At 72.9% G+C, this 226,373-nt stretch carries 210 protein-coding genes, 2 tRNA genes and 1 riboswitch (2 of these 213 cut by a window edge); of the genes, 94 read left to right on the top strand and 118 right to left on the bottom strand.

The genetic code is table 11. From position 1 onward, the window contains the following. On the top strand, nt 1-320 hold the final stretch of the coding sequence (locus ACGFX4_RS01300; RefSeq protein WP_393069188.1) for an ABC transporter permease subunit. Its footprint begins 448 nt before the window's first position; 320 of the gene's 768 nt are visible here — the last part of the coding sequence; its start codon lies beyond the left edge, outside the window; it ends in the stop codon at nt 318-320. Nucleotides 321-336: 16 nt separating this feature from the next. Here the strand turns inward: ACGFX4_RS01300 and ACGFX4_RS01295 are convergent, their stop codons facing one another. Continuing rightward, entirely contained in the window at nt 337-657 is a 321-nt protein-coding gene (locus ACGFX4_RS01295; protein WP_393069186.1) for an ATP/GTP-binding protein, read from the bottom strand. 364 nt (nt 658-1,021) lie between these two features. Here ACGFX4_RS01295 and ACGFX4_RS01290 point away from each other — a divergent pair, with 364 nt between their 5' ends. Then, on the top strand, nt 1,022-2,140 hold the full coding sequence (locus tag ACGFX4_RS01290; RefSeq protein ID WP_393069329.1) for an LLM class flavin-dependent oxidoreductase: 1,119 nt from the start codon (nt 1,022-1,024) through the stop codon (nt 2,138-2,140). Nucleotides 2,141-2,282: 142 nt separating this feature from the next. On the opposite strand, the gene ACGFX4_RS01285 is transcribed toward ACGFX4_RS01290, so the two are convergent. Beyond that, complete coding sequence (locus ACGFX4_RS01285) at nt 2,283-2,675, bottom strand: SCO5389 family protein (protein ID WP_345699001.1); 393 nt, start codon at nt 2,673-2,675, stop codon at nt 2,283-2,285. 386 nt (nt 2,676-3,061) lie between these two features. Between ACGFX4_RS01285 and nucS the strand changes: the two genes are divergently transcribed. Further along, nucleotides 3,062-3,721: an endonuclease NucS gene (gene nucS, locus ACGFX4_RS01280; protein WP_393069185.1), complete on the top strand. Its 660-nt coding sequence runs from the start codon at nt 3,062-3,064 to the stop codon at nt 3,719-3,721. A gap of 16 nt (nt 3,722-3,737) precedes the next feature. Here the strand turns inward: nucS and ACGFX4_RS01275 are convergent, their stop codons facing one another. From ACGFX4_RS01275 to ACGFX4_RS01255, 5 genes are all read right to left on the bottom strand, one after another. Continuing rightward, nucleotides 3,738-5,936 carry an ATP-binding protein gene (locus ACGFX4_RS01275; RefSeq protein WP_393069184.1) on the bottom strand — a complete coding sequence of 733 codons (2,199 nt, stop codon included), beginning with the start codon at nt 5,934-5,936 and terminating at the stop codon, nt 3,738-3,740. Nucleotides 5,937-6,094: 158 nt separating this feature from the next. After that, entirely contained in the window at nt 6,095-6,430 is a 336-nt protein-coding gene (locus ACGFX4_RS01270; protein ID WP_345698998.1) for an STAS domain-containing protein, read from the bottom strand. 288 nt (nt 6,431-6,718) lie between these two features. Further along, entirely contained in the window at nt 6,719-7,585 is an 867-nt protein-coding gene (locus ACGFX4_RS01265) for a 3-hydroxyacyl-CoA dehydrogenase family protein (protein WP_345698997.1), read from the bottom strand. A 237-nt stretch (nt 7,586-7,822) separates the two neighbouring features. Continuing rightward, nucleotides 7,823-8,479, bottom strand: coding sequence for a response regulator (locus ACGFX4_RS01260; RefSeq protein ID WP_393069182.1), 657 nt, complete (start codon nt 8,477-8,479; stop codon nt 7,823-7,825). Next, nucleotides 8,476-9,657, bottom strand: coding sequence for a sensor histidine kinase (locus ACGFX4_RS01255; RefSeq protein WP_393069181.1), 1,182 nt, complete (start codon nt 9,655-9,657; stop codon nt 8,476-8,478). The genes ACGFX4_RS01260 and ACGFX4_RS01255 overlap by 4 nt, the downstream gene beginning before the upstream one ends. 134 nt (nt 9,658-9,791) lie before the next feature. On the opposite strand from ACGFX4_RS01255, the gene ACGFX4_RS01250 reads away from it, so the two are divergent. Next, nucleotides 9,792-10,316 carry a hypothetical protein gene (locus ACGFX4_RS01250; protein ID WP_393069179.1) on the top strand — a complete coding sequence of 175 codons (525 nt, stop codon included), beginning with the start codon at nt 9,792-9,794 and terminating at the stop codon, nt 10,314-10,316. Here ACGFX4_RS01250 and ACGFX4_RS01245 read toward each other — a convergent pair. The 27 genes from ACGFX4_RS01245 to ACGFX4_RS01115 all read right to left on the bottom strand — a co-directional run bounded on the left by ACGFX4_RS01245 (nt 10,313) and on the right by ACGFX4_RS01115 (nt 38,537). Further along, the gene (locus ACGFX4_RS01245; RefSeq protein ID WP_393069177.1) at nt 10,313-10,885 is read right to left on the bottom strand and encodes a cob(I)yrinic acid a,c-diamide adenosyltransferase; all 573 of its coding nucleotides are present in this window, start codon (nt 10,883-10,885) and stop codon (nt 10,313-10,315) included. The two genes, ACGFX4_RS01250 and ACGFX4_RS01245, sit on opposite strands and share 4 nt — an antisense overlap. Before the next feature lie 13 nt (nt 10,886-10,898). After that, a complete protein-coding gene (locus ACGFX4_RS01240; protein ID WP_393069176.1) occupies nt 10,899-11,528 on the bottom strand; it encodes a Uma2 family endonuclease in 630 nt (209 codons plus the stop codon). 109 nt (nt 11,529-11,637) lie between these two features. Next, nucleotides 11,638-12,138, bottom strand: coding sequence for a DUF2550 domain-containing protein (locus ACGFX4_RS01235; RefSeq protein ID WP_345698992.1), 501 nt, complete (start codon nt 12,136-12,138; stop codon nt 11,638-11,640). 136 nt (nt 12,139-12,274) lie between these two features. Then, nucleotides 12,275-12,658 carry a F0F1 ATP synthase subunit epsilon gene (locus ACGFX4_RS01230; RefSeq protein WP_393069174.1) on the bottom strand — a complete coding sequence of 128 codons (384 nt, stop codon included), beginning with the start codon at nt 12,656-12,658 and terminating at the stop codon, nt 12,275-12,277. A gap of 207 nt (nt 12,659-12,865) precedes the next feature. Beyond that, a complete protein-coding gene (atpD, locus tag ACGFX4_RS01225) occupies nt 12,866-14,311 on the bottom strand; it encodes a F0F1 ATP synthase subunit beta (RefSeq protein ID WP_393069172.1) in 1,446 nt (481 codons plus the stop codon). 2 nt (nt 14,312-14,313) lie between these two features. Then, nucleotides 14,314-15,228 (bottom strand): F0F1 ATP synthase subunit gamma, encoded by a 915-nt coding sequence (locus ACGFX4_RS01220; protein WP_393069169.1) that lies wholly within the window; start codon nt 15,226-15,228, stop codon nt 14,314-14,316. A gap of 32 nt (nt 15,229-15,260) precedes the next feature. Then, nucleotides 15,261-16,835, bottom strand: a complete 1,575-nt coding sequence (atpA, locus tag ACGFX4_RS01215; RefSeq protein WP_345698988.1) for a F0F1 ATP synthase subunit alpha — start codon at nt 16,833-16,835, stop codon at nt 15,261-15,263. A gap of 155 nt (nt 16,836-16,990) precedes the next feature. After that, nucleotides 16,991-17,806 (bottom strand): F0F1 ATP synthase subunit delta, encoded by an 816-nt coding sequence (locus ACGFX4_RS01210; RefSeq protein ID WP_345698987.1) that lies wholly within the window; start codon nt 17,804-17,806, stop codon nt 16,991-16,993. Further along, nucleotides 17,803-18,360: a F0F1 ATP synthase subunit B gene (locus ACGFX4_RS01205; RefSeq protein ID WP_345698986.1), complete on the bottom strand. Its 558-nt coding sequence runs from the start codon at nt 18,358-18,360 to the stop codon at nt 17,803-17,805. The genes ACGFX4_RS01210 and ACGFX4_RS01205 overlap by 4 nt, the downstream gene beginning before the upstream one ends. A 38-nt stretch (nt 18,361-18,398) precedes the next feature. Further along, a complete protein-coding gene (gene atpE / locus ACGFX4_RS01200; RefSeq protein ID WP_345698985.1) occupies nt 18,399-18,635 on the bottom strand; it encodes an ATP synthase F0 subunit C in 237 nt (78 codons plus the stop codon). Nucleotides 18,636-18,717: 82 nt separating this feature from the next. Further along, complete coding sequence (gene atpB / locus ACGFX4_RS01195; protein ID WP_393069167.1) at nt 18,718-19,548, bottom strand: F0F1 ATP synthase subunit A; 831 nt, start codon at nt 19,546-19,548, stop codon at nt 18,718-18,720. 265 nt (nt 19,549-19,813) lie between these two features. Continuing rightward, nucleotides 19,814-20,245 (bottom strand): hypothetical protein, encoded by a 432-nt coding sequence (locus ACGFX4_RS01190; RefSeq protein WP_345698983.1) that lies wholly within the window; start codon nt 20,243-20,245, stop codon nt 19,814-19,816. Nucleotides 20,246-20,450: 205 nt separating this feature from the next. After that, nucleotides 20,451-21,791 (bottom strand): MraY family glycosyltransferase, encoded by a 1,341-nt coding sequence (locus ACGFX4_RS01185; protein ID WP_393069165.1) that lies wholly within the window; start codon nt 21,789-21,791, stop codon nt 20,451-20,453. 160 nt (nt 21,792-21,951) lie between these two features. Continuing rightward, nucleotides 21,952-23,214, bottom strand: a complete 1,263-nt coding sequence (gene glyA / locus ACGFX4_RS01180) for a serine hydroxymethyltransferase (RefSeq protein ID WP_393069163.1) — start codon at nt 23,212-23,214, stop codon at nt 21,952-21,954. A gap of 151 nt (nt 23,215-23,365) precedes the next feature. Beyond that, nucleotides 23,366-24,013 (bottom strand): protein-tyrosine-phosphatase, encoded by a 648-nt coding sequence (locus ACGFX4_RS01175; RefSeq protein ID WP_393069328.1) that lies wholly within the window; start codon nt 24,011-24,013, stop codon nt 23,366-23,368. Nucleotides 24,014-24,057: 44 nt separating this feature from the next. After that, a complete protein-coding gene (locus tag ACGFX4_RS01170) occupies nt 24,058-24,705 on the bottom strand; it encodes an L-threonylcarbamoyladenylate synthase (protein ID WP_345698980.1) in 648 nt (215 codons plus the stop codon). Nucleotides 24,706-24,793: 88 nt separating this feature from the next. Continuing rightward, nucleotides 24,794-25,660 (bottom strand): peptide chain release factor N(5)-glutamine methyltransferase, encoded by an 867-nt coding sequence (gene prmC, locus ACGFX4_RS01165; protein ID WP_393069161.1) that lies wholly within the window; start codon nt 25,658-25,660, stop codon nt 24,794-24,796. Nucleotides 25,661-25,680: 20 nt separating this feature from the next. Continuing rightward, complete coding sequence (prfA, locus tag ACGFX4_RS01160; protein WP_393069160.1) at nt 25,681-26,757, bottom strand: peptide chain release factor 1; 1,077 nt, start codon at nt 26,755-26,757, stop codon at nt 25,681-25,683. 114 nt (nt 26,758-26,871) lie between these two features. Beyond that, the gene (gene rpmE, locus ACGFX4_RS01155) at nt 26,872-27,096 is read right to left on the bottom strand and encodes a 50S ribosomal protein L31 (RefSeq protein ID WP_345698977.1); all 225 of its coding nucleotides are present in this window, start codon (nt 27,094-27,096) and stop codon (nt 26,872-26,874) included. A gap of 135 nt (nt 27,097-27,231) precedes the next feature. After that, complete coding sequence (locus ACGFX4_RS01150; RefSeq protein WP_393069158.1) at nt 27,232-28,326, bottom strand: LCP family protein; 1,095 nt, start codon at nt 28,324-28,326, stop codon at nt 27,232-27,234. Nucleotides 28,327-28,470: 144 nt separating this feature from the next. Next, nucleotides 28,471-30,576 (bottom strand): transcription termination factor Rho, encoded by a 2,106-nt coding sequence (gene rho, locus ACGFX4_RS01145; protein ID WP_393069156.1) that lies wholly within the window; start codon nt 30,574-30,576, stop codon nt 28,471-28,473. A 518-nt stretch (nt 30,577-31,094) separates the two neighbouring features. Next, nucleotides 31,095-32,012 (bottom strand): homoserine kinase, encoded by a 918-nt coding sequence (gene thrB / locus ACGFX4_RS01140; protein WP_393069155.1) that lies wholly within the window; start codon nt 32,010-32,012, stop codon nt 31,095-31,097. 289 nt (nt 32,013-32,301) lie between these two features. Beyond that, nucleotides 32,302-33,390, bottom strand: coding sequence for a threonine synthase (thrC, locus tag ACGFX4_RS01135; RefSeq protein ID WP_393069153.1), 1,089 nt, complete (start codon nt 33,388-33,390; stop codon nt 32,302-32,304). A gap of 9 nt (nt 33,391-33,399) precedes the next feature. Next, nucleotides 33,400-34,692, bottom strand: a complete 1,293-nt coding sequence (locus ACGFX4_RS01130) for a homoserine dehydrogenase (protein ID WP_393069151.1) — start codon at nt 34,690-34,692, stop codon at nt 33,400-33,402. Nucleotides 34,693-34,823: 131 nt separating this feature from the next. Then, nucleotides 34,824-36,218 carry a diaminopimelate decarboxylase gene (lysA, locus tag ACGFX4_RS01125; protein WP_393069149.1) on the bottom strand — a complete coding sequence of 465 codons (1,395 nt, stop codon included), beginning with the start codon at nt 36,216-36,218 and terminating at the stop codon, nt 34,824-34,826. A gap of 90 nt (nt 36,219-36,308) precedes the next feature. Further along, nucleotides 36,309-37,964 carry an arginine--tRNA ligase gene (argS, locus tag ACGFX4_RS01120; protein WP_393069148.1) on the bottom strand — a complete coding sequence of 552 codons (1,656 nt, stop codon included), beginning with the start codon at nt 37,962-37,964 and terminating at the stop codon, nt 36,309-36,311. A gap of 138 nt (nt 37,965-38,102) precedes the next feature. Next, nucleotides 38,103-38,537: a response regulator gene (locus tag ACGFX4_RS01115; RefSeq protein WP_393069146.1), complete on the bottom strand. Its 435-nt coding sequence runs from the start codon at nt 38,535-38,537 to the stop codon at nt 38,103-38,105. 173 nt (nt 38,538-38,710) lie between these two features. Here ACGFX4_RS01115 and ACGFX4_RS01110 point away from each other — a divergent pair. Next, nucleotides 38,711-38,782, top strand: a tRNA-Arg gene (locus ACGFX4_RS01110). An 86-nt stretch (nt 38,783-38,868) separates the two neighbouring features. On the opposite strand, the gene ACGFX4_RS01105 is transcribed toward ACGFX4_RS01110, so the two are convergent. The 5 genes from ACGFX4_RS01105 to ACGFX4_RS01085 form a co-directional block, all read right to left on the bottom strand. Further along, complete coding sequence (locus tag ACGFX4_RS01105) at nt 38,869-39,645, bottom strand: hypothetical protein (protein ID WP_393069145.1); 777 nt, start codon at nt 39,643-39,645, stop codon at nt 38,869-38,871. Nucleotides 39,646-39,838: 193 nt separating this feature from the next. Beyond that, entirely contained in the window at nt 39,839-40,816 is a 978-nt protein-coding gene (locus ACGFX4_RS01100; RefSeq protein ID WP_393069144.1) for a trypsin-like serine peptidase, read from the bottom strand. Nucleotides 40,817-40,972: 156 nt separating this feature from the next. Next, nucleotides 40,973-42,469 carry an MFS transporter gene (locus tag ACGFX4_RS01095; RefSeq protein ID WP_393069143.1) on the bottom strand — a complete coding sequence of 499 codons (1,497 nt, stop codon included), beginning with the start codon at nt 42,467-42,469 and terminating at the stop codon, nt 40,973-40,975. 192 nt (nt 42,470-42,661) lie between these two features. Further along, complete coding sequence (locus tag ACGFX4_RS01090) at nt 42,662-44,374, bottom strand: DUF885 domain-containing protein (RefSeq protein WP_393069141.1); 1,713 nt, start codon at nt 44,372-44,374, stop codon at nt 42,662-42,664. A 50-nt stretch (nt 44,375-44,424) separates the two neighbouring features. Further along, nucleotides 44,425-45,066, bottom strand: a complete 642-nt coding sequence (locus ACGFX4_RS01085; protein WP_393069139.1) for a rhomboid-like protein — start codon at nt 45,064-45,066, stop codon at nt 44,425-44,427. A gap of 167 nt (nt 45,067-45,233) precedes the next feature. Between ACGFX4_RS01085 and ACGFX4_RS01080 the strand changes: the two genes are divergently transcribed. After that, nucleotides 45,234-45,995, top strand: a complete 762-nt coding sequence (locus ACGFX4_RS01080) for a TetR/AcrR family transcriptional regulator (RefSeq protein ID WP_393069138.1) — start codon at nt 45,234-45,236, stop codon at nt 45,993-45,995. Nucleotides 45,996-46,003: 8 nt separating this feature from the next. Here ACGFX4_RS01080 and ACGFX4_RS01075 read toward each other — a convergent pair whose 3' ends face one another. Beyond that, nucleotides 46,004-46,855, bottom strand: a complete 852-nt coding sequence (locus tag ACGFX4_RS01075) for a fumarylacetoacetate hydrolase family protein (RefSeq protein WP_345698962.1) — start codon at nt 46,853-46,855, stop codon at nt 46,004-46,006. A gap of 225 nt (nt 46,856-47,080) precedes the next feature. Between ACGFX4_RS01075 and ACGFX4_RS01070 the strand changes: the two genes are divergently transcribed. The 5 genes from ACGFX4_RS01070 to ACGFX4_RS01050 are packed head-to-tail and all read left to right on the top strand — an operon-like array spanning nt 47,081 to nt 52,121. Next, on the top strand, nt 47,081-48,031 hold the full coding sequence (locus tag ACGFX4_RS01070; protein ID WP_393069136.1) for an STM4015 family protein: 951 nt from the start codon (nt 47,081-47,083) through the stop codon (nt 48,029-48,031). Between the two features lie 14 nt (nt 48,032-48,045). Beyond that, the gene (locus ACGFX4_RS01065) at nt 48,046-49,125 is read left to right on the top strand and encodes an STM4014 family protein (protein WP_393069135.1); all 1,080 of its coding nucleotides are present in this window, start codon (nt 48,046-48,048) and stop codon (nt 49,123-49,125) included. Between the two features lie 16 nt (nt 49,126-49,141). After that, complete coding sequence (locus tag ACGFX4_RS01060) at nt 49,142-49,963, top strand: STM4013/SEN3800 family hydrolase (RefSeq protein WP_393069133.1); 822 nt, start codon at nt 49,142-49,144, stop codon at nt 49,961-49,963. Beyond that, nucleotides 49,960-51,276, top strand: coding sequence for an STM4012 family radical SAM protein (locus ACGFX4_RS01055; protein ID WP_393069132.1), 1,317 nt, complete (start codon nt 49,960-49,962; stop codon nt 51,274-51,276). Before ACGFX4_RS01060 ends, ACGFX4_RS01055 begins: the two co-directional genes overlap by 4 nt. Beyond that, nucleotides 51,273-52,121, top strand: coding sequence for an STM4011 family radical SAM protein (locus ACGFX4_RS01050; protein WP_393069131.1), 849 nt, complete (start codon nt 51,273-51,275; stop codon nt 52,119-52,121). Before ACGFX4_RS01055 ends, ACGFX4_RS01050 begins: the two co-directional genes overlap by 4 nt. Before the next feature lie 24 nt (nt 52,122-52,145). Here ACGFX4_RS01050 and ACGFX4_RS01045 read toward each other — a convergent pair whose 3' ends face one another. Further along, nucleotides 52,146-52,970, bottom strand: a complete 825-nt coding sequence (locus ACGFX4_RS01045) for a hypothetical protein (RefSeq protein WP_393069130.1) — start codon at nt 52,968-52,970, stop codon at nt 52,146-52,148. Between the two features lie 186 nt (nt 52,971-53,156). On the opposite strand from ACGFX4_RS01045, the gene ACGFX4_RS01040 reads away from it, so the two are divergent. Continuing rightward, the gene (locus tag ACGFX4_RS01040) at nt 53,157-55,439 is read left to right on the top strand and encodes an FdhF/YdeP family oxidoreductase (RefSeq protein WP_393069128.1); all 2,283 of its coding nucleotides are present in this window, start codon (nt 53,157-53,159) and stop codon (nt 55,437-55,439) included. A 61-nt stretch (nt 55,440-55,500) separates the two neighbouring features. On the opposite strand, the gene ACGFX4_RS01035 is transcribed toward ACGFX4_RS01040, so the two are convergent. Further along, nucleotides 55,501-56,991: an NlpC/P60 family protein gene (locus ACGFX4_RS01035; RefSeq protein WP_393069126.1), complete on the bottom strand. Its 1,491-nt coding sequence runs from the start codon at nt 56,989-56,991 to the stop codon at nt 55,501-55,503. A 335-nt stretch (nt 56,992-57,326) separates the two neighbouring features. Between ACGFX4_RS01035 and ACGFX4_RS01030 the strand changes: the two genes are divergently transcribed. Together ACGFX4_RS01030 and ACGFX4_RS01025 are read left to right on the top strand one after the other, a co-directional pair. Further along, entirely contained in the window at nt 57,327-58,496 is a 1,170-nt protein-coding gene (locus ACGFX4_RS01030) for an anion permease (protein WP_393069124.1), read from the top strand. 13 nt (nt 58,497-58,509) lie between these two features. After that, entirely contained in the window at nt 58,510-58,743 is a 234-nt protein-coding gene (locus ACGFX4_RS01025; protein WP_393069122.1) for a hypothetical protein, read from the top strand. Nucleotides 58,744-58,802: 59 nt separating this feature from the next. Here the strand turns inward: ACGFX4_RS01025 and ACGFX4_RS01020 are convergent, their stop codons facing one another. Both ACGFX4_RS01020 and ACGFX4_RS01015 read right to left on the bottom strand, forming a co-directional pair. Then, on the bottom strand, nt 58,803-60,305 hold the full coding sequence (locus ACGFX4_RS01020; protein ID WP_393069120.1) for a DHA2 family efflux MFS transporter permease subunit: 1,503 nt from the start codon (nt 60,303-60,305) through the stop codon (nt 58,803-58,805). 90 nt (nt 60,306-60,395) lie between these two features. After that, complete coding sequence (locus ACGFX4_RS01015) at nt 60,396-60,848, bottom strand: MarR family winged helix-turn-helix transcriptional regulator (protein ID WP_393069118.1); 453 nt, start codon at nt 60,846-60,848, stop codon at nt 60,396-60,398. A gap of 108 nt (nt 60,849-60,956) precedes the next feature. Between ACGFX4_RS01015 and ACGFX4_RS01010 the strand changes: the two genes are divergently transcribed. Further along, nucleotides 60,957-61,988 carry a DUF3533 domain-containing protein gene (locus tag ACGFX4_RS01010; RefSeq protein ID WP_393069116.1) on the top strand — a complete coding sequence of 344 codons (1,032 nt, stop codon included), beginning with the start codon at nt 60,957-60,959 and terminating at the stop codon, nt 61,986-61,988. 61 nt (nt 61,989-62,049) lie between these two features. Here the strand turns inward: ACGFX4_RS01010 and ACGFX4_RS01005 are convergent, their stop codons facing one another. From ACGFX4_RS01005 to ACGFX4_RS00985, 5 genes are all read right to left on the bottom strand, one after another. Next, a complete protein-coding gene (locus ACGFX4_RS01005) occupies nt 62,050-63,246 on the bottom strand; it encodes an ROK family protein (RefSeq protein WP_393069326.1) in 1,197 nt (398 codons plus the stop codon). 54 nt (nt 63,247-63,300) lie between these two features. After that, nucleotides 63,301-63,822 carry a GtrA family protein gene (locus ACGFX4_RS01000; RefSeq protein ID WP_393069115.1) on the bottom strand — a complete coding sequence of 174 codons (522 nt, stop codon included), beginning with the start codon at nt 63,820-63,822 and terminating at the stop codon, nt 63,301-63,303. A gap of 36 nt (nt 63,823-63,858) precedes the next feature. After that, on the bottom strand, nt 63,859-65,301 hold the full coding sequence (locus ACGFX4_RS00995; protein ID WP_393069113.1) for a hypothetical protein: 1,443 nt from the start codon (nt 65,299-65,301) through the stop codon (nt 63,859-63,861). A 287-nt stretch (nt 65,302-65,588) separates the two neighbouring features. Then, nucleotides 65,589-67,979: an endopeptidase La gene (gene lon, locus ACGFX4_RS00990; protein ID WP_393069111.1), complete on the bottom strand. Its 2,391-nt coding sequence runs from the start codon at nt 67,977-67,979 to the stop codon at nt 65,589-65,591. An 88-nt stretch (nt 67,980-68,067) separates the two neighbouring features. Beyond that, complete coding sequence (locus ACGFX4_RS00985; RefSeq protein ID WP_393069110.1) at nt 68,068-68,757, bottom strand: rhomboid-like protein; 690 nt, start codon at nt 68,755-68,757, stop codon at nt 68,068-68,070. A 412-nt stretch (nt 68,758-69,169) separates the two neighbouring features. On the opposite strand from ACGFX4_RS00985, the gene ACGFX4_RS00980 reads away from it, so the two are divergent. From ACGFX4_RS00980 to ACGFX4_RS00950, 7 genes are all read left to right on the top strand, one after another. After that, nucleotides 69,170-69,895, top strand: a complete 726-nt coding sequence (locus tag ACGFX4_RS00980; RefSeq protein WP_345698944.1) for a response regulator transcription factor — start codon at nt 69,170-69,172, stop codon at nt 69,893-69,895. A gap of 77 nt (nt 69,896-69,972) precedes the next feature. After that, complete coding sequence (locus ACGFX4_RS00975; protein ID WP_393069109.1) at nt 69,973-71,127, top strand: ATP-binding protein; 1,155 nt, start codon at nt 69,973-69,975, stop codon at nt 71,125-71,127. Nucleotides 71,128-71,415: 288 nt separating this feature from the next. Continuing rightward, nucleotides 71,416-75,153 (top strand): multifunctional oxoglutarate decarboxylase/oxoglutarate dehydrogenase thiamine pyrophosphate-binding subunit/dihydrolipoyllysine-residue succinyltransferase subunit, encoded by a 3,738-nt coding sequence (locus ACGFX4_RS00970; RefSeq protein ID WP_393069107.1) that lies wholly within the window; start codon nt 71,416-71,418, stop codon nt 75,151-75,153. Between the two features lie 154 nt (nt 75,154-75,307). After that, entirely contained in the window at nt 75,308-77,020 is a 1,713-nt protein-coding gene (locus ACGFX4_RS00965; protein WP_393069105.1) for a serine/threonine-protein kinase, read from the top strand. Between the two features lie 52 nt (nt 77,021-77,072). After that, complete coding sequence (locus tag ACGFX4_RS00960) at nt 77,073-77,252, top strand: DUF6104 family protein (RefSeq protein ID WP_345698940.1); 180 nt, start codon at nt 77,073-77,075, stop codon at nt 77,250-77,252. Between the two features lie 149 nt (nt 77,253-77,401). Then, complete coding sequence (locus ACGFX4_RS00955) at nt 77,402-78,313, top strand: DUF4097 domain-containing protein (protein WP_393069102.1); 912 nt, start codon at nt 77,402-77,404, stop codon at nt 78,311-78,313. Between the two features lies 1 nt (nt 78,314). Further along, nucleotides 78,315-79,316 (top strand): helix-turn-helix transcriptional regulator, encoded by a 1,002-nt coding sequence (locus ACGFX4_RS00950; protein ID WP_393069101.1) that lies wholly within the window; start codon nt 78,315-78,317, stop codon nt 79,314-79,316. A gap of 83 nt (nt 79,317-79,399) precedes the next feature. Here ACGFX4_RS00950 and ACGFX4_RS00945 read toward each other — a convergent pair whose 3' ends face one another. After that, complete coding sequence (locus tag ACGFX4_RS00945) at nt 79,400-80,362, bottom strand: zinc-binding dehydrogenase (RefSeq protein ID WP_393069099.1); 963 nt, start codon at nt 80,360-80,362, stop codon at nt 79,400-79,402. A gap of 94 nt (nt 80,363-80,456) precedes the next feature. Further along, on the bottom strand, nt 80,457-81,656 hold the full coding sequence (locus ACGFX4_RS00940; RefSeq protein WP_393069098.1) for an NADP-dependent malic enzyme: 1,200 nt from the start codon (nt 81,654-81,656) through the stop codon (nt 80,457-80,459). A 608-nt stretch (nt 81,657-82,264) separates the two neighbouring features. Between ACGFX4_RS00940 and ACGFX4_RS00935 the strand changes: the two genes are divergently transcribed. The 5 genes from ACGFX4_RS00935 (at nt 82,265) to ACGFX4_RS00915 (ending at nt 86,870) form a co-directional block, all read left to right on the top strand. Beyond that, on the top strand, nt 82,265-83,185 hold the full coding sequence (locus ACGFX4_RS00935; RefSeq protein WP_393069096.1) for an ABC transporter substrate-binding protein: 921 nt from the start codon (nt 82,265-82,267) through the stop codon (nt 83,183-83,185). A 235-nt stretch (nt 83,186-83,420) separates the two neighbouring features. Continuing rightward, nucleotides 83,421-84,359 (top strand): ABC transporter substrate-binding protein, encoded by a 939-nt coding sequence (locus ACGFX4_RS00930; RefSeq protein WP_393069094.1) that lies wholly within the window; start codon nt 83,421-83,423, stop codon nt 84,357-84,359. Nucleotides 84,360-84,393: 34 nt separating this feature from the next. Next, nucleotides 84,394-85,368: an amino acid ABC transporter permease gene (locus tag ACGFX4_RS00925; protein WP_393069092.1), complete on the top strand. Its 975-nt coding sequence runs from the start codon at nt 84,394-84,396 to the stop codon at nt 85,366-85,368. Further along, nucleotides 85,365-86,156: an amino acid ABC transporter ATP-binding protein gene (locus ACGFX4_RS00920; RefSeq protein ID WP_393069090.1), complete on the top strand. Its 792-nt coding sequence runs from the start codon at nt 85,365-85,367 to the stop codon at nt 86,154-86,156. Before ACGFX4_RS00925 ends, ACGFX4_RS00920 begins: the two co-directional genes overlap by 4 nt. Before the next feature lie 123 nt (nt 86,157-86,279). Further along, complete coding sequence (locus ACGFX4_RS00915; protein ID WP_393069088.1) at nt 86,280-86,870, top strand: CGNR zinc finger domain-containing protein; 591 nt, start codon at nt 86,280-86,282, stop codon at nt 86,868-86,870. Here ACGFX4_RS00915 and sodX read toward each other — a convergent pair. Beyond that, a complete protein-coding gene (gene sodX, locus ACGFX4_RS00910; RefSeq protein ID WP_393069087.1) occupies nt 86,861-87,196 on the bottom strand; it encodes a nickel-type superoxide dismutase maturation protease in 336 nt (111 codons plus the stop codon). The two genes, ACGFX4_RS00915 and sodX, sit on opposite strands and share 10 nt — an antisense overlap. 104 nt (nt 87,197-87,300) lie before the next feature. Here sodX and sodN point away from each other — a divergent pair, with 104 nt between their 5' ends. The 5 genes from sodN (at nt 87,301) to ACGFX4_RS00885 (ending at nt 90,461) form a co-directional block, all read left to right on the top strand. Continuing rightward, nucleotides 87,301-87,696: a superoxide dismutase, Ni gene (gene sodN, locus ACGFX4_RS00905; protein WP_345698930.1), complete on the top strand. Its 396-nt coding sequence runs from the start codon at nt 87,301-87,303 to the stop codon at nt 87,694-87,696. A gap of 264 nt (nt 87,697-87,960) precedes the next feature. After that, a complete protein-coding gene (locus tag ACGFX4_RS00900) occupies nt 87,961-88,233 on the top strand; it encodes a hypothetical protein (RefSeq protein WP_393069085.1) in 273 nt (90 codons plus the stop codon). A gap of 80 nt (nt 88,234-88,313) precedes the next feature. Next, complete coding sequence (locus ACGFX4_RS00895; protein WP_393069083.1) at nt 88,314-88,796, top strand: GNAT family N-acetyltransferase; 483 nt, start codon at nt 88,314-88,316, stop codon at nt 88,794-88,796. A 230-nt stretch (nt 88,797-89,026) separates the two neighbouring features. Further along, nucleotides 89,027-89,440 (top strand): anti-sigma regulatory factor, encoded by a 414-nt coding sequence (locus ACGFX4_RS00890; RefSeq protein WP_345698928.1) that lies wholly within the window; start codon nt 89,027-89,029, stop codon nt 89,438-89,440. A 34-nt stretch (nt 89,441-89,474) separates the two neighbouring features. After that, nucleotides 89,475-90,461: an RNA polymerase sigma factor SigF gene (locus ACGFX4_RS00885; RefSeq protein WP_393069080.1), complete on the top strand. Its 987-nt coding sequence runs from the start codon at nt 89,475-89,477 to the stop codon at nt 90,459-90,461. A gap of 68 nt (nt 90,462-90,529) precedes the next feature. Here ACGFX4_RS00885 and ACGFX4_RS00880 read toward each other — a convergent pair whose 3' ends face one another. Then, complete coding sequence (locus ACGFX4_RS00880) at nt 90,530-90,946, bottom strand: hypothetical protein (RefSeq protein WP_393069079.1); 417 nt, start codon at nt 90,944-90,946, stop codon at nt 90,530-90,532. A 51-nt stretch (nt 90,947-90,997) separates the two neighbouring features. On the opposite strand from ACGFX4_RS00880, the gene ACGFX4_RS00875 reads away from it, so the two are divergent. Beyond that, nucleotides 90,998-91,969: a diacylglycerol/lipid kinase family protein gene (locus tag ACGFX4_RS00875; RefSeq protein WP_393069077.1), complete on the top strand. Its 972-nt coding sequence runs from the start codon at nt 90,998-91,000 to the stop codon at nt 91,967-91,969. A 342-nt stretch (nt 91,970-92,311) separates the two neighbouring features. After that, complete coding sequence (locus ACGFX4_RS00870) at nt 92,312-92,563, top strand: WhiB family transcriptional regulator (RefSeq protein ID WP_014138019.1); 252 nt, start codon at nt 92,312-92,314, stop codon at nt 92,561-92,563. Nucleotides 92,564-92,836: 273 nt separating this feature from the next. Here ACGFX4_RS00870 and ACGFX4_RS00865 read toward each other — a convergent pair whose 3' ends face one another. The 3 genes from ACGFX4_RS00865 to ACGFX4_RS00855 form a co-directional block, all read right to left on the bottom strand. Further along, nucleotides 92,837-94,357: a sensor histidine kinase gene (locus ACGFX4_RS00865; RefSeq protein ID WP_393069076.1), complete on the bottom strand. Its 1,521-nt coding sequence runs from the start codon at nt 94,355-94,357 to the stop codon at nt 92,837-92,839. A 359-nt stretch (nt 94,358-94,716) separates the two neighbouring features. Further along, nucleotides 94,717-95,784: an SIS domain-containing protein gene (locus tag ACGFX4_RS00860; protein WP_393069074.1), complete on the bottom strand. Its 1,068-nt coding sequence runs from the start codon at nt 95,782-95,784 to the stop codon at nt 94,717-94,719. Nucleotides 95,785-95,933: 149 nt separating this feature from the next. Beyond that, nucleotides 95,934-97,241, bottom strand: a complete 1,308-nt coding sequence (locus tag ACGFX4_RS00855; RefSeq protein WP_393069072.1) for an extracellular solute-binding protein — start codon at nt 97,239-97,241, stop codon at nt 95,934-95,936. A gap of 465 nt (nt 97,242-97,706) precedes the next feature. Here ACGFX4_RS00855 and ACGFX4_RS00850 point away from each other — a divergent pair, with 465 nt between their 5' ends. From ACGFX4_RS00850 to ACGFX4_RS00815, 8 genes are all read left to right on the top strand, one after another. Continuing rightward, complete coding sequence (locus ACGFX4_RS00850; protein WP_393069070.1) at nt 97,707-99,020, top strand: extracellular solute-binding protein; 1,314 nt, start codon at nt 97,707-97,709, stop codon at nt 99,018-99,020. 108 nt (nt 99,021-99,128) lie between these two features. Next, entirely contained in the window at nt 99,129-100,118 is a 990-nt protein-coding gene (locus tag ACGFX4_RS00845; protein WP_393069068.1) for a carbohydrate ABC transporter permease, read from the top strand. Then, entirely contained in the window at nt 100,115-101,023 is a 909-nt protein-coding gene (locus tag ACGFX4_RS00840) for a carbohydrate ABC transporter permease (RefSeq protein ID WP_393069066.1), read from the top strand. Before ACGFX4_RS00845 ends, ACGFX4_RS00840 begins: the two co-directional genes overlap by 4 nt. A 64-nt stretch (nt 101,024-101,087) precedes the next feature. Further along, nucleotides 101,088-102,662, top strand: coding sequence for a glycoside hydrolase family 3 protein (locus tag ACGFX4_RS00835; RefSeq protein ID WP_393069065.1), 1,575 nt, complete (start codon nt 101,088-101,090; stop codon nt 102,660-102,662). A 113-nt stretch (nt 102,663-102,775) separates the two neighbouring features. Then, entirely contained in the window at nt 102,776-103,561 is a 786-nt protein-coding gene (locus tag ACGFX4_RS00830) for a GntR family transcriptional regulator (protein ID WP_345698917.1), read from the top strand. A gap of 315 nt (nt 103,562-103,876) precedes the next feature. Further along, a complete protein-coding gene (locus ACGFX4_RS00825) occupies nt 103,877-104,134 on the top strand; it encodes a DUF3311 domain-containing protein (protein WP_393069063.1) in 258 nt (85 codons plus the stop codon). Next, the gene (mctP, locus tag ACGFX4_RS00820) at nt 104,131-105,753 is read left to right on the top strand and encodes a monocarboxylate uptake permease MctP (protein WP_393069061.1); all 1,623 of its coding nucleotides are present in this window, start codon (nt 104,131-104,133) and stop codon (nt 105,751-105,753) included. The genes ACGFX4_RS00825 and mctP overlap by 4 nt, the downstream gene beginning before the upstream one ends. 114 nt (nt 105,754-105,867) lie before the next feature. Then, complete coding sequence (locus ACGFX4_RS00815) at nt 105,868-106,608, top strand: histidine phosphatase family protein (protein WP_393069059.1); 741 nt, start codon at nt 105,868-105,870, stop codon at nt 106,606-106,608. A gap of 18 nt (nt 106,609-106,626) precedes the next feature. Here the strand turns inward: ACGFX4_RS00815 and ACGFX4_RS00810 are convergent, their stop codons facing one another. Further along, entirely contained in the window at nt 106,627-107,574 is a 948-nt protein-coding gene (locus tag ACGFX4_RS00810; protein ID WP_393069058.1) for a helix-turn-helix domain-containing protein, read from the bottom strand. Between the two features lie 269 nt (nt 107,575-107,843). On the opposite strand from ACGFX4_RS00810, the gene ACGFX4_RS00805 reads away from it, so the two are divergent. The 3 genes from ACGFX4_RS00805 (at nt 107,844) to ACGFX4_RS00795 (ending at nt 112,156) form a co-directional block, all read left to right on the top strand. Beyond that, nucleotides 107,844-108,338: a GNAT family N-acetyltransferase gene (locus tag ACGFX4_RS00805; RefSeq protein WP_393069056.1), complete on the top strand. Its 495-nt coding sequence runs from the start codon at nt 107,844-107,846 to the stop codon at nt 108,336-108,338. An 82-nt stretch (nt 108,339-108,420) separates the two neighbouring features. After that, nucleotides 108,421-108,564: riboswitch (cobalamin riboswitch) on the top strand. Between the two features lie 161 nt (nt 108,565-108,725). Continuing rightward, nucleotides 108,726-111,140, top strand: a complete 2,415-nt coding sequence (locus ACGFX4_RS00800; protein WP_393069053.1) for a ribonucleoside-diphosphate reductase subunit alpha — start codon at nt 108,726-108,728, stop codon at nt 111,138-111,140. Continuing rightward, nucleotides 111,140-112,156: a ribonucleotide-diphosphate reductase subunit beta gene (locus tag ACGFX4_RS00795; RefSeq protein WP_393069051.1), complete on the top strand. Its 1,017-nt coding sequence runs from the start codon at nt 111,140-111,142 to the stop codon at nt 112,154-112,156. Before ACGFX4_RS00800 ends, ACGFX4_RS00795 begins: the two co-directional genes overlap by 1 nt. Before the next feature lie 61 nt (nt 112,157-112,217). Here the strand turns inward: ACGFX4_RS00795 and def are convergent, their stop codons facing one another. The 8 genes from def to ACGFX4_RS00755 form a co-directional block, all read right to left on the bottom strand. Beyond that, nucleotides 112,218-112,844 (bottom strand): peptide deformylase, encoded by a 627-nt coding sequence (gene def, locus ACGFX4_RS00790; protein WP_393069049.1) that lies wholly within the window; start codon nt 112,842-112,844, stop codon nt 112,218-112,220. A 59-nt stretch (nt 112,845-112,903) separates the two neighbouring features. After that, a complete protein-coding gene (locus ACGFX4_RS00785) occupies nt 112,904-113,890 on the bottom strand; it encodes a tetratricopeptide repeat protein (protein ID WP_393069047.1) in 987 nt (328 codons plus the stop codon). Nucleotides 113,891-113,983: 93 nt separating this feature from the next. Next, nucleotides 113,984-115,360: an HD-GYP domain-containing protein gene (locus ACGFX4_RS00780; protein ID WP_393069045.1), complete on the bottom strand. Its 1,377-nt coding sequence runs from the start codon at nt 115,358-115,360 to the stop codon at nt 113,984-113,986. Then, nucleotides 115,357-116,742 carry an HD-GYP domain-containing protein gene (locus tag ACGFX4_RS00775; RefSeq protein ID WP_393069043.1) on the bottom strand — a complete coding sequence of 462 codons (1,386 nt, stop codon included), beginning with the start codon at nt 116,740-116,742 and terminating at the stop codon, nt 115,357-115,359. The genes ACGFX4_RS00780 and ACGFX4_RS00775 overlap by 4 nt, the downstream gene beginning before the upstream one ends. Before the next feature lie 275 nt (nt 116,743-117,017). Then, a complete protein-coding gene (gene rsrA, locus ACGFX4_RS00770) occupies nt 117,018-117,371 on the bottom strand; it encodes a mycothiol system anti-sigma-R factor (RefSeq protein WP_345698903.1) in 354 nt (117 codons plus the stop codon). Continuing rightward, entirely contained in the window at nt 117,368-118,081 is a 714-nt protein-coding gene (locus tag ACGFX4_RS00765) for a sigma-70 family RNA polymerase sigma factor (protein ID WP_345698902.1), read from the bottom strand. The genes rsrA and ACGFX4_RS00765 overlap by 4 nt, the downstream gene beginning before the upstream one ends. 282 nt (nt 118,082-118,363) lie before the next feature. Next, complete coding sequence (locus ACGFX4_RS00760; RefSeq protein ID WP_393069324.1) at nt 118,364-118,987, bottom strand: alpha/beta family hydrolase; 624 nt, start codon at nt 118,985-118,987, stop codon at nt 118,364-118,366. 49 nt (nt 118,988-119,036) lie between these two features. Then, a complete protein-coding gene (locus ACGFX4_RS00755) occupies nt 119,037-119,786 on the bottom strand; it encodes an SOS response-associated peptidase (protein WP_393069041.1) in 750 nt (249 codons plus the stop codon). Nucleotides 119,787-119,922: 136 nt separating this feature from the next. Between ACGFX4_RS00755 and ACGFX4_RS00750 the strand changes: the two genes are divergently transcribed. The 7 genes from ACGFX4_RS00750 to ACGFX4_RS00720 all read left to right on the top strand — a co-directional run bounded on the left by ACGFX4_RS00750 (nt 119,923) and on the right by ACGFX4_RS00720 (nt 126,705). Then, on the top strand, nt 119,923-120,630 hold the full coding sequence (locus ACGFX4_RS00750) for a M50 family metallopeptidase (protein WP_393069039.1): 708 nt from the start codon (nt 119,923-119,925) through the stop codon (nt 120,628-120,630). Between the two features lie 54 nt (nt 120,631-120,684). Continuing rightward, on the top strand, nt 120,685-122,004 hold the full coding sequence (gene aroA / locus ACGFX4_RS00745) for a 3-phosphoshikimate 1-carboxyvinyltransferase (RefSeq protein ID WP_393069037.1): 1,320 nt from the start codon (nt 120,685-120,687) through the stop codon (nt 122,002-122,004). Nucleotides 122,005-122,019: 15 nt separating this feature from the next. Next, nucleotides 122,020-123,075 (top strand): ribosome small subunit-dependent GTPase A, encoded by a 1,056-nt coding sequence (gene rsgA, locus ACGFX4_RS00740; protein ID WP_393069035.1) that lies wholly within the window; start codon nt 122,020-122,022, stop codon nt 123,073-123,075. A 79-nt stretch (nt 123,076-123,154) separates the two neighbouring features. Further along, a complete protein-coding gene (locus ACGFX4_RS00735) occupies nt 123,155-123,478 on the top strand; it encodes a DMT family transporter (protein ID WP_393069034.1) in 324 nt (107 codons plus the stop codon). 18 nt (nt 123,479-123,496) lie between these two features. Beyond that, complete coding sequence (gene hisN / locus ACGFX4_RS00730; protein ID WP_393069032.1) at nt 123,497-124,294, top strand: histidinol-phosphatase; 798 nt, start codon at nt 123,497-123,499, stop codon at nt 124,292-124,294. A gap of 198 nt (nt 124,295-124,492) precedes the next feature. After that, complete coding sequence (locus ACGFX4_RS00725) at nt 124,493-126,361, top strand: nitrate- and nitrite sensing domain-containing protein (protein WP_393069030.1); 1,869 nt, start codon at nt 124,493-124,495, stop codon at nt 126,359-126,361. Continuing rightward, nucleotides 126,358-126,705 carry a DUF742 domain-containing protein gene (locus tag ACGFX4_RS00720; RefSeq protein WP_345698893.1) on the top strand — a complete coding sequence of 116 codons (348 nt, stop codon included), beginning with the start codon at nt 126,358-126,360 and terminating at the stop codon, nt 126,703-126,705. Before ACGFX4_RS00725 ends, ACGFX4_RS00720 begins: the two co-directional genes overlap by 4 nt. Nucleotides 126,706-126,759: 54 nt before the next feature. Here the strand turns inward: ACGFX4_RS00720 and ACGFX4_RS00715 are convergent, their stop codons facing one another. Further along, a complete protein-coding gene (locus ACGFX4_RS00715) occupies nt 126,760-128,238 on the bottom strand; it encodes a catalase (RefSeq protein ID WP_393069028.1) in 1,479 nt (492 codons plus the stop codon). Between the two features lie 105 nt (nt 128,239-128,343). Between ACGFX4_RS00715 and ACGFX4_RS00710 the strand changes: the two genes are divergently transcribed. Then, nucleotides 128,344-128,766: a Fur family transcriptional regulator gene (locus tag ACGFX4_RS00710; RefSeq protein ID WP_393069027.1), complete on the top strand. Its 423-nt coding sequence runs from the start codon at nt 128,344-128,346 to the stop codon at nt 128,764-128,766. Nucleotides 128,767-128,793: 27 nt separating this feature from the next. Here ACGFX4_RS00710 and ACGFX4_RS00705 read toward each other — a convergent pair whose 3' ends face one another. The 4 genes from ACGFX4_RS00705 to ACGFX4_RS00690 all read right to left on the bottom strand — a co-directional run bounded on the left by ACGFX4_RS00705 (nt 128,794) and on the right by ACGFX4_RS00690 (nt 134,916). Further along, the gene (locus ACGFX4_RS00705; RefSeq protein ID WP_393069025.1) at nt 128,794-129,510 is read right to left on the bottom strand and encodes an alpha/beta fold hydrolase; all 717 of its coding nucleotides are present in this window, start codon (nt 129,508-129,510) and stop codon (nt 128,794-128,796) included. Nucleotides 129,511-129,604: 94 nt separating this feature from the next. Continuing rightward, nucleotides 129,605-131,533, bottom strand: coding sequence for a sel1 repeat family protein (locus ACGFX4_RS00700; protein WP_393069023.1), 1,929 nt, complete (start codon nt 131,531-131,533; stop codon nt 129,605-129,607). A gap of 334 nt (nt 131,534-131,867) precedes the next feature. Next, nucleotides 131,868-131,941, bottom strand: a tRNA-Met gene (locus ACGFX4_RS00695). A 56-nt stretch (nt 131,942-131,997) separates the two neighbouring features. After that, complete coding sequence (locus ACGFX4_RS00690) at nt 131,998-134,916, bottom strand: UPF0182 family protein (RefSeq protein ID WP_393069323.1); 2,919 nt, start codon at nt 134,914-134,916, stop codon at nt 131,998-132,000. Nucleotides 134,917-135,061: 145 nt separating this feature from the next. Between ACGFX4_RS00690 and ACGFX4_RS00685 the strand changes: the two genes are divergently transcribed. After that, complete coding sequence (locus tag ACGFX4_RS00685; protein WP_393069022.1) at nt 135,062-135,619, top strand: PPA1309 family protein; 558 nt, start codon at nt 135,062-135,064, stop codon at nt 135,617-135,619. Nucleotides 135,620-135,646: 27 nt separating this feature from the next. On the opposite strand, the gene ACGFX4_RS00680 is transcribed toward ACGFX4_RS00685, so the two are convergent. From ACGFX4_RS00680 to ACGFX4_RS00665, 4 genes are all read right to left on the bottom strand, one after another. Next, the gene (locus tag ACGFX4_RS00680) at nt 135,647-136,726 is read right to left on the bottom strand and encodes a PDZ domain-containing protein (protein WP_393069020.1); all 1,080 of its coding nucleotides are present in this window, start codon (nt 136,724-136,726) and stop codon (nt 135,647-135,649) included. Nucleotides 136,727-136,781: 55 nt separating this feature from the next. Continuing rightward, the gene (locus ACGFX4_RS00675; protein ID WP_393069018.1) at nt 136,782-136,970 is read right to left on the bottom strand and encodes a hypothetical protein; all 189 of its coding nucleotides are present in this window, start codon (nt 136,968-136,970) and stop codon (nt 136,782-136,784) included. A 165-nt stretch (nt 136,971-137,135) separates the two neighbouring features. Continuing rightward, the gene (locus ACGFX4_RS00670) at nt 137,136-137,576 is read right to left on the bottom strand and encodes a molybdenum cofactor biosynthesis protein MoaE (protein ID WP_393069016.1); all 441 of its coding nucleotides are present in this window, start codon (nt 137,574-137,576) and stop codon (nt 137,136-137,138) included. Between the two features lie 83 nt (nt 137,577-137,659). After that, nucleotides 137,660-138,808: an NAD-dependent epimerase/dehydratase family protein gene (locus tag ACGFX4_RS00665; RefSeq protein ID WP_393069014.1), complete on the bottom strand. Its 1,149-nt coding sequence runs from the start codon at nt 138,806-138,808 to the stop codon at nt 137,660-137,662. Between the two features lie 189 nt (nt 138,809-138,997). Here ACGFX4_RS00665 and ACGFX4_RS00660 point away from each other — a divergent pair, with 189 nt between their 5' ends. Continuing rightward, nucleotides 138,998-140,560, top strand: a complete 1,563-nt coding sequence (locus tag ACGFX4_RS00660) for a zinc-dependent metalloprotease (protein ID WP_393069013.1) — start codon at nt 138,998-139,000, stop codon at nt 140,558-140,560. Continuing rightward, nucleotides 140,557-141,135: an NUDIX hydrolase gene (locus tag ACGFX4_RS00655; protein ID WP_393069011.1), complete on the top strand. Its 579-nt coding sequence runs from the start codon at nt 140,557-140,559 to the stop codon at nt 141,133-141,135. The genes ACGFX4_RS00660 and ACGFX4_RS00655 overlap by 4 nt, the downstream gene beginning before the upstream one ends. A 32-nt stretch (nt 141,136-141,167) precedes the next feature. Here the strand turns inward: ACGFX4_RS00655 and ACGFX4_RS00650 are convergent, their stop codons facing one another. Continuing rightward, nucleotides 141,168-141,779: a M48 family metallopeptidase gene (locus ACGFX4_RS00650; protein ID WP_393069009.1), complete on the bottom strand. Its 612-nt coding sequence runs from the start codon at nt 141,777-141,779 to the stop codon at nt 141,168-141,170. Nucleotides 141,780-141,964: 185 nt separating this feature from the next. On the opposite strand from ACGFX4_RS00650, the gene ACGFX4_RS00645 reads away from it, so the two are divergent. Then, on the top strand, nt 141,965-143,074 hold the full coding sequence (locus ACGFX4_RS00645; RefSeq protein ID WP_393069007.1) for a ThiF family adenylyltransferase: 1,110 nt from the start codon (nt 141,965-141,967) through the stop codon (nt 143,072-143,074). A 51-nt stretch (nt 143,075-143,125) separates the two neighbouring features. Next, nucleotides 143,126-144,469, top strand: coding sequence for an ABC1 kinase family protein (locus ACGFX4_RS00640; RefSeq protein WP_393069004.1), 1,344 nt, complete (start codon nt 143,126-143,128; stop codon nt 144,467-144,469). Between the two features lie 101 nt (nt 144,470-144,570). Here ACGFX4_RS00640 and ACGFX4_RS00635 read toward each other — a convergent pair whose 3' ends face one another. The 4 genes from ACGFX4_RS00635 to ACGFX4_RS00620 all read right to left on the bottom strand — a co-directional run bounded on the left by ACGFX4_RS00635 (nt 144,571) and on the right by ACGFX4_RS00620 (nt 148,311). Further along, nucleotides 144,571-144,993: a hypothetical protein gene (locus ACGFX4_RS00635; RefSeq protein WP_393069002.1), complete on the bottom strand. Its 423-nt coding sequence runs from the start codon at nt 144,991-144,993 to the stop codon at nt 144,571-144,573. Further along, nucleotides 144,990-145,355: a WhiB family transcriptional regulator gene (locus ACGFX4_RS00630; protein ID WP_393069000.1), complete on the bottom strand. Its 366-nt coding sequence runs from the start codon at nt 145,353-145,355 to the stop codon at nt 144,990-144,992. Before ACGFX4_RS00630 ends, ACGFX4_RS00635 begins: the two co-directional genes overlap by 4 nt. Nucleotides 145,356-145,524: 169 nt before the next feature. Then, complete coding sequence (locus tag ACGFX4_RS00625) at nt 145,525-145,929, bottom strand: hypothetical protein (protein ID WP_393068998.1); 405 nt, start codon at nt 145,927-145,929, stop codon at nt 145,525-145,527. Between the two features lie 159 nt (nt 145,930-146,088). Further along, the gene (locus ACGFX4_RS00620; protein WP_393069321.1) at nt 146,089-148,311 is read right to left on the bottom strand and encodes an ATP-dependent DNA helicase UvrD2; all 2,223 of its coding nucleotides are present in this window, start codon (nt 148,309-148,311) and stop codon (nt 146,089-146,091) included. A 184-nt stretch (nt 148,312-148,495) separates the two neighbouring features. Here ACGFX4_RS00620 and ACGFX4_RS00615 point away from each other — a divergent pair, with 184 nt between their 5' ends. Next, nucleotides 148,496-148,747 (top strand): mycoredoxin, encoded by a 252-nt coding sequence (locus tag ACGFX4_RS00615; RefSeq protein WP_393068997.1) that lies wholly within the window; start codon nt 148,496-148,498, stop codon nt 148,745-148,747. A 42-nt stretch (nt 148,748-148,789) separates the two neighbouring features. Here the strand turns inward: ACGFX4_RS00615 and ACGFX4_RS00610 are convergent, their stop codons facing one another. Beyond that, the gene (locus ACGFX4_RS00610; protein WP_393068995.1) at nt 148,790-149,659 is read right to left on the bottom strand and encodes a GntR family transcriptional regulator; all 870 of its coding nucleotides are present in this window, start codon (nt 149,657-149,659) and stop codon (nt 148,790-148,792) included. Nucleotides 149,660-149,809: 150 nt separating this feature from the next. Between ACGFX4_RS00610 and ACGFX4_RS00605 the strand changes: the two genes are divergently transcribed. Next, nucleotides 149,810-150,307 (top strand): ATP-binding protein, encoded by a 498-nt coding sequence (locus ACGFX4_RS00605; protein ID WP_393068994.1) that lies wholly within the window; start codon nt 149,810-149,812, stop codon nt 150,305-150,307. 52 nt (nt 150,308-150,359) lie between these two features. Here the strand turns inward: ACGFX4_RS00605 and nudC are convergent, their stop codons facing one another. From nudC to ACGFX4_RS00580, 5 genes are all read right to left on the bottom strand, one after another. Beyond that, nucleotides 150,360-151,301: an NAD(+) diphosphatase gene (nudC, locus tag ACGFX4_RS00600; protein ID WP_393069319.1), complete on the bottom strand. Its 942-nt coding sequence runs from the start codon at nt 151,299-151,301 to the stop codon at nt 150,360-150,362. Nucleotides 151,302-151,381: 80 nt separating this feature from the next. Continuing rightward, a complete protein-coding gene (locus ACGFX4_RS00595; protein ID WP_393068992.1) occupies nt 151,382-152,779 on the bottom strand; it encodes a dipeptidase in 1,398 nt (465 codons plus the stop codon). Between the two features lie 101 nt (nt 152,780-152,880). After that, complete coding sequence (locus tag ACGFX4_RS00590) at nt 152,881-155,727, bottom strand: FtsX-like permease family protein (RefSeq protein ID WP_393068991.1); 2,847 nt, start codon at nt 155,725-155,727, stop codon at nt 152,881-152,883. Beyond that, nucleotides 155,724-156,488, bottom strand: coding sequence for an ABC transporter ATP-binding protein (locus ACGFX4_RS00585; RefSeq protein WP_393068989.1), 765 nt, complete (start codon nt 156,486-156,488; stop codon nt 155,724-155,726). Before ACGFX4_RS00585 ends, ACGFX4_RS00590 begins: the two co-directional genes overlap by 4 nt. A 14-nt stretch (nt 156,489-156,502) precedes the next feature. Beyond that, the gene (locus ACGFX4_RS00580) at nt 156,503-157,108 is read right to left on the bottom strand and encodes a PadR family transcriptional regulator (RefSeq protein WP_345698872.1); all 606 of its coding nucleotides are present in this window, start codon (nt 157,106-157,108) and stop codon (nt 156,503-156,505) included. Between the two features lie 107 nt (nt 157,109-157,215). On the opposite strand from ACGFX4_RS00580, the gene ACGFX4_RS00575 reads away from it, so the two are divergent. After that, nucleotides 157,216-158,169 (top strand): endonuclease/exonuclease/phosphatase family protein, encoded by a 954-nt coding sequence (locus ACGFX4_RS00575; protein ID WP_393068987.1) that lies wholly within the window; start codon nt 157,216-157,218, stop codon nt 158,167-158,169. Here the strand turns inward: ACGFX4_RS00575 and ACGFX4_RS00570 are convergent. From ACGFX4_RS00570 to ACGFX4_RS00555, 4 genes are all read right to left on the bottom strand, one after another. Next, a complete protein-coding gene (locus ACGFX4_RS00570) occupies nt 158,166-159,317 on the bottom strand; it encodes a PP2C family protein-serine/threonine phosphatase (protein ID WP_393068985.1) in 1,152 nt (383 codons plus the stop codon). The genes ACGFX4_RS00575 and ACGFX4_RS00570 overlap by 4 nt on opposite strands. A 261-nt stretch (nt 159,318-159,578) precedes the next feature. Then, a complete protein-coding gene (locus ACGFX4_RS00565) occupies nt 159,579-162,776 on the bottom strand; it encodes a UvrD-helicase domain-containing protein (protein ID WP_393068983.1) in 3,198 nt (1,065 codons plus the stop codon). A gap of 28 nt (nt 162,777-162,804) precedes the next feature. Continuing rightward, nucleotides 162,805-166,074: an ATP-dependent helicase gene (locus ACGFX4_RS00560; RefSeq protein ID WP_393068981.1), complete on the bottom strand. Its 3,270-nt coding sequence runs from the start codon at nt 166,072-166,074 to the stop codon at nt 162,805-162,807. 127 nt (nt 166,075-166,201) lie between these two features. Beyond that, the gene (locus ACGFX4_RS00555) at nt 166,202-166,555 is read right to left on the bottom strand and encodes an MGMT family protein (RefSeq protein WP_393068980.1); all 354 of its coding nucleotides are present in this window, start codon (nt 166,553-166,555) and stop codon (nt 166,202-166,204) included. Between the two features lie 144 nt (nt 166,556-166,699). On the opposite strand from ACGFX4_RS00555, the gene ACGFX4_RS00550 reads away from it, so the two are divergent. Then, the gene (locus tag ACGFX4_RS00550) at nt 166,700-169,405 is read left to right on the top strand and encodes a flippase-like domain-containing protein (RefSeq protein WP_393068979.1); all 2,706 of its coding nucleotides are present in this window, start codon (nt 166,700-166,702) and stop codon (nt 169,403-169,405) included. A gap of 80 nt (nt 169,406-169,485) precedes the next feature. On the opposite strand, the gene moeZ is transcribed toward ACGFX4_RS00550, so the two are convergent. From moeZ to ACGFX4_RS00525, 5 genes are all read right to left on the bottom strand, one after another. Next, entirely contained in the window at nt 169,486-170,664 is a 1,179-nt protein-coding gene (gene moeZ / locus ACGFX4_RS00545; protein WP_393068977.1) for an adenylyltransferase/sulfurtransferase MoeZ, read from the bottom strand. A 131-nt stretch (nt 170,665-170,795) separates the two neighbouring features. Next, nucleotides 170,796-171,743, bottom strand: a complete 948-nt coding sequence (locus ACGFX4_RS00540; protein ID WP_393068976.1) for an NAD-dependent epimerase/dehydratase family protein — start codon at nt 171,741-171,743, stop codon at nt 170,796-170,798. Nucleotides 171,744-171,828: 85 nt separating this feature from the next. Then, the gene (locus tag ACGFX4_RS00535; RefSeq protein ID WP_393068974.1) at nt 171,829-172,854 is read right to left on the bottom strand and encodes a hypothetical protein; all 1,026 of its coding nucleotides are present in this window, start codon (nt 172,852-172,854) and stop codon (nt 171,829-171,831) included. Beyond that, nucleotides 172,851-174,413, bottom strand: a complete 1,563-nt coding sequence (locus ACGFX4_RS00530) for a DUF3492 domain-containing protein (protein WP_393068973.1) — start codon at nt 174,411-174,413, stop codon at nt 172,851-172,853. The genes ACGFX4_RS00535 and ACGFX4_RS00530 overlap by 4 nt, the downstream gene beginning before the upstream one ends. Before the next feature lie 281 nt (nt 174,414-174,694). Then, entirely contained in the window at nt 174,695-175,606 is a 912-nt protein-coding gene (locus tag ACGFX4_RS00525; protein ID WP_393068971.1) for an alpha/beta fold hydrolase, read from the bottom strand. 211 nt (nt 175,607-175,817) lie between these two features. On the opposite strand from ACGFX4_RS00525, the gene ACGFX4_RS00520 reads away from it, so the two are divergent. From ACGFX4_RS00520 to ACGFX4_RS00510, 3 genes are all read left to right on the top strand, one after another. Then, complete coding sequence (locus tag ACGFX4_RS00520) at nt 175,818-176,474, top strand: TetR/AcrR family transcriptional regulator (RefSeq protein ID WP_345698861.1); 657 nt, start codon at nt 175,818-175,820, stop codon at nt 176,472-176,474. Between the two features lie 153 nt (nt 176,475-176,627). After that, entirely contained in the window at nt 176,628-176,855 is a 228-nt protein-coding gene (locus ACGFX4_RS00515) for a DUF3107 domain-containing protein (protein ID WP_393068969.1), read from the top strand. A 156-nt stretch (nt 176,856-177,011) separates the two neighbouring features. Then, entirely contained in the window at nt 177,012-177,299 is a 288-nt protein-coding gene (locus ACGFX4_RS00510) for a hypothetical protein (protein ID WP_393068968.1), read from the top strand. 31 nt (nt 177,300-177,330) lie between these two features. On the opposite strand, the gene ACGFX4_RS00505 is transcribed toward ACGFX4_RS00510, so the two are convergent. Beyond that, a complete protein-coding gene (locus tag ACGFX4_RS00505) occupies nt 177,331-178,059 on the bottom strand; it encodes a ferritin-like fold-containing protein (RefSeq protein ID WP_393068967.1) in 729 nt (242 codons plus the stop codon). 603 nt (nt 178,060-178,662) lie between these two features. Between ACGFX4_RS00505 and ACGFX4_RS00500 the strand changes: the two genes are divergently transcribed. From ACGFX4_RS00500 to ACGFX4_RS00480, 5 genes are all read left to right on the top strand, one after another. Continuing rightward, nucleotides 178,663-181,098 (top strand): DEAD/DEAH box helicase, encoded by a 2,436-nt coding sequence (locus ACGFX4_RS00500; RefSeq protein WP_393068965.1) that lies wholly within the window; start codon nt 178,663-178,665, stop codon nt 181,096-181,098. Nucleotides 181,099-181,299: 201 nt separating this feature from the next. Continuing rightward, the gene (locus ACGFX4_RS00495; RefSeq protein ID WP_393068963.1) at nt 181,300-182,163 is read left to right on the top strand and encodes an alpha/beta fold hydrolase; all 864 of its coding nucleotides are present in this window, start codon (nt 181,300-181,302) and stop codon (nt 182,161-182,163) included. Nucleotides 182,164-182,416: 253 nt separating this feature from the next. Next, nucleotides 182,417-182,563 (top strand): hypothetical protein, encoded by a 147-nt coding sequence (locus ACGFX4_RS00490; RefSeq protein WP_393068962.1) that lies wholly within the window; start codon nt 182,417-182,419, stop codon nt 182,561-182,563. A gap of 250 nt (nt 182,564-182,813) precedes the next feature. After that, nucleotides 182,814-183,452, top strand: coding sequence for a DUF6758 family protein (locus ACGFX4_RS00485; protein WP_393068961.1), 639 nt, complete (start codon nt 182,814-182,816; stop codon nt 183,450-183,452). Between the two features lie 37 nt (nt 183,453-183,489). Then, nucleotides 183,490-184,338: a PHP domain-containing protein gene (locus ACGFX4_RS00480; protein ID WP_393068960.1), complete on the top strand. Its 849-nt coding sequence runs from the start codon at nt 183,490-183,492 to the stop codon at nt 184,336-184,338. 92 nt (nt 184,339-184,430) lie between these two features. Here the strand turns inward: ACGFX4_RS00480 and ACGFX4_RS00475 are convergent, their stop codons facing one another. Then, a complete protein-coding gene (locus tag ACGFX4_RS00475; RefSeq protein WP_393068959.1) occupies nt 184,431-185,075 on the bottom strand; it encodes a suppressor of fused domain protein in 645 nt (214 codons plus the stop codon). Nucleotides 185,076-185,482: 407 nt separating this feature from the next. On the opposite strand from ACGFX4_RS00475, the gene corA reads away from it, so the two are divergent. Next, the gene (gene corA / locus ACGFX4_RS00470; RefSeq protein ID WP_393068957.1) at nt 185,483-186,601 is read left to right on the top strand and encodes a magnesium/cobalt transporter CorA; all 1,119 of its coding nucleotides are present in this window, start codon (nt 185,483-185,485) and stop codon (nt 186,599-186,601) included. Here corA and ACGFX4_RS00465 read toward each other — a convergent pair. Beyond that, complete coding sequence (locus ACGFX4_RS00465) at nt 186,598-187,542, bottom strand: DMT family transporter (protein WP_393068955.1); 945 nt, start codon at nt 187,540-187,542, stop codon at nt 186,598-186,600. The two genes, corA and ACGFX4_RS00465, sit on opposite strands and share 4 nt — an antisense overlap. Before the next feature lie 121 nt (nt 187,543-187,663). Here ACGFX4_RS00465 and ACGFX4_RS00460 point away from each other — a divergent pair, with 121 nt between their 5' ends. The 5 genes from ACGFX4_RS00460 to ACGFX4_RS00440 all read left to right on the top strand — a co-directional run bounded on the left by ACGFX4_RS00460 (nt 187,664) and on the right by ACGFX4_RS00440 (nt 191,845). Then, nucleotides 187,664-188,206 carry a hypothetical protein gene (locus ACGFX4_RS00460; RefSeq protein ID WP_393068953.1) on the top strand — a complete coding sequence of 181 codons (543 nt, stop codon included), beginning with the start codon at nt 187,664-187,666 and terminating at the stop codon, nt 188,204-188,206. Between the two features lie 79 nt (nt 188,207-188,285). Further along, on the top strand, nt 188,286-189,566 hold the full coding sequence (locus ACGFX4_RS00455) for a magnesium transporter MgtE N-terminal domain-containing protein (RefSeq protein WP_393068951.1): 1,281 nt from the start codon (nt 188,286-188,288) through the stop codon (nt 189,564-189,566). A 49-nt stretch (nt 189,567-189,615) separates the two neighbouring features. Then, entirely contained in the window at nt 189,616-190,185 is a 570-nt protein-coding gene (locus ACGFX4_RS00450) for a DUF1003 domain-containing protein (protein WP_393069318.1), read from the top strand. Nucleotides 190,186-190,242: 57 nt separating this feature from the next. Then, complete coding sequence (locus ACGFX4_RS00445) at nt 190,243-191,403, top strand: Mrp/NBP35 family ATP-binding protein (RefSeq protein ID WP_345698848.1); 1,161 nt, start codon at nt 190,243-190,245, stop codon at nt 191,401-191,403. 142 nt (nt 191,404-191,545) lie between these two features. Then, nucleotides 191,546-191,845, top strand: coding sequence for a barstar family protein (locus ACGFX4_RS00440; protein WP_393068949.1), 300 nt, complete (start codon nt 191,546-191,548; stop codon nt 191,843-191,845). Nucleotides 191,846-192,012: 167 nt separating this feature from the next. Here the strand turns inward: ACGFX4_RS00440 and ACGFX4_RS00435 are convergent, their stop codons facing one another. From ACGFX4_RS00435 to ACGFX4_RS00425, 3 genes are read right to left on the bottom strand one after another with little or no spacing between them, the layout of a single operon-like run. Beyond that, nucleotides 192,013-192,297, bottom strand: a complete 285-nt coding sequence (locus tag ACGFX4_RS00435; RefSeq protein ID WP_393068947.1) for a hypothetical protein — start codon at nt 192,295-192,297, stop codon at nt 192,013-192,015. Continuing rightward, nucleotides 192,290-192,817 carry a transposase gene (locus ACGFX4_RS00430; protein ID WP_393068946.1) on the bottom strand — a complete coding sequence of 176 codons (528 nt, stop codon included), beginning with the start codon at nt 192,815-192,817 and terminating at the stop codon, nt 192,290-192,292. The genes ACGFX4_RS00435 and ACGFX4_RS00430 overlap by 8 nt, the downstream gene beginning before the upstream one ends. Continuing rightward, nucleotides 192,814-193,353 carry a winged helix-turn-helix domain-containing protein gene (locus ACGFX4_RS00425; protein WP_393068944.1) on the bottom strand — a complete coding sequence of 180 codons (540 nt, stop codon included), beginning with the start codon at nt 193,351-193,353 and terminating at the stop codon, nt 192,814-192,816. The genes ACGFX4_RS00430 and ACGFX4_RS00425 overlap by 4 nt, the downstream gene beginning before the upstream one ends. Nucleotides 193,354-193,761: 408 nt before the next feature. Between ACGFX4_RS00425 and ACGFX4_RS00420 the strand changes: the two genes are divergently transcribed. Further along, nucleotides 193,762-194,208, top strand: a complete 447-nt coding sequence (locus ACGFX4_RS00420; RefSeq protein ID WP_393068942.1) for a hypothetical protein — start codon at nt 193,762-193,764, stop codon at nt 194,206-194,208. A 430-nt stretch (nt 194,209-194,638) separates the two neighbouring features. Here ACGFX4_RS00420 and ACGFX4_RS00415 read toward each other — a convergent pair whose 3' ends face one another. After that, a complete protein-coding gene (locus ACGFX4_RS00415) occupies nt 194,639-195,397 on the bottom strand; it encodes a GntR family transcriptional regulator (protein ID WP_393068941.1) in 759 nt (252 codons plus the stop codon). 192 nt (nt 195,398-195,589) lie between these two features. On the opposite strand from ACGFX4_RS00415, the gene ACGFX4_RS00410 reads away from it, so the two are divergent. The 5 genes from ACGFX4_RS00410 (at nt 195,590) to ACGFX4_RS00390 (ending at nt 199,833) form a co-directional block, all read left to right on the top strand. Beyond that, complete coding sequence (locus tag ACGFX4_RS00410; protein ID WP_393068939.1) at nt 195,590-195,904, top strand: hypothetical protein; 315 nt, start codon at nt 195,590-195,592, stop codon at nt 195,902-195,904. Beyond that, nucleotides 195,901-197,325, top strand: coding sequence for a replication initiator protein RepSA (gene repSA / locus ACGFX4_RS00405; protein ID WP_393068937.1), 1,425 nt, complete (start codon nt 195,901-195,903; stop codon nt 197,323-197,325). Before ACGFX4_RS00410 ends, repSA begins: the two co-directional genes overlap by 4 nt. Then, the gene (locus ACGFX4_RS00400; protein WP_393069317.1) at nt 197,322-197,519 is read left to right on the top strand and encodes a helix-turn-helix domain-containing protein; all 198 of its coding nucleotides are present in this window, start codon (nt 197,322-197,324) and stop codon (nt 197,517-197,519) included. Before repSA ends, ACGFX4_RS00400 begins: the two co-directional genes overlap by 4 nt. After that, on the top strand, nt 197,519-198,757 hold the full coding sequence (locus tag ACGFX4_RS00395) for a tyrosine-type recombinase/integrase (protein WP_393068936.1): 1,239 nt from the start codon (nt 197,519-197,521) through the stop codon (nt 198,755-198,757). The genes ACGFX4_RS00400 and ACGFX4_RS00395 overlap by 1 nt, the downstream gene beginning before the upstream one ends. A 620-nt stretch (nt 198,758-199,377) precedes the next feature. Then, nucleotides 199,378-199,833, top strand: a complete 456-nt coding sequence (locus tag ACGFX4_RS00390) for a DUF6884 domain-containing protein (RefSeq protein ID WP_393068935.1) — start codon at nt 199,378-199,380, stop codon at nt 199,831-199,833. 23 nt (nt 199,834-199,856) lie between these two features. Here the strand turns inward: ACGFX4_RS00390 and ACGFX4_RS00385 are convergent, their stop codons facing one another. The 4 genes from ACGFX4_RS00385 to sigE form a co-directional block, all read right to left on the bottom strand. Beyond that, nucleotides 199,857-200,549, bottom strand: coding sequence for a hypothetical protein (locus ACGFX4_RS00385; RefSeq protein WP_393068934.1), 693 nt, complete (start codon nt 200,547-200,549; stop codon nt 199,857-199,859). Between the two features lie 211 nt (nt 200,550-200,760). Beyond that, nucleotides 200,761-201,183 (bottom strand): sec-independent translocase, encoded by a 423-nt coding sequence (locus ACGFX4_RS00380; protein WP_393068933.1) that lies wholly within the window; start codon nt 201,181-201,183, stop codon nt 200,761-200,763. A gap of 53 nt (nt 201,184-201,236) precedes the next feature. Beyond that, the gene (locus ACGFX4_RS00375; RefSeq protein WP_393068932.1) at nt 201,237-202,130 is read right to left on the bottom strand and encodes an anti-sigma factor; all 894 of its coding nucleotides are present in this window, start codon (nt 202,128-202,130) and stop codon (nt 201,237-201,239) included. After that, the gene (sigE, locus tag ACGFX4_RS00370; protein WP_393069315.1) at nt 202,127-202,831 is read right to left on the bottom strand and encodes an RNA polymerase sigma factor SigE; all 705 of its coding nucleotides are present in this window, start codon (nt 202,829-202,831) and stop codon (nt 202,127-202,129) included. Before sigE ends, ACGFX4_RS00375 begins: the two co-directional genes overlap by 4 nt. Nucleotides 202,832-203,056: 225 nt before the next feature. Here sigE and ACGFX4_RS00365 point away from each other — a divergent pair, with 225 nt between their 5' ends. Continuing rightward, complete coding sequence (locus ACGFX4_RS00365) at nt 203,057-203,734, top strand: O-methyltransferase (protein WP_345698834.1); 678 nt, start codon at nt 203,057-203,059, stop codon at nt 203,732-203,734. Between the two features lie 127 nt (nt 203,735-203,861). Here the strand turns inward: ACGFX4_RS00365 and ACGFX4_RS00360 are convergent, their stop codons facing one another. Next, nucleotides 203,862-204,029 carry a DUF3117 domain-containing protein gene (locus tag ACGFX4_RS00360; protein WP_014137929.1) on the bottom strand — a complete coding sequence of 56 codons (168 nt, stop codon included), beginning with the start codon at nt 204,027-204,029 and terminating at the stop codon, nt 203,862-203,864. A gap of 291 nt (nt 204,030-204,320) precedes the next feature. Here ACGFX4_RS00360 and ACGFX4_RS00355 point away from each other — a divergent pair, with 291 nt between their 5' ends. Further along, nucleotides 204,321-205,121, top strand: coding sequence for an enoyl-CoA hydratase/isomerase family protein (locus tag ACGFX4_RS00355; protein ID WP_393068929.1), 801 nt, complete (start codon nt 204,321-204,323; stop codon nt 205,119-205,121). Between the two features lie 40 nt (nt 205,122-205,161). On the opposite strand, the gene ACGFX4_RS00350 is transcribed toward ACGFX4_RS00355, so the two are convergent. Beyond that, entirely contained in the window at nt 205,162-205,740 is a 579-nt protein-coding gene (locus ACGFX4_RS00350) for a DNA-3-methyladenine glycosylase I (protein ID WP_393068927.1), read from the bottom strand. Beyond that, nucleotides 205,737-206,153: a DivIVA domain-containing protein gene (locus ACGFX4_RS00345; protein ID WP_393068926.1), complete on the bottom strand. Its 417-nt coding sequence runs from the start codon at nt 206,151-206,153 to the stop codon at nt 205,737-205,739. The genes ACGFX4_RS00350 and ACGFX4_RS00345 overlap by 4 nt, the downstream gene beginning before the upstream one ends. Nucleotides 206,154-206,310: 157 nt before the next feature. On the opposite strand from ACGFX4_RS00345, the gene folP reads away from it, so the two are divergent. Next, a complete protein-coding gene (folP, locus tag ACGFX4_RS00340; protein WP_393069313.1) occupies nt 206,311-207,123 on the top strand; it encodes a dihydropteroate synthase in 813 nt (270 codons plus the stop codon). 4 nt (nt 207,124-207,127) lie between these two features. Here the strand turns inward: folP and ACGFX4_RS00335 are convergent, their stop codons facing one another. Both ACGFX4_RS00335 and dapE read right to left on the bottom strand, forming a co-directional pair. After that, nucleotides 207,128-207,940 carry a TIGR00730 family Rossman fold protein gene (locus ACGFX4_RS00335; protein ID WP_393068925.1) on the bottom strand — a complete coding sequence of 271 codons (813 nt, stop codon included), beginning with the start codon at nt 207,938-207,940 and terminating at the stop codon, nt 207,128-207,130. A gap of 59 nt (nt 207,941-207,999) precedes the next feature. Next, nucleotides 208,000-209,070 carry a succinyl-diaminopimelate desuccinylase gene (gene dapE / locus ACGFX4_RS00330; protein WP_345698829.1) on the bottom strand — a complete coding sequence of 357 codons (1,071 nt, stop codon included), beginning with the start codon at nt 209,068-209,070 and terminating at the stop codon, nt 208,000-208,002. 121 nt (nt 209,071-209,191) lie between these two features. Here dapE and ACGFX4_RS00325 point away from each other — a divergent pair, with 121 nt between their 5' ends. Together ACGFX4_RS00325 and ACGFX4_RS00320 are read left to right on the top strand one after the other, a co-directional pair. Next, the gene (locus tag ACGFX4_RS00325) at nt 209,192-210,163 is read left to right on the top strand and encodes a hypothetical protein (RefSeq protein ID WP_393068924.1); all 972 of its coding nucleotides are present in this window, start codon (nt 209,192-209,194) and stop codon (nt 210,161-210,163) included. Nucleotides 210,164-210,410: 247 nt separating this feature from the next. Next, the gene (locus tag ACGFX4_RS00320; RefSeq protein ID WP_393068923.1) at nt 210,411-211,130 is read left to right on the top strand and encodes a hypothetical protein; all 720 of its coding nucleotides are present in this window, start codon (nt 210,411-210,413) and stop codon (nt 211,128-211,130) included. Between the two features lie 184 nt (nt 211,131-211,314). Here the strand turns inward: ACGFX4_RS00320 and dapC are convergent, their stop codons facing one another. Together dapC and fdxA are read right to left on the bottom strand one after the other, a co-directional pair. Further along, nucleotides 211,315-212,463, bottom strand: a complete 1,149-nt coding sequence (gene dapC / locus ACGFX4_RS00315; protein WP_393068921.1) for a succinyldiaminopimelate transaminase — start codon at nt 212,461-212,463, stop codon at nt 211,315-211,317. A gap of 17 nt (nt 212,464-212,480) precedes the next feature. Further along, nucleotides 212,481-212,807, bottom strand: coding sequence for a ferredoxin (fdxA, locus tag ACGFX4_RS00310; protein WP_191289380.1), 327 nt, complete (start codon nt 212,805-212,807; stop codon nt 212,481-212,483). Between the two features lie 197 nt (nt 212,808-213,004). On the opposite strand from fdxA, the gene ACGFX4_RS00305 reads away from it, so the two are divergent. Both ACGFX4_RS00305 and ACGFX4_RS00300 read left to right on the top strand, forming a co-directional pair. Beyond that, nucleotides 213,005-213,943, top strand: coding sequence for a GNAT family N-acetyltransferase (locus ACGFX4_RS00305; RefSeq protein WP_393068919.1), 939 nt, complete (start codon nt 213,005-213,007; stop codon nt 213,941-213,943). Nucleotides 213,944-213,999: 56 nt separating this feature from the next. Continuing rightward, a complete protein-coding gene (locus ACGFX4_RS00300) occupies nt 214,000-214,881 on the top strand; it encodes a transglutaminase family protein (RefSeq protein ID WP_393068917.1) in 882 nt (293 codons plus the stop codon). 4 nt (nt 214,882-214,885) lie between these two features. Here ACGFX4_RS00300 and ACGFX4_RS00295 read toward each other — a convergent pair whose 3' ends face one another. The 6 genes from ACGFX4_RS00295 to ACGFX4_RS00270 all read right to left on the bottom strand — a co-directional run bounded on the left by ACGFX4_RS00295 (nt 214,886) and on the right by ACGFX4_RS00270 (nt 220,999). Then, a complete protein-coding gene (locus ACGFX4_RS00295) occupies nt 214,886-215,509 on the bottom strand; it encodes a response regulator (protein ID WP_393068916.1) in 624 nt (207 codons plus the stop codon). Nucleotides 215,510-215,518: 9 nt separating this feature from the next. Further along, nucleotides 215,519-215,806, bottom strand: coding sequence for a chorismate mutase (locus ACGFX4_RS00290; RefSeq protein WP_393068914.1), 288 nt, complete (start codon nt 215,804-215,806; stop codon nt 215,519-215,521). Nucleotides 215,807-215,857: 51 nt separating this feature from the next. Next, nucleotides 215,858-217,096 (bottom strand): sensor histidine kinase, encoded by a 1,239-nt coding sequence (locus tag ACGFX4_RS00285; RefSeq protein ID WP_393068913.1) that lies wholly within the window; start codon nt 217,094-217,096, stop codon nt 215,858-215,860. An 8-nt stretch (nt 217,097-217,104) separates the two neighbouring features. Further along, the gene (locus ACGFX4_RS00280) at nt 217,105-217,827 is read right to left on the bottom strand and encodes an ABC transporter permease (protein ID WP_393068912.1); all 723 of its coding nucleotides are present in this window, start codon (nt 217,825-217,827) and stop codon (nt 217,105-217,107) included. After that, nucleotides 217,824-218,774 (bottom strand): ABC transporter ATP-binding protein, encoded by a 951-nt coding sequence (locus ACGFX4_RS00275; RefSeq protein ID WP_393068910.1) that lies wholly within the window; start codon nt 218,772-218,774, stop codon nt 217,824-217,826. The genes ACGFX4_RS00280 and ACGFX4_RS00275 overlap by 4 nt, the downstream gene beginning before the upstream one ends. Nucleotides 218,775-218,875: 101 nt before the next feature. Continuing rightward, nucleotides 218,876-220,999 (bottom strand): alpha/beta fold hydrolase, encoded by a 2,124-nt coding sequence (locus tag ACGFX4_RS00270; protein WP_393068909.1) that lies wholly within the window; start codon nt 220,997-220,999, stop codon nt 218,876-218,878. Between the two features lie 160 nt (nt 221,000-221,159). On the opposite strand from ACGFX4_RS00270, the gene ACGFX4_RS00265 reads away from it, so the two are divergent. The 5 genes from ACGFX4_RS00265 to ACGFX4_RS00245 form a co-directional block, all read left to right on the top strand. After that, nucleotides 221,160-221,354: a DUF2304 domain-containing protein gene (locus ACGFX4_RS00265; protein ID WP_345698818.1), complete on the top strand. Its 195-nt coding sequence runs from the start codon at nt 221,160-221,162 to the stop codon at nt 221,352-221,354. Between the two features lie 41 nt (nt 221,355-221,395). Further along, entirely contained in the window at nt 221,396-222,283 is an 888-nt protein-coding gene (mshB, locus tag ACGFX4_RS00260) for an N-acetyl-1-D-myo-inositol-2-amino-2-deoxy-alpha-D-glucopyranoside deacetylase (RefSeq protein ID WP_393068908.1), read from the top strand. Next, nucleotides 222,280-222,735: a DUF6113 family protein gene (locus ACGFX4_RS00255; RefSeq protein ID WP_393068907.1), complete on the top strand. Its 456-nt coding sequence runs from the start codon at nt 222,280-222,282 to the stop codon at nt 222,733-222,735. Before mshB ends, ACGFX4_RS00255 begins: the two co-directional genes overlap by 4 nt. A 168-nt stretch (nt 222,736-222,903) precedes the next feature. Further along, nucleotides 222,904-225,123: a peptidoglycan binding domain-containing protein gene (locus ACGFX4_RS00250; protein WP_393068905.1), complete on the top strand. Its 2,220-nt coding sequence runs from the start codon at nt 222,904-222,906 to the stop codon at nt 225,121-225,123. A 131-nt stretch (nt 225,124-225,254) separates the two neighbouring features. Next, nucleotides 225,255-226,373, top strand: the 5' portion of a protein-coding gene (locus ACGFX4_RS00245) for an ABC transporter family substrate-binding protein (protein ID WP_393068903.1). Its footprint extends 606 nt past the window's final position; 1,119 of the gene's 1,725 nt are visible here — the first part of the coding sequence; its start codon is at nt 225,255-225,257; the stop codon falls past the right edge of the window.

Here is a 226,373-nt window from a genome sequence, read left to right as displayed (position 1 = left end):
GCGCGGTCCTCGGCGCGGCGCTCTACCTGACCATGCTCTGCCTCTTCGCGGCCGGGGTCACCGCGATGCTGCACAACCAGACCCTGGCGCTGGGCATCCTGGTGCCGTTCTTCTTCCTGCTCTCGCCGATCCTCTCGGCGGTGCCGAAGGTGAAGACCCTGGCGCACTGGTTCCCGGACTACGCGGGCTCCCGGATGCTGCTGGTGTACGAGCAGAGCGGGCAGCCGTACGGGCCGTGGGCCGGCTTCGCGGTCTGCCTGGCCTGGACGGCGGCGGCGCTGCTCGGCGGAGCGCTGGTGCTGAAGAAGCGCGACGCCTGACCCGCCCGGACGGGCCTCAGTACTTGGGAGCGCCGCGGCCGCGCTGCACGTTGGCGCCGCGGCGCTCCCGCGCGTTCCAGCACGCCCGGTGCCAGTGCCGGCGGTCCTCCACCCCGGGGCCGTGGTCGGGCCACGCCACCACGTGGCCGGTGCCCGGCGGGATCTCCTGGTCGCACCCGGGGCAGCGGTAGAACCGCCCGGGCGTGCCCGCGACGGTCTGGACCACCCACTCCTCGCCGCGGTAGCTCTCCGTCCGGCGCAGGGAGCTTCCGAACGGCGCGGGCGGGTCCTCCGAGTGCGGCTCGGAGCCCTTGATCCGGTTGCGTCGGGGGGACACGTGACTACCTCTCGGCCGGGCGCGTTGTACTCCAAGGGTACGGGTCGTCAGTTGGCCGCCGGCTCCCCTATCACGGGTCGCCGGGGAGCTCCCCCGTTTCCCCTGAGATCCACCCGATCTCTTGGGAAAATCGTGAATCCACGTGCCGTTGGCACATGACATGGGTTACTCACGAAGGGACAAGGCGGGGCCCGCAGACCCTGCGCGCACCCCAGGAGGCCCACCGATGACCAAGACCACCCCCCGGCCCGACTCCCGTTCCGGCCGGATCGCCACCGCGACCGCCGCGCCGAGAGTCCCTCGGCAGGCCCCGCCGCTGCCCGCGGCGGCGCCGCTGCTGGGGCAGCCGACCGGCACCGACGGGATCCGGGTCGGCGCGTTCCTGCTGTCCGCGCAGTTCCCCGGCCAGACCCACGCCGAGGCGCTGGAGCGCACGGTGTCCGCGGCGACCGCCGCCGAGCGGTCCGGGCTGGACAGCGTCTGGCTCGCCGAGCACCACTTCGTCCCGTACGGCGTCTGCCCCAACGCCGCCACCCTGGCCGCGCTGCTGCTCGGCCGCACCCGGCGGATCGGCGTCGGCACCGCGGTCAGCGTGCTCTCCACCAGCCACCCGGTCGCGCTCGGCGAGCAGGCCGCGATGCTCCACCTGATCTCCGGCGGCCGGTTCACCCTGGGTGTCGGCCGCGGCGGCCCGTGGATCGACCTGGAGGTCTTCGGGACCGGCCTGGAGGCGTACGAGCAGGGCTTCCCGGAGCGCCTCGACCTGCTGCTGCGCTGGCTGCGCGGCACCCGGGTCGGCGCCTGCGGGCCGACCTTCGAGTTCCCCGAGGTCCCGGTGGTGCCGCGGGCCACCGAGCCCCCGCGGATGCCGGACCTCTCCGGCTGGCTCGGCCTCGACCAGGCACCGCTGTCGGCCTTCCCCCGGCAGCGCCAGGAGGCCCGCGGCGAGAGCGCCGGCGGCCCGCCGATGGTGGTCGCCTGCACCTCGCCGAACGGCGTGCGCACCGCCGCCGAGCGCGGCCTGCCGATGCTGCTCGGCATGCACTCCGGTGACGACGACAAGCGCGACATGCTGGCCGCCTACCGCGACGCCTGGCGGGCCTGCGGGCGCGGCGAGGAGCAGCTCGCCCGGGTCGAGCAGGAGCACGTCGCGGCCGGCGTCGCCCAGGTCGAGGACCGCGGCTCCACCGCCCGGGACAACCTGCTGCGCGCCATGCCGGACTTCTTCGCGCACGGCCTCGGCGCGCACCGCACCGTCGACGGCCGCACCCGCACCATGCGCGACCCGTACGCGTACACCGAGCTGCTCTGCGACCTGCACGCCGTCGGCACGCCGCGGCAGTGCGCGGACAAGCTGCTCGCCACCGCCGAGCGGACCGGCATCCGGCGCTTCGCCCTGCTCGCCGAGGGCTCCGGCGACACCGAGGCGACGCTGCACAACATCGACCGGCTCGGCACCGAGGTGCTGCCGCAGCTGGGCTGAGCAGCAGGCCCGCGGAACCGCCGTGGGCCGCCTCCGGTACGTACCGGGGGCGGCCCACTCGGTGGCCCGTGCAGAGCCTGCGAGGGCAGAGGTCTACGAGCGCAGAGGTCTACGAGGGTCAGGGACAGCGGTCGAACCGCCGTCAGCAGTCGCGCAGCTCCGGCGACTGGTTGAGCAGCTGGGCCCGGACCGAGGTGAAACGCCGGTAGCGCTCGTCGTTGCGCTCCGACGGGGCGAACACCGCGACCCGGTGGCAGTTCTGGAACGCCAGCTGGACGCCGAAGTGCCGCGAGAGCGCCCCGCGGATCGCGTCACTGGCCATCGCGCGCAGCAGTTGGCCACGGGCCTGCTCGCTGGGCGGCGGGACATCGTTGTCGGCGAAATCGGTGCCGTCGACCTTCATCTGGGCGACCAGCGAGCTGATCATGTCCCAGGCGAAGGGGAGGGAGGTGCGGACGCAGTCGACGAACTCCGCCTCGTCGACCTCGCCTCGTTCGGCCTTCTCGAGCAGGGCCGGTGAGACGTCGAGCGACATGGGTTCTCCTCTCGCGGTCCGCCCGGACCCGGCAGGGCCCGAACGGTCGTGCGGTAGCTGCGAATTGCGAATGGTGCCGTGCCGTGCTCATACAGGGTGTGGCGGGATGTCACCCCAGGGTGACAGGCAAGTGTGAGCACTGCTGGCGAATCCGTCGATTTCCACTGGAAACGCCACTCGGACGTCCAGATTGGCCGGATACCGTCGGACCGTTCATCCCATGTCTCCATCCCCGTTGGCGCAACCGCACCGCGCCGCCACGACCGGACGACGGTCGAACACGACGCGTGAAGTTACGGTCACCATGTTTCGCCGCCTTCGCCGTTTCTTCACCCGGCTGTCGCGGAATCGCATCAACTGGCCCCGGTGGGCTAGCGTGGTCGACCGTGCGTCTCGTAATTGCCCGCTGCTCTGTCGACTATGCCGGTCGGCTGTCCGCCCATCTCCCGTCCGCCACCCGGCTCATCCTGGTGAAGGCCGACGGGTCGGTGAGCATCCATGCCGACGACCGTGCCTACAAGCCGCTCAACTGGATGTCGCCGCCGTGCACGCTCAAGGAGGCCGACTCCACCTGGACGGTCACCAACAAGGCCGGTGAGAAGCTCATCATCACCCTGGAGGAGGTGCTGCACGACTCCTCGCACGAACTCGGCGTGGACCCCGGCCTGGTGAAGGACGGCGTCGAAGCCCACCTGCAGGAGCTCCTCGCCGACCGGATGGAGGTGCTCGGGTCCGGCTGGCAGCTGATCCGCCGTGAGTACCCGACCGCGATCGGGCCGGTGGACATCCTGTGCCGCGACTCCGACGGCGCGACCGTCGCCGTGGAGATCAAGCGCCGCGGCGAGATCGACGGCGTCGAGCAGCTCACCCGGTACCTGGAACTGCTCAACCGCGACCCGCTGCTCGCGCCCGTGAAGGGCGTCTTCGCCGCGCAGGAGATCAAGCCGCAGGCGCGGGTGCTCGCCACCGACCGCGGCATCGGCTGCGTGGTCCTGGACTACGACGAGCTGCGCGGCATCGACGACGACAAGCTGAAGCTGTTCTAGCCCCGCGGCCGACCCCTCACGTCGTGGGGGGATCGGTCGGCGTGGTCGGCGTCGGAGTCGGAGTCGGCGTGGGGGTCGGCGTCGGAGTCGGCGTGGGCGTCGAAGTCGGCGCCGGGGTGGTCGGCTGGGTGCCGCCACTGCCCGTGCCGCCGCCGGGGGCCGTCGTGGTCTTCGTCGCCGTCGGGGACTTGCTCGGGGTCGGCTTGCGGGTCGTCGAGGAGCTCGCGGACGGGGACGCCGAGGCGCTCGGGTCGGCCGGGGCGGTGCTGCTCGCCGGGTCGTCCGGGCTCGGGGTCGCGCTGCTCGGGAAGACCACCTCGCCGGTCCCGGCGCCGTCCTCCACGGAGTTGCCGGACCGGCCGCCGCCGCCCGCCGCACCGCCGGTCCCGGCGACGCTCAGCCCGATCGCGGTGCCGAGCACACCGACCGCCATCACCGCCGCCGTGGCGGCCAGCACGGTCCGCCGCCGGTCCCCCGCCCGCCCGTACGCGGAGCGGAACCGGTACGGCACCTGCGCGGCGATCGCCCGGATCACCGGCCGCCGCCCGCCGGAACCGCCGGTCGGCGCGCCGATCGGACGCGCGGCGTCCTCGCGCAGCAGGTCGAGCATCCGCCGGGCGCCGGCCGAGCCGCGCGGCTCGCCGAGCGCGGCGCGCAGGGCGACCGCCGCCTCCAGCTCCGCGGCGGACCGCTGCGAGGCGCCGGTGCACAGCGCGTACACGCCCAACTCGTGGTGGAACCAGGCCTCGTCGAGGGTGGCGCCGAGCGCGCGGGCGGCCTCCAGGCCGAGCTGCAGGACCCGCTCCCACGCCCCCCAGCGCAGCGACAGCGCCAGCGCGGGCGCGGCGGCCCGGGCCAGCCGGAGCACCGCCTGCGGGCGCTCCGCGTCCCGGTCGGCGAGCAGGGCTGCGACCAGCACCTCCGCCTCGGCGGCGATCTGCCGGGTGGAGACCGAGCTGTGCCCGACCCACCAGGAGAAGTGCTCGGCGGCGCCGTACGCGATGTCGCCCGGCTCCCAACGGGTGTGGAGCACCTCGGCGACGCCCTCGGTCAGCCGGTGGTGGCCGCCGACCGAGACGGCGAGGCCGCACTCGACGAGTTCCTGCAGGGCGCTCTCGCCGAAGCCGACGTCGATCAGCGCGGGCAGGTGCGAGGCGGTGGGCAGTTCGCCGTCCAGGGCGAGGGCCAGCAGCAGGACGCTGCGCGCCTCCTCGCTCAGCCCGTCGGCGAGGCGGGCGGCGGGCGCCGCGCTCTCCGCCACCGAGGCGAGCGGGACGGTGCGGCGCAGCTCCGCCTCCAGCTCGGCGGGGTCGGCCGGTTCGGCGACCACCTTCACCGAGCCGAAGACGCCGACGCGGTCCTCGCGCGCGGCGACCAGGGCGTCCACGGCGACGTCCCGCTGGCGCAGCAGGGCGGCGGCGCGGACGAAGCGCAGCGGCAGGCCCTCGGACTCGAACCAGAGGTCGACCGCCCACGCCCGCTCGATCTCGTCCAGCGGCCGGCCGGCCAGGCGGGCGGCCAGGGTGAGGCTGGCGGAGCGGGACAGTCCGGCCACCAGATGGTCCTGCAGCCGGGAGTCGAGGGGCAGTTGGGGGCTGTCCGGCGGGACGGAGATCAGGAAGGCGCACTCGGGCGCGAGGGCGAGCAGCGCCTCCAGTTCGGCGCCGGCCGGTTCGACGTCGTCGATGACGACCACCGCGCCGACCCGGGCGAGCAGTTCGGCGAGCTGCTCCGGGTCCGGTCGGAAGTCGGGGGCGTGGTGGGTGGCGGCGAACAGGTCCTGCACCAGGTCGTCGGCGCTGCGGCGGTGGCCGCTGAGCCGGACCACGCCGTCCGGGGCGAGCTCGCCGGCGGCCTCGGCGACGGCCGCCAGCAGGGCGCTGCGGCCGGAGCCCGCCTGGCCGACCAGGCGTATGGAGCGGCCCTCGGCGAGCCGGCCGAGCAGCTGCGCGACGTCCGTCTCGCGGTCGAGCAGCGGGAGGTCGCCGTGGCCGGTGCCCATCGCGAGCGGGCCGACCGCGGAGGCCGGGCCGAGGTCGGGGCGGGCCTGGACCAGGCTCCGGACGCGGCGCGGCTGCGGCATCCACTCCTCGGGGCAGCGCCGCGCCTCGGACCCGTCCGGGCCGCCGACGGTCAGCAGCCGTTCGCCGCTGACCACCTCACCGGTACGCGGGCGCGCGCCGTCCTGCCGGAAGTCGCCGTCTGGCTGTTCCACGTCGCTGCTCCCCGCAATCGGTCACGGATACCTGAGCGCAGACTTTCCCACACCCCCGGCCCCCACCGACACCGGGGTGCCCGGGAAACCCGCACGGCCCCGGTGCGCGGCGGCGGCGGGGCGGCGGAGGGTGGGGCGCGGGTCGGGCGCGGCGGGGCTCAGCCCAGGGCGGGGAGGGTGCTTCCGTAGGGGTCGGCGACGGCGCCCTCGACGGCCAGGATGCGGTGCAGGCGGGTGGCGACCAGCAGGCGCTGGAGCTGGACCGGGACGGCGCGCAGGACCAGCCGCCGGCCGAGCCGCCCGGCCCGCCGGTGGGTGCCCATGATCACGCCGAGTCCGGTCGCGTCCCAGAACTCCAGCCGGCCGAGGTCCAGGACGAGGTCGCCCTGGCCGCCGTCGACGGCGGCGTGCAGACGGGCGCGGGCGTCGGCGGCGCTGCGGACGTCCAGGCGGCCCTCGATGGCCAGGCCGGTGTGGTCGCCGGTGATTCGCACGCTGTCCTCCTCCTCGCCCGTCTGCCGGGTCTTCCGCGGCTCCGTCCCAGGGGTTCCCGCTCGGGCTCCTGCTCGGGCGGGCGTTCGTCGCCTCGGCCCGGGGCCCCGCAGGTGGGTCTCCCCCTCATCTGACGGTGAACCAACTCCGCAGGTTGCTGCCCCCCGGTGGAGTGGCCCTCAACTTCACCCGTCCGAGGGAATATACGCAGGAACTTCCCATACCCACGCTCGATTACCGCCCAAATCACCCGTCTGCGGGGTGACCGTGAGCAAACTCACCCGGGCGGATCAGCCCTGGTAGCCGTAGAAGCCGCGACCGCTCTTGCGGCCGAGGTCGCCCGCGGTGACCATGCGCGCCATGATCTCCGGCGCGGCGAACTTCTCGTCCTGGGTCTCGGCGTAGATGTTGCGGGCGGCGTGCAGCAGGATGTCCACGCCGGTCAGGTCGGCGGTCTGCAGCGGGCCCATCGGGTGGCCGAAGCCGAGGCGGCAGGCGGTGTCGATGTCCTCGGCGGTGGCGACGCCCGACTCGTACAGCTTGGCGGCCTCGACGACCAGGGCGGTGATCAGGCGGGTGGTGACGAAGCCGGCGACGTCGCGGTTGACCACCACGACCTCCTTGCCGACGCCCTCGGCGTAGGCGCGGGCGCGGGCCAGCGTCTCGTCGCTCGTCTTGTAGCCGCGGACCAGCTCGACCAGCTTCATCAGCGGCACCGGCGAGAAGAAGTGCACGCCGACCACGGCCTCGGGCCGCTCGGTGACGGCGGCGATCCGGGTGATCGGGATGGCGGAGGTGTTGGAGCCGAGCACCGCGCCGTCCTTGGCGAGCTTGTCGAGCTCGCGGAAGACGCCCTCCTTGACCTCCAGCTTCTCGAACACCGCCTCGATCACGATGTCGGCCTCGGAGATCCCGCCGAGGTCGGTGGTGGTGGTGATCCGGCCGAGCGCCGCGGTGGCCTCCTCGGCGGTCATCCGGCCCTTGGCGACGAACTTCTCGTAGGAGGCCTCGATGCCGTCCAGGCCGCGCCGCAGGGCGGCGTCGGTGACGTCGCGCAGCACCACGGGGTGCCCGGCCTGCGCCGAGACCTGCGCGATGCCGGCGCCCATCAGGCCGGCGCCGATCACGGCGATCTGCTGGGTCGAAGCGTTGCTCATGGCGTGGGTCTCCCGAGTGCCGTCCGAAGTCCGCGGCCCCGGGCAGGGGTCTCCCCCCGTGAGCCGCGCCGCTCGTGGACCGGACTTTAGTGCCCGAAGGACCGTTGTGGTGCCATTCAGGGGTGTGATCTGCGTCGTCACCTGACGGGCCGTCGGATCACGTGAGCGCGGTCACTCCCACGCCCTCCGACGGGCACTCCTGCGGCCGCCGGCAGTCGCTCCCCCGCCCTCCGGCGGTCACTCCCCCGGGTGCCCGGGCGCCTCGACGCCGAACTCCTTGGCGAGGATCGCCGCCTGCACCCGGCTGCGCAGCTCCAGCTTGGCGAAGATCCGACTGACGTGGGTCTTGGTGGTGGCCTCGGCCATCTCCAGCCGGGCGGCGATCTGGCCGTTGGACAGGCCCGCGCCGATGCAGCCCAGCACCTCCCGCTCGCGCGGGGTCAGCGCGGACAGGTCGGCGACCGGCGCCGCGGCCCCGCTGCGGGCGAAGGAGGCGATCAGCCGCCGGGTCACCGAGGGGGCCAGCATGCCGTCGCCGCGGGCGACCGTCCGGACCCCCTCGACCAGGGCGTCCGCCTCGACGGTCTTGAGCAGGAACCCGGCCGCGCCGGCCCGCAGCGCGCCCCACACGTACTCGTCCAGGTCGAAGGTGGTCAGCACCAGCACCTGCGCGCCCGTCCCGGCGACCACCCGGCGGGTCGCCGAGACGCCGTCCAGCCGCGGCATCTGAATGTCCATCAGCACCACGTCCGGGCGCAGCTCCTGGGCCAGCCGTACGGCCTCCTCGCCGTCCGCCGCCTGCCCCACCACCTCCAGGTCCTCCTCGGCCCGCAGGATCATCACCAGGGCCGCCCGCACGGCCGCCTGGTCCTCCGCCACCAGCACCCGGATCACGGCCGCCCCTCCTTCGTCTCGCGCGGCAGCACCGCGCGCACCCGCCACACCCCGTCCGCCGGGCCCGCGGTGAACTCGCCGCCGAGCAGTTGGGCCCGCTCGGCCATCCCGACCAGCCCGGCGCCCGCGCCCTGCAGCGGGCGGCCCGCACCGGCCCGGTACGCGCTCTCCGCGGTGATCTCCACCCGCTCGGCGCGGTAGCCGAGCCGCACCCGCACCGTACCGGGCGCGGCGTGCTTCACGGCGTTGGTCAGCGACTCCTGGACGATCCGGTACGCCGCCAGCTCGACCGGGGCGGACAGCTCGCCGCGCTCGCCCTCCTCCACCACCTCGAAGCCCAGCCCGGCCTCCCGCCCGGCCGCCCGCGCCTGCGCCACCACCACGTCCAGCGCGGCCAGCCGCGGCGCCGCGTACGCCTCGTCCGGCTCCTCCTCGCGCAGCAGGCCGATCATTCGGCGCATCTCGGCCAGGCCCAGCACGCTGTTCTCCCGGATCACCGCGAGCGCCTCCAGCACCGGGTCGTCCTCCGGCTGCTGCCGGCGGCGGGCCAGCGACTGGGCGCCGGTCGCGTGGATCGCGATCGCCGACAGGTGGTTGGCGATCACGTCGTGCAGCTCCCGCGCCATCCGGGCGCGCTCGGCGACCACCGCACCGCGCCGGTCCAGCTCGGCGAGCAGCGCGGTCTGCTCGGCCCGCAGGTGCTCCGTCTCGGCGCGGTCCCGGTGGCGGCGGACCAGGTCGGCCGTCCAGACCGGCGCGATGAAGATCAGACCGCAGAAGCCGGCCACCACCAGGGCGTTCGACACGTCCGCGTAGAGCAGGGTCAGGCCGGACAGCACCACCGTGGTCGCGCCGCCGGTCAGGTGCAGGACCTTCGCCATCCGCGGCGGCCCGTACAGCACGCCCGCGTACAGCAGGTCGGTGAACATCACCACCATCGCCAGCACCGAGCCGTAGAACACCCCGACGCCGAACACCACGCCGCCGACGGAGACCGTCCAGATCGGGTGGGTGCGCCGCAGCAGCTCCAGCCCCGACATCAGCACCACCGGAATCAGTGCGGCCCACCACGGGACCAACTCGTTGCGGTCGTACGCGCCGACGGCGGTGAGCAGCACGCCGGCGGCGAGACCGGCGGCCGCGATGGCGGAATCCTGCTGACGGGGGCTGAACGTCACGCCACCCATCCCATCACCCGCCGGCCCGGTCCGGGACGACCGACCGGAGGAGGCGGGGTACATCGAAGGTTGCAGGCCGCTGTCCGCTCACCCGACGACGACAACCGGGCCGTGCCCCGGCGAGGATCGAGGGCATGGTGTCCCTGATCGTGGCCGGCGAGATCGGCTTCTGGGTGCTCCTCGCACTCGCCCTGGTGGTCCGGTACGTGCTCGCGTGGCGCCGGGCGAGCACCACGCTGCTCCTGCTGCTGCCGGTGGTCGACCTGGTGATCCTCGGCGCGACCGTCGCCGACCTGCGCGGCGGTGCCACCGCCGACTGGACGCACGGCCTGGCCGCCTCCTACGTCGGCTTCTCCGTCGCCTACGGCCACCGCCTGGTCACCTGGGCCGACGCCCACGCCGCGCACCGCCTGGCCGGCGGCCCCGTGCCGCCGCGGCCGCCCAAGTACGGGCGCGAGCGCGCCGCGTACGAGTGGCGGACGTTCGGCCTGACGCTGCTCTCCTGCACCGTCACGGTCGCCCTGATCGCCGCCGTCCAGCTCCTCGCCGACGCCCCCGCCCTCGACTCCTGGTACCGGCGGATGGCCCTGGTCGCCGGCATCAACCTGCTGATCGCCGCGAGCTACACCGTCTTCCCCAAGCGCCCGAAGGCCGGCTAGCGGTTCTCGCCCGGCACCCACAGGACGTCGCCGCGCTCCTTGTTGGCCGCCCGCGCCAGGATGAACAGCAGGTCCGACAGCCGGTTCAGGTACTTCGCGGTCAGCGGGTTGACGGTGTCCCCGTGCGCCTCGATCGCCGCCCAGGTCGCCCGCTCCGCGCGCCGCACCACCGTGCACGCCAGGTGCAGGTACGCCGCCCCCGCAGTGCCGCCGGGCAGGATGAAGCTGCGGAGCTTCTCCAGCGACTCCAGATAGTGGTCGCAGTCCGTCTCCAGCCGGTCGATGTACGACTGCAGCACCCGCAGCGGCGGGTACTCGGGGTCCTCCACCACCGGCGTCGCCAGGTCCGCCCCGACGTCGAAGAGGTCGTTCTGGATCCGCGTCAGCACCACCGACACGTCCTCGGGCAGCGCCCCCGCCGCGATGGCCACCCCGATCGCCGCGTTCGCCTCGTTGGTGTCCGCGTAGGCCACCAGCCTCGGGTCCGTCTTGGTCGTCCGGCTCATGTCCCCGAGCGCCGTCGTCCCGTCGTCCCCGGTCCGCGTGTAGATCCGCGTCAGATTCACCATGCCCGCAGCGTACTCACGCCCCGCGCGGCTCACCCGTGATTGCGACGCCGATCACAAACCCCTTCGCCGGCCCGGCCGGCACCACGACCTCGGTCCCGTACGGCATCCGCACCTCGGCCTCGTACGTGCCCCGCTCGGCCTCGGGCGCGGACAGCACGGTCACGTGCCCCACCCCGTCGAAGTCGTCGATGATCACGTACACCGGGATCCCCGCCTGCGCGTAGGCACGCCGCTTGCGCACCAAGTCCCGCTTGCGAGCATCGTGCCCGGGCGGGACGACCTCGACCATCAGCCCGATCCGGTCGGCCAGTGCTCCGAGCTTCTCGCTGTCGAGAACCGATCGGAGGTCGGCCGAGGTGACCATCACGTCGGGGATCCAGACCTTGCGGCCGAAGATCACGTTGGTGTCCTGATAGGCCGCGTCCGTGCTGCCCGCGAGGAACCGGTCCAGCTCACGCCGGAACGTGTTGGCGACCGTTGCGTGCTCGCCTCCGCCAGTCGGTGACACCTCGATGCACCCCTCCACGATCTCGGCTCGGAAGCCGTCGGAGAGTTCGAGGGCCTTCCACGCCTGCCACAGCACCTCGTCGAGGTCGGGCACGTCGTCGAAGTCGAGATCTGCGTCGTGGGCCGGAGCGGTCATTCGGAACCCACCTCCTCCGCCCAGTCTGTACGGCCGAGGCGAGTCTGCACAACGAACTCCGGCACGCGCGGCGGATCCGTCGGTGCGCCACCGCAACGGGTGACGAGGCTCAGGCGACGTTGACGCGCTGGCCGGGAGGTGCGGCTTCGAGCCAGGCGAGGAAGCCGGTGAGGGCGTCCTCGCTCATGGCGAGTTCGAGGGGGGCGCCGTTGTGGAGGCAGCGCAGGACGACGGAGCCGGAGAGCAGGGCGAGCTCCTCCTGGCCCTCGGGGTAGCGGCGGCCGAGCACCTCGATCTCGGTGCGGGGCAGCACCCGCTTGGGCCGCGGCGCGTAGGAGAAGACCCGGAACCACTCGATGGAGTCGCCGCTGTACCGGCCGATACCAAAAACCCACCCCTTGCCGTCGGTCACCGGGACCGGGGCGGAGGTGGGCTGTCCGTGCTCGTCGAGGTCGGGCTGCGTGGACGCGTCGGCGGGCATTTTGAGGCGGTAGGAACAGTCGAACGTGCCGCCCACCCGCTGGATGAGCCGGCGGCGTACCGCGAATCCGACCAGGCCGGCCACGCATACGGCGACGACGACCGCGCACAGCACAAGGGCGAGGACCATGCTCACCGACCTCCTCGCTACCTTCATCCCCGTGGCGGGCCGCCGGGACGGACCGGCGACCGCACTGTCCTACCAACTGATACGACAGTCCCGGGGTCACGCTCACGCGTCCCCGGGACCGTCGGTGAAGCTACGTTCAGATGTGCGCCTTCAGGCCGCGGGCGGCCACCAGACGCACCTCGGCGCGACGCTCGGCGTGCGCGTCGAGCTCGGACTTGGCGTTCTCCAGCGCGCGCTCGGCACGGGCGACGTCGATCTCGTCCGCCAGCTCGGCGATCTCGGCGAGGATCGAGAGCTTGTTCTCGGCGAAGGAGATGAAACCGCCGTGCACCGCCGCGACGACGGTGCCGCCGTCGGTGGTGCGGATGGTGACCGGACCGGTCTCCAGCACGCTCAGCACCGGGGTGTGGCCCGGCATGATGCCGGTGTCACCGGAGGCCGTGCGGGCGACAACGATGGTGGCCGCACCGGACCACACCTTGCGGTCGGCTGCGACCAGCTCGACGTGCAGCTCAGCCAACGTGGGCTCCTAGGCTCTTGCCGATTTCTTCGACGCAGGGCGCCGGGTCGACCGACAGTTTCGGTAAGAATAACGGGCCCGTGCCCCCGGAATGAAACCAAGGGCGCGGAAATGACCGGGATCACAGCCCTTCCGAGCCATGAGGGGTGGTCCCCAAGAGACGGGGACCACCCCTCACGGTCGTTCAGCCGTCAGCCGGCCGGGTGATTACTTCTTGGCCAGCTCGGCGGCGTTGCGCTCGAGGTCCTCGATGCCACCGCACATGAAGAAGGCCTGCTCGGGAACGGCGTCGTACTTGCCGTCCGCGATCGCGTTGAACGCCTCGATGGTCTCCGACAGCGGAACGGTCGAGCCGTCGACGCCGGTGAACTGCTTCGCCACGTAGGTGTTCTGCGAGAGGAAGCGCTCGATGCGACGGGCGCGGTGCACCGTGATCTTGTCGTCCTCGGACAGCTCGTCGATACCGAGGATCGCGATGATGTCCTGCAGGTCCTTGTACTTCTGCAGGATCCCCTTGACGCGGATGGCCGTGTCGTAGTGGGTCTGCGCGATGTACCGCGGGTCGAGGATGCGGGACGTGGAGTCCAGCGGGTCGACGGCCGGGTAGATGCCCTTCTCCGAGATCGGGCGCGACAGAACGGTGGTCGCGTCCAGGTGGGCGAAGGTGGTGGCCGGCGCCGGGTCGGTCAGGTCGTCCGCGGGGACGTAGATCGCCTGCATGGAGGTGATCGAGTGACCGCGGGTCGAGGTGATGCGCTCCTGGAGGAGGCCCATCTCGTCGGCCAGGTTCGGCTGGTAACCCACCGCGGAGGGCATACGGCCGAGCAGGGTCGACACCTCGGAACCGGCCTGGGTGAACCGGAAGATGTTGTCGATGAAGAGGAGCACGTCCTGCTGCTCCACGTCACGGAAGTACTCCGCCATGGTCAGCGCGGAGAGCGCGACGCGCAGACGGGTGCCCGGGGGCTCGTCCATCTGGCCGAAGACCAGCGCGGTCTTGTCCAGAACGCCGGAGTCCACCATCTCGTGGATGAGGTCGTTGCCCTCACGGGTGCGCTCGCCGACACCGGCGAACACCGACACACCACCGAAGTTCTCGGCGACGCGGTAGATCATCTCCTGGATCAGAACGGTCTTGCCGACACCGGCACCACCGAACAGACCGATCTTGCCACCCTGCACGTACGGGGTGAGGAGGTCGATGACCTTGATGCCGGTCTCGAACATCTCGGTCTTCGACTCGAGGTCCGCGAAGTTCGGCGCCTTGCGGTGGATCGGCCACTTGACCTCGACCTGGGCCTCGAACTCGGCCTTGTCGACGTTCAGCACCTCACCGAGGGCGTTGAACACCTTGCCCTTGGTGATCTGGCCGACCGGCACGGAGATGGCCGCACCGGTGTCGGAGACCTGGGCGCCACGGACCAGGCCGTCGGTCGGCTGCATCGAGATGCCGCGGACCAGGCCGTCGCCGAGGTGCTGGGCAACCTCGAGGGTCAGGGTCTTCTTGCCCGTGCCGTCGGGGTTGTCCACCTCGACGTGCAGGGCGTTGAACATGTCGGGAATCGCGTCGACGGGGAACTCCACGTCGACGACCGGGCCGATGACCCGCGCGACGCGGCCCGTCGCCGTGGTCGGCTCAACAGTGGTGGTCATACTCATTCGCTCCCGCGGCTAGCGTCGGCGAGGGCGTTGGCGCCGCCGACGATCTCGCTGATTTCCTGGGTGATCTCGGCCTGACGGGCCGAGTTGGCAAGCCGCGTGAGCGACTTGATGAGCTCGCCGGCGTTGTCCGTCGCGCTCTTCATCGCGCGGCGGCGGGCGGCGTGCTCGGAAGCGGCCGACTGCAGCAGCGCGTTGTAGATCCGGCTCTCGACGTACCGCGGCAGCAGCGCGTCCAGAACACCCTCCGCCGACGGCTCGAAGTCGTACAGCGGGAAGATCTGGTTCTTCGCCTTGCTGGCGTCGCTGAGCTCGACCTCGTCGAGCTTCAGCGGCAGCAGCCGGGCGTCCTGGGCGGTCTGCGTCAGCATCGACTCGAACTTGGTCGACACCAGGTGCAGCTCGTCCACACCGCCGGTCTCCGCGGTGAAGGCCTCGATCAGCTCGACCGCGACGGCCTTGGCGTCACCGTAGGTCGGCTTGTCGGAGAACCCCGTGTACGACCCCGCGACCTCAAGGTTGCGGAAGTTGTAGTACGAGACGCCCTTGCGGCCGACGATGTAGGTCACCACGTCCTTGCCCTCTTCGCGAAGCTTCGCGCTGAGCGCGACCGCCTGCTTGATGGCGTTGGTCGAGTAGCCGCCGGCCAGGCCGCGGTCCGCCGTGATCAGCAGGACGGCGGCCTTGGTGGCCTGCGGGTTCTCGGTGGTGAGCGGGTGCTTGGCGTTGGACCGGGTGGCCACCGCCGTCACCGCCCGGGTGAGCTCATCGGCGTACGGAGTGGAGGCGGCCACCGCGCGCTGCGCCTTGACGATGCGCGACGCGGAGATCATCTCCATCGCCTTGGTGATCTTCTTCGTCGCGGTGACAGAGCGGATCCGGCGCTTGTAGACCCGAAGCTGTGCTCCCATGGGTCGTTACGTCCTTTCCCTCGTTACCGGACTCAGGCCTGCTCGGACAGGAGCTTGCCGTCAGCCGTGGTGAAGCCCTGCTTGAAGCCCTCGATCGCGCTGGTCAGCGCGTCGATGGTGCCGTCCTCGAGCTTCTGGGTCTCGACGATGCCGGCGAGGATGCCCTTGTGCTCCAGGCGCAGGTGGTCGAGGAACTCGCGCTCGAAGCGGCGGATCTCGGCGACCGGGACGTCGTCCAGCTTGCCGGTGGTGCCGGCCCAGATGGAGACGACCTGCTCCTCGACCGGGAACGGCTGGTACTGACCCTGCTTCAGCAGCTCGACCATGCGGGCGCCGCGCTCCAGCTGGGCCTTGGAGGCCGGGTCCAGGTCGGAACCGAAGGCGGCGAACGCCTCCAGCTCGCGGTACTGGGCCAGGTCCAGGCGCAGGCGGCCGGCGACCGACTTCATGGCCTTGATCTGGGCGGAGCCACCGACGCGGGAGACCGAGATGCCGACGTTCACGGCCGGGCGGATGCCGGCGTTGAACAGGTCGGACTCCAGGAAGCACTGGCCGTCGGTGATGGAGATGACGTTGGTCGGGATGTACGCCGAGACGTCGTTGGCCTTGGTCTCGATGATCGGCAGACCGGTCATCGAGCCGGCGCCCAGCTCGTCGGAGAGCTTCGCGCAGCGCTCCAGCAGGCGGGAGTGCAGGTAGAAGACGTCACCCGGGTAGGCCTCGCGGCCCGGCGGGCGGCGGAGCAGCAGGGAGACGGAGCGGTAGGCCTCGGCCTGCTTCGACAGGTCGTCGAAGATGATCAGGACGTGCTTGCCGTCGTACATCCACTCCTGGCCGATGGCCGAACCGGTGTACGGGGCGAGGTACTTGAAGCCGGCCGGGTCGGAGGCGGGAGCAGCCACGATGGTGGTGTACTCCAGCGCGCCGGCCTCCTCCAGGGCGCCGCGGACGGACGCGATGGTGGAGCCCTTCTGGCCCACGGCGACGTAGATGCAGCGGACCTGCTTCTTCGGGTCGCCCGAGCGCCAGTTGTCGCGCTGGTTGATGATCGTGTCGATCGCAACGGCGGTCTTGCCGGTCTGGCGGTCGCCGATGATCAGCTGGCGCTGGCCGCGGCCGATCGGGGTCATCGCGTCGATGGCCTTGATGCCGGTCTGCATCGGCTCGTGCACCGACTTGCGGACCATGACGCCGGGGGCCTGCAGCTCGAGGGCGCGGCGGCCGGTGGTGGCGATCTCGCCGAGGCCGTCGATCGCGTTGCCCAGCGGGTCCACGACGCGGCCGAGGTAGCCGTCGCCGACCGGGACGGAGAGGACCTCGCCGGTGCGCTGCACCGTCTGGCCCTCCTCGATGCCCGAGAACTCACCGAGGACGACGACACCGATCTCGCGGGTGTCGAGGTTCAGCGCGAGGCCGAGGGTGCCGTCCTCGAACTTCAGCAGCTCGTTGGCCATGACCGAGGGAAGGCCCTCGACCTTGGCGATACCGTCCATGGCCTCGGTGACCGTGCCGACCTCTTCACGCGAGGCCGCGTCCGGCTGGTACGACTGGACAAAGTCGGCCAGCGCGTCCCGGATCTCCTCCGGACGGATCGTAAGCTCCGCCATCAGGCTTCCCTGCTCTCCTAGTTTGCGATCCTCGGCCCGCCATTGAGGGCCGCAAGTACTCGACTCTCGGCCGGGTCTGTTGAACCGGCCGTACGATTTGCCGGCTCACACGGTGTGAACCGACGCCCGACCGAGGGTCGGATGATGCTTGGTGCTCAGCCTTCGAGGCCCTGGCGAGCGCCCTCGAGGCGGCTCGCGACGGTACCGTCGATGATCTCGTCGCCGATCTGCACCCGGACACCGCCAGCGACCGCGGGGTCGACGTCGATGTTCAGGTGGACCTGGCGCCCGTACAGGCCGGCCAGAGCGACCGAGAGCCGCTCCTTCTGCCGGTCCGACAGCGGGATCGCGGTGGTGACCAGGGCCACCACGCGGCCGCGACGGGCGGCGGCGAGCTTGGAGTAGGCCTCCAGCCCACCTTCCAGGCTACGGCCACGCGGGTTGGTGACCAGGCTGGTGACGAGGCGGACGGTGCCGGCGTTGGCGCGGCCACCGAGCAGCTTCTTGATCAGCTCCGCCTTGGCGGCGGTGCCGGCCTTCGGCTCGGTCAGCGCGGAACGCAGCTCGTGCGAACCACTGACCACGCGGCCGAACCGGAACAGCTCGTCCTCGACGTCGTCCAGCGTGCCCGCCTTGTCGGCGGCGACGACCTCGGCGTAGGCGCCGAGCTCCTCGACCGCGTCGACCAGGTCACGGGCGCCGGACCAGCGGGAGCGGACCAGGCCGGAGACCAGGTCGACGGTCTCGCCGGAGACCTGGCCGGACAGCAGCGACGCCACCAGCTGGGCCTTGTCCTGACCGGACCGCGAGGGGTCGGTCAGCACCCGGCGCAGCGAGACCTCGCGGTCCAGCAGCGTGGTGACGGCAGCGAGCTCCTCGGCGAGCTTGGCCGCGTCCACCGAGGTGTTGTCGGTCAGGCTCTCGAGGTTGTCGCGACCGGCGGCCAGGGCCTCGCGGCTGGCGCCGATCACTTGGCGCCCGCCGAAGCAGCGGCCTTGGCCTCGAGCTCGCCGAGGAAGCGGTCGATGACGCCACTCTGCCGCGCGTGGTCCTCGAGGGACTCACCCACGATGCGGGAGGCCAGCTGGGAGGCCAGCGAACCCACGTCCTGGCGCAGGGCGGCGGTCGCCTGCTTCTTGTCGGCCTCGATCTGGGCGTGGCCGGCGGCGACGATGGCCTCGCGCTGGCGCTGGCCCTCCTCGCGCATCTCGGCGATCAGGGCAGCGCCCTGCTCACGGGCGTGCTCGGTGATCCGAGCGGCCTCGTGACGGGCCTCGGCGAGCTCGGCACGGTACTGCTCCAGCAGGGCCTGGGCCTCGGCCTGGGCAGCCTGCGCGCGCTCCATGCCGCCCTCGATCGCGTCCCGACGCTCCCCCAGCACCTTCTCGATGCTGGGGAGGAGCTTCTTGCCGAGAATGCCGAAGACGATGAAGAAGCAGAGCAGGCCGATGATGATCTCGGGCCACGCGGGGAGCAGGGGGTTCATCTTCTCCCCCTCCTCCGCGAGCTGAGCCGCGATGTTCATATCTGGACCTTCCTCGAAAGCGGTCTACGGCAGGGTGATCAGGAGCCGGTGCCGAAGACGAACGGCATGACGATGCCGATGAGGGCCAGCGCCTCGGTCAGCGCGAAGCCGATGAACATGTTGGAGCGGATGAGGCCGGCGGCCTCGGGCTGACGGGCCATGGCCTGGACGCCGTTGCCGAAGATCAGACCGACACCGATGCCCGGGCCGATCGCGGCGAGGCCGTAACCGACGGAGGCGATGGAACCGACGACGCCCTCAGCGAGCATGCTCATTGCAGTGTGTCCTTTGCGGGGATGTGAACCGGTGGTGGTTGGCCACCGGACGTTTCTCGGTGCGCAGCCGGGGCTGCGGGGCTCAGTGCGCCTCTTCCAGGGCACCAGCGATGTAGCTGCTGGCCAGCATCACGAAGATGTAGGCCTGCAGGAACTGGACCAGCAGCTCGAAGGCGGTCAGGCCGGCGGCCACCACGAAGGAGACCGAGCCGTAGAGCGCGCCGAGGCTCGGGCTGAGCAGGTACCAGGAGGCGATGGAGAACATCACGATCAGCAGGTGGCCGGCGAACATGTTCGCGAAGGCTCGGACCGCGAGCGTGAAGGGGCGCACGAAGATGTTCGAGAAGAACTCGATCGGCACCAGGATGAACATGACCCAGCCGGGGATGCCGGACGGCCAGCAGAGGTTCTTCATTCCGCCGACGAAGCCGTGCTTCTTGAAGGTCAGACCCATGTAGGTGACCCAGACCACGGCTGCGAGGCCGGCCGGGAACGCGATCGCCGCCGTCACCGGGAACTGCGCGAACGGGATGATCGACATGATGTTCATCAGCCAGATGAAGAAGAACATCGAGACCAGCATCGGGACGTACTTCTCGCCCTTCTTGCCGATCGTCTCCAGCACGATGCTGCGCTTGACGAAGTCGTAGCCGATCTCGCCGACCAGCTGCAGCTTGCCGGGGACCAGCTTCGGCTTGGCGAAGGAGGCCCAGAAGAAGAGCACCACCAGGACGGCGACGATCATCGACAGCAGCATCGGCTTGTTGAACTCGACGCCGCCGACCGTGAAGATCGGCTCGAACTGGAACTCGTTCAGACCAGGAGCGGGGAAACCGCAGCCGGCGTCATTGAAGTGGCAGCTGCCAGAGGCGAGCAACCTGAGCTCAGTACCCACCACGGACTCCTTCGTCATGACGCATGGTTACGGCAACCTCGGTGTGTCGGCGCGGCGCGGCGGCCACTGAACGGCACTGGAACTTGTTGGATTTCTCCCGGACCCGGCGCGGCTCCACTGAGTGCCGCGGGATCTTCGAAAGCTTGGCGAAGTCGGGGGGCGATCCGTCCGATCGTCGGACGAGTCTGGCCGCATCCCGCACTTCGTTGTTGCGACGGACGATAGCAGCCCGTCAGGAGGGCATAAACACCGCCCCCCTCGCGAGGGGGACAGTGCGCCCCACTCACGGTTGACGCCCGGATTTGGGCTTGTCGTCGCGTTCGTCGGGCTGGACGTAGTACATCTTCGCCTTCATCGCGCCTCGCACCTGGAAGCCCGTCCAGATCAGAGCGCAGCCGAGCAGCGTGAAGCCGAACACCTTGGTGTCGAAGAGCGAGGTGTTCTTGAACACCGCGAGCACGATGGCGATCAGCAGGATCTGCGTGGTGTAGACCAGCAGTCCGGCGGCCATCATCATCTGCGGGTTGTTGCGGGTGAGCCGGTCGAGGGCGACCTGGCCGAAGCTGAAGAAGCCCATCACCACCAACGTCGCGAGAAGCGCGCCGATCAGCCCCTTGGAGCCCGCAACAGCGGTGGCGATCGCAACGGCGATCAGTCCGGCGACCGCAGTGGGGATCGCGGCGCCGCGAAGGATTCGGGCGTCGTGGGACGGCATGTCGGCAACTCCGGCGGCATGTCGTAGTGGCGGGGGGAGGCAGGCCGAGAAGCGAAGGGCCGGCCTTAGAGGTCTTCGGCGTGCTCTCGGTACTCGTGAACGGTATCACAAACTATTTGATGAGAGCTTTACCATGAACGTGTGGTACCTGTCACACCGTAGGCCCAACAGTGCCGCCGTACGGGCGAACGGGTTTGACGTACGGTCAGCTCTTCGGATCGGGGCGCGAACCGACCGCGGTCGCGCCGGTCCCGATCCGCCCGAGCAGCGCCTTGTCGTCCGCCGACAGCTCGGCCATCGCGGGGGTCTCCTCGGCGGCCCCGACGGCGGCCGCGGGGGCCTCGGCGGCCGCGGGGGCCTCGGTGGCCGGTGCCGGATCGCCCTGGCGGTAGCGGGGCGGGACGAAGGGCTGGACGGCCTTGGGGGCCTGCGGACGGAACCGCGGCATCAGCAGCACCGCGATGCCGACCAGGCAGAGCCCGGCCATCGTGAGCACCACCGTCCGGCCGGTGTTGGTCACCGAGACCGCGACCGCGCCGAAGGCGATCAGCGCGGCCCAGAAGTACATGATCAGCACGGCCCGGCTGTGCGAGTGCCCGACCTCCAGCAGCCGGTGGTGCAGGTGCTGCTTGTCCGCGGCGAACGGCGACTTGCCCGCCCAGGTGCGGCGGACCACGGCCAGCAGCAGGTCGGCCAGCGGCAGCGCGATCACGGTCAGCGGCAGCACCAGCGGGATGTAGATCGGCACCAGGGCGTGCACGGTGGCGGTCCGCGAACCGGTCTGCGAGGTCACCAGGTCGGGGTCGACGCGGCCGGTGATGGAGATCGCGCTGACCGCCAGCATCAGACCGAGCATCATCGAGCCGGAGTCGCCCATGAAGATCCGCGCCGGGTGCAGGTTGTGCGGCAGGAAGCCCAGGCACATCCCGATCAGCACCGCCGAGAAGAGGGCGGCGGGCGCGGCGTCGTTGATCCCGTACCCGAGCCAGAGCCGGTACGAGTACAGGAAGAAGGCCATCGCGGCGATGCAGACCATGCCCGCCGCCAGGCCGTCCAGGCCGTCGATGAAGTTGACCGCGTTGACCATGACGACGACCAGCGCGACCGCGATCAGCATGCCCTGGGTCGGGGTGAGCGCGACCTGGCCGTAGCCGGGCACCGGGATGGAGATCACCGTCACGCCCTGCCAGACCATCACACCGGCGGCCACCATCTGGCCACCCAGCTTGACCAGGGCGTCCACGCCCCACTTGTCGTCCAGGACGCCCAGCACGAACATGATCCCGGCGCCGGAGAGCAGCGCCTTCACGTCGCCGGTCTGCTCGAACAGCCGGCCGAGGTTGGTGAGCTGCGAGGCGGTGAGCAGGCCGGCCAGCAGGCCGCCGAACATCGCGATCCCGCCGAGCCGCGGGGTGGGCTCGCGGTGGACGTCACGGGCGCGCACCGCCGGCATCGCGCCGGCCGCGATGGCGAACTTCCGCACCGGGCTGACCAGCAGGTAGGTCACCGCCGCGGACACGAACAGGACCAGCAGATACTCACGCACCACTGGCCTCCCTGGTCACGGTCCGACGGTCGAGTACGCAGGGTACTCCCGCGCGGGTTCGAGGTTCGAGGTGCGTCGCCACGGAGCACACCTTATTGACTCGGACGCACCGGGCGCGCATCGCGGTTCGCCTCGGCGGGCGGCCATGCCGGATCCGCCCTCAGCGGCGGCCCGCGAAAGCCCGGGCCAGCTCCTGCACCCGGGTGCGGATCCGCACGTCGGGGCCGGAGGCGAGCAGCTGTCCGAGCAGCGCGCCGACCTCGGCCAGCTCCTCCTCCCCCATCCCCTGGGCGGCCGCCGTGCCGGTGCCCAGCCGGATCCCGGACGCCTCGGTGGGCGGCGAGGGGTCGAACGGCAGCGCGCACTTGCCGAGCATCAGCCCGGCCGCCGCGCAGCGCCGCTCGGCCTCGATGCCGCTCAGCCCGAGCGGCGAGACGTCGGCGGCGACCAGGTGGGTGTCGGTGCCGCCGGTGGTGGGCCTGGCCCCGGCCGCGGCCAGGGCGGCGGCCAGCGCCCGGGCGCCGCTCACCGCCCGGCGGATGTACGCGGTGAACTCCGGGGTGCCCGCCTGGGCCAGCGCGACCGCCTTGCCGGCCACCTCGTTCATCGCCGCGCCGCCCTGGGTGAACGGGAACACCGCCCGGTCGATCCGGCCGGCCAGCTCGTTCCCGCACAGCAGCAGCCCGCCGCGCGGGCCGCGCAGCAGCTTGTGGGTGGCGGCCACCGTGACGTCCGCGTACGGCACCGGGGAGGGCGCGGCGCCGGCCGCGACCAGGCCGATGGTCTGCGCGGCGGAGGCGATCAGGTAGGCGTCCACCTCGTCGGCGATCTGCCGGAAGGCCGCCCAGTCCACGTGCCGGGGGTAGGAGATGCCGCCCGCGATGATCGCCTTCGGGCGGTGCCGGTGGGCCAGCTCCCGGACCTGCTCCAGGTCGATCAGCCCGTCCTCCTCCCGCACGCCGTAGCCGACGAAGTCGAACCAGCGGCCGGAGAAGTTGGACCGGGAGCCGGCGCTCAGGTGGCCGCCGTGCTCCAGCGACATCGCCAGCACCGTGTCGCCGGGCCGCAGCAGCGCCGCGTAGGCCGCCAGCATGGCCGAAGTGCCGGAGCGGGCCTGGACGTTGGCGTGCGGGGCGGCGAACAGCTGGCGGGCCCGGTCGACCGCGAGCAGCTCCACCGTGTCGGCCGGGGCGCACCCGGTGTGGTGGCGCTGGCCGGGGTAGCCCTCGGCGTACTTGTCGATCAGCGGGCCGGCCAGCGCGGCCAGCACGGCCGGGCTGGTGAGGTTCTCGCCGGCCAGCAGTTGCAGGCTCTCGGCGCGGCGCTCGGCCTCCGCCGAGAGCAGGTCGGCGACCAGCGGATCGGCCCGGCGCAGGGCCGCGGAGGCCTCCCAGTGGGTCGGCACGGCATCGGTGACCGTCATCGCGTGGCTCCCGGGCAGCGGCGGGGCAGGGCACTCTCCAGCGTATGACCGCACCCCCGGGGAGGCCCGTCCGCACACACCGGCATACCGCCGTCAGGGCGTGCGCACATTACGCACACAATCCCTGCGCGGTCTCCCCGCAGAATCCCCGTCAGTCCTGTCGGCGGACCCCGGTGAGCGCGGTCACCACCGGATCCAGCGCGTCGAAGATCTCCTCACCGCAGTTGCGGAACATGCCGATCGGCGCGCCGTACGGGTCGTCCAGCTCGTCCGACTCCGGCGTGGAGGCCAGCAACCACCCGCGCAGCGCAGCTGCCGCGCGGACCAGTGCGCGGGCGCGTTCGGTCAGCCGCGCGCCGTCCCTGGGGTCGGGCAGGGTGCGCGGGTCGACCCGGCGCACCAGCCGGGTGAACTCCTTGATGGTGAAGGTGCGCAGGCCCGCCGCGTGCCCCATCGATATCACCTGGGCCCGGTGGTCCAGGGTCGCGGTCAGCACCAGGTCGGCGTCGATCACGTGCTCGTCCAGCAGCTCGCGGCCGGCGAAACCGCCGCTGTCCGCGCCGTACTCCCCCAGCACGGTCGCCGCGTGCGCCTCCATCGGCGCGCCCTCGTGCCCCCAGGTCCCCGCGCTCTCCACCAGGATCCGGCGGCCCAGCACCGGGCCGAGCCGCAGGTCCAGCTCCAGCCGGGTCAGCCGCTCGGCGATCGGTGAACGGCAGATGTTGCCGGTGCAGACGAACAGGATCCGGAAGCGGTCCACCGGCAGCGGGCCCTCGGCCGGTCGCCGGAGGAGGGTCAGCCCGCCGGATATGCCGGGCTCGGCGCCGTGCAGCGAGGCCGCTGTCAACTGCCGGCCTCCAGGTCCGGTACGACCTCCCTCAGCTGCTCGACGCTGACCGCGCCCGCGCGCAGCACCACCGGGACCTTGCCGGTGACGTCGACGATGGTGGACGCCATGGCATGGTCGGCCTGCCCGCCGTCCAGGTAGATCGCGATCGCGTCGCCCAGCTGCGCCTCGGCGTCGTCGCAGGTGGACGGCGACGGGCCGCCGGTCTTGTTGGCGCTGGAGACGGCGAGCGGGCCGGTGGCGTTCAGCAGCTCGATGGCGACCGGGTGCAGCGGCATCCGGACCGCGACGGTGCCGCGGGTCTCGCCGAGGTCCCAGCGCAGCGAGGGCTGGTGCTTGGCGACCAGGGTCAGCCCGCCCGGCCAGAACGCGTCGACCAGCTCCCACGCCTGCTCGGAGAAGTCGGTGACCAGGCCGTGCAGCGTGGTCGGCGAGCCGACCAGCACCGGCGAGGGCATGTTGCGGCCCCGGCCCTTGGCGTCCAGCAGAGCGGCGACCGCCTCCGGCGAGAACGCGTCCGCGCCGACGCCGTACAGCGTGTCGGTGGGCAGCACCACGAGCTCGCCCCGGCGGATCGCCGAGGCGGCCTCCCGCAGCCCGCTCGCGCGGTCCCCGGCGTCGGAGCAGTCGTAACGGCGGCTCATCGGTGCAGTCCCCTCTCGGAAGTCACGGCGAAGTTCACAGCGGAGTTCACGGCGAAGCCCGGCGCGCCGTGGTGCTGGGCCTGATTCTTCACAACGACGCCCTTCGGGCGGTTGTGAAGCGCGGCCGGTTGTTCAGGTCGCGGTGGTCGGCGGCGTCCGTCCAGCCGGCCTCCTCGCGGAAGATCCACGGGACCTGGCCGCCCTGGGTGTCGGCGTGCTCGATCACCACCACGCCGCCCGGCCGGAGCAGCCGCGCGGCGACCCGCTCGATCAGCCGGATGGTGTCCAGCCCGTCCTCGCCGCTGAACAGCGCGAGCTGCGGGTCGTGGTCGCGGGCCTCCGGCGCCACGTACTCCCACTCGGTGAGCGGGATGTACGGCGGGTTGCTGATCACCAGGTCGAAGCGCCCGTCCCACTCGCGCTCCTGTTCGAACGCGCGGGTCGCGTCGCCCTCGTGCAGGGCGACCCGGCCGCGGTCCGGCGAGGCGGCGATGTTGCGGCGGGTGTACGGCAGCGCGCCCTCGTCCAGCTCGAAGGCGTGCACGGTGGAGCGCGGCAGCTCCTGCGCCAGCGCCAGCGCGATCGCGCCGGAGCCGGTGCACAGGTCGACCACCAGCGGCTCGGCGACGTCCATGTCACGGACGGCGTTTATCGCCCACTCGACCACCGACTCGGTCTCCGGCCGGGGCACGAAGACGCCCGGCCCGACCTCCAGCTCCAGGTAGCGGAAGAAGGCCCGCCCGGTGATGTGCTGCAGCGGCTCGCGCTGCTCGCGGCGCGAGACCGCCTCCCAGTACCGGGCGTCGAAGTCGGCGTCCTTGACGGTGTGCAGCTGGCTGCGCTTGATGTTGTGGATGTACGCCGCCAGCTCCTCCGCGTCGAAGCGCGGCGAGGGCACACCGGCCGCGGCCAGGCGCTGGGTGGCCTGGGCCACCTCGGCGAGCAGCAGGTTCATCCGTGCGTCCCCTTAAAGGATCAGTTCTCCTGCGCGGCGGCCAGCTTGGCCGCGGCGTCGGCGTCCACGCAGGACTGGATCACGGCGTTCAGCTCGCCGTCCAGGACCTGGTCCAGGTTGTACGACTTGAAGCCGGTGCGGTGGTCGGAGATGCGGTTCTCCGGGAAGTTGTAGGTCCGGATCCGCTCCGAGCGGTCCACCGTGCGGACCTGGCTGCGGCGGGCGTCCGAGGCCTCCCGCTCGGCCTCCTCCTGCGCGGCGGCCAGCAGCCGCGAACGCAGGATGCGCATCGCCTGCTCCTTGTTCTGCAGCTGGCTCTTCTCGTTCTGGCAGGAGGCAACGATACCGGTCGGCAGGTGGGTGATCCGGACCGCGGAGTCGGTGGTGTTGACCGACTGGCCGCCGGGGCCGGAGGAGCGGTACACGTCGATCCGCAGGTCGTTGGCGTGGATCTCGACCTCGACCTCCTCGGCCTCGGGCGTGACCAGCACGCCGGCGGCGGAGGTGTGGATCCGGCCCTGCGACTCGGTGGCGGGGACGCGCTGCACCCGGTGCACGCCGCCCTCGTACTTCAGCCGCGCCCAGACGCCCTGGCCGGGCTCGGTGGTGCCCCTGGTCTTCACGGCGACCGAGACGTCCTTGTAGCCGCCGAGGTCGGACTCGTTGGCGTCGATGATCTCGGTCTTCCAGCCCAGCCGCTCGGCGAAGCGCAGGTACATCCGCAGCAGGTCGCCGGCGAACAGCGCCGACTCCTCGCCGCCCTCGCCCGCCTTGACCTCCAGGATGACGTCCTTGTCGTCATTGGGGTCGCGCGGGACCAGCAGCAGCCGCAGCTCCTCGGTCAGCTCCCCCTGGCGGGCCTCGGCGTCCTTCATCTCGGCGATGAAGTCCGAGTCCTCGGCGGCCAGTTCGCGGGCGGCCTCGATGTCCTCGCCGGCCTGGCGCCAGGCCAGGTAGGTCCGGGTGATCGGGGTCAGCTCGGCGTAGCGCTTGGCGAGCTTGCGGGCGTTGGCCTGGTCGGCGTGGACCGACGGGTCGGCCAGGCGCTTTTCGAGGTCGGCGTGCTCGGTGAGGAGCTCTTCGACTGCCTCGAACATGGGGTGGGCCTACTTCCCGGAAGAGAACTGAACAGAGGAGGAGATGCGAAACGGCGCCGGCCCGGACGCCCCCACGAGTACGCGGGGACGCCAGAGACCGGCGCCGTGGAAGCGCTAGGCCTTGCCGCCGCTGAGCTTCTTGCCGAAGCGGGCCTCGAAGCGGGCCACGCGGCCACCGGTGTCCAGAATCTTCTGCTTGCCGGTGTAGAACGGGTGGCACTGCGAGCAGACCTCGGCGCGGATCTCGCCGCTGGTCTCGGTGGAGCGGGTGGTGAACTCGGCGCCACAGGTGCAGGTCACCTTGGTGAGCACGTACTGCGGGTGAACGTTGGCCTTCAAGGGGTTCTCCTAGATGTTCGGGAGGGCACCGGGTCGGTGGCCGGGCAGCCACGCGTGAACCGGGACCGACGGACCAGTCTGCCAGCACTGGCCGCTTCTTCCCAAACCGGGAGCCGTCCGGCGTTATTCCACCGCTCAGCGGGCGCGTGCCGGGGTGGCCGGAGCACTGGCGCCGGGGGTGGCCTCGGCCGGGTTGGCGGGCTGCGAGGCGACCACCGCGGGCGGCACCGCCCGGTCCGCGCGCAGCGCCGCCCACAGCTGCTCGGCGGCCGGTACGGCGGGCACCACCCGGTTGGCGTCGGTCGGCGCGGTGACCACCGGCAGCGTGACCATGGTCATCTGCTCCGGCCCGATCGCCTTGAGCCGCTCCGCCAGGCCCACCAGGGCGCTGACCGACCCGAGGTCCGAGTCGGTGGTGAGGGCCCGGGTCAGCTTGTCGCCGACCGACCACAGGGTGGTCGGGTTCGAGGTCAGCCCGATCTCGCCCATCTGCGCCATGATCGACTTCATCATCTGCTTCTGCAGCTCGATCCGGCCCAGGTCGCTGCCGTCGCCGACGCCGTGCCGGGTGCGGACGAAGGCCAGGGCCTGCTCGCCCTGCAGGTGGTGGGTGCCGGCCGACAGGTTCAGCCCGCTGTCCTTGTCGGCGATCGGGACCGTGGTGGTGACGTCCACCCCGCCGATGGCGTCTATCAGGCCGGCGAACCCGGCGAAGTCGATCTCCACGTAGTGGTCCATCCGCAGCCCGGTGAGCTGCTCGGTGGTCCGCACCGCGCAGGCCGGGCCGCCGGCCTCGAACGCCGAGTTGTACATCGCGCTCCGCGCCGCCGGGACGGGCTTGCCGTCGGCCGCGGTGCAGGCGGGCCGGGCGACCAGGGTGTCGCGCGGGATGGAGACCACCGAGGCGGCGGTGTGCGCCTGGTTGACGTGCACCACCATCGCGGTGTCCGAGCGGGCGGTGCCGCCGGTGTCCCCGCCCGCCAGGTTGCCGTTGGAGCCGGCCCGGGAGTCCGAGCCGAGCACCAGCACGTTGAACGAGCCGTCGGTGGCCGCCGGCGGCCGCCCGGTGCCCAGCTGGGCGTTGATGTCGACGCTCTTGAGGTTGCCGTTGAGCTTCCAGTACGCGACGCCGCCCACCGCGGCGGCGAGCACCAGCAGGCCGGCCAGGGAGAACAGGGCGATCCGCAGGGCCCGGCCGCGCGGGCTGCGCTGCTGACGGTGTCCGGCCATCTCGCCCCATTTCTCCTACTGTGTGGTCATTCGAGCATAGGTGACGCCCGGATCCGCCCTTCCGGTTCTCCGAAACGCCCGGGAAACGCCCGGAGCCCCGGACCGCGAGGTGCGGTCCGGGGCTCCGGAGGGGCCGAATCGGCGTCAGTCGTTGCCGCCGGGGGTGTTCTTGGCGATCTGCATCAGGAACTCGGCGTTCGACTTGGTCTGCTTCATCTTGTCCAGCAGCAGCTCGATCGCCTGCTGCGAGTCCAGCGCGTGCAGGACGCGACGGAGCTTCCAGGTGATCGCCAGCTCCTCGCTGCCGAGCAGGATCTCCTCCTTGCGGGTGCCGGAGGCGTCCACGTCGACCGACGGGAAGATGCGCTTGTCCGAGAGCTTCCGGTCGAGCTTGAGCTCCATGTTGCCGGTGCCCTTGAACTCCTCGAAGATCACCTCGTCCATCCGCGAGCCGGTGTCGACCAGCGCGGTGGCCAGGATGGTCAGCGAGCCGCCGTTCTCGATGTTGCGCGCCGCACCGAAGAACTTCTTCGGCGGGTAGAGCGCGGTCGAGTCGACACCACCGGACAGGATGCGGCCGGAGGCCGGCGCCGCCAGGTTGTAGGCGCGGCCCAGGCGGGTGATCGAGTCCAGCAGGATCACCACGTCGTGGCCCAGCTCCACCAGGCGCTTGGCGCGCTCGATGGCCAGCTCCGCGACGGTGGTGTGGTCCTCCGCCGGGCGGTCGAAGGTCGAGGAGATGACCTCGCCCTTGACCGAGCGCTGCATGTCGGTGACCTCTTCCGGACGCTCGTCGACCAGGACGACCATCAGGTGGCACTCGGGGTTGTTGTGCGTGATCGCGTTGGCGATCGACTGCATGATCATGGTCTTGCCGGTCTTCGGCGGGGCCACGATCAGACCGCGCTGGCCCTTGCCGATCGGCGACACCAGGTCGATGATCCGGGTGGTCAGCACGCCCGGGTCGGTCTCCAGGCGCAGGCGCTCCTGCGGGTACAGCGGGGTGAGCTTGCCGAACTCGGGACGGCCGCGGCCGCTGTCGGGGTCCATGCCGTTCACCGAGTCCAGGCGCACCATCGCGTTGAACTTCTCGCGGCGCTCGCCGTCCTTCGGCTGGCGGACCGCACCGGTGATCGCGTCACCCTTGCGCAGGCCGTGCTTGCGGACCTGGGCCAGCGACACGTAGACGTCGTTCTGACCCGGCAGGTACCCGGAGGTCCGGACGAAGGCGTAGTTGTCGAGGATGTCCAGGATGCCGGCGACCGGGATCAGGACGTCGTCGTCGGCCAGCTGCACCTCGGGCGCACCCGGGCCCTCGAAGCCCTCGCGGCGACGGCCCCGGCGGTCGCGGTAGCGGCCGCGACGGCCGCGACGGCCGTCACCGAACTCGTCGTCGTCGTAGCCGCCCTGCTGCTGGGCACCGCCCTGCTGCTGCTGGGCGCCCTGGCTCTGGCTCTGGCCCTGCTGACGGGTCTGACCGTCCTGCTGCTGGCCGCCCTGACCGCCCTGGCGGTCGGCGCGGTCGCGCTCACGGCGGTTGCGGCGGTCCCGGCGGGACTCGCGGGCGTCGCCGTCCTGGCCCTCGCCGCCCTCGGCGCGCTGCTCCGGGGTGCCCTCGCGGCGGTCCCGGCGGTCGCGGCGGTCGCGGCGCTCGGTCCGGCCCTCGCCGTCCGTGACGCGCTCGGCCTGGCGGGTCTCCGCCTTGGCCTCGGCCACCACAGCGGCGGTCGGCTCGGCGGCGGCCTCGGCGGTCGGGGCGCCGGCCGCGGAGGTGGCCCGGCGGCGGGTGCGCTCGGCCCGGGCCGGCACGGCGGCAGCGGTCTCCGCGGCGGCCTGCACCGGGATCTCGATCTGCGCCTGCGGCTGCGGCTCGGTCGCGGCGGCGGCGGCACGGGTGCGGCGGGCCGGCTTGGTGTCGGCGGCCTCGGCGGCCGGGGCCGCCTCCTCCGGAGCCGGGGCGGCGGCCTTGGCGGCGCGCTTGGTGGCCGGCGCCGCGGGCGCGGCGTTGCCGGCGAGCAGCGGGTCCCCGCCGCTCTTCTCCTTGATGGCCTCGATCAGCTGGCTCTTGCGCATGCGTCCGGTACCGCTGATTCCGAGTGTCGAGGCGAGCTTCTGCAGCTCGGCCAGGACCAGGCCGTCCAGGCCCGCGGCGGCGCTGCGGCGGCGCCGCGCCGGAGCCGCGGGGGCGGCGGCTGCGTCCGACGCGTCGGCGTCCGGGCGCGCGCCCATCAGATCGGTGGTGTCGCTCACTAAGGGTCCTTCCCTGGAGCGGACGTCGGCCTGTCTGGCTCGGCGACCGGTTGTGCTGTCCTGACCAACGTCTCTGCGCGCTGGTCCGAGGCGGGATTCCCCCGAAAGAGTTGATCTTCCGGAGGAGCTGCGAAGTGCGGTGCACTGTGGTGCGAAGTGACGCGGACGGTCGGTACTCGTGCCGACCCCGCTGCGCCTTGATACCCGGGCCCCCGTCGCGTGGCGGGAACCCCGGGCCCCTGCCCGGCCGTGCCTCACTGCGGAGGCTGCCGCCGGGGGGAGTCTGGTGCCGTCACGGCTTCGGGATGGGCCGCAATCGCGCAGGCAGGCTGCGTACGCGGTGTGGCGGACTCCCGGAGAATCGTGGTCCCGTGCTTCCGGCCCCCGCCGAGTGGACGGGAGATCGGGATCGGGACGCGTCGCACCGCGCCCCGGAGGGCACCTGGTGCAGCAATGAGGTTAACACTACCGACCCCCTGACACATTCCCCAGCCCTTGCCTTGTCAATCGTGTCCGTCTCACATGTCGAGCGGGAGCACGGTCGCGCCGGTGCGGTCCAGCTCCAGCCGGTGCGCCGCGAACTGCGGGCCGGCGAAGTTCAGAACCTTGTCGGCGTGCGCCTCGTCGGTGAGCGCGAGCACGGTCGGACCGGCGCCGGAGATGACGGCCGGGACGCCCTCGCTGCGCAGCGCGGCGACCAGCGCGGCGCTGTCGGGCATGGCGGAGGCGCGGTAGTCCTGGTGCAGCCGGTCCTCGGTGGCCGTGAGCAGCAGCTCCGGGCGGCGGGTGAGGGCCTCGACCATCAGCGCGGCGCGGCCGGCGTTGAGTGCGGCGTCGGCCAGCGGGACGGTCTTCGGCAGCAGGCCCCGGGCGGTCTCGGTGAGCACCTCGGTGGACGGGATGAAGACGACCGGCACGACCCGGTCGGACGGGTCGAGCGTGATGGTCCGCGCGCTCTCCTCGTCGGTCCAGGCGACGGTGAAGTTGCCGCGCAGGCAGGCGGCGACGTTGTCGGGGTGGCCCTCGATCTCGGAGGCGAGGGCGAGCAGCGCGTCGTCGTCCAGCGCGGAGGCGCCGCCGATGGTGACCGCGCGGGCGGCGACGATTCCGGCGCAGATCGCGGCGGAGGAGGAGCCGAGGCCGCGGCCGTGCGGTATGCGGTTGGCGCAGACCACTTCGAGGCCGCGCGGCTGGCCGCCGAGGCGGTCGAAGGCGGCGCGCATCGAGCGGACCACCAGGTGGCGCTCGTCGCGGGCCAGGTTGTCGGCGCCCTCACCGGCGATGTCCACGGTCAGGCCGGAGTCGGCGACCCGGACGACCACGTCGTCGTACAGACCCAGGGCGAGCCCGAAGGCGTCGAATCCCGGACCGAGGTTGGCGCTGGTCGCGGGAACCCGGACCCGGACGGCGGCGGCGCGGAACGCGGGACCGGCCATGCGGTGAACTCTCCTGGGAGTGAGGGTGGCCCGGACAACGGGGCCGACGTGTTACGGCGCCGACGTGTGACGACGGCGGGACGGAATGCGCGCGCAGCGGAACGGGCGCGGCCCGCCCGACCAGAGTATCGAAGAGAGGTTCAAGAGCGGTACACCCCGCTCCTCTTTGATCGGCCGTGTTGCCGGTTCTGGCCGGAAAGTGCGCAGAAAACCGCATCGGAATTGACGCGATATGGATCCGGAATGGGCCGGCCCCCGAAAGGGGACCGGCCCACCTGGTGAGACGTCGTCAGTCCAGCAGGCCGAGGCGCCGGGCGGCGGTCTCCGGGTCGACCGGGACGACCTGCGGCTGCGGCGCACCGGCCACCGCCCAGTCCGGGTCCTTCAGGCCGTTGCCGGTGACGGTGCAGACGATCCGCTGGCCCGGGTCGACCAGGCCGGCCTCCGCCTTGGCCAGCAGGCCGGCCACCGAGGCGGCCGAGGCGGGCTCCACGAAGACGCCCTCCTGTGCGGCCAGCAGGCGGTACGCCGCGAGGATCTGACGGTCCGTCACCTTGTCGATCAGGCCGCCGGAGTCGTCCCGCGCGGCCAGCGCGAAGTCCCAGGAGGCCGGGTTGCCGATCCGGATCGCGGTCGCGATGGTCTGCGGCTTCAGCACCGGGGCGCCGTCCACGATCGGGGCCGAGCCGGACGCCTGGAAGCCCCACATCCGGGGCTTGCGGGTGGCCAGGCCGTCCTCCGCGTACTCGCGGTAGCCCTTCCAGTAGGCGGTGATGTTGCCCGCGTTGCCGACCGGCAGCACGTGGATGTCGGGGGCGTCGCCGAGCATGTCGACGATCTCGAAGGCGGCGGTCTTCTGGCCCTCGATGCGCACCGGGTTCACCGAGTTGACCAGGGCGACCGGGTACTTCTCGGACAGTTCGCGGGCCAGCGTGAGGCAGTCGTCGAAGTTGCCGTCCACCTGGAGGATCTTCGCGCCGTGCACCAGCGCCTGACCCATCTTGCCGAGGGCGATCTTGCCCTGCGGCACCAGCACCGCGGAGACCATCCGGGCGCGCACCGCGTACGCGGCCGCGGACGCCGAGGTGTTGCCGGTGGAGGCGCAGATGACGGCCTGGGCGCCGTCCTCCTTGGCCTTGGAGATGGCCATGGTCATCCCGCGGTCCTTGAAGGAGCCGGTCGGGTTGGCGCCCTCGACCTTGAGGTAGACCTCGCAGCCGGTGCGCTCGGAGAGCACCTGGGCGGGTACGAGCGGCGTGCCGCCCTCCAGGAGGGTGACCACGGGGGTGGAGTCGGTGACCGGCAGGCGGTCCCGGTACTCCTCGATCAGACCGCGCCACTGGTGGGTGTGCGCTCCTCTGGCGATGACTGCGTTCATCGTAGGTTCCTACTCCCCTTCGACCCGCATGATGCTGGCCACGTCACGCACGCTGTCCAGCGCGCGCAGCTTGTCGACCGTCGCCGACAGGGCGGCGTCGGTGGCCCGGTGGGTGACCACGACGAGCGAGGCGTCGCCGTCGCGGCCCTGCTGGCGCACGGTGTCGATGGAGACGCCGTGCTCCGCGAAGACCGACGCGACCTGGGCGAGCACACCCGCGCGGTCGTCCACGTCGAGGCTGACGTGGTAGCGGGTGACCACCTCGTCCATGGTCTTGGCCGGAAGCTGCGTGTAGACCGAGTCCGCCGGGCCTGTGGCGCCGCTGAGCTTGTTGCGACAGACCGCCACCAGGTCGCCCAGCACCGCCGAGGCGGTCGGCGAACCGCCCGCGCCCGGCCCGTAGAACATCAGCCGGCCGGCCGCCTCGGCCTCGACGAACACCGCGTTGTACGCCTCGCGGACCGAGGCCAGCGGGTGGCTGAGCGGGATCATCGCCGGGTGCACCCGGGCGGTCACCGACTCGCCGTCGGCGGACCGCTCGCAGATCGCCAGCAGCTTCACCACGCAGCCCATCGCCTTCGCGGAGGCGATGTCCGCGGCGGTCACCTCGGTGATGCCCTCGCGGTACACCTCGGCGGCGGTCACCCGGGTGTGGAAGGCGATCCCGGCCAGGATCGCGGCCTTCGCGGCGGCGTCGAAGCCCTCCACGTCGGCGGTCGGGTCGGCCTCGGCGTAGCCCAGCGCCGTGGCCTCCTCCAGCGCCTCGGAGTACCCGGCGCCGGAGGTGTCCATCTTGTCGAGGATGAAGTTGGTGGTGCCGTTGACGATGCCCAGCACCCGGTTGACCTTGTCGCCGGCCAGCGACTCGCGCAGCGGGCGGATCAGCGGGATCGCGCCGGCCACCGCGGCCTCGTAGTACAGGTCGACCCCGGCCTGCTCGGCCGCGGCGTGCAGCTCGGCGCCGTCCTGGGCGAGCAGCGCCTTGTTGGCCGAGACCACCGAGGCGCCGTTCTCGAAGGCCTTGAGGATGAGGTGTTTGGACGGCTCGATGCCGCCCACCACCTCGACCACGACGTCGATGTCGTCCCGGGCGACCAGCGCCTCGGCATCGGTGGTGAGCAGGTGCTCCGGCACCCCCGGGCGCGGGCGACCGGCCCGGCGGACGGCGATCCCGGCGAGCTCGACCGGGGCGCCGACGCGCGCGGCGAGGTCGTCGGACGTCGTCGTCATGATGCGCGCCACCTCGGAGCCCACCACACCACAACCCAGCAACGCCACCTTCAGCGGGCGCGTACGCATCATCCGACTCCGCTCTGCATTCTTCGGTCTCCGCCGGGTCCTCCACCGGACCCGCACGCTATTCGGTCCCTACCAGTCTCCGGGACTTTCCCGTGGGATCTACGGCTGGTCCACGTTCTGAGACAAGAATTTCGTCAGCCGATATCCAGCCGCAGGAGATCCTCCTCCGTCTCCCGACGGACGATCTCCCGGGCCGCGCCGTCGCGCACCGCCAGCACGGGGGGGCGCAGCGCGTGGTTGTAGTTGCTCGCCATCGAGCGGCAGTACGCGCCGGTCGCCGGAACGGCGATCAGGTCGCCGGGCGCCAGGTCGGCCGGCAGGAAGGCGTCCCGGACCACGATGTCGCCCGACTCGCAGTGCTTGCCGACCACGCGGACCAGCATCGGCGCCGCGTCGCTGGTCCGCGACACCAGTGCCACCGAGTACTCGGCGTCGTACAGCGCGGTGCGGATGTTGTCGGACATGCCGCCGTCCACACTGACGTACGTCCGCAGGCCGTCCAGCGGCTTGATGGTGCCCACCTCGTACAGCGTGAACGCGGTCGGGCCGACGATCGCCCGGCCCGGCTCCACGCTCAGGCGCGGCGCGGTCAGCTCGGCCGCCGCGCACTCCCGGCGGACGATCTCCGCCAGCGAGGCCGCGATCTCCGCCGGGCTGCGCGGGTCGTCCTCGCTGGTGTACGCGATGCCCAGGCCACCGCCCAGGTCGATCTCCGGCAGCTCGACGCCGTGCTCGTCCCGGATCTCCGCCAGCAGGCCGACCACCCGGCGGGCAGCCACCTCGAAGCCGGCGAAGTCGAAGATCTGCGAGCCGATGTGCGAGTGGATGCCGCGCAGCTCCAGGCTCTCCGGGTGCGCCAGCACCCGGCGGACCGCCTCCGCCGCGGCGCCGCCGTTCAGCGACAGGCCGAACTTCTGGTCCTCGTGCGCGGTCGCGATGAACTCGTGGGTGTGCGCCTCCACGCCGACCGTGATCCGGATCAGCACGGGCTGCCTGGTTCCCTGGGCCTCGGCGATCGCCGCCAGCCGCTCGATCTCCTGGTAGGAGTCGACCACGATGTGCCCGACCCCGGCCTTCACGGCCTGCTCCAGCTCGTGCACCGACTTGTTGTTGCCGTGCAGCGCGATCCGCTCGGCCGGCATCCCCGCCGCCAGCGCCACCTGCAGCTCGCCCGAGCTGCACACGTCGACGTTCAGGCCCTCCTCGTGCAGCCAGCGCACGACCGCCTTCGACAGGAACGCCTTGCCCGCGTAGAACACGTCCGCGTCGCTGCCGAAGGCGTCCCGCCAGGCCCGGGCCCGGGCGCGGAAGTCCGCCTCGTCCATCACGTACGCCGGGGTGCCGAACTCGGCCGCCAGGCTCTTCACGTCCACGCCGCCGACGGTGGCCACACCCTCGGCGTTGCGGACTACGGTCTGCGACCACACCTTCGGGTCCAGCGCGTTCAGATCGCTCGGCGGTGCCTGGTAGTGGCCCTCGGGGAGCACGTCGCCGTGCCGGGGGCCTGCGGGGTGGGCGGAGCGGCTCATCTCAGTGACTTCCTCGACCTATGGCGAGGGGCGGCGACCGGTCTCCGTCGACCGGTCAGCCGCCCCCGCTGTGCGCATGGGGGGTAGTGCTTACATCCGCTCGGGTGCCGAAACACCCAGCAGCGTGAGGCCGTTGGCGATCACCGTACGCGTCGCGTCGGCGAGCCAGAGGCGCGCGTGCGTGAGGTCCGTGACCTCCTCGTCGCCCTTCGGCAGGATCTGGCAGTTGTCGTAGAACCGGTGGTACTCGCGGGCGACGTCCTCCAGGTAGCGCGCCACGTGGTGCGGCTCGCGCTGCTCACCGGCCCGTGCCAGCACCCGGGGGAACTCGCCGAGCTGGCCGAGCAGCGTCGACTCCCACTCGGTGGAGAGCAGTTCCGGTTTGAAGTCCGCCGACTTGGTGATGCCGAGCTCGGCCGCCTTGCGCTGCACGCCGCACATCCGGGTGTGCGCGTACTGCACGTAGTAGACCGGGTTCTCGTTGGTCTGGCTGGTCAGGATGTTGATGTCCAGCGTGATCGTGGAGTCGGTCGAGAAGCGCGCCAGCGTGTAGCGGGCCGCGTCCACTCCGATCCAGTCGACGACGTCGTCGATCGTGATGATGTTGCCGGCCCGCTTGGACATGCGGACCTCTTCGCCGTCGCGAAGCATCTTCACGAACTGGCCGATCTTCACCTCGATGTTCCGGTCCATGTCGTCGCCCGCACAGGCGGCGATGGCCTTGAGCCGGTTCACGTAGCCGTGGTGGTCGGCGCCGAGCATGTAGACCGAGACCTCGGAGCCCCGGTCGCGCTTGCTCAGGTAGTACGCGGCGTCGGCGGCGAAGTAGGTGGTCTCGCCGTCCGCCTTGATCAGGACGCGGTCCTTGTCGTCACCGAAGTCGGTGGTGCGCAGCCAGATCGCGCCGTCCTGGTCGAAGACGTGGCCCTGCTCGCGCAGCCGGACGATCGCCTGCTCCACCGCGCCCGAGTCGTGCAGGGTCTTCTCGGAGAACCACACGTCGAAGTGGGTGCCGAACTCGTCCATCGAGCGCTTGATCTCGGCGACCATCAGCTTCAGGCCCTCGGCCCGGAACGCCTTGAGCTGCTCGTCCTCGGGCAGGTCGAGCACGCCGGGAGCACCGTCGGTGATCGCCTTCGCGATGTCGACGATGTACTCGCCCACGTAGCCGTCCGCGGGGACCGGCTTGCCGTTGGCGGCGGCCTGCAGCGAGGCGGCGAACTTGGAGATCTGCACGCCGGCGTCGTTCAGGTAGTACTCGGTGGTGACCTCGGCGCCGGTGGCCTTCAGGACACGCGCCAGCGAGTCGCCGACCGCGGCCCAGCGGACGCCGCCGATGTGGATCGGACCGGTCGGGTTCGCCGAGACGAACTCCAGGTTGATCTTCAGGCCCTTGAGCGCCTCGTTGCGGCCGTACGCCTCGCCGGCCTCGACGATGGTGCGCGCCAACTCGCCCTGGGTGGCGGCGTCCAGCGTGATGTTCATGAAGCCCGGACCGGCGATGTCGACCTTCGCGACGCCGGTGATCTCTCGCAGGCGGGCGGCCAGCAGTTCCGCGACGGCTCGCGGCGGCACACCGGCCGGCTTCGCGAGCTGGAGGGCCACGTTGGTGGCGTAGTCGCCGTGGTCCCTGTTCTTGGGACGCTCGACCGTCACGTGCTCGGGCACGGCGACGGTCAGCTCGCCCGCCTCGACGGCGGCGCTCACGGCGTCCTGGACTGCCTGGGAGAGTTCTGCGGGTGTCACGACGCCAAGCGTAGGCGAGAGGGGGTGGCGGGCCGCCACCCGGTTTACCCGTTGAGACGCCCCGTATCAGGGTGAACATCGTCCGAGGCCCCGACGCGTTCGCTCAGAGCTGAATTGCGACGGCGGTGCCGCGCCGCCCTAGAACTGCCCGCCGAAGCCGTACGCGAAGCCGCGCTCCTCGGTGCCGGGGTCGGCGTCACCCAAGGTCATCAAGCGCTGCACCAGCGCCACCAGGTCCGCCGGGTCAAAGGGCTTCGCCAGGTACCCGTCGACGCCCACCGACTCGCCGCGGTGCAGATCCGACTGGGTGCAGGCGCTCACGATCGCGATCGGCAGCCGGTGCGTGTCCGGCGCCGCACGCAGCCGGGCCGCCGTCCGCAGCCCGTCCAGCCGCGGCATCACCACGTCGAGCGTCACCACGTCCGGCGCGACCCGGCGGACCACCTCCAGGCACTCCGCGCCGTCGGCGGCGGTCACCACCTCGAAGCCCTCGAGCTCCAGGTTGACCCTGATCAGCTGGCGGATCACCTCGCTGTCGTCCACCACGAGGACCCGCCCGGAGGTTCCCTGCACATCACCGAGGGTAGCCGCGCACCCACCGCCCCGTCCGGCCTTTCCCCACTTCGCCCCCACCACCCCGCCCGCCCGGCACCACCGACCCGCCCGCGGAAACCCATGCACGGACCACCCGACCGGCCTGGTAGTGTTCTCCACGTCGCACCGAGCAACAACGCGACACCAGGCAGGCCCCCGTAGCTCAGGGGATAGAGCACCGCCCTCCGGAGGCGGGTGCGTAGGTTCGAATCCTACCGGGGGCACTTCGCACGAAGCGCCAACTGAGGCCCAGATCAGCGGACTTGATCCGCACGATCTGGGCCTTTGTCGTGCTCCGCCGCGGTGCGGCTCAGTGCGGCGGGTGGCGGCGGTGGGCGCCGCGGAGGACCAGGGACGGGGTGTCGGGGTCGTACGCGCCGCAGGCGGTGGCGGACCACGGGGACCACTGCTGGGGGACGGTGAAGTACGGGACCAGCAGCGGGCCGGTACGACGGTCGGTGGCCTTGGCGGGGAGCAGCGCGGGCAGCACGTCCGGGGTCTGCCCGGCGATGATCGCGCGGCGGCAGGCCGGACAGGCGGGGCGCCGGTCGGCGGCGGCCTCGCGGGCGGTGCGGGTGGGGCGCCGGCGGCGCTTCGCCTTGGTGTCGGCGGGCTCTGCGGGGCCGTGCAGCGGGTTGTAGAAGCAGCGGACGGCGGCGGGTTCCGGGCGGACGCCGGCGTGCAGGGCGTGGGCGGCGGCGAGGCGTTCCACGGCCTGTTCGGCGAGGATCACGGCGGCGGCCAGGTCGGGCAGGTCGGTGTGCGGGTCGGCGGCCGACTGGTCGAGCAGCCGGCCGGCCGCCTCGTACGCCTCCAGGGCCTGGCGGTAGGCGCGGTGGGCGGCGGATTCGTCGGCGGCGAGGGTGAGTTCGGCGGCCCGGAAGAGTTCACCGGCGGCTGTCACCCGGTCGGCGGCGATCCGGGCGAGCCGTTCGCGCAGCACCTCCCACTCGCGCAGCACGAGTTCCCGCTGCCCGCGGCCCGCCCGCCGCGGCTCCCGGTCGGCGCCGCGGCGCGGTCGGCCGCCGCCCGGCTGCTCCGGTGCCCGCTCGGACAGCCATGTGACGAACCACCAGCGGCGAAACACCGGCCCTCCGACCCCCCGACGAGAAGCGACCGGTTCATTCTGCGCCCGTCCGCCCGGGCAGCGGAACGCCGCAGGGCGGATCAGACCGCGGGCAGCGGGCCTGACAGTCGGCGGGAACGGCGCCGCGGAACGCGAGGAGGGAGCCTGCGTCCGCCCGTCGGAGCAGCGGGAAGCGGGAACCGGGCCGGCGGTCTCAGGCCGAGGTGGCCCGCGCGTACAGGTCGCCGACGGTGTGGTCGAAGTAGGCGCTGTACGAGATGTCGTCGGTGTCGCCGCCCTGCTGGTAGCCGCCGATCACGCCGATCACCCGTCCGCTGGTGGCCTCGATCCACGGGCCGCCGCTGGTGCCGCCGGGGAAGCCCGGGCAGGCGATGGCGCGTTGGAAGGTGGCCTGCCGGGTGGTGGCGTTGGTGCAGACGAGGGGCCGCTCGGTCTTCGCCGGGTAGCCGTACAGTCGCACCTGGGCGGTCCGGCTCGCGTCCAGGCCGAGCGGGTTGCCGCCGACCGCGTCCTCGATCTCGCGGCCGCCGTTGGGGTCGACCCGGAGGATCGCGAAGTCCTCGTCGGGGTCCTCGCCGTTCTGCCAGCCGTCGCTGGTCCAGATCGCGGTGACCTTCCAACTGCCGTACGGGGCTTTGCCGTCGCGGTAGCCGGGGACGAAGCGCAGGCCGTCGGTGGAGGAGACGCAGTGCGCGGCGGTGAGGATCAGGTCGTGGCCGGGGCTGTCCAGCACGCTGGCGGAGCAGAAGTGGTGGCCGGGTCCGACGCTGCCGTCGAACAGGGCGCCGACCCGGTCGGCTTCGGTGCCGGCGGCGGCCTCCGCGGTCTTTCCGAGCTCGGGCGGCGGCGAGTACGAGGGCACGGTGGCGAGGTGCCTGGTGTCCGTCGGTACGCCGGTGCCGCCGGAGAGGACCGGCCGGTCGTCCGCCCCGCCGGTGGCGCTCGCGGTCGCCGACGGGGTGGTGGACGGGGTGGTGGACGGCGAGGGCACCAGGGGTGCGGCGACCGGGAGTTCGGTGTTCGGGCGGGCGGTGGCCTCCGCCCTGGCGTGGGTGACGAGTTCGGTGGCGGCGGCGGTGATGCCGACCAGGCCGACGGCGAGCACGGAGGTCAGGGCGACCGGCCGGAGCACCCGTAGCCCCCGCCCCCTGCTGTGCCGTCCCATCCGCATGCCTCGTTCCTGCCCCGCGGCAGCTCGGTGTCCACGTCGATGCGACGTGGACACTCAAACTATGGGACGACCGCCAGGAAATAGTGTGATCTCCCTGGGAGACACATGAGATTTGTGCACGCTCCGCTCCGCGCGGAGCGGAGCGTGCACGGCGGCTCAGACCGCGGCGCGCGCGGTGGCCTCGGCGTCCTTCCCCTCGGCCTCGCCGGGCGCCGGACGGTGGTCGATCATCACGAAGGCAATCACGGACGCGAGCAGCAGGATGCCGAGCGCGACCCAGGTGGCCACCACGTAGCCGTGCACCGCGCCCTCGGCCTGCACCGCCTGATCGGCCGCGTTGCGGGTGGCGAGCCAGGTGGCGGTGGCGCTGGCGGCGATGGTGTTGAGCAGGGCGGTGCCGATCGAGCCGCCGACCTGCTGGGCGCTGTTGATGATCGCCGAGGCGGCGCCGGTCTCGCTCGGCGCGACGCCGAGGGTGGACAGGCTCATGGTCGGCATGAAGACCAGGCCCATGCCGGCGCCGAGCAGCACCTCGGCGGGCAGCACCATGGTGGCGTAGGAGCTGTCGACCTGGAGCTGGGTGAGCCAGGCCATGCCGGCGGCGGCCAGCAGCAGCCCGGGGACGACCAGGTTGCGGGAGGGCACCCGGGTCATCATCCGGGAGGCGATGCCGGTGGCGGACAGGATGATGGCGGCGGTCATCGGCAGGAAGGAGACGCCGGCCATCACCGGCGAGTACCCCTTCACGCCTTGCAGGTAGAAGGTGAGGAAGAGGAACAGGCCGTACATGCCGATGATCGCCAGGCCGACCGAGAGCGCGCCGCCGCCGCGGTTGCGGTCGGCGACCAGGTGGATCGGCAGCAGGGCGTGCGGGCTGCGCCGCTCGACCACGACGAACACCACCAGCAGCAGGGCGCCGAGGCAGAGCGAGGTCAGCACCAGCCAGTCGCCCCAGCCGCGGGTGACCGCTTCGGCGGTGCCGTACACGATGGCGAGCAGGCCGCCGCAGCCGAGGAAGGCGCCCGGCAGGTCGAGCGGGGTGCGGTGGTCCTTGGCGATGTGGTCGCGCTTGAGCAGGTAGAACGCGCCGATGGCGGCGCCCAGCGCGATCGGGACGTTGACGTACAGGCACCAGCGCCAGTTCAGGTACTCGGTGAGCAGGCCGCCGGTGATCAGGCCGATCGCGGCGCCGCCGCCGGCCAGGGCGCCGAAGACGCCGAAGGCGGTGGAGCGTTCGCGTGGGTCGCTGAAGGTGGTGGAGAGCAGCGACAGGGCCGAGGGGGCGAGCAGTGCGCCGAAGGCGCCCTGCAGGGCGCGGGCGGCGAACAGCATGCCGCCGCCGGTGGCCATGCCGCCGAGCGCGGAGGCGAAGGCGAAGCCGAGCAGGCCGATGATGAAGGTCCGTTTGCGGCCGTAGAGGTCGCCGAGCCGTCCGCCGAGCAGCAGCAGGCCACCGAAGGCCAGCAGGTAGGCGGTGATCACCCATTGCCGGTTGGCGTCGGAGATGCCGAGGTCCTTCTGCGCGGACGGTAGTGCGATGTTCACGATCGTCGCATCGAGGACGATCATCAGCTGGGCGATGGCGATGACCGCCAGTGCCCACCAGCGGCGGGGATCCACCGCGGTGTCGTCGGGGGCGTGCTGGGGGGTCACCGTGGGCCGCCTTCCGTCGGGGAACGGGCTGGCGCGAGCAGCGAACGGGCTGGACGCGCGCAACGCTCTTTCCAGGAGAACGCTCCCGGTGGAGGGGCACAAGGCGATTTGCGGCAAAATGTCACGATTTGGGACGAAAGTCCCGGGGGGCTGGGTCACGAGACCTGGTCCCCCGGGACGGGAACGGCCAGGTCAGAGTGCGGCCAGCTCCGCGACCAGGTCGTCCAGACCGAGCGAGCCCTGGGAGAGTGCCGCCATGTGCCACGCCTTGAGATCGAACTCCTCGCCGCGCGCCTCGGCCGCCGCCTTCGCCGCGGCCCGGCCCTGCAGCCAGGCGCGCTCGCCCAGCTTGTAGCCGATCGCCTGGCCGGGCAGGCCCAGGTAGCGCACCAGCTCGCTGTCCAGGAAGTCCGAGGACAGGCCGCAGTAGCGGCCGAAGAACTCGCGGGCCGCGTCCGGCAGCATCGGCTCGCCCGCGCGGTACGGCGAGTCCGCCGGGAAGTCGAGGCCGGCGTGCATGCCGATGTCGACGATCACCCGCAGCGCGCGCATCATCTGGGCGTTGAGGTAGCCGAGCCGGGCGCCCGGGTCGGTGAGGTAGCCCAGCTCGTCCATCAGGCGCTCGGCGTACAGCGCCCAGCCCTCCAGGTTGGCGCTCACCCCGCCGAGGGTGACCTGGTAGGTGGAGAGCTTGTTGGCGACGTACGTCCACTGCGCCAGCTGCAGGTGGTGGCCGGGGACACCCTCGTGGTACCAGGTGGAGACCAGGTCCCAGACCGGGAAGGACTCGCGGCCGAGGGTGGGCAGCCAGGTGCGGCCCGGGCGGGAGAAGTCCAGCGAGGGCTGGGTGTAGTACGGCGCGGCGGCGCTGCCCGCGGGGGCGAGCCGGGACTCGACCTTCAGCAGCGGCTCGGCCAGGTCGAAGTGGGTGCCCTGGAGGTCGTTGATCGCGCCGTCCATCAGGCCCTGCAGGTACTCGCGGACGGCCTCCTCGCCCTTGATCGCGGGGCCGTCGGTCTCCAGCCACTTCATCGCCTGCATCGGGGTCGAGCCCGGGAGGACCTTCTCCGCCTCGGTGCGCATCTGGGCGTCCAGGTCGTGGAACTGCTCCCAGGCCCAGCGGTACGCCTCGTCCAGGTCGAGGTCGGCGCCGGTCCAGTAGCGGACGAAGCGCGCGTAGCGCTCCCGGCCCACGGTGTCGGAAGTGTCGGCGGCGGCCGGGGCGTACACCTCGGCCAGCCAGTCGCGCAGCTCGGACAGCGCGTCGGTGGCGGCAACCGCGGTGGCGCCCAGCTCGGCGCGCAGCGCCTCGGGCGCGTCCTGCACGAAGGTGCCGAACCAGCCGCCGGGCACCTCGCCCTCCAGCCACTCGGCGATCTGGTCGATCACCGTGGCGACCTGGCGCGGGCCGGAGAGCAGGCCGCGCTCGATGCCGGCGGCGAGGGTCTCGCGGTACTGCGCGATGGCCTGCGGCACCCGGGCCAGCCGGCGGCCGATCAGGCCCCAGTCGTCCTCGGTGGCGGTCGGCATGATGGTGAAGACCTCGCGCACGTTGTGCACCGGGGAGCCGAGGTTGCGGACCGCGACGTAGTTCTCGCCCGCGTCGTGCACGGCGAGTTCGGCGGTCAGGCGCTCGCGCAGCAGGCGGGCGCAGCGGCGCTCGGCCTCGCTGTCGGCGGCGCCGGCCGCCTCGGCGGCGTCCAGTTCGGCGAGGGTGCGCCGGCCGAGGTCGGCGAGGGCGTCGAAGCCGGCCGGGGAGAGGTCGGTGAGCCGGTCGTCGTCGAGGTTGACGCCGAGGTAGATCGCGGTCAGCGGGTCGAGATCGGCAAGGGCCTGGACGTAGGAGTCGGCGATGCGGCGCGGGGTGGGGCCGCCGTTCTCTGAGGTGATCAGTTCATGAGCCATTCGGCCATCCTGTCGCAGCGCCGGGCGAATTCAAGCCCCTTTGGCCAGGGTCACGCGCTGGAACGGCGGCGCTGCTGCCAGTTCCGGACGGCCATCGCCGGGTCCCACACCGGGCGCCCCCGGGTGAGCGGGTAGCAGGCCAGGCCGATCAGCACCGCGCAGAAGTGCCCCAGGTCGGTGAAGGTGTGACCGGAGATCAGCGGCGCCAGGTAGAAGGCGAGCAGTCCGGTGCCGTACACCCAGCGCCAGCGGCCCGCGAAGCGGTACATCAGCACGCCCTCCACACCGGCCAGCGCGTACGAGACGCCGACGTCCACGGTGTTGGCCATGTTGGCCGGGAGGGAGCCGTTGTGGACGCCCCAGGCGACCACGCCCTCGCTGATGTAGGTGGCCAGCACGTGCGCGGAGAGCGCCACGGCCAGCCAGCGGGCGGTGCCGAGCCAGCGCTCGGCCGGGACGTGGAAGACGTGGAAGATCACGAAATAGAAGAGGAAGTCGGCCTGCTCGGTCCAGATCAGGCTGGCCAGCAGGGCGTGGATCGGGTGGTGGGTCAGCTGGTCGATGTTGGTGGAGCGCTTGGCCAGGAACCAGTCCAGCGACTCCGGGTCGATCCGGGACACCACGAGGCTGGTGACCGCGAGCAGCAGCAGCCAGACATAGGTGCCCGGCGAGGCCTTGATCCACGTCCACACCGCCCGCACCTCGCCGCTCCTTCGCCGCAGCCCGGGCGCTCTCACCGGGGATTGATCACATCATGGGGCGGTATGTCCGAGCCCGGCGGGACGACCCGCCGGGGGCCCGCGGCACTGCCTCCGCACGGGCGGTTCCGGAACGCCGCGCGGCGGTTACGCTGGCCGCCATGGCAGCGAGTACCCCCACAGACCCGCAGGCCCCCGACCCGGCCGGAGCGGCCGGCACCGAGCGTCCGCGCCGGGCCGGCTACCGGCGGCTGCCGGTGCAGCAGCGGCGCGAGCAGCTGATCGCGGTCGCCCTGGAGCTCTTCGGCTCCCGCCCGCCGGAGGAGGTCACGCTCGACGACGTCGCCGAGGCGGCCGGCGCCTCCCGGCCGCTGGTCTACCGCTACTTCGCCGGCGGCAAGCAGCAGCTGTACGAGGCCGCGCTGCGCAGCGCGGCCCAGGAGCTGACCAGCCGCTTCCACGTGACCGGCGGCGGCACCCCCACCGAGCAGCTGGCCGACGTGCTCGGCCGCTACTTCTCCTTCGTCGCCGACCACGACGCCGGGTACGGCGCGCTGCTGCGCGGCGGGTCGGTGGTGGAGACCGCGCGGACCGGCGCGATCGTGGACGAGGTCCGGCGGGCGGCGCTCCGTCGCACCCTGCGCTACCTGGGCGTGGGGGAGGCCGGGCCGCGGCTGACGCTGCTGGTCCGGGCCTGGATCTCGGTGGTGGAGGCGTCCGCGCTCAGCTGGCTGGACGAGGGCCGGCAGATCCCCCGCGAGGAGCTGTGCGCCTGGCTGATCGACCAGTTCACCGCGATGGCCGGGGCGACCGCGGTGCACGACCCGCAGACCGCCGAGGTGCTGCACCGGCTGCTCGCGCTGGAGACCGAGGACAGCCCGGCCGGGGTGCTGCTCACCCGGCTGCGGGCCGTCTGGGGCTGAGCGGGCCGTCAGGCCTTGCCGAGGGTGTGGCGCTGGCGGCCGAGACCGGTGACCTCCAGCTCGACCACGTCGGACGGCCGGAGGAAGGGCGTACCGGGGCGGCCCAGGGTGACGCCCGCCGGGGTGCCGGTGACGATGACGTCGCCGGGCTCCAGCACCATGAACTGGCTCAGGTAGCGGACGATCTCCAGCACCGGGAAGATCATCTCCGCGGTGGTGCCGTCCTGCCGCAGCTCGCCGTTGACCCACAGCCTGAGGTCCAGCGCCTGCGGGTCGGCCACCTCGTCGGCGGTCACCAGCCACGGGCCGAGCGGGGTGAAGGTCTCGGCGGACTTGCCCTTGTCCCACTGGCCGCCGCGCTCGAACTGGAACGCCCGCTCGGTCACGTCGTTCACCGCCGCGTACCCGGCGATCACCGCCGCGGCCTCGGCATGCCCGTCCAGGTAGCGGGCCCGGCGGCCGATCACCACGGCCAGCTCGACCTCGTAGTCGGTCTTCTCGCCGCCGCGCGGCACCAGGACCTCGTCGTTCGGGCCGACCACGGTGTTGCTCGGCTTCAGGAAGACCACCGGCTCGGCCGGGATCTGCGCACCCGCCTCGGCCGCGTGGTCCCGGTAGTTGAGGCCGATGCCGACCACCTTGCCGGGCCGGGCCACCGGGGCGCCGATCCGCTGCCCGTCGAGGTCGAGGCGGGGCAGCTCGCCCGCCGCGACGGCCGCGGCCAGCTCGGCCGCGTCCAGGCGGTCGAGGAAGGCGCCGTCGATGTCCGCGGTCCGACCGGAGAGGTCGTACGCGGCGCCGTCGGCGTCGAGTACGGCCGGCCGCTCTTCGCCGGCGGGGCCCACACGGAGGAGCTTCATTGCCCATCACCACCTGGTTCGTCGCACGTCTGCTGACTCCGAGGTATATCAATGTTTCCACCCTGCGGAACAGTGGTCTCACTTCGTGGAATTCCTATCAATTCCTCCAAGTCGGGACGGTCCCGGCTCGGGCGGCCGCACCGTTGACAAGGACGCCCCCGCCCCGGGATGTCGGGCACGCCTGGTAGACAGGGCCTCGGCCGCACCACGACCGAGGAGCAGCGCATGACGATCAACGAGCACATCGAGGAGTTCCACGGACTCCCGGTCCACGACTTCCTCGCCGCGGCCGAGGGCGCCGCCCCGCCCGACCCGGCGGCCGTCGCCTGGCGGATCGGTCTGGAGTACGACTCCCCGCACTCCTTCGCCGAGGCCTGGCAGCGCTTCCTCGACACCGTCGACACCGCCCGGGTCACCGCCGTGGTGATCGGCAACTGGGCGCCCGAGGAGCCCGAGCCGCTGACCGGGCCGCTCGCCGCGATCGTCGCCGCCGCCGGACGGCTGCCCGCCCTGCGGGCACTCTTCCTCGGCGACATCACCTTCGAGGAGTGCGAGATCTCCTGGCTCCAGATGTGCGACATCACGCCGCTGTTCACGGCGTACCCGCAGCTGGAGGAGCTGGTCGTGCGCGGCGCCGGCGAGGACTACGAGGGCTCCACCCGGCTCGCCCTCGGCCCGCTGCGGCACGAGCGGCTGCGCGCCCTGCGCTTCGAGTCCGGCGGCCTGCCCGGCGCCGTCGTCCGGGCGGTCGGCGCCTGCGACTTCCCCGCGCTGGAGCGGCTGGAGCTCTGGCTCGGCGTCCCGAACTACGGCGGCGACTGGACCACCGCCGACCTCGCCCCCTTCCTCGGCGGCGACGCCCTGCCCGCGCTGCGCCACCTCGGCCTGCAGAACGCCGAGCAGCAGGACGAGATCGCCGCCCTGGTGGCGCAGGCGCCCGTGGTCCCCCGGCTCACCGGCCTGGCGCTGTCCATGGGCGCGCTCACCGACGAGGGCGCCGAGGCCCTGCTCGGCGGGCAGCCGCTCACCCACCTCGCCACCCTCGACCTGCACCACCACTACCTCACCGAGCAGACCCGGCAGCGCCTGCGCGACGCGCTGCCCGGCGTGGCCCTCGACCTCTCCGGCGCGGAGAAGCCGGACGACAAGTGGCGCTACGTCGCCGTCGCCGAATAGGCGGTCCGGCCGCGATGCGCCTCACCGTGCTGGGCAACCCGGGCCACCGGCGGGTGACCCTGTTCGCCGCCGCGGCCCGGGCCGCCGGGCTGCCCGAACCCGCCGTCCTGCCCTGGCTCGACGTCCTGCGCGGGACGGCCGGGCCGGCGCCCGGCACGCTGCTGCGGATCGACTCCCCCGGCGAGGAGCCGGCCGTCGACGCGCTGCTGCGCGGGCCGGTGCTCGGCGCCGGGTACGCCCCCACCCGGGTCGAGGGCGGGCCCGCCTGGCACGCCGGCGTGGTCGGGGCCCTGCACCGGCTCGCCGCGCGGCCCGGCGTCCGGCTGCTCGGCGACCCCGCGGAGATCGCGGCGATGTTCGACAAGCCCGCCGCGCACGCCCGGCTGGACGCCGCCGGGGTGCCGGTGCCGCGGGCGCTGGGCGGCGCCGCACCCGCCGGGTGGGAGGACCTGAAGGAGCGCCTGCGGGCGGCCGGGATGCGCCGGGTGTTCCTCAAGCCCGCGCACGGGTCGTCCGCGTCGGGTGTGGTGGCGCTGGAGTTCGGCGCGGGCGGGCGGGTCCAGGCGACCACCTCGGTCGAGGTGGCGGCGGACGGGCTGCACAACTCCCTGCGGGTGCGGCGCCACCGCGCGGAGCGGGAGGTCGCCGAGCTGGTCGACCGGCTCGCGCCCGAGCGCCTGCACGTCGAGCAGTGGGTGCCGAAGGCCGGGCAGCACGGGCACGCCGCCGACCTGCGCGTGGTGGTCGTCGGCGGCCGCGCCACCCACGTCGTCGTCCGCACCGGCCGGCACCCGATGACCAACCTCCACCTCGGCGGCGCCCGCGGCGACCTCGCCGCCGCCCGCGCCGCCGCGGGCCCCGCCTGGCCGGCCCTGCTGGAGACCGCCGAGCGGGCCGCCGCCTGCTTCCCGCACAGCCCGGCGGTCGGCGTCGACCTGCTCCCCACCCCGCGCTGGCGCCGCACCCTGGTCGGCGAGGTCAACGCCTTCGGCGACCTGCTCCCCGGCCTCCCGGGCCTCCCCGACGGCCCCGCGGCCGGGCTCGACACCTACGGCGCGTGGATCGCGCACCTACCTGAGGACCCTCGTGCCTGACCCTTCCCTCCCCGACATGAACGAGGTCGTCGGCTCGCACGACCTGCTGCTGGTCACCCTCGACACCCTCCGCTACGACGTGGCCGAGGAGCTGGCCGCCGCCGGCCGGCTGCCCCACCTCGCCCGCCACCTGCCCGCCGGGCGGTGGGAGAAGCGGCACGCCCCCGGCAGCTTCACCTACGCCTCGCACCAGGCGATCCTGGCCGGTTTCCTGCCCACCCCCGCGTCGCCGGACGGCCCGCACCCGCGCCTGTTCGCCGCCCGCTTCGCCGGCTCGGAGACCACCGAGCCGAGGACCTGGGTGTTCGACACCCCCGACCTCCCGTCCGCGCTGGCCGGCGCCGGGTACCGGACGGTCTGCATCGGCGGGGTCGGCTTCTTCAACCGCCGGGGCCCGCTCGGTTCGGTGCTGCCCGGCCTGTTCCAGGAGGCCCACTGGGAGCCGGAGATGGGCGTCCCCTCACCCACCTCCTTCGAGTCGCAGGTGGCGTGCGCCGAGCGGGTCGCCGCCGAACAGCCGCCCGGGCAGCCGCTGTTCCTGTTCCTCAACGTCTCCGCGCTGCACCAGCCGAACTGGTTCCACCTGCCCGGCGCGACCCGCGAGCACGGCGACTCCCGGGCCAGCCACGCCGCCGCGCTGGAGTACGTGGACGCGCACATCGGCCGGCTGTTCACCGCGATGAGCGCCCGCCGTCCGTGCTTCGCGATCGTCTGCTCCGACCACGGCACCGCGTACGGCGAGGACGGCTACACCGGGCACCGGATCGGCCACGAGGTGGTCTGGACGGTCCCGTACGCCCACTTCACCCTTCCCCTCTCCCCTGGACCATCCGGATGACGACCACCACCGCCGAGTCCCCGTACCAGAGTTACGTCTACGCCTACCCGCACAAGACCGCCTACCGGCCGCTCCCCGACCGGCCCGCGCTGCGCGAGGTGTGGGCCGGCGAGCGGCAGCACGCGCTCTCGCTCTACCTGCACGTCCCGTTCTGCGAGGTGCGCTGCGGCTTCTGCAACCTGTTCACCCGGATCGGCAGCCCGGAGGGCCTGACCACCGCGTACCTGGACGCCCTGGAGCGGCAGGCGACCGCCGTCCGGGCCGCGCTCGACACCGGCGCCCGCTTCGCCCTCGCCGCGTTCGGCGGCGGCACCCCCACCTACCTGACCGCCGCCGAACTGACCCGCCTCTGCGACATCGCCGAGCAGCGGACGGGCATCGACCTGCACGCCGTCCCGCTCTCCGTCGAGGCCTCGCCGGACACCTGCACGCCCGACCGGCTCGCCGTCCTCGCCGAGCGCGGCACCACCCGGCTGAGCATCGGCGTGCAGTCCTTCCTGAACACCGAGGCCCGCTCGGCCGTCCGCCCGCAGAAACGCGCCGCCGTCGAGACCGCGCTCGACCGGGCCCGCGCGGCCGGCTTCCCGGTGCTCAACATCGACCTGATCTACGGCATCGACGGCCAGACCGAGCGGAGCTGGCTGCAGTCGCTGGACGCCGCCCTCGCCTGGCGGCCGGAGGAGCTGTACCTCTACCCGCTGTACGTCCGCCCGCTCACCGGCCTCGGCCGGCGCGCCCCCGGCCCCTCCCCCGCCTGGGACGCCCAGCGGCTCGCGCTCTACCGCGCGGGCCGCGACCACCTGCTGGCGGCCGGCTACCAGCAGGTGTCGATGCGGATGTTCCGCCGGAGCGGCGCGGCCACCGCGAGCGCCGGCGAGTACGCCTGCCAGACCGACGGCATGGTCGGCCTCGGCTGCGGCGCCCGCTCCTACACCTCGAAGCTGCACTACTCCTTCGACTACGCGGTCGACGCGAGCGCCGTCCGCGGCATCATCGACGACTACGTGGCCACCAGCGACTTCGACCGCGCCGAGCACGGCTGGGAGATGACCGGCGACGAGCCGCGCCGCCGCCACCTGCTGCAGTCCCTGCTGCAGGCCGAGGGCGTCGACCTCGCCGCGTACCGCCGGCGCTTCAACAGCAGCCCGCGGGAGGACTTCCCCGCCGAACTGGCCGCCTTCGAGGAGCGCGGCTGGCTGACCGCCGACGGCGCCGCGCTCACCCCGGAGGGCCTGGCCCACTCGGACGCGATCGGCCCCGCCCTGTTCTCCGCCGAGGTGGCGGCCCGGATGGAGGCGTACGAGGCCCGATGAACCACCTCACCGTCCTCTACCGCGGCCCGCTCGCGTCCTGCGACTACGACTGCCCGTACTGCCCGTTCGCCAAGCGCCGGGACAGCCCCGAGCAGCTGCGCGCCGACCGGGCCGCCCTGGAACGCTTCACCGCCTGGGCCGCCGACTACCGCGAGGGCGGGCTGTCGGTGCTGTTCACCCCCTGGGGCGAGGGCCTCGTCCGGTCCTGGTACCGGCGGGCGATGGTCGACCTGAGCCACGCCCCGCACGTCCGCCGGGTGGCGATCCAGACCAACCTCAGCTGCCGCACCGACTGGCTCGCCGACGCCGACCCCGACAGCCTCGCACTCTGGGTGACCTACCACCCCGGCCAGGTCGACCACCGGCGGTTCCTGGACCGCTGCCGGGAGTTGACCGCGCTCGGCATCCGCCACAGCGTCGGCGTCGTCGGCGAACCCGACCACCTCGAACCCGCCCGCCGGCTGCGCGCCGAACTGCCCGCCGGCACCTACCTGTGGATCAACGCCGCCGACGGCCGCGACTACACCGACGCCGAGGCCGCCCGGTGGACGGAGCTCGACCCGCTCTTCCACTACAGCCGCCACCCGCACCCCAGCGGCGGCCGGGCCTGCCGCACCGGCGGCACCGTGGTCTCCGTCGACGGCGAGGGCACCGTCCGCCGCTGCCACTTCGTCCGCCCGCCGCTCGGCAACCTGTACGACGGCAGCTACCGCGCCGAGCTGCGGCCGCGGCCCTGCCCGCTGCCGGTCTGCGACTGCCACATCGGGTACGTCCACCTGGAGACCCTGCCGCTGTACGACGTGTTCACCGACGGCGTCCTGGAGCGGATCCCGTACGGGATGTGACGACCCGTCGGCCCGGGCGGCAGGTCAGCCCAGGACCATCGCGGTGGCGTGCGGGGCGGTCATGCCGTCCGGCACCGCCGCGAGCCGGGCGGCCAGACCCTTGCGGCCGGTGGCCCGCTCCAGCTCCGTCAGGTAGGCGTCCGCCTCCTTGTCGGAACCGAAGTCCCAGACGATCAACCGGTGCACCATCGCCACCGCCATCACCGGCGGCAGCGGCCCGCCGCCCACCACCCGGCGCCACTGCGGCACCATCCGGCCCAGCTCCGCCCGCGCCTCCGCGAGCGTGATGCCCTCGTCGCCGACCGTCTGCTCGATCACCGGGACGAGCTGCATCAACTCCCCGACCGCGGTCAGCACGTCGCCCGTCCGGCCGGTGTTCACGGCCTGCTGCACCTGCGCGGTGAACACCAGCGGATGCTGCGCGCCGAACTCGGTGCGCAGCACCGGCACCAGGTGGCGCAGCCGCAGCGCCGCGTCGTGCCCGTTGCCGGCGTTGCCGATCGCGAACGCGAGGTCCGCCTGCGCGTGCAGGGTCTCGCGGTCCGACGCGCCGAGGGCCTGGCTCATGTCCACCGAGACCTGGCCGAGCAGGTGGACGGCGCCCGCCGCGTCACCCGACTCGTTGCGGAACTGGCCGAGCTGGCGCCACGCGACCAGGGTCTCCCGGTCGTACCGGCCGAGCAGCGAGGTCATCTCCCGGGCGACCCGGTCCAGCAGGTGGATCGCGCCGTCCGGCGTCGGCGCCTCGAACGCGCCGTCCCGCAACCGCACCAGCAGCCCCCGGACCTCCGGCGACACCTCCGCCGCCTCGGGCGCCGCACCGAAACTCCCCACCGGCGACTCCGTCATCCCGGCCCCCTTCCACCGCCGCCCCGTACCGACCCCCAGACCCTACCCACCCGGACACCGCCCGACGGACACCGCCGGGGCCTGCGGGGGCGGTGCGACCCGGGGCTTCCGGGGTGGGGCGGCGGTGGAAGGATGGGTGGTGGGACGGCAACGGCGCTCGTCCCGTGGAGCAGGAGGTACCCGGTCATGGCCAAGCAGGCCCCGCAGAGCGATCCCGCGCAGGATGCGCCTCGCGTCGGCGCCCCGCAGCACGCTGCGGCCGGCCTGCCCGCCGTGGGCCACAGCCTGCGGATGGCGTCCGAGCAGATGTCCCCGAAGCGGGTGCTCGCCACGCTCCGGAAGGTGAACCAGCCGGACGGCTTCGACTGCCCGGGCTGCGCGTGGCCGGAGCCCGGGAAGACGCACACCGCCGAGTTCTGCGAGAACGGCGCGAAGGCGGTCGCCGAGGAGGCGACGGAGCGCCGGATCACGCCGGAGTTCTTCGCCGCGCACCCGGTGGCCGAGCTGGCGGAGCGTTCCGGCTACTGGCTGGGCCAGCAGGGCCGCCTGACCACCCCGATGCTGCTGGACGAGGGCGCGTCGCACTACACCCCGGTCTCCTGGGACGAGGCGTTCGCGCTGGTCGCCGAGGAGTTGAACGCGCTGGACACCCCGGACGGCGCCGCGTTCTACACCTCGGGCCGGACCAGCAACGAGGCGGCGTTCCTGTACCAGCTGTTCGCCCGCCGGCTGGGCACCAACAACCTGCCGGACTGCTCGAACATGTGCCACGAGTCCTCCGGCTCGGCGCTCACCGAGACGCTGGGGGTCGGCAAGGGCAGCGTCAGCCTGAAGGACCTCTACCAGGCGGACCTGATCATCGTCGCCGGTCAGAACCCGGGCACCAACCACCCCCGGATGCTGTCCGCGCTGGAGCGCGCCAAGCGCGCGGGCGCGAAGGTGGTGAGCGTCAATCCGCTGCCGGAGGCGGGCCTGGAGCGGTTCAAGAACCCGCAGAACGCCCGCGGCCTGGCGGGCGTCGGCACCAAGCTGACCGACCTGTTCCTGCAGATCCGGCTCGGCGGCGACCTGGCGCTGTTCCGCGCGCTCAACGGGATCCTGCTGGAGCGGGACGCGGTCGACCACGCCTTCGTCGCCGAGCACTGCCACGGTTTCGAGGAGTTCCGGGCCGACGCGGCGGCCACCGACCGGGAGGCGGTGCTCGCGGCGACCGGCCTGCCGTGGTCGCAGATCGAGGAGCTGGCCGAGCTGGTCCTGGGCTCGCAGAAGATCATCGTCTGCTGGGCGATGGGCCTGACCCAGCACAAGCACGCCGTGCCGACCATCCGCGAGGTGGTCAACTTCCTGCTGCTGCGCGGCAACGTCGGCCGGCCGGGCGCGGGCGTCTGCCCGGTGCGCGGTCACAGCAACGTGCAGGGCGACCGCACGATGGGCATCTTCGAGCGGCCGACCGCGGCGTTCCTGGACGCGCTGGGCAAGGAGTTCTCCTTCGAGCCGCCGCGCGAGCACGGCCTGGACTCGGTGGACACCATCCGCGCGATGCGCGACGGCCGGGTGAAGGTGTTCTTCGCGATGGGCGGCAACTTCGTCGCCGCGACCCCGGACACGCTGGCCACCGAGGCGGCGATCCGCTCCACCCGGCTGACGGTGCACGTCTCGACCAAGCTGAACCGCTCGCACGTGGTGACCGGCGCCCGCGCCCTGATCCTGCCCACCCTGGGCCGCACCGACCGGGACTGGACCGCGGCGGGTGCCCAGTTCGTCACCGTCGAGGACTCGATGGGCATGGTGCACTCCTCGCGCGGCGGCCTGCGCCCGCCCGCCGACGACCTGCTCTCCGAGGTCCGGATCGTCGCCCGGCTGGCCCGGGCGGTGCTCGGCCCGCAGGACGGGCTGCCGTGGGAGGAGTTCGGCGACTCGTACGACACGGTCCGCGACCGGATCTCCCGGGTCGTGCCGGGCTTCGACGACTTCAACGCCAAGGTCCGCCGCCCGGGCGGCTTCGCCCTGCCGCACGGTCCGCGCGACAGCCGGACCTTCCCCACCGCGACCGGGAAGGCCAACTTCTCGGTCAACCCGCTGACCGCGCCCGAGGTCCCGGAGGGCCGGCTGCTGCTGCAGACGCTGCGCTCGCACGACCAGTACAACACCACGATCTACGGGCTGGACGACCGTTACCGCGGCATCACCGGCGGCCGCCGGGTGGTCCTGGTCAACCCGGCGGACGCGGCCGAGCTCGGCCTCGCCGAGGGCGGCTACGTGGACCTGGTCAGCGAGTGGAAGGACGGCGTGGAGCGCCGCGCCCCGCACTTCAAGGTGGTGCACTACCCGGTCGCCCGGGGCGGCGCGGCGGCGTACTACCCGGAGACCAACGTGCTGGTGCCGCTGGACTCCACCGCGGACGTCAGCAACACCCCGACCTCCAAGGCCGTGGTGATCCGGTTCGAGCCGGACAGCACCGGGAGCTGAGGCCGACCGGCAGTCCGGCGCCGCCCCGCGGGGCGGCGCCGGCCGTGCTCGCCCTCGGGGCTCAGCCCTCGGTGGCGCGGACGCTCCCGCTCGCCGACAGCATCGCCGGCGCGCTGGCGGTCGAGGAGGCCGACGTGGGCTCGGTGCTCGGCGTGCCCGTCCCGGACGGCGTGCCGGTGGCGCTGGGCTCCCCGCTCGCCGAACCGCTCGCGGAGCCGGTCGGCGTCCCGCTGGGCGTCCCGCTCCCGGAGGGCGTGCCCGACGGGCTGCCGGTGGCGCTCCCGCCCGGCGTCGGCGTGGTCGGCTGCGTGGGCACGGTCGGCCCGGTGGCCGGCGGCGTCGGCAGCGTGGACGGCTTGGCCGGGGCGATCCGCACCGGGCCGATCGGGACGTCCGGCACCTTCCAGGCGCCGCCCTTGTCGTCCGCGCCCGCCTCCGGGTCCGGCCGGACCGCGCCGAGGATCGGCATCGCGCCGATCTGCGAGACCTTCACCACGTCGCCGGTGTGCGGGGCCTGCACGATGAGGCCGCCGCCGATGTACATCCCGATGTGGGTGGCGCCGCCGAAGTAGACGATCAGGTCGCCGGGGCGGATCTGGTTCAGCGGCACGCGGGTGAGCTGCGCCCACTGCTCCTGGCTGGTCCGCGGGATCGGGCGGCCGGAGTGCAGCCACGCCTGCGAGGTCAGGCCCGAGCAGTCGAAGACGTCCGGCCCGGCACCGCCCCACACGTAGTCCTTGCCGAGCTGGCCCAGTGCCCAGGCCACGGCCTTGCGGCCGGCCTCGGACGGGGTGCGCTCGCCCTTGCCCAGCGCGCCGGAGGCCAGGAAGGCCAGCTGCGCCTGGTCGGCCTGCTGCTTCTCCAGCTGCTCCAGCTCGCTGCGCTGGGCGCCGGTCAGCGAGGTGACCATCTGCTCGACGTCGTTCAGCCGCTTGGCCACGTCGGCCTTGGCGGCCTCCTGCTGGGTGGCGGTCGCCTGGACGTCCTTGAGCGCCTGCTCGGTCTGCGCCTGCAGCGCGGTGAGCGCCGCCCGGTCGGCCTTCAGCCGGTCCAGGAAGGCGGACTGCGAGCGGCCGGCGGAGTCCAGCAGTTCGGCCATCACCACGGCCTCGTACGGGTCCTTGGCGAGCAGCAGCTCGGCCATCTCCGAGGCGTGGCCGTTGCGGTACTGGGCGGCGGCGAGCTGGGAGGCCAGGTCGGTGCCGGCGTCCACCGCGAGCTGCTGCCGGGCGACGCCGTTGCGGAGGTCCGCGACGCGCTCCTGCAGCTCGTTCAGCTTGGCGACCGAGCCGTTGTACTGCTCGGTGGCGGCCTCGGCCTGCTGGTAGAGCTCGTGCAGCCGGTCGAGCATCGGCCCGAGGGTGGCCTTGGCGTCGGCCAGCGGGTCGGCGCCCGCCGAGACGGTCGGCCGCCCGTCCGGCTGCGGTGCCGCGTAGGCGGCACCGGCCAGCGGCAGCGCCAGCACCGCGGCCGCGAGGACCGCGCCGCAGCGCATCGCCGCCCGCACCCAGGGCCGTAGGCCCGTCGACTCCGTACGCTGCCCCGCCCCCATCGGCCCGGCCTCCCCCACTCTGTGCTGTTCGATCCCGCCCGATCCTGCCATGCGCCACCCACTCGGCGGCAGGCCGCCCAGCCAGCTACGGATGAATTCTCAGAAAGCCGGGGGGACAGTGTGAGGCAGGTCTCACCAAACCCTGACGGACCGGACATTGGCGGACAAACAAGCTGATCAGCGCAGGCATCTCCACGCTTTCACATCTTCTCCGCAACCCCCTCGCAACCATCGGAACCGCGAATCCGTGGCCAGTTCACCTTCCGTTCACCATTCGTCCCTACGGTCGCCGAGGACAACAACGTCAGTCCGCCAACTACGACGATTGTTTGGGTATGGAACACATCACGTTCCTGGTGGCCGTCGTGATCGTCACGGCGCTCGCCTTCGACTTCACCAACGGCTTCCACGACACCGCCAACGCGATGGCCACCTCCATCGCCACCGGCGCTCTGAAGCCGAAGGTCGCGGTCGCCATCGCAGCGGTCCTCAACTTCGCCGGAGCGTTCCTCTCGGTGAAGGTCGCCACCACCATCTCCGGCGGCATCGTCAACGAGAAGACCGGCCTGCAGCCGTCGATCATCTTCGCGGCACTGGTCGGAGCCATCCTCTGGAACCTGCTGACCTGGCTCAAGGGTCTGCCCTCCAGCTCCTCCCACGCCCTGTACGGCGGCCTGATCGGCGCCACCGTGGTCGGCGTCGGCCTGCACGGCGTGAACTTCACCACCGTGGTCTCCAAGATCCTGATCCCGGCGGTCGTCTCCCCGATCATCGCGGGCCTCGCGTCCTGGGGCGCCACGAAGATCGCGTACCTGATCACCCGCCGCGGCGACCGCAAGGCCACCGACAAGGGCTTCCGGCGCGGCCAGATCTTCTCGTCCTCGCTGATCTCGCTCGCCCACGGCACCAACGACGCCCAGAAGACGATGGGCATCATCACCCTGACCCTGATCTCCGCGAACGCCCTGCCCAAGGGCGCGCAGCCGCCGACCTGGGTGATCGTCAGCGCCGGCGCGGCCATCGCGGTCGGCACCTACATGGGCGGCTGGCGGATCATCCGCTCGATGGGCTCCGGCCTCGCGGACATCAAGCCCCCGCAGGGCTTCTCCTCGGAGACCGCGGCCGCGACCGTCATCCTGACGTCCTCGCACATGGGCTACGGCCTGTCCACCACCCAGGTCTGCTCCGGCGGCATCATGGGCGCCGGCCTCGGCGGCCCGTCCGGCCGGCTGAACTGGGGCATGGTCCGCCGCATGGTCTACACCTGGGGCCTGACCCTGCCGGCCGCCGCCACCGTCGCGGGCATCGCCGCCTTCGTCGCCGACAAGGGCGACTGGGGCGTGGCCCTGGTCGGTGCCGCCCTGGTGATCGGCGCCGGCTCGATGTGGGTCATCTCCCGCCGCCAGCCGGTCCACGCCGACAACGTCAACGACGTGACCGAGGTCGAGATCGCCGGCACCGCGCCGGCCGGCCCGACCGCCACCACCACCACCGTCGCGGCCTGAGAGGACGTCCGCCATGCAGATCAAGTGGGCCGCACTCGCCCAGACCGCCGGCGTCAGCCTCGGCATCACCCTCGCGGTGGTCCTGGTCTTCGCCCTGGGCATCCTCGCCCTGAACCGTCGTGACAGCGTCGTCGAGTCGGGCGGCTCCACCGCGAAGGCCTTCCCGGCCCTCGCCGCCGCCACCCTCTGCTTCGCCGCCTGCGCGGGCGTGGTGCTCTACGGCATCTCGCTGATCGCCAACAAGTAGCGCGCACGCAGAAAAGGGGCGCCGGGCTCGATCGAGCCCGGCGCCCCTTTCGCGTCCGGCTACTGGGCCGTCGTGCGCAGCGGCACCTCCCGCACGGCGAGCACGACGAGCACCGCCACCAGCGCGAACGGCGCCGCCACCAGGAAGACCGTCCCGACGCCGTGCCCGAAGGCGTCGGTGACCAGCGGCACGACCCCCGCCGGGAGCCGGTGCAGGTCCGGGATCTCCCCGCCGCCGAGACCCGCGCCGCCGGACGGCTGGACGCCCGCCCCGGCGAGGTTCTGCGCGAGGTAGTGGGAGACCCGGTTGCCGAGCAGCGCGCCGAGCGCCGAGACGCCCATCGCCCCGCCCATCGTCCGGAAGAAGGTGACCACCGAGCTGGCGGCGCCGAGCTCGTGCCGGGGCACGGTGTTCTGCACGGCGAGCACCAGGTTCTGGCTGGTCAGTCCGAGCCCGATGCCGGTGATCGCCATGGCGGCGGCGAGGTAGCCGTACGGGCTGTCGTCGCGCATGCCGCCGAGCAGGGCGAGCCCGGCGGTGAGCAGCACGGTGCCGCCGACCAGGTAGATCTTCCACTTGCCGTACTTGGTGATCAGCTTTCCGGCGACGGTGGAGGAGAGCGCCAGGCCGAGGATCATCGGCAGGGTGAGCAGTCCGGCCTGGGTGGGCGTCTTCTCCTTGGCGAGCTGGAAGAACTGGCCGAGGAAGGTGGTCGCGCCGTACATCCCGACGCCGACCAGCGCGCTGGCGACCGAGGCGAGCGCGACGGTGCGGTGGCGGAAGAGGTCGAGCGGGACGATCGGCTCGGCGGCCCGGCGTTCCACCGCGACGAAGGCGACGGCGAGCAGGAGACCGCCGCCGACCATCGCGGCGCTCTGCCAGGACAGCCAGGCGTAGTCCTTGCCGGCCAGGCTGATCCAGATCATCAGCAGGCTGACGGCGGCGGTGATCAGCAGCGCGCCGAGGTAGTCGATCCGCGGCTTGCGGGTGGTCTGCTCGGGGAGGTCCAGGGTGCGCTGCAGCACCAGGACGGCCACCACGGCGAACGGGATGCCGACGTAGAAGCACCAGCGCCAGCCGAGCCAGTCGGTGTCCACGATGACGCCGCCGATCAGCGGTCCGCCGATCGTGGCGAGGGCGAAGACGGCGCCGAAGTAGCCGCTGTAGCGGCCGCGTTCGCGCGGCGGGACCATCGCGGCGAGGCAGATCTGGCCGAGCGCGATCACGCCGCCGGCGCCGATGCCCTGCAGGACGCGGCAGGCTATCAGCGCGCCGGTGCTCTGGGAGAGCCCGGCGAGCGCCGAGGAGACCACGTAGATCCCCATGGCGACCTGGACCAGCAGCTTCTTGCTGAGCAGGTCGGAGAGCTTGCCCCAGAGCGGGGTGGAGGCGGTCATCGAGAGCAGCGCCGCGGTGATCACCCAGGTGTACGCGGACTCGCCGCCGTGCAGGTCGGTGAGGATGCGCGGCAGGGCGTTGGAGACGACGGTCGAGGAGAGCACGGCCACGAAGAGGCCGAGCAGGAGTCCGGAGAGGGCTTTGAGTACCTGGCGGTGGGTCATTCGGGTCCTTCGGCGTAAATTTCGTTGCCTCAAGCAACTATACGCAGATGGTTGACCCAGGCAACCTTCTTCAAGGGGAGGCAAAGAGCCTCAGGACTCGTCGGTGAGCGTGTTGAACCGCTCCAGCAGTTGCGCGAACTGCCGGACGTCCACCGTCTCCCAGGTGCCCAGCAGCCGCCGCAGGCGCTCCAGCCGCACCTCGCGCGCCGCCAGGAAGCGCGTCTCGCCCTCCGGCGTCAGCGACACCAGGAACGACCGTCCGTCCTGCGGATCGGCCTCCCGGACCACCAGGCCGAGCTCCTCGATCACCTTGATCTGCCGGCTGATCGTCGCCTTGCCCACGCCGAAGTGCAGCCCGATGTCGGTCACCCGCACCCGCCCGGCCTGCCAGATGAAGCCGAGCATGCTGTAGGCGACGCCCTCCAGCGAGGGGTGCACCATCCGCGACATCTCCGCGGCCCGCGCCCGGCCGCGCCGGAACAGCACGCCGACCTCCCGCTCCACCGCCAGGAAGGCCGTCTCCGCCGCCGCGTCGCCACTCATGGCGATCAGTATCGCGCAGCTCGCGCCTCCCCGGCCCGACAACTGTTTCATGGTATGAAGTATCCGTTTTGTGCCTATTTCAACGGATGCACCAGGAGAGCCGCCGCCATGGCCGAGCCGCGAAGCAGCTTCACCTCCGACCTCAAGGACGCGGTGACCCCCCGGGCCGCGCTGCTGGTCATCGGTGTCCTGCTGCTCCAACTCGGCTTCATCACCTCGTACGTCGGCGCCCTCCACCACCCCCGCCCGCACGAGCTCTCCATCGCCGTGGTCGCGCCCGAGCAGCTCGCCCCCCGGCTGGTCGCCGCCCTCGAATCGGTCCCCGACGACGCCGTCCGCGCCTCCACCGCCCCCGACCGGGCCACCGCCGAGGCGAGAATCAAGGACCAGAAGATCTACGCGGCCTGGATCGTCGACCCCGCCGGCACCCAGGACACCCTGCTCGTCGCCGACGCCCGCGGCCCCGCCGCCGCGACGGCCGCCGCGACCATCGTCACCGAGGTCGACAAGGCCCAGGGCCGCACCGTGGTCGTCGACGACACCATCCCGCTCGCGGAGGGCGACGCCGAGGGGCTGTCCTCGTTCTACCTGGTGATCGGCTGGTGCGTCGGCGGCTACCTGGTCGCCTCGATCCTCGGCATCAGCGCCGGGTCGCGCCCCGCGAACACCGGCCGCGCGGTGCTGCGGCTCGGCACGCTGGCGCTGTACTCGATCGCCGCCGGACTCGGCGGAGCGCTGATCATCGGGCCGGTCCTGGGCGCGCTGCCCGGGTCGACCGTCGCACTGTGGTGGCTGGGGGCCCTGGTGGTGTTCAGCGTCGGGGCGATCACCATGTCGCTGCAGTGCCTGTTCGACGTGGTCGGGATCGGGCTCGCGGTGCTGATCTTCGTCGTCCTCGGCAACCCGAGCGCGGGCGGGGTGTTCCCGCCGCCGCTGCTGCCCGCGTTCTGGCGGGCGATCGGCGCCTGGATCCCCAACGGCGCCGGCACCGACGTCGCCCGCTCGATCGCCTACCTCGGCTCCACCAACATCGCCGTGCCGCTGCTCGTCCTCGCCGCCTGGGCGGCCGTCGGCGTCGGCGTCACCTTCCTCGCCGTCCTGCGCCGGCCGCAGGCCGGCCGGGCGGAGAAGCCCGCGTGAGCCCGCGGCCCGGGTCGGCTCCGTCCCGGCCCGGACCGGCTCAGTCCCGGCCCGGACCGGCTCAGTCCCGGCCCGGGTCGGCCAGCACCGCGCGCACCACGCCCACCGCGGCCCCCAGCAGCGGGCCCCGGCGGCCCAGCTCGGAGACGGTCAGCCAGCCGTCGTCCCACGGCCGGACGGTGACCCGCGCCGCCAGCTCGTCGCGCATCGCGGGCAGCAGCCACTCCCCCAGCTCCGCGTAGCCGCCGCCGAGGACCACCTCGGCCGGGTCGATCAGGTTCACCGCCCCCGCGACCGCGATCCCGAGCGCGGTGCCGGCGGCGGCCAGCGCCTCCCGGACCGCGGCGTCGCCGGCCCGGGCCCGGCGGGCCAGCTCGCCCACCCAGTCGTCGACGAAGCCGGGCAGCCCGGCGGCCCGCAGCACCGCCTGCTCGCCCGCGTACTGCTCCAGGCACCCCCGCGCGCCGCACGGGCAGGCGGGCCCGTCGGGCCGGACGGGGACATGGCCGAGCTCGCCGGCGAAGCCCCTGGCCCCGCGCAGCAGCCGCCCGTCGACGACCAGCGCGGCACCGATGCCGGCCTCGGCCGAGAGGTGGCAGAAGGAGTCGGGCCGCCCGCCCAGCCAGTGCTCGGCGAGCCCGCCGAGGTTGGCCTCGTTGTCGATCCCGATCGGCAGGCCGGCCAGCCCGGTGGCGCCGGCCTGCCGCAGGGCCGGCCGCAGTCCCGCCGCGACCGGCACCCCGGACCAGCCCAGGTTGGGCGCCCGGACCACCACGCCCTCCGCCGCGCCGACCAGGCCGGGCACGGCGACGGCGATCCCGGCCGGGGCCAGGCCGGCCGCGTCGGCGACCTCGCGGAGCAGCTCGGCGAGGTCGGCGAGGACCGCCTCCGGCGTCCGGTCGCGGTTGCGGATGTCCCGCCGCCGCCACTCCCGGACCTCACCGCGCAGGTCGACCACGCAGGCGGCCAGGTGCTCGACGCCGATCTCGCCGCCGAGACCGGCGGGGCCGTCCGGGGCCAGCACCAGTGCGGTGCCCGGTCGGCCGACCTTCCCGCTCGGCACGGCGGGCCCGCTCTCGGCGACCAGGCCGCCGGCGGTCAGCTCGTCCACCAGTGAGGAGACCGCCGCCCTGGTCAGCCCGGTCCGCGCGGCCACCTCGGCCCGCGACTTGGGACCGGCCGCGATCTCGCCGAGCACCAGCGCCAGATTGGCCCGGCGCATGCCCTGCTGACTGGCGGGTCCGCCGCGCACCTGCATCCCGCTCACCCCGTTCCGACCCGCGTGATCGCCGTGTCCGGCAGCGTAGCGAGGTCAGACGTGTTCGGGCTCGCGGGCCTGGTCGCCGGTGGCGCGCGCCGAGAGCCGGGTGAAGACGAAGCGGTTCATCGCCCAGTAGCGGAACACCATGGCGACCAGGGTGCCGATGATCATGCCGCTGACGAAGTCCGCGACCTCCTGGGTGAGGTGCGAGACGTCCGGCTCGCGCAGGTCGAAGACGTACCGGGAGGCGATCAGCGGCAGGTCGTTCACCAGCACCGCCAGACCGCTGACCACGAAGAACAACGCCGCCTCGCGCTGCTTGCCCGCCGCCCGGAAGGACCACTGGCGGTTGAGCACGTACGAGATGATCGTCGTGACCACGGTGGCGACGGTCAGCGCGACCACCGGCTTGTGGCTCAGCACGGTCAGCTTCAGCGTGAAGTTGATCAACATGGTGAGCAGGAAGCACGTGCCACCGACCACCAGGAACTTCACCAGCTTCCGGTGCTTGACCAGGAACGGGCGGTAGCGACCGGGCACCCGGGCCAGGGCGCGCTGTGTGAGCGACGGCATGTCCCGCAGTGTCGCACGCCCCGGCCCCGCGCGCGCTCAGCCGGCCGCGATCCGGACCACCCCGGTGGTGGTGCCCTGCAGCACCACGCCCCCGGGAGCGATCGAGCCCACCATCTGCAGGGTGTCGAAGAGGAAGCCGCTGCCCAGCCACTCGGTGCGCACCACCTTCCCGGTGGCCGGGTCGATCTCCGCGTAGTCGTACGGGTCGAGCTCCGAGGTGCCGTACGTGCCGGGGATCACCGGGCGGCGCAGCACGGTGTGGATCAGCCCGTCCGCGGTGGAGAGCCGGGGCACCGCGGCGGACCGCACCTTGTTGTCCCACACCAGGTCGCACCCGCTGCCGTCGGCCCGGACGTCGACCCGCGACAGCCCCCCGTAGTAGGTGCCCGACGCCGGGACGCTCGCGCCCGCCCCCTCCGGCAGCGCCGGGTACGGGTAGCCGTAGGTGGAGGCGACGAACACCGCGTTGCCGGCCGCGATCGGCGAGTTCTCGCTGCCGCTGCCGCCCGCCCTCAGCACGGGCACGGAGCACACCGGCGAGCCGTCGGCGGTGCGGTACACCAGCAGGTTCACGGTCGGGGCGGCGTTGTCGACGATCGTCAGGTAGTCGGTGCCGGTGCGCGGGCCGAAGAACGTCGGGGTCGAGCCGGTGCCCCAGCTGAGCTGGCCCGGCTTGCGCCCGGGGCCGCGGTCGTACGGCTGCCGCCAGGCGATCCGCGGGGTGCCGTCGGCATCGGCGGTCAGCAGGTAACTGGCACGGGTGGTGGCGACCGCGGTGCCCTCGGGCGCGGTGGAGATGGAGTTGGCGACCTGCTCGCCCGCCGGGAGGGCGAGGGCGCGCACGGCGCCGGTCCGGTCGTCGGCGGTGCCCACCACGCCCCGGCCGGTCGCGAACCAGACCCGGCCCTGCCAGTCCGGCGAGACCCCGGTCACCGCGTCGCCGTCCGGCACCGCGCCGGCCAGCGACAGCCGGCTGTCGACGGTCAGCTGCCAGCCGCCGCCCGCGGTACGGCGGTGGCCGACCCGCACCAGGTCCCGGTTGCCGTCGACGGCGACCAGCCGGTCCTGGTGGTCCAGGTACGCGTAGACGCCGCCGAGCAGGGAGCCCTTGGGCAGCGACAGCTCCGCCAGCGAACCGCCGCCCGCCGGGTCGAGCAGGTGGACGGTCGGCGTCCGGCCGAAGATCTCCGTGCACAGCGCCACCGGGTACCCGTCGGCGCCGACCAGCACGGTCGGGCAGGCGGACGCGAGCGCCGTGCGGTGCGAGCCCAGCGACCCGGCGGGCGGGCCCGGCAGCGGGGTCGCGTCCGAGGAGCCGGTGTCGCCGTGCATCGTGGCCGTCCCGTCCGGCCCGGCGTACGGATTGTGCGGCGGCAGCGGCGCGTACGGCGCGGCCGCCGCCCCGGCGGGCGCGGAGGGAAGAGCGAGGAGCGCGGCGGCCGCGAGTACGGCGGCGCGCATGGGCAGCGCGAGGCGCATGGGTGTCCCGTCTGAGTACGGAGAAAGGGGATGGGTCGACCGCACGGCGGTGCACACACCCGGACGCACTCCCGGCCACGGCCGGGCGGGGACACCGCGCTAGAACGCGCGGTGACAGATCGCGGAGCACGCGTACGCCAGGTCGACGGTGAGTCGACGGCTCAAGTACGCGTGGCGATGCATGGGGCAACCCTTTCGCACACAGGGAACGCCCCGCAAGGGGCGCGAGGCTCTGCGGATTTGCGGCGGAGCCGCCGTTCGACGGAGCCTCGCGCCCCTGCTGCGGCTTACGCGGTCACGAGAACGTCCGCAGGCTCCAGCGCCAGCTGCAGCACCTCCCGGACGTCGGCGACCGCGTGGACGGTGAGCCTGTCGAGGACCTCGGTGGGGACGTCGTCGAGGTCGGGCTCGTTGCGCTTGGGGATGATCACCGTGGTGACGCCCGCCCGGTCCGCGGCGAGGAGCTTCTGCTTCACGCCGCCGATCGGCAGCACCCGCCCGGTCAGCGACACCTCACCGGTCATCGCGACGTCCGTCCGGACCTTGCGTCCGGAGAGCAGCGAGGCGAGCGCGGTGGTCATGGTGATGCCGGCGCTGGGCCCGTCCTTGGGGACGGCGCCCGCGGGGACGTGCAGGTGGATGCCGCGGTCCCGCAGGCCGGTTACCGGGAGTTCCAGTTCGGCGCCGCGCGAGCGCAGGTAGGAGAGCGCGATGTGGGCGGACTCCTTCATCACGTCGCCGAGCTGCCCGGTGAGGATCACCCCGGTCGAGCCGGTCTCGGCGTCGGCGAGCGAGGCCTCGATGTAGAGGACGTCGCCGCCCGCGCCGGTGACGGCGAGGCCGGTGGCCACGCCGGGGACCGCGGTGCGCCGCTCGGCGGGTTCCTGTGCGGATTCGGGGGTGTGGTGCGGCCGCCCGATCAGGGCCCGCAGGTCGTCCGCGCCGATCGCGGCGGGGAGCTGCCGCTCGCCGAGCTCGGCCTGCGCGGCGACCTTCCGCAGGATGCGGGCGATCGAGCGTTCCAGGGTGCGGACTCCGGCCTCGCGGGTGTACTCGCCGGCGAGCCTGCGCAGCGCGGTCTCGTCGACGGCGACCTCCTCGCCGGTCAGGCCGGCCTTCTGCAGCTGGCGCGGCAGCAGGTGGTCGCGGGCGATGACGACCTTCTCGTCCTCGGTGTAGCCGTCGAGCCGGACGAGTTCCATCCGGTCGAGCAGCGGCTCGGGGATCTGTTCGAGCACGTTGGCGGTGGCGAGGAAGACCACGTCCGACAGGTCGAGCTCGACCTCCAGGTAGTGGTCGCGGAAGGTGTGGTTCTGCGCCGGGTCGAGGACTTCGAGCAGGGCGGCGGCCGGGTCGCCCCGGTAGTCGGAGCCGACCTTGTCGATCTCGTCGAGCAGCACCACCGGGTTCATCGATCCGGCTTCCTTGATCGCCCGCACGATGCGGCCGGGGATCGAGCCGACGTACGTCCGGCGGTGGCCGCGGATCTCGGCCTCGTCGCGGACGCCGCCGAGCGCGACCCGGACGAAGGAGCGGCCCATCGCCCTGGCCACCGACTCGCCGAGCGAGGTCTTGCCGACGCCGGGCGGGCCGACCAGGGCGAGCACGGCGCCGCCGCGGCGGCCGCCGATCAGGCCGAGGCCCTGGTCGGCGCGGCGCTTGCGGACGGCCAGGTACTCGACGATCCGGTCCTTCACGTCGGTCAGGCCCGCGTGGTCGGCGTCCAGTACGGCGCGGGCGCCGGCGATGTCGTAGGCGTCCTCGGAGCGCTCGTTCCAGGGCAGCTCCAGCACGGTGTCCAGCCAGGTGCGGATCCAGGAGCCCTCGGGCGACTGGTCGCTGGAGCGCTCCAGCTTGTCGACCTCCTTGAGGGCGGCCTCGCGGACCTTCTCGGGCAGGTCGGCGGCCTCGACCCGGGCCCGGTAGTCGTCCTCCTCGGTGCCGGACTCGCCGTTCAGCTCGGCGAGCTCCTTGCGGACGGCCTCCAGCTGGCGGCGGAGCAGGAACTCCTTCTGCTGCTTGGCGACGCCCTCCTCGACGTCCTTGCGGATGGTGTCGTTGACCTCCTCCTCGGCGAGGTGGTCGCGGAGCAGGCCGAGGGCGTACTCGAGGCGGGCGAGTTGGTCGGCCTCCAGCAGGGCCTTGAGCTTCTGCTCGGCGGTGACGAAGGGGGCGTAGCCGATGTTGTCGGCGAGCTCGCCGACGCCGTCGATGGCGGCGACCCGGTCGACGACCTGCCAGGCGCCGCGCTTGCGCAGCCACTGGGTGGAGAGCGCCTTGTACTCCTTGACCAGGTCGGCTGCGCGGCCGGCCACCGGGAGGCCGGGGTCGGACTCGCGGAACGGGCCGGTCTCGACCCAGAGCGCGGCGCCGGGGCCGGTGGTGCCGGTGCCGATCCGCACCCGGCGGACGGCGCGGACCAGGGCGGCGGGGTCGCCGTCGGCGAGCCGGCCGACCTGCTCGACGGTGGCGAGGGTGCCGACCGCGGCGTACGAGCCGTCCAGCCGGGGCACCAGCAGGACCTGCGGCTTGGCGCCGCCGGCGGCCGAGCGGGCGGCCTCGACGGCGGCGCGGACCTCGGTGTCCTTGAGGTCGAGCGGCACGACCATGCCGGGGAGCACGACCTCGTCGTCGAGCGGCAGGACCGGCAGGGTGAGCGGAGTGGACGTCGATGCCATGATCTCTCCCCAGTCAGTGAAGTTGAGCTGACCTGACTAAGGTTTGGCGGGCCCCGGATGTTCCCGGCCGACTGTTCGCTGTGAGCGATCAGCGCCGGGCGTCGGCGAGCACCAGGGCGCCCTGCGGCCGGGCGGGGCGGGCGCGGTCGCGGCGGCGCAGGAACGGCCAGAGGGCGACGCCGGCGGCGAGCGCGGCGGGGTGGCCGACGGCGGTGACCAGGTCGCCGTCGGCGAGCGCCTGACGGCCGACGAACAGCGCGGCACCGGCCAGCACGGCCGCCCGCCAGCGCGGCGGCAGCAGGCCGGCCAGCGCACCGAGGCTGGTCAGCACGCCGTAGCTGACGCCGATGTCCAGCGCGTCGAGGTCGGCGGCGGGGGCGCGGCCGGCCGCGACGGCGGCGACCACGACGGCCTGGGAGAGCAGGGTGGCCCCGACGTGCCCGGTGGCGAGGACGCCGGCCGCCCGCAGCCCGCCGATCCGGCGCTCCAGCGGGGCGACGGTGAAGAGGAAGGCCCAGAAGTAGGGGAGCCAGACCGGCCCGGCCACCCAGAGGCCACTGAACAGCAGGGCCCGCACGGGGTGGACGAAGAGGTTGTGGGCGTCGCTGCTGGAGGCCTGGTGCAGTCGCTGCACCGTGCCGGGGTCCGCGAAGCGCGCGAACAGCGTGGTGCCGAGCAGCAGGGCGAGGTACCCCAGCGCGAAGGGGTTGCGACGCGGCGTCGGAACACCCCGACCGAGGGCGCGCGCGAGGCGCGACAGTGCCCGGGTGCCGGCCATCGCACCTCCCCGTCCGGGTCTGACGCGCCTTGACGTGCCCACGATACGTCGCGGTCCTGGGAGTCTGCTGAGGAAGTCCTGTGAAGAGTGGAACGATGCATACCGCTTCCCCTTCCCCCTTGGTCCATACCAGCCCTCCGCTTACGCACGAGTAGCCGTGCGGACACTGGGCGACAGCCCGACCGAGGGGTATACGCACCGTTACGGGGGAGATTTTGGGCAGGTAAGGTAGCGGCCCGTGCCCGCCTGAAGTGTCCGGTTCACCTGCCGGAACACATGCGGTGTCCGTACGCTGCGTAGGGGCGGGCCGGGCAAAGCCCACGACGGAACAAGACGACTACGACGCGGAGCCCGCTGTCCCCACAGGCAGCCGGCCCGCAGCCCTGGGGGCGGTGGCGTGACCGTGACAGAAATGCAGCAGGAAACCCTCAACAACGGCCCGGTGGGTACCCAGCGTCGGGTGCTCGTGGTGGAGGACGAACCCACCATCGCGGAGTCCATCGCGGCCCGACTGGGCGCGGAGGGCTTCAAGGTCGCCGTGGCCCACGACGGCCCCGGCGCGGTGGACGGCTTCCACACCTGGCAGCCGGACCTGGTGGTCCTCGACATCATGCTGCCCGGCTTCGACGGCCTCGAGGTGTGCCGCCGGATCCAGGCCCAGCGCCCGGTGCCGGTGCTGATGCTGACCGCCCGCGACGACGAGACGGACCTGCTGGTCGGCCTCGGCGTCGGTGCGGACGACTACATGACCAAGCCGTTCTCGATGCGCGAGCTGGCGGCCCGGGTCAACGTGCTGCTGCGCCGCGTGGAGCGGGCCCAGCAGGCGGCACGGACGCCGGCGCTCGGCAGCCTCCGCTTCGGCGAACTGGAGATCGACCACGTGCAGCGCCGGGTCCGGCTGGGCACGGAGGACGTCCACCTGACGCCCACCGAGTTCGACCTGCTCGCCTGCCTGGCCGCGCAGCCGCGCGCGGTGCTCACCCGCGAGCAGCTGCTCGCCGAGGTCTGGGACTGGACGGACGCCTCGGGCACCCGCACGGTCGACAGCCACGTGAAGGCGCTGCGCCGGAAGATCGGCGCGAGCTGGATCCGCACGGTGCACGGCGTCGGGTACGCCCTGGAGGCCCCGCTCTCCTAGGCGGCGCGGACGGCATGGGCCACCGGGGGGCCCATCGCCGCGCAGAGCCCCACAGGCACACGGACTCGGGACCTGCCATGACCTTTCCTCAGCAACGCAACGGGGACGCCGAGCGCTCCCCGCGCCCCGGCCTGGCCGCGCGCGCCGCGCGCCGCGTGTGGGCCGACATGCGGCCGTTCGACCCGGTCCGCTCGATCAAGGGCAAGCTCGCCCTGCTGGTGATCGTCTCCGTGGTGCTGGCCACCGGGATGGTGGTGGTCGCGATCCGGTCGGAGACCCAGATCCGGATCATCATGATCTTCTCCACCATCGCCTCGCTGCTCTTCATGCAGTTCCTCGCGCACGGCCTGACCGCTCCGCTGCGCGCCATGACGGCCGCCGCCCGGGCGATGGCCCGGGGCGACTACAGCGCCCGGGTGGACGCCTCCTCCCGCGACGAGATCGGCGAGCTGGCCGCCACCTTCAACCTGATGGCCGCCGACCTGGAGGCCGCCGACCGGCACCGCCGGGAGCTGATCGCCAACGTCTCGCACGAGCTGCGCACGCCCATCGCCGCGCTGCGCGGCGTGCTGGAGAACGTGGTGGACGGGGTCGTGAAGCCCGACCCGCAGAGCCTGGGCGCGGCCCTGGAGCAGACCGAGCGGCTCGGCCGGCTGGTCACCCACCTGCTCGACCTGTCCAAGCTGGACGACGGCGTGGTGCCGCTGGACGCCCGCCCGTTCGACGTCCGCCCGTTCCTGGACGGCGTGCTGCGCGGGGTGACCGTGGACGGCGCCACCGCCGGCGGCGCGTACGCCCGGCGCGGCGACCTGCACCTGGCCCTGGACGTCGAGCCGTCCTGCCTGAGCGCGGTGGCCGACGCCGAGCGGCTGCACCAGGTGGTGGCCAACCTGGTCGACAACGCCTGCAAGCACTCCCCGGCCGGCGGCACGGTGACCGTGCGGGCCCGGGCCGGGCAGCGGCCCGGCGCGCTGCTGCTGGAGGTCGAGGACCAGGGCCCCGGCATCCCCGCCGCCGACCGCGAGCGGGTCTTCGAGCGCTTCGGCCGCAGCGGCTCCGCGACCGCGCTCGGCCCGGGCAGCGACGGCGGCACCGGCCTGGGGCTGGCCATCGCCCGCTGGGCGGTGGACCTGCACGGCGGCGAGATCCGGGTGGCCGAGGCCGGTCGCGGCTGCCTGATCGAGGTCACCCTGCCGGGTGAGGCCCAGCTCAGGGCCCGACTCGGCGCCTAGTTGTCACACAACCGGTACAAACATGTCGGACCCGGGCGGAAGATCGCGTCCGGACGGTACCGGCGCCACCTTTTGTCCGATTTAATGGCGGTATCAGCAGGGTGGGGGCCCGGCCGGGTTCCCGCCTTTACCGGATCTCTAACGCGCAGATCCGGCCAAAATCCTGCCCGCCGATGTGATCTGGGCGACGCCTGACCGGTGGGGACTGCGCGATCACTGGTCGGAGGCGTAGCCTTAATCCCCGCTGTCCAACCATCCAAAAGGAAGCGGAAGAGGGCGGTTGCCCCGATGTCGCCACACCCTGAAACCCCCAGCAGCTCGGCAAGCTCCACTGGCTTCGGCCCCAATGAGTGGCTCGTCGACGAGATCTACCAGCAGTACCTCCAGGATCCCAACTCGGTCGACCGAGCCTGGTGGGACTTTTTCGCCGACTACAAGCCCGGTACCGAGGTGACTCCAGTGACCCAGGCCGCAACCCCGGTCGGCCCCACGCCGACCCCCGTTGCCGCTCCTGCCGCTGCCGCTCCGGCGGCGCCCGCCCCCGCTGCACCGGCCGCTCCGGCTCCGGTCCAGCCGGCGCCCGCGCCGCTCGCCGCCGCTCCCGCCGCCCCGCCGGCGCCCAAGGCCGCCGCCCCGGCCGCGGTCGCGCCCGCCGCCGAGACCGGCCCCGAGCTGGTCCAGCTGCGCGGCCCGGCGAAGGCCGTCGCGACCAACATGGACGCGTCCCTGGAGGTCCCGACCGCGACCTCGGTGCGCGCCGTCCCGGCGAAGCTGCTGATCGACAACCGCATCGTCATCAACAACCACCTCCAGCGCGCCCGCGGTGGGAAGGTCTCCTTCACCCACCTGATCGGCTACGCCCTGGTCCAGGCCGTCAAGGCCAACCCGGGCATGAACTACAGCTACAAGGTGGAGGACGGCAAGACCTACCTGGTCAAGCCGCAGCACATCAACCTCGGCCTGGCCATCGACCTGGTCAAGCCGAACGGCGACCGCCAGCTCGTCGTCGCGGCCATCAAGAAGGCCGAGACGCTCGACTTCTTCGGCTTCTGGCAGGCCTACGAGGACATCGTCCGCCGGGCCCGCGCCAACAAGCTGACCATGGACGACTTCACCGGGGTCACCGTCTCGCTGACCAACCCCGGCGGCATCGGCACCGTGCACTCCGTGCCGCGCCTGATGCAGAACCAGGGCACCATCGTCGGCGTCGGCGCCATGGAGTACCCGGCCGAGTTCCAGGGCTCCTCCCCGGACACGCTGGCCCGCCTCGGCGTCTCCAAGACCATGACGCTGACCTCCACCTACGACCACCGCGTCATCCAGGGCGCCGGGTCGGGTGAGTTCCTGCGCTCGATCCACCAGCTGCTGCTGGGCGAGAACGGCTTCTACGACGAGGTCTTCGAGTCGCTGCGGATCCCGTACGAGCCGGTCCGCTGGGCGACCGACGTCGCCGCCACCCACGACGACGAGGTCAACAAGACCGCCCGCGTCATGGAGCTGATCCACGCGTACCGCGTGCGCGGCCACCTGATGGCCGACACCGACCCGCTGGAGTACAAGCAGCGCAAGCACCCCGACCTGGACGTCGTCCAGCACGGCCTCACCCTGTGGGACCTGGAGCGCGAGTTCGCGGTCGGCGGCTTCGGCGGCCAGAAGATGATGAAGCTCCGCGACATCCTCGGTCTGCTGCGCAACACCTACTGCCGCACCGTCGGCATCGAGTACATGCACATCCAGGACCCGAAGCAGCGCAAGTGGCTGCAGGAGCGCCTGGAGAAGCCGTACACCAAGCCCGAGCGCGAGGAGCAGCTGCGCATCCTGCGCCGGCTGAACTCGGCCGAGGCCTTCGAGACCTTCCTGCAGACCAAGTACGTCGGGCAGAAGCGTTTCTCGCTGGAGGGCGGCGAGTCCCTCATCCCGCTGCTGGACGCGACCATCGACTCGGCGGCCGAGCACCGCCTGGACGAGGCCGTCATCGGCATGGCCCACCGCGGCCGCCTGAACGTGCTGGCCAACATCGTCGGCAAGCCGTACGGCCGGATCTTCGGCGAGTTCGAGGGCAACCTCGACCCGAAGTCCATGCACGGCTCCGGCGACGTCAAGTACCACCTGGGCGCCGAGGGCACCTTCACCGGCCTGGACGGCGAGACCATCAAGGTGTCGCTGGCCGCCAACCCGTCCCACCTGGAGACGGTCGACCCGGTCGTCGAGGGCATCGCCCGCGCCAAGCAGGACATCCTGGACCAGGGCGGCACGACCTTCCCGGTGCTGCCGATCCAGGTCCACGGCGACGCGGCCTTCGCCGGCCAGGGCGTGGTCGCGGAGACCCTGAACATGTCGCAGCTGCGCGGCTACCGCACCGGCGGCACCGTGCACATCGTGGTGAACAACCAGGTCGGCTTCACCGCCGCCCCGGCGTCCTCGCGCTCCTCGATGTACTGCACCGACGTGGCCCGCATGATCGAGGCCCCGATCTTCCACGTGAACGGCGACGACCCGGAGGCCGTGGTCCGCGTCGCGCGGCTCGCCTTCGAGTTCCGCCAGGCGTTCCACAAGGACGTCGTGATCGACCTCATCTGCTACCGCCGCCGCGGTCACAACGAGGCCGACAACCCGTCGTTCACCCAGCCGCTGATGTACGACCTGATCGACAAGAAGCGCTCGGTGCGCAAGCTGTACACCGAGGGCCTGATCGGTCGCGGCGACATCACCATGGAAGAGGCGGAGCAGGCGCTCCAGGACTTCCAGGGCCAGCTGGAGAAGGTCTTCTCCGAGGTCCGCGAGGCCAGCGCGCAGACCACCTCCGCCAACGGCCGCCCGGTCGCCGACTTCCCGGTCAACATCCAGACCGGCATCTCCGAGGAGATGGTGAAGCGGATCGCCGCCTCGCAGGTCAACCTGCCCGAGTGGCTGACCGTGCACCCGCGCCTGCTGCCGCAGCTGCAGCGCCGCGCCGCCTCGGTCGAGGACAACACCATCGACTGGGCCACCGGCGAGACCCTCGCCATCGGCTCGCTGCTGATGGAGGGCCACCCGGTCCGCCTGGCCGGCCAGGACTCCCGCCGCGGCACCTTCGGCCAGCGCCACGCGGTGCTGATCGACCGCAACACCGGCGAGGACTACACCCCGCTGCTGTACCTGACCGAGGACCAGGCCCGCTTCACCGTCTACGACAGCCTGCTGTCGGAGTACGCGGCGATGGGCTTCGAGTACGGCTACTCGCTGACCCGCCCGAACGCGCTGGTCATGTGGGAGGCGCAGTTCGGCGACTTCGTCAACGGCGCGCAGACCATGGTGGACGAGTACATCGCCTCCGCCGAGCAGAAGTGGGGCCAGCACTCCGGCGTCACCCTGCTGCTGCCGCACGGCATGGAGGGCCAGGGCCCGGACCACTCGTCCGCCCGCCCGGAGCGCTTCCTGCAGCTGTGCGCGCAGGACAACATGACGGTCGCGATGCCGACCCTGCCGTCGAACTACTTCCACCTGCTGCGCTGGCAGGCGCACAACCCGCACCACAAGCCGCTCATCGTCTTCACCCCGAAGTCGATGCTGCGTCTGAAGGCCGCGGCGTCCGCCACCAGCGAGTTCCTGTCGGGCTCGTTCCGCCCGGTCATCGGGGACTCCACGGTGAACCCGGCGCAGGTCCGCAAGGTCGTCATCACCTCCGGCAAGTTCTACTACGACCTGGAGGGGGCCCGGACCGAGCGCGGTATCACCGACACCGCGATCGTCCGGATGGAGCGGCTCTACCCGCTTCCGGTCGCCGAGCTCCAGGAGGAGCTGGCCAAGTACGGCTCGGACGTCCAGTTCATCTGGGCGCAGGAGGAGCCGGCCAACCAGGGTGCCTGGCCGTTCATCGCGATGAACCTGGTCGACCACCTGCAGGTCGTCATCGGCCGCAGCGCCAACGGCGGTGCGCGTCTGCGCCGCGTCGCCCGCACGGCCTCCTCCGCCCCGGCGGTGGGTTCGGCCAAGCGGCACGCCGCGGAGCAGCAGGCCATCGTCGACGAGGTCTTCTCGATCTGACCCCGGTCGTCCGCCGAGGCCCGGCCCCCGCACCGCGCGGGGGCCGGGCCTCCGGCGTTCCGGCCGGCGCCCGCCGCTGAGCCCCCGTCAGCCGCCGGACGGGGGGCCGCTACGGTATGGCGGTCACCGCGTGTGCTCACTGGGGGAATCTCGCATGTCCGATCCGCTGCCGCCGCCCGTCTTCCGTCCGCTGCTCGCCGAGGACCCGGCCGAGGTCGGCGGCTACCGGCTGTACGCCCGGCTGGGAGCCGGCGGCATGGGCCGGGTCTACCTCTCGTACACGCCGGGCGGGCGTCCGGTGGCGCTCAAGGTGGTGCGCCCGGAGTTCGCCGAGGACGCGGAGTTCCGCCGCCGGTTCGCCCAGGAGGTGCTGAACGCCCGGCGGATCCACGGCCTCTACACCGCGCAGGTGATCGACTCCGGCCTCGATGCCGAGGCGCCCTGGCTGGTCACCGCGTACGTGCCCGGACCGTCCCTGCAGCAGGTGGTCCGCGAGCACGGCGCGCTGCCGGTCCGGACCGTGCTGCTGCTGCTCGGCGGGATCGCCGAGGCGCTGCAGGCCATCCACGGCGTCGGGGTGGTCCACCGGGACCTCAAGCCGGCCAACGTGCTGATCGCGGGCGACGGACCGCGGGTGATCGACTTCGGCATCGCCCGCGCGGCCGACGCCACCGCGCTGACCGGCACCGGCTTCCGGATCGGCTCGCCCGCCTTCATGGCCCCCGAGCAGGCGCAGGGCCACCCGGTCACCCCGGCCACCGACGTGTTCGCGCTCGGTGCGCTGGCCGCGTACGTGGCGGGCGGCGTCCCGCCGTTCGGCGAGGGCCCGGAGACCGCCGTGCTGTACCGGGTGGTGCACGAGGAGCCGGTGCTCGACGGCGTCCCGGCCGAGCTGCGCGGCCTGGTGCTGCGCTGCCTGGCCAAGCGGCCGGAGGACCGGCCCGCGCCCGCCGAGATCATCGAGGTCGCCCGCGCGCACCCGGCGGTCGGCGGTCTGCTGCGGTTCGGCGACGACTGGCTGCCGGCCGGGGTCGGCTCCGAGTTCACCCGGCGCTCCGACCTGCCGCACACTCCCCCGGCGCCGCTGCCGGCGACGCCCGCCGGCCCGCCGACCGCCCCGGTCACCGCGCTGGCCTCCGGCCCGCCCGCACCGGCCGCACCGCCCGCGCCGCCCGCCGCCGGTTTCGGCCCGCCCCCGGCCGGTTTCGGCCCACCGCCGGCCGGCGCGTACGACACGGCGCCGGCGGCCGCTGCGCCCGAGCCCGCGCCCCGGCGCGGGGGCGTCTCCTGGAAGACCCTGCTGGCCGTCTCGGTGGTCATGGTGCTGGCCGGCACCGCGGCCGGGGTGGCACTGTCGGGCCGGGCGGACAGGGGCGGCGCGTCCACCGGCGGCGCCACGGGCGGCTCCGCCGGCGGCGCCACGGGCGGCTCCGCCGGCGCCGCGCAGAGCCCGCAGGGGACCGCCCAGGACGGCGCCACCAAGGGCCGCTACACCGAGGTGTACCGGGACCGGGAGCTGCACAACCCGGACTACACCTACAGCTTCGACCTGGCGGCCGGAAAGGTGGTCGCCGACGGGACGAACCCGGCCTGGAAGCTGGAGCCCGGCCTCGGCCGTTTCACCTGGTCCAGCAGCTCGGACGTGTTCGTCTCCCGCGAGGGCGGCCTGACGCCCGAGCAGTGCGCGGCCGGGGTCGACCGGGCCCCGGTGACCGACCTCGCCTTCGACGCGCTGCCGGTCGGCCGGGTGTTCTGCGTCCGCAACCGGGTCAACGGCGGGGTCGCCGTGGTCACGGTGCTGGAGCAGGGCAACCGGAGCACGGCGGAGATCCGGCTGTCGGCCGGCTACTACCGCTACGACGGCTGACCCGGCCGTTCTATCCTGACGGGGTCACACCCCCATCGCACCGGAGCACACCGTGTACTTCACCGACCGCGGCATCGAGGAGTTGGCGGGCCGACGCGGCGACGAGGAGGTCACTTTCGAGTGGCTGGCCGAGCGTCTGCGCGAGTTCGTCGACCTCAACCCCGATTTCGAGGTCCCGGTCGAGCGGCTGGCCACCTGGCTGGCTCGCCTCGACGACGAGGACGACGAGTAGGACCGAGCAGGACCCGCACCGACACGGCCCGGGAGGCGATCGCCTCCCGGGCCGTTCGTCGTTCCGGGGGTGCTTGACAACTCCAGAACGCGATATATCGTGAATGACAGAGGAACGCGATACATCGCGAACGGGAGGACGGGACAGCCATGACCCAGTGGACGGTCAGCGAGACGACGAAGATCAGCTCCGAGGAGCCGGTCTCCACCCTGCACGTACGGATCATCGAGGGCGCCGTCAACGTGGTGCCCACCGACGGCCCGGCCCGGCTGGAGGTCAGCGAGCTCAAGGGCGAGCCGCTCCAGGTCACCCTGGAGGACGGCGTGCTCACCGTCACCTACAAGGACCTCAGCTGGGGCGAGTTCGGCGACGCGGTGAAGTCCGTGCAGTCCGCCAAGCAGTTCTTCGGCACGCTGCGCCGCCGCCGCAAGGCCGTGGTCTCGCTGGCCGTCCCGGCCGACGCCACCGTGAAGATCGGCACGATCTCCGCCGACGCGACCGTCTCCGGCATCACCGGCGAGGTCTCGGTGCAGGGCGCCAGCGGCGGCACCACGCTGGTCGGCCTCTCCGGCCCGACCCAGGTCAACACCGTCTCCGGCGACGTCGACGCCGAGGACCTGGCCGGCGAGCTGCGGGTCAACACCGTCTCCGGCGCGCTCACCCTGGTCGCCGGCCTCGCCGAGAAGATCCAGGCCAAGTCGGTCAGCGGCCGCATCACCCTCGACGTGGAGGCGACCACCCCCACCGACATCTCGGTGGGCACCGTCTCCGGCGCCGTCGGCATCCGGCTGCCCTCGCTCGCCGACGCCAAGGTCGAGGCCGGCACCACCACCGGCCAGCTCTCCAGTACCTTCGAGGAGCTCACCCTGGTCTCCAGCTGGGGTGCCAAGCGGCTCAGCGGTCAGCTCGGCAACGGCGCCGGCCGCCTCCAGGCCACCACCGTGACCGGCCCGGTGACCATCCAGCGCCGCCCCGACACCGACGAGGACGCCGCCGCCGCGCCGAAGGAGCTCCCCGCCCCGGCCGACCTCGGCAAGACCGACCTCAGCAAGGAGCTGTGACATGACCCCCGTCTTCGGCCACGGCCGGCTGCGCCTGTACCTGCTGAAGCTGCTCGACGAGAGCCCCCGGCACGGCTACGAGGTGATCCGTCTGCTGGAGGAGCGCTTCCAGGGCCTGTACGCGCCCTCGGCCGGCACCGTCTACCCCCGGCTGGCCAAGCTGGAGGCCGAGGGGCTGGTCGCGCACTCCACCGAGGGCGGCCGCAAGGTGTACCGGCTGACCGACGCGGGCCGCGCCGAGCTGGCCTCCCGGCAGGGCGAGCTCGCCGAGCTGGAGCAGGAGATCCGCGACTCGGTCGCCGAGCTCGCCGGGGCGATCCGCGAGGACGTCCGGGACAGCGCCAAGGACCTGCGCGCCCAGCTCTGGCCGGACGCCGAGCAGGCACCGCGCACCGGCCGCCGGGCCGGCGACCCGTGGGCCGGGCCGTGGGGCGACAAGGAGTCCTGGCAGCGCGCCAAGGACGAGTTCGCCCAGTTCAAGGCGCAGGCGAAGGAGCAGGCCAAGCGCGCCAAGGAGCAGGAGCGGGCCGCCAAGGAGCAGGCCCGCGCCGCCGAGGCCGAGGCCAAGCGGCTGCGCGAGCAGTCCAAGGCCGCCCGCACGGCCGCGCAACAGGAGGCCCTGCGGCTGAAGAAGCGGATCGAGGAGCAGATCCGCGAGCACACCTCCCGCGGCGACTGGTCCACCGGCCTCAGCGAGGGCCTGGCCGAGCTCACCCGCGGCCTCGGCTCGCTCGCCGACGCCGCGAAGTGGGGCCACCCCACCGCCGAGGAGCAGCTGAAGTCGGTCCGGATCGACCTCGACAAGGAGGCCCCGGCCGAGCTCCCCGACTGGGCCCGCACCGACCCCGCCGGCGACCCGGCCCGCGAGCTGGAGCGCCTGCTCGACCGCTTCCGCGACCGCGTCCGCGACGCCGCCCGCGACCACGGCGTCACCGCCGCCCAACTGACCCGCGCCCAGGCCGTGCTCGCCGCCGCGGTGGAGAAGCTCGACGCCGGCTCCTGACCGAGGACGTGCCACCCCGCGGCCTCCGTCGCCCGCTCGCAGCGGGCGACGGAGGCCGCGGTGCCGCTCAAAGGCTCAGGGGCTCAGGGGGTCAGGACGAGCTTGCCGAAGACGTCGCCCTTGGCGAGGCGGGCGAAGGCGTCGCGGGCCGCGTCGAGCGGCTGGACGGAGTCGATCACCGGGCGGACGCCGGTGTTGGCGCAGAGCGCCAGCAGGCCGGCGAGCTCCTCCTTGGTGCCCATGGTGGAGCCGACCACCTTGAGCTCCAGGAAGAAGATCCGGTTCAGCTCGGCGGCCTTCGGGTTCGGGCCGCTGGTGGCACCGGAGATCACGATCGTGCCGCCGGGCTTGAGCGCCTTGACGGAGTGGGACCAGGTGGCGGCGCCGACCGTCTCCATCACGGCGTCCACCCGCTCGGGCAGCCGGGCACCGGACTCGAACGCGGCGTCCGCACCCAGCTCGACCGCCCGGGCCCGCTTGGCCTCGTCCCGGCCGGTCACCCAGACCCGCAGGCCGGCGGCCTTGCCGAGCACCACCAGCGCGGTGGACACACCGCCGCCCGCGCCCTGCACCAGCACGGTGTCGCCGGGCTTCACCCCGGCGTTGGTGAACAGCATCCGGTACGCCGTCAGCCAGGCGGTGGGCAGGCACGCGGCCTCCGCGAAGGAGAGCTCGGCCGGCTTCGGCAGCAGGTTCCAGGTCGGGACGGCGACGCGCTCGGCGAAGGTGCCCTGGTAGCGCTCGGTCAGGATGGAGCGCGGTTCGGCCGGGCCGACGCCGTGGCCGCTCTGGCCGATCACCGAGTGGATGACCACCTCGTTGCCGTGCTCGTCGACGCCGGCGGCGTCGCAGCCGAGGATCATCGGCAGCCGCTCGGCGGGCAGGCCCACGCCGCGCAGCGACCACAGGTCGTGGTGGTTGAGGGTGGCGGCCTTGACGGTCACCACGCTCCACCCGGGGCGCGCCTGGGGCTCGGGCAGTTCGCCCAACTCCAGCCCGCTCAGCGGGTCGTCGGCGTCGATACGTGCGGCGTAGGCAGCGAACATGTCCCGGACGATAGCCGGGAACGGGCGGGGCCCGGTACCACGCGGGTGTGTGAGTCTCACCGCGTGTCCCGGGCCCCGGAACCGTGCTATCGCGTTACCGGCGCGCGACGCCCTCGGCGCGGGCGGCCTCGGCGACGGCCTTGGTGACGGCCGGGGCGACCCGCTCGTCGAACGGGGACGGGATGACCTTCTGCGGGGTCAGCTCGTCGGCGACGACACCGGCCAGCGCCTTGGCGGCGGCCAGCTTCATGCCCTCGGTGATCCGGGTGGCCCGGACCGACAGCGCGCCCGCGAAGATGCCGGGGAAGGCGAGCACGTTGTTGATCTGGTTGGGGAAGTCCGAGCGCCCGGTGGCCACGACGGCCGCGTACTTGTGGGCGACCTCGGGGTGGATCTCCGGGGTGGGGTTGGCCATCGCGAAGACGAAGCAGCCCTCGGCCATGGTCGCCACGACGTCCTCGGGGACGGTGCCGCCGGAGACGCCGATGAAGACGTCCGCGCCGTTCAGCGCGTCGGCCAGCGAGCCCTTGACGCCGGTGCGGTTGGTCAGCGCGGCGATCTCGGCCTTGACGTCCGTCAGGTCGCCGCGGCCCTCGTACACCACGCCCTTGCGGTCGCAGACCGAGACGTCGCCGATGCCGGCGGCGACCAGCATCTTGGCGATGGCGATGCCCGCGGCGCCGGCGCCGGAGATCACGGCGCGCAGCGAGGAGATCTCGCGGCCGGTGACCTTGGCGGCGTTCCACAGCGCGGCGGTGGTGACGATCGCGGTGCCGTGCTGGTCGTCGTGGAAGATCGGGATGTCCAGGGCGTCCTGGAGCCGGCGCTCGATCTCGAAGCAGCGCGGGGCGGAGATGTCCTCCAGGTTGACGCCGCCGAAGGACGGGGCGAGCCGCACCACGGTCTCGACGATCTCGTCGACGCCGGTGCAGGCCAGCGCGATCGGAACGGCGTCCACGCCACCGAACTGCTTGAAGAGGATCGCCTTGCCCTCCATCACGGGCAGCGAGGCCTCGGGGCCGATGTCGCCCAGGCCCAGCACCGCGGTGCCGTCGGTGACCACGGCGACGGTGTTGGACTTCCAGGTGTAGTCGTTGACCAGCTCGGGCTGCTCGGCGATGGCGGTGCAGACCCGGGCGACGCCCGGGGTGTAGGCGAGGGACAGGTCGTCCGCGTCGCGCACCGGCACGGTGGCACGGACCTCCATCTTGCCGCCGCGGTGGAGCGCGAAAACGGCGTCGACCGGGTCCTCGGTCGTGTCCTGGGTGTTGGGGTGGATGATCTCCGCTGCCACGATGACCTCTTCGTCAATGTTCAGCGAGAGCGCAACGAACCCGACGGCAGCCGTCGGGCGGCGCCCTCGGTTGAGGGTTTTATGGGTGTTCTGCGCTGTGTTACTGCCGGCTGTACCCAGGCTCGGCCGGCCGGAGTCGGCAATGTGACGGACTCCGCTCGAGCCTAGGTCGGACCACGGCACCGCACCTTGTGCCGTTACGTCCATTTCGCACACCGTTCACGGCGAATCGACCACTTGACGACGGACGGACGTCGGAAGCGTCCGGCCGCCAGCGGCAACTGCCGTCCGGCGTGCACACCCGCAGGAGTGAACGCAGACCCGGAGGGGAGGCGGTGCCTCGGATCCAGAGCCGGCGTACCCGGCTTCCGGTCCTGCGCACCCCGGCTCTGTCGCGAGCCGTCGGTCTGTGTTCAAGCTTCGGGGGTCACCCGATACCAGATTCTGACATACCCGATGCCCGACTCAGCAGGCCGGGATGGCAGGATCCCGTGTTCGACGACCGGAATCCGGCGTTCCGCGTACTCGCGCGGACGTGGACACCCCGCGCCGATCGGCGCGTACCGGCGGGTAACAGCACCACCTCTCCCACAGGAGCACCGCACGTCATGCACGTCCTGCACAACGCCATACGCACCGCCGGCCGGGTCGGCGCCACCGCCGTCGCCGGGTCCGTCCTCCTCACCGCCTGCGCCTCGCCCGCACCGAAGGACCCGAACGAGGAGAAGCTCCACGACCGGCTGCCGGCCGCGGTGAAGTCCGCCGGCGCGATCAAGATCGGCGTGGACCTGAACTACGCGCCGGTCGAGTTCAAGAGCCAGGGCAACAAGCCGGACGGCCTCGACCCGGACATCGCCAACGCGCTGGGCGAGGTGCTGGGCGTCCGGGTGGAATTCGTCGACACCCCGTTCGACAAGCTGCTCCCCGGGCTGCACGCCAAGAACTACGACGTCGTGATGTCGGCGATGACCGACAACCGGCAGCGCCGCGAGGGCACCGACGAGACCGGCAAGCAGGTCACCCCGGGCGTGGACTTCGTGGACTACTTCATCGCCGGCACGTCGATCGTGGTGTCCAAGGGCAACCCGCAGAACATCAACTCGCTCGACGACCTGTGCGGCCGGACCATCGCGCTGCAGCGCGGCACCACCCAGGCGGCGATCATCCAGCGGCAGACCGGGGCGTGCGAGAAGAACCGCAAGCCGATGACCGTGAAGCTCACCGACAGTGACGCCGAGGCGCTGACGATGGTCGGCTCGAACAAGGCCGTCGCCGACCTCAGCGACTTCCCGGTCGCCGCGTACGTCGCCCAGCAGGGCCAGAACGGCGCCCAGTTCCAGGTCGCCGGCGCGCAGCTCCAGGCCGCGCCGTACGGCATCGCGCTGACCAAGGAGAACTCCGAGCTGCGCGACGCGCTCACCAAGGCCCTGGACCGGATCATCCGCAACGGCGAGTACGAGAAGATCCTCAACAAGTGGGGCGTGGGCGCGGGCGCGGCCCAGAACGCCGTGGTCAACGGCGGTTTCTGACCCGCCGGGTCTGCATACTTATACGCAGGGTGACAGGGGCGCAGCATTCGTCCGAATAGCGGACATCCTGGCCCCTTGTTATCCGATTTTGATCTGAATAAGGGTCCGTCCACCGGTACCGAGTGGCAGGATTCCCACAACTCGGATCGCAAAAGCCCACCTCGGCGGAGGGTGGTGCTCGCTTCCCCCGGCGGCGCGCTCCGCCCGACTCTCCCAACAGGAGGAGATCCCCCTCATGACCGCTCGTACCCAGCGCACCCGGCTCGTCGCGGCTGGTGCCGCCCTGGCCGCCGGCACTCTGCTCCTCACCGCCTGCGGCAGCAGCACGTCCTCCACCTCGGGCGGCTCCTCCGGCGCGGCGTCCCCGGCGAGCTCGGTCAAGGCCGCCGCGGCCGACCCCTCGCTGGCCGCGCTGGTCCCGGCCGACGTCAAGTCCTCCGGCAAGCTCGTGGTCGCCGCGGACGCCTCGTACGCGCCGAACGAGTTCAAGGACGACAAGGGCAACATCGTCGGCATGGACGTCGACCTGGCCAACGCCATCGCGCAGAAGCTGGGCCTGACCGCCGACGTCCAGAACGCGGACTTCACCTCGATCATCCCGGGCATCTCCTCGAAGAAGTACCAGCTCGGCATGAGCTCCTTCACCGACACCAAGGAGCGCGAGCAGACCGTCGACATGGTCACCTACTTCACTGCCGGCTCCGCGGCCGCCGTGAAGAAGGGCAACCCGGACAAGATCGACCCCAAGGACCTCTGCGGCAAGAAGGTGGCGGTGCAGACCGGCACCACCCAGGCCGACGAGATCAAGGACGTCCGCAACCCCGAGTGCACCAAGGCCGGCAAGCCGACCATCCCGAACGACGGCGACAAGTTCACCCTGCAGACCGACGTCACCGCCGCCCTGGTGGCCGGCCGCGACCAGGTGATGCTGGCCGACTCGCCGGTCGTGGACTACGCCATCAAGCAGACCAACGGTCAGCTGGAGAAGGTCGGCGACACCTACGACAGCGCCCCCTACGGCATCGTCGTCGGCAAGGGCTCGGAGCTCAGCAAGGCCGTCCAGGGTGCCGTCCAGGCCCTGATCGCCGACGGCACCTACAAGTCGATCCTCGACAAGTGGGGTGTCGCCGCCGGCGCCATCACCACCTCCGAGATCAACGCCGCCAAGAGCTGACCCTCCGCTGCCCGATCCCTGACGAGGCGACAACGTGAACGAAACCGACCAGGGGTCGGTGAAACCGGGACGGCCTGAGACCATCAAGGCCGTCCCGGTGCGCCACCCCGGACGCTGGGCCGGAGTGGCCGTCATCGCCGTACTGGCGGCGATGCTGCTCCACGCCCTGATCAACAACCCGGCGTTCCAGTGGACCGTCGTGACCGACACCCTGCAGAACCCGACGATCATCCACGGCATCTGGGTCACCCTGGAACTGACCGTGCTGTCGATGCTGATGGGCGTGGTGGGCGGCGTGCTGCTCGCCGTCATGCGGCTGTCGGACAACCCGGTGCTCTCCGGCACCGCCTGGGTCTACATCTGGATCTTCCGCGGCACCCCCGTGCTGGTCCAGCTGGTCTTCTGGTTCAACCTCGGCGCGCTCTGGCCGAAGCTGTCGATCGGCATCCCGTTCGGCCCCGAGTTCTGGTCCGAGAACACCAACACGCTGATCCCGGTCTTCACCGCGGCGCTGCTGGGCCTCGGCCTGAACGAGGCCGCGTACATGGCCGAGATCGTCCGTGCCGGCATCCAGTCGGTGGACGAGGGCCAGACCGAGGCCGCGCACGCGCTCGGCATGAGCCGGTCCGCGACCATGCGCCGGATCGTGCTGCCGCAGGCGATGCGGGTGATCATCCCGCCGACCGGCAACGAGACCATCTCGATGCTGAAGACCACCTCGCTGGTCTCGGTGATCGCGCTGGTCGAGCTGTTCACCGCCGGCCACGACATCTACGCCCGCACCTTCCAGACCATCCCGGTGCTGATCGCGGTCTCGATCTACTACCTGCTGATGACCTCGATCCTCACGGTCGGCCAGTACTACATCGAGCGGCACTACGCTCGAGGTGCGAACCGCACGCTCCCGCCCACGCCGATCGAGCGGCTGTCCCGCCTCTTCGGCGGCAAGCCGGTCAAGAAGGCCAAGAACGACGTGGTGCCGGGCGCCGAGGGAGGTGGCCACGCATGAGCGACCTGGTCAAGCCGCAGGCGAGCGAGCAGCCGATGGTCCGGGCCGAGGCCGTGCACAAGTCGTACGGTCTGGTCGAGGTGCTCAAGGGCATCGACCTGGAGGTCAAGCAGGGCGAGGTGTTCTGCCTGGTCGGCCCGTCCGGCTCCGGCAAGTCCACCTTCCTGCGCTGCATCAACCACCTGGAGAAGATCAACGGCGGTCGGCTGTACGTCGACGGCGAGCTGGTCGGCTACCGGCAGAAGGGCGACAAGCTCTACGAGCTCAAGGACCGCGAGGTCGCGCTCAAGCGCCGGGACATCGGCATGGTCTTCCAGCGCTTCAACCTGTTCCCGCACATGACCGCCCTCGAGAACGTCCTCGAGGCGCCGGTGCAGGTGAAGAAGGAGAACAAGGGCGAGGCCAAGGAGCGCGCCATGGCCCTGCTGGAGCGGGTCGGCCTCTCCGACAAGGCGAAGAACTACCCGTCCCAGCTCTCCGGCGGCCAGCAGCAGCGCGTGGCGATCGCCCGCGCGCTGGCCATGAAGCCCAAGCTGATGCTCTTCGACGAGCCCACCTCGGCGCTCGACCCGGAGCTGGTCGGCGAGGTGCTGGACGTCATGCGCGGCCTCGCCGAGGAGGGCATGACGATGATCGTGGTCACCCACGAGATGGGCTTCGCCCGCGAGGTCGGCGACGCGCTGGTCTTCATGGACGGCGGCGTGGTGGTCGAGGCCGGCCACCCGCGCGAGGTGCTCACCAACCCGCAGCACGAGCGCACCCGGGCCTTCCTGTCCAAGGTGCTCTGACCTGCCCGTTCGGCGCCCGTCGCGATCTGCTCGCGGCGGGCGCCGACGCGTACCGGCGCACTGTAATACCCTGGAGGCACTTGGCCCGTTACGGCCCCTGTCGGCCGCTGTGGAAGGACCCCCGTGGAGCTCGCCTCGTACGCCGACTTCGCCGTCCGGCTGGTCAACACCGAGGAACCGCAGCGCGGCACCGACGCGCTCACCACGGTGGACGCGGTGCGCGGCCTGTTCGGCACACCCTCGCGCGCCGCCCAGCTGGCCGACGAGGCCGACCTGCCCCGGCTGCGCGCCGTCCGCACCCGGCTGCGCGGCGTCTTCGAGGCGGCCGCGGCCGGCGAGGAGGTCCGGGCCGTCGACCTGCTCAACAGCCTGATGGTCGAGTACCCGGTCAGCCCGGTGGTCTCCGGCCACGACTACCTGGACGAGAACGGCCGGCCCGACTGGCACCTGCACCTGGCCGACAACGCGCCCACCGCCGCCGCCAACTACACCGCGGTGGCCTGCATGGGCCTGGCCATCCACCTGACCGAGCTGGGCGTCGACCGGCTCGGCATCTGCCAGGCCGCGCCCTGCCGCAACTCCTACCTCGACACCTCGACCAACCGCTCGCGCCGCTACTGCTCGGACCGCTGCGCGACCCGGGCCAACGTCGCCGCCTACCGCGCCCGCAAGCGCGAGGAGGCGCAGCGCGCCGCGCTCGCCCCTCAGAGCTGAGGCGGCCGGGCCGCCACCCCGCCCGGCCTCGGCCACACCCGCAGCAGCACCCGGCCGAGCACCAGCCCGTCCGGGACCGGGCCGTACTCCCGGCTGTCGCTGGTCACCAGCGGGTTGTCGGAGAGCATCCACCAGCCGTCGGCCCGCCGTTCCGCCGCGCGCTTGACCACCAGCAGGTCCTGGCGGAGCGGGTGCCGGAACAGCGCCACCGCGCCGGGCCGCAGCGGCGCGCCGTAGCGGACCAGCACCCGGTCGCCGTCGAACAGGGTGCGCCGCATCGAGGGACCACTGATGTCGACCAGCCCGAACGGTGTCCGGTATCGCACGGTTCAGCCTCCTTCTTTTGCCCTAGGCCCCCGGGGCGACAGCGAATCCGACGAGGCGTAAGGGTAATGTCGGGCGCGGGAAGACGATCTAAGGAAGGACTCCCATGTTCTCTCGTCTGTTTGCTCCGCGGGTCACCGCTCACGCCCACTGCGACCTGCCCTGCGGCGTGTACGACCCCGCTCAGGCCCGTATCGAGGCCGAGTCGGTGAAGGCCACTCAGGAGAAGTACCAGGCCAACGAGGACCCGCACTTCCGTGCGCGCGCCATCGTCATCAAGGAGGAGCGCGCCGAGCTGGTCAAGCACCACCTCTCCGTGCTGCACACCGACTACTTCAAGGCCCCGCACTTCGAGGCGTACCCGGGTCTGCACGAGCTGTTCAACCGTGCCGGCAAGGCCGCCTCGGCCGCCAAGGCCTCCACGGACCCGGCCACCGGCCAGGCCCTGCTCGACCTGATCGCCGAGATCGACGCGATCTTCTGGGAGACCAAGAAGGCCTGAACCCGGCCCTCGCCAAGGCACCCGGCCCCGCACCTCGCGGAGCCGGGTGTCTTCGTATCCGTCCGCAGCTGATCCAACAGGGGGGAACTGCACACCGCGGACGCTTCACGCCGGTCGATCCTGCTCTCCGCCGCCACCGTCGGCGGCCTGGCCCTGGCCGCGACCCCGGCCGCCGCGCACCGCGCGGGCAGCCCGGTCCGGGGCGCGCTCGGGCAGACCTGGGGCGCGCCGGTCGGGGCGGGCGCCGCGGCGACGGTGAAGCTGGTGGCGCCGGGCGTCGCGGCCGTCCCGTCCACGGTGGACGAGCAGCGGCAGGCGGACATCGTCGCCCAGGTCTTCCGGGCCCTGACCGTCGGCGTCCCGCCGGGCGACGGGATGCTCGGGGCCGGGCCGTGGCCGTACGTCGGGCCGGTGTTCCTGTACTGCTGGAGCGACGACGGCGGCGGCGCCGGACCGTTCGGCCTGGTCCGGGTGGACGGCAGCGCGAAGGCCGCACTGGCGGCGCTCACCGCGCTGACCGCGACCGGGGGTGGCTGACCCCGCAGGCGGCCGCTCGCGGCCGGGAAGCGCGGCAAACCCTTTCCGGGTCGCCGCCGGCCGCGAGTACGCTCGCACATATGATCCGCACCGCTGCCGTCACCGACGTCCCCGTCATCCGCTCGATGATCCGCGAGCTCGCCGACTACGAGAAGGCGCTCCCCGAGGCGAAGGCCACCGAGGAGCAGCTGCGCGAGGCGCTGTTCGGCGAGAACCCCGCGGTCTTCGGCCTGATCGCCGAGGACGACGCGTCCGGCGAGCCGGTGGGCTTCGCCCTGTGGTTCCGCAACTTCTCCACCTGGAAAGGCACCCACGGGATCTACCTGGAGGACCTCTACGTCCGGCCCGAGGCGCGCGGCGGCGGCCACGGCAAGGCGCTGCTGACCGAGCTGGCGCGGATCGCGGTGGAGCGCGGCTACGCCCGCATGGAGTGGTCGGTGCTGGACTGGAACGAGCCGTCGATCAACTTCTACAAGTCGCTCGGCGCGGTCGGCATGGACGAGTGGACCACGTTCCGGCTGACCGGCGAGGCGCTCACCGAGCTGGGTTCGCGCCCGCGCTGAGGCGCGCGCGTTCGCTCGTTCCCGTGATCGTCGTCCGAGATCACGACAGAGGCCGGTCGATCGCGGTAACGTCTCGGGCGGATGCACGGCGTTCCGACTGGCCCGGGTGGGTATGGACCGGTACGTACCGCACCACCCCTCTGGACAGTTGGGGCAAGCAGTTGAACCGAGCAACAGGAAGTGCCGAGGCCGTCCGGCCGCAAGCACCGCGCGTCACCCAGGAGGTGAGGGTGTCCCAGATCGACGGCGAGCCCGGAGTGAAGGACTTCGTGGAGGTCCGGCTGCCCGCTGCGGGGGCCTACCTCTCCGTGCTGCGAACGGCCACGGCCGGTCTCGCGGCCCGGTTGGACTTCACCCTGGACGAGATCGAGGATCTCCGGATCGCGGTGGACGAGGCCTGCGCGATCCTGCTCCAGCAGGCGGTGCCGGGCTCGATCCTGAGCTGCGAGTTCCGCCTGGTCGGCGACTCCCTGCGGGTCACCGTCTCGGCGCCGACCACCGACGGCCGTGCTCCCGAGCGCGACACCTTCGCCTGGACGGTGCTCTCCGCGCTGGCCGGCGAGGTCGACTCCTCCGTCGGCGAGGACAACACGGTCTCCATCAGCCTCCACAAGAAGCGCGGCGGGGCGCCGTCCCAGCCGTAGTGAAAGTGCTCCCGGAACGGAACGGGTGATCGCCGTGAGTGATCTGGACCGCACAGTTGCTGTCGTACCGCCCCAGGCGAGCGCTGCCCGCACCGCCACCTCTGACGAAGCGCACCCGAAGGACTCCCACCGGATGAGCCAGCCGACCGACCCGAAGCCCGACCGGCCCGAGGCGTCCGCCTCCGAGCCCGCGGACGACGGGCCGGCGGCGGCCGCCGCGGAGACCGTGCGCTCGACCGTGCCGGCCCAGGGGCAGCGCTCCGGGGCACCGGACCGGGAGGCGGCCCGCGCGCTGTTCGTGCGGCTCTCGCAGCTGCCCGAGGGCTCGCCGGAGCGGGTGGAGATCCGGAACCAGCTGGTGCGGATGCACATCCCGCTGGTCGAGCACCTGGCCCGCCGCTTCCGCAACCGCGGCGAGCCGCTCGACGACCTGACCCAGGTCGCCACCATCGGCCTGATCAAGTCGGTGGACCGCTTCGACCACGAGCGCGGGGTGGAGTTCTCCACGTACGCGACGCCGACCATCGTCGGCGAGATCAAGCGCCACTTCCGGGACAAGGGCTGGGCGGTGCGGGTGCCGCGCCGGCTCCAGGAGCTGCGGCTGTCGCTGACCACGGCGACCAGCGAGCTGTCCCAGCGGCACGGGCGCTCCCCCACGGTGCACGAGCTGGCCGAGCACCTGGGCATCTCGGAGGAGGACGTGCTGGAGGGCCTGGAGTCCGCCAACGCGTACTCCACGCTGTCGCTGGACGTCCCGGACAGCGACGACGAGTCGCCGGCCGTGGCGGACACGCTGGGCGCGACCGACGAGGCGCTGGAGGGCGTCGAGTACCGGGAGTCGCTCAAGCCGCTGCTCGCCCAACTGCCGCCGCGCGAGCAGAAGATCCTGGTGCTGCGCTTCTTCCGCAACATGACCCAGTCGCAGATCGCGGCGGAGGTCGGCATCTCCCAGATGCACGTCTCCCGGCTGCTGGCCAGGACACTGGCCCAGCTCCGCGAGAAGCTCCTCGTCGAGGAGTAGGACACCGAGAACGCGAAGACCCGCCCACGGCCGTGGGCGGGTCTTCGCGTCGTCCGGGGCGGGCCCGCTCAGCCGGCGGTGGTGCCGTAGAGCAGCGCGGTCACCTTGGGGTTCAGCAGCGCGACGATGCCGGCCAGGCCGAGCAGGGCGACCGCGACGCCCGCGGCGGCGCTGACGCCGCCGGCCTGCCACATGTAGTAGGCGACCGGGAGGCAGATCGAGTTGGTGAGCAGCGCCGGCGTGCGCCCCCAGCGGCGCGCCCTGAGCAGGGCGCGCCCCGCCAGCAGGGGGAACAGCCCCATCAGGAGCAGCACCGCCCCGCCCATCTCGGTGCGGCCGAGCGCGGCGGAGTCGCCGAAGAATCCGGCCACCAGGTCGTAGAGGCCCCAGCCGGCCAGCGCGGCGCCCTCCAGGGCGGTGATCGCGGCTCCGACGAGCAGCGGGGTGGGCCGGGCGGGCGCGGGGGCGGTGGTTTCTGCGGTCACTCCAGCAGGGTAACGGCACCCCTTCCGGGACCGACCCGTAGGCTGATCGCCATGCGCGCACTCCTGGTCGTGAACCCGAAGGCCACCACCACCAGCGCCCGGACCCGGGACGTGCTGACGCACGCCCTGCGCAGCGATCTGAAGCTGGACGTGGCCCACACGGAGTACCGCGGCCACGCGCGCGACCTGGCCCGCCAGGCGGCCGAGGAGGGCCAGGTCGACCTGGTGGTGGCCCTGGGCGGCGACGGGACCGTCAACGAGGTCGTGAACGGCCTGCTGGCGCACGGCCCGCACGACCGGGTGCCGCGCCTCGCGGTGGTGCCGGGGGGCTCGACCAACGTGTTCGCCCGCGCGCTGGGCCTGCCGAACCACCCGGTGGAGGCCACCGGTGTGCTGCTGGACGCGCTGGACCGGCGCCGGGAGCGGGCGATCGGCCTGGGCAAGGCGATGACCGAGGGCCTGCCGGACCGCTGGTTCACCTTCACCGCGGGTCTGGGCTTCGACGCCGGGGTGGTGGGCCGGGTGGAGGAGCAGCGCAAGGCGGGGCGCAGGTCAACGCACGCGCTCTACGTGAACCAGGCGCTCCGGCACTTCGTCACGGAGCGTGAACACCGCCGGTCGGGCCCGATCACGCTGGAGATGGCCGGCGAGGAGACGGTGCCGGGCATGGTGCTGGCCATAGTCTCCAACACTTCTCCGTGGACGTTCCTCGGCAACCGCCCGGTGTTCCCTTCGCCCTCCGCCTCCTTCGACACGGATCTGGACGTCTTCGGCATCACTCGAATGACCGCGTTCGGCACGGCTCGAACGGTCCGTCAGATTCTTCGCGCGCAGACCCCCGAGCAGGGCGGTGCGAAGCCCTCCGGGCCCACCGGAAAGCACGTCGTCTCCTATCACGACGTCCGGCACTTCACCTTGGTTTCCCAGGAACCGGCCCCGTTTCAGGTCGACGGGGACCACCTTGGAGACAGGAGTCGCGTCAGTTTCACAGGCGTTCGGCGGGCACTGCGTGTGATTGTGTGACCAGAAGGGGGTCCCGCCCTTCTTCTCGAACGCACAAGCCCCTTCACCCCATAGAAGTACGGCCTGTGAGGTAGGCGACACCGAAGAATCAAAAATTTCTTGCCGAAGGGGGTTGTATCCGCGTCCGAGGTTTGCGAACCTCTACATGGCGATCGGGACAGGCCGCAGCGGGACGGCGGCAGGATCCCTTGATAGCCAGAACCCCACTCAGCACAGACCGCCCGGGCCCGATGGGCCTTAGGTCCCTTTTGCTGTTGCGGGATTCGTGAAAGCGTTCACATTCACAAGCCATCGAGTGTGTCGGCCCGGCCACAGCCCGCCGACCGGAGGAGTTGGACCACCATGGACTGGCGCCACCGCGCTGTCTGCCGCGAAGAGGACCCGGAGCTGTTCTTCCCGATCGGGAACACCGGCCCCGCTCTGCTGCAGATCGAGGAAGCCAAGGCCGTGTGCCGCCGCTGTCCCGTCATGGAGCAGTGCCTGCAGTGGGCGCTGGAGACCGGCCAGGACGCCGGCGTCTGGGGCGGCATGAGCGAGGACGAGCGTCGTGCGATGAAGCGCCGCGCCGCCCGCAACCGGGCCCGCACCGCCTGACGTTCCGTCAGGCAGCAACTGATCGATCCATGATCAAAGGCTTGGCCGCGATGGCCGGCCGAGCCTTCCGACGACGCGAGCCGCCCAGCTACTTGATACTGCTCACTGAGAGCAATATTGTGGACCTGAGGCGCTCACCGTGTGCAACACACGTGGCGGGCGTCGCGCCACCCAGAGCCCCCGTTCCGGCCGACTCCCCCCGACGGCCGGACCGGGTTGAGAGGCCCTGTCGACCCACCCCCCCGGTCGACAGGGCCTCGTTTCTCTTTCCCCCTACTTCACCGGGATCTCCAGCACCACCTTGGTGCCGCCCTCGGGCGCGGCCACCATGTCGAAGGTGCCGCCCAGCTCGCCGGTGGCCAGGGTGCGGACGATCTGCAGCCCGAGGTTGCCGGCCTTCTGCGGGTCGAAGCCCTCGGGCATGCCCTTGCCGTCGTCCTGCACGGTGATCAGCAGGTACTCCTCCGGGCGGGCGCCGCCGTTCCAACTGTCCGACCAGCCCTTGCCGGTGGCCGGGGCCCGGCCGCGCAGCGCGCTGACCTCCAGGTTGCCGGCCGCGCTCGGGCCGAAGGCGTGCTCCAGGGCGTTCTGCAGCAGCTCGGTGAGGATCATCGCCAGCGGGGTGGCCACCTCGGCGGAGAGGATGCCGAAGGAGCCGCTGCGCCGGGTGGCGACCCGGCCGTCCTGGGAGAGCTCCATCACCATGGCGAGCACCCGGTCGGCGATCTCGTCGAAGGCGACCGCCTCGTCCAGGCCCTGCGAGAGGGTCTCGTGTACGATGGCGATCGAGCCGACCCGGCGCACCGCCTCGTCGAGCGCGGCCCGGGCGGAGTCGGAGTCCATCCGGCGGGACTGCAGGCGCAGCAGCGCGGCGACGGTCTGCAGGTTGTTCTTCACCCGGTGGTGGATCTCCCGGATGGTGGCGTCCTTGGTCATCAGCTCGCGGTCGCGGCGGCGCAGCTCGGTGACGTCGCGGCAGAGCACCAGCGAGCCGGTGGGGGTGCCCTTGGGCTTGAGCGGGATGGTGCGCAGGGTGACGACGCCGCCCTGGGCCTCCACCTCGGTCTGCCGGGGCGCCCAGCCGGAGGCCATCTTGACCAGGCCCTCGTGCACGGCCGCCCGGCTGGGCGGCACCAACTCGGCGGTGGTCCGGCCGAGGTGGCTGCCCACCAGGTCGGAGGTGAGGCCGATCCGGTGGTAGGCGGAGAGCGCGTTGGGGCTGGCGTAGGTGACCACGCCGTCGGCGTCCAGGCGGATCAGGCCGTCGCCGACCCGGGGGGCGGCGTCCATGTCGGTCTGCTCGGCGCCGGGGTAGGGGAAGGTACCGGCGGCGATCATCTGGGCCAGGTCGGAGGCGGACTGCAGGTAGGTGAGCTCCAGCCGGCTGGGGGTGCGGACGGTGAGCAGGTTGGTGTTGCGGGCGATCACGCCGAGCACCTTGCCCTCGCGCCGGACCGGGATGGACTCGACCCGGACCGGCACCTCCTCGCGCCACTCCGGGTCGCCCTCGCGGACGATCCGTCCCTCGTCGTAGGCGGCGTCCAGCAGCGGCCGGCGGCCGCGCGGGACCAGGTGGCCGACCATGTCGTCCTGGTACGAGGTGGGGCCGGTGTTGGGCCGCATCTGGGCGACCGAGACGTACCGGATGCCGTCCCAGGTGGGGATCCACAGCACCAGGTCGGCGAAGGAGAGGTCGGAGAGCAGCTGCCACTCCGACACCAGGAGGTGGAGCCACTCCACGTCGGCACCGGTGAGGGTGGTGTGGCGGCGGACGAGTTCGTTCAACGAGGGCACACCGTGACTGTAACGCCGCACGGGTCGGCCCACGTTGTCCAGACCAATTGGAGCGCGGCTCTGGACAACCCAGATTGGTCTAGTCCACAATGAAGATGCACCAAGGAGCCGCCCACCGCGCACACTGCCCTGACCGCGCGAGGCAGCTCCGAGGTCGGTGGTCCAGCGCCCGAGGGTCCCGCACAACTCTCGGCCGGAACGGGCTGCCGACGACAGCTCCGGGCTGCGGTGCCGCACGGGTTGAGGGTCCTGTGTCGGCGCCGTGGCCCGTAGTGTTTCCCCGTCCGCGCTCCCGGCGCGGGGGGACGCAGAACCCCCCGGCCGCTCGGCGCAGTCGGGGGGTTCTCCGCGTTCCGGCGTCAGTGGGTCTCGGTGACCTTGGCCAGCGCGCGCGGCGCGTCCGGGTCCTGCCCGCGGGCGATGGTGACCTCGTACGCGAGCAGCTGCAGCGGCAGGATCTCCAGGATCGGCTGCACCTCCTCGGGCACCCCGGCGGGGAGCGCGAAGCCGGCGGAGGCGGCGTCCACCTGCTCCTGCTGGCCGACCACCACCAGGTCCGCGCCGCGGCCGCGCAGGCGGTCCAGCACCGGCTGGAGGGCCTCGCCGCCCTTGCCCTCCGGGACGATCGCGATCACCGGCGAGACGTTGTCGACCATGGCCAGCGGGCCGTGCAGCAGGTCGGCGCCGGAGAACGGGGTGGCCGGGATGTAGGTGGTCTCCATCAGCTTCAGCGCCGCCTCGCGGGCGGTCGGGTAGCCGTAGCCGCGCGAGGTGATCACCAGGCGCTGCGCGAAGCGGTAGCGCTCGGCCAGCGCCTTGACCTCGGCCTGGCGGGCCAGCACGCCGGCGGCCAGCTCCGGCAGGTCCTTGGCGGCCGTGCCGTCGCCGCCGCGCAGGCCCTCGACGAAGAGGTACAGGGCGAGCAGCTCGGCCGTGTAGGTCTTGGTGGCGGGCAGCGCCTTCTCCGGGCCGGCCAGCACGTCGATGTGGAACTCGGAGACCTCGGCCAGCGGGGAGCCGGCGTTGTTGGTCACCGCGAGGGTGATCGCCCCGGCCTCGCGGGCGGCCTTGGTGGAGGCCACCAGGTCGGGCGAGCCGCCGGACTGGCTGACGGTGATCACCAGGCAGTCGCGGAGGTCCGGCTTGGCTCCGTACGCGGTGGTGGTGGACATCGAGGTGAGGCCGGCCGGCTTGCCGAGCAGGACCTCGATCAGGTACTTCGCGTACAGCGCGGCGTTGTCCGAGGTGCCGCGCGCGGTCAGCAGGACGAAGCGCGGGTTGCGGGCCGCGATCCCGGCCGCGATCTCGCGGATCTTCGGGGCGCCCTCGTCGAGGATGCGCCGGAGGACGGCCGGTTGCTCGGCCATCTCCGCCGCCATACAGCGGCCCGGGACGCGGGGGTCGGGGAGGGTGTGCGGGTCGGACATCGGGGTGTGCCTCCGTGAAGACGGTCTTCCCCGGCGGGCGGCTGCCCGTCGGGGACCTTCCTACGGCGGCGAGTCCGCACACTCGCTGCTGGGTTGTCCGGACCGATTCTACGTGCGCCCCGGTCGCCGCGCCCCGGCCGGCCGGGGCGTCACGACGGGTTGTTGATCAGCTGGTCGATCCTGGCGTCGGCCTCCTTGGTGGCCTCGTCGACCGACTTGCCCTTGAGGATGTCGTTGAGCATGGTCACCAGGACGTTCTGCTTCTCGATCGCGCCCCAGCCCGGCGCCAGCGGGGTGAACCAGGCGTCCGGCACCGCGTTGGCCGCGGCGGCGGTGGTGGCCTTGTCCTTCAGCGGCGCCAGCTGGGTGAGGTTGTTGGGCAGGGTGTCCTTGTTGACCAGGACCTGCTGGGACTTGGTCGAGGTGAACATCCGGATCCACTCGGCGGCGAGCGCCGCGGACTGCGACTTCGCGGTGATCGCGAGGTCGGAGCCGCCGATGAAGGAGGGCAGCGGCTTGCCGTTCGGGCCGGGCATGCCGACGACCTTGAGCGAGTCCTTGAGCTTGGGCTCGCCGGAGATCGGCGCGATGGCGGTGGAGATCTCCCAGCCGTTGCCGTAGATCATGGCGGCCTTCTGCCGGCCGAGCACGGTGGCCTGGTTGGCCTCGTTCACCTTCCAGTCGCCCTTGTTGTACTTCTTCACCAGGTCGACGAAGTGCTGGATGCCCTGCTGGGACTTGGGGTCGTGCAGGGTGCCGTGCCAGCGGCCGCCGTTGTCGAAGCGGGCGATGGCGCCGTCGTAGGCGGCGACGTAGGACATCGCGGCGTACCAGTACGGGCCGGGCAGGTAGACCGGGGAGAACCCGGCGTTGCCCTTGTTCTTCGACTGCAGCTTGTCCAGCGTGGACAGCAGGTCTTCCTCGGTCGTGGGGAATTCGGGGCTGCCGGTCGCGTCCTGGAACATCTGCGCGTTGTAGATGCCGACCCGGGCGCCCGCGTAGTAGGGGACGCAGTAGAGCTTGTCCTGGTAGCTGCAGGTGTTGACCAGGCCCTTGATCCACGCGTCGGAGTTGTCGAAGGACGTGCGGTCCACCGGGGCGAGCGCGCCGCTGAGGATGTACTTCATGGTCTCGGTGTTGCCGAGCTCGACCACGTCCGGGGCGTTGCCGTCCTTGAGGGCCGCGTCCAGGTTGTTGATCTTGTCGGCCCAGGTCTGGTAGCTGAGCTTGAGCTGGACCTTGGGGTACTTGGCGGCGAACTCGTCGTTGACCTGCTGCACGAGCTCGGGCCAGCTGGTCTGGGCCTCGTTCATCAGCCACACGGTCACGGTGCCGGTCATCGCCTTGGGATCGGGCGCGCTGCCCGCCCCCTTCTCCGACGGGCTCCCGGACCCGCAACCCGTGGCGGTGGCCAGCAGGGCAGCGGTGGCGAGCGCGGCGAATACCTGACGCTTCACGCAATCCTCCGGAAAATCATGGGGGTCTGCGCTGTGGTACAGACCAGATCCACGGATCCTGGCCTAGACCACTATCTGCGTCAACGCAGCTCGGGGCTCAAGTCGCCCTTGTTGCAAACCTGTTGTGCACCCCGACCTGGCCATGTCAGACCAGGCGCTTCAGGTCTCTTTAAGGTCACGTTGAGGTTGGCTTGAGGGGGGAGTCTTTGTCCGGACAAAAGGTGATCCGGACCCCTACTTGGTCCAGTCCAACTACGACGGAGTCAAGCGTTGATAACGGCTTGTGCAACCGCTCTTTGAACCCTTGACGCCTCTCATTGGTCCATGCCAATCTCCAGGCGTTGGTCTAAACCAATGGTCTACTCCACCTGAATCGGTGACGTTCCCCCCACAGGCACAACGCAGCTCGCAGGCCTCGGCCCCGCAGCCCGGTGCCCTACCTTGCTCATCCCTCTGGAGGATGGTTTGAACCGCAAGATCGCAGCCGTGGCCGCCATTGCCACCGTGCTCGTTGCCTCGGCTTGCTCCTCGTCCGGCACCTCCGGCGACAGCAAGGCCGCGACGCTCAGCACCGACGGCAAGGGCAAGAAGATCACCGTCTGGCTGATGGACGACGCCCAGAAGGGCTGGCCGGGCGTGGTCGAGGCCGCCAAGGCCGAGTTCAAGGAGAAGACCGGCGCCGACGTCGACATCCAGTGGCAGACCTGGACCAACTACACCACCAAGCTCGACACCGCGCTGCTCTCCGGCAACGCCCCCGACATGCTCGAGGTCGGCAACACCCAGGCCGCCAAGTACATCGAGGCCGGCTCCTTCGTCGACCTGACCGGCGTCAAGGGCCAGTTCGAGAACTCGGACAAGTGGCTGGACTCGCTGGCCGCCTCCGGCCAGTCCGGTGACGGCACCAAGACCTACGCCGTGCCGTACTACGCCGGTGCCCGCGTCCTGATCTACCGCAAGGACCTCTTCGAGGCCGCGGGCGTCAAGGAGGCCCCGAAGACCCTCGGCGAGCTGAAGGACGCGCTCACCAAGGTCAAGGCCGCCAACGCCTCGACCCCGAACTTCTCCGCCCTGTACCTCCCGGGCCAGAACTGGTACACCGCCGCCTCCTTCGGCGCCGGCACCTTCGGTGTCAAGGGCATCGTCGCCAAGAAGGACGGCGACAAGTGGACCGGCACCCTGACCGACCCGAAGTTCATCGAGGGCGTCAAGGCCTGGAACGACCTGCAGAAGGAGTTCTCGGTCGGTGGCACCACCACCGACGAGGCCACCCAGGACGCGCTGATGGCCAAGGGCAACATCGCCGCCATCGTCGGCGCCGGCTGGGAGGTCGGCTCGGTCACCGACCCCAAGGCGGGCGACCCCTCGCTGAAGGACAAGCTGGCCACCATCGCCCTCCCGGGTGCGGCCGCCGGCTCCACCACCCCGGCCTTCCTCGGTGGCTCCGACCTGGCCGTCCCGGCCAAGGCCGCCAACGCCGGCCTGGGCGCGACCTTCATGCAGATCTACACCAACACCAAGCAGCAGACCGAGCTCGCGAAGTTCGCGATCCCGAACGCGAAGAACCTGGTCGCCGCGTACAAGGCCGCCTCCCCGGCCAACAAGGCCACCGGTGACGCCGCCGAGGGTGCGACCTGGTTCATCCCGAACTCGCCGCTGTGGTCCGGTGCCGACGAGACCGCGCTGAAGAACGCCTTCGGTGCGATCGCCGCCGGTGGCGACCCGGCCGCCGAGCTCAAGAAGGTCCAGGACACCGTGGTGAAGGACCTCAACGGCTGACACGGCTGAGCTGAGCTGAAGCAGAGGGGTGGGCAGTTCGCGAATGACGCGGACTGCCCACCCGTGCGCCAGGACCGAACCAGTTCCGCGGGCCTTGGAAGGACCCTGATGAGTGTGACCACCGACGAGACCGTTATCCGGTCCGAGGCCGCCGGGCCCGCCCCGGCCGAGAAGCCGCAGCGCCGCGGATTCTTCGCAGCGGGCCTCCACATCCCCTACGCCATGATCCTGCCGGCCGTGATCGCCATGGTGGGCATGCTGGCGTACCCGCTGTACAGGCTCTTCGACCTGTCCTTCCAGAACGTCAACCGCTACGCCTACCTGGTCAACCCGGCGCTCGCGAAGTACATCGGCTTCGACGGCTACACCAAGGTGCTCGGCGACAGCGAGTTCTGGGACGTCGTGCTCCGCTCGATCTACTTCACGGTCGAGCTGGTCGCCGCCTCGATGGTGCTGGGCATGCTCTTCGCCCTGCTGCTCAACCGGGTCTCGCCCTGGGTCCGGATCGTCTGCATCACCGTGATGATGTTCGTCTGGGCCATCCCCGCCCTGGTCACCGGCACCGTCTTCCGCTGGCTGTTCGCCTCGAACGGCGGCGTCGTCGACTACCTGTGGTTCCTGGTCACCGGGGACGAGTCGGTCAAGCACTACGACTGGTTCGCCGACCCGACCGTCGGCCTCTACGTGGTCGGCGGCGCGGTCATCGTCTGGGGCGCGCTGCCCTTCCTGGTGATCGGCCTGTACGCCGCGCTCACCCAGGTCCCGAAGGAGCTGATGGAGGCCGCCAAGCTGGACGGCGCCAACGCCTTCCAGGCCTTCCGCCACGTGACCGTCCCGGTCATCAAGCCCTTCCTGATGATCAGCACCGCGCTCAGCTTCATCTGGGACTTCCAGGTCTTCGCGCAGATCTTCTCGCTGCGCAACACCTCCCCCGAGCCGGGCTACTGGACGATCGGCACCTTCCTCTACGAGAAGGGCATCGTCGCCTCCAAGTACAGCGACAGCTCGGTGATCTCGATCGCCATGATCCTCCTCATGCTGGCGGTGCTGGTGTTCTACATCCGCCAGATGCTCAAGATCGGAGCCCAGGACCGATGACCGTCGTCGCCCACAAGCCCGCGCCGGCCGTCGCCGACGCCCCCAAGGTCAAGGCCAAGGCCCGCGCCACCGGTCGGAGCTCCGCCGCCACCTGGATCTGGAACCTGCTCGGCCTCGGTTTCGCCCTGGTGATGGCCTTCCCGATCTACTGGATGATCATCACCACGTTCAAGACGAACAAGGACCTGATCGCCCAGGACCCGACGTTCTGGCCCAGCTCCTTCTCGTTCGAGAGCTACAAGACCGTCCTCAACGACACCGAGTTCTGGCCGTCGCTGCAGAACACCCTGTTCATCACGCTCGGCGCGGTGGCCATGGGCCTGATCGTCGGCTTCCTCGCCGCGATCGGGGTGGCCCGCTTCAACTTCCGCGGCCGCAGCTTCTTCATCGTCACCATGCTGGTGGTCCAGATGGTGCCCCTGCTCGCGCTGATCGTCCCGCTGTACGTGGTGATGAACAACGCCGGCATGACCGGCACGCTGGTCGGCGTGATGCTGGCCTACCTGGTCTTCACCGTCCCGTACGTGGTCTGGACGCTGCGCTCGTTCATCGTGAACATCCCGGCCGAGCTGGACGAGGCCGCCATGGTCGACGGCTGCACCCAGTGGGGCGCCTTCTTCCGGATCATCCTGCCGCTCACCCTGCCCGGCCTGATCACCACCGGCGTCTACAGCTGGATCCAGGCCTGGAACGAGTTCATCGTCGCCAACACCCTGCTCGCCACCGGCGGCCAGAAGACGGCGATGGCCTGGCTGACCTTCTACGCCACCACCCCCACCCGTGGCGCGGACTACGGCGCGCAGATGGCCGGCGCGCTGCTGGTGTCGCTGCCCGTGATCGTCCTCTTCGTGTTCTTCCAGAAGAAGGTGTCGGCCGGCCTCACCGCCGGTGCGGTCAAGGGCTAGAACCCTTCCTCACGCCCACACCGCACACCTCCAGCACCCCACCACCAGGGAAGGAACCATGGCGATGCCCGGTTCGGAAAGCGTCGAACTCCTCCACGACGCCGGCGCGGTCCTGCAGCCCGGCTTCGCCGGACAGACCGCACCCGACTGGCTGCGCCGCAGACTGGGCTCGGGAGAGCTCGGCGGAGTCGCCCTGTTCGGTCGCAACATCCACACCCCGCAGCAGGTCGCCCGGCTCACCTCCGAGCTGTACGCGCTCAACGGCGACCTGCTGATCGCCACCGACGAGGAGGGCGGCGACGTCACCCGGCTGGAGGTGACCAGCGGCTCCTCGTACCCGGGCAACCACGCGCTCGGTGAGGTCGACGACACCGACCTCACCGAGCGGGTCGCCCGCTCGATCGGCTTCGACCTCTCCAGCGTCGGCGTGAACCTCAACTACGCGCCCGACGCGGACGTCAACTCCAACCCGGACAACCCGGTGATCGGCGTCCGGTCCTTCGGCGGCGACGGCGAACTCGCCGCCCGCCACACCGCCGCGTACGTCCGCGGCCTGCAGTCGGCCGGCGTCGCCGCCTGCGCCAAGCACTTCCCCGGCCACGGCGACACCGCCGGCGACTCGCACCTGGGCCTGCCCCGGATCGACCTCTCGCCCGAGCAGTTCGCCGAGCACCTGCTGCCCTTCAAGGCCGCCATCGCCGCCGGCGTGAAGTCGATCATGACGGCGCACATCCTCTTCCCCGCGTACGACCCCGAGCTGCCCGCCACCATGTCCCGGCGGATCCTCACCGGGCTGCTGCGCGAGGAGCTCGGCTTCGAGGGCCTGATCGTCACCGACGGTATCGAGATGGGCGCCATCTCCGGCACCCACGGCGTCGCGGCCGGCTCGGTACGGGCCATCGCGGCCGGCGCCGACACCATCTGCGTCGGCGGCGGGCTCCAGGACGAGGAGGCCTTCGTCTACCTGCGCGACGCCCTGGTCTGGGCGGTCCGCGAGGGCCGGCTGTCCGCCGAACGGCTGCACGAGGCCGCCGAGCGCAACCGCGCCGTCGCCCGCTGGTCGGCCGCCGTCCGGCAGGCCCAGGTCGGCGCGCACGGCGAGGTCGGCATCGGTCTCACCGCCGCCCGCCGGGCCCTGCGCGTGCACGGCGAGCTGCGCCCGCTCAGCGGCGTCCCGCACGTGGTCGAGTTCTCCCCCGGCGCCAACATCGCGGTCGGCGACGAGACCCCCTGGGGCGTGGCCGCGCCGCTCGCCGAGCTCGTCCCCGGCACCACCGTGACCCGGGTCGGCGCCCCCGCCACCCGCATGGAGGGCTCCGGCCTGCTGCACGTCGCGGTCGCCGCCGACGACGCCGAGGTCGACACCGCCCCGGTGCTCGGCGCCGCCGTGGGCCGGCCGCTGGTCGTGGTCGTCCGCGACATCCACCGGCACACCTGGATGAAGCGCGCCGCGCTCGCCGTCACCGAGGCCCGCCCCGACGCGGTCGTCGTCGAACTGGGCACCGGGCACGGCGTCACCGAGCTGTTCTCCGCCCGCGACGTCACCGTGCTCGCCACCCGCGGCGGCTCCCGGGTCTGCGGCATCGCCGCCGCCGAGGCCCTCGCCGGCCTCGCCGTCAGCCCGGCCAACGCGGGCTGAGAACACCGTCGTGCATGCGGGAGCTCCCCGGTGGGCGCTCCCGCATGCAACCATGTGCTGTTACATAGACATCAGGAGCCTTTGAGGCTGCCTTAAGAGGAGTGAGAGCTGCCATGAGTGGCGAACGGGAATCGGCACTCGCCGAGAACACCACGGTGCCGACGCAGTCGGGCCCCGCCACGAGTGCGGCCACGCGCGTCCCCAAGTACTACGGGCTCAAGCGCCACCTGCTGCAGCTCACCGAGACCCAGCCGGCCGGCACCCCGGTCCCGCCGGAGCGGGCGCTCGCCGCCCAGTTCGACACCTCCCGCACCACGGTCCGCCAGGCCCTGCAGGAGCTGGTCGTCGAGGGCCGGCTGGAGCGCATCCAGGGCAAGGGCACCTTCGTCGCCAAGCCCAAGGTCGCCCAGGCCCTGCAGCTCACCTCCTACACCGAGGACATGCGGGCCCAGGGCCTGGAGCCCACCTCCCGGCTGATCGAGATCGGCTACATCAGCGCCGACGACCGGCTCGCCCCGCTCCTCGACATCAAGACCGGCGGCCGCGTCCTGCGGATCGAGCGCCTGCGCCTGGCCAACGGCGACCCGATGGCCATCGAGGTGGCGCACCTGTCCGCGAAGCGCTTCCCCGCGCTCCGGCGCAACCTGCTGAAGCACAACTCGCTCTACACCGCCCTGCGCGAGGTCTACGGCGTCACCGTGGCCGAGGCGGAGGAGACCATCGAGACCACCCTCGCCAACCCGCGCGAGGCCGGCCTCCTCGGCTCCGACCTGGGCCTGCCGATGCTCCAGCTCTCCCGCCACTCCTTCGACGCCGAGGGCGCCCCCGTCGAGTGGGTCCGCTCGATCTACCGCGGCGACCGCTACAAGTTCATCACCCGCCTCCAGCGCCCGGAATAGGCCTCCCGGCCGGCCTTCCCCCTCCGGGGAGGGCGAGGAGACAAAACCCCTCCCCTCTCCCCTCCCCGGCGGAAGCACGCAGCATCACCCGCCTCCAGCGCCCGGAACAGGCCTCCCGGCCCAGCCCGAGTGGTCACTCGAAGGTGCCGGAGTGGGTCCGATATTCGGAAACTTCGGTGGAACGTAGTGACACGCGTCACTTCGTGCTCTAAATTCCGGCTGACTTCCGATCACCAGAGGTGCTGCTCGGCGGGCGCACAGTAATGTGCGCTGCGGCGCCGACGAGGTGAGACCACTTCAGCCGGAGCCGCTTACATGTCGTCAGAAACGAACCTCCCGGCGGTCACACCCGCCCGGGTCCTGGCCGGGCTGTGCCTGGCCGTGCCGATCGTCGCCATGCTCTGGGTCGCGTCGTACACCAAGGCCGATCCGGAGCTCGGCGGGATGCCGTTCTTCTACTGGTACCAGCTGGCGTGGGTGCCGGTGTCGGCCGTGTTCACGGTCGGTGCGTACCTGCTGATCAACCGCGACGAGAAGGCCCGCAAGGCCGTCCGCGGGGGTGACGCGCTGTGAAGGACGTCAACTGGGTCGCACTGACCGTCTTCCTGCTCTTCTTCGTCCTGGTCACCGTGATGGGCTTCCTGGCCTCGCGCTGGCGCAAGGCGGACGACGCCCTGCACCTGGACGAGTGGGGTCTGGGCGGCCGCAGCTTCGGCACCTGGATCACCTGGTTCCTGCTCGGCGGCGACCTGTACACCGCGTACACGTTCATCGCCGTCCCGGCGGCGATCTACGCGACCGGCGCGGCCGGCTTCTTCGCGGTGCCGTACACGATCATCGCCTACCCGCTGGTCTTCCTGTTCCTGCCGCGGCTGTGGTCGGTCTCCCGGGTGCACGGCTACGTGACCCCGGCGGACTTCGTCCGGGGCCGGTACGGCTCGAAGGCGCTGTCGCTGGTGGTGGCGCTGACCGGGATCCTGGCGACGATGCCGTACATCGCGCTGCAGCTGGTCGGCATCCAGGCGGTGCTGGACGTGCTGGGCGTGGGCGGCAGCGGCAACTGGTTCATGAAGGACCTGCCGCTGTTCCTGGCGTTCGGCGTGCTGGCGGCGTACACGTACTCCTCGGGCCTGCGGGCGCCGGCGCTGATCGCGTTCGTCAAGGACACCCTGATCTACGTGGTGATCATCGTCGCGGTGATCTACATCCCGATGCGCCTGGGCGGCTACGGCCACATCTTCGACTCGGCGGCGCAGAAGTTCTCCACGGTGAACCCGGCGACCGGCAAGCCGATCGGTTCGCTGATCCTCGGCGAGAAGGCGCACTGGACGTACGCGACGCTGGCGTTCGGTTCGGCGCTGGCGCTGTTCATGTACCCGCACTCGGTGACCGGCGTGCTGGCGTCGAAGTCGCGGAACACGGTCCGCCGCAACATGGCGATCATGCCGGCGTACTCGCTGATGCTGGGCCTGCTGGCGCTGCTGGGCTTCATGGCGATCGCGGCGGGCGTGGGCAAGGGCGTGAAGGGCTACAACAACCAGCTGGCGGTGCCGCAGCTGTTCGAGAACATGTTCCCGGACTGGTTCACCGGTGTGGCGTTCGCGGCGATCGGCATCGGCGCGCTGGTGCCGGCCGCGATCATGTCGATCGCGGCGGCCAACCTGTTCACCCGCAACGTGTACAAGGAGTTCCTGAACCCGGCGGCGACCCCGGCGGACGAGACCAAGGTGGCCAAGGTCGCCTCGCTGCTGGTGAAGGTCGGCGCGCTGGTCTTCGTGCTGCTGATGGACAAGCAGGCCGCGATCAACCTGCAGCTGCTGGGCGGCCTGTGGATCCTGCAGACCGCCGTCTCGATCGTGGCGGGCCTGTTCACCCGGTGGTTCCACCGCTGGGCCCTGCTGGCCGGCTGGGCGGTCGGCATGGCGTACGGCACCTGGAAGGCGTACGGGATCTCCTCGCCGGCCACCAAGCACTTCGGCGGCAACTCGGCCGAGATCCCGGTGATCGGGCAGATCGGCTACATCGGCCTGACCGCGTTCGTGCTCAACGTGCTGGTGGCCGTCGCGCTGACGCTGGTGCTGAAGGCCGTGAAGGCCCCCGAGGGGCTCGACGAGACCGCCACCGCGGACTACAGCGCGGACGCCGGCGACGAGGCCCTGAAGGACGCTCCGCAGCCCGCTGCGGCGCACTGAGTCACCCGGGGCGCGCGGCCGAGCGCCGTGCGCCCTGTGATCGCGCCGTCACTCCGGTCAACACTGGAGTGACGGCGCGATCATTTGTTATGACGAGAACGGGGAGTCGCGGCCATGGCAGACGTCACCACCATCTCCAACGGGCACCGCACGCACCGGGGCGGCGCCCTGCTGCCCTCGGTGCTCATCGCCACCCGGCACGGCGAGTCCGTGGCCAACGTCGAATTCCGGAACGCGGAGGCGTCCGGCGCCCTGACCGTCCCGATCGGGAGCAGAGACGCCGACATCCCGCTCTCGATGCACGGCCAGGCCCAGGCCCAGGCACTCGGCCGCTGGTGGGCCGCCCTGCCGCCGGCCGACCGGCCGCGCTCGGTCTGGTGCTCCCCGTACGTGCGCACCACCGAGACCGCCCGGATCGCACTCGCCCAGGCCTCCGGGCTCGGCGCGGTGCCGGTGGCGCTGCCGGTCCGCTACGACGAGCGGCTGCGCGACCGGGAGCTCGGGGTGCTGGAGATGCTGACCAAGGCGGCGATCGAGAAGGAGCACCCGGCGGAGGCGGCGCGGCGCCGCAAGATGGGCGAGCTGTACTACCGGCCGCCGGGCGGGGAGTCCTGGCTGGACGTGGCGCTGCGGGTGCGCAGCGTGCTGCGGGACGTCTGCGAGGAGGAGGCCGGCCGGCCGGTCCTGCTGGTCGCGCACGACTGCACCGTGCTGATGCTGCGGCACGTCCTCGACCGCCTCTCCGAGCCCGACCTGCTGGCCCTGCCGCCGGTCGCCAACTGCTCCACCAGCCTCTGGCGCCCGCAGGCCGGCCGCCTCCTCCCCGACGGCTGGAACGGCACCGGTCACCTCTGAGCGCTCGCGCGGACGCGCTCAGACGCCCGCGAAGGCCCTCCGGTAGGCCTGCGGGGTGGTGCCGAGGCGGCGGCCGAAGTGGTGGCGGAGCGTGGCGGCGTTGCCGAAGCCGCTGCGGGTGGCGATCGCGTCGATCGGCTCGGCGGTGGACTCCAGCAGCCGCTGGGCGTGCAGGATGCGCTGCCCGGTGAGCCAGCGGTGCGGGGTGGTGCCGGTCTCCTGCTGGAAGCGGCGGGCGAAGGTGCGCGGCGACATGTGGGCGAGGGCGGCCAGCCGGTCGACGGTGGTCTCCTCGTCGAGGTGCCGGCGCATCCATTCGAGCACCGGGCCGAGCGACTCGCCGTCCGCCTCGGGCAGCGGCCGGTTGATGAACTGGGCCTGGCCGCCGTCCCGGTGCGGAGCGACCACCATCCGCCGGGCGATGCCGCGGGCGACCTCGGCGCCCTGCACCTTGCGGACCAGGTGCAGGCAGGCGTCGATCCCGGCGGCCGTGCCGGCGGAGGTGATCACCGGGTCGTCGTCGACGTAGAGCACGTCGGGCTCGACGGTGGTGAGCGGGAAGCGCCGGGCCATGGTCTCGGCGTGCTTCCAGTGGGTGGTGGAGCGCCGGCCGTCGAGCAGCCCGGCGGCGCCGAGCAGGAAGCTGCCGCTGCAGATGGAGAGCAGGTACGCGCCGCGGTCGTGGGCCGCGCGCAGCGCCTCCAGCAGCGGCTCCGGGTAGCTGTCGCGGACCCCGGTGGCGGTGGCGACGACCAGGTCGGCCTGCGCGATCCGCTCGGGGCCGTGCGGGACGTCGACGGTGAAGCCGGCGTGGGTGCGCATCGGGCCGGGCCGGTCGCCGACCAGGGCGAAGTCGTAGACCGGCAGGCCCTCCTCGCCGCGGTCGAGGCCGAAGACCTCGCAGGCGACCCCGAGCTCGAAGGGGTGGACCTCTTCCAGGACCACGGCGACGACGTTCTTCAGCATGGCTCCAGGATGCCGTTGGCAGGATCTTTCGGCAAGCGTGCGTTTCTGCCACTCGCGAGGCGGTCGGCGCGCCGGGAGAGTGGAGGCATGACCTCAGCGCTCGCCCTGATGGGCATCATCGGCTTCTTCGGACTGCTCGGCGCCCTGGTCGGCCGCGACCTGGAGCGCACCGGCCGGCACGGGCGGGACAACTGGCACCGCCCGGGCGGCTACCCGGTGGACCCGGCCCTCCCCGACCGGCTGCACGGCCCTTCCGGCAGACTGTCCGGATGGACACCGTCATCCGCCGCGCCCGCCCCGAGGACCTCGTCGCCGCAGGTGACGTCACCGTCGAGGCGTTCGTCGGCGACGGCCACACCCCTGCGGACGGCGACTACGTCCGGCTCCTCCGGGACACCGGCCGGCGCAGCGCGGAGGCCGAGCTCCTCGTCGCGGTCGACGCCGCGGACGGGAGAGTGCTCGGCTGCGTGACCTTCGCGGTCGGCGGCACCGAGTGGGCCGACATCGCCCGGCCCGAGGAGGGCGAGATCCGGATGCTCGCGGTCGGCGCGGCCGCCCGCGGGCGCGGGGTCGGCGAGGCGCTGGTGCGGGCGGCGATGGACCGCAGCCGCGAGCTGGGGCTGGCCGGGATGGCGTTCTCCACCCGGCCCGCGATGACCGCCGCGCACCGCCTGTACGAGCGCCTGGGCTTCGTCCGGACCCCTTCCCGGGACTGGGAGCCGCGCCCCGGAATCGACCTCCTGGTGTACGCGTTGGCCTTCTGACGGGTCGTAGGGTGGCTCCGCGCGACCGCACGGACACCGCACGGACACGACACGCCGCCACTACATCTGGGGCTTCCAGCTCCGCACGCCACTACATGTATGCTCACTCTCGCTGTCGAACGCAGGGGAACCCGGTGCGAGTCCGGGACTGCCCCGCAACGGTGAGCGGGCTCGGCGTACCCCGGCCCGCACAGTCCGAGGACCTGCCGACGGTGTGCACACGGCTTCCCCGCAGACGCCTCGGTGCACAGCTGTGCCGTCCGGGCCTCGTGGGCGGGCCGGGGGTGGATCTTCGCGCGCTTGAAGCGTTTCGGCGCGCTCTCCTCCCCTGCCTGTGCGCGCGTCCGGGCTCGTACCGTCCGCTGCCGCCACAGGAGAGAGTGCGCCTTGACCGTCGCTGCCTCAGTCACCCTGCCCGCCCAGGGATCCGCCGACGCCTTCACCGACCCCGGTGCGGCGCTGCTTCGGCTGCTCACCGACCGCAGCACCGACCTCCCCCAGGTGGACCCCGGCCACGTCGCCGCCGCCGCGCTGCGCGGCCGCCACGCCGGTTCGGACTTCGCCGAGCTGCGCGGGCTGGCCGTGGAGGCCGCCGCGTCGATGATCGCCGAGGACCCCCAGTACTCGAAGCTCGCGGCCCGCCTGCTCGCCCTGGAGATCCAGGACGAGGCGGTCTCCCAGGGTGCCGTCTCCTTCGCCGCCTCGATCGCCGTCGGCCACGCCGAGGGCCTGATCGGCGACGTCACCGCGGCCTTCGTCGCGAAGCACGCGGACGTCTTCGACGCGCTCGTCGACCTGCAGGGCGACGACCGCTTCGAGTACTTCGGCCTGCGCACCGTGCAGTCCCGGTACCTGCTGCGCCACCCGATCACCCGCAAGGTGGTCGAGACCCCGCAGCACTTCCTGCTCCGCGTGGCGGCGGGCCTGGCGGTCGGCGACACCGAGCAGTCGGTCGCCGAGGTGGCCGAGCTCTACACCCTGATGAGCCGCCTGGAGTACCTGACCAGCTCCCCGACGCTGTTCAACTCCGGCACCAAGCACCCGCAGATGTCCTCCTGCTACCTGCTGGACTCGCCGCTGGACAACCTGGACTCGATCTACAACCGCTACGCGCAGATCGCCCGGCTGTCCAAGCACGCCGGCGGCATCGGCCTGTCCTACTCCCGGATCCGCTCGCGCGGTTCGCTGATCCGCGGCACCAACGGCCAGTCCAACGGCATCGTGCCGTTCCTGCGCACCCTGGACGCCTCGGTCGCCGCCGTCAACCAGGGCGGCCGCCGCAAGGGCGCGGCCTGTGTCTACCTGGAGACCTGGCACGCGGACATCGAGGAGTTCCTGGAGCTGCGCGACAACACCGGCGAGGAGGCCCGCCGGACCCACAACCTCAACCTGGCGCACTGGATCCCGGACGAGTTCATGCGCCGGGTCAACGCCGACCAGGAGTGGTCGCTGTTCTCCCCCGCCGACGTCCCCGAGCTGGTCGACCTGTGGGGCGCCGACTTCGACGAGGCGTACCGCAAGGCCGAGCAGGCCGGCAAGGCCGTCCGCACCATCCCGGCGCAGACCCTGTACGCCCGGATGATGCGCACCCTGGCGCAGACCGGCAACGGCTGGATGACCTTCAAGGACGCCTCCAACCGGGCCGCCAACCAGACCGCGCTGCCGGGCCGCACGGTGCACTCCTCCAACCTGTGCACCGAGATCCTGGAGGTCACCGACGACTCCGAGACCGCGGTCTGCAACCTCGGCTCGGTCAACCTCGGTGCCCACGTCGCCGCCGGCGCCACCGCCGCCGACCTGGTGAACGCGATGGACTGGGACCGCCTGGACGCCACCGTGCGCACCGCGGTGACCTTCCTCGACCGGGTCATCGACATCAACTTCTACCCGACCACCGAGGCCGGCACCTCCAACTCCCGCTGGCGCCCGGTGGGCCTGGGCGTGATGGGCCTGCAGGACGTCTTCTTCCAGCTGCGGATCGACTTCGACTCCGCCGAGGCGAAGACCCTCTCCACGCTGATCTCCGAGCGCATCATGCTCACCGCCTACGAGCGCTCCGCGGACCTGGCCGAGCAGTTCGGCCGCCACGAGGCGTACGGCGAGACCCGCGCCGCCCGCGGCGAGCTGCACATCGACCACTTCCCGACCGCCGCCCCGCAGTGGGCCGGTCGCTGGGACGCGCTGCGCGCCCGGATCGCCACCACCGGCCTGCGCAACTCGCTGCTGCTGGCGATCGCGCCGACCGCGACCATCGCCTCGATCGCCGGCGTCTACGAGTGCATCGAGCCGCAGGTCTCCAACCTGTTCAAGCGCGAGACGCTGTCCGGCGAGTTCCTCCAGGTCAACCCGTACCTGGTGCGCGAGCTCAAGGAGCTCGGCGTCTGGGACCAGCAGACCCGGGACGCGCTGCGCGACGCCAACGGCTCCGTCCAGGAGCTGAACTGGCTGCCGCAGGAGGTCCGCTCGCTGTACCGCACGGCGTGGGAGCTGCCCCAGCGCGCGCTGATCGACCTGGCCGCGGCCCGGATGCCGTACATCGACCAGAGCCAGTCGCTGAACCTCTTCATGGCGGCGCCGACCATCGGCAAGCTCAGCTCGATGTACGCCTACGCGTGGAAGGTCGGTCTGAAGACCACCTACTACCTGCGCTCGCGCCCGGCCACCCGGATCGCCCAGGCTGCCTCCGGCGCCGCCCGCACCGCCGCGCCGCAGCCCGTGAACACCCCGACCCTCTCCCAGGAGGAGCAGGACGCCATCGCCTGCTCCCTGGAGAACCCCGAGTCCTGCGAGGCCTGCCAGTAATGAGCACCGAGAACCGCAAGATGCTGCTCGACCCGGGCTTCGAGCTGACCCTCCGTCCGATGCGCTACCCGTCGTTCTACGACCGGTACCGGGACGCGATCAAGAACACCTGGACCGTCGAGGAGGTGGACCTGCACTCCGACGTCGCCGACCTCGCCAAGCTCAGCGAGGGCGAGCGGCACATGATCGGCCGGCTGGTCGCCTTCTTCGCGACCGGTGACTCGATCGTCGCCAACAACGTGGTGCTGAGCCTCTACAAGCACATCAACTCCCCGGAGGCGCGGCTGTACCTGTCGCGCCAGCTGTTCGAGGAGGCCGTGCACGTCCAGTTCTACCTGACGCTGCTCGACACCTACCTGCCCGACCCGGAGGACCGCAACGCGGCCTTCGCCGCGGTGGAGAACATCCCCTCCATCCACCAGAAGGCGCAGTTCTGCTTCAAGTACATGAACGCGGTCGACCACATCGACTCGCTGCAGACCAAGGAGGACCGCCGCGCGTTCCTCCTGAACCTGATCTGCTTCGCGGCCTGCGTCGAGGGCCTGTTCTTCTACGGCGCCTTCGCGTACGTGTACTGGTTCCGCAGCCGCGGCCTGCTGCACGGCCTGGCCACCGGCACCAACTGGGTGTTCCGTGACGAGTCCATGCACATGGACTTCGCGTTCTCGGTGGTGGACACCGTCCGCGAGGAGGAGCCCGACCTCTTCGACGACCAGATGGCCAAGCAGGTCACCGAGATGCTGGAGGAGGCCGTCGAGGCCGAGCTCCAGTTCGCCCGCGACCTGTGCGGCGAGGGCCTGCCCGGCATGAACACCGAGTCGATGCGCGAGTACCTGCAGGCGGTGGCCGACCAGCGCCTGGCCCGCCTCGGCCTGCCGATCCGCTACGGCTCGAGCAACCCCTTCGGGTTCATGGAGCTGCAGAACGTCCAGGAGCTGACCAACTTCTTCGAGCGCCGGGTCTCCGCGTACCAGGTCGCCGTCGAGGGCTCGGTCTCCTTCGACGACGACTTCTAGGCCGGACAGCACGCAGGGCCGCCCCCGACCCGGGGGCGGCCCTGCGCGTACCGACGGCCCGTCAGTCGTTCGGCACGGTCGCGTACTTGGGCGTGCCCTCGGCCATCTGCCGGAGCGCGTCCTTGCGGTCGCGCTTGGACAGCCGGTCGATGTACAGGTAGCCGTACAGGTGGTCGGTCTCGTGCTGCAGGCAGCGCGCGAAGAAGCCGCTGCCCTCGACCCGGATCGGGTTGCCGTCCTTGTCCTGGCCGGTGACCGCGGCGTGGTCGGGGCGGGCCAGCTCCTGGTAGGCGGTGGGCACCGACAGGCAGCCCTCCTGCGAGTCGTCCAGGGTGCGGCGGCCGGCCGGCAGGTCCTCCAGCACCGGGTTGACCACGTGGCCGATGTGGCGCACGCCCTCGTCGTCCGGGCAGTCGTAGACGAAGACCTTCAGGTCGACGCCGATCTGGTTGGCCGCCAGGCCCACGCCCTCGGCCGCGTACATCGACTGGAACATGTCGTCGATCAGCTCGGACAGCCCGGCGTCGAACTCGGTCACCGTCTTCGTCTCACGGTGCAGCACCGGGTTGCCGACCACGGTGATCGGGCGCGCGGTGCCCCTGCTGAGGTCCGGCTCCTGACCGACCACCTTCTGGACCTGGGTCTCGTCGTGCTCGTGGTCGTGCTCGTGGTCGTGCTCGTCCGCCATGCCTCAATCCGCTCCGTGTCGATCCACTCGGGGTGTACCGGTCCAGCCTACGGGGCGGATCAGCACACTTCCTCGAGATCCCGGTACGCCCGGGTGGCCGGGGACGCCGCCACCCAGCGGTCCAGCAGGGTGCGCACCAGCGAGGCGGGCGCGGCGATCCCGCACTCCCGCTCGACCAGCCAGGACATCCCGGCGCCCGCCTGGCTCAGGTGGCTCAGGTGCCCGGGGTGCAGCGGATCGCCGTCGTCGTGCGGGTCGTGGTGCGCGGTGTGGCCGTCGTCGATCGCCATCCGGCTCTCCGAGCAGGCCCGGCACAGCAGCCGCACCGAGGACGTCCAGTCCTCCGCCGCGTACCCGGCGTCCGCGACCAGCCGCTCCAGCGCGTCCCGGTCGCCGGCGGTCGCCGCCTGCAGCAGCACCACCCAGGTCGGCACCGGCGAGGGCGCCCACAGCTCGATCTCGTCGAAGACCGGGTACGCCACCCCGTCCGCGACCCGCTCGCCGTGCGGGGCGCCGTCGTGCAGCACCACCTCGCCCCAGCGGCGGCCGGAGGACGGCAGCGGGATCGACAGCACCTCGATCCGGGCCGGGTCCAGCCGCCGGCCCCACACCACCTCGGACTCACCGTCCGGGGACAGCCGCACCGGCGTGGTGCCCAGGTCCAGCTCGATCGGGCCGTCCGCGCCGACCGCCGCGCCGGGCAGCCGCAGGCCGTACGCCTGCCAGGCCCGGCGGGCCAGCGGCCAGTCCTGCAGGGCGGTCGCGGTGATGCCGAGGTTCCACCAGTCCGGGGCGCCGTGCTGGCGGTCGAGCAGCGCGACCGCGCGCAGCCCCGCGCTGCGGGCCTGCTCCCAGTCCCGGCGGAACTTGTGCAGCAGGGCCAGGTTGAACCAGGAGTCGGACAGCCACGGCTCCAGGTCGGCCGCCATCACCAGCAGCGCCCCCGCGTCCTCGTACCGGCCGTCGCCGATCAGCGTGAAGGCCCGGTCGGTCGTCTGCCGCCAGGTGGCAGACGGCCGGTGCCGTGCGCGATGGAAGATCCTCACGTTCCGTCCCTGCCGTCGTGGTCACCGGGTGGTGTTCCCCTCTCGACCGCATCCAACCACGGCACCCACCGGCCGCGCTCCCCGCACGCCCGTTCAGTCCGCTCCGCGGACCCTGCTGCCCACTCTGGCCAGCGCGTCCAGCACCGCCGGATCGTAGGAGCGGCCCCGTTCCAGCCGCAGCCGCTCCAGCGCCTCCAGCCCCCCGGCCGGCTCCGGCACCCCGCGGCCCCGGGCCGCGGTCACCAGGTCGTCGTGCGCGTTCGCCACCCGGATGATCCGTGCCGCCAGCGGCAACGTGGTGTCCGGGCGGCCGTCCGGCAGCCGGCACGGGTCCGCCAGCCGGGCGACCTGCTGCCACACCTGGTGCGGCACGCCCGTCCGCCGGATCACCTCGCTGCCCAGCCGGGCGATCCGCTGCTGCTCGGGATCGGGCAGCAGCGCCGTCGCCCCGCCGGGCACCGGCTCCACCAGCGACAGCTGGCCGATGTCGTGCATCAGCGCCGCGTACTCCAGCAGGGCGAGGTCCCGGCTCCCCAGGCCCAGCTCGCGCCCCAGCGCGCACGCCGTGTCCGCCACCCGGCGCGCGTGCCCCGGCGTGGTGTAGCCCGCCACCTCGGTCGCCCGCGCCAGCGTCCCGATGGTCTGCCCGGTCGTGGCCCGGACCGCCGCCGCCCGCCGGAACGAGGTCTGCGCCAGCAGCAGCGGCACGCAGAACAGCGGCAGCGCCCACAGCCCCACCTCGCCCGCCAGCAGGCTCAGCAGCAGCCCGGTCGCGACGATCGCCGATCCGATCGACAGCAACGACCGCAGCCGGTCGTCCAGCGCCGCGCCGAACCGCAGGCCGGTGCGCTCCCGCTCCAGCACCGCGGCCAGCGCCGCGTCGGCCAGCGCGGCGAGCGCCGCGACGCCCGCCGGAACCACCCAGTACCCGGGCCCCGCCCCCACCAGCCGGTCGAGCACCCCGCCGTTGTACAGCGGCTGGAAGACCACCGCCGCGAACCCCACCACCAGCACCCGCTGCGCGCCGGCGGACACGTCCGCCCGCACGGCACCGCCGCCCGGGCCGGCAGTGGGGGCCGGGGCGCTCCCCCACCGCCGTTTCCGACCGGCCCGGCCGGCCCGTTCCGCCCGCCGCCGCAGCAGCCGGCCGGCCCCGGCCAGCGTCGCGCCCACCAGCGTCCCCGCCCCCGCGACCACCACCACCTGCAGCACCCCGTGCGCGGTCGGCAGCCCGCGCAGCGGCCCGAGCAGCGCGTACGCCAGCGCCGCCGCCGTCCCGATCGGCGCCTGCTCGCGGTCGCCGGGCAGGGTGACCCGGACGCACTCGCCGAGCGCCACCAGCCCGCCGAACGCCAGCGCCACCTCCGGCTCGACCAGCCCGTCCGCCGCCAGGTGGACGGCGGCCGCGCACAGCAGCAGCGCCGCCGCGCCGCGCACCGCCCCGGCCGCGGTCGGCCGGACCCGTCTCACGGGGACCCCCCGCCGGTCGACACCGCCCGCCCCTGCGCGGGCAGCCGCCGGGCCGGCTCCGGCACCCCGAGCGGGATGTCCGGCACCTCGCCGTCCCATCCGCCGGGCGGCGCGGGCTCCGGCTGCCACCCGTGCTCGCCGACCGCGACCACCAGCGCCCGCACCATCACCGGGTCGAACTGGCTGCCCGCGCACCGCTCCAGCTCCGCCACCGCCTCCTCGACCGGCCGCCCCCGCCGGTAGGACCGGGTCGAGGTCATCGAGTCGAAAGCGTCCGCCACCGAGATGATCCGGGCGAACTCCGGGATGCCGTCCCCCTCCAGCCCGTGCGGGTAGCCGCGGCCGTCCACCCGCTCGTGGTGGTGCAGGATGCCCTCCCGGGCCTCGCCGAGGAACGCCAGCTCGCGGACCAGCCGGTGCCCGAAGACCGGGTGCACCTCCACCGCCCGCCGCTCCACCTCGGTCAGCGGCCCGTTGCGCCGCAGCAGCTCGGTGGCGACCGCCAGCTTCCCGACGTCGTGCAGCGTCCCGGCGAAGTGCAGGGTGCGGACCCGCTCCTCCGCCATGCCGAGCTGGCGGGCGATCAGCACCGAGGCCCGCCCGACCCGTTCGCTGTGGCCGCGGGTGTACGCGTCCTTGATCTCCACCGCCTGCACCAGCGCCCGGACGGTCGCCCGGTGCGCGGCCTGCTCCCGGTCGCCCTGCGCCGAGACCCACGCCGAGATGGACAGCGGCAGCAGCCCCAGCACCGCGGCGAACGCCCCGTACGTGCCCTGCCAGAGCACCGCGATCATCAGCCCGCCGGCGCCGTGCAGCAGGGCCGGCGGCACCGACCCGGCCAGCCGCCGGCCGGCCCGCCCGGGGCCCGAGCGGCAGCCGGCCAGCCGCCGCATCGCCCCCACCAGCACGCCGTTGACCAGGCAGAACACCAGCACCGCGGCCAGCGCGCCGAGCGCCGCCCCGGGGAAGCGCGAACCGGCCAGCAGCCGCTCCCCGCCGAGCACGCGGAACACCGCCGCCGCGGCGAACGCGGCGAGTGCGAGCTGGGCCGCGTTCCACACCCGGCGCAGGGTGCGCGGGGCGGTGGTCGGCCCGAGCAGCGCGCCGGGCACGGCGACCAGCGCGGCCGCGGCCGGCGGCAGCATCAGCACCGCCGCGAACAGCACCGGGAAGAAACTGCCGCCGCGCGGCCCGCCCTCCGCCGGCGCCTCGGGCACGGTCCGCCCGCGCAGCCGGTACCAGAGCCGGGCGCACGGCGTGGGCGCGCCCTGGGCGAGCGACTCCAGGCAGCCGTGCAGCAGCGCCAGCAGCGCGACCCGGGGCCAGTCGACCTGCCCGTCGGAGACCGGCCACAGCAGGCAGGCCGGCACGGCGAGCAGCACCGCGGCGACGTATCCGATCGCCGGTCCGGACAGGGCCGCGCCCTCGCGTTCGCTGGCGATGTCGGCCTCCCCGCCCCGCTTCCCGGCCCTCCCGGGTGTGAGGGCCCGTCAGGAGGATAGGGCCCGGTCCGGGGGCTGGGCCGCACGATCGCGGATTGCCACGGTCGGAGCAGCGACAGCTCACTCGAACGGGTGACGGCGGAGCATCCGCGGGCGTACCGGTGCGCGAAGGCCCCGGGGCTGTGCGCCCCGGGGCCTTCGCGTCGTCCGCTCCGCTATTCCGCCGCGACCGCGGCGCCGTGCCCGGCCGAACCCTCGACCGTCACGGTGATCTCGGTGGACTCCACCACCTCGACACCCTCGCCGGACCGCTGCTTGGCGCGGATCGAGTCGATCCGGGCCAGCACCTTGGTCCGCAGGTCCACCGGAGTGTCGTCACAGCCGCAGGAACGCTTGATCAACGCTTTGATCGCCTGCTCCAGGCCGTACTTCTCCAGGCAGGGCGAGCACTCCTCGAAGTGCACGCGCAGCTTGGCGCAGTCGCCCTCGGCCATCTCGTTGTCGAGGAATTCGTAGAGGTGGTCGAGCACCTCGCCACACTCGGTCTCGTGCGGATCGCCGCAGCTCATGAGCGCGCGCCCTTCGCTTCCTGCCCTGCACCGCTGCCCGCCGGAACGAGCCCGCGCTCACGGGCGTAGTCCTCCAGCATGCCGCGCAACTGGCGGCGACCCCGGTGCAGTCGCGACATCACCGTACCGATGGGTGTACCCATGATGTCCGCGATCTCCTTGTACGCAAAGCCCTCGACATCCGCGAGATAGACCGCGATCCGGAATTCCTCCGGGATCGCCTGCAGGGCGTCCTTCACGTCGCTGTCCGGCAGGTGGTCGAGCGCCTGGGCCTCCGCCGAGCGCAGACCGGTCGACATGTGCGACTCGGCCCGGGCCAGCTGCCAGTCCTCGATCTCCTCCGCCGCGGTGCGCTGGGGCTCCCGCTGCTTCTTGCGGTACGAGTTGATGAACGTGTTGGTGAGGATGCGGTACAGCCACGCCTTGAGGTTGGTGCCCTCACGGAACTGGTGGAAGGACGCGTACGCCTTGGCGAACGCCTCCTGGAGCAGGTCCTCCGCGTCGGCCGGGTTGCGGGTCATCCGCAGCGCGGCCGAGTACATCGGATCGAGGTAGCCCAGCGCGTCGCGCTCGAAGCGCTCCCGCCGGCTCTCCTCGCTCTCGTCCGCGGACACCCGGAAGGTGTCCTCACCGATCGCCTCGGCCAGCTCGTCACCGGAGAGCGCCTCGCCCACCGGCAGACCCTCCTCGGAGTCTCCCGCGCCCGACACGGCCTCGTCCTCGGTCCCGACGACCGGACCCACCTCCTCGGCATCGCGGGCACGACCCACCGCGGGCCGACCCGAGAGCGAGGATATCGGGGCCACCGGCTTCTCGCCCGCGACAAGCCATTCCGACCAGTCGGGCACGAGCGACTGATGTGCCGCACGCTCCTCCGGCCGCTCGGGGCACGCGATCGAACCCATGGACGCTGCCTTTCACCCGGACACCATTGCTGACGGTACGAGTCAACCCCGACGGAGCCCGGTACATTCCCGGCGCGCCGCGATCCGTCAGGTCGTCCCCAGGATCCAGTCGCCGACCGCCCCGGTGATCAGCGCCAGCGTCGCCGCCTCGTCCACCGGGGCCCGCTTGGGGACCTTGAACCCGTGCGAGCCGTACGGCACCTCCACCATCCGGTGGTCCCCCGGAAGGACCGGGAACTCCCCCGGCCCGCCGAAGGTGTCCGCCCCGCCCTGCACCACCAGCGTGGGCAGTCCGGTGGACAGCAGTTCCTCGGCCCGGCTCTTCTCCGGCTTGCCCGGCGGATGCAGCGGGAACGCCAGCGCCACCACGCCCGCCGCCCCGGTCTCCCGGCCGGTCCGGCACGCCACCCGCGCCCCGGCGCTCCGGCCGCCCGCGAACACCGGCGGCCCCGCCTGCCGCACCCGCTCCATCACCGGCAGCCAGCCGGCGTCCAGCGTCCTCGGCGCCGGCGCGAGCCGCTTGCCCGCCACCCGCCACGGCTGCTCGGCGAGCACCACGGTGATCCCCCGGCCCGGCAGCACCTGCGCCAGGGCCTGCAGGTCCGCCGCCTCCACCCCGCCGCCGGCGCCGTGCCCCAGCACCACCAGTGCCTTCGCCCGCGCCGCCTCGAACCACGTCAACCGCGCATCCCCGACCGGGGTCTCCACCATCAGCTGCACATTCCGAGCCTACGGACGCCGCCCCGGGGACGTCCGCCGATCAGAACAGTGTCGTCCGGTCCTCGTCCGTCAGCTCGCGCACCAGGTCCGGCGAGTTGTTGCGGATGTTGCCGACCGCCGGCCCGACCTCGTGGACCCGCAGGGCGCCCGGACCCGGCGGCACCAGCAGGCGCCGCACCTCGTCGGGGTCGTTCAGCGAGGGGTCCAGCCAGGCGTCGAACGCATCGGCGTCCAGGAAGAGCGGCATCCGCTCGTGGATCGGGGCGAGCAGCGGCTCCGCCTCGGTGGTGACCACGGTGCAGGTGACCAGCCAGGCGTCCGGGTGGTCGGCGGGCACCGACCGGTCGCGCCAGAACTCGTACAGCCCGGCGAGCGCGAGCGGCGCCCCGTCGACCCGGCTGACGAAGTAGGGCTGCCGCGGGCCCCGCTTCCCCTCGGTGCCCGTGGTCTGCCACTCGTAGTAGCCGTCGATCGGCAGCAGGCAGCGCCGCGAGGCGAAGGCCTGCCGGTAGGAGGGCTTCTCGTGCACGGTGTCGGCCCGCGCGTTGATCATCTTCACCGCGGTCTCGGCCGACCTCGACCAGGACGGCACCAGGCCCCACCGCAGCACCCGCAGCTGCCGGACCGGCTCCCGCTCCCCCCTGGGCGCCCGGTCGAGGACCACGAACGCCGCGTCGGTCGGCGCGACGTTCCAGCTGGGGGCCAGGGTCTCGGTCGGGTCCCACTGCTGGACGCCGAAGATCTCGACCAGGTCCTCGGGCACGGTGGTGGAGGCGAAGCGTCCGCACATGGCGGCCAGCTTGCCACGCGAGCGCCTTCCGTCAGGTCGTCTTCTCATCGGAGCAACCCACTGCTACCGCCGGGCCGTCCCCTCATGGGAGGCTGCCCGTTCGGCAGCGGCTCCGAGCGGCGGAAGGCGGGAACCCGTGGACATCTCCGAGATCTGGCACCGGCTGGTGGACGTCCAGCCGGATCCGCCGCGCTGGCTGGTCCTGGGCGCGGCCGGGATCGCCCTGCTCGCGGTGGCCGTCCGCCCGCTCTGGCGGCTGAGCCGCAACGTGGTGACCATCGCGCACGAGGGCGGCCACGGCCTGGTCGCGGTGCTCACCCGCCGCCGGCTGTCCGGCATCCGGCTGCACTCGGACACCTCCGGCCTGACCCTCTCCTCCGGTCCGCCGACCGGCCCGGGCATGGTGCTGACCGCCGCGGCCGGCTACACCGCGCCGTCCCTGCTCGGCCTCGGCGGCGCCGCGCTGCTCGCCTCCGGGCACATCACCGCGCTGCTGTGGATCTCGATCGCACTGCTCGCCGGCATGCTGCTGATGATCCGCAACGCCTTCGGCGTGGTCTCGGTGCTGGCCACCGGCGGGGCGTTCCTCGCCATCTCCTGGTACGGCTCGACCGAGCTGCAGGCGGCGTTCGCGTACCTGGGCGTCTGGTTCCTGCTGCTCGCCGGGGTGCGGCCGGTGGTGGAGCTGCAGGCGAAGCGGCGCCACGGCGGGGCGCGCGACTCGGACGCGGACCAGCTGGCCCGGCTGACCGGGGTGGGCGCGATCCTCTGGGTGACGCTCTTCCTGGTGCTCTCCCTCGCCTGCCTGCTGGCGGGCGCCACCTGGCTGGTCTCCGGCACCTGACAGGCCCGGGTCGGGGAACGCCCCGCCCTCCCGCCGCGCCCATAGACTTGGCGCATGACCGAGACCCTGTGGCCCGCTCCCGTCGCCACCGCCGCCGTGGACGCGACCGTGACCATCCCCGGCTCCAAGTCGGCGACCAACCGCGCGCTGGTGCTGGCCGCCCTGGCGGACGGCCCGGGCTGGGTGCGCCGGCCGCTGCGCAGCCGCGACTCGCAGCTGATGGCGGACGGCCTGCGGGCGCTCGGGGTGACCGTCGAGGAGACGGTCAACGCGGCCAGCGGCGGCACCGGCGGCGGCGAGGCGTGGCGGGTCATCCCGGCCGCCCAGCTGCACGGCCCGGCCCAGGTGGACGTGGGCAACGCCGGCACGGTGATGCGCTTCCTGCCGCCGGTCGCGGCGCTCGCGGACGGCGCGGTCCACTTCGACGGCGACCCGCGCTCGTACGAGCGCCCCCAGCACGGCGTGATCAACGCGCTGCGCGCCCTCGGTGCCCGGATCGACGACGGCGGCCGCGGCGGCTTCCCGCTGACCGTGCACGGCACCGGCGCGCTGGACGGCGGCCCGGTCGACGTGGACGCCTCCTCCTCCTCGCAGTTCATCTCCGCCCTGCTGCTCTCCGGCGCCCGCTTCAACAACGGCGTGGAGATCCGCAACATCGGCGGGACGGTCCCCTCGCTGCCGCACATCCGGATGACCGTCGACATGATCCGCAAGGCCGGCGGCCAGGTGGACGCCCCCGAGGACGGCGGCGAGAAGGACATCTGGCGGGTCACCCCGGGCGCACTGCTCGGCCGCGACCTGGTGGTCGAGCCGGACCTGTCCAACGCCGCGCCGTTCTTCGCCGCCGCGCTGATCACCGGCGGCCGGGTGACCGTCCGGGACTGGCCGAAGCACACCTACCAGCCGGGCGACCAGCTGCGCAAGATCTACACCGCGATGGGCGGCTCGTGCCGCTTCTCCGACGAGGGCCTGGAGTTCACCGGCACCGGCAAGGTGCACGGCATCGAGGTCGACCTGCACGACGTCGGCGAGCTCACCCCGGTGATCGCCGCGGTCGCCGCGCTGGCCGACTCCGAGTCGCACCTGTACGGCATCTCGCACCTGCGCCTGCACGAGACCGACCGGCTCGCCGCGCTCGCCAAGGAGATCAACGACCTGGGCGGCGACGTCACCGAGACCGAGGACGGCCTGCGGATCCGGCCGCGCCCGCTGCACGGCGGTGTCTTCCACACCTACGAGGACCACCGGCTGGCCACCGCCGCCGCGGTGATCGGCCTCGCGGTGGAGGGCGTCCAGGTCGAGAACGTGGCCACCACGGCCAAGACCCTGCCCGACTTCCCGCAGATGTGGGCCGACCTCCTCGGCCAGGGCTGACGGGGGACGACGAGCATGCGCCGCTACGGCAAGGACGCCGACGAGGACGACATCCGCAACCGCCCGGGTCGCAAGGGCTCCCGCCCCCGCACCCGGATCCGGCCCAAGCACGAGGACGCCGCGGACGCGATGATCCTCACCGTGGACCGGGGACGGCTGACCTGCCTGGTCGACGGCGGCACCAAGCAGGAGCGGCAGGTCGTCGCCATGAAGTCCCGCGAGCTGGGCCGCAAGGGCGTGGTGGTCGGCGACACCGTCGGTGTGGTCGGCGACCTCTCCGGCGAGCCGGACACCCTCGCCCGGATCGTCCGGGTCTCCGAGCGCAGCTCGGTGCTGCGCCGCACCGCCGACGACGACGACCCGTACGAGCGGATCGTCGTCGCCAACGCCGAGCAGATGGCCATCGTCACCGCGCTGGCCAACCCGGAGCCGCGGCCGCGGCTGATCGACCGCTGCCTGGTCGCCGCGTACGACGCCGGGATGGAGCCGCTGCTCGTCCTCACCAAGTCCGACCTGGCCTCGCCGGAGCAGTTGCTGGAGTCGTACGCGACGCTCGGCATCCGCTACGTGGTGACCCGCCAGGACGAGCTGGAGACGGCCGGCGCCGAGGCGGTGCGCGAGCACCTGCGCGGGCGGACCACGGTCTTCATCGGGCACTCCGGTGTCGGCAAGACCACCCTGGTCAACGCGCTGGTGCCGGAGCGCCGGCGGTCCACCGGGCACGTCAACGCGGTCACCGGGCGCGGCCGGCACACCACCGTCTCCGCGCTGGCGCTGCGGCTGCCCCCGCCGCCCGGCGCCAAGCCCGGCTCGAAGAAGGCGCTGGACCCGGGCTGGGTGATCGACACCCCGGGCTTCCGCTCCTTCGGCCTCTCCCACATCGACCCGTCCCGGGTGATCCTGGCCTTCCCCGACCTGGAGCCCGGCACCGTCGAGTGCCCGCGCGCCTGCAGCCACGACGAGCAGGACTGCGCGCTGGACGCCTGGGTCGCCGACGGCCACGCCGACCAGGCCCGCTTGTACTCGCTGCGCCGCCTGCTGTCGACCAAGGAAGCCCACGAGGGCGACTGACGTGTCGAGGTGTCGGATCCGGATCGGCTGGCGATCATAGGAAGGTCAGCCGATTCCCCTCCGACAGGGAGACAACCCGATGGCATGGGCCATGGTGATCCTCGCCGGTCTGCTGGAGACGGGCTTCGCGGTCAATCTCAAGCTGAGCGACGGTTTCACCAAGCTCTGGCCCACCATCAGCTTCTGCGTCTTCGCCCTCGGCAGCTTCGGCCTGCTCACCCTGTCGCTGAAGACACTCCCGGTGGGAAGCGCCTACGCGGTCTGGACCGGCATCGGGGCGGCCGGCACCGCCGTCTACGGCATGGTCTTCCTGGGGGAGTCGACGAGCACCCTGAAGCTGGTCTCGATCACCCTGGTGATCGCCGGCGTGATCGGTCTCCAGCTCAGCGGCAGCGGCCACTGAGTCCGCTAGGGTTCGGGCATGGCCGACTACCACGACGATCTCCGACTCGCCCACGTCCTCGCCGACTCGGCCGACTCGATCACCATGGAGCGCTTCAAGGCCCTGGACCTGAAGGTCGAGACCAAGCCCGACCTGACGCCGGTCAGCGACGCCGACAAGGCCGCCGAGGAGCTGGTGCGCAGCGTGCTGCAGCGGGCCCGCCCGCGCGACGCGGTGATGGGCGAGGAGTACGGCCTGCAGGGCACCGGCCCGCGCCGCTGGGTGATCGACCCGATCGACGGGACGAAGAACTACGTACGCGGTGTCCCGGTCTGGGCGACGCTGATCGCGCTGCTGGAGGAGCAGCCGGACGGCGAGCTGCAGCCGGTGGTCGGCATAGTCTCCGCCCCCGCGCTGAACCGCCGCTGGTGGGCGGCCAAGAACCTGGGCGCGTTCGCCGGCCGCAGCCTGGCGAAGGCGAGCCGGATCGGCGTCTCCAAGGTGTCCCGGATCGAGGACGCCTCGCTCTCCTACTCCTCGCTGTCCGGCTGGGAGGAGCGCGGCCGCCTCGACCCGTTCCTGGACCTGACCCGGGCCTGCTGGCGGACCCGCGCGTACGGCGATTTCTGGTCGTACATGATGGTCGCCGAGGGCGCGGTGGACATCGCCGCCGAGCCGGAGCTGAGCCTGTGGGACATGGCGGCGCCGTGCATCGTGGTGCAGGAGGCCGGCGGCCGGTTCACCGGCCTGGACGGCTTCGACGGCCCGAACGGCGCCGACGCGGTCGCCTCCAACGGCCTGCTGCACGCGGAGGCGCTGCACCGCCTGTCGGTCTGACGGATCGACAGCGGGGTTTCGGACGCGGGTCTCCGGGGTTTCCGGCGGCCCGCTTCGGCGTTCCGGCGGCGCTGAGCCGGGCGCAACCCCGGTGCAACCGGCGGCCCCTAGGCTCGGTCGGGCCAAGGGCCGGCACCGCGGCCGGCCCCCGTTCCCCCGTGCGCCACCCCGCCGGGCTGCTGCTTGGGGGGCTCCCCTGTGCGTACGCTCCGCACGATCCGCCACCGGCTGGCGCTGCTGCTCGCCCTGCCCACCGGCGCCCTGGTGGTGCTGGCCGCGACGGGTACCGCCGCGCAGGCCGGCCGGTACGCCGAGGCCGGCCGGACCGGTGACCGGGTGGCCGTGGTGGCCGGTACCGAGGACCTGGTCCGCGAACTCCAGCGCGAGCGCGGGCTGACGGCCGGCCTGCTCGGCGGCGAGGAGGGCTTCCGGGCGCAGCTCGGCGCCCGGCGGGCGGCGGCCGACCAGGCCCGGCAGGCCCTGGACCGGCTCCTCGCCGGCGACCCGCCGGGCGCCGAGCAGGTGCGCCGTGCGCTGGCGCCGCTGACCGGGCTGGCCGCCCTGCGCGGCCGCGCGGACACCGGGACGGCCACCCGCACCGAGGCGCTCGCCTTCTTCACCGACGCGGTCACCGGCCTGACCGCGGCCGCCTTCACCGACACCACCGGCGGCGCCGACCCGCAGCTGGCGGCCGCGCTCGCCACGCTGCGCTCGCTGGCGGACGCCACCGAGGCCGCGGCCCTGGAGCGCGGCACGCTCAACGGCGTGCTGGCGGCGGGCGCCTTCCGGGGCGGCGACTACCCCGCGTTCGTGCGGATCACCGCGGTGAAGGGCGCCGCGCTGGACCGGGTGCCGCGCACCGCGACCGCGGCCCGGACCGGCTCGCTGGACGCGGCGCTGCGCACCCCGGCCGCCACCGCGGTCGCGGGCATGGAACAGCAGGCCCTGAACGGCTTCGCCGCCGAGCGGCTGCCGGTCCGCGCGGCGGACTGGTGGCAGGCGGCGTCCACCCTGGTGGACGACCTGCACCGGGTGGAGTCGGAGGCCGCCGCGGAGGCCCGGGCCCGGGCCGCGGCGCTGCGCTCGGCGGCGCTGCGCGGGCTGCTGCTGGACGTCGGCCTGGCGCTGGCGGCGGTCGCCGGGACGGCGGCGCTCGGCCGGCTGGCCACCCGGTCGGTCACCCGCCCGGTGGCGGCGCTGGTCGCCGGGGCCGAGGAGCTGGCCGAGTCGGTCCTGCCGGCCGCGGTGGCGCGGGCCCAGGAGGGCGGGGCGGCCGGGCCGACCGCGCCGACCGCCGTCGGCGGGCCCGCGGAGCTGGTGGCGCTCGGCGCCGCGCTGGACCGGGTCTCGGCGACCGCGGTGCGCCTCGCGGTCGAGCAGTCGGCGCTGCGCCGCAACACCGCCGAGTCGCTGGCCAACCTGGGCCGCCGCAACCAGACGCTGGTCACCCGTCAACTCGGCTTCCTGTCGGCGCTGGAGCGCGGCGAGCACGACCCGGGGGTGCTGGCCAACCTGTTCGAGCTGGACCACCTGGCCACCCGGATGCGGCGCAACGCCGAGTCGCTGCTGGTGCTGGTCGGCGAGGTGAGCCCGCGCCGCTGGGAGCTGCCGGTCGGGATGGGCGACGTGATCCGCTCGGCGCTCGGCGAGGTGGAGGACTACCGGCGGGTGGTGCTGCGTCAGGTGGACGAGGCCCGGCTGGACGGCGGGGCGGTCGCCGAGGTCGCCCACCTGCTGGCCGAGCTGATCGAGAACGCGCTGGCCGCCTCGCCGCCGGACACCGACGTGGAGGTCTGGGCCCGGCGCGGCTCCGGCGGCTACCTGGTGGCGGTGGTGGACCGGGGCCGCGGCATGGCGGACGGCGAGCTGGAGCTGGCCAACGCCCGGTTGAGCGGCCGGGAGAGCTTCCTGGTCGGCCGGGACGGGCTGCTGGGCCACTACGTGGCGGGCCGGCTGGCGGCCCGGCTGGGGGCGCGGGTCCGGCTGACGCCCTCGCCGGTGAACGGGGTGACGGCGAGCGTGCTGCTGCCGGAGGGCCTGCTGGCCCGGGCGGAGGTGCCGGCGTGAGCGGGTCCGGCTTCGAGCAGGGCGAGGTGGTCCGCCCGTTCGTGGTGACGGCGGGGCGGACCCGGCCGGTCCGCGAGGAGCTGCGGATCGAGACGCTGGTGTCGGCGGCGCCCGCCGCGCTCTCGGCGCCGCTCGGCTTCGAGCGCCACCGGATCGTCGAGCTGTGCCAGTACCCGCGCTCGGTGGCGGAGCTGGCGGCGCTGCTGCCGGTGCCGCTCGGGGTGGCCAGGGTGCTGGTGGCCGACCTGGCGGCGGAGCGGTACGTGACGGTCCACGAGCAGCTCGCGGGCGACCCGTCCGTGGCGCTGCTGGAGCGGATCAGGGACGGGCTGCTGCGGCTGTGAATGGTCGCGGGCCCCGGGGAGCACCACGCATCCCGGGGCCCGCAGTCGTGGGCGTTACTTCTGCTTGCGCAGCTCGCGCACCGTCTCCTCCAGGCGGCGGCCGTAGTCGGCGTCCGCCTTGCGGAAGTTCTCGATCGCCCGCTCGACGATGTCGTCGCGGTCGGCGGAGACCTTGGCGATGAAGCCGCCGAGGCCCGCGATCAGGCGCTGCTTCTCGTCCTCGGCCATCAGCCGGTAGAGGTTGCCGGCCTGCACGAAGTCGTCGTCCTCGGCGTGCGAGGGCGCGACGTGGTTGCCGGTCAGGCCGTTGACCGGGACGGCGGCCCAGAGCGGACGGCCGGTCTGCACCGGGCCGCCGAAGGTGTTGGGCTCGTAGTTCTTCCGGCGGCCGTGGCGGCCGTCGTAGAGGTGGCCGTCGCGGCTGTTGGTGCGCGCCTCGGTGGCGTGCGGGCGGTTGACCGGCAGGTGGTCGGCGTTGATGCCGACGCGGTAGCGGTGGGCGTCCGCGTAGGCGAACAGGCGGCCCTGCAGCATCTTGTCCGGGGACGGGCCGATGCCGGGCACGAAGTGGCCCGGGGAGAAGATCGACTGCTCGACCTCGGCGAAGATGTTGTCGGGGTTGCGGTTGAGCTCCAGCCTGCCGATCTCGATCGGCGGGTAGTCCTCGTGCGGCCAGACCTTGGTCAGGTCGAACGGGTTGAAGCGGTAGGTCGCCGCGTCCGCCGCCGGCATGATCTGGACCTGCACGGTCCAGGTCGGGAAGTCGCCGCGCTCGATCGACTCGCGCAGGTCGCGCTGGTGGCTGTCCGGGTCCTCGCCGGCCAGCCGGTTGGCCTCGTCCTGGGTGAGGTTCTTGATGCCCTGGTCGGTCTTGAAGTGGTACTTCACCCAGAAGTACTCGCCGGCCTCGTTCTCCCACTGGAAGGTGTGCGAGCCGTAGCCGTTGAGGTGGCGGTAGGACGCCGGGATGCCGCGGTCGCCGAACAGCCAGGTCACCTGGTGGGTCGACTCGGGCGACAGGCCCCAGAAGTCCCAGACGTTGTCCGCCTCCTGCGAGCCGGTGTACGGGTCGCGCTTCTGGGTGTGGATGAAGTCCGGGAACTTGATGGCGTCCTTGATGAAGAACACCGGGGTGTTGTTGCCGACGAGGTCGTAGTTGCCCTCCTCGGTGTAGAACTTCAGCGCCCAGCCGCGCGGGTCGCGCACCGCGTCCGCCGCGCCGAGGTTGCCCGCCACCGTGGAGAAGCGCAGGAACGTCTCGGTCTGCTTGCCGACCTCGGACAGGAACTTCGCCCGGGTGTACGCCGTGACGTCCGCGGTCACCGTGAAGGTGCCGTACGCGCCGGCGCCGCGGGCGTGCACGACGCGCTCCGGGATCCGCTCGCGGTTGAAGTGCGCGAGCTTCTCGAACAGCAGCTGGTCCTGGATCAGCGCCGGGCCGCCGACGCCGGCGGTCTCGGTGTTCTGGTTGTCCGCCACGGGAGCGCCGGACTCCGTGGTGAGGGTGGGACGCAGCTCGTCCTGGGTGGTCATCGGGTATTGCCTCCGCATTGTCCGGTCGGAACGACTCGATCCTAACTTGGACTTTGTCTAAGTCAACACTGGAACCAAGTTCGGATCGTCGCTTAGTCTGTGCTCATGAGCGACCTGTTGGAACGACTTCGCGGACGGGGCTGGCGCCTGACTTCGCAGCGCCGGGTGGTCGCCGAGGTACTCGACGGTGATCATGTCCACCTCACGGCGGACGAGGTGCACGCCCGCGCGGTGGAGCGGCTCCCCGAGATCAGCCGGGCGACCGTCTACAACACGCTGGGCGAGCTGGTCACCCTCGGCGAGATCCTGGAGGTCTCCACCGACGGCCGGGCCAAGCGCTACGACCCGAACGCCCACCACGCCCACCAGCACCTGGTCTGCTCCGGCTGCGGGGCCATCCGCGACGTCCACCCCCAGGGTGACCCGCTCTCCGCCCTCCCGGCCGCCGAGCGCTTCGGGTTTGTCATCTCCAGCGCCGAGATCACCTACCGCGGCCTGTGCCCGGACTGCTCGGGCCAGGCCCGGTAGGCACTGTTCAGGCCCGGTAGGGCCTGTTCAGGCCTGGTGGAGGCCGGCGCCGCCGCCGGCCGCGGCGCGCTCCAGCACGTCCGCCAGCTCCTTCGGCGCGGACAGCATCGGGTAGTGACCGGTCGGCAGCTCGAAGAAGGTCACCCCCGGCTCCGCCAGCTTGGCGAACCGCGGCATGCCGGTCGCGTGCAGCGACCGGGCGAACTCGATGCTCAGCCCGCTCGCCAGGCAGAACACCCCGGTGGTCGGCACCCGCAGCCACGCCCCGGTCAGCTCGATCGGGTCGGTGACCGTCCGCACCGGCTGCGGGGTGGCCAGCCGCTTCCAGCGCTCGTGCTCCGCCTCCGGCACGGCGTGCACCGCCGGGATCTCCTTCGGCACCGGGACGACGTCCCCCGTCACGCCCGACAGCAGGTCCACCTGCGGCATCGACAGCACCAGCGACTCGCCCGACTCCGGGTAGCCGGAGTCCACGAAGACCACCCGCGACACCAGCTCCGGCCGCCGGTCCACCGCGCCGACGGACGGGAACGCCCCGTAGCTGTGCGCCACCAGCACCGTCCCCGGCCCCTCGGCGGCGAGCACCGCCGCCACCGCGTCCACGTGGTCCGCCAGCCCGGCCGTCGGCTCCGCCGGCAGCGTCACCGCCACCGCCCGGTGCCCCGCGGCCTCCAGCTCGGCGGCCACCGCCTCCCACGCCCAGCCGCCCATGAACAGCCCGGGCACCAGAACGAACGTCGTCATGACACACACCCCTCTCGGCCGGCCGCGCCCTGCGGCCGATCGAGAAGGTACGACCTCCCCCAGGGGGAGATTCCAGCCCTCGCGGGGGCGGGCGCTACGCGCTCAGCTCCGAGTGCAGCGCACCGAGCAGCCGCGCCGCCCGCTCCGCCACCTCGGCCGGCCCGTACTCGGCGGCCCGCTTGCACCAGTTCTCCGCCTGCACCGGCTCGCCGCGGCGCAGCGCGAGCAGCGCGAGCCGCAGCGCGGCCCGCCCGTGCCCGGCGTCGGCGGCCCTGGTGTACCAGAGCATCGCCTCCGCCTCGGCGTCCTGCCGGGCCAGCAGCAGCCCGAGGTTGAACGCGGCGCTGCGGCTGCCCGCCTCGGCGGCCCGCCGGTACCAGCTCTCGGCGATCTGGAGCGCCCCGCGCTCGGCCGCCCGGACGCCCATCCGGACCTGCGCCCGGCGGTGCCCGGCGTCGGCGGCGACCGCGTACCAGTGCTCGGCCTCCGCGTCGGCGTCGCCGCGGCGGTCGAGCATCGAGGCGAGCCGGAACGCGCCCTCCGCGGAGCCGCCGCCGGCCGCCTGCCGGTAGCGCTCCAGGGCGCCCGTCAGGTTGCCGCGCTGCTCCTGGGCGACGGCCAGCTGCAGCGCCGCCTCGCCGTGCCCCTCGGCGGCCGCCCGCGCGTACCACTCCTGGGCGTGCCGGTGCTCGCCGCGCCCGGCGTGCAGCACGCCCAGGTTGAAGGCGCCGTCGACGCTGCCGGCCTCCGCCGCCTTGGAGAACCACGGCTCGGCCCCGGACTCGTCGCCGCGCTGCAGCAGCAGCACGGCGAGCGCGTTGCAGGCCTCGCGGTGCCCGGCGTAGGCGGCCTTGCGGTACCACTGCTCGGCCTGGGTGTCGCGCCCGGCGCCCGCGCACAGCAGGCCCAGGTTGAAGGCGCCGTTGTGGTCGCCGGCGTCCAGCGCCATGCGGTACCAGCGCTCGGCCTCGGCGGCCTCGCCCCGGCCGGCGTGCAGCGCGCCGAGCGCGTTGGCGGCGGTGCCGTCCCCGGCCTCGGCGGCCTCCTGCCACCAGTCGGCAGCGGCGGCGGCATCCCCTGCGTCGCGCAGCAGGAAGCCGAGGGCGCAGGCGGCCCGCGGCTCGCCGTTCTGCGCGGACTGCCGGTACCAGCGGGCGGCCTCGTCGAGGCAGCCGGGCTCCTCGGCGGCCCGCTCCTCGAGCAGCACGCCGAGCCGCAGCGCGGCGCGGGCGTGGCTGCGCGCGGCGGCGGTGCGGTACCAGGTCTCGGCGGTCTCCTTGTCGCCGGCGGCCTCGCGCATCCGGGCGAGCCGGTACGCGGCCTCGCGGTGGCCGGAGTCGGCGGCGAGCTTGAACCAGCGCTCGGCGCGGACGTCCCGCCGGTGCTCCATCAGGTCGCCGAGCGCGTACGCGCCCAGCGGGTGGCCGTGCTCGGCGGCGAAGTGCAGCCAGTACTCGGCGGCCTCCTCCTCGCCCTGGTCGCGCAACTGCAGGCCGAGCGCGTGGGCGGCCGGCGCGGAGCCGGCCACGGCGGCCTGCCGCCACCACTGGGCGGCCTCGGCCCGGTGGCCCTGCTGGTGCAGCAGCACCCCGAGGTTGTTGGCGGCGGCGCGCAGCCCGGCGGCGGCGGCCCGGCGCAGGTACGGTTCGGCGTCGGCGAGGTCGCCGCGGCGCAGCAGCAGCGCGCCGAGCTGGCTCGCGGCGTTCGGGTCGCCGTCGTCGGCGGCGGTGCGATGGCGGGCCTCCAGGGCGGCCTGCTCGCGGGCGGCGAGCACGGTCTCGAAGCTGGCGGCCTGCTCGGGCTCGTCGACGACCAGGGCGGCGCGGTGCGGCGCGGCGGTGTCGGCCACCTGCCGGGCCGTCAGGTGGACCAGGCTCTCCGGGCCGTAGCCGGCCGAGGTGCGCTGCCCGGGCAGCGTGCGGTTCGGGTCGTCGGGGCTCTGGGCCCAGGACTCGGTGTCGACGTCCGTGTGTGCGCGACCCGGCAGCTCTTCTCCCGTCCCGTTCCTGCCGATAAGCTTCATGCCGACTCCCGCTCCCCCCGAGTGCCGAGCCTTTGGCCGGGGGCGCCACGGAGCCGACGGCCGGTCAACGGCCTTGCCCCGTCCCCCATGTGGTCCATCGTCGCATCACCCGCAACCCGCGTACACCGGCTCCGACCGAATTGGGCGGAGCGGGGCCGAAGCCCGGCGAGATTGCTTCAGCGCTTTGTCGATTTCCCGACACTTGAGCCCCACAAACCCCGGCCACGCATAGTACCGGAGTCGATCACCACTTCTCCCCCACAATTGGCGCCGGACACGGCAGCGGACATGCCGAAGGCCCGGAGGCGAGCCTCCGGGCCTTCGTGCTACTGAGTAGCGGGGACAGGATTTGAACCTGCGACCTCTGGGTTATGAGCCCAGCGAGCTACCGAGCTGCTCCACCCCGCGTCGGTGGTTAAACCATAGCACGGTCGCGGGGTGAACCAACAATCGGTTGTCGCAGCTCAGGGGCTCGCGCTCGGCGAGGGCGAGGCCGCGGGCGACGGCGAGGACGCGGGCGCGCCGGCCTTCGCCTGGGCGTCGGCGGCCGCCTTCAGGGCGTCGCCGAGCGCCTTCTGGGCCACGCCGTACGCCGCCCAGTCGCCGGCCCGCTGTGCGGCCAGCGCGTCGTCGTACGCCTTCTGGGCCGCCGCCAGCGCCTTGGTCAGCTCGGGACCGGCGGTGCCACCGGGTGTGGTGGTGCCGGGCGTGGTGGGAGTGGTGGGGGCGGTCGGTGTGGTGGTCGCGCCGGACGCGGCGCCCGACAGGACCTTCTCCAGCGCCTTGGCGAGGTTGTCCTCCAGGGCGACCGAGTTGCCGTAGACCGCGAGCACCTTCTGCAGCACCGGCGCCTTGGCGCTGCGGCCGAGCAGGTACACCGGCTCGACGTTGAGGAAGCCGCCGCCGACCGGGAGGGTCAGCAGGTTGCCGTACTCGATGTCGGAGTCGGTGCCGGTCTTCAGCAGGGTCAGCTGGTTGGCCACCGCCGGGTCGGAGTTGAGCTTCGCCTGGGTCAGCTTGGGCCCGAGCGCGCTGGATCCGGTCGGCACCTTGAGGATGCGCATCGTGCCGTAGTCCGGCCCGGGGTCGGCGTTGACCGCCACGAAGGCCGCCAGGTTGTCGCGGCCGCTGGGCACGAACGAGGTGGTCAGCGAGAAGGTGGCGTCCTGCTGGTCGGGCATCCGGACCGTCAGGTAGTACGGCGGCTGCACCTCGCCCGAGTTGGTGGTCGGGTCGACCGGCACCTGCCAGATGTCGGTGCCGTTGAAGAAGCTGGTCGCGTCGGTCATGTGGTACTGGCCGAGCAGGTCGCGCTGCACCTTGAAGAGGTCCTGCGGGTAGCGCAGGTGCGGCAACAGGTCGGCCGGGATGGCCGTCTTCGCCTCCACCGTGCCGGGGAACGCCTTCATCCAGGTCTTCAGCACCGGGTCGGTCTCGTCCCACTGGTAGAGGGTGACCTCACCGGTGTACGCGTCGACCGTGGCCTTCACCGAGTTGCGGATGTAGTTGACCTTGTTGACCGCGGTCAGGGTGCGGCCGCGGGCGTCGGTCAGCGAGTCCTTGGTGACGTCGCCCAGGGTGGTCTTCGAGGAGAACGGGTAGCCGTCCGAGGTGGTGTAGCCGTCCAGCACCCAGACCAGCCGGCCGCCCTGCACCACCGGGTACGGGTCGGCGTCGATCGACAGCCACGGCGCGACCTTCTCCACCCGCTCCTTCGGGGTGCGGTCGTAGAGGATCCGCGCGCCGTCCTTGATCGCCCCGGAGTAGAGGATCTGCGGCTCGGCGAACTTCACCGCGTACGCGGCCCGGGTCAGCGCGTTGTCCAGCGAGACGCCGCTGCCGCCGTTGTAGGTGAAGGACTGCACCGCGCCGGACTCGGAGGTGTAGTCGATCTCCGACATCCCGGCGCCGCCGACGATCGAGTAGCCGGCGGTCTTCTCGCCGTAGTACACCCGCTGCTCGTAGGTGCCGAGGGTGCCGGTGGTCGGCAGCGACTGCTCGGTGTAGACCGGGTTGCCGTTCTTGTCGACCTGGTTGCCCTTGGCCGCGACGACGCCGTAGCCGTGGGTGTACTGGAAGTGGTCGTTGATGAAGTTGCGCTGCTGGACCCCGCTCAGGTCCAGCTCGCGCACGCCCAGCACGGTGTCCTGCTGGCCGTACCGGTCGACGTCCAGCGTCCGCGGGAAGGCGTAGTACTTCCGCAGCGCCTCGTTCTGCTGGAAGGTCGGCGACACCACGTTCGGGTCCAGCAGCCGGATGTCGGCGATGGTCTGGGCGTCCGGCTTGACCGCGTCGGCACTGGTCGTGCCCTTCGGGTCGTACGGCTGCGACTCGCTCGCGGAGATGCCGTACGCCTGCCGGGTCGCGTCGATGTTCTTCTGGATGTACGGCGTCTCCTTGGCCTGCTCGTTCGGCTTGACCTGGAACTGCTGCACGATCGCCGGGTAGACCCCGCCGATCAGCACCGCGGAGAGCGCCATCAGGCCGAAGCCGATCAGCGCCGGCGCCCAGGTCCGCCGGATCGGGGTCAGGAAGAACAGCAGCGCGCAGATGATCGCCACGAAGAACAGGATGGTCTTGGCCGGCAGGAACGCGTTGGCGTCCACGTAGCGCAGGCCGGTCCAGCCGTCGACCTGCTTGTACGAGCCGGTCTTCACCACCAGCGCGTACCGGTCCAGCCAGTACGCCACCGCCTTCAGCAGCACGAAGACACCCAGCAGCACCGCCAGGTGCCCCTGCGCGCCGCGGCTGGCCCGCCGGCCGGGGCCCTGCAGGCGCAGGCCGCCGTACAGGTAGTGCACCAGCACCGACGCCAGCAGCGAGACGATCACCGCGCTGAACGCGAAGCCCAGCAGGAACTCGTACCAGGGCAGCTCGAAGGCGTAGTACGAGACGTCCAGGTGGAACTGACTGTCCTTCACGCCGAACGGAGTCTCGTTGGTCCACAGCATCCACGTGCGCCACTGGCCGGAGGCCGCGGCGCCGGCGGCCGCGCCGATCAGCAGCGCGACGCCGATCAGCGCCCAGCGGCGGAACGGGGCGATGCCCATCCGGTAGCGGTCCAGCGACTGCTGCTCCACCGACATCGCGGCCAGCGGCGGCCGCAGCCGGTACGCCAGCCAGATGTTGGCGCCCACGACGACGGCCATCAGCACGCCGAACACCGCGAACAGCGCCGCCTTGGTCAGCAGCTGCGAACGGAACACCGAGGAGTAGTCGACGGACTTGAACCACAGCCAGTCGGTCCACAGCCCGGAGACCATGACGAACAGCAGGAAGAGCGCCACCAGGACGCCCAAGGTCAGCAGCAGCACCTTGGTCCGGCGGGACGGCGGCCCGACTCTCGCTCGGAATCCGGGCCCCGGGCCCGGGCGGTCCGGCATCTGGAAGGTCAAGGCTCCACCTCGGCTGTGTCGTGTCGTTGTCGTGGTCTCTCGGTCTCCTGTGCAACTTAATCGGTCTTTACCGGAGTTCCCACGGATTGCGTCGGAGTTCAGGAGCCCGCCCCCGCCGTGTGAGGATTGGGGCATGTCCGAAGCCCCTGACCTTTCCGCCGCCGCCGGCCTGCCGGCCGCGACTCCGCTCACCCGGGCCGCGCTGGAGATCGACGAGCACGCCTCCTCCCTCGGCTGGGACATGCCCGCCCGGCTGTTCGCCCTGGTCGACAACGCCCAGATGCTGAAGGCGAATCCGAGGCTCGCCAAGCAGCTCGGCCTGACCGACAACCCGACCGGCCTCACCCCGGTCGAGCAGGAGGAACTGCCCGCCGGGATGGAGCTGGACAAGTTCCTCGGCACCATCGCCTGGCCCGACGGCGTGGTCGGCTGCGCCCTGGTGGTCGAGCGGCTGATGCTGCCACCCGGTGCCGAGTCCTCCCGGCCGAAGAACGCCAGCGAGAAGGAGATCGCCGCCTGGATCGCCGAGCACCCTCAGCGCCAGGAGGTGCGGATCACCGCCGCCGTCCTGCGCGACGGTGCCAAGGAGTGCGCCCTGCGGCTGCGCGAGAAGGACGTCGCCCGCGAGGTCCTCACCGGCCCCGACCTGGTCCCCAACCTGACCGGGGCGCTGCTCGCCACCTTCTCCTGACGGGTGTGGACGCCCCGCCGGGGGCGTTCACTTCGCGCAGCTCGGCAGGTCGGCCTTCTCGCCGGCCTTGATCTTCCCGAGGGCGTCCATCGCGTGGCCGAGGGTGTCCACCTTCACCAGGGTCAGCCCGTCCGGGGTGTTCTTCACGGCCTCGGTGCAGTTCTCCGCCGGGGTGAAGAAGTACTCGGCGCCCTTGTCGCGGGCGGCGATCAGCTTCATCTGGATGCCGCCGATCGGCCCGACCTCGCCGTTGTCGGTGATCGTCCCGGTGCCGGCCACGAACTTGCCGCCGGTCAGGTCGTCCGGCGTCAGCTTGTCGATGATCCCGAGCGCGAACATCAGGCCGGCGCTGGGCCCGCCGACGTCCTGCAGCCCGATGTCGATGGTGAACGGGTAGGTGTGCACCGCCGCCGGCGTGATCCCGACGATCGCCCGGTCCCCGTCGGGCGCCTTCGCCGTGGTGATCGGCACCTGCACCTCGTCCGCCGCCGTGTGCGTCGGGCCCGCCTTGTCGTGCGGCACGACGGTGAAGACCGTCGTCTCGCCCGGCTTGTGCTTGGTGACCTGCTCGGCGACACCCTCCCGGGTGGTGACCTTGGTGCCGTCCACCGCGATGATCTGGTCGCCCGCGTGCAGCTTGCCCTCGGAGGGGCCGCCGGAGCTGACCGCCCGCACCCGGATCTCGGTGCCGACCGGGATGCCCAGCTGGTTGAGCGCCGCCGTCTTGGCGCTGTCCTCGGAGGAGGCGAACTCCTCCGCGTTCTGCTCCTGGGCCTCCTGGTCGGTCTGGCCCTCGGGGTAGACGTTCTCGTGCGGCACCACCAGCACGTCGTCGCGCAGCCAGCCGACCACCGCCGAGACCAGGCTCGGCTCGTAGTTGGCGCCGGTGACCTGGACGGTCGTCATGTTGAGGTGCCCGGAGGTCGGGTACGTCTCGTGCCCGGTGATGGTGATCACCGGCTCGCCGCTCCGGTCCTGCTGGCCGAGCGTGTTGTAGGTCGGCCCGGGGCTCATCTCCGTGTACGGCACCTTCATCAGCACGGAGGCGCAGAGCAGGCCTATCAGCAGGAGCGTGGCGGCGAGCATCGTCGCGGAGCGGCGTGGCATGGGTCCGACAGTACGGGACAACCGCTTCCGCGTGCCCTCCGGGTGGCGCGCCGGATCACTCGCCGACGCGTTCACCGGACCCGCCGGCGGCGGTGCTGCGCTCCATCGCGGCGAGGAACCGCTGGTGCTCGGCGAGCGAGCTGGGATCGGTCATGGACCTCGGCGGCCGGGCCGCCCAGCCGGCCCACACCATCGCCAGCAGCGCGGCGACAACAGGAATGATCAACCAGGCGAGCGCAGCCATATCCGTACTCCCCACAGGCTCGTCGTGTCTATCAGCAGATTAGCTGCACGACACGGGAACGGTGCGGGCGGCATCCGGGTTACGGCCCCGATTCCGCGCTCACCTCTGGGGGGTATTCGTCGTACCGGTGGCCGCCGAACGGGCGAGCGGGCGCCCCGGACCCGCTCAGCACTCCCCGGCGCCGACCCACTCCTCCTCGCCGTCGGTGAAGACCTGGTGCTTCCAGATCGGCACCTCGTGCTTGAGGTCGTCGATCAGCCGCCGGGCGGCCGCGAACGCCTCGCCGCGGTGGGCGCAGGAGACGGCGACGATCACCGCCTTGTCGGTGATCTCCAGCCGGCCCACCCGGTGCACCGCGGCCAGCGCGCGGACCGGGAAGTCCGCGCAGATCTTCTCGGCGATCCGGCGCATCTCCCGCTCGGCGCTCGGGTGCGCGCTGTACTCCAGCGCGGCGACCGACTTGCCGCCGTCGTGGTCGCGGACCGTCCCGACGAAGAGCGTGGTGCCGCCGGCGGCGTCGTCACCGACGGCGGCGTACACCTCGTCCAGCGACAGCGGGGTGTCGCGGATGGCGAGCAGGCGGATCGGGTCGTGGTTCTCGGACATGGTCACCATGATTCCCCATCCCGGCCGACCCGGGCAGGTGATTCCACATCACGATTCCATCATTCCGCAATACGAAAATCTGCCTAGAAGGCGCGGCGCTTCCTCGCCCGCCGGACCAGCGCCGCCGTACCGACCAGCGCCACCGTCGCACCGGCCGCGCCCAGGCTGGTGGCGGCCTCCTTGCCGCCGAGCCGCCGGCCCGCCACCGCGTGCTTGCCCGAGACCTGGGCCAGCAGCTCGGCCAGCACCTCCTCGTTGGTGAACCGCGGCCGCCAACCCGCCTCGTGCAGCCGGCTGCCGGAGACCACCCAGGGGTACATGGTGTACGCCAGGTCCGCGGCCGGCGCCGGGGTGAGGCCGAGCCGGTGCAGCCGGGCGGCGGTGCCGAGGGCCAGCGAGGCCGGCAGCTCCATCCGCCGGATCCCGGACAGCGTCTCCACGTCCTCCTGCTCCAGCCAGCCGTCGCAGCCGACCGTCACCTCGCCCTCGACCAGCCCGAGCGCCGCGTACTCCACCGCCGCGACCAGGTCGTCCAGGTGGCAGAACTGCCAGCACGGCCGGGAGCCGGCGACCACCAGCAGCCGGGGCGCCTCGAAGTGCCGGGTCAGCACGGTGTCGATGCCGGGGCCGACCACCACCGCCGGGCGCAGCACCGTCACCTGCAGGCCCGGGTGGGCGCGCGGGGCGCGCCGGGCCAGCCGCTCGATCTCCATCAGGTCGCCGACCAGCGAGGCCTCCTCGGTGGCCCGCAGCTCGGACTCCTCGGCCAGCGGCACCTCGTTGTCGGGGAGCGCGCCGTAGACCATCGCCGAGGTGCACAGCACCACCCGGTGCACTCCGGCGGCCGCGGCGGCGGTCAGCACGGTCTGCGCGCCCCGCACGTTGTACGCGCTCCGGGCGCGCGGGTCGGACTCCATGCCCAGGTCCATCGCCAGGTGGACCACCACGTCCACCCCGGCCAGCCGCTCGGCCACCGCCGGGTCGCGGACGTCCAGCACCCGCCACTGCACCCCGGCGACCTCGCCGCGGCGGTCGTCCACCGCCAGCACCTTGCGCACGTGCGGCGAGGCGACCATGCGGGCCGCGACCCGCTCGCCCAGCACCCCGGCGGCACCGGTGACCGCCACGGTCAACGGCTTGCCGCCGTAGGCTGGAGACGGCGAACCGGCCGCAGCCGGCACGTCCTCGTCCCCGGTCAGCCCAGAGCGAACGTCCGAAGGCGGGGAACTCACCGGCCATCCTCCACGGTTAGCTTATGTGCGTACGTACGAGTGTCACGTACGGTCCATCCTGCCCGAGGCTCGGGCCCAGCGGTGCGCCCGGCACGTGCGGTCCGCGAGACCATTGTTACGGCGTGCATCCGATCGCTTCACCACCCCCCGCCACTCCCCCGCGTGACGGCCGACCAGATCGAGGACCCCGTGAGTGACCTCCCCTTCGGATTCGGAGTTCCCCCCGAGGAGCCCGAGGACGGCGACAACAAGGGCAAGAAGGACGGCGAGCAGGGCGGTGACCAGGGCGGTTCCGCTCCGCAGCAGCCGTTCGGCTTCGGCGCGGGCAACCCGCTCGGGGCGCTGTTCGGCATGGGCGGCCCCGGCGGCGGCGCCGGTGCGGACAACCCCTTCGCCGCGATGATGGGCGGCCTCAACCCGAACGACCTGGGTGCCGCCTTCCAGCAACTCGGCCAGATGCTGTCCTTCGAGGGCGGTCCGGTCAACTGGGAGCTCGCCAAGAACATCGCCCGGCAGACCGTGGTCGCCGAGCAGCCCGAGGGCCGGTCCAAGGACCGCTCGGTCGGCGACGCCGAGCGCACCGCGGTCACCGAGGCGGTCCGGCTCGCCGACCTGTGGCTGGACTCCGCCACCGAGTTCCCCACCGCCTCCTCCACCGCCGTCGCGTGGAGCCGCGCCGAGTGGATCGAGGCCACCCTCCCGGTCTGGAAGGACCTCGTCGACCCGGTCGCCGAGCGGGTCGGCAACGCGATGGGCGGCGTGCTACCGCCCGAGATGCAGGCGATGGCCGGTCCGCTGATGGGCGTGATGCGCTCGATGGGCGGCGCCATGTTCGGCACCCAGATCGGCCAGGCGCTCGGCGCGCTCGCCGCCGAGGTGCTCGGCTCCACCGACGTCGGCCTGCCGCTGGCCCCCTCCGGCAAGGCGGCCCTGCTGCCGCAGAACATCGCCGAGTTCGGCGAGGGCCTGAGCGTGCCCGCCGAGGAGGTCCGGCTCTACCTGGCCCTGCGCGAGGCCGCCCACCAGCGCCTGTTCGCCCACGTGCCGTGGCTGCGCGCCCACCTGTTCGGCGCCGTCGAGGCCTACGCCCGCGGCATCAAGGTCGACACCTCCCGGATGGAGGAGCTGGCCGGCCAGCTCGACCCCACCAACCCCGAGGCCCTCCAGGAGGCCCTCGCCGGCGGCCTGCTCCAGCCCGAGGACACCCCCGAGCAGAAGGCCGCCCTGGCCCGCCTGGAGACCGCGCTCGCCCTCGTCGAGGGCTGGGTCGACGCCGTCGTCCACGCCGCCGCCGAGCCCCACCTCCCGCAGGCCGGCGCCCTGCGCGAGACCCTCCGCCGCCGCCGCGCCACCGGCGGCCCCGCCGAGCAGACCTTCGCCACCCTGGTCGGCCTGGAGCTGCGCCCGCGCCGCCTGCGCGACGCCTCCCGGCTGTGGGCCTCGCTCGCCGACGCCCGCGGCATCGACGGCCGCGACGCCCTGTGGAGCCACCCCGACATGCTGCCCACCGCGGCCGACCTGGACGACCCGGACGGCTTCGTGCACCGCGACACCGCCGGCGACGCGCTGGAGGGCGGCATCGACTTCGACGCGCTCGACAAGCTGCTCGGCGAGGCCGCCGAGGGCAGGAAGGGCGGCCCCGCGGGCCAGGGCCCGGCCGACGACGCCTCCACCGACGGCAAGGGCGACGGCGGCAACGGCGGCGAGGGCGGCGGCAAGAACGAGGACCGGAAGGACGGGACCGCCGAGTGACGGCCCCCGCCACCGCCCTGCACGCCGACGCCGTCCGCGCCCTCGACGGGTGGACGGTCGCCGACCCCGACCAGGACCGGCTCCGCCGCAACTACCTCGACCACCTCGCCGACCGCCCCGACGGCATGTGGCGGGCCTGCCTGCCCGCCCACATCACCGCCAGCGCGGTGGTCGTCGACCCGGCCGGCGGGCGGGTGCTGCTCACCCTGCACCCCAAGGTCGGCATGTGGCTGCAGATGGGCGGCCACTGCGAGCCCGGCGACGCCACGCTCGCCGCCGCCGCGCTCCGCGAGGCCACCGAGGAGTCCGGCATCCCCGGCCTCGAACTGCTCGCCCTCGACGGCGCCGTCCGCCCGGTGAAGCTCGACCGCCACCGGGTCCACTGCGCCGGCAAGGACCAGCCCGCCAACACCCACCTCGACGTCCAGTACGTCGCCCTCGCCCCGGCCCACGCCGAGGAGATGATCAGCGAGGAGTCCCTGGACCTCCGCTGGTTCGAGTACGACCACCTGCCGGAGCTGACGGACACCTCCGTCCGCGACCTGGTGGCCCTGGCCCGCAAGCTGGTGGGCTGACCCGACCGGCCGGGTGCCCCCGGGGCACCCGGTCAGTCCGCCCCGCAGTCGCTCCCCTGGCCGGGGACGTGCGGCAGCCGGGCCGCCGAGGCGACCCCCTCCAGGTAGCCGCGGGCCCGCTCCGTCCGCGGGTAGCCGTCCAGCAGGGCCCAGAACCGGGGCCCGTGGTCCGGCACCAGCAGGTGCGCCAGCTCGTGCAGCAGCACGTAGTCGATGACGTACTCCGGCATGCCCTGCAGCCGGTGCGACAGCCGGATCGTCCGCTCGCTCGGCGTGCAGGACCCCCAGCGGGTGTTCTGGTTGGTCACCCAGCGGACGTTGCCGGGCACCGCCCGCCCGCCCAGGTACGCCCGGGACAGCTCGCGGGCCTTCGCCTCCAGCGCGTCGTCCCCCAGCATCCGCCGGCTCTCCTGGGCCGCCAGCTTGTCGAGCATCTGGGCGACCCAGCGCTGCTCCTCGCTGTGCGACATCCGCGCCGGGATCAGCACGATCGTCCGGTCGCCCTCGCGGTACGCGGAGACCGTCCGGCTGCGGCGGGCACTGCGCCGGACCTCGACCTTGGCAGGGTCGATCGGCGCGGGCGCCGTCGCGGACGCTGCCGCCGACCGGGACGCCGCCGCCTGGGAGTCCCGTTCGGCTGCCATGGCACACGACGGTACCCGCTCGCACCGACAGAAGTCCGGCCCCCGCGCCGTGAAGTTGTCCACAGGGTGTGCAAACAGCTCGTCGGATGATCGGTCCGGGCCTGTGGACAACGCGCTTCCCACCTCTCGCGGCCCCGGGCATCCTGCATCCACCGAGCGGATCCCGACCCGGCCAGGAGGTCCCCATGCGCCCTGTCCTCAAGCCCGCCCTCTCCCGGCTGTGGCGGGAGAAGCAGACCCTGCAGTTCGGCACCGTGCGCCGGCACGCCCGGCTGATCGACGACGTCGACCGGCCGCTCGCCGCCTTCCTCGACCTGATCGACGGCACCCGGGACGGGCCCGCCCTGGTCGCCGCCGGGCAGCGACTCGGCCTCGACGCGGAGTACTGCGAGGCCATGCTCGACTCCCTGGCCCGCAGCGAGCTGCTCGACGACGCCGAGGCGGGCCGGCAGGCGCTCACCGCCTTCCCGCCGCCGCGCCGCGAGCAGCTGGTGCCCGACCTCGCCTCGCTCTCCCTGGTCCACCCGGCCCCGGGCGAGGCCGCGGCGGTGCTGCGCGCCAGAGCCGGGGCCCGGGTCGAAGTGCGCGGCGCGGGCCGGGTCGGCGCGGCGATCGCCGCGGTGCTGGCGGCCGGCGGGGTCGGCGACGTCGCCCTGCTCGACCGCGGCCGGGTCGCCGCCCGGGACGTCTCGCCGGCCGGCTTCCCGCCCACCGAGGTCGGGCGGCTGCGGGCCACCGCCGGGCGCGAGGTGGTGCACCGGGCCGCCGGGGCGGCGGTCGGCGAGCGGTACCGCCGCTCGCCGGCCGCGCCGCCCCCGCCCGCCCTGGTGGTGCTGGCCCCGCGCGACGGCTCCGGCGCCTTCACCGGCGCCGCGGTGGAGGCACAGGAGCTGATGCGGGCCGGCGTCCCCCACCTGTACACGGGGGTGCTGGAGCACCTGGGCGTGGTCGGGCCGCTGGTCGTGCCGGGTGCCTCCGCCTGCGGCAGCTGCGCCACCCTGTCCCGGCGGGACGAGGACGAGGCCTGGCCCCGGCTGCTGGCCCAGCTGATCGACAGCGGCCCGGGCCGGGCCCGCGTCCCGGCCTGCGACAGCGCGCTGGCCACCGCGATCGCCGGGCTGGCCGCGCTGCACGTCCAGCTGTACCTGGACGGCGTGCTGCCGCCGAGCGTGGACGGCTGGTGCGAGCTGTCCGCGGCGGACGGGATGACCCGCCGGCTGCGGCTTCGCAGCCACCCGGACTGCGGTTGTCTCTGGCAGTCCGTCACAGCGGGTCGAGCGGGCACAATGGCGTAGTGACCACCGCCGGTGGCGTGCCGGCCGGTGCGGCTGATTGGGAGGCCTGGGGTGAGCGATCTTCCGCGCAAGGCAGTGACCCGTACGGCGAGGCTGGCCGCCCTGCCGCTCGGGATCGCCGGCCGGGCCACCCTGGGCCTGGGCAAGCGGATCGGCGGCCGCTCCGCCGAGGTGGTCACGGCCGAGCTCCAGCAGGCCACCGCCGATCAGCTCTTCAAGGTGCTGGGGGAGTTGAAGGGCGGCGCGATGAAGTTCGGGCAGGCCCTGTCGGTCTTCGAGGCGGCCCTGCCCGAGGAGGTCGCCGGGCCGTACCGGGCCGCCCTGACGAAGCTTCAGGACGCCGCCCCGCCGATGCCCGCCGCCACCGTGCACGCCGTCCTGGAGCAGCGCCTCGGGAAGACCTGGCGGCGCAAGTTCCGCAGCTTCGAGGACCGTCCGGCCGCCGCCGCCTCGATCGGGCAGGTGCACCGGGCCGTCTGGCGGGACGGCCGGGCCGTCGCGGTCAAGGTGCAGTACCCGGGCGCGGGCGACGCGCTGCTCTCCGACCTGGGCCAGCTCAGCCGGGTCGCCTGGCTGCTCGGCCCGCTGATCCCGGGGCTGGACATCAAGCCGCTGATCACCGAGCTGCGCGAGCGGGTCGCCGAGGAGCTGGACTACGGCCTGGAGGCCGAGGCGCAGCGCCGCCACGCGGAGGAGTTCGCCGACGACCCGGACATCCGGGTGCCGGGGGTGGTCGCCCAGGCCGACCAGGTGCTGGTCACCGAGTGGATGGACGGGGTGCCGCTCGCCCAGGTGATCGCCCGCGGCAGCCAGGCGGAGCGCGACCGGGCCGGGCAGCTGCTGGCCCGTTTCCTGTTCGCCGGCCCGTCCCGGACGGGCCTGCTGCACGCCGATCCGCACCCGGGCAACTTCCGGCTGATCAAGGACGACGGCCCGGTCGAGGGCTGGCGGCTCGGCGTGATGGACTTCGGCACGGTCGACCGGCTGCCCGGCGGGCTGCCCGCGCCGATCGGCGACTCGCTGCGGATGGCCCTGGCCGGCGACGCGGCGGGCGTGCTGGAGCGACTCCGCGAGGAGGGCTTCGTCAAGCCGTCCATCCAGCTGGACGCCGACGCGGTGCTCGACTACCTGCTGCCGATCATCGAGCCGGCCACCGTGGAGACCTTCCACTTCACCCGCGCCTGGATGCGCTCCCAGGCCGCCCGGATCGCCGACCCGCGCTCCCCCGCCTACAACCTCGGCAAGCAGCTCAACCTCCCCCCGGCCTACCTCCTGATCCACCGGGTGACCCTCTCCACCATCGGCGTGCTGTGCCAGCTCGGCGCCAACGCGCCCTTCCGCGCCGAGATGCTCGAATGGCTGCCCGGCTTCGCCGAGGAGGCCCCGGCCCGCTGAGGGTCCGCACGCGCCGATGGCCGGCCCGCAGGCTCCCGGGGGGTGTGGGAGCGGGCGGGCCGGCCATCGGCGGACAGGGGATCGTGCGGCTGCGCGTGGCGTTACATCAGGGCGACGGCGAGCGCCTTGCGGGCGCGGAGGGAGGCCCGTTCGGCCTTCCGCCGGAGCCGTGCCGCCTGCAGGACGCGCATGCCGAGGCGTTGCTCCTCAGCCTCGTGGAGGCGTTCCTGCATATGGGCGCGGGCGAGGGATTCGTGCATGAGATGCATTTCGAGGGTCCTGTTCCGGATCTGGAGTTCGGTGGTCTGCTCGCGGCGGGCGGTGCGGCGGGCCGCGGTGTCGAAGGACGGGTTCATGTGGTGGTCCTGCTCGTGGTGCGTCGTCGGAATGGTGCGGGCGAGGGCTGCGTCGGCCTTGGCGGCGGCGCGGCGTACGGAGCGGCGCAGTGCGGTGTCCAGCGGGGGCTGCTCTCCCCTGCGGACGGCACCGGATCCGTGACCGGAGATCGGAGCGGCGGAAATCACGCCATGACCTCGGTCTTGCGCGGGCGGCCACGCGGCCGCTTGCGGGCCACGACCACACCCTGGACGAAGAGCTCGCCACCCCAGACGCCCCACGGCTCGCGGCGCTCGAGGGCGCCGGCCAGGCAGGAGGCCTTCACGGGGCAGGTGCCGCAGAGGGACTTCGCGTACTCGACATCGGCGGGGGTCTCCGCGAAGAACACCTCCGGGTCGAAGGCGCGGCACGGGATCGGAAGGCCGAGGGTGTCGGCCTCGTCGATGGCGGTGAGCTGCATGAGTGTTACCTCCGGGGGGTCGGCCTGGTCGGCCTTGTCGGTCTTGTCGGTCGGTACGGACGGGAGGGGCGGTGTGATGACCGTGGACACTGTGGGCGTCTTCCTCGTCTTCGATGTGGATCCGGCCCAGTTGGCTGGTGGGCTGGGCCGGAGGCCCCGAGGGGCCTTGGGTGGGTCTTGCGTACCGGACAAAACAGAAGGGCCGCGGATCCCGATGTGACGGGTTCCGCGGCCCTGGAGAAGCCGACCTGAGGCTGACTCAGGTTCGTTCGCTCCAGGGTTCAGGCCCGCGGAAGGCCCGCATCCGGATGGCCTTGGCGCCGGAGAAGGCGGCCATGGCCTGGTGAATCTGCTGGTCCTGCTGCTTGGATCCGGCACCGACTGCGGCGGCATAGTGGCCATGCTTGGCTGCTGCTACCTCTGCCTTCGGTGCCTGGGTCGGTCGCTCATCACGCAGCTCGAGGCCGTCGACGAACGTCGCCCAGTCACGGGACAGACCCGTCTCGACACGGGTGCCCTCAGCATTGCGCGGGCCACTGACAAGGCAGGGGCCGGCAAAGGAGAGACCGGTGGTACCGAGACCCAGACCGGAAGCCGAGGTGCACGAGGGCATGCCGAGGACAACGGTCTGGCCAGTCATTTTGGTCACGTTGTTGATCTTCACTGCACTCGCCTCCTCTCGGCGTCTCGCGGTGCCCGGTCACCCGGGCCCCGATGTCTGATTATGGTCGCGCGCAGGCGGAAGGAAGCCCTTCGCGAGCGCTGCGGTCTCGTCCCCTTGACCGCTCCGGCAGGCTATTGCGCCTTACACGCGGCGCGCAAACTATTTTTCCGGCGAGTTCAGAACCGATTGCTCAACGGGCTCGTCAACGAGCTCCGGAACCTCCCCCGCACACAACAAGAGCACGTCGGAGCCGTACTTGTCCAGCTTCATCGCACCCACTCCGGAGATCAGGGCGAGCTCCTGCGGGGTGCCCGGGCAGTCCTCCGCGATGGCCATCAGGGTGGCGTCGGTGAAGACCACGTAGGCCGGGGCGCCCTGCGCCTTGGCCTTGGCGGCCCGCCACTCCCGCAGCCGCTCGAACAGCCCCTCGTCCATGGTGGACGGGCAGCCCTCGCAGCGGCGGAGCTTGCGCTCGACCGCGTCGATCAGGGTGCGCTCGCAGACCCGGCACTTGACCGGGCCGCGCGCCTTGCGCCCGGCGGAGCGCTCGCCGCGCTCGATGCCGCCGGAGCCGCCCCGGGAGCGCGGGCCGGCGGCGGAGGAGCCGGGGCGCAGCCCGTCCAGGAAGCGGGTGGGCCTGCGGCTCGCGCGCCCGCCCGGCGAACGGGAGAGCGCCCAGGAGAGGGTGAGCACCCGGCGGGCCCGGGTGACGCCGACGTAGAGCAGCCTGCGCTCCTCCTCGACCTGCTCGTCGGTCTTGGCGTAGATGATCGGCAGGGTGCCCTCGGTCAGGCCGACCAGGAAGACCGCGTCCCACTCCAGGCCCTTGGCGGCGTGCAGCGAGGCCAGCGTGACGCCCTCGACGGCGGGGGCGTGCTGGGCGGCGGCGCGGGCGTCCAGCTCGGCGACGTAGGCCGCGAGGTCGGCGCGCTCGCCGGCCTCCCGGCGGGTGGCCTCGAACTCCTCGGCGAGCCGGACCAGGGCGGCCAGCGACTCCCACCGCTCGCGGACCGCGCCGGAGCCGGCCGGCGGGTTGGCGGTGAAGCCGCGGGTGGCGAGCACCGCACGCACCTGGGCGGCCAGGTCGGGCGCGCCGGTGGTCAGCGGGTCGTCGCCGGCGCGGGCGGCGCCGCGCAGCAGGACGCCCGCCTCGCGCACCTCGGGGCGCTCGAAGAAGCGCTCGGCGCCCTTGAGCTGGTACGAGATGCCGAGGTCGGCCAGCGCCTGCTCGTACACCTCGGACTGGCTGTTGGTGCGGAACAGCACGGCGATCTCGCTGGCCCGCTCGCCGCTCGCCAGCAGGTCCTTGATCAGGTGGGCGGTGGACTCGGCCTCGGTCGGCTCGTCCGGGTACTCGCGGTAGACCGGCTCGGGGCCGGCCTCGCGCTGGGAGACCAGCTCCAGCCGGTGCTGGGCGGCCTGGCCGCGGGCCTGCGAGAGCAGCCCGTTGGCGAGGTGCACCACCTGCGGGGTGGAGCGGTAGTCCCGGACCAGCTTGACCACGGTGGCCTCGGGGTGGCGGGTGCGGAAGCCGAGCAGGTAGTCGGGGGTGGCGCCGGTGAAGGAGTAGATGGTCTGGCTGGCGTCGCCGACCACGCAGAGGCTGGCGCCGCCGCCGGTCCACTGGTCGAGCAGGCGCTGCTGGAGCGGGGAGACGTCCTGGTACTCGTCGACGGTGAAGTGCCGGTACTGGGCGCGGACCCGGTCGGCGATCTCCGGGCGGTCCTCCAGGATGGCGGCGGTGAGGAGCAGCACGTCCTCGAAGTCGATCACGTTGCGGTCGCGCTTGGCCTGCTCGTACGCGGCGTAGACCTTGGCGATCTCGGCGGGGTCGCGCGGGGCCTCGCGGGAGGACTTGGCGACGGCGGTCGGGTAGTCGTCCGGAACGATCTGGGTGACCTTGGCCCACTCGATCTCGGCGGTGAGGTCGCGCAGTTCGGTGCGCTGGACCCGCAGGCCGCTGCGGCCGGCCGACTCGGCGACCAGCTGGACCTTGCGCTCCAGCAGCCGGGGCAGCTCGCCGCCGACGGCGCGCGGCCAGAAGTACTGGAGCTGGCGCAGTGCGGCGGAGTGGAAGGTGCGGGCCTGCACGCCGTCCGCCCCGAGCTGGCGGAGCCGGCCGCGCATCTCGCCGGCGGCGCGGGCGGTGAAGGTGACGGCGAGCACCTGCTGCGGCTGGTAGACGCCGCTGCGCACGCCGTAGGCGATCCGGTGGGTGATGGCCCGGGTCTTGCCGGTGCCGGCGCCGGCCAGCACGCAGACCGGGCCGTGCAGGGCGGTGGCGACGGCCCGCTGCTCGGGGTCGAGCCCGGCCAGCACGGCGTCGGCCCCGATCGGCGGGCCGAACGTGCCGGGGCCCGGGCCGTCGGAGGGGCCGGTCATACCGAGAAGCTCTTCCTGCATGCCTTCCATCCTCTCAGGCACACCTGACAGTCTGCGGCGCTCTGTCCACAGGCCCACCAGATTGCTCCGATAATCACACCCTGAAGACCGCTCGGAATGAGCCCGCACCGGCGGACGTTGCACCCGGCGACCGTCCACCTCCACCACGAAGGAGTCCACTGCCATGTCCGGCACCGTGACGATGTACAGCACGACCTGGTGCGGCTACTGCAACCGCCTCAAGAGCCAGCTCGGCCGCGAGGGCATCGGCTACACCGAGATCAACATCGAGCAGGACCCGGCATCGGCGGAGTTCGTGGAGTCGGTCAACAACGGCAACCAGACCGTCCCGACCGTGGTCGTGGTCTCCGCCTCCGGCGAGCAGACCGTGATGACCAACCCGAGCCTGCGCCAGGTCCAGGCCGCCCTGGTCTGACCCGACGGGCCACAGGTCAGGGGCGCAGGTCAGGGCCACGGGTCAGGGGCGCGGGCCGGACTCGCGCCCCTGACCCGTGCCGTACCCCTCGCCGGCTCCGAACCCCTCGCCGGCCCCGTGCCCCTCACCTGTGCCGTGGCCGTCGCCGACCTCGAAGACCAGCCGGCAGCGGTCGGCCGCGTAGCGGGTCTCCACCACCCGCACCGGGCCGCGCCGGTCGTGGGTGACCCGGGTCTGCACCAGCAGCGGCACGCCGGGGCCGATCTCGAACCAGGCCGCCTCCTCGGGCCCGGGCATCCGGGCCGCCACCCGGTCCACCGCGGTGGTCTCGGTCCGCCCGAGCGCGGCCAGCACCACCTCGTCGCCGCCGGGCACCGGATCGGGCTCCATCAGCGGCGTGCCGGCGGCCAGCCCGGCCCGGTAGTGGCTCTCCTCGATCGAGTACGGCTCACGGTCCATCAGCCGCAGCTGACGGCGCACCATCACCGCGTCCCCGGCCGGGAGTCGGAGCAGCTCGGCGATGTCGGCCCGGGCCCGCACCACCATCACGTCGAACTCCACGGTCAGCTGCCGCCCGGCCAGTGCGGCCTCGCGCACGTACAGCTCGCCGGGGTCGGCCAGGGCTCCGCGCTGGCCGGGGAGCCGGGACGGCCGGTGGGCCCGGTGGTCCAGCACCGGCTGGTGCCGCAGGTAGGTGCCCTTGCCCTGCATCCGGACCAGCCGGCCCTCGTTGACCAGCACGTCCACCGCGAGGCGGACGGTGTTCCTCGCCACCCCGTACTGCTCCTCCAGCTCGCCCTCGACCGGGAGCTGGGCGCCGTCCTGCCATTCGCCGGCCTCGATGCGGCGGCGCAGGTCCGCCGCGAGCCGCTGGTACTTGGGAGCGGGCGCACCGCCCCGGGGGATCGTCACCCGAGTGAATGTAGCCATTCTGCTTGCGCCTTTTCAGCGAAACCCGTCAACATTGGCCGGGATTGGGGATTCCGTACCCTGACCCGGATCCTTTCGATCGCATTCGAATGTATTACTGACCACGCACACCCCGGGGGCGGATCCATGCCCGTGAGCAGTACCCCGCAACGGCGGAGCGCACGTCACGCCGACACGACCGACTCGTCCGGCGCCGAGGCGCGCCCGGGCCGGGTCCTCCCCGCCGCCGAGCGCGGCGCCTGGACGGCGGGGGCCACCTTCCCGCCGCTGCCGCGGAACGTCGCCCGGGCCCGCCGGCTGGCGAGTACCGCGCTGTCCGCCTGGGGCGTCAAGCACCTGGCGGACAGCGTCGAACTGGTGGTGTCCGAGCTGGTCACCAATGCCGTGCGGTACGGCCGGGGGGCGGTGTCGATCAGCCTGACGCTGCAGGAGTCGGCGCTGCAGATCTCGGTCGCCGACTACGGCCACGGCATGCCGCAGATGCGCGAGGCCGGCGAGGAGGACTCCAACGGCCGCGGGCTGGCGATCGTCTCCGCGCTGTGCACCCGCTGGGCGGTCACCACCCGGCTGACCGGGAAGACGGTCAGCTGCTGGCTGGCGGTCGAGCCGCCGCCGATCGAAGTGAAATGAATAAAGGGGGCGCGCGACATAAATCGCGCGCCCCCTTAATCGTTCCGGGCCATTACCAGCGGGCCGCCGCGGGCAGCGGTCCGCCGTACCAGAGTTCGACCAGGTGCCGGGCGATCGAAATACCGGACGGCGGCAGGATCTCGCCCGCCTCCATGCCCGCCTTGAGCTCCGCGCGGGAGAACCAGCGCGCCTCGGACAGCTCCTCGCCGTCCACGGTGATCGCGGTGCCCGCCGGGTCGGCCTTGCCGAGGAAGCCCAGCATCAGGCTGGACGGGAACGGCCAGGGCTGGCTGGCCACGTACTGCACCTCGCCGACCCGGACACCGGCCTCCTCCAGCACCTCGCGGGCCACCGCCTGCTCGATCGACTCGCCGGGCTCGACGAAGCCCGCCAGGGTCGACCAGCGGCCCTCCGGCCAGAGCGCCTGACGGCCCAGCAGGCAGCGGTCCTCGCCGTCGGTGATCAGCATGATCACCGCCGGGTCGGTCCGCGGGTAGTGCTCGGCCGCGCAGGAGGTGCAGCGGCGGACGTGCCCGGCCCCGGCCTTCTCGGTCGGGTGGCCGCAGCGGGAGCAGAAGCTGTGCAGCCGGTGCCAGTGCTCCAGCGCCACCGCGTGCACCAGCAGCCCGGCGTCGCGGTCGGAGAGCGAGCCGCCGACCTCGCGCAGCCCGGCCGGGCGGGCGTCGCCGTCCAGCCGGCCCGGCAGGCTCTCGCCCGCCAGCGCGAAGTAGTTGACCCCGTCCTCGTCGGTGCCGAGGAAGAAGCGGTCCCCGGTCTCCGGCGCCTCGAAGGAGGGCAGCAGCACCAGTTCGCTGCCGGCCTCGGTGTCGACCACGAACGCCTCGCCGCCGGCGATCGGCAGCACCTTGGTGGTCGGGTGGCTCCAGGCCGCGGCGAGCCACGGTTCGTCGAAGCGGTGGTGCGCGGCGCGGTCCACCCCGGCGCGGGCCAGGGCCAGCGGCTGGGTCTCCGGCAGGCTGCTCAACTCGTCCATCCCCGTTCGCGTCGTCGAACTCTCGGCGGTGGTGCTCGTGGTGGTGCTCGTGGCGCTGCTCGCGGTGGTGCTCACGGTGGTCACGGCCGGAAGGTCTCGGCCAGGTCGGCCCAGAGGTACGCGGAGGCCTCCACGCCCTTGCGCAGCAGGTCCAGCTCGACCTTCTCGTTGATCGAGTGCCAGCCGTCGGAGGGCACCGAGATGCCGAGGAACAGCACCGGGGCGCCGAGCACGTCCTGCAGGTCGGCGGCGGGGCCGGAGCCGCCCTCACGGGTGAAGAGGATCTTCTGCTCGAAGGCCCGGCCCATCGCCCGGGCGGTGGACTGCAGCGCCGGGTGGTCCAGCGGGGTCAGGCACGGGCGGGTGGCGCCCGGGAAGCTCAGCTCGTACCGGATGCCCTCGGGCACCTGCTCGGCGACCCAGGAGCGGACGGCCTCGCGGACCTTCTCCACCTCCTGGCCGGCCACCAGCCGGAAGGAGAGCTTGACGTGCGCCTCGGCCGGGACGATGGTCTTCTGGCCCGGGCCGGTGTAGCCGCCCCAGATGCCGTTGACCTCGGCGGTGGGCCGGGCCCAGACCCGCTCCAGGGTGGAGTAGCCGGCCTCGCCGAGGGTGCCGTACGACTTGGCGACCTTCAGCCACTGGGCCTCGTCGAAGGGCAGCTCGGCGAAGAGCGCCCGCTCCTCGGCGGTCAGCTCGACCACGCCGTCGTAGAAGCCGGGGACGGCCACCCGGCGGTCGGCGTCGTGCAGCGCGGCGACCAGCGAGGCCGCGACGTCGGCCGGGTTCGGCACCGCCCCGCCGAAGGAGCCGGAGTGGATGTCGCTGTCCGGGCCGAACAGGTCGATCTGGGCGTCGGCCAGGCCGCGCATGCCGGTGCAGACGGTCGGTGTGGTCTCGGACCACATCCCGGTGTCGGAGATGATCACCACGTCGGCGGCGAGCCGCTCGGCCTCGCGGCGGATCAGCGCGCCGAAGTTCGGCGAGCCGGACTCCTCCTCGCCCTCGATCAGCAGCTTGAGGTTGACCGCGGGGGCGGTCCGGCCGGTGGCGGCGAGGTGGGCCCGCACCCCGAGGGTGTGGAAGAAGACCTGGCCCTTGTCGTCGGCCGCGCCGCGGGCGTACATCCGGCGGCCGACCACGGTGGGTGTGAACGGCTCGGTGTCCCAGCCGTCCTCCTTGGCGGCGGGCTGCACGTCGTGGTGGCCGTAGACCAGCACGGTGGGCGCCCCGGCGTCACCGGAGGGCCACTCGGCGAACACCGCCGGCAGGCCGTCGGTCTCCCACACCTCGGCGACCGGGAACCCGGTCCCGGTCAGCTTCTCGGCCAGCCACTCGGCGGAGCGGCGGACCTCGTCGGCCCGGCCGGGATCGGCGGAGACCGAGGGAATGCGCAGCCAGTCCGCGAGGTCCTGGAGGAAGCCGGCCTCGTGCTGGTCGATGTAGGAGCGGACGACGCTGTCCGGGGTTTTCGTCATACGGACGACTTTAGTTCGCCCGGGCGGGTGGATGCGGCCCGGGTTTCCCCCGGGTGACGACCGTCACCCGGGGGCGGGCCGCAGCCCGTCGGCCGTGCCCGTCAGCCCGCGCGGCGGGCCAGCACCAGCCGGGAGCGGGTGACCAGCATCGCGAGGCCGCAGGCGAGCGCGGGCAGCACGATCAGCGTGAGGCCCAGGTTCAGCCACGGGAAGGCGATCACGGTCTCCCGGGGGATGCCGCCGGCCTCCATGACCGCGCTCTGCGAGGCGGCCTCCAGCCGGCGCAGCGCGACCGCCGGGACGACGCCGCACAGGGTGCCGAGCACCGCGCCCATGGCGGCGATCACCCCGCACTGGAAGCCGGACAGCCGTCGCCGGATCCCGCCGGTCGCCCCGACCGCGGCCAGGGTGGCCAGGTCGTTCTGCGAGTCGGCGGAGGCCAGGCCGGTGGCGATGCCGGCCGCGCCGAGCGCGACCAGGGCGGCGAAGCCGGTCAGGCCGAGCGCGTACAGGTCGCGTCCGCCCTCGTAGCCACGCTCGACCTGGAGGAAGGCGTCCTCGTCGACCTTGGAGAGCGCCGCGTCGGCCCGCTGCTGGGCGACCCCGGTCGGAGCCGCCGCGGGCAGCCAGACCGACCCGGACTCGGCCGCGCTCAGCCCGACGGCGCGGGCCGCCTGCGGGGTGAGCAGGGCGAGTTCACCGGGCATCGTGGGCGCGACGTACACCGCGTCCACGGTGATCTCGTGGGTGACCGGACGGAGCCGGCGTCCCTCGGCCATCGCCTTGGCCTCCTCCTCGCTGCGCATCGGCTCGGTGAGGGCCAGGATCAGCTTGCCGTCCTTGACGTACTGCTGGTCGAAGACCACCGCCTTGCCCTGGGCGAGGGCCTGCTCGGCGGCGGGGTCGTGGACCGCGAAGAGGTTGTGCAGCACGGTCGCGTCGCCGAGCGACATGCCGTACCGGGCCTCCCGGCCGCCGTGGAGGCGGCAGCGCGGGTCGTCCGTCGGCCGGCTGACGCCGACCTCGCCGGCGTCCTGCAGCTCGTCGGCGGGGCAGCGCAGCTCCGCGGGCAGCTTCGGCCTCACCTCGCCGCAGCTGCCGGGCGCCTTGCGGCAGTCGCCGCCGTAGCTGACGTCGTAGGTGTCGCCGCGCGGGCCGAGGTCGGAGATCGACTGCTCGACGGCGGCCCTCAGCTGCGGCAGCTGGGCGATGGAATCGGGGTTCCAGCCGGCCCGCAGGACCACGGCGCCCGAGGGGACGGTGGCCACGTACTCGCGGCGGTTCTGCTCGTCGGAGCTGGTGGTGTAGATGCCGACGGCGACCGAGCCGGCCACCGCGGCCATCACGGCGGCCACCGCGGGGGCGGTCCGGCCGCGGTGGCGGACCGCGTCGCGCAGCGCCAGCCGGGGGCTGAGCGGGAGCAGTCGGCCGAGCCGGCCGAACAGGCCGACCAGGACCGGGGTGCACAGCACCATGCCGAGCTCGGCGATCACCGAGCCGCCGAGCACCGGCAGGCCGCGGCCCGCGCCGAGGGCGCTGCCGAGCAGCGCGAGCGCGGCGCCGCCGGCGACCATCACGAGGCCCAGCATCGCGATCCAGCGGTTGGCGGGCTTGAGCGAGCCGCGGCCGGTGAGCGCCTCCACCACGTTCTGCCGGGCGGCCTGGACGGCCGGCACCACGGCCGCCAGCAGGCCGGTGACCAGGCCGACCGCGGCGATGCCGAGCAGGTCCAGCGGCTGCAGGTCGAAGTGGCCGAAGCGCTGGCCGCCCCACTCCTCCAGCCAGGGGCGGCCGACCGCGACCAGCACCACCGCGAGCACCACGCCGACCACGGCGCCGGCCAGGCCGAGCACCACGCCGCCGCCGAGCACCACGGCCCGTACGTGCGAGCGGTCGCCGCCGCCGGCCGCGATCAGTCCGAGCTGGCGGCGCGAGCGGCGGGCGCCGACCGCGAAGGCCGGGCCGGCCAGCAGCACGATCTCCAGCAGGGCCATGCCGACCACGGTGCCGACCACGGCGAGCGCGGCGGCGTCGATCCGGGTGGTGTCGTAGCCGTGCTGCGCCTGGTAGGCGTACAGCGGCACCTCGGAGCGGGCCGGCGGGTCCAGCAGCACGGTGCGGCTGGTGGCGCCGAAGCCGTACTTGTTGAGCTCCAGCACCTGCGGCCAGCCCAGGGTCTGCCCGGCGGGCAGCTTCACCAGCCAGTCGCCGCCGTGGCCGGGGTTCCCCCGGTCGCCCTGCTCGGAGCCGCGGGCCTTGTCCAGCGCGGCGATCAACCCGCCCGGGCGGGCCACGAGTTCGACCGAGCCCAGGTCGTCGGGGTACTCGACCATGCCGGTGATGGTGTACGGGGTGGCCTCCAGCCCGCGCAGGGCGGTGGAGTCACCGATCCGCAGGCCGGACTGGTCGAGGAAGGCCCGGGTGGCGGCGACCTGGCGGTCCCCGCTCGGGGCGGCGCCCTCGACCACGTTCAGCAGACCGCGCCAGACCGGGTCGGTCAGGTCGGCCTCGGTGGTGCCGACGGAGAGCCGGCCCTCCTTGGTGGTGGCGGAGGCCCGGGGGCCGAACGGCACCGGGACCAGGGTGGTGCCGGGCGGCAGCAGCTGCGGGAGCAGCGCGTCGGGCTCGGTCTCGGAGCTGCGCTTCTGCTCGGGGGTGGGGGACTTCCCCTCGGTCGGGCCCACCGACTGGGTCTCCGCGCGGTGGTTGGGGGCCTGCAGCACGGTCATGCCGCGCCCGCTGACCGAGACCAGGGCGTCGGCCCCGCCCATCATCCGGACGGCCTGCTCCGCGGGCTCCAGCTGGGCGCTGCGGGCGACCACGTCCACGCCGGCCACGCCGAGCACCGGCAGCGCGATCATGGCCAGGACCAGGGCGGAGCGGCCCTTGGCCCGCATCGCGTCACGGCGGGCGATCCGCAGGGCGGCCCGCCAGGCGGTGATCCTCACGCCTCGTCGCCGCCCTTCACGCTGTTGGTCGCGGCGGCGACCAGCAGGCCCGCGGCGTCCGTGTTGGCGGTCTCGTCGACCATCCGGCCGTCGCGCAGGAAGACCACGCGGTCCGCCCAGGCGGCGTGCCGCGCCTCGTGGGTGACCAGCATCGCGGCCGCGCCGGCGTCGCAGCGGGCCCGCAGCACGGCCAGCACCGTCTCGCCGGTGGTGGAGTCCAGGGCGCCGGTCGGCTCGTCCGCCAGCACCAGGCGGCGGTCGCCGATCAGCGCGCGGGCGATCGCGACGCGCTGCTGCTGGCCGCCGGACATGTCGTCCGGGAAGCGGTCGGCGAGCTCGGCGATGCCGAGCTCCTCCAGCGCGGCCAGCGCCTCCCGGCGGGCGGCCCGGGCGGAGACGCCGTCCAGCTCGCGGGGCAGCGCGATGTTCTCGGCGGCGGTCAGCGCCGGTATCAGGTTGTAGTCCTGGAACACGTACCCGACCGAGCGGCGGCGCACCGCCGCCTGCTGCTTGCGGGACAGCGCGCCGAGGTCGGTGCCCTCGACCAGGACCCGGCCGCCGGTCGGCGTGTCGAGGCCGCCGGCCAGGGTGAGCAGGGTGGACTTGCCGGACCCGGACGGGCCCATCACGGCGACCAGTTCGCCCGGGTGCACCTTCAGGTCGACAGCGCGCAGCGCGTGCACCTCGGCGGCACCGTGGCCGTGCACCCGGCTGACCTGCTCCAGGTGCAGGACCGGGGCCTGGGACTGGGTTGTACTCATGGCTTCCCCCATGTTCATCGGATGCGGCTGCGGCGGCGCGGGGCGTTCGCCGGCGCCTCGGTGGTTGCGGGTACCTCGGCCCGCGCACGCTCCGCGTGCCGGGCCAGCCGGGTCTCGCAGTGGTCGAGCCAGCGGATCTCCGCCTCGGCCTGGAAGATCAGTTGCTCCAGCACCAGCAGCCACGCCAGGTCCTCGCCGGCCCCCGTGTCGTTGACCAGTGCCTGGCCCTTCAGCCGGGTGTAGTCCTGCAGCGCCTGCATGCTGTGCCGGCGCTGCCCCTGCACCACGGCGGTGACGTCCACCCCGGGCACGGTGACGGCCATCGCCAGCTTGATCGCCAGCTCGTCTCGCGGCGGGTTGGTCCGCTGCACCGGGCTGTCGAACCAGCGGCGCAGTTCTGCACGTCCTTCCTCGGTGACGGCGTAGAACTGGTGGCCCTCGGCGTCCTCACCGGCGGGCTCCACCAGGCCGTCGCGCTCCAGGCGCCCCAGCGTGGTGTAGACCTGGCCGACGTTGAGCGGCCAGGTGGCGCCGGTACGGGCCTCGAACTCGGTGCGCAATTGGTAGCCGTAGCGCGGGCCCTGGTCGAGCAGGGCGAGCAGGCCGTGACGGATCGACATACCGAGTATGTATACCCGGTATGCACGGCGTCCGGCAACGCACCCCCTCGCACGACGGAGGGCCGTTGGCAACAGGACGTTCACGCGCAGCCGGTACCGTGAGTCCGGTGAGCCATCTGCGCATCGCGACCTACAACCTGCTGCACGGTCAGCCGCTGGCCGCCGACGGCAGCCCGGACCCCTACCCCGCCGACGCCGGCGCCCCGCTCGGCGAAGCGGTTGCCGACCTGGACGCGGACGTGCTCGCGCTCCAGGAGGTCGACCGGTACCAGGAGCGCTCCGGCTTCGTCGACCAGGCCGCCGTCGCCGCCAAGGCGATGGGCGCCGCGGACTGGCGGTTCGCCGCCGCCCTGCACGGCACCCCCGCACCGCTCTCCGGCTGGCTCCCCGACCCCGCCGTCCCCGGCCTCCAGGTGTACGGCCCCGCCGAGGTCGACACCGCCACCGGCCAGCCCTCGTACGGCACCGCGCTGCTCACCCGGCTCCCGGTGCGGCACTGGCGGGCCCGCCGGTTCGCGCCCGCACCGTTCGGCCTGCCGCTGAAGGTCGCGGGCCGGCGCGGGCTGACGCCCGTCCCGGACGAGCCGCGGGCGGCGATCGCCGCCGTCCTGGAAGGCAGCGAGGGGCCGTTCACCGTGGTCGCCGCGCACCTGTCCTTCGTGCCCGGCTGGAACGTCGCCCAGCTCGCCGGGATCCGCCGCTGGATCGCCGACCTGCCCCAGCCGTACCTGGTGCTCGGCGACTTCAACCTGATCGGCGCGGTGCCGCGGACCGTGCTCGGGAGCGCCGCCGCGATCGAGCGCACCACCTCGCGCGAGCGCGTCCGCAACGCCCGGCAGGCGCGGACCGGGCTGCGGCGGCGCCGCACCCGCGAGCCGCGCCCGCGCCTCCAGGGCTGGTACGACCTGGCCCGCACCCCCACATACCCGTCGCACCGGCCGGCGGTCCAGTTCGACCACATCCTCGGCATCGGCGTCCCCCGCACCGCCGTCGGCTCGGTCGCGGCCCCCCGCACCGCGGTCTCCGACCACCGGCCGCTGGTCGTCGACGTACGGATCTAGGAACCGGTGGCGCGCCCCACGGCGGGGCCGCTGTCCGGCAGGGCCTCGCGGCCCTGCCGGGGCTGCGGAAGCCCGGGGGCCAGGGGCTCGTACTGCAGCAGCAGCATCGCCGCGTCGTCGCCCAGCTTGTGGCCGACGTGGCGGACGACGTCCTCGTGGAGGCGCCGGAGCACCTCGACCGGCCCGCCGACGGCGAGTTCGCCGATCCGGCCGGCGAGCGGGTAGAAGGAGCCGCGGTGGTCGCGGGCCTCGATCACGCCGTCGGTGTAGAGCAGCACCCGGTCCCCCGGCTGCACGGCGACCCGCTGGACGGGCGGCCGGACGTCCGCCGGGTCGAGCACGCCGAGCGGCGGCACCGGCTCGTCCGGCTCCACCGCCCGGCAGCCGTCGGCGGTGAGCAGCAGCGGCGCCGGGTGGCCGCAGTTGACGATCTCCACCGAGCCGTCCGGGCAGACGCCGATCAGCACCAGGGTGACGAACTCCTCCTCCACCCCGGGGTGGTCGGTCTCGTGCAGGGCGCGGTCGAGGCTGACCGCGAGCCAGCCGGCGACCCGGTCGAGGGCCGGCTCCTGGTGCGCGGCCTCGCGGAACGCGCCGAGCACGGCCGCCGCGGTCTCCACCGCGGCGAGCCCCTTGCCGCGGACGTCGCCGACCACGGCCCGGACGCCGTGCCGGGTGTTGACCACCTCGTACAGGTCGCCGCCGATCGAGGCCTGGGCGGCGGCGGCCGCGTAGTGGACGGCGGCCCGGACGCTGCCGACCCGGTCGGGAACTGGGCGCAGCAGCACCCGCCGGGCGATGTCGGCGACCAGCCGGGCGTCGGCCAGCGCCTGCTCCTGGCGCAGCCGCAGGGTGGCGCTGACGTACCCGATCCCGGCGACCAGGGCGACGGCGAGCACGGTCGCGGTGTGCACGGACTCGCCGAGCACGCCGTTGTACCAGGCCATCAGGAAGGAGCAGAGCTCGGCGACGGCGCCGATGAAGAGCGGGTACCAGGTCCGCCGGCTGACCACGGCGGCCAGCGCGGGAATGGCGGTGATCGCCGGCTCGACGGTCACCTCGCTGTTGGTGAAGTAGTCGAGGGAGACCACCAGCACCATGCCGATCAGCGGCAGGGCGTGGGAGGTCTTCGGCCAGGTGCCCGTCACGGTGCCCGGCACGCCCCCCGGGGGCGGGCCGGTGAATCTGTCCCTGATCCATCCGGTCGCGCTCAACGTCGGTCTCTCCAGCGGAAGGTGGCCGGTGCCGGTGGACACCTGCGGTGATGACGGAAAGTCAGGGGCTGAGCCCCTGCCGGCGGCCGGAGTACGGGGGGATGACCGGTTACCGACCCCACAATAGGCGCGAAACGTGCACAGCGCACAGGTTTCGCTCGATCTTGTGACGACTTGGATGCTCTGAGTGACTTCTTATGAGCTATTCCCGATCAGGAGCTCGCTCAACTCTTTTCGGTCGGGAAGTCCGGACGGTCTCACGATCCGGCCACTGCGCACGTAGAGGAACGACGCCGTGACCTGCTCGGCCGGGACGCCGATCCGCTCCGCCCAGGCCAGCCGGTAGACGGCGAGCTGCAGCGGGTCCGCGCTCTCCTCGCGGTTGGTCTTCCAGTCGACCACTTCGTACCGGTACGGCTCCGGTGACGCTGAGCCACCGTCACGGTCGCGGTACACCGCGTCGATCCGGCCGCGCACCACCCGCCCCGCCAGCACCAGTTGGAACGGTTCTTCGACCCGGTACGGCCGGCGGCCCGCGTAGGGGCCGCGCAGGAAGGCCTCCTTCAGCCGTTCCAGGTCCTTCTCGTCCTCGATGCCGTCCTCGTCCAGGCCGGGCAGCGCGTCCGGGCCGAGCAGCAGCGGCTGGTCGAACCGCGCCTGCACCCAGGCGTGGAAGCGGGTGCCCCGGCGGGCGGCGGGCGCGGGCGGGCGGGGCATCGGCCGGGCCAGCTCGGCGGCGAAGCCGTCCGGGTCGGCGGCGAGGCGCAGCAGCTGGGTGGCGGAGAGCGAGGCGGGCAGCTCGACGTCCCGCACGGTCCGCCGGGAGCGCTCCAACTCGCCCAGCAGCGCGCCGAGATCGCGGTCCCAGGAGGCGACCAGGCGCTGGTCCTCGACCGCCATCCGCTCCGGCTCGGGCGCGGGCAGTCCGGCCAGCCGGGCCCGGACCACGTCCGCCACCCGCCGCCGGGAGGTCTGCGCGGCCGGGTTCAGCGGCAGCGGCCACGGGGTCTCCACCGAGACCGCGAACGCCGGGTTCTCGGCGTCCGGCAGCGGCTCCTCGGCCCAGACGTCCAACTCGCCGTTGCCCGCCTCCCGCTCGCAGTGCGCCCTCAGCTCCAGCAGGAAGGAGGACGGGCCGCGCCGGCGCTTCTGGCTCGGCCCCCACCAGTGCCCGGAGGCCAGCAGCAGCGACCGCGGCCGGGTGAACGCGACGTAGCCGAGCCGCAGTTCCTCGACCGCCGAGTGCCGGGTCATCGCCTGCTTGAACAGGCCCATGCCCTTGCCGGTCCACTCCGGGTCGGCGGGCAGGGTGGCGGCGTCGCCGCGCAGCGCGTGCGGCAGCACCTTCTTGGTGCTGGTCCAGCGCTCGCGGCCCTTGTTGCTGGGGAAGGCGTCCTTGACCAGCCCGGGGACGGCGACCACGTCCCACTCCAGGCCCTTGGACTTGTGCGCGGTCAGCACCTTCACGGTGTCCTCGCCGCCGGGCAGGCTGTTGTCCAGGCCGCGCTCGTACTCCTGGGCGGCCCGCAGGAACGCCAGGAACGCGGCCAGGCCCGGGTCGCCGTCCAGGTCGGCGAAGCCCGCCGCGATGTCCAGGAAGGCGTGCAGGGTCTCCCGCCGACGGGCGGCCAGCGCCAGCGGCGACGCGGACAGCTCCACCTCCAGGCCGGTCACCGCGAGCACCCGGTGCAGCACGTCCATCAGCGGCTCGGCCAGCGCCCGGCGCAGCTCGCGGACCTCCCGGGCCAGGCGCGCGAAGCGGACCTTGGCCTCCGGGGAGAACGGCAGCTCGTCGGGCTGTTCCGCGTCGAGGAAGGTCTCCAGGGCGTCGGCGAGCGAGACCACCTCGGTCGGGTCGGTCTCGGCGACCGCCGCCGCCAGCGGGTCGCTGCCGTCCGGGCGGGCGGTGCGGACCAGGTCGGCGGCCCGGCGGCCGAGCAGCGCCAGGTCGCGCGGGCCGATCCGCCAGCGCGGGCCGATCAGCAGCCGGACCAGCGCCGCGTTGGCGGTCGGGTCCTGCAGCACCTCGCAGACCGCCACCAGGTCCGCCACCTCGGGCAGTTGCAGCAGCCCGCCGAGGCCCACCACCTCGACCGGCACGTCCCGGGCGACCAGCGCCGCGTGGATGTCCGGGAAGGCGCTGCCCGCCCGGCACAGCACCGCGATCCGGCCCGGCGCCGTCCCGGTGCGGACCAGGTGCGCGATCCGGTCGCCCAGCCACGCCACCTCCTCCACGTGGGTGGGCAGCAGCGCGGCCCGGACGAAGCCGTCCCGCTCAGCGCCGGGCGCCGGGCGCAGCGCCTCCACGCCCTCGTGCATCTCGCGCAGCGGCGCGGCCAGGTGGTTGGCGAACGCCAGCAGGCGGCCGCCGCTGCGCCGGTTCTCGCTGAGCGCGTACCGGGCGCCCGGGGAGCCGTCCTGCTTCGGGAAGTGCGCCGGGAAGTCGTCCAGGTTGGCGACCGAGGCACCGCGCCAGCCGTAGATCGCCTGGCAGGGGTCGCCGACCGCGGTCACCGGGTGCCCGGTGCTGTGCGCGCCGCCGAACAGGCCGGACAGCATCAGCCGCTGGGCGACCGAGGTGTCCTGGTACTCGTCCAGCAGCACCACCCGGTACTGGGCGCGCAGCAGCCGGCCGACCTCCGGCCGCTCCTGGGCGAGCCGGGCGGAGGCGGCGATCTGGTCGCCGAAGTCCATCAGCCCGGCGGCCCGCTTGCGCCGCCGGTAGTCCTCGACCAGCTCCAGCAGCTCCAGCCGGGCCCGGGCCGCCTTCGGGACGGCGCGCAGGTCCTCGTTGCTCAACTTCTTGGTGGCGAGGGTGTCGAGCAGCCCGGAGTCGTGGTCGCGCAGCCGCTCCGGGGCGACCAGGTGCTCGGCCAGCTCGGAGTCGAGCGCGATCAGCTCGGCGACCAGGGTGGAGAAGGTCCCGCTCAGCGCCGGGTACGGGCCGCGCGCCGAGCGCAGCACCTTGGCGGCGAGCTGGAAGCGGGTCGCGTCGGCGAGCAGCCGGACGTCCGGCTCTATCCCCAGGCGCAGGCCGTGCTCCTTGAGCAGGGTGCCGGCGAACGCGTGGTAGGTGGAGATCTGCGGCTCGCCGAGGGCGTCCTCGTCCGGGTCCAGGACGCGGGCGCGCAGCAGCGCGGTGCGCACCCGCTCGGCGAGCTCGCCGGCGGCCTTGTTGGTGAAGGTCAGGCCCAGCACCTGCTCGGGGCGGACCGCGCCGGAGCCGACCAGCCACACCACCCGGGCCGCCATCACCGTGGTCTTGCCCGACCCGGCGCCCGCCACGATCACGGCGGGCTCCAGCGGCGCGCCGATGGCCCGCATCTGCTCGGGGTTGAACGGGATCCCGAGCAGCTCCTTGAGTTCCTCGGGATCGCTGAGCACGCCCCCCACCGTAAGCGACGCGCGAGGGTGGCCCGGCTCAGTCGACAAGCTGGCGTCCGTCCCGCTGGGCGGAGCAGCTGCCGCGGAACGCGCAGCGGGCGCAGCCCTCCCCCGCCGTGGGCACGAAGCGCTCGGCGAGCACCCGGCCGGCCGACTCGGCCAGCAGGTTCTCGATCCACGGCTCGCCCTCGGCGGGCAGCTGCTGCTGCACCTTGGGCGCCTCCGGCTCGCCCTTGGCGGGCTCGCGCAGGTGCACCAGCTCCGCGCCGCCCGGGGTGGCGGCGGCGCCGTCGTCGAAGCCGGGCAGCCCGTCCAGCGCGCCGCCGCGCACGGCCAGCTGGTAGACGGCGAGCTGCTTGTGCTCGGGCAGCGACTTCTCGGTCGGGATCTGCTTGCCGGTCTTGAAGTCGACGACGTACGCGCGGCCCGCCGCGTCCCGCTCGACGCGGTCCATCGAGCCGCGGATGCGGACCGCGATCCCGCCGACGTCCAGGGTCAGGTCGAAGCCGTGCTCGGTGGCGACGGTGGTGCGTTCCCGCTCCAGCACGTGCCAGTGCAGGAAGCGCTCCAGGGCCGCCCGGGCCTCGGTCTTCTCCTGCTGCGACTTCCACGGCGCGTCGAAGGCCAGCGCGTCCCACACCGTGTCCAGCCGCTCCATCAGGACGGCGAGGTCGGCGGGGGTGCGGCCGGAGCCGACCTCGTCGGCCAGCGCGTGGACGACGTTGCCGAAGCCCTGGGCGGCGGTGGTGGTGCTGCCGGCCTTCACGTCCTTCTCCAGGAACCACTGGAGCGCGCAGTTGTCGAGCTGTTCCAGGCCGCTGCCGGACAGCCGGACCGGTACGCCGTCCGCCCGCAGCGGCTCGGGCGCGGCGGTCTGCTCGTCCAGGCCCCACCAGCGGTCGGGGTGCGCGGAGGGGACCAGCGGGTGGCCGTCCTCGTCGAGCGCGGACGCCAGGCGGGCGAGCCGCTCGGCCGCCGCCCGGCGCAGCTCCGGCGAGCGGGCCGGGTCGACGGTGACCGCGCGCAGCTCCGCCACCAGGGCGGACACCGACAGCGGCCGCCGCGGCCGGCTGGTCACCTCGGCGACGGTCACCTGGGGCGTGCGGGAGCGCACCTTGCCGGTCCGCGGGTCGAGCTCCTCCCGGTACAGCTCGCGCAGGAAGCGGGACGGCTCGTCGCCGTCCTCGGCGGGGGCCTTCACCGCGGTGACGATCAGCCGGTCCTTGGCGCGGGTGGCCGCGGTGTAGAAGAGGCGCCGCTCCTCCGCGAGCAGCGCGGCCGGGGTGAGCGGTTCGGCGAGGCCGTCCCGGCCGATCCGGTCGGCCTCCAGCAGGGAGCCGCGGCGGCGGAGATCCGGCCAGAGGCCGTCCTGGACGCCGGCCACCACGACCACCCGCCACTCCAGGCCCTTCGAGCGGTGCGCGGTCATCAGCCGGACCGCGTCCGGCCGCACGGCGCGCACGGTGAGGGTGTCGGCGGCGATGTCCTGCGCCTCCAGCTCGGCGAGCAGGTCCAGTGCGCTGCGGTGGCCCGCCACCTGCTCCTCCGCCCGCGCGGCGGTCTCGAACAGCGCGCACAGCGCGTCCAGGTCCCGGTCGGCGTTGCGGCCGCCGGTGCCGCCGCGCAGGGCGGCCCGCTCCAGCCGCTCGCGCCAGCGGCGGCTGCCGTCCCACAGCTCCCACAGCGCGTCCTCGGCGCCCCCGCCGCCGGCCAGCAGCTCCCGGACCTTGCGCAGCAGCGTCCCGAGCTCGCGGGCGCGGCGGGCGTGGTGGCCGTCCAGGAGCATCAGCCGCTCGGGCTCCGCGAGGGCGTCCCGGATCAGCGCTTCGGCCGGGGCGACGACCACGTGGCCCTCGGCTCGAGCCTCTTCGCGCAGGGCTCGTCCGAGCCGCCGCAGGTCGGAGCCGTCCAGGCCGCCCATCGGGCCGGTGAGCAGGATGTGCGCGATGTCGACGGTCATCGACTCGGCCGGCTCCGCGCAGACCCGGAGCGCGGTCAGCAGCGGCACCACGCCGGGCTCGTCGCGCAGCGGGATGTCGTCGCCGTCGATCTCCAGCGGCACGCCGGCCGCGCCCAGCGCCCGCCGGACGCCGGGGATGGTCCGCCCGCCGGCGCGGACCAGCACCGCCATCTCGCCCCAGGGCACCCCGTCCTCCAGGTGCGCCCGGCGGAGCAGGTCGGCGACCGAGTCCAGTTCCGCGCCGGGGGTCGGGTAGGTGTACACCTCGACCGCCCCGCCCTCGCGGGAGGGCAGCAGCGCGCGGTGCTGGGCGAGCTTGTCGGCGGGCAGCCGGCCCATCGGCATCCGCCGGGTGAGCTCCCGCGAGGCGGCCAGCAGCACCGCCCCGGACCGCCGGGACACCCGCAGCACCGCCACCTCGGCCGGCCGGCCGTCGGCCCGCCGGAAGGCGTCGGGGAAGTCGAGGATGCCGTTGATGTCGGCGCCGCGGAAGGCGTAGATCGACTGGTCCGGGTCGCCGACCGCGACCAGGTCGCGGCCGCCGCCGGCGAGCTGCTTCAGCAGCCGCACCTGGGAGGGGTCGGTGTCCTGGTACTCGTCGACGAAGACCACGTCGTACCGGCCGCGCAGCGCGTCGCCGACCTCCGGGCGTTCGGCGAGCAGCACGGCCCGGTGGACCAGCTCCGCGTAGTCCAGCACCCCCCGCATGTCGAGGACGTCCAGGTAGTCCGCCAGGAAGTGCGCGGCGGCCGCCCAGTCGGGCCGCTGGACGCCCTCGGCGAAGCGGGCCAGCTCGTGCTCGCCGAGCCCGAGCTCGCGGCTGCGCGCGAGGACCGCCCGGACCTCGTCGGCGAACCCGCGGGTGGTCAGGCAGGCCCGCAGGTCGAGCGGCCAGCCGATCCGGCCGACGCCGGCCCTGGCGTCCTCCGCGTCGCCGGCCAGCAGCTCGCGGACCATCACGTCCTGCTCGGGGCCGGAGAGCAGCCGCAGCGGCTCGGCGTACTCCTCCGGGTCCTGGTGGGAGCGCAGCAGCGCGTAGCAGAAGGAGTGGAAGGTGGTCGCCTGCGGCACGGCGACGCCTGCGGCGACCCGGGCGGTCATCCGGTCGCGCAGCTCCATCGCCGCCTTGCGGCTGAAGGTGAGGACCAGGATCCGCTCGGGATCGGTGCCGTCCGCTATCCGCCGGGTGACGGCCTCGACCAGCGTGGTGGTCTTGCCCGTACCGGGCCCGGCCAGCACCAGCAGCGGCCCACCGGCGTGCTCGACCACCGCCTGCTGGTACGGGTCCAGGGTGGGCGGCTCGGGCTGTGCGAGGGGGCTGCGTACCAGGCGGAAGGGCGGGGTCACTGCGGTCCAGACGGGTTGTACCAGGGCATGTGCGGGGCGGGGTCGCAACGGACCTCGCCCGCACCGAGCCTACGATCCTGCACCGACAACCCCGTCCCGCGCACGGGATCGGGCGAAAAAGAGACGACTATCGCCCGTCCCAGCGGGCCTGCCGCAGGTCGACCCGGAGCGAGTCGCCGACCGTGCGCAGCGGGGTGCCCTCGGCGCGGTACTCGGGCAGGGCCCGGTGCTCGTGGCCGGGCAGCGGGCGGCCGTCGGCGCGGATCACCCGCCACCAGGGCACGGCGCCGCCGTAGAGGGCCATCACCCGGCCGACCTGGCGCGGGCCGCCCTGGCCGAGGTACTCGGCGACGTCGCCGTAGGTCATCACCCGGCCCGGTGGGATCCGCTCGGTGAGGTCGAGCACGGCCTCCGCGAACGGCGGCAGCTCCGCGCCGTCGTCCGCGCCGTCGGGGCCGTCCTCGCGCGTACTCTCGGTCATCCGCCGCATTCTTCCCCATCCGGTCGATTTCCAGGGCCCCGAGCGGGCGATCCGCCGCGCCTGATGCGCCCCCTGCCCGGCACCGGACCGTCCGGCATGGCAGCATCTTCGGGGCAGTGCGTGGTGATACGAGGACAAGACCAGATGACCGGGACGGCAGAATTGAACGTGGACGAGGGCTCCGAGGAGTCCGCGACCGACGGTTCTGCGCAACACCCGCAGGTCGAGCCACCCGCCGTCTCACTGCACAAGACACCCGCCGGACCGGTTCCGGAGGCGGGCACGGGGGAGGACGAGAACGTGGTCGCGTACGACGGACCACCTGACGGGGTGGTCCCTGACGACACCGGACCGGACGAGGAGCCGACCGGCGAGCACCTGGCGGTCGACGAACCGCTGCTGCCGCCGCGGGCGCACCGCCCCTCGGACCTGATCCGGTTCACCGCCGGTGTGCTCGGCATCATCGCGGTGTTCGTCCTCGCGCAGGTGGCGGTCTCCACCACCACCGGCATCGAGAGCGACATCACCGCCAACGCCAAGCACATCCCGAGCGTGCTCTCCACCATCGCCGCGCTGGTCTCCAGCGTGGCGGTGCTGGCGGTGCCGCTGGCGTTCGCGGTGGAGCGGCTGATCAAGCGGGACGGCCTGCGGGTCGCCGACGGCGTGCTCGCCTCGGTGCTGGCGTACGGCGTCTCGCTGGGCGTGGACTGGTGGGTGGCGGCGAGCGCCCCGGACGCGATCCGCAACGCGCTGACCCAGTTCCCCCCGGGCGGCGGGGACACCCTGACCGACCCGGTGCACGGCTACCTGGCGCCGGTGATCGCCTACATGACCGCCGTCGGGATGTCCTCCAGACCCCGCTGGCGGGTGGCGCTGTGGGTGGTGGTGATCCTCAGCGGCGCGACCGAGCTGATCAGCGGCTACACCACCCCGCTGTCGCTGATCCTCACCGTGCTGATCGGCTGGTCCGTGGCGTACGGCACGCTGTACGCGATCGGCTCGCCGAACATCCGGCCGACCGGCAAGAGCCTGATGGTCGGCCTGCGCAAGGTCGGCTTCACGCCGTCCGCCGCCCACACCGCCCCGGACGCGCCCGGCGGCACCCGCCGCTACCTGGTCACCCAGCAGCACGGCCCGCTGCTGGACGTCCACATCATCGACCGCGAGCAGCAGGCCTCCGGCTTCTTCTACCGCGCCTGGCGCCGTCTGCGGCTGCGCTCGGTGGCGGTCCGCCGCAGCCCCCAGTCGCTGCGCCAGGCCCTCGAACAGGAGGCCCTGATCGCGTACGCGGCCGCCGCCTCCGGGGCCCGGGCCCCACAGCTGGTGGCCACCTCCGAGCTCGGCCCGGACGCCGCGATCCTGGTCTACGAGAACGTGGCCGGCCGCACCCTCGACGAGCTGACGGACGAGGAGATCACCGACGAGGTGATGGCCTCGTTCTGGGAGTCGGTCGGCACCCTGCACGAGCGCCGGATCGCCCACCGCCGGCTGACCGGCGAGTCGCTGCTGGCGGTGGACGAGAAGACCGGCTGCCTGGTCAACCTCTCCGGCGGCGACATCGCGGCCGGCGACCTGACGCTGCGGATCGACGTCGCCCAGCTGCTCACCACCTTCGCGCTGCGGGTCGGCCCGGAGCGGGCGGTGGCGGTCGCCAACCGGGTGCTCGGCCCGACCCGGGTCGCGGACTCGCTGCCGCTGCTCCAGCCGGTCGGCCTGAGCCGGCAGACCCGCGCCGACCTGCAGAAGATGACCAAGGAGCGGAAGGCCGCCGCCCAGGCGCTGGCCCTGGAGCAGGTCGCGGCGGGGGTGAAGACCCAGCAGCAGGCGGAGGAGGACATCGCCGTCGCAGGCGAGGACCTGCTGAGCCGGATCCGCGGCCAGATCCTCCAGATCGCCCCGGAGGCGCCGATCGCCCCGGCCAAGCTGGAGCGGCTCAAGCCCAAGACGCTGATCATGGTGGTGGCGCTCACCTTCGCCGCCTACCTGGCGGTCACCACCATCCGGCCGGACCAGTTCAAGGTCTCCGAGATGAACTGGGCCTGGGCCTCGCTCGCCCTGCTCGCCTCCGCGACCAGCTACGTCGCCGCCTCGATGAGCCTGACCGGCTTCGTCCCGGAGCGGCTGCCGTTCGGCCGGACGGTGGCCGCGCAGCTGGCCGGCTCCTTCGTGAAGCTGGTCGCGCCCGCCGCGGTCGGCGGCATCGCGCTCAACACCCGCTACCTGCAGAAGGCCGGCATCCGGCCGGTGCAGGCGGTGGCCAGCGTCGGCGCCTCGCAGCTGGCCGGCCTGGCCGGGCACCTGCTGCTGCTGTTCTCCTTCGGCCTGATCACCGGCACCCAGACCAACGGCGACCTGGGCGCCTCCCGCGCGGTGATCATCGGCGTGCTGTCCGCCGCCGTGCTGGCGCTGGTGATCGCGGCGGTGTCGCCGCTGCGGCGCTTCGTGGTGAACCGGCTGCGGGTGCTGTTCTTCGGCGTGGTGCCGCGGATGCTCGACCTGATGCAGACCCCGTCCAAGCTGGTCACCGGCTTCGGCGGGATCCTGCTGCTGACGCTCTCCTTCACCGCCTGCCTGGACGCCTCGGTGCAGGCCTTCGGCGGCGGCGCGCACGTCACCTTCGCGGCCGTCGCGGTGGTCTTCCTGACCGCCAACGCGGCCGGCTCGGCGATCCCCACCCCGGGCGGCATCGGCCCGGTCGAGATCGCCCTGATCGCCGCGCTCACGGTGGCCGGCGTGCCCGCCACCGCCGCCACCCCGGCGGTCTTCCTCTACCGCCTGCTCACCTTCTGGCTGCCGGTGGCGCCCGGCTGGATCGCCTACAACGTGCTCCAGCGCAAGGGCGCGCTCTAGACCCGGCCGCAGAACGGACCGGCCGCAGAACGACGGAAGGGCCCGGGGGCGTGCGCCCCGGGCCCTTCCGTTCGAGCTCTTTAGTACACCGGCTTCTGCGGCTCGATCTGGTTGACCCAGCCGATCACGCCGCCGCCCAGGTGCACCGCGTCCGCGAAGCCCGCGGACTTCAGCACGGCCAGCACCTCGGCCGAGCGGACACCGGTCTTGCAGTGCAGCACGATCCGCTTGTCCTGCGGCAGATCCTGCAGGGCGTTGCCCATCAGGAACTCGTTCTTCGGGATCAGCCGCGCGCCCGGGATCGAGACGATCTCGTACTCGTTGACCTCGCGGACATCGATGATGTCGATGTTCTCGCCCTCGTCGATCCACTCCTTGAGCTGCTTGGAGGTGATCGTCGAGCCCATGGCGGCCGCCTGGGCCTCCTCCGACACGACGCCGCAGAAGGCCTCGTAGTCGATGAGCTCGGTGACGGTCGGGTTGTCGCCGCAGAGCACGCAGTTCGGGTCCTTGCGGACCTTCACCTGGCGGTACTGCATCTCCAGGGCGTCGTAGATCATCAGTCGGCCGACCAGCGGCTCGCCGACCCCGGCCAGCAGCTTGATCGCCTCGGTGACCTGGATCGAGCCGATGGACGCGCACAGCACGCCCAGCACGCCGCCCTCGGCGCAGGACGGGACCATGCCCGGCGGCGGCGCCTCCGGGTAGAGGCAGCGGTAGCACGGGCCGTGCTCGGCCCAGAACACCGACGCCTGGCCGTCGAAGCGGTAGATCGAGCCCCACACGTACGGCTTGCCGAGCAGCACCGCGGCGTCGTTCACCAGGTACCGGGTGGCGAAGTTGTCGGTGCCGTCCACGATCAGGTCGTAGCCGGAGAAGATCTCCATGACGTTGTCGTTGTCGAGACGCTCGTCGTGGAGGATCACGTCGACGTACGGGTTGATCTCCTTGACCGAGTCGCGCGCGGACTCGCCCTTGGAGCGCCCGATGTCGGACTGGCCGTGGATGATCTGGCGCTGCAGGTTGGACTCGTCGACGGTGTCGAACTCGACGATGCCGAGCGTGCCGACACCGGCGGCGGCCAGGTACATCAGGGCGGGCGAGCCGAGGCCACCGGCACCGACGCACAGCACCTTGGCGTTCTTCAGCCGCTTCTGCCCGTCCATGCCCACGTCGGGGATGATCAGGTGGCGGGAGTACCGGCGGACCTCGTCGACGGTGAGCTCGGCGGCCGGCTCGACCAGGGGTGGCAGCGACACGGGGACTCCGATGGTCGTCAGTTCACAATTGACTACGCCAACAGTGTCACGTGCCCGGGGTATTCCGAGACAAGCGTTCCAGCACGTGAGATGCCCGACACCGGATGCTGGGACCGGACCCCCGCCCCAGGTCAGACCCGGCAGGCCGTCTCCAGCCAGACGTCGCCCAGCGACTCCTCCAGCGGCACCTGCGTCCGCCAGCCGAGACGGTCCCGCGCCGTCCGCACGTCCGCCTGCCGCCACTGCACCGGCTCCAGCACCGGCCGGGCGTCCAGCTGCCGCCCGGGGTCCGCGCCCGACGCCGCCTGCGCGGGCAGCACCACCTGGCGCGCGTCCTCGGTCACCTGCCCCTCGAAACCCGAGGCCCGGACCAGCAGCTGCGCCGCCTCCCGGGCCCGCACCGCGTGCCCGCTGCCGATGTTGATCACCCCGGTGGCCGCCGACACCGCCGCCGCCTGCACCGCCCGGGCGACGTCCCGGACGTCCACGAAATCCCGGTATCCGGACAGGTCCGGCATCCGCACCTGGTGCTCGTCCTGCTCCAGCGCCCGCCGCAGGCCCTCCGCCAGGCGCCCGAACAGCGACGCCGTCGGCGAACCCGGGCCCACCACGTCGAAGATCCGCAGCACCAGCGCGTCCAGCCCGGACGCCAGCACCAGCTCCGTCCCCGCCAGCTTCGACACCCCGTACGGGCCCACCGGCCGCGGCTCGGCGCTCTCCGGGATCGGCCCCGCCGGCGGCACCGGCCCGTACTCCGCCGCCGACCCGATGTGCACCAGCCTGGCCGGCTCGCGACTGCGCCGGATCGCCTCGCAGACCGTCGCCACCGCCAGCGTGTTCGCCCGGATCAGCGCCCGCGAGGTGCCGTACGTCGCCCCCGCGCAGTTGATCACCACCTGCGGCGCCACCGCGTCCAGGAACCGGGCCAGTGCCCCCGGACTGCCCGTCGTCAGGTCGAAGCGGATGTCGGCCGAATCCCGTCGGCCCAGCACCGTCGTCTGCAGGCCGTCCTCCACCAGCAGACGATCGGCGACCCGGCGGCCGATGAAACCGTCGGCACCCAGCAGCAGCACCCTCATCGGGCGTGTGTCCTTCCACGAGGCCCGGCCGGATTTCCCCGGCCCGGCGATTGCTTGCAGTTCTCGGTTGTCCATCACATGTCCGTCAGGCGGGCGGCCCGGGCCGGTGCGACCCCGGCCGCCCCAGCAGCAGCCACGCGTACGGCAGCAGCACCGCCACCGGCACCGCGCAGCCCGCCGGCACGGCGAGCGCGGGATCACCCCGCAGCACCACCAGCACCACCCCCGCCGCCGCCACCAGCACCCCGACCGCGGCGACCGCCGGCCGGCCGCACACCCGCACCACCCCGGCCAGGAGCAGCAGCACCGCGAGCGCCCCCTGCCCCGCCCACACGGCCGCGTCGGCCCCGCCGCGCGGGGCCGCCACGAGCACCGCGGCCAGCACCACCTGCGCCAGCACCGCGACCGGCAGCACCGGGCGCATCCGCGCCCCGAACTCCGCGATCGTCACCGCCGACCCCACCTGCACCCGCCCGACCCCCCGCGCCCACCCCACCCACCACCGCGCCGCCCCCGCCCCCACCGCCGCCGCCACCCCGAACCCCACCGACCCCCGCGCCACCACGACCAACACCACCGAGACCCCCACCGCCGCCCACAGACGGCTCCACCCGGCACCCGCCCAGGCCCCCGAAGGCCGCACGACCCTCCCGGCCGGAGGCCGTTCCCGCCCGGCGGGCGAGCTGCCCTGGGGGCGGGCACCGCCGTGCCGCGCACCCGCCGGGTTCGGCCGGCGGCGGGGGTGGTCCAGGGTGGTGAGCGCGGCGGTGCCGGCGGCGGTGGCGAGGGCGGGGGCGGCCGGGTGGCCGGCGGCGAGGGCGAGGACGGCGACGGGGACGAGGTGGAGCAGCGCCGACCGGGTGGCGTCCGCCGCCCGGGTGCGCCGCCGGACGGCGGGCGGGGGCCCGCCCGGGGCGCCGGGCCGGTGGGGGACGCGGGCGTGGAGTTCCTCGGCGAGGCCGAAGACGTCCGCGTGCCGGTAACGCGCGGCGCTCTCGGGTCCGATCCCGGCGTCCTCCAGCCCGGCGGCGATGTCGAGGACGTCGACGGCCTGCTCGCACAGCTCCCGGTGCGCGTGGAGCAGCTCCCGCACCGGGTCGGCGCCCGTCACACCGCCTCCGCGAGTGCCGTGGGCCTGGCTCCGGTGGGCCTCGCGGGGGCCGTGGCAGCCGCCGGCGTCTCCCCCGCGACCCAGTACTCGGCGGGCCGGGCGAAGGGCTGCGCGGCCCCGGCCGGGAAGGCCGGGAAGCGGGAGACCAGCTCCAGGTAGATCTCCCGGAAGGCGCCGACCACCGGCTCGACCGCGAAGCGTTCCTGCGCGCGCAGCCGCCCGGCGAGCCCGAGCCGGGCCCGCCGTTCGGCGTCGCCGAGCAGCGCCAGGCAGGCCGCGGCGAGCGCCTGCGGGCTGCGCGGCGGCACCAGCAGCCCGCTGGGCCCGAGCATCTCGGGTGCCACGCCGACCTCGGTGGAGACGACGGCCCGTCCGCTGAGCATGGCGTCGGCGAGCAGTCTGGGGCTGCGCTGCGCGAGTGCGGTGAAGACGACGGCGCTGCCGGTCTCCCACATCGGGGCGGTGGCGTCCGGCCGGCCCTCGAACCGGACGGCGCCGGCGATGCCGAGCTTCCCGGCGATGGCCTCGCAGTGCCCGCGGTACCCGGGGACGCCCTCCTCCCCGTACATCCGCAGTTCGGCGTCGGGCAGTTCGGCCCGGACCCGGGCGAACGCGTGCAGCATCAGTTCCGGGTCCCGTCCGGGCTCCAGCGCGCCGGCCCAGACCAGCGTGGGCTTCTCGGGTTCCGGCCCGGCGGCGGCCCGGGCGACGGCCGGGGTGCCCTCGTGGACGATGCGGGTGCGGGCGGGGTCGGCGCCGCAGCGGCGCTGCCACTGCTGGTCGTAGGTGCTGCCGGGGGTGAGGACGGCGGCGTGCCGGTAGGTCTCCTCGGTGAGCTGACGGAAGAAGGCGAGCAGCAGGGCGCGGACCGGCCAGCGGTAGGGCGCGGTGCGGTAGCTGCGGTACTGCTCGCGCAGGTGGAGGCCGTGCTCGGTGACGACGAAGGGGACGCCGTGGAGCTGCCGGGCGACCAGCGCGGGCAGGGCGGCCGGTCCGCCGCCGACCACGTGGCAGAGGTCGGCGCCGCCGAGGCCGGCCGTGCCGGTGCCGTACCAGGGCGCGGAGAGCGGCCGCAGGCACTGCTCCAGCAGGTCGGCGGCGACCAGGACGTCGCGGACCTGGGGCTGTCCGGCGGCGGTGTCGGCGCCGGGCGAGCGCCAGACCTTCTCCAGCACCCGCTGGGCGTGGCCGGAGGAGAGGTACGCGGGCAGCGCGTCGTCGTCCCGGGTCAGTTCGGCGAGGCGGTGGAGCGCGGGCCCGAACAGCGCCCGGTCGCCGGGGACGACGAGCGAGCGGACCAGTTCCTCGTACGCGCGGCCGTACGCCCGTCGCCGGTGCAGGGCGGGCCCGCGGCCGCCGGGGCGGCGGCCCCACATCGGCAGCTCGTGCACGCCGCGCAGGCCGGGGACGCCGGTCGGGGCGGCCGGCCGGCCGGCCCGGACCAGCCGGTAGAGCCGGAACTCGTGCTCGGGCAGCCCCTCGACCAGGCGGCCGCACCAGCCGCCGTCGCCACGCTGTGCATGGGCCTGGGTGCCCTCGGTGAGCAGAGCGATGCGCACGACGCCTCCATGGCGGACTCGGGATCCACGACGAGACAGGGAGTCCGTCCACCTATCGGCTGGTGGCACCGGCACTCGGAAGCGGACGACCGCGGGCCGGGCGGCCGCTCCCCGCGACCGCCGCCCCTCGTCTGCGCCCCCCACACCTGTTCGGTCTGACAACACGACGGTAGAGCGCCACCGAGGCGCCCCTAGGACCGCCGACCGCCTTGCCACCTGAACGAGTGAAAGCCCGTGACCTCACGCCGCCGCCCGCGTTTCGGAGCCGTTCGGAGCGCCGCTCAGACCTCCGCGAGCAGTTCCCGGACGGCGCGGGCGACCTGCTGCGGGTGCTCCAGCATCGCCACGTGCCCGGAGTCGGGCAGCACCAGCAGCCGGGCGTCCCGGAAGGCGGCGCAGGCCCGCCGGGCGGAGCGGTAGGAGACCAGCTTGTCCTTCAGCCCGTAGACCAGCAGCACCGGCGCCTCGATCTGCTCGGCCTGCCGCCACAGCGACTGCTCGCCGCGCTCGGTGTAGGCGGTGACGATGCCGCGCGCGGAGCCGACCAGGGCCTCCAGCGCGTACGGCAGGGCGGCCCGGCGGCGGTACTCGGAGACCGCCTCGGCCCGGCGGCGGGCGGGGATCCGCGAGGTGTCGGCGTAGACGAGGCGCAGCAGCTCCTCGGTGGCGTCCTCGGCGGTCTGCCGGCTGCGCTCGCGGGCGCGGCGCAGCAGCGCGGGGACGCCGGGGACGGCGAGCAGCCCGGTCGGCCAGGCGGAGTGCTGCGGGGGCAGCTCGGGCAGCGCGGGCGAGATCAGGGTGAGGCTGCGCACCAGGTCGGGGCGGAGGGCCGCGAGCCGGACGGAGACGGCGCCGCCGAGCGAGTTGCCGAAGAGGTGGACCGGGCCGCGGCCGGAGGCCTCCAGGTAGCCGATCACCGCGCGGACGTGGCCGGAGACCGAGAGGTTGCCGTCGACGGGCGGCGCGGAGTACCCGAAGCCGGGCAGGTCGACCGCCTCGCCGGCGACCTCGCCGGAGAGCTCCTGCATCAGCTCGTGCCAGTTGTCGGAGGAGCCGCCGAGACCGTGCACGAAGAGCGCGGGCGGCAGCCCGTCGGCCGGGGCGGACGGGGCGCTGACCGCCAGGACGGCCCCCGGTACCCGGACGGTGCGGTGGGGCTCGGTGGCGGTGACGGGGTGCTGGTCGGCGCTCATGGAGCACGATGGTAGTGAGCCGGGGTGCCTCCGCATCCCGTACCGAGCCGGTCTCACCCTGTGGACAGCGCAGGCCCGAGCCGTATTGTGGGCTCCCGACAGGGCGGGATCTGCGCTTTACTCGGCTTCACCCCGCGCCAACGGGGTTACCGAAAAGTAGAATCAATCACCACCCAGCCAGCCCATCGCAGATCGTGAAGTGAGGAGCGCCGTGACGGCCATCCAGGAGGCGCAGGAGCGCCCGCGCGGTGCCCGCCTGCCGCGAAGCGCCCGCCGTGAACAACTGCTCGGAGCCGCGCAGGAGGTGTTCGTCGCCCAGGGCTACCACTCGGCCGCCATGGACGACATCGCCGAGCGCGCCGGCGTGAGCAAGCCGGTGCTGTACCAGCACTTCCCGGGCAAGCTCGAGCTCTACCTGGCGCTGCTGGACAAGCACTGCGACGCCCTGGTCGACGCCACCCGGGACGCGCTGGAGGCGACCACCGACAACAGGCACCGGGTGGCCGCGACCATGGAGGCGTACTTCCACTACGTCTCCAGCGAGTCCGGGGCCTTCCGCCTGGTCTTCGAGTCGGACCTGACCAACGAGCCGGCCGTGCGCGAGCGGGTGGAGCGGGCCAGCGACATGAGCGCCACCCTGGTCTCCAAGGTGATCGCCGAGGACACCGACCTGCCCGAGGCGGAGTCCAAGCTGCTCGCCGCCGGCGTCTGCGGCCTGGCCCAGATCACCGCCCGGTACTGGCTCTCGCAGGGCAAGGACATCCCGCGCGACGAGGCGGTCCGGCTGGTCGCCAGCCTGGCCTGGCGCGGCCTGAAGGGCTTCCCGATGCACCCGGTCGCGGAGTCCTCCCCCTCCGAGGCCGAATAAATTCCCGTTCCGGCCGGAATCAGCCCTCAGCGGAGCGTCAGTGGACCTTCACCGTTCCGCCGGGCGGCTGCTCTAAGGTGAAGCCGTACGGCGCGACGCCCGCGAACAGCGGTTCGAGCGCGTGGATGGCTGCAACCCGGAGGGACGGAAGCCGTGGAGGTCAAGATCGGCGTGCAGAACGCGCCCCGAGAGATCGTTATCGAGAGCTCGCAGACTGCCGAAGAGGTCGCGGACGCGGTCGACAAGGCTCTGGACGGGAGCTCGAAGGTCTTCACTCTCACCGACGAGCACGGCCGCCGGGTGATCGTCCCGTCCGAGCGCCTGGCCTACGTCGAGATCGGCGAGACCGCCTCGCGCAAGGTCGGCTTCGGCAACCTCTGAGGCGATCGACTGCACCGGAGTCCCGTTCCCCCACCGGGGGGACGGGACTTCCGCATGTGCGGGGGCTTTCGCGGCCGGACGCGTACCGACCGCCCGCCCGGGGTATGGCCGGGGTTGGTACGCAGCGTCGCCCACCACTCCCCGGGAGGCAGCCCCGTGGTCTTCGAGACGATCGCCTTCGCCCTGATCGGCCTCGCGGTGGGGGTCGCCGCCCTGGCGCTGCTGCCCGGGTGGTTCGCGGCCGCCCGGGCGCTGACCGTCGCCACCGGGGTGGTCACGGCGCTGCTCGCCGGGCGCCTCACCGGCTACGTGCTGGACGGCGGCTCGATGCCGGTGCAGCTGGTCAGCTCGGCGGTCTGCTCGGTGCTGCTGGTGTCGGTGCTGGCCCGGCCGGACCGGGCGCCGCGGCCGCGCGGCGCGCACCGCCGGCAGCGGCCCGCCTGAAGGGCCGCCGGGCGGCCGTTCGAACGACGGCTCAGGAGGCGAGGCCGAGCGCGGCCATCCGGCGGGTGTGCGCCTCGGTGATCCGGTTGAACATCTTGCCGACCTCGACCAGGTCGAAGCCGTGCACCTCGGCGCCGCCGACCAGCAGGTTGGAGAGCGCGTCGCGCTCGGCCACCACCCGCTGGGCCTGGCTGAGCGCCTCGCCCATCAGCCGCCGGCCCCACAGCGCCAGCCGGCCGCCGACCCGCGGGTCCTCCTCGATCGCCTGCCGCACCCGGTCCACCGCGAACTCGGCGTGACCGGTGTCGGACATCACCCGCAGCACCAGCTCCCGGGTGTCGTCGTCCAGCCGGACGGCCACCTCGCGGTAGAAGTCGGTCGCGATCGCGTCGCCGACGTACGCCTTGACCAGGCCCTCCAGCCAGTCGGAGGGGGCGGTGAGCCGGTGGAAGTTCTCCAGCGCCTCGACGAAGGGCGTCATCACCTCGGTCGGGTCCGCCCCGACCTCGGCCAGCCGGTCGTGGAGCAGCTGGTAGTGCTGGTACTCGGCGGAGGCCATCCGGGCCAGGGCCGCCTTCTCGGTGATCCCCGGGGCGAACTTGGCGTCGTCGGCCAGCCGCTCGAAGGCGCTCAGCTCGCCGTACGCGAGGGCGCCGAGCAGGTCGAGCACGGCCGCCCGGTAGCCGGGATCGGCGGCCCGGGTCGCCCAGTCGCCGATCGACTCGAACGGGGCGCCGTCACCACTTTCCAGAGTCTCCATGGCACGAAACCTTAGCCCCCGCCACCGGCGGGGTTGTGCGCGTCACGTGTTCGAGTCCTCGCTTGACTGTATGGTGGTAGCGAGGCCTGGTGTATTCGCGCGGCCCGCCCTCACCGGCAGGCCGCGCAGATGTGCCCAGCACGTGCACCCGGCGCTCACGTACGCGGATGCCCGGTCGGAGACCCGATCGGCTCCGACCTTGGCCCGGACCTCGGGCCAGGCACCGCATCAGTGGCCGAGCGAGGGCCGCCGCGGACGGCGCCCCATGGCGCAGGTCCCGCGCCGAACCCCTCACGGGAATGATCCCCCGCGCCGCCGCCCGACGCGCCCTCCCAGGGCTGCTCGGGTGGGCAGGACGCTGGGGTAACGGCGCGGTCGTGCGGTCGAACCAGGCAGTGGCTCCGGACGCGATGCGTCCGTGCCCGGCCCTGCGACCGGCACGCGCACCGCCTGCTCGCTCTCGGCCCCCCACATGGAAGAGGCAGCACCCTGTCCACCACCGCTGAACCCACCAAGACCACCTTCCGGGACCTGGGGATCCTCCCGGAGACCGCCGAGGCCCTGGAGGCCGTCGGCATCGTCCACCCCTTCCCCATCCAGGAGATGACCCTGCCGGTCGCGCTGACCGGCCACGACGTCATCGGCCAGGCCAAGACCGGCACCGGCAAGACCCTCGGCTTCGGCCTCCCGCTCATCGAGCGGGTCGTCGTGCGCGCCGACGTGGACGCCGGCCGGGCCACCGCCGACCAGCTCTCGCAGAGCCCGCAGGCGCTCATCGTGGTGCCCACCCGCGAGCTCTGCACCCAGGTCACCAACGACCTGCAGACCGCCGGCAAGGTCCGCAACGTCCGCGTCCTCGCGGTCTACGGCGGCCGCGCGTACGAGCCGCAGGTCGAGGCGCTGCAGAAGGGCGTCGACATCGTCGTCGGCACCCCCGGCCGCCTGCTCGACCTCGCCGGGCAGCGCAAGCTCGACCTGTCGAAGGTCCGCGCGCTGGTCCTCGACGAGGCCGACGAGATGCTCGACCTCGGCTTCCTGCCGGACGTCGAGAAGATCATCACCATGCTGCCCGCGAAGCGGCAGACCCTGCTCTTCTCGGCCACCATGCCCGGCCAGGTCATCTCGCTGGCCCGCCGGTACATGAGCCAGCCCACCCACATCCGCGCCGCCGCGCCGGACGACACCGGCGCCACCGTCGCCAACATCGAGCAGCACGTCTTCCGTGCGCACTCGCTCGACAAGGTCGAGATGGTCTCCCGGATCCTGCAGGCCGACGGCCGCGGGCTGGCGATGATCTTCTGCCGGACCAAGCGGACCGCCGCTGACGTCGCCGAGCAGCTGACCAAGCGCGGCTTCGCCGCCGGCGCGGTGCACGGCGACCTCGGCCAGGGCGCCCGCGAGCAGGCGCTGCGCGCCTTCCGCAACGGCAAGGTCGACGTGCTGGTCTGCACCGACGTCGCCGCCCGCGGCATCGACGTCGAGGGCGTCACCCACGTCATCAACTACCAGTGCACCGACGACGAGAAGACCTACCTGCACCGGGTCGGCCGCACCGGCCGCGCCGGCGCCTCGGGCACCGCCGTCACCCTGGTCGACTGGGACGACATCCCGCGCTGGCAGCTGATCAACAAGGCGCTGGACCTCCCGTTCAACGAGCCGGAGGAGACCTACTCCAGCTCGCCGCACCTGTACGAGCTGCTCAAGATCGCTCCGGGCACCAAGGGCATCCTGCCCCGCTCCGAGCGCACCCGGGCCGGCCTGAACGCGGAGGAGGTCGAGGACCTCGGCGAGACCGGCGGCCGTGGCCGCGGCCGCGGCGGGCGCGACGGCGGCCGGGATGCCGGCCGTGACGCCGGTCGGGACGCGCGCGGCGGTCGGGACGGCCGCGACGGGCGTTCGGGCGGCGGGCGCGACGGCGCCGCGGCGGCCGAGGCCGTTGCCGAGCGTCCGGCGCGCCGCAAGCGCGAGCGCCGCCGCACCCGCGGCGGCAGCCAGCTGGAGGCGGGCGCCGTCGCCACCGAGTCGGTGGCGTCCCCGGCCGCCGTCGAGGCGCCGGTGACCGAGGAGGCGCGGACCCCGCGCAAGCGCACCCGCAACCGCCGAGGCGGCGGGGAGAACGCCGCCGTGGCAGCCGTCGAGACCGCCGCGGTGGTCGAGGCCCCCGCTCCGGTCGCCGAGGCCGCTCCGGTGGCCGAGGAGGCCCCCGCGGCGCCGCGCAAGCGGACCCGCAGCCGCAAGGCCGCGGACGTCGCCCCGGTCGTCGAGACCGTCGTGGCCGCCGCCCCGGTCGCCGAGACCGCCGCCCCGGCGGCGGAGGAGGCCCCGGCCGCCCCGCGCAAGCGGACCCGCAGCCGCAAGGCCGCGGAGGTCGCCCCCGTCGTCGAGACCCCGGTGGTCGAGGCTGCCGCGGTCGCGGAGGAGGCCCCCGCCGCCCCGCGCAAGCGGGCCGTCCGGGCCAAGAAGGCCGTCGAGACCGCCGTGGTGGTCGAGGCCGCTCCGGTCGCCGAGGAGGCTCCGGCCGCGCCGCGCAAGCGGGCGGCGCGGAAGACCGCCGCGGCTCCGGTCGCCGAGGCCGCTCCGGTGACCGAGGAGGCCCCCGCGGCGCCGCGCAAGCGCGCGGTCCGCAAGGCCGCCGCCCCGGTCGCCGAGACCGCCGCCCCGGCGGCGGAGGAGGCCCCGGCCGCCCCGCGCAAGCGGGCCGTCCGCAAGGCCGCCGCCACCGTGGTCGAGGCCGCCCCGGTCGCCGAGACCGCTCCGGTGACCGAGGAGGCCCCCGCGGCGCCGCGCAAGCGCGCGGTCCGCAAGGCCGCCGCCCCGGTCGCCGAGACCGCCGCCCCGGCGGCGGAGGAGGCCCCGGCCGCCCCGCGCAAGCGGGCCAGCCGGGCCAAGAAGGCCGTCGAGGCGGACGCCGCGGAGGCGACCACCCCCGCGCCGCGCAAGCGGGCGGCCCGCAAGACGGCCGCGACCGCGGCCGAGGAGATCCCGGCGCCGCGCAAGCGCGCCACCAAGGCCGTGGCCGAGGTCGTCGCCGAGGGCTGACACCGACCGGAACCGTCCTGATCAGGGGCGCGGGGAACCGCGCGCAGCGGTAGAGCCGACCGCCGTGCCCTCCACCGGAGGGCAGTGGCACGGAGGTAGGCTCCTGCCGACTCGCGCAGTTCCCCGCGCCCCTGTCTGTTCTGTCTCCAGGGCCCCGGCGCGAGGGCGGTGCGCCCACCCTCATCCCTGCTGGAGCCCGCTGTGAGCACTCCCCCGTTCCTCAAGCTGCCCTCCTGTGCCCGTGCGCTGCGGGTCGAGACCGACCGCGGCGCCTTCGCGGCGCTGTGGGCCGAGCCGGCGGCGGGGCCGTGGCGCGGGACGGCGCTGCTGGTCCCCGGCTTCACCGGCAGCAAGGAGGACTTCATCGCGCTGCTGGAGCCGCTCGCCGACGCGGGCTTCCGGGTGGTCGCGGTGGACCAGCGCGGGCAGCACGAGACGGGCGGCGAGCCCGACCCGGCGGCGTACGCGGTGGCGGAGCTCGGCCGGGACGTCCTGGCGCTGACCGCGCGGCTCGCGGACCCGGACGGCCTGCACCTGCTGGGCCACTCCTTCGGCGGCCAGGTGGTGCGGGAGGCGGTGCTCGCGGCGCACGCGTCCGGGGAGCCGCTGCCGTGGCGCTCGCTGACCCTGCTGTCGACCGGTCCGGGCGCGATCGACCCGGCGGAGGCGGCCCGCACCCAGCTGCTGGTCGACGCGCTGGAGTCGATGGACCTGGAGACGATCTGGCAGATCATGCGCGAGATGGACGCCGGCAAGCCGGCGCCCGCGCCGGAGATCGGCGAGTTCCTGCACCGCCGCTGGCTGGCCAACGTCCCGACCGCGCTGTCGGTGACCGGCTCGCACCTGGTGGCCGCCCCGGACCGGGTGGACGAGCTGGCGGCGGTGCCGCTGCCGAAGCTGGTGGTCTCGGGCGTCGAGGACTACGCGTGGCCGGTGCCGGAGCAGTCGGCGATGGCCGAGCGGCTGTCCGCGCGGCGCGCGGTGGTGGAGGGTGCGGGGCACTCCCCGAACGCCGAGCGGCCGGCCGAGACGGCCGCCGTGTTGACGGACTTCTGGTCCGCTTGAGCGACGCTTGACCGGTGCTCGGGACAATCGGGGCGACAGAAATCGTTAGCTCGGGTAATATTTGATTCTGTCCGGGATCACTGCACGCGCGAACAGCCGACCATCTCGACTGAAACAGCGACTTAACGGACGGGCAACCGCTCCGACTCCACCGCAGGGCACCGTTGTTCCATCGCCACACCGAGGCACTCCCGCCTCTCCCCGGTGCCACCGACCCGGACGCCCGACCGATAGACCTGGAAGGGAGAAGCCCATGCGTTTCGAGATCCTCCGACTGGACGACGCCAACGGCGTCGCCACCGATCGCCTGATCGCCGACGCCGAGACCGTCAGCGAGTACGTGAAGGCCGCGGCACTCACCGGCGAGCGCCTGTACATCCGGCCGTGCGAGGCCTGCTGAACGATCGGGACGCCGCTGACGTCCCGATACCCGACTGACGCCCCGTCATCGCGCAGCGCGCGACCGACGGGGCGTCAGTGCGTCCCGGCCCGGCCCCGACCAGCGCGGTGTTTGGCACCGTCCCCGGCGGGACATCCCCCCGAACGGATCGGCGGCGGCCGCCGGTCGACAGCTGGTGACACACCGTGACACACCCCTTACGGGTGATCGTCCTTGACGCGGCTGTCCGGAGGGAGGACCGTTGTCGGTTATGAGGGGCGAGCCAAGCTGCCCGAGGTGCGCCGGTCGGGTCCGCGCCCCCGGTCTCTTCTCCGACACCTGGCAGTGCGACCAACACGGCGCCGTATACCCGATGCAACCGGTGCTGCCCCCGAGCGTGGAGGCGCTGAACGTCGCGGTCACCCGTTCGCAGGTTCCGGTCTGGATGCCGTGGCCACTGCCGGTCGGCTGGCTGTTCACCGGCATCGCCCATGCGGGTGACGACCTCTCCGGTGCCAGGGCCACCGCGGTGGCGTGCTCCGGTCCGGCGCCGCTGGGCGGGTTCGGCGAGCTGGTGCTGGTCGCGGAGGAGCTCGGCGTGGGCCTCGGCGCGCGCTACGCGGGGCTGCCCGGCCCGGATCCGGGCGACTCGGTGTCGCTCTACAAGCCGGCCGACGCCAAGCTGATGGCAGCCGGGCGGCCGACCCCGATGTTCCACGTCCCCGAGGCCCCGGACGACCGGGCGGTGTACGTCGGCGAGGCGCGCGGCCTGTGGCTGTGGGCGATCGCCTGGCCCGAGCAGTCGGCCCTGCTGATGCACGACGAGCTGGTCCTCACCGACCTCCGGGACGCCGGCGCCGAGCTCGGCCTGCTCCCCTGCGGCGCCCTGAGCACCCGCCTGCTGGGCTGAGCCGACCGGCGCCGCCGGGCTCCCTATCCTGGACGGCATGCGTATCGACCTGCACGCCCACAGCAACGCGTCCGACGGCACCGACTCCCCCGCCGAGCTGGTGGCGGCCGCGCTCGCGGCCGGACTGGACGTGGTGGCGCTGACCGACCACGACACGGTGGCCGGGTACGGGGAGGCGACGGCGGCGCTGGCCGGAACGGGCTTGACGCTGGTGCCGGGCGCGGAGCTGTCCTGCCGGGTCGGCGAGATCTCGATGCACCTGCTGGCGTACCTGTTCGACCCGGCGGAGCCGGAGTTCGCGGCGGAGCGGGACGCGGTCCGGGGTGACCGCTTCCGGCGCGGCCGGGCGATCGTGGAGCGCTGCCGGGAGCTGGGCGCGCCGATCAGCTGGGAGCAGGTCGAGCGGATCGCGGGCGAGGGCTCGGTGGGCCGGCCGCACATCGCGTCCGCACTGGTGGAGGCCGGGGTGGTGGCGACCGTGTCGGACGCGTTCACCGCCGACTGGCTGGCCAACGGCGGGCGGGCGGACGTCCGCAAGCACGAGACCGACCCGGTGACGGCGGTCCGGCTGGTGCGGGCGGCGGGCGGGGTGCCGGTGTTCGCTCACCCGGGCGCGGTGAAGCGCGGGCAGACCGTCTCGGACCAGGTGATCGCGGACCTGGCGGCGGCCGGGCTGGCCGCGCTGGAGGTCGACCACATGGACCACGACGAGCCGACCCGGGCCCACCTGCGAGGCCTGGCGGGCGAGTTGGGCCTGCTGGTGACCGGTTCGAGCGACTACCACGGGCACCGCAAGACCGTCCGGCTGGGCGAGTGGACCACCGATCCGGCGGTGTACGAGGCGCTGGTGGCACAGGCGAGCGGGGCGAAGCCGATCACCGGCTGAACCGCGGAGCGGCAGGCGGGGGCGGTGTGGCATTGGTCACCCGCCGGTCCGGCCCGCTGCCGCGGCCGTCGGCCCCTGCGCGCGGACCCGGCTCAGTCCAGCGGGACGCCCCGGCGCTCCGGGTCGCGCAGGTCGGTGCCGTGCTTCAGCCAGCGCTCCTCGAGCGCGGCGGCGCCCTGGACGCGCTTGAACGCGGCCTCGTTGGGGGTCATCGGCAGCAGCGGCAGGAAGCGGACCGGCTCGGCCGGCTCGGCGAGCTCCAGGTCCTCGACCAGGCCGCCCGGTTCGGCCGCCAGGACCGAGGTGAACGGGGCACCGGTCCACAGCGGGGAGCCGAGGTCGAGCGAGCCGCCGGGGGCCACCACCAGGCCCTCGACCTGCGGGGTCGAGGCGAAGACGGCCAGCGCGCGGTGCACCTCGTCGCGCCCCCCGCGGACGGTGAGCACCAACTCGGCGCGGGGGCCGCGGACCGGGTCGGCGACCGCCGAGGTGGGGTCGGCCATCGGTGCGCCGGCCATCCCGAGCGTCGCGTAGCGGACCAGCCCGTCGGCATCGGGGCCGAAGCGCAGCACCTCGATCCGGTCGGCACCGACGAAGGTGACCGCCGCCCGGCCGCTGGGCTCGCCGAAGGTGGTGAGCAGCCGGGCCTCGACGGCGGCGAGCACGGCGGAGCGGGTGAGCTCGGAGCCGGCGTCCGGGTCGGAGAAGTCGCCGAAGAGCGGGAAGTCGTGCGCCATGCACGCGACCTTAGCGCGCCACGGACCGTGCGTTCCCGGACACCCCAGCGGGCGGGGCAGAATAACTGTTAGTGTGAGCAGCTGGCCACCGGGGATCCTTGTCTCCGGGGCCTCGGCGTGAAGGAGGTGGTCGCGGTGGATAGCAGTCGACCATGCAGTACCGGCAGCTCTGCCCGGCCTGCCGACCTCCGCTGCGCCCTCGCCCGCTGATCTGCGGATTCTCGACGCGGCGTCACTTCCCTGGCCGGGAGAGCACCTTCCCCGGAGTCTGACCGCCCAAACCATCGCCCTCGGCGGTTTCTTGGTGCGCGCCCAGGCACCGGCGTGTCCATCGGTGTATCCCGCCGCCGCCCCAGGCCGCCCCATGACCTGCCGTGCGACGGCTCCCGCGCAAGGAGCCAGCTGCCATGTCGATGATCAACAACCTTCGCGCCGCCGTCCGCCCGGCCCGCCGCCGCGCCGACGACTCGTACGACACGCTCCGCCCGGGCCACGCACCGTCCGCGGTGGTGGACTGCGCGGTGTACCAGCACGGCAAGCGGGCGGGTGACACCTGCAGCCCGCGCGAGGCGGCCCGCCGGGTCCGCGCGGCGGGCGGGCACGAGGACGGCCGCTCGTTCAGCTGGATCGGCCTGCACGAGCCGACCGAGGCCGAGTTCGAGGGCATCGCCCAGCGCTTCGGCCTGCACCCGCTGGCCGTCGAGGACGCGGTGCACGCGCACCAGCGCCCCAAGGTCGAGCGCTACGACGACGTGCTGTTCGCGGTCTTCAAGACCATCCGGTACGTGGAGCACGACCAGCTCACCCCGACCAGCGAGGTGGTGGAGACCGGCGAGCTGATGGTCTTCGCCGGGCAGGACTTCGTGATCACCGTCCGGCACGGCGGGCACTCCTCGCTGCAGGAGCTGCGGCACCGGCTGGAGGCCGACGCCGACGGCGCGGGCCTGCTGCAGAAGGGCCCGCACGCGGTGCTGCACGCCATCGCCGACCACGTGGTGGACAACTACCTGCTGGTCGCCGACCGGCTGCAGACCGACGTGGACGAGATCGAGTACGACGTCTTCGCCAACAAGGGCGGCCGCGGCACCGACGTCGGCCGGGTCTACCAGCTCAAGCGCGAGGTGCTGGAGTTCAAGCGCGCGGTGACCCCGCTGCTGCGGCCGATGCAGCAGCTCTCCGAGCCGATGCAGCGGCTGGTCGACCCGGACATCCAGAAGTACTTCCGGGACGTCGCCGACCACCTGGCCCGGGTCACCGAGCAGGTGCACGGCTTCGACGAGCTGCTCAACTCGCTGCTCCAGGCCAACCTGGCGCAGGTGTCGGTCGCGCAGAACGAGGACATGCGCAAGATCACCGCCTGGGCGGCGATCTTCGCCGTGCCCACCATGATCACCGGCGTCTACGGCATGAACTTCGACTACATGCCGGAGCTGCACCACAAGTACGGCTATCCGATGGTGCTCGGCGCGGTCGCGCTGATCTGTGTCGGCATGTACCGCGGCTTCCGCCGCAACGGCTGGCTTTAACGTTTCGCCGGCCGGGCGACCAGCACCAGGCCCAGCAGGATCAGGCCGACCGCCGGGTACGCGGCCACCGGCGGCCACTGGCCCAGCCACAGGGCCGCGATCAGCGCCGCACCCGGGGTCTCCAGCAGGATCGCCGTCGAGGTGATCGACGGGCCCAGGGTGCGGACCACGCGGTTCGACAGCGAGTGTCCGAGCAGCTGCGCCGCCACCATCAGCAGGAAGATCTGCCACCACACGCCGCCCGACCAGCCGCCCAGGTCCACCCCGGCCACCAGGCAGACACCCAGCAGCACCACCGCGCAGGTGGCGTAGCAGACCAGGGTGTACGCGGTGGTGGAGACCGTCCTGCGGACCTCCGCGCCCAGCAGCATGTACCCGGCCGCGGCCAGGCCCGCGCCCAGCGCCAGCGCGTCGCCGAGCAGGGCGCGCGGCGACAGCGACAGGTCGACGCCGGTCAGCACCAGCACGCCGGCGAACGCCACGCTCATGCCCAGCCACACCGTCCGGGGCGCCCGCACCCCGAGGATCCGCATCAGCAGGATGGTCCACAGCGGGGTGGTGGTGACCAGCGCGGTCGCCGAGGCCACCGAGGTCATCCGCAGGCTCGGCATCCATAGCGCGAAGTGCACGGCCAGCAGGACGCCCGCCGCCATCGCCAGCAGCAGCGCCCGGCGGCCGATCCCGCGCAGCTCCGCCCGGTGCCGCAGCAGCGCGTACGGGCCGAGCACGCCGACCGACATCAGGTTGCGCCAGAACGCGATCGCCAGGGCGGGCGCGGCGGTGGCGCTGATCAGCGGCGCGGAGAGCGAGATGCCGGCGATCGAGACGGCGAGCAGCAGCAGGTCGACCCGGGGCAGGCCGGCCCCGGCGTCGGTGGGGGCGGCGGCCGCGGCGGGGGCGAGCGCGGTGTCGGGCCGGGCGGCGGGCACGGCACTCCTCATCAGGGCGGAACGGACCGGGGAGACACTACGGTAAGGCCTGTCGAGCAGGGACGGAACTGTCGTCCCGGGCCGTGAGACACCCGGCGGACGGGGGGTGGGGCCAGGCCGTACGCTGTGCGCCATGGAGCGTACGACGACCGCCGCAGCCGACTTCCTCGACCGGGCACTGCTGGAGGAGGCCGCGAAGAAGTCCGGGCTGCTCTGGGTGCTGCCCGCCGGGCAGCCGCAGGCGCGCGCGCTGTGGCACGCCTGGCACGACGGCGCGGTGGTCGTGGTCGGCGACGGCTCCGAGCAGCCGCTGCACGGCCTCGCGGCCGGCTCGACCGCGGTGGTGACCGTGCGCAGCAAGGACAAGTGGGGCCGCCTCACCGGCTGGACCGCGGCCGTCAGCGAGCTGGCCCCGGGCAGCGAGGGCTGGCAGGGCGCCGTCGAGGAGCTCAAGGGCAAGCGGCTGAACGCGCCCGACACCGACACCATCGGCGACCGCTGGGCCCGCGAGTGCCGGGTGCTGCGCCTGGAGCCCGCCGGCGGCCTGACCGAGCAGCCCGGCGCCATGCCGGACGGTCCGCTCACCGCGCAGCCGATGCCCTCCCCGGCCACCACCCGCAAGCCCGTCCCGGCGGGCCTGCCCAAGCTGCTCTTCAAGCGGCGGCAAAGCAGGTAGACCCGGGCGAGGCCGCCGAGCCCGGGCGGGGGCGCACAGGTAGCCTGGGCCCGGGATCACGCGCGCGAGGAGGAAGTCCATGGCAGGGCCGGGCGGCCGGGTCTTCATCTCGCATCTCTCCGGCGTCGCGGTCTTCGACCCCAACGGCGACCAGGTCGGCCGGGTCCGCGACGTCGTGGTGACGCTGCGGATCGGCGGACGGCCGCCGCGGGTGCTCGGCCTGGTGGTCGAGGTGATCGGCCGGCGCCGGATCTTCCTCCCGATGACCCGGGTGACCAGCCTGGAGTCCGGCCAGGTGCTCACCACCGGCGTGATCAACATGCGGCGCTTCGAGCAGCGCGCGTCCGAGACCCTGGTCCTCGCCGAGCTGCTGGACCGCACGGTCACCCGGGTGAAGCACGGCGACGAGGTCACCGTGCTGGACGTGGCGATGGTGCAGTCCCGGGTCCGCGAGTGGGAGATCGACAAGGTCTTCGTCCAGGTGGGCAAGGTCAGCCGGCTGCGCCGGACCAAGGCCGAGACGCTGCTGCTGGACTGGTCCGCCGTCACCGGCTTCTCGCTCACCGAGGAGGGCCAGGGCGCGGCCAACCTGCTCGCCACCTTCGAGCAGCTGCGCGCCGCCGACCTCGCCAACGTGATGCACCACCTCTCGTCCAAGCGCCGCGCCGAGGTCGCCGCCGCCCTCGACGACGACCGGCTCGCCGACGTCCTGGAGGAGCTGCCGGAGGACGACCAGGTCGAGATCATCGGCAAGCTGAAGGAGGAGCGCGCCGCCGACGTCCTGGAGGCGATGGACCCGGACGACGCGGCCGACCTGCTGAGCGAGCTGCCCGAGGAGGACGCCGAGCGGCTGCTGCGCCTGATGGAGCCCGAGGACGCCGCCGAGATGCGCCGGCTGCTCTCCTACGCGGAGGACACCGCCGGCGGCCTGATGACCACCGAGCCGATCGTCCTGGAGCCGGACGCGACGGTGGCCGAGGCCCTGGCCCGGGTGCGGATCTCCGACAACAAGCCGGCCCTCGCCGCCCAGGTGTTCGTCTGCCGGCCGCCGAACGAGACCCCGACCGGCAAGTACCTGGGCACCGTGCACTTCCAGCGGCTGCTGCGCGAGCCCCCGTACACACTGGTCGGCTCGCTGGTCGACGACGACCTCGACCCGCTGCCGCCGGACACCCCGCTGCCGCTGATCACCAGCTACCTGGCCACCTACAACATGGTCGCGGCCCCGGTCGTCGACGAGGGCGACCACCTGCTCGGCGCGGTCACCGTCGACGACGTGCTCGACCACCTGCTGCCCGAGGACTGGCGCGAGGCGTCGCTGCACGGCCTGGCGGAGAGCGAGGTGTCCGGTGGACGCTGACCGCAAGGGCCGCCGCGAGGACTCCCCCCGCCAGCGGATCCAGGGCGAGCTGCGGGAGCTGCGCCAGCTGCGCGAGCTGCGCGCCCGCGAGGGCAGCCGGGACCGGCGTCCGGAGACCACGACCGGCACCGGCCGGGTCCGGCTCGACCAGCCGCGCACCGGCCGGCCCGGGCTGATCACCCTGCCGACCTACGACCCGGAGGCGTTCGGCAAGCTCTCCGAGCGGATCGCCCGCTTCCTCGGCACCGGGCGGTTCATCGTCTGGATGACCGTCGTGATCATCGCCTGGGTGGTCTGGAACACCCTGCTGCCCGACGCCGTCCGCTTCGACGACTACCCGTTCATCTTCCTCACCCTGATGCTCTCCCTGCAGGCCTCGTACGCCGCGCCGCTGATCCTGCTCGCGCAGAACCGGCAGGACGACCGCGACCGGGTCAACATGGAGCAGGACCGGGCCCGCTCGGACCGCAACATCGCCGACACCGAGTACCTCACCCGCGAGGTCGCCGCGCTCCGGCAGGGCCTCGGCGAGGTCGCCACCCGCGACTTCATCCGCTCCGAGCTGCAGCAGCTGCTCAAGGAGCTGGACGGGCAGAAGGAATCCTCCGAAGCGTTGTGACCGGCGGCACGCTACCGATGGGTCAGGCACTTTTCCGCGGCGCCGTACCATCAAGGCATGGCCAACGAGACTGAGGTTGCGGCCGGTGTGACGGAGGAATCCGTCCGCGAGGCCCTGGCGACCGTGCACGACCCGGAGATCAACCGCCCGATCACCGAGATCGGCATGGTGAAATCCGTCGGGATCGCCGACGGCGGCGCGGTGAGCGTCGGCGTCTACCTGACCGTCTCCGGCTGCCCGATGCGCGAGACCATCACCCAGCGGGTCACCGACGCGGTGTCCGCCGTCCCCGGCGTGACCTCGGTCGCCGTCGAGCTGGACGTGATGAGCGACGAGCAGCGCCGCGAGCTCTCCACGCTGCTGCGCGGCGGCGCCCCCGAGCGGGAGATCCCGTTCGCCAAGCCCGGCACCCTGACCCGGGTCTACGCGGTCGCCTCCGGCAAGGGCGGCGTCGGCAAGTCCTCGGTGACCGTCAACCTGGCCGCCGCGATGGCCGCCGACGGCCTCAAGGTCGCCGTGGTCGACGCCGACATCTACGGCCACAGCGTGCCCCGCATGCTCGGCGTCGAGGGCCGGCCCACCCAGGTCCAGGACATGATCATGCCGCCGTCCGCGAACGGCGTGAAGGTCATCTCGATCGGCATGTTCACCCCCGGCAACGCGCCCGTCGTCTGGCGCGGCCCGATGCTGCACCGCGCCCTCCAGCAGTTCCTCGCCGACGTCTACTGGGGCGACCTCGACGTCCTGCTGCTCGACCTGCCCCCGGGCACCGGCGACATCGCCATCTCGGTCGCCCAGCTGGTCCCCAACGCCGAGATCCTGATCGTCACCACCCCGCAGATGGCCGCCGCCGAGGTGGCCGAGCGGGCCGGCACGATCGCCCTGCAGACCCACCAGAAGATCGTCGGCGTCATCGAGAACATGTCGGGCATGCCCTGCCCGCACTGCGACGAGATGATCGACGTCTTCGGCACCGGCGGCGGCCAGACCGTCGCCGACGCGCTCACCCGCTCGGTCGGCGCGACCGTCCCGGTGCTCGGCTCGATCCCGATCGACGTCCGCCTGCGCGAGGGTGGCGACGACGGCCGCCCGGTCGTCCTGGCCGCCCCCGACTCCCCGGCCGGCGCCGCCCTGCGCGCCGTCGCCGGCAAGCTCGGCGGCCGCCAGCGCGGCCTCTCCGGCCTCTCTCTGGGCCTCACCCCCAAGAACAAGTTCTGATCACACAACGGGCTGGTCAGCGGCGGGGCACTCTCCCGACCCGCTGACCAGCCTGTTTACTGTCGCCAGCTGTCAATGCTGGTTGGCCTTGGTGGACCTCGCACGGCCCGAGGGCGGCCCGGAGCCTGTACGGTCTGGGAGCATGTCGGACGTGATCACGATTGACGTCGGCCTGGTGGAAGACGAACGCCAACTGCACGAGCTGCTGGGGCGTGAACTGGACTTCCCATCGTTCTACGGCCGCAACTGGGATGCGTTCTGGGACGCAGTGACGGGCTTGGTTGAGATCCCCAGCCATCTCCGGTTCATTGGCTGGGCACGCCTCTTGGAGAACGTGCCACGCGGAGCCGCCATGCTCGCCTCTCAACTCGACAGGTACCGCCGCGAGTACCGACCCGATCTGAGAGTCGAATTCGACGGGCCAGCCAGCTCCGATACCTGAGCTTGGGAATCTCACCAACCGATCTTTCTTGCAACTGCCCTGACGTGCGGCTATACCGCCCGCGGCGCCGTCTGAGGCCCTCATCATCGGGTTGTCATTGACCGTGATTTACCGCCCGCCGCCGCCTCTTGGGGCACGGGCGGGGCACGGGTTCGGTGACACCGTGGTCAGGCAATCCCCAAGGCGCCATCAGCCAGGAGCAGGAGCCCGGCTCCCATCATGACCGTGCCTCCCGATAGAAACGCCACCCCGACGATGCGTCGGATGAGGCGGTAGTCCTTCCTCTCGGAGACCCCGCCCCCGAAGAGCTCCGATTCGCTCTTGAACGCCTGGTAGCCAACTGCGACAAACACTGCCGCGAAGGCCATGACGAACAGACCCGCTGCAACTGATGGCGGCGAGTCCTGTGTGGACCCACTATTGAACTTGAATTCGTGATGTCGGTCAGCCATCGAGGACCAGGCTGGCCCCGGCCAGGCAGCCGTCGACCAGGTCCGGGCGGTACTGGATCTGCTTGAGCCTGCGCTTGACGGCGCGGGTGATCTGGCCAAGGTCGGCTGCGGCGAGGTTGCCGATGTCACGCTTGACCAGCGACCAGACGCCCTCCTGCGGGTTCAAGTCCGGCGAGTAACTCGGAAGCTGGAAGACGGTGAGCCAGTCCGCGTGGTCGGCGATGAACTGCCGCATCGGTTCAACCAAGTGCATGCGAAGGTTGTCCCATACGAGCACGATCGGGCCGCCGAGCTGGATGTGCGCCCTGACCAGCAGGTCGCGCAAGTCGCGCCAGCCGATGCCCTTCGGCTCGCCCTTGCGGCCCCGGTACTCGCGGATCGAGTAGAACATCCGGGATCGCTTCCCCGGGCTGTAGCAGGTCAGCCCGGCCATGGACACCCGGCCCGAGCCTCGGCCGCGTACCCGGACCACCGGCGTGCTGCCCTTGCGTCCCCAGCTCCGGGCTCGCGGCGGCGTCATCGACTGGCCGGCTTCGTCCTCGAAGACGATCCAGCCGTTGCACGCCGCCGCGGTGCTCTTACCAGCGGCCAGGTCTCCTTCCTCCAGACCTCGACCGCCTGGTCGTCGCGCTCGATCGCCCGCCGGGCGGGCTGCTGCCAGGACCAGCCGTGCCGCTTCAGCAGCTGCCAGGTGCCCTCCACCGTGTAGCTCACGTGGAACAAGCGACCGATCAACGTCTTGATCCGCGCCAGGGTCCACCGCTGGTCCGCCCAGCCGTGAGCCAACGGCCCGCGCTCCAACTCCCTCTCCAGCCTGGCGATCTGCACGTCGCTGAGCCTCGGCCGGCCAGGCGATCCCTTCGACAGGACCCCGGCCTCGCCGCGCTCGCGCCAGGTCCGGCGCCATCGCTCCACCGATCGCTCGCTGACCCGCAACGCGGCAGCGATCTCCCGGTTCCTCTGCCCGCCCTCGAAGCGTTCCACGGCCTGCAGCCGAACCCGCTCCCGCGCGGCCCTCCCAGCGTCGGTCAACCCGCCGCCCTGCGCGTATCTCACGGTCCAGAGCTACCGGAACGGACCGGCCACCGTCAGGCGAACGGCTCCGACATCACCCAATCAAGTTCAGTAGCGAGATGAACCATGATCCCCCTTGATCCCCCTGTCGACCGGCATCGTAGCCCTCCGGCCTACCTGCGGCGAGCGTGGTCACGCGGGCGGTGGAGTCTCAATAACTGAGTCACGCTGCCGAGTCACCCGCCTCCGGAGGGCGGTGCGCGCTCACCCTGAGTGACCTGCGAAGATGTGGCCTCGACCGAGCCTTGCGACTCGGCCCGCTGTAGCCCCAGGTTGACCGTGGCGTACCGCTCGACCTGGCACGCCTGTGGCACGGAGCGGGCCGATGATCATTGTGGAATCTGGTCACCGGTCGGCCAACCGAAGCAAGGCTCAGTGAAGGATGGAACCATGGGTGCCCCAATGCCGGTTGAGACGTGGGCCGAGGATGCGCGGTATGCCGCGCGCTTCCTCGCAGAGGCACTTGACGAGAACGTGGACAGGGTGATGGAGATGCCCTTGGAATTCGCCAGCGTCCTCGACCAGGCGTTGGCGGATCTCGACGTCTCAGCACTCGAAGAGGACGAGTTCATCCGGCTTAGCTGGCGCATCACAGCCTTCCTCGCCGAGACTCTCATGAGTATGCATGGCGGACGGTGGGACTGGATCGAGGGTGATGATGATACGGCCATCGGCATCTGGGTGCTGACCGGCTGGGATTGCCTTCCCGAAGCCTGCCCGCAGGTAGTAAACCCGGCCCAGGTCGTAATCGACGAAATGCGCCAAGCCAAGCCGAGCTTCGTAAGGATGGTGAACACCGCCGTCGCCTTGAGTGGCGTCCGGGTGTTTGCATTCTGAGCTGGACGGCTACCAGGCATTCGCGGGTGGTGGAGCGGTTTTGGCCGGTGTCCTGTCTGGTCTGGGTCCGAGCATGATCGGGGGGCCGTAAGCTGTTGCGACTCGGTCAGGGCTCTTTGGGCCTGACCGCAATTTGGCCGAGTGGCCCCCCGGTCTTGCTCGGTGCGGGTCCCGGTCCTGGCAGGTGGGTAAAACCGTGGAGCCGCCCGCCCTCAGCCACGGCGGGGTTCTGGGCTCAGCCCTCTTCTGCCGTCCGTCCGCCGGCGCGGCCGGGGCGCCGCCGGAGCGGGGCGAAGACAGGAGCGTCGGCGAGCGGCCAGGGCCGCGCGCTGGCGCGCTGTGCGCGCCTTGATGAAGTAGCGAAACTCGTAACAACCACTCCCCCATCCACCCTCTCTCCCCCGCCGGGCCAGGATGTGGTGCGGTCCGGCTACGCGTCGAAGTCGTACTCCAGCACGTAGGAGGCCGCGTCCAACGTCATCTCGTTAACCTCGACGGCCCGGCCCTGCTCGGCGAATGCAGTGCGGCAAACGAGGATCACCGGGGTGCCTGCGGCGAGCGACAGCCGGTCCGCCTCGGCCTTGGTGGGCATTCGGGAGCGGATCTCCTCGCGGAAGTGCACCGGCTTCGCGCCGATCTCGGCCAAGCGGGCGTAGGTGCCACCCGGGCCGGTCTCCTCCTGGGTGATGAGCGTGCCCGCCACCAGGTCGGCCGGCAGGTAGGAGGTTGAGAGCAGGACGGGCTTGCCGTCGAGCACGAAGCGGCGACTCCTGACGCAGGTTGCGTCGCCCGGCTCGACCCCGAGCACACCGGCCACATGCTCCGGTGCACCCTCCTCGGTCACGGCCACCTGGTCCACGACAAGAGTGCGGTTCTCGATGTCGGCCGACCAGATCGAGCGCCCCGACCCCCACTGCTCCTGGGCCAGGCGCTGGATGCCCCGCCGGCGGAGCGGCTTGAAGTCGCGGACGAAGACCCCCGCGCCCTTGCGGGCCTCGGCGATGCCCTCGCTCTGCAGGACGCCTAGGGCTTGGCGGGCCGTCATTCGGGCCACGCCGTAGGTCTCCATCAGGTCGTTCTCGCCGGGCAGCCGATCGCCGGGACTGTACTCACCGGACTCGATCGCCGCCTTGAGCGCGTTGGCGATGCGCTGGTACTTGGGCTGCTTCTCGCTGCCGCCGCTGGCCATCGCTGCTCCTCCCTCTTCTCTAGACATCCTAGGGCCCGGCCATGTCGCGGGCGAGCAGGGAGGCGCTTGACATCTCTAGAGATGAGTAGTTCTCTAGAGATGTAAGACGTCGGCAGGCAACGAAGAGGGGACGGCGCTCCACCGCCAAGCAGCGCGCCGTCCCCTTCACCCCTCGTTCAAGGGAGTTCCATCATGCCCGCTTCGTTCGTGGCTCCGCTCGCCTTGGTCACCAATCTGTGCCCCTCCTGCTCGGGTTCGCTGTGGGTCGTGGACCTCGACGGCGGGCTCTCCGGCACGGTCGGCTTGCTGGTGCCGTGCGACTGCGTGTCCGACCTCTACGGCATGGGTGGCCAGTGCCCTTGCCACGTCTGGGTGTGGGATGAGAACGGCGGCCACACCGGCTGGATCCCGGTACCGGCTGACGAGTTCGACGACGACGCGCCGTTCTTCCGCCGCTGCACCGAGCACGCCCCGGCCGTCGTGCCTCTGCTGGCGGTGGCTGCGTGACCCACGCTCCTGCTCTCCCCGGTGGGGCGGACCGGCTCGCGTTAGCCGACCTGGCCCGGCTCGCCTCCCGGGGAGACCTCCCCAAGCTCACCGAGCAGATCCGTCGTACCGGCGGGTGCTCGAACCCGATCCACCTCAAGGGCTTCCGCACCCTCACCCACGCCCCAACCGGCGCAGTCTGGCACCGGTACTCCACCGACCACGAACCCGGACACCGGCTCAAGGTCGCATGCGGCAACCGGCGCGCCTCCCGCTGCACCTCCTGCGCCCGCACCTACTCGGCGGACACCTTCCACCTGATCCGCGCCGGACTCGCCGGAGACACCTCGAAGGGCGTCCCCACCACGGTCCGGCAGCACCCCCGGGTCTTCGCCACCCTCACCGCCCCGAGCTTCGGCCCGGTCCACAACCGACCCGACCACGGCCCGTGCCGCTGCGGACTCACCCACCCTGCCGGCGCCTCGGTGCTCGGCACGCCGCTGGACCCGGAGCGGTACGACTACGCGCATGCGGTGCTGTGGAACAACCACGCCCCCGACCTGTGGCGCCGCTTCACGATCTACCTGTTCCGCACCCTCGCGAAGATGGCCGGGCTCTACCAGCGGGAGTTCAAGGAGCAGGCGAAGATCTCGTTCGGGAAGGTCGCCGAGTACCAGCGCCGTGGTGCCGTGCACTTCCATGCCGTGATCCGGATCGACGGCCCTGCCGGACCCGACACGCCTCCGCCCGCGTGGGCGACCGTGGCGCTGCTGGACGACGCGATCCGCGTTGCTGCCCGCCGTGCCGGTGTTCCTCTGGCCGGTGCCGGAGAGCACCCCGCCCGGGTCCTCCAGTGGGGAACACAGGTGGACGTCCGCCCGATCGGCGCCTTCGCGACCGGGGAGATCAGCGAACAGGCCGTGGCTTCGTACGTCGCCAAGTACGCCACCAAGTCGGCTGAGGCCACCGAGACCGTGGACCGCCGGATCCTGGAGCGCCACGAACTCGACCGACACGACCTGCCCGCTCACACCCGGCGGTTGATCGAGACCTGCTGGGACTTGGACAGCCTCTATCCGGCACGGCTGCTGGCGCACTGGTCCCACATGCTCGGCTTCCGGGGCCACTTCTCCTCGAAGTCGCCCACCTACTCGACCACCCTCGGCGCCCTCCGCCAGGTACGCGCCGACTACCGCGCCGACCAGGCCCGAGCCGACCTCCGGGAACGGCTCCTCACCGCCGGACTCCCGGACCTGGACGACCTCCCCGAGGCGGAAACCCTCGTGGTCGCCCACTGGGCCTTCGCCGGAGCAGGCAACAGCCCCGGCGAATCCATGCTCGCCGCCACGATCGCCAGGGACCTGTACGAACGCCGCACGACCGACCGGCAGGAGATGAACGCGCTGATCGCGCGAGAAGAGAAGGAGAACGCATGGCTATGAGGGGGGAACTGCCCGACCGCTACCTGACCCCGGTGGACCTGGCGTCGCTGCTGGGCATCCCAGTGGAGACCGTCTATCAGTGGCGCCGCAAGCGCATCGGACCGCCCGGTTTCCGGGTCGGCCGGCACCTACGCTTCGACCCGGCCAAGGTGCACGCCTGGATCGAGACGCTGACCGAGGGGGCTGCCGCCTGATGGCCGGACACATCCAAGACCGCTGGTACAAAGCCGAGTTGGGACCGGACGGCAGGGCCCGCAAGGCCAAGGCAGACCGCCACGGCACTGGCATGCGGTACCGGGCTCGCTTCATCGGCCCGGACGGCAGCGAGAAGAGCAAGTCGTTCCCGGACCGACAGAAGCGTCAGGCCGATCAGTGGCTCGCTCAGATCGAAGCCGACATGGCACGCGGGCAGTTCATCGACCCCAACGCCGGGCGCATCACGGTCAAGCAGTTCTCCGAGAAGTGGCTGGCGTCGCTCACCATGGACCCACTGTCGTACGTCACCACCGAGCAGCGCATTCGGCTGCACGTCGTGCCCCATCTCGGCACACGCCCGCTGGCGTCGCTCCGGCCGTCCGACGTCCGCGAATTGCTGGTGAAGCTCACGGAGCGCGGCCTGTCTGCGGCAAGCCAGCGAGGGGTGTTTGCCAACCTTGGCACCATGCTGACTGCCGCTGTCGAGGACCGGCTGATCCCGAGCAACCCCTGCCGGTCGACGTCGGTCAAGGCCCCGAAGCTGGATACCCGCAGGGTCACGCCGTGGCTGCTCGATCAGGTCCTGGCGGTACGCGCTGCTCTTCCCGAAACTCACCGTCCACTCGTGGACCTGGCTGGCGGATGCGGCCTGCGCCAAGGGGAGACCTTCGGCTTGGCCGTGGACCAGGTGGACTTCGCCGAAGGCACAGTCCACGTCGTCCGGCAGATCCGGCTCATCCGTAACCGGCCGGTCTTCTCACTGCCGAAGGGAGGCAAGGCCAGGTCTGTCCCGCTTCCGGAGACCGTGGCTCGGGAGCTGCAAGCACACATCGCAGCTCATCCCCCGGTCAGCATCACGCTCCCCTGGGTCCACGTGGACGGTCCGCCCGTCACCGCAAGCCTGCTGTTCTTCGACAGGAAGCGGCGCCACCTGCACCGCCACGAGTTCAACCGGACCATCTGGCGTCCGGCACTGGCCTCCGCCGGCGTCCCGCTCGGCCGCGACAACGGCATGCACGCACTGCGGCACTTCTACGCCTCGGTCCTGCTCGATGCCGGGGAGAGCATCAAGGCCCTGAGCGCATACCTCGGTCATCACGACCCGGGCTTCACACTCCGCACCTACACGCACCTGATGCCGAGCAGCGAGAAGCGGACCAAAGAGGCGGTCGACCGCATCTTCGGGCGCGGTCCCGATGCGGCTGACGGCCCCACGACGGCCCGGGGGCCCGAGTGACCCACTTCCTCCGCAGGTCAGAGGGCATCCCGCCCGAGTTGAACAAGTTCTGACGGTTCTGCACTCGATCCTCCGTACGTCCGCCGACCACCGCCCCGACCGGGGAGACTGGTCGGCGGATGTCGTTTGTCAGGAATCGGATTTTCTGGAGGGGCCGGCGCTGGATGGTGATCGCATCGGGGGGAGCCTTGGGTGAGAAGTCCTTCCTCCGCACGGACCTGGCATCCGCCGACGCATGCCTGCGAGCTCTGCTCGATCACTTGGAGGCCGAAGGGCTGTCGCCTTCCGCCCCTCCGCTCCACGTCGGGACGAGGGCCCCGATCGCGGACGGATCAGGCCCCATCCTGGGTGTCCATCGGGACCGTCGGGGCACCGTCGAGATTCCCGAGCCCCGCCGGGTTGTCTTCCATCGGCTCCAAGAACTTCAGTGGGTCAAGGTCACGGGCCGCGAGCGGGGCGGGTGTACCGCACCCCCAAGGACAACCTGGTCATAGAAGACCCGCGCCGAGAGATCAAGCTGCTCCAGCTGCCCTGACCGCATGGTGATCAGGACGACCCCGGCAGGGTCGCAGGGCCGAGAATGTGCACCGAATGTACTCGTTCCGCCACCAGGAGGAATCGTGACTCGCCCGCACGCGTCCCGGATCATCATCGTCCCGTGCTCCAACCGCAAGGACCCTGCTGCGGGGCTGCTTCCGGCCGAGGAGCGTTACACGGGGTCGTACTACCGTGCATCCCGAGCTGCGGCGAACGCCATCGCCCTGCATTACGGCGGGCAGATCCTGATCCTCTCGCCCAAGCTCGGACTGCTGGACCCCCGGGAGGGGATCCCGGACTACGACACCGTCTGGCAGAGCCCCGACGCAAAGGCCATGGACGCAATCCGTCAGGACGCCGAGCGGCTGGGCGCGACGGGGTTGCCCGTCGTCGCCCTGGTCAGCGCCGAGTACGTCCGCCGGATAGGTGCGATCCTGCCCGGCTCAGAGGTGACGACTCCGTTGAAGGGGCACCGTTACCTCGAACGCTGCTACGCCATTGCCCGTGAGCCGGAGCTGGCGGCGGGGTACATCCGCTGATACCGGGGCGCCGCCGCGACCCTTCAGCGACCGTTGTAGACGGTCAGGTCGGGGGCGGTGGTGAAGCCGGTGCCGTAGGCGGAGACGCCGCGGCCGTAGGCGCCGAGGAGGACGCCGGGGGCCTCGCCGGCCAGGACCCAGCCGTACTCCGACTCGCGGTAGCGGAAGGGCTGCGGGAGACCGTTGACGGGCAGCATGAGCGAGGACCAGCCGGGGCCGTCGAGGTCGTCGGCGAGGTCCCAGGCGAGGGCGGACTGCTGGTCGAGCCAGTCCTGGCGGAGCGTGCGGTCGAGGTTGCCGGGCCAGGTGGCGGCGAGCAGCCCGGAACCGGCCAGCCAGGCGGCCGAGGAGGCCGAGGTGGCCTCCAGGGTGCCGGTGTTGTCCGCGGAGCGGCGTCCGGGGCGGCGGGCGACGGTGACCACGACGGCGAAGCGGCGGATGTCGCGGGCGTCGCGCGGGTCGGCCTGCCGGGCGGGCTCGTCGCCGTGCCCGAGGGTGCCGTAGTCGGCGGTGGCGGGGGTGTCGGCGGTGGCGCGGCCGGTGTGTCCGGCGCCGACCTGGCCGAGCCAGCGGCGGCCGGTCCAGCCCTCGTCGAGGCCGTACCAGGGGAAGTCGGCGGCCAGGTAGGGCGCCAGCGGGTCGATCGGGCCCGCTTGGGCCCCCACCGTGCGCGCGGTGGCGGTGGCCCCCGTGCTCCCGGTTGTCGTCGCGTCCATCCCCGGTCCTCCTCAGGCGACTGGCTCCGGCCGGAGCGCGCTCCATGGTGGCGCACCGCGGCTGCTCCGGCGCGCATTCCGGCGCCGACACGTCCGGTGGTGACGGACGGCGACGACGGACCGCGCGGCGGAGTCAGTCAGCACAATAGCGGCGGATGCGCCGACGCCCCGTCCACGGGGACGGGGCGTCGGGCGGGCGGGGCGGGACGGCTCAGGTGGCGTCCGGGTCGAACGGGGGCCGTTCGCCGGCGGCCAGCGGCGCGGCCGCGCTCGCGATCGGCGAGGCCGGCTTGCTGAGGTCGGTGCGCGCCGCGGTGGCCGCGGAGTCGCCGTTCAGCGTGGACTTGAGGTCCAGGCCGTCCTTGATCTCCTTGAAGCCCAGCGGGTCGTCGTTGCCGCCCAGCAGCTGCTTGCGGACGAAGGTCTTCGGGTGCAGGTCCTCGAACTCGAAGTCCTGGAACTGCGGGCCGAGCTCGCTGCGGATGTCCTCCTTCGCGGTGTCGGCGAAGGAACGGATCTTACGGATGAAGCCCATCGTGTCCTGGATGAGCTTCGGGAGCTTGTCCGGCCCGAAGATGACGATGGCCATGATGGCCAGCGTCACGACCTCCAGCCCGCCTATGTCTGAAAACACGTGTGCTCCCCAGCGCCCGACTACGGTCTTCTACAGGGTAATGGAGCCGCAGGTTAGCGCAGCAGACCGTGCGGGTCACCCGGCTCGACCGGGCCGAACCGGCCGCGCGAGGGGTAGTCGCGGTAGTCGACCGAGAGCTGGGCGTTGACCGGGGCGACGCCGCCGACCGGGGTGACGCTGGTGGGGCGCTGGGCGCCGCCGGAGGCGGCCGGGAGGCTGCCGACGCTGCCGAGGGTGACGGCTGCGACGGAGACGGCGCCGGCCGCGGCGAAGACCAGTCGGCGGCCGCGCGGGGCGGTGCGCAGGACCGGGGTCTCGGCGACGGCGGCGAGCGGGCGCGGCAGCGCGGACTGGCCGCGCCGGCCCGCGAAGGGCTCACCGAACGGGCGGCGGGCGCGCGGGTCGATCCCGGGTATCGGGGTGTCCGCGCCGAGCGCGCCACCGCCGAAGGTGGAGCCCGCGCCGCGGCCGAACGAGCCGCCGGTCAGCCGGCTGCCGCCGAACACGCCGGTGGACGGGCCGGGCTCGTCCCGCCCGGTGTGCGGGTCGGTCACGGAGTGCGGCGGCTGCGGGCCGGGCCCCTGGGCGCCGTCGGAGTCGTCCGGCAGGGCGGCGACCGCCAGCAGCCGGGCCATCAGCATCGAGGACGGCGGCGGGGTGCCGGTGCCGTGCAGGGCGCGTTTGACCGCGCGGGCCGACTCGGCCTCCGCCAGGCAGTCCGGACAGGTCGCCAGGTGGGCCTGGACCCGCTCGCGGGAGTCGTGGCCGAGCTCGCCGTCCAGGTACGCCGAGAGGCGGTCGCCGAGGTGCTCCTCGACGGCCGGCTCGACCGGACGCACCGGCAGGGCGCGCAGCTCGGGCGCGGCGACCGGCGCGGGCTGCTCGGAGCGCCGGGCGAGCTGCGCCCAGCGGGAGCGGCTGCCGCCTTCCGTGCGGCCCTCGCTCATGAGCCCCTCCGATCGCTGTCGGCGGGCTCCGCGCCGACCGGCACCGGTTCGGCGGAGCCGCCGCGGCGGGCCCGGCCTGCGGCCGTGTTCGGCGCGCGGTGCTTGAGCGCGGCGCGCAGGTGCGAGCGGCCGCGGTGGATCCGGCTGCGGACCGTGCCGAGCTTCACGCCCAGGGTGGCGGCGATCTCCTCGTACGAGAGGCCCTCGATGTCGCAGAGCACCACGGCGGCGCGGAACTCGGGCGCCAGGGTGTCCAGCGCCTGCTGGACGTCGGCGTCGAAGTGGGTGTCGCTGAAGTGCTGGGCCGGGCTGGGCTCACGGCTGGGCAGCCGCTCGGCGGCGTCCTCGGCGAGGGCGTCGAAGCGGATCCGCTGGCGTCGGCGCACCATGTCCAGGAACAGGTTGGTGGTGATCCGGTGCAGCCAGCCCTCGAAGGTGCCGGGCGTGTAGGTGGAGAGCGACCGGAAGACGCGGACGAAGACCTCCTGGGTGAGGTCCTCGGCGTCGTGCTGGTTGCCCGTGAGGCGGTAGGCCAGGCGGTAGACCCGGGCGCTGTGCGCCTCGACGATCTCCTCCCAACTGGGCGGCGTCCAGCTCTGCGCGTCGGGGCCCTCGGCGAAGGTCGCGAGCGTGCCGACGGTCTCGGTCGTCGAGTCGTCTTCGTCCGACTTGTCCAGGGGGGAGTGCAGAGTCTGGTTCATCACGGGCTTCGGCGTACGGGCCGACGCAATGCCGCGGGAGTGCCGCTGCACAGGGACGTCGCCCTCGGCCACACCTCCTCGGTCGGCTCTTCTGCCCAGCAGAGCCACCACCATATCCACCTCACCCGTCGGATCCGGATAAAAGCGATTGAAAGCCAACCCGTAGGACTTCAACGGCCAGCCGCCGAACACGGTTCCCGCCCGGCCAGTAGTCTGTGCCGGGAAATGTCGACATCGGGTCGGCACCACCGCTGCGGAGGGGCAGCCATCACCGAATTCGGGCCGGCGCGGGTGGCGCTCGCCGACACCTATGTCGGCGAGGACGCGGTGCTGACCTACGCCCGCGCACTGTCGGCCCGCACCGGGATCCGGGCGATCGGCCCGAGCGGCGGCGCCTGCCTGCGGCTGCTGGCCGCCGCGCTGGACGCCAAGGCGGTCGCCGAGATCGGCACCGGCACCGGCGTCTCCGGCGTCTACCTGCTGCGCGGGATGCGGCCGGACGGGGTGCTCACCACCGTCGACTCCGAGCCGGTGCGCCAGCAGTACGCCCGCGAGGCGTACCACGCGGCCGGCTTCGCCCCCAACCGGGCGCGGTTCATCCCCGGCCGGGCGCTGGACGTGCTGCCGCGGCTCGCGGACGGCCAGTACGACCTGGTGTTCTGCGACGGCGACCCGGCGGAGTCCCAGTCGTACCTTGCAGAATCGTTGCGCCTGCTGCGGCCCGGCGGGATGGTCTGCTTCGAGGGCGTCTTCCAGGAGGGCCGGCTCGCCGAGCCCGAGCTGGACGACCCGCAGACGCACGCCGTCCGGGAGCTGGTCCGCGAGGTCCGGGAGAGCGAGCTCCTGCTGCCGGCGCTGCTGCCGGTCAGCGACGGGCTGCTCTGCGCGGTCAAGCGCCACTGAGCGGCGAACGTCACCGGCGCCGGCGGCCCCGGACGAAAACCGGCGGCCCCGGAAGACAAAGAAGGCCCGGGCCCGTCGGAGTGACGGACCCGGGCTCTCCCAGGATCAGAGGGGATACCTGCCGACGTCAGCCGCAGGCCTTCTTCAGCGCCTCGCCCAGGGCATCGGCCTCGTCCGGCGTGAGCTCCACCACCAGGCGACCGCCGCCCTCGAGCGGGACTCGCATGATGATGCCCCGCCCCTCTTTGGTGACCTCGAGCGGGCCGTCACCCGTCCGCGGCTTCATGGCCGCCATGCTCGTTCCCCTTCCTGCAACCGCTCAGCTACGTACCGGCAGTCCGTCCACCGCCGGTATCGAACGCATTGATCGGAAGCCATTATCCCGCATGCGACGCCCGGATGACCAACATCACTCTCTCCGCACACCCGCCCGGACCGGGCCGAAACCGCCGATTACCTGCCGGAAGCCGCATCCCGCCGCGGGCCGACACGCACCCCGAAGGTGCGGCACCTCACACTCCCCAGCCGGGCCGCCGCTCCGGCATGCTGGCGGACGACCACCCACGAACCCCGGGAGCCCTCGCCCATGACCGACACCGTCAGCCACGAGCTCGACGGCGGCCTGGCCGTCGTCACCATCAACCGCGCCGACGCGATGAACGCCCTCGACGTCGCCACCAAGGTCGCGCTGCGGGACACCCTGATCGCCGTCGCCGAGGACAGCGCCGTCCGCGCCGTCCTGCTCACCGGCGCCGGCGACAAGGCGTTCTGCGTCGGCCAGGACCTCAAGGAGCACCTCGGGCTGCTCAAGCGCCAGGAGGAGACCGGCGAGGGCGCGCTGCGCACCGTCGCCGAGCACTACAACCCGCTGGTGCGGGCGCTGGCCGGGATGCGCAAGCCGACCGTCGCCGCGGTCAACGGCGTCGCGGCCGGCGCGGGCGCCTCGCTCGCCTTCGCCTGCGACTTCCGGATCGTCGCCGACACCGCGGGGTTCAACACCTCGTTCGCGGGCGTCGCGCTGACCGCGGACTCGGGCGCGTCCTGGACGCTGCCCCGGCTGGTCGGGCACGCGAAGGCCACCGAGCTGCTGATGCTGCCGCGCACCGTCAAGGCCGACGAGGCGCTCTCGCTCGGCCTCGCCACCCGGGTGGTGCCGGCCGCCGAACTGGCCGCGACTGCACGGGAGTTCGCCCAGCGGCTGGCCGAGGGGCCGACCGTGGCGTACGGCGCGATCAAGGAGTCGCTGGCCTACGGCGCCTCGCACTCGCTGAGCGAGCTGCTCGACAAGGAGGACGAGCTGCAGACGCTCGCCGGGCAGAGCGAGGACCACGCGATCGCGGTGCGGGCGTTCGTCGCCAAGGAGAAGCCCGCCTACGTCGGACGCTGAGCCCCCGCCGGGCGTCCCGGGGCCTGTCGTCGGGCAGGCCTCAGCGGGGCGCCCGGTACTCGCAGTCCACCAGGTGGTCGTTGACCAGGCCGCAGGCCTGCATCAGGGCGTACGCCGTGGTCGGGCCGACGAACCGGAAGCCGTGCTTCTTGAGGTCCTTGGCCAGCGCGGTGGACTCCGGGGTGACCGCGGGGACGTCCGCGAGGGTCCGCGGGGCCGGCCGGGCGGGATCGGTGGCGTACCGCCAGACCAGCGCGTCCAGCTCGCCCTCGCCGAGGTCGAGCGCGGCCCGGGCGTTGGCGACGGTGGCCTCGACCTTGGCCCGGTTGCGGATGATGCCCTCGTCCTGGAGCAGGCGCTCCACGTCGGCGGGGCCGTACTCGGCGACCCGCTCGATCTCGAAGCCCGCGAACGCCGCCCGGAAGCCCTCGCGGCGCCGCAGGATGGTGATCCAGGACAGCCCCGACTGGAAGGCCTCCAGCGAGATCCGCTCGAACAGCGGGCCGTCCCCGTGCACCGGCACGCCCCACTCGGTGTCGTGGTAGACCCGGTAGTCGTCCGCCGAGTCGCCCCACGGGCAGCGCAGCAGGCCGTCCGCGCCGAGGACGGCGGCGGTCACTTCAGTTCCTTGCGCTGCTCGGGCGCGGCCGGCTTCTCCTCCGGCTCGACGACCTTGGCGAAGGACTCCAGACCCGGCAGCGGCTCGCCCGCGCCCGCCTCGGCGCCCGCGCCGGCCTCGACCGAGCCGCGGACCACCGCGACGGCCTCCAGCTCGGCGATCCGGGAGTCGCGGACGGCCAGCTCGGCGCCGAGCCGGTCGAGGATGTCGTCGACCTCCTCCATGCGGTAGCCGCGCAGCGCCATCGGCAGGCGCAGCTCGTCCACGTCGAAGCGGTTGAGCGGACGGTCCTGCGGGAGGCGGGGGACGAGCCGGTCGTGCTCGGCCTCCGGCAGCGAACCGCCACCGCCGAGCGCCACCAGCGCCGCACCGCCGACCACCACGGCCATCGCGGCCACGATCACCCAGAACACGAGTCGTCCTCCGTCAGTCCCCGGTACGCCACGGCCGGTGGGATCATGGTCCCTGTGTAGGCCGGGGCCCATCATTGCACCCGGGCGAGCTGTGGAGGAGACACCGGTGGCACTACGTCTTGGCCCGTGCGAATTCGGCCCCGACGAGCTGGTGATCATGGCGATCGTCAATCGCACTCCGGACTCCTTCTTCGACCACGGCGCGACCTTCGCCGACGAGCCGGCGTTCGCGGCGGCGGAGCGGGCGGTCGCCGAGGGCGCGGCGATCCTGGACATCGGCGGGGTGAAGGCCGGCCCCGGCGACGAGGTGACGGTCGAGGAGGAGCTGCGCCGGACCGTGCCGTTCGTGGCGGAGCTGCGCAAGCGCCACCCCGACGTGGTGATCAGCGTGGACACCTGGCGGCACGAGGTCGGCGAGGCGGTCTGCGAGGTCGGCGCGGACCTGCTGAACGACGCCTGGGGCGGGGTGGACCCGAAGCTGGCGGAGGTCGCGGCCCGGTACGACGTCGGGCTGGTGTGTACGCACGCGGGCGGCGCCGAGCCGCGGACCCGGCCGCACCGGGTCGGGTACGAGGACGTGATGGCCGACATCCTGGGCGTGACCGTGGGCCTCGCCGAGCGGGCGGCGGAACTCGGGGTGCGGCGGGACGCGCTGATCATCGACCCGGGGCACGACTTCGGGAAGAACACCCGGCACTCGCTGGAGGCGACCCGGCGGCTGCCGGAGATGACCGCGACCGGATTCCCGGTGCTGGTCTCGCTCTCCAACAAGGACTTCGTCGGCGAGACGCTGGACCGGCCGGTGGACGAGCGGCTGCTCGGCACGCTGGCGACCACCGCCGTCTCGGCCTGGCTGGGCGCGCAGGTCTACCGGGTGCACCAGGTGGCCGAGACCCGGCAGGTGCTGGACATGGTGGCCTCGATCCGCGGCACCCGGCCCCCGGCGGTGGCCCGCCGAGGGCTGGCGTAACGGCTCAGATCTCGGTGCCGGCGGGGCGGCGGCTCTCCTCGAGGATCTTCAGCACGTCGTCCACGTCGTCGGTGACGTGGAACAGTTCGAGGTCCTTCGGGGCGGCCTTGCCCTCGGCGACCAGGGTGTTCTTCAGCCACTCGACCAGGCCGCCCCAGTAGGAGCTGCCGAAGAGGATCACCGGGAAGCGGGTGACCTTCTTGGTCTGCACGAGGGTGAGCGCCTCGAAGAGCTCGTCCAGGGTGCCGAGCCCGCCGGGCAGCACCACGAAGCCCTGCGCGTACTTCACGAACATCGTCTTGCGGACGAAGAAGTAGCGGAAGTTGAGCCCGAGGTCGACGAACTCGTTGAGGCCCTGCTCGAAGGGCAGCTCGATGCCGAGGCCGACGGACAGCCCGCCGGCGTCCGAGGCGCCGCGGTTGGCGGCCTCCATCGCGCCGGGGCCGCCGCCGGTGATGACGGCGTACCCGGCCTCGGCGAGGGCCCGGCCGATGGCCACGCCCGCGGCGTACTCGGGCGAGTCGACCGGCGTCCGGGCGGAGCCGAACACGCTGATGGCGGCCGGGAGTTCGGCGAGGGCGCCGAAGCCCTCGACGAACTCCGAGGTGATCCGCCAGACCCGCCAGGGGTCGGTGTGCAGCCAGTCGGTGGGGCCGGTGGTGTCCAGCAGGCGCTGGTCGGTGGTGCTGGTGCCGACCTGGTCGCGGCGCAGCAGCACCGGACCCTTCTGCTTCTCGGGCCAGGGCTTCTTGCGTTCGGGCGCGGCGGCTTCCTCGGGTCCGTGCCCGTAGTGCTTGTCATCTCCGGTGGCTGTCATGACGAAACCCTACGCCCGGCCGCCCGACATTCCGGGGAACACCGGGCAACGCCCGGATTTCAGCTCAGCCAGGCCCGCAGGCGCTCCTCGGCCTCGGCGATGGCGGTCAGCGAGACGTGCTCGTCGACCTTGTGGGCGAGGTTGGGGTCGCCCGGGCCGTAGTTGACCGCGGGCACGCCGAGCGCGCTGAACCGGGCCACGTCGGTCCAGCCGAACTTGGCCCGGGGCTCGCCGCCGATCGCCGCGACGAAGTCCCGGGCGGCGGGCTGGGAGAGGCCCGGCAGGGCGCCCGGGGAGACGTCGACCAGGTCCAGGTCGTAGCCCTCGAAGACGGAGCGCAGGTGGGCCTCCGCCTCCTCAACGGTGCGGTCGGGGGCGTACCGGAAGTTCACGTGCACCCGGCACTCGTCCGGGATGACGTTGCCGGCCACGCCGCCCTCGATCCGGGTGGCGTTCATGCCCTCGCGGTACTCCAGGCCGTCGATGACCACCCGGCGGGGCTCGTACACCGAGAGCCGGCGCAGCAGTTCGGCCGCCTTGTGGATGGCGTTGTCGCCGAGCCAGCTGCGGGCGGAGTGCGCGCGGGTGCCGCGCAGCACGATGTCGCAGCGCAGGCTGCCCTGGCAGCCGCCCTCGACCACACCGCCGCTGGGCTCCATCAGCACCGCGAAGTCGGCGGCCAGCCACTCCGGGTGGGCCTGGACGAGCACGCCGAGGCCGTTGCGGAACGCCTCGACCTCCTCGCAGTCGTAGAAGACGAAGGTGAGGTCGCGGTTGGGCTCGGGCAGGGTGGCCGCGAGGCGCAGCTGCACCGCGACGCCGGACTTCATGTCCGAGGTGCCGCAGCCCCAGAGCAGGTCGCCGTCGACCCGGGAGGGCACGTTGCCGGCGATCGGCACGGTGTCGAGGTGGCCGGCCAGCACCACGCGCTCGGCCCGGCCCAGCTGGGTACGGGCGACGATGTTGTTGCCGTGCCGGTCGACGGTGAGGTGGGGGTAGGCCCGCAGCGCGTTCTCGACGGCGTCGGCGAGGGCCTTCTCGTTCCCGCTGACGGAGGGGAAGTCGACGAGCCGGGCGGTCAGCGCTCCGCCGTCGATGGTCAGGTCGAGGGGCGTGTCAGGGCTGCTCATGGTCGGCAACTGTACCGGAACGGTTCACTCTCCGTAACGAACGCAACCGGTGGCGGCCGTACAACCGTCCGACCGGTTACGGTGTCCGCGAACGGCGGGACCGGAGCGAGAGGAGCCGCAGGTGACCGAGCACGCCGAGGGCACGGACGGCGGGCAGGCCGGGCGCGGGCGGCGGCCGTGGGGCCGGATCGCGGTGGGTCTGGTGGCACTGTCCGTGGTCGGCGGCCTGGTGCTGTACCTGAACCGCGAGCACCTGACGCTGCCGCCGGAGGGCTGCACGGTCTCGACGACCGCCGGCTCGGGCACGCTGGACCTGCCGGCCGCCTCCAACGCGGCCACCATCACCGCCGTGGCGATGTCCCGCGGGTTGCCGGAGCGCGCGGTGACCATCGCGCTGGCCACCGCGATGCAGGAGTCCAAGATCCACAACCTGGAGGGCGGCGACCGCGACTCGATCGGCCTGTTCCAGCAGCGGCCCTCGCAGGGCTGGGGCACCGCCGACCAGATCAAGGACCCGGTGTACGCCACCAACAAGTTCCTGGACGGCCTGGTGAAGGTGCCCGGGTACGCCCGGATGCCGCTCACCGACGCCGCCCAGCAGGTGCAGAAGTCCGGCTACCCGCAGGCGTACGCCAAGCACGAGACCAATGCGACGCTGGTCTCCTCCGCACTGACCGGGCGCGAGCCGGCCGCGCTCAGCTGCGTGGTGCACGACCTGGCACAGCCCGCCGCCGACCCCTCCCCCGCGCCGGGGCAGCAGCCCACCGACCTGGGCGAGCGGATCCGCCGCGAGTTCGGCAAGGTCGTCACGGTCACGCCGGGCACGCCCGCCGCCAAGGACCCCCGCAAGGTGCTGGTGCTCACCCCGCAGGCCACCGCGAGCGCCGACTCCGGCCCCGGCGCCGCCCGCCAGGTCGGCTGGGCGGCCGCCCAGTGGACCGTCGCGCACGCCGTCGAACTCGGCGTCGGCGCGGTCGCGTTCGACGGCAAGGTGTGGCGGGTCGACAAGCCCGCGGACGGCTGGAAGGCGCAGACCTCCGGCGCCACGGCCGACCGCGTGACGGTGACCCTGGGCGCCCCCGCCAAGAAGTGACGGTGCACCCGGTTGACGGACTGGTGATCGGGTTACCGCTCTCCGGGTGATTCCGGTCAACCGCGCCCACCCCCGGGTTTCGCGGCCATTTTGCTTGCGGCGCAAGGGAAGTGACGTTCCCTCGCGGGCTTCTCGCGTCCCCTGCTTGGGGTTTGCTTTACCTTGACCGGCCGAAACCTTCTCGCTCCCCTAGCGGTAAGCAACAAGTCCGCCCGGCGGACCGTTCACCTCACCACTTAGGAGCACCATGTCCCTCCCCCTCACGCGTCGGATCGCCCAGGCCGCGCTGGTCGTCGCCGCGAGCGCGACGCCCTTCGTCGCAGCCGGGTCCGCCTCCGCCACCGAGGTGGTGCCGCCGACCGACCTCGGCGCCGGTGTGACCAAGCTGGCCGACGTACCGAACTCGGGCTCGGCGGTGCAGGGAGCGACCCACGAGATCGGCCAGGTGGTCGGCACCACCGGCTCCGCCACCCTCGCCGCCGGCGGCCCCGCCGCGGGCGACGCCGCCGGCAACACCCTGGCCAGCACCCTGCCGGACACCGACGACGCGCTCGACCAGCTCGGCCCGGTCGGCAAGGCCTCCGTCCTCACCGACCAGCTCGGCACGCTCACCGAGCGGGCCGCCCCCGCCATCCAGGACAAGGTCGGCCCCGCCGTCACCGACAAGGTCGTCCCGGCCACCCGCACCGCCACCGCCAGCCCGCTCGGCACCGTCTCCAAGGGCCTGCCGACCAGTAGCCTGACCCAGAGCCTGCCGGCGGCCGGCGCGCTCGCGCCGGTGACCGGCGTCGCGCAGAGCCTGCCGGGCGGCTCGGCGCTCAGCGGCCTGGCGGAGCACGAGTCCGCGAACCGCCTCGGCTCCATGCCGGGCCTCGGCGGCGGCAGCAGCCCGCTCGGCGGCGCCACCGGCGCCCTCGGCCCGGTCGGCGGCCTCCTCAACGGCGGCCTCCCCCTCCTCGGCGGCTGAGAGCACCACCAAGGGCTCGGGGCTCCACCTGATCTGCGGCTCCGCCGCGTGAGCGAGGCCAACCACGCTCCCGGGTTCCCCCACGCTTGACGCCCAGCATGTACAAGGGGCGCGAGGAACTGCGCGGCCGACCGTCGCTCTACCGAGTGCACGGCCGGTCGCGCAGTTCCTCGCGCCCCTGTCGTTACTTCCGCAGGCGTTCGACCGCAGCGGCGACCCGCTCGTCCGTCGCGGTGAACGCCACGCGGACGAAGCGCTCCCCCGCCGGCCCGTAGAAGTCGCCGGGCGCCACCAGGATGCCCAGCTCCGCGAGTTCGGCGACGGTCTCCCAGCACGGCCGGTCCTGGGTCGCCCACAGGTACAGGCTGGCCTCGGAGTGCTCGATCCGGAAGCCGTACGCCTCCAGGGCGGCCCGCAGCGCGGCCCGCCGCGCCGCGTACCGCTCCCGCTGCTCGACCACGTGCGCGTCGTCGCCGAGCGCCGCGATCGTCGCGGCCTGCACCGGCGCCGGCACGATCATGCCGCCGTGCTTGCGGATCTCCAGCAGCTCCCGCACCACCACCGGGTCACCGGCGACGAACGAGGCCCGGTAGCCCGCCAGGTTGGAGCGCTTGGAGAGCGAGTGGACCGCGAGCAGCCCCTCGTGCCCCTGCTCCCCGCAGACGGACGGGTGCAGCACCGAGACGGGCTCGGCGTCCCAGCCCAGTTCCAGGTAGCACTCGTCGCTGACCAGCAGCACCCGGTGCTCCCGGGCCCAGGCGACGGCGGCGCGCAGTTCCTCCGCGCCGAGCACCCGCCCGGTCGGGTTGGACGGCGAGTTCAGCCACAGCAGCCGCACCCGCGAGCCGTCGAGCTCGTCGACGCTGTCGTACGCGACCGGCTCCGCGCCGCAGAGCAGCGCGCCGACCTCGTACGTGGGGTAGGCGAGCCGCGGGTAGGCGACCTGGTCGCCGGGGCCGAGGCCGAGCTGCCCGGGCAGCCAGGCGACGAGCTCCTTGGAGCCGACGGTGGGGAGCACCGCCTCGGGGCCGATCTCCGCGCCGACGCGCCGCCGCAGCCACCCGGAGACGGCGCCGCGGAGCTCCGCGGTGCCCCAGACGGTCGGGTAGCCGGGGGCGTCACTGGCGTCGGCGAGGGCCTTCTGGATGACGTCCGGCACCGGGTCGACCGGGGTGCCGACGGAGAAGTCGCACAGGCCGCCGGGGTGGGCGAGCGCGGTCGCCTTGTACGGCTCCAGCTTGTCCCAGGGGAAGACCGGAAGGCGGTCGGATACGCGGCGCGCCGCCCCCGGGTGTCCCGGGAACGGCGCGGACGTGCTGTTCTTGGTGCTCACAGCTCGGATGCCACCGATCAGTGGTCGGTGTTCTGCGGCGGGAGGGCCGCGATGAACGGGTGGTCCCGCTCGATCAGGCCCAGCTTGGAAGCGCCACCGGGCGAACCGAGGTCGTCGAAGAACTCGACGTTCGCCTTGTAGTAGTCCTTCCACTCCTCCGGGGTGTCGTCCTCGTAGAAGATGGCCTCGACCGGGCAGACCGGCTCGCACGCACCGCAGTCGACGCACTCATCCGGGTGGATGTACAGAGAGCGCTCGCCCTCGTAGATGCAGTCGACCGGGCACTCTTCGATGCACGCCTTGTCCTTGACGTCGACACAAGGCTGCGCGATGACGTAGGTCACGCTGTCGTTCCTCCTCGGAAGGGCTGCCGCCCTACTGTTTACTCGGTCGCGCAATTGAGCGCGGCGTCGTCGATGCCCGCCCCTAGTATCGCGGGTCGGAGACCGCAAATGCACAGGAGGTGCCGATGAGCCCGAGTGGAACGCCGGTGGAGGGCCGTCCCGAGGTCCGGATAGACCGGTCTGACGTGGGACGACGGGTGTCCGTCCGGCGTGTCTCGGAGTTCGTCGGCGACCGGCCGGTGTTCCGCGATCTGATCGGCGTTCTCGAGTCCTGGGACGATCATGGCATCTCGGTGGTGCCCCGCAGCGGAGAGTCGGTCACCTTCCCGACCGACCGGCTGGTCGCGGGCAAGACCGTGCCGCTCTTCCCGGCCCGCCGGGTGCAGCCCCCGTCCGTGACCCCGCTGGAGCTGCAGCGGATCGCCGCCCGCTCCTGGCCGGCGGTGGAGAACGAGCCGCTCGGCGAGTGGACGCTGCGGGCCGCGGCCGGCTTCACCCGGCGGGCCAACTCGGTGCAGGCGCTGGGCGATCCGGGCGTGCCGCTGGGCGAGGCGCTGGACCGGGTGCGCGGCTGGTACGCGGCCCGCGGCCTGCCCGGGTACGTCGAGGTGATCACCCCGGGCTCGCCGCCGGACCTCGCCGCCGAGCTCGACCGGATCGGCGCGGCGTACGCCCCGACCCTGGTGCGCACCGCGCCGCTCGCGCCGCTGGCGAAGCTCGGCCGCGGCCACGAGCGGGTGCGGCTGTCGCGCACCGCCGGGCCGGAGTGGATGTCGCTGTACCGGCGGGTGACCGCCGACCCGGCGGTGGAGGAGGCGGCCCGTCGGGTGATCCACGGCGGCCCCTCGGTCTGGTTCGCGACCGTGCCGGGGCCGGACGGCGGCGCGCCGCTGGCGATCGGCCGGCTGGCGGTGGACGGCGCGTGGGCGTGCTTCGGCGCGATCGAGGTCGCCCCGTACGCCCGCCGAACGGGTCTGGCGACCACGCTGATGGCGGTGCTCGCGGCCCGGGCGGCCGAGGAGGGGGCGGGCGCCGCGTACCTGCAGGTGGAGGCGGAGAACACGGGGGCGATCGCGCTGTATGACGGACTGGGCTTCGCGACCAGTCACACTTACCACTACGCGCGTCTTCCGTAGCCCTCGCGCGTCGCCCCACCTCTTCCGTACCGAAGGCTGCTGAACCGAAGGCTGCTGTGACCGAGCAGAGCAGATCCCGCTTCCGGGCCGAGGCCCGCGCCGAGCATCCCGACCCGGTGCTGTTGTGTGTCCTCGCGGCCGCCGAGCACACCCTCGGCGACCTGGGCGCCGACCCGGGCGACACCGGGGAGAGGCCTACCCTGCAGGCCCTGCTCTCCGCCTGCCAGGCGGCGCTGGACCGGCATGCCGCCGCGATCCGGCAGGCGGTGGCCGAGCGGCGGCCGTCCGGGCCGGAGGAGACGGCCGCGCTGCTGGCGGCGGTGCTCGGCGGGCGGGAACGCTTCCACGGGCAGCAGTCGGACTACCGGCGGCTGGAGTCCTCGCTGCTGCCGGAGGTGCTGCGGCGGCGGCGCGGGCTGCCCATCATGCTGTCGCTGGTGTGGAGCGCGGTGGCGTCGCGGGCCGGGCTGACCGTGCACGGGGTCGCGCTGCCGGGGCACTTCATCGTCGCGGTCGGCGGGCCGGCCGGCGGCGAGGAGTACGTGCTGGCGGATCCGTTCCACGGCGGACGGCTGCTCGACCTGCCGGACGTGGAGCGCCTGGTGATCGCGGCGGGCCACCGGTACTCGCCCGAACTGCTCACCCCGGCGCAGCCGTTGAACACCGTGCTGCGGGTGCTCGGGAACATCCGGGGCTGGGCGGCGGACCGCCCGGAGCACGCCCGGACCCAGCTCTGGGCGGCGGAGCTCGGGCTGCTGCTGCCCCGGCATCCGGCGCAACTGCGGCTGGAGCGGGCCGAGTTGCTGGTGAAGACCGGCGACTTCCTGAGCGGCGCGGCCGAGATGGAGGCCTACGCGGAGATCCTCGACGCGTTCAACCCGGAGGCGGCGGCCAAGGTCCGGCACGAGGCGAGGGCCGCCCGCCACCGGCTGAACTGACGGGCTACAGCCAGCCCTTCTCCCTGGCGACCCGGACGGCCTCTGCGCGGTTGCGGGCGCCGGTCTTCTGGATCGCCATCGACAGGTAGTTGCGGACGGTGCCCTCCGACAGGTGCAGCCGGCGGGCGATGTCGGCGTTGACCGAGCCGTCGGCGGCGGCGGCGAGCACGTCGAGCTCGCGGCCGGTGAGCGGGTTGGCGCCCTCGGCGAGCGCGGCGGCGGCGAGCGTCGGGTCGATGACCCGCTCGCCGCGCAGCACCCGGCGGACGGCCTCGGCGAGTTCGGCGGCCGGGGCGTCCTTGACCAGGAAGGCGTCGGCGCCGGACTCCATGGCGCGGCGCAGGTAGCCGGGCCGGCCGAAGGTGGTGGCGATGACGACCTTGGTGCCGGGCCGGCGGCGGCGCAGTTCGGCGGCGGCGTCGATGCCGGTCATGCCGGGCATCTCGATGTCGAGCACGGCGACGTCCACGTCGTGCTCGACGGCGGCGTCGACGACCTGGTCGCCGCGCGAGACCTGGGCGACCACGTCGATGTCCGGTTCGAGGCCGAGCAGGGCGGCGAGCGCCTCGCGCACCATTCCCTGGTCCTCGGCCAGCAGGACCCTCACCGGACGCGCCTCGTCTGTCATGCCGTCAGCCTACGGGCGGCCGAAGGTGTCGAGCTCCAGTTCGGTCAGCTCGGCGATCAGCAGCCGGTAGACCTTCTCGACCAGGTCGGCGGGGATGCCGTGGCCGTCGGCGAGCGCGCGGACCCGGTCCACGACCTGCTGGACGCGGTCGGGGGCGCGGACGGCGGTCTCGTCGGTCTTGTGCCGGGCGACCCGGTGGACGACGGCGATCCGCTCGGCGAGCAGGGCGACGATCCGCTCGTCCAGACCGTCGATCTCGGCGCGCAGCGAGGCCAGTTCAGGGGATGCGGGGGTCATGGCAGCGCAGCCTACCCACCCGGCGTACCCACCCCGGCCCACCCGCCCGGCCTACCCGCCCGTCGGGGCCGGGCGGAGCGGGACGAGGGCGCGCAGGCTGAAGCCCCTGCCGTGCGGGCCGGCGCCGGTCTCCAGCCGGCCGCCGACCTGGGCGAGCCGTTCGCGCAGGCCGGAGAGCCCGTTGCCGGGGGCGGACCTGCCGGGGCCGCGCCCGTTGTCGGTGACGTCCAGGACGGCCCAGCGGGTGCCGTCGTCCTCCCAGGCCTCGTCGAGGGTGACGGTGCACCGGGTGGCGCCGGCGCCGTGCCGGACGACGTTGGTGACGGCCTCGCGCAGCGCCCAGGCCAGCGCGCCGGCCTCGTCGCCGCCGAGCCCGGGGCGACCGTCGGCGAGCGCGGGGTCGGCCTCCAGCCGGACCTCGGTGGTGGTCAGCGCGGTGCGCGCGGCGGCCAGCTCGACGGCGAGGGTGGGCCGGCGGAAGCCGCTGACGGCCTCCCGGACGTCGATCAGGGACTGCCGGGCGACGCTCTCGATGTCGGCGACCTGCGCGCGCCCCTCGACGGTCTTCCCGGCGTCCAGGAAGCGGCCGGCGAGCTCACTCTTGATGGTGATCAGCGAGAGCGAGTGGCCGAGCAGGTCGTGCAGGTCGCGGGCGAGCCGCAGCCGCTCCTCGGAGGCGGCGAGGTGGGCGACGGCGGCGCGGGCCTCGCGCAGTTCGCGCATGGTGGCGATCAGCCGCTGCAGGCCGGTCATGGCGAGTCCGCCGAGCAGGCAGGGCAGGGCGATCGCGCCGACGGTGTCCCGGTCGGCGTCGACCAGCAGGCCGATGCCGAGGGCGAGCGCGGTGACGGCCAGCACGCCGTGGATGCTGCGCCGGGGCGGCAGCACGATGGCCACGCAGACGGTGGTGTACGTGAAGAGGGTGAGCCAGGACTCGCCGAGGGTGAAGGTGGTGGTGACCGCCAGGGTGGACATCACCGCCACCGGCACGTACTTGCCGCGGTAGCCGTCGGCCCGGGTGGAGCGGATCGTCACCAGCGAGAAGTAGGCGGTGAGGAAGACCGTGAGGGCCACCGCGCCCGCCACCGTGGCCGCGGTGGTGTGCTTCCCCCCGGCCAGGTCCTTGACCGGGTAGACCAGGTAGACCAGCCAGAGCGACATCCAGCAGAGCTTGACCAGCAGCTGGCGCCGGTTCTCCACGACGGCGCCGGGGATGTTGCCGTAGCCGCGGGCGTCCGGGCCCACCTCCTCCGCGGCTGCGGGGCGACGGGCCCGGAAGGTCTTCAGCATGCGGGCCATCATGCCCGCCGCGCGTCCTTGCGGTACAGGTGGGCCGCGGCCGCGACGAACAGGGCGAGGAAGGCGGCGAGGAAGGCGACCGCGGCGGTGTCCAGCGCGTGGCCGGGCTGCACGAAGGTGGCCAACTGGTTGTACTCGTACACCGGGTTGAACCGGGCGAAGGCCTTCAGCGAGTCGCCCACCGGGAACCAGGTGCCGCCGAACAGCGCCATCAGCATGTAGACGATCATCACCATCGGCTGTACCGCGTCGGGCTGCGCCGCGTACCCGAGGGCGACGCCGAGCGCGGCGAAGACGAAGCTGCCGAGCCAGAGCGCGAGGCCGAGCCCCAGCCACTGGGCCGCCGAGAGGCTGACGCCCTCGATCGCGCCGATCGCGAAGACCACCAGGATCGCGGGCAGGGTGGTCACCGCGCAGGAGGCGATCTTGCCGACGGTGTACGCCCGCCCGGGCAGCGCGGTCAGCCGCAGCTGCCGGGTCCAGCCGCTCCTGCGCTCCAGCGAGATCCGCTGCGCGGAGCCGGTGAGCACCGCGCCGACCGCGCCGAAGGTGGCCATCGAGACCATGAAGTACGACTTCGCCGGGATGCCGCCGGCCACGTTGCCGCCGCTGTAGGCGCTGATGAAGAACACGTACAGCAGCGCGGGGTAGAGGATCGTGAACAGCAGGTACCGCTTGTTGCGCAGGGTGCGCAGGATCTCCAGCCGGATCAGGGTGCTCATCGCGCGTTCTCCAGTTCGAGGTTGTCCTGCTCGCCGGTGATGGTCAGGAAGGCCTGTTCCAGGCCCAGCCCTGTGACCTCCAGGCCGCGCGGGCGCAGGCCCGCCCGGTAGATCGCGGCGACGTCCGCGTCGGCGTCGGCGGAGCGGATCCGGACGGTGCGCACCGTGTCGGGGCGGCCGGTGACCTCCAGGCCGACGACGCCGGGCAGGGCGCGCAGCAGGCCCTCGTCGACCGGGCCGTCCTCGGGGTGGAGGTCGAAGCTGATCCGGCGGGCGCCGGCCTTGGCCTTGATCTCGGCGGAGGTGCCGTCGGCGATCAGCCGGCCGCGGTGCAGCACCAGCACCCGGTCGGCGACGGAGTCCGCCTCCTCCAGGTAGTGGGTGGCGAAGAGGACCGTCCGGCCGGCGTCGGCCTGGGCCCGCATGGCGGCCCAGAACCGCTGCCGGACCGAGACGTCCATGCCGGTGGTGGGCTCGTCGAGGACGATCAGGTCGTTGGCGCCGGCCACCGCGAGGGCGAAGCGCACCCGCTGCTCCTGGCCGCCGGAGAGCTTGTCGACCTTGCGGTCGGCGAGCTCGGTGATGCCGGCGGTCTCCAGCACCTCCTCGGGGCGGTGGCCGCGCGGGTGCACGGCGCAGGCGAAGGCCACCAGTTCGCGGACCCTGACGTCGCTCATCAGGCCGCCGCTCTGCAGCATCGCGCCGACCCGGCCGGCCTCGATCGCGGCCCGCGGCGCTCCGCCGAACAGCTCGACGGTCCCGTGGTCGGGCTCGCGCAGGCCGAGCAGCAGGTCCAGGCTGCTGGACTTGCCGGCCCCGTTCGGGCCGAGCAGCGCGACCGTCTCGCCGGGCCGCAGCACCAGGTCCAGGCCGTTGACGGCCCGGACCCGGCCGTAGCTCTTGCTGACGTTCCGGAAGGCCGCGACCTCCCCCGTTCCCGTACTCATCGTTTCCTCTTCCGAGAGTCGTCTTCTCCGACCTCTTCAGAGTCCCCGGAACGGGGGGTCGCCCGGCAGTGCCCGCCGTCGCGTCCACGGCATGACAGATGTCATGCCGTGCCGAGGGCCTGCTTCAGGAAGTCGACCTGGAGCAGCAGCAGGTTCTCGGCCACCTGCTCCTGCGGGGTCATGTGGGTGACGCCGCTGAGCGGCAGGACGGTGTGCGGGCGGCCGGCGGCGAGCAGCGCCGAGGACAGCCGCAGGGTGTGCGCGGCCACCACGTTGTCGTCGGCCAGGCCGTGGACGATCATCAGCGGCCGGCGGAGCTTCGGGGCGTCCGCGATCAGCGAGTTGGCGTCGTACACCTCGGGGCGCTGCTCGGGGTGGCCCAGGTAGCGCTCGGTGTAGTGGGTGTCGTACAGCCGCCAGTCGGTGACCGGGGCGCCGGAGACGGCGGCGTGGAAGACGTCCGGGCGGCGCAGCGCGGCGAGCGCCGCCAGGTAGCCGCCGTACGACCAGCCGCGGATGGCCACCCGCTCCAGGTCGAGCGGGTACCGCTCGGCGAGCGCCCGCAGGGCGTCCACCTGGTCGTCCAGGGTGGCACCGGCGAAGTCGAAGGCGATCGCCTTCTCCCAGGCGGGGCTGCGCCCGGGGGTGCCGCGGCCGTCGGCGACCACCACGGCGAAGCCCTGGTCGGCGAACCACTGCGAGGTCAGGTGGGCGTTGTGCGCCTGCACCACGCGCTGCCCGTGCGGCCCGCCGTAGGGGTCCATCAGCACCGGCAGGGCGCCGTCGCGCTCGGCGTCGTACCCGGTCGGCAGGAACACCGCGCAGGGGATCCGCCGCTCGCCGGCGTACGTGAACGCGGGCCGGGCGGTGAGCAGCGGCGCCTCGGCGTACGAGTCGACGGTGGCGACCGGCTTGCCGTCGACCAGGACCCGGGCGGTGGTGCCGGGCCGGTCGGCGGAGGCGGTGAGCAGGACGGTGGTGGCGCCGCCGCGGACCGCGCTCGCGGTGCCGGCGTCCTCGGGGCCGATCTCGCGGACGCCGTCCGGGCCCGCCTGGTAGAGGCCGGTCCGGCCGGGCTCGGCGGCCTCGTCGGCGGCGCCGGCGGAGGCGGTGAACAGCACCTCGTCCGCCCCGACCGCGAGCACCGCGCGCACGTGCAGCTCGGCTCCGGTGACCGCGCGGTCGCCGATCCGCAGGTGGCGGGCGCCGCCCTCGTCGCTGATCCGCACCAGCCGGCCGTCCGGGGTCCAGGCCGGGACGCCGGGGAACAGGTCGTGCCAGACCGGGTCGGTCTCCTCGGCGAGCACGGTGGTGGCGCCGCTCGCGGTGTCCACCGTCAGGAGCTGCTGGGTGCGCTGGTCGCGGGCCTGGACCAGCAGCAGCGGCGGGCCGCCCGCCGACCAGTGCACCCGGGCCAGGTACGGGAAGGCCTCGGTGTCCCGGTGGACCTCGGTGCGCGAGCCGTCCAGGCCGATCAGCCAGAGCGTGACGGCGGCGTTGCCGGTGCCGGCCGCCGGGTACGCGACCTCGGCGGGCACGGTGCCCGGGTTGGCCGGGTCGGCGATGTACCAGCGCTGCACCGGGGCGTCGTCGGCGCGGGCGGCGAGCAGCGACTGCCCGTCCGGCGCCCACCAGTAGCCGCGGTCGCGGTCCATCTCCTCCTGCGCGATGAACTCGGCCTGACCCCAGGTCACCCCGTCTGTCTCCGGCGAGGCGAGCGCCCGGTCGCCGGCCCCGTCGGTCCGGCTGATCCGCAGCTCGCCGGCGGTGTTGGCGTACGCGACGTGCGCACCGTCCGGGGCCGGGCGCGGGTCCAGCAGCGGACCGGCGGCCGGCAGTTCGCGGACCTGACCGCCCACCAGGTCGGTCAGGAAGAGCCGGCCGGAGAGCGCGAACGCGGCCTGCGCGCCCGCCGCGTCCAGCGCGTAGCCGACGATGCCCGCCGAGCCCTCGCGGCTGCGCTCGCGGCGCGCCCGCTCGGCAGCCGACAGGTGCTCCTCGCCGCCGACGAGCAGCGCGTGCGGGTCGGCCGCGACCCGTTCCACCCCGGTCGCCGGGTCGAGGGTCCACAGCAGGTTGGCCCGGTCACCGCCGCCCCGGGAGCGGAGGAAGACGACCCGGGAGCCGTCCGGTGCGACGGCGAACGAACGGGGCGCGCCCACGGTGTAGCGCAGGGTCCGCGCCGACTGCCGGGGGAAGGTGTCCTGAGGGTGCTCGGTGGTCATGACAGCAGAGCCTAGGGGCAGGGCGGGAGATGATCACTCGTTCGGCGCAAGGAAAGGTCACTCGACGTGATGCGACGGTCACCGATCGGGTATCTGTTGACCAACCTTTCGACGTCGCCCCGTCCCTGGGCGGCGCACTCGAGGAAGGGTGTGAGCCGCAATGGCTTTGTCCGTCTCCGCAGTGGTGCTGATGCTCGTCATCGTCTGGGTGCTGGTCCGGCGCTCAGGTCTGAAGCTCACGCACGCGATCGTCTGCGCACTGCTCGGCTTCTATCTCGCGTCCAGTTCCATCGCCCCGTCGATCCAGCAGGTGACCGCCAACGTCGCCGGCATGATCAACGGCCTGAAACTCTGAGCCGCCGGGTGGAGGCTCGGCCAGGCCCTAGGCTGCTGGGCATGACTTCCGTCTCTGCCCAGTCCTCGCGCGGCCTGCTGCTGGTGCACGCCCATCCGGACGACGAGTCGATCGGGAACGGCGCCACCATGGCGCGCTACGCGGCCGAAGGAGTGCGGGTCACCGTGGTGACCTGCACTCTCGGCGAGGGGGGCGAGGTGATCCCGCCGGAGCTGGCGCATCTGACGGCGGACCGGGAGGACACCCTCGGCGAACACCGGATCGGCGAGCTGGGCTCCGCGATGCGCGAGCTCGGCGTCGCCGACCACCGCTTCCTGGGCGGGGCCGGCCGTTACCGCGACTCCGGGATGATGGGCGTCGCGGACAACGACGTGCCGGGCTGCTTCTGGCGGGCGGACGTGGACGAGGCGGCCGGGCACCTGGTCGCGGTGGTCCGCGAGGTCCGCCCGCAGGTGCTGGTGACGTACGACGAGGACGGCGGCTACGGGCACCCGGACCACATCCAGGCGCACCGGGTGGCGATGCGCGCGTACGAGCTGGCCGCCGACCCGGCGTACCGCCCGGAGCTCGGCGGGCCGTGGCGGATCGCCAAGGTCTACTGGAACCGGATGCCGCGCTCGGTGATCGAGCGGGGCCTCGCGGAGGTGGCGGCGAAGGCGCCGTTCCCCGGGGTCGCGGCGCCGGGCGACGTGCCGGGCGTGGTGGACGACGAGCTGGTGACCACGGTGCTGGACGGCGCGGCGTACGCCGGGGCGAAGGCCCGGGCGATGGCGGCGCACGCCACCCAGGTCACCGTGGACGGCCCGTTCTTCGCGCTCAGCAACGACCTGGGCCAGCCGCTGCTGACCACCGAGTACTACCAGCTGGTCCGCGGCAAGGCCGGACCGGACCGTCCGGAGACCGACCTGTTCGCGGGGGTGGCACGGTGAAGGTCGTCAGCCGGGTGCTGGGCACCAGGGAGCAGCGCCTCAAGGAGCCGCTGCCGCCGCGCGGGGTGCGGATCGCGCTGTACGTGGCGCTGTTCCTGCTGGGCGGCCTGGTGTCGCTCTTTGGAGCCTTTGTGCAGACTCTGTGGCCCCCGGTCGGGCTGCTGCTGACCCTGGTGGCGACCGCGGCGCTGTTCTACGCCGGGCTGCGGGCGACCGGGACGAAGCTGGGCGCCGGGGTGCCGCTGGCGGGCTGGTTCGTGGTGCTGATGGTGCTTCTGGCGCCGCGCCAGGAGGGTGACCTGGTCCTGGAGGCGAGCGTGACCTCCTACCTGTACCTGTTCCTGGGGGCGGTGGCCGGGGTGGTGTGCGCGACGCTGCCGACCCGGTCCGGTTTCGGCTTCGGCGTTCCGCCGGCCGAGCCGCGACGGGCAGTCAGGGACGGCCGACCGTAGTCCCATACGGGGCGAACCGGTCATATCGGATACCGAGGTTGCCGTCCGGCCGGTTTTGCGGCCCAGTATGGTGTTGCTGCGGCGAGTCGGCCGCAGTCTCGAGAACAGCTGGCACAAAGCCGCCGCCGGCCCCCGCCGGCCCGGCCGCGAATCCGGAGCAGAGCAGCATTGAGCAGCCGCGAATCTGACAGCGCCTTCCCGCCGCCTCGTCGCAGCGGCCCCGACGCATACCCGTCGGGCACCCCGCCGTACGGCACCGGCCTGCCCGCTGGCTTCGGTGCCGAACCGGCCGCGGAGCCCGACGACGTCCCGAAGACCGAGACGACGCTGACCACCCGGGTGCGGATCAACATCCCGGGTTCCCGGCCGATCCCGCCGGTCGTGGTGCGCAGCCCGGTGAAGGACGAGAAGCCCGCCGCCGAGCCGGCCGAGCCCCAGGGGCCGCGGCACCGCGGCGGCAACGACCCGGTGCGCGGCGTGATGGACCCGACCCCGCGGACCACCACCCCGCCGAACCTCCCGCCGGAGTGGCAGGAGCCGGCGCCCGCGCCGGCCGCCTCCGAGGCGGAGTCGACCGGCGAGTGGTTCAAGCCCCGGCAGAAGGCCGGCAGCGCCGCGCAGGTGCCCGCCGGCGCCCCGGCCGGCGGCCCCGCGCCCGCCCCGGCGCCGGGCCGGCCCGCGCCGGCCGCCCAGGGCGAGCCGCGCCGCCCCGCCGCGCCCCGGCCCACCGGTGCGCCCGCCTCGCCGTTCGCCCCGGCGGCGGCCGAGGCCCCGGCCGGCAGGCCGGGCCAGGGCGGCCGCGTCGAGCGCCCGGCGGGCGACCCGTACGCGGGCTCGCCGCACCAGGACCAGCTCCGTGAGCCGTTCCACGACCCGTTCGCCGCCGCGCCGTCCCCGGCGGCCGACCCGTTCGCCGCGGGCCGTCCCGCCGCCGGCCGTCCCGCCCCGGGCCGACCCGTCGCGGGTCGTCCCACCCCGGGCGCCGACCCGTTCGCGGACGCCGACCCGTTCGCGACGACGCGCCCGGGCCTGGCCGGGGCGTCCCGTCCGGCGCCGGTCGAGGAGCCCGAGGACACCCAGATCGGCGGCTTCGACCCGATCGAGGACGAGCCCCGCCAGGGCCCCGGCATACCCGGTGGACCGAACGGCCGCCCGTTCGAGTCCGCTCCCCCGGCCGCCGGCTCCGCCGATCCGTTCGGCACCCGGCCCGCGGCCGACCCGTTCGGCGCCGGCCAATCGTTCCAGCGCCCCGCCGCCTCGCCGGCCGCCGACCCGTTCGCCTCCCGCCCGCCCGGCGGCGGCCGCTTCGCCGACGCGCCGGAGCCGGCCCAGCCGTTCCCGGGCTCGCCCCGGGCGGCCGCGCCGAAGGGCGCCGAGCCCGCCGCGGCCGAGACCCAGGCCGCCCCGGCGGCGGCCCCGGCGTCCGCCGCCCCGGCGAAGAAGAAGTCCGGAAAGGCCGGCAAGCTGGCCGGCTACGCGGTCGGCGGCCTGCTGTTCGCCGGCGCGGCCGCGTACGGCACCGGCCTGATGCTCAACCAGGCCGACATCCCCAAGGGCACCACGGTGCTCGGCACCGACATCGGCGGCGACACCCGCGACCAGGCGGTCACCGCGCTGGACGGCTCGGTGGCGAAGACCGGCCAGCAGCCGCTCAAGCTGAAGATCGGCGACAAGGCGGTGGACCTGGACCCGGCCAGCGCCGGCCTGAGCTTCGACACCACCGCGACCGTGGACGGGCTGACCAAGCACAGCTGGAACCCGGTCGAGGTGATCGGTTCGCTGGCGGGCGGCGGCAAGGCCGTGGAGCCGCAGGTGCGGATCGACAAGTCCAAGCTGAAGGCCGCGCTGGACGACCTGGCGGGCAAGTCCGGCCAGGGCCTGCAGGAGGGCTACGTCCGCTTCACCGACGCCGGCCCCGAGGTCGTGCCGGGCAAGGCCGGGCAGGCGGTGGACTCCGCCTCGGCCGTCGCCCAGGTCGAGCAGGCCTACCGCAACCGCGCCGCCGGCCGCCCGGACGGCGACGTGGCGCTGCCGCTGGCCGCCGCCCAGCCCAAGGTCGGACAGGACGCGCTGCAGGCCGCCGCGGACTCGCTCGGCAAGCAGGTGCTGGCCGGCAACATCCAGGTCTACGTCGGCACCGTCAAGAAGTTCGAGTTCGGCAAGGCCACCGCGGCCAAGGCGCTCACCCTCGCACCGGACGCCTCCGGCAAGCTGGTGCCCAAGTGGGACCTGGACAAGCTGGCCGCCGCGTACGGCACCTCCTTCGACAAGCTGAAGTTCAAGAAGGGCGGCCAGTCGGTGCCGATCACCGCGCAGGACGTGGCGGACGGCATCGCCTCGGCCTTCGAGAAGACCGGCAAGGACCGGGCGTTCCGCTTCACCGCCTGATCCCCGCTCAACCCCGTTCGCCGGGGCCGGTGTCCCTCCGGGGCGCCGGCCCCGGCGCCGTTTGGCGGATCCTCGCCAATGGCGGGGCCCGGCATCGACAACGGCCGTCGATGATCTCCAAGATGGCCCGCATGCTGCCGAGACCCCGGATCCCGCTCGCCCTGGCCGCCTCGGTGGCGGCGCTGTCCTTCGCGCTGTGCTCCTGCGCCCAACCGGACGGGGTTCCGGCGGGCGACCGGGCGGCAGCGGCGGCAGCGGCGGACGGCGGCGCGCCCCGGATGACCCAGCAGTCGCTGAACAGCCGACCGCGCGACCAGCTGCGCCGCGGCGGCACGCTGAACTGGGCGATCGACCAGTTCTCCGGGCAGTGGAACCCGCTGCACACGGACGGCTCCGAGGCCTCCACCAACGACGTGATGAAGTCGCTGCTGCCGACCTTCTGGCGCTCCGACGCCGGCGGCACCCAGACCCCCAACCCGGCCTACCTGCGCGACGTCCGCACGGAGACCCGGCAGGGCCGCCAGGTGGTCGTCTGGACGCTGAACCCGAAGGCCCACTGGTCCGACGGCAAGCCGATCACCTGGCGCGACCTGCAGGCCACCTGGCAGGCGATGAACGGCGCCGACGACGCGTACAAGCCCTCCAACACCTCCGGCTTCGACCAGGTGGAGAGCGTCACCAGGGGCGCGGACGACTTCCAGGCCGTGATGGTCTTCAAGGAGCCGTTCTCCGACTGGCAGGCGATGTTCAACAACGCCGGCAACGCCCCGCTGCTGCCCGCCGAGTACATCTCCGGGCCCGAGCAGTTCAACACCGCCTTCAAGGGCCGGATCCCGGTCACCGCGGGCCCGTTCAAGCTGGAGAGGCTCGACCCCGCGGCGCGCACCGTGACGGTGGTCGCCGACCCGGACTGGTGGGGCGACAAGCCGCTGCTGGACCGGATCGTCTTCAAGGCGATCGACACCGGCACGATGCCGGACGCCTTCGCCCGCGGCGAGGTCGACTTCTACAACAACGGCCCCAACGCGGCCGGTTACAAGAAGATCCAGGAGACCCCGGGCGCCGAGGTGCGCAAGGCCGGCGGCCCCAACCTGCGGCACATCGTGCTGAACGGCCGGAACCCGCTGCTGACCGACGCCAGGGTCCGCCAGGCGCTGTTCCGGGCGCTGGACCGGGCCGAGATCACCCGCACCGACCTGGCCGGCCTGGACTGGCCCTACGTCCCGATGAACAACCACTTCCTGGTGCCC

It is taken from the genome of Kitasatospora sp. NPDC048365, from assembly GCF_043200835.1.
In the GTDB taxonomy this organism is placed as follows: domain Bacteria; phylum Actinomycetota; class Actinomycetes; order Streptomycetales; family Streptomycetaceae; genus Kitasatospora; species Kitasatospora terrestris.
This window is presented reverse-complemented; position numbering and strand designations above follow the sequence as displayed.

Coding starts and splice junctions, on each gene's coding strand:
- ACGFX4_RS01285 (WP_345699001.1), bottom strand. CDS start 2,675: ATGTCGCTCGACGTCTCACCGGCCCTGCTCGAGAAGGCCGAACGAGGC.
- ACGFX4_RS01265 (WP_345698997.1), bottom strand. CDS start 7,585: ATGAGCAACGCTTCGACCCAGCAGATCGCCGTGATCGGCGCCGGCCTG.
- ACGFX4_RS01250 (WP_393069179.1), top strand. CDS start 9,792: ATGGTGTCCCTGATCGTGGCCGGCGAGATCGGCTTCTGGGTGCTCCTC.
- ACGFX4_RS01245 (WP_393069177.1), bottom strand. CDS start 10,885: ATGGTGAATCTGACGCGGATCTACACGCGGACCGGGGACGACGGGACG.
- ACGFX4_RS01240 (WP_393069176.1), bottom strand. CDS start 11,528: ATGACCGCTCCGGCCCACGACGCAGATCTCGACTTCGACGACGTGCCC.
- ACGFX4_RS01235 (WP_345698992.1), bottom strand. CDS start 12,138: ATGGTCCTCGCCCTTGTGCTGTGCGCGGTCGTCGTCGCCGTATGCGTG.
- atpD (WP_393069172.1), bottom strand. CDS start 14,311: ATGACCACCACTGTTGAGCCGACCACGGCGACGGGCCGCGTCGCGCGG.
- ACGFX4_RS01220 (WP_393069169.1), bottom strand. CDS start 15,228: ATGGGAGCACAGCTTCGGGTCTACAAGCGCCGGATCCGCTCTGTCACC.
- atpA (WP_345698988.1), bottom strand. CDS start 16,835: ATGGCGGAGCTTACGATCCGTCCGGAGGAGATCCGGGACGCGCTGGCC.
- ACGFX4_RS01205 (WP_345698986.1), bottom strand. CDS start 18,360: ATGAACATCGCGGCTCAGCTCGCGGAGGAGGGGGAGAAGATGAACCCC.
- atpE (WP_345698985.1), bottom strand. CDS start 18,635: ATGAGCATGCTCGCTGAGGGCGTCGTCGGTTCCATCGCCTCCGTCGGT.
- atpB (WP_393069167.1), bottom strand. CDS start 19,548: ATGACGAAGGAGTCCGTGGTGGGTACTGAGCTCAGGTTGCTCGCCTCT.
- ACGFX4_RS01190 (WP_345698983.1), bottom strand. CDS start 20,245: ATGCCGTCCCACGACGCCCGAATCCTTCGCGGCGCCGCGATCCCCACT.
- glyA (WP_393069163.1), bottom strand. CDS start 23,214: ATGACGGTCACCGATGCCGTGCCGACCCACTGGGAGGCCTCCGCGGCC.
- ACGFX4_RS01170 (WP_345698980.1), bottom strand. CDS start 24,705: ATGAGCCGCCGTTACGACTGCTCCGACGCCGGGGACCGCGCGAGCGGG.
- prmC (WP_393069161.1), bottom strand. CDS start 25,660: ATGAACCTGCTGCTCGCCGAGGTGGCCCAGGCCACCCAGCGCCTGGCC.
- prfA (WP_393069160.1), bottom strand. CDS start 26,757: ATGTTCGAGGCAGTCGAAGAGCTCCTCACCGAGCACGCCGACCTCGAA.
- ACGFX4_RS01150 (WP_393069158.1), bottom strand. CDS start 28,326: ATGGCCGGACACCGTCAGCAGCGCAGCCCGCGCGGCCGGGCCCTGCGG.
- thrB (WP_393069155.1), bottom strand. CDS start 32,012: ATGGCCGGTCCCGCGTTCCGCGCCGCCGCCGTCCGGGTCCGGGTTCCC.
- thrC (WP_393069153.1), bottom strand. CDS start 33,390: ATGAACGCAGTCATCGCCAGAGGAGCGCACACCCACCAGTGGCGCGGT.
- ACGFX4_RS01130 (WP_393069151.1), bottom strand. CDS start 34,692: ATGATGCGTACGCGCCCGCTGAAGGTGGCGTTGCTGGGTTGTGGTGTG.
- lysA (WP_393069149.1), bottom strand. CDS start 36,218: ATGAGCCGCTCCGCCCACCCCGCAGGCCCCCGGCACGGCGACGTGCTC.
- ACGFX4_RS01100 (WP_393069144.1), bottom strand. CDS start 40,816: ATGCGGATGGGACGGCACAGCAGGGGGCGGGGGCTACGGGTGCTCCGG.
- ACGFX4_RS01090 (WP_393069141.1), bottom strand. CDS start 44,374: ATGGCTCATGAACTGATCACCTCAGAGAACGGCGGCCCCACCCCGCGC.
- ACGFX4_RS01080 (WP_393069138.1), top strand. CDS start 45,234: ATGGCAGCGAGTACCCCCACAGACCCGCAGGCCCCCGACCCGGCCGGA.
- ACGFX4_RS01075 (WP_345698962.1), bottom strand. CDS start 46,855: ATGAAGCTCCTCCGTGTGGGCCCCGCCGGCGAAGAGCGGCCGGCCGTA.
- ACGFX4_RS01070 (WP_393069136.1), top strand. CDS start 47,081: ATGACGATCAACGAGCACATCGAGGAGTTCCACGGACTCCCGGTCCAC.
- ACGFX4_RS01065 (WP_393069135.1), top strand. CDS start 48,046: ATGCGCCTCACCGTGCTGGGCAACCCGGGCCACCGGCGGGTGACCCTG.
- ACGFX4_RS01060 (WP_393069133.1), top strand. CDS start 49,142: ATGAACGAGGTCGTCGGCTCGCACGACCTGCTGCTGGTCACCCTCGAC.
- ACGFX4_RS01055 (WP_393069132.1), top strand. CDS start 49,960: ATGACGACCACCACCGCCGAGTCCCCGTACCAGAGTTACGTCTACGCC.
- ACGFX4_RS01050 (WP_393069131.1), top strand. CDS start 51,273: ATGAACCACCTCACCGTCCTCTACCGCGGCCCGCTCGCGTCCTGCGAC.
- ACGFX4_RS01045 (WP_393069130.1), bottom strand. CDS start 52,970: ATGACGGAGTCGCCGGTGGGGAGTTTCGGTGCGGCGCCCGAGGCGGCG.
- ACGFX4_RS01040 (WP_393069128.1), top strand. CDS start 53,157: ATGGCCAAGCAGGCCCCGCAGAGCGATCCCGCGCAGGATGCGCCTCGC.
- ACGFX4_RS01035 (WP_393069126.1), bottom strand. CDS start 56,991: ATGGGGGCGGGGCAGCGTACGGAGTCGACGGGCCTACGGCCCTGGGTG.
- ACGFX4_RS01030 (WP_393069124.1), top strand. CDS start 57,327: ATGGAACACATCACGTTCCTGGTGGCCGTCGTGATCGTCACGGCGCTC.
- ACGFX4_RS01025 (WP_393069122.1), top strand. CDS start 58,510: ATGCAGATCAAGTGGGCCGCACTCGCCCAGACCGCCGGCGTCAGCCTC.
- ACGFX4_RS01020 (WP_393069120.1), bottom strand. CDS start 60,305: ATGACCCACCGCCAGGTACTCAAAGCCCTCTCCGGACTCCTGCTCGGC.
- ACGFX4_RS01015 (WP_393069118.1), bottom strand. CDS start 60,848: ATGAGTGGCGACGCGGCGGCGGAGACGGCCTTCCTGGCGGTGGAGCGG.
- ACGFX4_RS01010 (WP_393069116.1), top strand. CDS start 60,957: ATGGCCGAGCCGCGAAGCAGCTTCACCTCCGACCTCAAGGACGCGGTG.
- ACGFX4_RS01005 (WP_393069326.1), bottom strand. CDS start 63,246: ATGCAGGTGCGCGGCGGACCCGCCAGTCAGCAGGGCATGCGCCGGGCC.
- ACGFX4_RS01000 (WP_393069115.1), bottom strand. CDS start 63,822: ATGCCGTCGCTCACACAGCGCGCCCTGGCCCGGGTGCCCGGTCGCTAC.
- ACGFX4_RS00995 (WP_393069113.1), bottom strand. CDS start 65,301: ATGCGCCTCGCGCTGCCCATGCGCGCCGCCGTACTCGCGGCCGCCGCG.
- lon (WP_393069111.1), bottom strand. CDS start 67,979: ATGGCATCGACGTCCACTCCGCTCACCCTGCCGGTCCTGCCGCTCGAC.
- ACGFX4_RS00985 (WP_393069110.1), bottom strand. CDS start 68,757: ATGGCCGGCACCCGGGCACTGTCGCGCCTCGCGCGCGCCCTCGGTCGG.
- ACGFX4_RS00980 (WP_345698944.1), top strand. CDS start 69,170: ATGCAGCAGGAAACCCTCAACAACGGCCCGGTGGGTACCCAGCGTCGG.
- ACGFX4_RS00975 (WP_393069109.1), top strand. CDS start 69,973: ATGACCTTTCCTCAGCAACGCAACGGGGACGCCGAGCGCTCCCCGCGC.
- ACGFX4_RS00970 (WP_393069107.1), top strand. CDS start 71,416: ATGTCGCCACACCCTGAAACCCCCAGCAGCTCGGCAAGCTCCACTGGC.
- ACGFX4_RS00965 (WP_393069105.1), top strand. CDS start 75,308: ATGTCCGATCCGCTGCCGCCGCCCGTCTTCCGTCCGCTGCTCGCCGAG.
- ACGFX4_RS00955 (WP_393069102.1), top strand. CDS start 77,402: ATGACCCAGTGGACGGTCAGCGAGACGACGAAGATCAGCTCCGAGGAG.
- ACGFX4_RS00950 (WP_393069101.1), top strand. CDS start 78,315: ATGACCCCCGTCTTCGGCCACGGCCGGCTGCGCCTGTACCTGCTGAAG.
- ACGFX4_RS00945 (WP_393069099.1), bottom strand. CDS start 80,362: ATGTTCGCTGCCTACGCCGCACGTATCGACGCCGACGACCCGCTGAGC.
- ACGFX4_RS00935 (WP_393069096.1), top strand. CDS start 82,265: ATGCACGTCCTGCACAACGCCATACGCACCGCCGGCCGGGTCGGCGCC.
- ACGFX4_RS00930 (WP_393069094.1), top strand. CDS start 83,421: ATGACCGCTCGTACCCAGCGCACCCGGCTCGTCGCGGCTGGTGCCGCC.
- ACGFX4_RS00920 (WP_393069090.1), top strand. CDS start 85,365: ATGAGCGACCTGGTCAAGCCGCAGGCGAGCGAGCAGCCGATGGTCCGG.
- sodN (WP_345698930.1), top strand. CDS start 87,301: ATGTTCTCTCGTCTGTTTGCTCCGCGGGTCACCGCTCACGCCCACTGC.
- ACGFX4_RS00895 (WP_393069083.1), top strand. CDS start 88,314: ATGATCCGCACCGCTGCCGTCACCGACGTCCCCGTCATCCGCTCGATG.
- ACGFX4_RS00875 (WP_393069077.1), top strand. CDS start 90,998: ATGCGCGCACTCCTGGTCGTGAACCCGAAGGCCACCACCACCAGCGCC.
- ACGFX4_RS00870 (WP_014138019.1), top strand. CDS start 92,312: ATGGACTGGCGCCACCGCGCTGTCTGCCGCGAAGAGGACCCGGAGCTG.
- ACGFX4_RS00860 (WP_393069074.1), bottom strand. CDS start 95,784: ATGTCCGACCCGCACACCCTCCCCGACCCCCGCGTCCCGGGCCGCTGT.
- ACGFX4_RS00845 (WP_393069068.1), top strand. CDS start 99,129: ATGAGTGTGACCACCGACGAGACCGTTATCCGGTCCGAGGCCGCCGGG.
- ACGFX4_RS00840 (WP_393069066.1), top strand. CDS start 100,115: ATGACCGTCGTCGCCCACAAGCCCGCGCCGGCCGTCGCCGACGCCCCC.
- ACGFX4_RS00835 (WP_393069065.1), top strand. CDS start 101,088: ATGCCCGGTTCGGAAAGCGTCGAACTCCTCCACGACGCCGGCGCGGTC.
- ACGFX4_RS00830 (WP_345698917.1), top strand. CDS start 102,776: ATGAGTGGCGAACGGGAATCGGCACTCGCCGAGAACACCACGGTGCCG.
- ACGFX4_RS00825 (WP_393069063.1), top strand. CDS start 103,877: ATGTCGTCAGAAACGAACCTCCCGGCGGTCACACCCGCCCGGGTCCTG.
- ACGFX4_RS00815 (WP_393069059.1), top strand. CDS start 105,868: ATGGCAGACGTCACCACCATCTCCAACGGGCACCGCACGCACCGGGGC.
- ACGFX4_RS00810 (WP_393069058.1), bottom strand. CDS start 107,574: ATGCTGAAGAACGTCGTCGCCGTGGTCCTGGAAGAGGTCCACCCCTTC.
- ACGFX4_RS00805 (WP_393069056.1), top strand. CDS start 107,844: ATGGACACCGTCATCCGCCGCGCCCGCCCCGAGGACCTCGTCGCCGCA.
- ACGFX4_RS00795 (WP_393069051.1), top strand. CDS start 111,140: ATGAGCACCGAGAACCGCAAGATGCTGCTCGACCCGGGCTTCGAGCTG.
- def (WP_393069049.1), bottom strand. CDS start 112,844: ATGGCGGACGAGCACGACCACGAGCACGACCACGAGCACGACGAGACC.
- rsrA (WP_345698903.1), bottom strand. CDS start 117,371: ATGAGCTGCGGCGATCCGCACGAGACCGAGTGTGGCGAGGTGCTCGAC.
- ACGFX4_RS00760 (WP_393069324.1), bottom strand. CDS start 118,987: ATGGTGGAGACCCCGGTCGGGGATGCGCGGTTGACGTGGTTCGAGGCG.
- ACGFX4_RS00755 (WP_393069041.1), bottom strand. CDS start 119,786: ATGTGCGGACGCTTCGCCTCCACCACCGTGCCCGAGGACCTGGTCGAG.
- aroA (WP_393069037.1), top strand. CDS start 120,685: ATGACCGAGACCCTGTGGCCCGCTCCCGTCGCCACCGCCGCCGTGGAC.
- rsgA (WP_393069035.1), top strand. CDS start 122,020: ATGCGCCGCTACGGCAAGGACGCCGACGAGGACGACATCCGCAACCGC.
- ACGFX4_RS00735 (WP_393069034.1), top strand. CDS start 123,155: ATGGCATGGGCCATGGTGATCCTCGCCGGTCTGCTGGAGACGGGCTTC.
- hisN (WP_393069032.1), top strand. CDS start 123,497: ATGGCCGACTACCACGACGATCTCCGACTCGCCCACGTCCTCGCCGAC.
- ACGFX4_RS00715 (WP_393069028.1), bottom strand. CDS start 128,238: ATGACCACCCAGGACGAGCTGCGTCCCACCCTCACCACGGAGTCCGGC.
- ACGFX4_RS00710 (WP_393069027.1), top strand. CDS start 128,344: ATGAGCGACCTGTTGGAACGACTTCGCGGACGGGGCTGGCGCCTGACT.
- ACGFX4_RS00705 (WP_393069025.1), bottom strand. CDS start 129,510: ATGACGACGTTCGTTCTGGTGCCCGGGCTGTTCATGGGCGGCTGGGCG.
- ACGFX4_RS00700 (WP_393069023.1), bottom strand. CDS start 131,533: ATGAAGCTTATCGGCAGGAACGGGACGGGAGAAGAGCTGCCGGGTCGC.
- ACGFX4_RS00690 (WP_393069323.1), bottom strand. CDS start 134,916: ATGCCGGACCGCCCGGGCCCGGGGCCCGGATTCCGAGCGAGAGTCGGG.
- ACGFX4_RS00685 (WP_393069022.1), top strand. CDS start 135,062: ATGTCCGAAGCCCCTGACCTTTCCGCCGCCGCCGGCCTGCCGGCCGCG.
- ACGFX4_RS00680 (WP_393069020.1), bottom strand. CDS start 136,726: ATGCCACGCCGCTCCGCGACGATGCTCGCCGCCACGCTCCTGCTGATA.
- ACGFX4_RS00675 (WP_393069018.1), bottom strand. CDS start 136,970: ATGGCTGCGCTCGCCTGGTTGATCATTCCTGTTGTCGCCGCGCTGCTG.
- ACGFX4_RS00670 (WP_393069016.1), bottom strand. CDS start 137,576: ATGTCCGAGAACCACGACCCGATCCGCCTGCTCGCCATCCGCGACACC.
- ACGFX4_RS00650 (WP_393069009.1), bottom strand. CDS start 141,779: ATGGCAGCCGAACGGGACTCCCAGGCGGCGGCGTCCCGGTCGGCGGCA.
- ACGFX4_RS00645 (WP_393069007.1), top strand. CDS start 141,965: ATGCGCCCTGTCCTCAAGCCCGCCCTCTCCCGGCTGTGGCGGGAGAAG.
- ACGFX4_RS00620 (WP_393069321.1), bottom strand. CDS start 148,311: ATGACCGGCCCCTCCGACGGCCCGGGCCCCGGCACGTTCGGCCCGCCG.
- ACGFX4_RS00615 (WP_393068997.1), top strand. CDS start 148,496: ATGTCCGGCACCGTGACGATGTACAGCACGACCTGGTGCGGCTACTGC.
- nudC (WP_393069319.1), bottom strand. CDS start 151,301: ATGGACGAGTTGAGCAGCCTGCCGGAGACCCAGCCGCTGGCCCTGGCC.
- ACGFX4_RS00595 (WP_393068992.1), bottom strand. CDS start 152,779: ATGACGAAAACCCCGGACAGCGTCGTCCGCTCCTACATCGACCAGCAC.
- ACGFX4_RS00585 (WP_393068989.1), bottom strand. CDS start 156,488: ATGAGTACAACCCAGTCCCAGGCCCCGGTCCTGCACCTGGAGCAGGTC.
- ACGFX4_RS00580 (WP_345698872.1), bottom strand. CDS start 157,108: ATGTCGATCCGTCACGGCCTGCTCGCCCTGCTCGACCAGGGCCCGCGC.
- ACGFX4_RS00555 (WP_393068980.1), bottom strand. CDS start 166,555: ATGACCGAGAGTACGCGCGAGGACGGCCCCGACGGCGCGGACGACGGC.
- ACGFX4_RS00550 (WP_393068979.1), top strand. CDS start 166,700: ATGACCGGGACGGCAGAATTGAACGTGGACGAGGGCTCCGAGGAGTCC.
- ACGFX4_RS00540 (WP_393068976.1), bottom strand. CDS start 171,743: ATGAGGGTGCTGCTGCTGGGTGCCGACGGTTTCATCGGCCGCCGGGTC.
- ACGFX4_RS00525 (WP_393068971.1), bottom strand. CDS start 175,606: ATGAGCGCCGACCAGCACCCCGTCACCGCCACCGAGCCCCACCGCACC.
- ACGFX4_RS00505 (WP_393068967.1), bottom strand. CDS start 178,059: ATGGAGACTCTGGAAAGTGGTGACGGCGCCCCGTTCGAGTCGATCGGC.
- ACGFX4_RS00500 (WP_393068965.1), top strand. CDS start 178,663: ATGACCCTGCCGGTCGCGCTGACCGGCCACGACGTCATCGGCCAGGCC.
- ACGFX4_RS00490 (WP_393068962.1), top strand. CDS start 182,417: ATGCGTTTCGAGATCCTCCGACTGGACGACGCCAACGGCGTCGCCACC.
- ACGFX4_RS00485 (WP_393068961.1), top strand. CDS start 182,814: ATGAGGGGCGAGCCAAGCTGCCCGAGGTGCGCCGGTCGGGTCCGCGCC.
- ACGFX4_RS00480 (WP_393068960.1), top strand. CDS start 183,490: ATGCGTATCGACCTGCACGCCCACAGCAACGCGTCCGACGGCACCGAC.
- ACGFX4_RS00475 (WP_393068959.1), bottom strand. CDS start 185,075: ATGGCGCACGACTTCCCGCTCTTCGGCGACTTCTCCGACCCGGACGCC.
- corA (WP_393068957.1), top strand. CDS start 185,483: ATGTCGATGATCAACAACCTTCGCGCCGCCGTCCGCCCGGCCCGCCGC.
- ACGFX4_RS00465 (WP_393068955.1), bottom strand. CDS start 187,542: ATGAGGAGTGCCGTGCCCGCCGCCCGGCCCGACACCGCGCTCGCCCCC.
- ACGFX4_RS00460 (WP_393068953.1), top strand. CDS start 187,664: ATGGAGCGTACGACGACCGCCGCAGCCGACTTCCTCGACCGGGCACTG.
- ACGFX4_RS00455 (WP_393068951.1), top strand. CDS start 188,286: ATGGCAGGGCCGGGCGGCCGGGTCTTCATCTCGCATCTCTCCGGCGTC.
- ACGFX4_RS00445 (WP_345698848.1), top strand. CDS start 190,243: ATGGCCAACGAGACTGAGGTTGCGGCCGGTGTGACGGAGGAATCCGTC.
- ACGFX4_RS00440 (WP_393068949.1), top strand. CDS start 191,546: ATGTCGGACGTGATCACGATTGACGTCGGCCTGGTGGAAGACGAACGC.
- ACGFX4_RS00435 (WP_393068947.1), bottom strand. CDS start 192,297: ATGGCTGACCGACATCACGAATTCAAGTTCAATAGTGGGTCCACACAG.
- ACGFX4_RS00430 (WP_393068946.1), bottom strand. CDS start 192,817: ATGACGCCGCCGCGAGCCCGGAGCTGGGGACGCAAGGGCAGCACGCCG.
- ACGFX4_RS00420 (WP_393068942.1), top strand. CDS start 193,762: ATGGGTGCCCCAATGCCGGTTGAGACGTGGGCCGAGGATGCGCGGTAT.
- ACGFX4_RS00415 (WP_393068941.1), bottom strand. CDS start 195,397: ATGGCCAGCGGCGGCAGCGAGAAGCAGCCCAAGTACCAGCGCATCGCC.
- ACGFX4_RS00410 (WP_393068939.1), top strand. CDS start 195,590: ATGCCCGCTTCGTTCGTGGCTCCGCTCGCCTTGGTCACCAATCTGTGC.
- ACGFX4_RS00400 (WP_393069317.1), top strand. CDS start 197,322: ATGAGGGGGGAACTGCCCGACCGCTACCTGACCCCGGTGGACCTGGCG.
- ACGFX4_RS00395 (WP_393068936.1), top strand. CDS start 197,519: ATGGCCGGACACATCCAAGACCGCTGGTACAAAGCCGAGTTGGGACCG.
- ACGFX4_RS00385 (WP_393068934.1), bottom strand. CDS start 200,549: ATGGACGCGACGACAACCGGGAGCACGGGGGCCACCGCCACCGCGCGC.
- ACGFX4_RS00375 (WP_393068932.1), bottom strand. CDS start 202,130: ATGAGCGAGGGCCGCACGGAAGGCGGCAGCCGCTCCCGCTGGGCGCAG.
- sigE (WP_393069315.1), bottom strand. CDS start 202,831: ATGAACCAGACTCTGCACTCCCCCCTGGACAAGTCGGACGAAGACGAC.
- ACGFX4_RS00365 (WP_345698834.1), top strand. CDS start 203,057: ATGTCGACATCGGGTCGGCACCACCGCTGCGGAGGGGCAGCCATCACC.
- ACGFX4_RS00360 (WP_014137929.1), bottom strand. CDS start 204,029: ATGGCGGCCATGAAGCCGCGGACGGGTGACGGCCCGCTCGAGGTCACC.
- ACGFX4_RS00355 (WP_393068929.1), top strand. CDS start 204,321: ATGACCGACACCGTCAGCCACGAGCTCGACGGCGGCCTGGCCGTCGTC.
- folP (WP_393069313.1), top strand. CDS start 206,311: ATGGCGATCGTCAATCGCACTCCGGACTCCTTCTTCGACCACGGCGCG.
- ACGFX4_RS00335 (WP_393068925.1), bottom strand. CDS start 207,940: ATGACAGCCACCGGAGATGACAAGCACTACGGGCACGGACCCGAGGAA.
- dapE (WP_345698829.1), bottom strand. CDS start 209,070: ATGAGCAGCCCTGACACGCCCCTCGACCTGACCATCGACGGCGGAGCG.
- ACGFX4_RS00320 (WP_393068923.1), top strand. CDS start 210,411: ATGTCCCTCCCCCTCACGCGTCGGATCGCCCAGGCCGCGCTGGTCGTC.
- ACGFX4_RS00295 (WP_393068916.1), bottom strand. CDS start 215,509: ATGACAGACGAGGCGCGTCCGGTGAGGGTCCTGCTGGCCGAGGACCAG.
- ACGFX4_RS00290 (WP_393068914.1), bottom strand. CDS start 215,806: ATGACCCCCGCATCCCCTGAACTGGCCTCGCTGCGCGCCGAGATCGAC.
- ACGFX4_RS00285 (WP_393068913.1), bottom strand. CDS start 217,096: ATGCTGAAGACCTTCCGGGCCCGTCGCCCCGCAGCCGCGGAGGAGGTG.
- ACGFX4_RS00280 (WP_393068912.1), bottom strand. CDS start 217,827: ATGAGCACCCTGATCCGGCTGGAGATCCTGCGCACCCTGCGCAACAAG.
- ACGFX4_RS00275 (WP_393068910.1), bottom strand. CDS start 218,774: ATGAGTACGGGAACGGGGGAGGTCGCGGCCTTCCGGAACGTCAGCAAG.
- ACGFX4_RS00270 (WP_393068909.1), bottom strand. CDS start 220,999: ATGACCACCGAGCACCCTCAGGACACCTTCCCCCGGCAGTCGGCGCGG.
- ACGFX4_RS00265 (WP_345698818.1), top strand. CDS start 221,160: ATGGCTTTGTCCGTCTCCGCAGTGGTGCTGATGCTCGTCATCGTCTGG.
- mshB (WP_393068908.1), top strand. CDS start 221,396: ATGACTTCCGTCTCTGCCCAGTCCTCGCGCGGCCTGCTGCTGGTGCAC.